General features: G+C 45.0%; 167 protein-coding genes, 5 tRNA genes, 2 rRNA genes and 3 pseudogenes (2 of these 177 running past the window's edge). 98 read left to right on the top strand and 79 right to left on the bottom strand.

The features are described 5' to 3' along the window. Positions 1-541, top strand: the 3' portion of a protein-coding gene (gene pnp / locus RCO84_RS12580) for a polyribonucleotide nucleotidyltransferase (protein WP_144151308.1). 1778 nt of this gene lie to the left of the window's left edge; only the last 541 of its 2319 coding nucleotides appear in the window; its start codon lies off the left edge, out of view; its stop codon occupies positions 539-541. A gap of 183 nt (positions 542-724) precedes the next feature. Here the strand turns inward: pnp and RCO84_RS12575 are convergent. Together RCO84_RS12575 and RCO84_RS12570 are read right to left on the bottom strand one after the other, a co-directional pair. Further along, positions 725-798, bottom strand: a tRNA-Asn gene (locus RCO84_RS12575). A 50-nt stretch (positions 799-848) separates the two neighbouring features. Then, positions 849-922: transfer RNA gene (locus tag RCO84_RS12570), tRNA-Asn, on the bottom strand. A gap of 273 nt (positions 923-1195) precedes the next feature. Between RCO84_RS12570 and RCO84_RS12565 the strand changes: the two genes are divergently transcribed. The 17 genes and pseudogenes from RCO84_RS12565 to RCO84_RS12490 all read left to right on the top strand — a co-directional run bounded on the left by RCO84_RS12565 (position 1196) and on the right by RCO84_RS12490 (position 23690). Further along, positions 1196-2860: a S41 family peptidase gene (locus tag RCO84_RS12565; protein WP_144151310.1), complete on the top strand. Its 1665-nt coding sequence runs from the start codon at positions 1196-1198 to the stop codon at positions 2858-2860. 153 nt (positions 2861-3013) lie between these two features. Beyond that, a complete protein-coding gene (gene rimP, locus RCO84_RS12560; protein ID WP_006849190.1) occupies positions 3014-3481 on the top strand; it encodes a ribosome assembly cofactor RimP in 468 nt (155 codons plus the stop codon). Between the two features lie 3 nt (positions 3482-3484). Then, positions 3485-4747 (top strand): transcription termination factor NusA, encoded by a 1263-nt coding sequence (nusA, locus tag RCO84_RS12555; protein ID WP_022120775.1) that lies wholly within the window; start codon positions 3485-3487, stop codon positions 4745-4747. 61 nt (positions 4748-4808) lie between these two features. Further along, on the top strand, positions 4809-7652 hold the full coding sequence (gene infB, locus RCO84_RS12550) for a translation initiation factor IF-2 (RefSeq protein WP_144151312.1): 2844 nt from the start codon (positions 4809-4811) through the stop codon (positions 7650-7652). Positions 7653-7790: 138 nt separating this feature from the next. After that, positions 7791-9242, top strand: a complete 1452-nt coding sequence (sufB, locus tag RCO84_RS12545; protein ID WP_022120773.1) for a Fe-S cluster assembly protein SufB — start codon at positions 7791-7793, stop codon at positions 9240-9242. 43 nt (positions 9243-9285) lie between these two features. Beyond that, positions 9286-10041 (top strand): Fe-S cluster assembly ATPase SufC, encoded by a 756-nt coding sequence (gene sufC, locus RCO84_RS12540; RefSeq protein WP_022120772.1) that lies wholly within the window; start codon positions 9286-9288, stop codon positions 10039-10041. 14 nt (positions 10042-10055) lie between these two features. Next, a complete protein-coding gene (sufD, locus tag RCO84_RS12535; protein WP_317585276.1) occupies positions 10056-11399 on the top strand; it encodes a Fe-S cluster assembly protein SufD in 1344 nt (447 codons plus the stop codon). 36 nt (positions 11400-11435) lie between these two features. Further along, positions 11436-12650 carry an aminotransferase class V-fold PLP-dependent enzyme gene (locus tag RCO84_RS12530; RefSeq protein ID WP_288718288.1) on the top strand — a complete coding sequence of 405 codons (1215 nt, stop codon included), beginning with the start codon at positions 11436-11438 and terminating at the stop codon, positions 12648-12650. A gap of 421 nt (positions 12651-13071) precedes the next feature. After that, entirely contained in the window at positions 13072-13680 is a 609-nt protein-coding gene (locus RCO84_RS12525) for a ribonuclease HII (RefSeq protein WP_317585272.1), read from the top strand. A gap of 12 nt (positions 13681-13692) precedes the next feature. Beyond that, a complete protein-coding gene (locus RCO84_RS12520; protein WP_317585270.1) occupies positions 13693-15258 on the top strand; it encodes a hypothetical protein in 1566 nt (521 codons plus the stop codon). A 112-nt stretch (positions 15259-15370) separates the two neighbouring features. Beyond that, positions 15371-15718: a hypothetical protein gene (locus RCO84_RS12515; protein ID WP_317585269.1), complete on the top strand. Its 348-nt coding sequence runs from the start codon at positions 15371-15373 to the stop codon at positions 15716-15718. Positions 15719-15730: 12 nt separating this feature from the next. Further along, the gene (locus RCO84_RS12510) at positions 15731-16144 is read left to right on the top strand and encodes a T9SS type A sorting domain-containing protein (protein WP_317585268.1); all 414 of its coding nucleotides are present in this window, start codon (positions 15731-15733) and stop codon (positions 16142-16144) included. A 3-nt stretch (positions 16145-16147) separates the two neighbouring features. Further along, a pseudogene (locus tag RCO84_RS16945) lies at positions 16148-16771 on the top strand (SpvB/TcaC N-terminal domain-containing protein); the annotation flags it as partial. A gap of 114 nt (positions 16772-16885) precedes the next feature. Then, the gene (locus tag RCO84_RS12505; protein WP_317585266.1) at positions 16886-19228 is read left to right on the top strand and encodes an FG-GAP repeat domain-containing protein; all 2343 of its coding nucleotides are present in this window, start codon (positions 16886-16888) and stop codon (positions 19226-19228) included. Beyond that, a complete protein-coding gene (locus RCO84_RS12500) occupies positions 19216-22338 on the top strand; it encodes an RHS repeat-associated core domain-containing protein (protein WP_317585264.1) in 3123 nt (1040 codons plus the stop codon). The genes RCO84_RS12505 and RCO84_RS12500 overlap by 13 nt, the downstream gene beginning before the upstream one ends. 7 nt (positions 22339-22345) lie before the next feature. After that, a complete protein-coding gene (locus tag RCO84_RS12495) occupies positions 22346-22882 on the top strand; it encodes a hypothetical protein (protein ID WP_317585262.1) in 537 nt (178 codons plus the stop codon). Positions 22883-23225: 343 nt separating this feature from the next. Further along, positions 23226-23690 carry a hypothetical protein gene (locus tag RCO84_RS12490; RefSeq protein WP_317585260.1) on the top strand — a complete coding sequence of 155 codons (465 nt, stop codon included), beginning with the start codon at positions 23226-23228 and terminating at the stop codon, positions 23688-23690. Between the two features lie 534 nt (positions 23691-24224). Here the strand turns inward: RCO84_RS12490 and RCO84_RS12485 are convergent. Together RCO84_RS12485 and RCO84_RS12480 are read right to left on the bottom strand one after the other, a co-directional pair. Beyond that, complete coding sequence (locus tag RCO84_RS12485; protein WP_153139290.1) at positions 24225-25799, bottom strand: glycosyl hydrolase family 28 protein; 1575 nt, start codon at positions 25797-25799, stop codon at positions 24225-24227. Between the two features lie 220 nt (positions 25800-26019). Then, positions 26020-26104 (bottom strand) — tRNA-Leu (locus tag RCO84_RS12480). Between the two features lie 229 nt (positions 26105-26333). Between RCO84_RS12480 and RCO84_RS12475 the strand changes: the two genes are divergently transcribed. Beyond that, positions 26334-27422 carry a mannose-1-phosphate guanylyltransferase gene (locus RCO84_RS12475; RefSeq protein ID WP_119227398.1) on the top strand — a complete coding sequence of 363 codons (1089 nt, stop codon included), beginning with the start codon at positions 26334-26336 and terminating at the stop codon, positions 27420-27422. 80 nt (positions 27423-27502) lie between these two features. On the opposite strand, the gene RCO84_RS12470 is transcribed toward RCO84_RS12475, so the two are convergent. From RCO84_RS12470 to RCO84_RS12455, 4 genes are all read right to left on the bottom strand, one after another. After that, on the bottom strand, positions 27503-27904 hold the full coding sequence (locus RCO84_RS12470; RefSeq protein WP_118063359.1) for an HIT family protein: 402 nt from the start codon (positions 27902-27904) through the stop codon (positions 27503-27505). Between the two features lie 185 nt (positions 27905-28089). Beyond that, positions 28090-28557, bottom strand: a complete 468-nt coding sequence (greA, locus tag RCO84_RS12465; RefSeq protein WP_022120765.1) for a transcription elongation factor GreA — start codon at positions 28555-28557, stop codon at positions 28090-28092. A gap of 188 nt (positions 28558-28745) precedes the next feature. Next, positions 28746-32231: a DEAD/DEAH box helicase gene (locus RCO84_RS12460; protein WP_317585258.1), complete on the bottom strand. Its 3486-nt coding sequence runs from the start codon at positions 32229-32231 to the stop codon at positions 28746-28748. A 78-nt stretch (positions 32232-32309) separates the two neighbouring features. After that, positions 32310-33446 carry an AAA family ATPase gene (locus RCO84_RS12455; protein ID WP_317585257.1) on the bottom strand — a complete coding sequence of 379 codons (1137 nt, stop codon included), beginning with the start codon at positions 33444-33446 and terminating at the stop codon, positions 32310-32312. A 218-nt stretch (positions 33447-33664) separates the two neighbouring features. Here RCO84_RS12455 and RCO84_RS12450 point away from each other — a divergent pair, with 218 nt between their 5' ends. Beyond that, positions 33665-34132, top strand: coding sequence for a nucleoside deaminase (locus RCO84_RS12450; protein ID WP_264902141.1), 468 nt, complete (start codon positions 33665-33667; stop codon positions 34130-34132). A gap of 141 nt (positions 34133-34273) precedes the next feature. Continuing rightward, positions 34274-35581, top strand: coding sequence for a nucleobase:cation symporter-2 family protein (locus RCO84_RS12445; RefSeq protein WP_317585255.1), 1308 nt, complete (start codon positions 34274-34276; stop codon positions 35579-35581). A 100-nt stretch (positions 35582-35681) separates the two neighbouring features. Here the strand turns inward: RCO84_RS12445 and RCO84_RS12440 are convergent, their stop codons facing one another. Then, positions 35682-36668, bottom strand: coding sequence for a YqiA/YcfP family alpha/beta fold hydrolase (locus tag RCO84_RS12440; protein ID WP_317585253.1), 987 nt, complete (start codon positions 36666-36668; stop codon positions 35682-35684). 174 nt (positions 36669-36842) lie between these two features. Here RCO84_RS12440 and xpt point away from each other — a divergent pair, with 174 nt between their 5' ends. After that, complete coding sequence (gene xpt, locus RCO84_RS12435) at positions 36843-37409, top strand: xanthine phosphoribosyltransferase (protein WP_117661821.1); 567 nt, start codon at positions 36843-36845, stop codon at positions 37407-37409. A gap of 51 nt (positions 37410-37460) precedes the next feature. Here the strand turns inward: xpt and RCO84_RS12430 are convergent, their stop codons facing one another. The 5 genes from RCO84_RS12430 to RCO84_RS12410 form a co-directional block, all read right to left on the bottom strand. Beyond that, positions 37461-38654 carry an SGNH/GDSL hydrolase family protein gene (locus RCO84_RS12430; RefSeq protein ID WP_373690125.1) on the bottom strand — a complete coding sequence of 398 codons (1194 nt, stop codon included), beginning with the start codon at positions 38652-38654 and terminating at the stop codon, positions 37461-37463. A 323-nt stretch (positions 38655-38977) separates the two neighbouring features. Continuing rightward, positions 38978-39217: a DUF7723 family protein gene (locus tag RCO84_RS12425; RefSeq protein WP_287587764.1), complete on the bottom strand. Its 240-nt coding sequence runs from the start codon at positions 39215-39217 to the stop codon at positions 38978-38980. A 121-nt stretch (positions 39218-39338) separates the two neighbouring features. Then, positions 39339-39605 (bottom strand): DUF2442 domain-containing protein, encoded by a 267-nt coding sequence (locus tag RCO84_RS12420; RefSeq protein ID WP_118139257.1) that lies wholly within the window; start codon positions 39603-39605, stop codon positions 39339-39341. A gap of 6 nt (positions 39606-39611) precedes the next feature. Beyond that, positions 39612-39812 carry a DUF4160 domain-containing protein gene (locus RCO84_RS12415; protein WP_287624802.1) on the bottom strand — a complete coding sequence of 67 codons (201 nt, stop codon included), beginning with the start codon at positions 39810-39812 and terminating at the stop codon, positions 39612-39614. Positions 39813-40235: 423 nt separating this feature from the next. After that, positions 40236-40391, bottom strand: coding sequence for a hypothetical protein (locus RCO84_RS12410; RefSeq protein ID WP_186292194.1), 156 nt, complete (start codon positions 40389-40391; stop codon positions 40236-40238). A 461-nt stretch (positions 40392-40852) separates the two neighbouring features. On the opposite strand from RCO84_RS12410, the gene RCO84_RS12405 reads away from it, so the two are divergent. The 3 genes from RCO84_RS12405 (at position 40853) to RCO84_RS12395 (ending at position 46754) form a co-directional block, all read left to right on the top strand. Continuing rightward, the gene (locus tag RCO84_RS12405) at positions 40853-42409 is read left to right on the top strand and encodes an IS1182 family transposase (protein WP_317584196.1); all 1557 of its coding nucleotides are present in this window, start codon (positions 40853-40855) and stop codon (positions 42407-42409) included. Positions 42410-43394: 985 nt separating this feature from the next. Continuing rightward, entirely contained in the window at positions 43395-44648 is a 1254-nt protein-coding gene (locus tag RCO84_RS12400; protein WP_144151336.1) for an ATP-binding protein, read from the top strand. Between the two features lie 348 nt (positions 44649-44996). Continuing rightward, on the top strand, positions 44997-46754 hold the full coding sequence (locus RCO84_RS12395; RefSeq protein WP_287827759.1) for an ATP-binding protein: 1758 nt from the start codon (positions 44997-44999) through the stop codon (positions 46752-46754). 124 nt (positions 46755-46878) lie between these two features. Here RCO84_RS12395 and RCO84_RS12390 read toward each other — a convergent pair whose 3' ends face one another. From RCO84_RS12390 to RCO84_RS12340, 11 genes are all read right to left on the bottom strand, one after another. Further along, on the bottom strand, positions 46879-47667 hold the full coding sequence (locus RCO84_RS12390) for a hypothetical protein (RefSeq protein WP_119227559.1): 789 nt from the start codon (positions 47665-47667) through the stop codon (positions 46879-46881). Between the two features lie 24 nt (positions 47668-47691). Further along, complete coding sequence (locus RCO84_RS12385) at positions 47692-49287, bottom strand: RagB/SusD family nutrient uptake outer membrane protein (RefSeq protein ID WP_317585252.1); 1596 nt, start codon at positions 49285-49287, stop codon at positions 47692-47694. Positions 49288-49310: 23 nt separating this feature from the next. Beyond that, on the bottom strand, positions 49311-52520 hold the full coding sequence (locus RCO84_RS12380) for a SusC/RagA family TonB-linked outer membrane protein (protein ID WP_287797435.1): 3210 nt from the start codon (positions 52518-52520) through the stop codon (positions 49311-49313). 371 nt (positions 52521-52891) lie between these two features. Next, positions 52892-54211, bottom strand: coding sequence for an ATP-binding protein (locus RCO84_RS12375; RefSeq protein WP_287866458.1), 1320 nt, complete (start codon positions 54209-54211; stop codon positions 52892-52894). Positions 54212-54377: 166 nt separating this feature from the next. Continuing rightward, positions 54378-55829 carry an AAA family ATPase gene (locus RCO84_RS12370; protein WP_317572862.1) on the bottom strand — a complete coding sequence of 484 codons (1452 nt, stop codon included), beginning with the start codon at positions 55827-55829 and terminating at the stop codon, positions 54378-54380. Between the two features lie 143 nt (positions 55830-55972). Beyond that, entirely contained in the window at positions 55973-56188 is a 216-nt protein-coding gene (locus tag RCO84_RS12365) for a hypothetical protein (RefSeq protein ID WP_118255317.1), read from the bottom strand. 503 nt (positions 56189-56691) lie between these two features. Beyond that, entirely contained in the window at positions 56692-58683 is a 1992-nt protein-coding gene (locus RCO84_RS12360) for a RagB/SusD family nutrient uptake outer membrane protein (protein WP_317585250.1), read from the bottom strand. Positions 58684-58695: 12 nt separating this feature from the next. Next, positions 58696-61818: a SusC/RagA family TonB-linked outer membrane protein gene (locus RCO84_RS12355; RefSeq protein WP_287866454.1), complete on the bottom strand. Its 3123-nt coding sequence runs from the start codon at positions 61816-61818 to the stop codon at positions 58696-58698. Between the two features lie 217 nt (positions 61819-62035). Next, positions 62036-63682: a GH35 family beta-galactosidase gene (locus RCO84_RS12350; protein WP_317585249.1), complete on the bottom strand. Its 1647-nt coding sequence runs from the start codon at positions 63680-63682 to the stop codon at positions 62036-62038. Beyond that, the gene (locus RCO84_RS12345) at positions 63675-65681 is read right to left on the bottom strand and encodes an alpha-glucuronidase (RefSeq protein ID WP_317585248.1); all 2007 of its coding nucleotides are present in this window, start codon (positions 65679-65681) and stop codon (positions 63675-63677) included. Before RCO84_RS12345 ends, RCO84_RS12350 begins: the two co-directional genes overlap by 8 nt. Positions 65682-65764: 83 nt before the next feature. Next, positions 65765-69685 (bottom strand): hybrid sensor histidine kinase/response regulator transcription factor, encoded by a 3921-nt coding sequence (locus tag RCO84_RS12340; protein WP_317585246.1) that lies wholly within the window; start codon positions 69683-69685, stop codon positions 65765-65767. Between the two features lie 251 nt (positions 69686-69936). On the opposite strand from RCO84_RS12340, the gene RCO84_RS12335 reads away from it, so the two are divergent. The 7 genes from RCO84_RS12335 (at position 69937) to trmB (ending at position 78184) form a co-directional block, all read left to right on the top strand. Then, a complete protein-coding gene (locus RCO84_RS12335; RefSeq protein ID WP_317585244.1) occupies positions 69937-71139 on the top strand; it encodes an SGNH/GDSL hydrolase family protein in 1203 nt (400 codons plus the stop codon). A 65-nt stretch (positions 71140-71204) separates the two neighbouring features. Beyond that, positions 71205-72638, top strand: coding sequence for an MFS transporter (locus tag RCO84_RS12330; RefSeq protein WP_317585243.1), 1434 nt, complete (start codon positions 71205-71207; stop codon positions 72636-72638). Positions 72639-72675: 37 nt separating this feature from the next. Next, entirely contained in the window at positions 72676-73800 is a 1125-nt protein-coding gene (locus RCO84_RS12325; RefSeq protein WP_264902156.1) for an endo-1,4-beta-xylanase, read from the top strand. Positions 73801-73846: 46 nt separating this feature from the next. Then, positions 73847-74809 carry a glycoside hydrolase family 43 protein gene (locus RCO84_RS12320; RefSeq protein ID WP_118063396.1) on the top strand — a complete coding sequence of 321 codons (963 nt, stop codon included), beginning with the start codon at positions 73847-73849 and terminating at the stop codon, positions 74807-74809. A 279-nt stretch (positions 74810-75088) separates the two neighbouring features. Then, on the top strand, positions 75089-76489 hold the full coding sequence (locus RCO84_RS12315; RefSeq protein ID WP_317585242.1) for a DUF5687 family protein: 1401 nt from the start codon (positions 75089-75091) through the stop codon (positions 76487-76489). Positions 76490-76609: 120 nt separating this feature from the next. After that, complete coding sequence (locus tag RCO84_RS12310) at positions 76610-77317, top strand: ABC transporter ATP-binding protein (RefSeq protein WP_317585241.1); 708 nt, start codon at positions 76610-76612, stop codon at positions 77315-77317. A 96-nt stretch (positions 77318-77413) separates the two neighbouring features. After that, the gene (gene trmB / locus RCO84_RS12305) at positions 77414-78184 is read left to right on the top strand and encodes a tRNA (guanosine(46)-N7)-methyltransferase TrmB (protein WP_317585240.1); all 771 of its coding nucleotides are present in this window, start codon (positions 77414-77416) and stop codon (positions 78182-78184) included. 259 nt (positions 78185-78443) lie between these two features. On the opposite strand, the gene rhuM is transcribed toward trmB, so the two are convergent. Then, positions 78444-79445, bottom strand: a complete 1002-nt coding sequence (gene rhuM, locus RCO84_RS12300; protein WP_153081293.1) for a virulence protein RhuM/Fic/DOC family protein — start codon at positions 79443-79445, stop codon at positions 78444-78446. 422 nt (positions 79446-79867) lie between these two features. Here rhuM and RCO84_RS12295 point away from each other — a divergent pair, with 422 nt between their 5' ends. Together RCO84_RS12295 and RCO84_RS12290 are read left to right on the top strand one after the other, a co-directional pair. Then, positions 79868-82219 (top strand): beta-glucosidase, encoded by a 2352-nt coding sequence (locus tag RCO84_RS12295; protein WP_317585239.1) that lies wholly within the window; start codon positions 79868-79870, stop codon positions 82217-82219. Between the two features lie 170 nt (positions 82220-82389). Further along, positions 82390-83811 carry an AAA family ATPase gene (locus tag RCO84_RS12290; protein WP_317585237.1) on the top strand — a complete coding sequence of 474 codons (1422 nt, stop codon included), beginning with the start codon at positions 82390-82392 and terminating at the stop codon, positions 83809-83811. A 43-nt stretch (positions 83812-83854) separates the two neighbouring features. Here RCO84_RS12290 and RCO84_RS12285 read toward each other — a convergent pair whose 3' ends face one another. Both RCO84_RS12285 and RCO84_RS12280 read right to left on the bottom strand, forming a co-directional pair. After that, positions 83855-86407, bottom strand: a complete 2553-nt coding sequence (locus RCO84_RS12285) for a hypothetical protein (RefSeq protein WP_317585235.1) — start codon at positions 86405-86407, stop codon at positions 83855-83857. 87 nt (positions 86408-86494) lie between these two features. Further along, positions 86495-87358, bottom strand: coding sequence for a GLPGLI family protein (locus RCO84_RS12280; protein ID WP_144154575.1), 864 nt, complete (start codon positions 87356-87358; stop codon positions 86495-86497). Between the two features lie 203 nt (positions 87359-87561). On the opposite strand from RCO84_RS12280, the gene RCO84_RS12275 reads away from it, so the two are divergent. The 4 genes from RCO84_RS12275 to RCO84_RS12260 all read left to right on the top strand — a co-directional run bounded on the left by RCO84_RS12275 (position 87562) and on the right by RCO84_RS12260 (position 91785). Next, positions 87562-88641 carry a winged helix-turn-helix domain-containing protein gene (locus tag RCO84_RS12275; RefSeq protein ID WP_317585232.1) on the top strand — a complete coding sequence of 360 codons (1080 nt, stop codon included), beginning with the start codon at positions 87562-87564 and terminating at the stop codon, positions 88639-88641. A 125-nt stretch (positions 88642-88766) separates the two neighbouring features. Further along, entirely contained in the window at positions 88767-90290 is a 1524-nt protein-coding gene (gene gpmI / locus RCO84_RS12270; protein WP_317585230.1) for a 2,3-bisphosphoglycerate-independent phosphoglycerate mutase, read from the top strand. Between the two features lie 102 nt (positions 90291-90392). After that, positions 90393-91058: a uracil-DNA glycosylase gene (locus RCO84_RS12265; RefSeq protein WP_317585229.1), complete on the top strand. Its 666-nt coding sequence runs from the start codon at positions 90393-90395 to the stop codon at positions 91056-91058. Between the two features lie 91 nt (positions 91059-91149). Beyond that, positions 91150-91785 (top strand): DUF3109 family protein, encoded by a 636-nt coding sequence (locus RCO84_RS12260; protein WP_317576180.1) that lies wholly within the window; start codon positions 91150-91152, stop codon positions 91783-91785. Between the two features lie 82 nt (positions 91786-91867). On the opposite strand, the gene RCO84_RS12255 is transcribed toward RCO84_RS12260, so the two are convergent. From RCO84_RS12255 to rpsT, 4 genes are all read right to left on the bottom strand, one after another. Then, positions 91868-92761, bottom strand: coding sequence for an alpha-L-rhamnosidase N-terminal domain-containing protein (locus tag RCO84_RS12255; RefSeq protein WP_317585226.1), 894 nt, complete (start codon positions 92759-92761; stop codon positions 91868-91870). A 14-nt stretch (positions 92762-92775) separates the two neighbouring features. Next, a complete protein-coding gene (locus RCO84_RS12250; protein ID WP_317585225.1) occupies positions 92776-95148 on the bottom strand; it encodes a glycoside hydrolase family 95 protein in 2373 nt (790 codons plus the stop codon). An 88-nt stretch (positions 95149-95236) separates the two neighbouring features. Then, a complete protein-coding gene (gene gyrB, locus RCO84_RS12245; protein ID WP_118190179.1) occupies positions 95237-97207 on the bottom strand; it encodes a DNA topoisomerase (ATP-hydrolyzing) subunit B in 1971 nt (656 codons plus the stop codon). A gap of 307 nt (positions 97208-97514) precedes the next feature. Then, positions 97515-97769 carry a 30S ribosomal protein S20 gene (gene rpsT, locus RCO84_RS12240; protein WP_006847644.1) on the bottom strand — a complete coding sequence of 85 codons (255 nt, stop codon included), beginning with the start codon at positions 97767-97769 and terminating at the stop codon, positions 97515-97517. A 233-nt stretch (positions 97770-98002) separates the two neighbouring features. On the opposite strand from rpsT, the gene recO reads away from it, so the two are divergent. Next, entirely contained in the window at positions 98003-98728 is a 726-nt protein-coding gene (recO, locus tag RCO84_RS12235; RefSeq protein WP_317585223.1) for a DNA repair protein RecO, read from the top strand. A 63-nt stretch (positions 98729-98791) separates the two neighbouring features. Here recO and ftsZ read toward each other — a convergent pair whose 3' ends face one another. From ftsZ to rsmH, 12 genes are all read right to left on the bottom strand, one after another. Beyond that, positions 98792-100123 (bottom strand): cell division protein FtsZ, encoded by a 1332-nt coding sequence (gene ftsZ, locus RCO84_RS12230; protein ID WP_144154561.1) that lies wholly within the window; start codon positions 100121-100123, stop codon positions 98792-98794. Positions 100124-100212: 89 nt separating this feature from the next. Then, positions 100213-101658, bottom strand: a complete 1446-nt coding sequence (gene ftsA / locus RCO84_RS12225; RefSeq protein WP_144154559.1) for a cell division protein FtsA — start codon at positions 101656-101658, stop codon at positions 100213-100215. 39 nt (positions 101659-101697) lie between these two features. After that, positions 101698-102492: a hypothetical protein gene (locus RCO84_RS12220; protein ID WP_022121278.1), complete on the bottom strand. Its 795-nt coding sequence runs from the start codon at positions 102490-102492 to the stop codon at positions 101698-101700. After that, complete coding sequence (gene murC / locus RCO84_RS12215) at positions 102493-103869, bottom strand: UDP-N-acetylmuramate--L-alanine ligase (protein ID WP_317585221.1); 1377 nt, start codon at positions 103867-103869, stop codon at positions 102493-102495. It lies immediately after the preceding gene. Then, positions 103869-104975, bottom strand: coding sequence for an undecaprenyldiphospho-muramoylpentapeptide beta-N-acetylglucosaminyltransferase (gene murG, locus RCO84_RS12210; protein WP_117692953.1), 1107 nt, complete (start codon positions 104973-104975; stop codon positions 103869-103871). The genes murC and murG overlap by 1 nt, the downstream gene beginning before the upstream one ends. Positions 104976-105066: 91 nt before the next feature. Continuing rightward, on the bottom strand, positions 105067-106344 hold the full coding sequence (locus RCO84_RS12205; protein WP_144154555.1) for an FtsW/RodA/SpoVE family cell cycle protein: 1278 nt from the start codon (positions 106342-106344) through the stop codon (positions 105067-105069). A 38-nt stretch (positions 106345-106382) separates the two neighbouring features. Then, the gene (gene murD, locus RCO84_RS12200; protein WP_317585220.1) at positions 106383-107720 is read right to left on the bottom strand and encodes a UDP-N-acetylmuramoyl-L-alanine--D-glutamate ligase; all 1338 of its coding nucleotides are present in this window, start codon (positions 107718-107720) and stop codon (positions 106383-106385) included. A gap of 43 nt (positions 107721-107763) precedes the next feature. Then, a complete protein-coding gene (gene mraY / locus RCO84_RS12195; RefSeq protein ID WP_144154551.1) occupies positions 107764-109032 on the bottom strand; it encodes a phospho-N-acetylmuramoyl-pentapeptide-transferase in 1269 nt (422 codons plus the stop codon). A 24-nt stretch (positions 109033-109056) separates the two neighbouring features. Beyond that, complete coding sequence (locus tag RCO84_RS12190; protein ID WP_264902186.1) at positions 109057-110520, bottom strand: UDP-N-acetylmuramoyl-L-alanyl-D-glutamate--2,6-diaminopimelate ligase; 1464 nt, start codon at positions 110518-110520, stop codon at positions 109057-109059. Between the two features lie 81 nt (positions 110521-110601). Beyond that, positions 110602-112761, bottom strand: coding sequence for a penicillin-binding protein (locus RCO84_RS12185; RefSeq protein WP_287819806.1), 2160 nt, complete (start codon positions 112759-112761; stop codon positions 110602-110604). Beyond that, positions 112758-113264 (bottom strand): FtsL-like putative cell division protein, encoded by a 507-nt coding sequence (locus RCO84_RS12180; RefSeq protein WP_317572853.1) that lies wholly within the window; start codon positions 113262-113264, stop codon positions 112758-112760. Before RCO84_RS12180 ends, RCO84_RS12185 begins: the two co-directional genes overlap by 4 nt. Further along, positions 113261-114175 carry a 16S rRNA (cytosine(1402)-N(4))-methyltransferase RsmH gene (gene rsmH, locus RCO84_RS12175; protein ID WP_117692963.1) on the bottom strand — a complete coding sequence of 305 codons (915 nt, stop codon included), beginning with the start codon at positions 114173-114175 and terminating at the stop codon, positions 113261-113263. Before rsmH ends, RCO84_RS12180 begins: the two co-directional genes overlap by 4 nt. Before the next feature lie 356 nt (positions 114176-114531). On the opposite strand from rsmH, the gene RCO84_RS12170 reads away from it, so the two are divergent. From RCO84_RS12170 to RCO84_RS12160, 3 genes are all read left to right on the top strand, one after another. Then, positions 114532-115359, top strand: a complete 828-nt coding sequence (locus RCO84_RS12170) for a glycerol acyltransferase (RefSeq protein WP_317572852.1) — start codon at positions 114532-114534, stop codon at positions 115357-115359. 78 nt (positions 115360-115437) lie between these two features. Further along, entirely contained in the window at positions 115438-116433 is a 996-nt protein-coding gene (locus RCO84_RS12165) for a GNAT family N-acetyltransferase (RefSeq protein ID WP_317572851.1), read from the top strand. 224 nt (positions 116434-116657) lie between these two features. Then, complete coding sequence (locus RCO84_RS12160) at positions 116658-117797, top strand: PDDEXK nuclease domain-containing protein (RefSeq protein ID WP_317585216.1); 1140 nt, start codon at positions 116658-116660, stop codon at positions 117795-117797. A gap of 74 nt (positions 117798-117871) precedes the next feature. Here RCO84_RS12160 and RCO84_RS12155 read toward each other — a convergent pair whose 3' ends face one another. Then, positions 117872-119209 (bottom strand): deoxyguanosinetriphosphate triphosphohydrolase, encoded by a 1338-nt coding sequence (locus tag RCO84_RS12155; protein ID WP_317585214.1) that lies wholly within the window; start codon positions 119207-119209, stop codon positions 117872-117874. A gap of 168 nt (positions 119210-119377) precedes the next feature. On the opposite strand from RCO84_RS12155, the gene dut reads away from it, so the two are divergent. The 4 genes from dut to RCO84_RS12135 are packed head-to-tail and all read left to right on the top strand — an operon-like array spanning position 119378 to position 124498. Further along, on the top strand, positions 119378-119815 hold the full coding sequence (gene dut, locus RCO84_RS12150; protein WP_317585213.1) for a dUTP diphosphatase: 438 nt from the start codon (positions 119378-119380) through the stop codon (positions 119813-119815). A 48-nt stretch (positions 119816-119863) separates the two neighbouring features. Next, entirely contained in the window at positions 119864-121714 is a 1851-nt protein-coding gene (locus RCO84_RS12145; protein ID WP_317585212.1) for a tetratricopeptide repeat protein, read from the top strand. 37 nt (positions 121715-121751) lie between these two features. Further along, entirely contained in the window at positions 121752-122666 is a 915-nt protein-coding gene (locus RCO84_RS12140) for a DUF4292 domain-containing protein (protein WP_317585211.1), read from the top strand. A 50-nt stretch (positions 122667-122716) separates the two neighbouring features. Next, positions 122717-124498 carry a murein hydrolase activator EnvC family protein gene (locus RCO84_RS12135; protein ID WP_317585210.1) on the top strand — a complete coding sequence of 594 codons (1782 nt, stop codon included), beginning with the start codon at positions 122717-122719 and terminating at the stop codon, positions 124496-124498. 139 nt (positions 124499-124637) lie between these two features. Here the strand turns inward: RCO84_RS12135 and RCO84_RS12130 are convergent, their stop codons facing one another. Together RCO84_RS12130 and RCO84_RS12125 are read right to left on the bottom strand one after the other, a co-directional pair. Beyond that, complete coding sequence (locus tag RCO84_RS12130; RefSeq protein WP_117588154.1) at positions 124638-124862, bottom strand: DUF4248 domain-containing protein; 225 nt, start codon at positions 124860-124862, stop codon at positions 124638-124640. Positions 124863-124876: 14 nt separating this feature from the next. Further along, positions 124877-125998 carry a replication initiation protein gene (locus RCO84_RS12125; protein ID WP_317585209.1) on the bottom strand — a complete coding sequence of 374 codons (1122 nt, stop codon included), beginning with the start codon at positions 125996-125998 and terminating at the stop codon, positions 124877-124879. A 1093-nt stretch (positions 125999-127091) separates the two neighbouring features. Between RCO84_RS12125 and RCO84_RS12120 the strand changes: the two genes are divergently transcribed. Continuing rightward, on the top strand, positions 127092-127901 hold the full coding sequence (locus tag RCO84_RS12120) for a starch-binding protein (RefSeq protein ID WP_317585208.1): 810 nt from the start codon (positions 127092-127094) through the stop codon (positions 127899-127901). Between the two features lie 9 nt (positions 127902-127910). Beyond that, positions 127911-130112 carry an alpha-amylase family glycosyl hydrolase gene (locus RCO84_RS12115; protein WP_317585207.1) on the top strand — a complete coding sequence of 734 codons (2202 nt, stop codon included), beginning with the start codon at positions 127911-127913 and terminating at the stop codon, positions 130110-130112. Between the two features lie 43 nt (positions 130113-130155). On the opposite strand, the gene RCO84_RS12110 is transcribed toward RCO84_RS12115, so the two are convergent. Further along, entirely contained in the window at positions 130156-131220 is a 1065-nt protein-coding gene (locus tag RCO84_RS12110; RefSeq protein WP_254970221.1) for a M20 family metallo-hydrolase, read from the bottom strand. 129 nt (positions 131221-131349) lie between these two features. On the opposite strand from RCO84_RS12110, the gene RCO84_RS12105 reads away from it, so the two are divergent. From RCO84_RS12105 to RCO84_RS12080, 6 genes are all read left to right on the top strand, one after another. Then, positions 131350-133158 (top strand): AMP-dependent synthetase/ligase, encoded by a 1809-nt coding sequence (locus tag RCO84_RS12105; RefSeq protein WP_317585204.1) that lies wholly within the window; start codon positions 131350-131352, stop codon positions 133156-133158. A 39-nt stretch (positions 133159-133197) separates the two neighbouring features. Next, complete coding sequence (gene prfB / locus RCO84_RS12100; protein ID WP_317572841.1) at positions 133198-134325, top strand: peptide chain release factor 2; 1128 nt, start codon at positions 133198-133200, stop codon at positions 134323-134325. Positions 134326-134346: 21 nt separating this feature from the next. Continuing rightward, a complete protein-coding gene (locus tag RCO84_RS12095; protein ID WP_186292301.1) occupies positions 134347-134496 on the top strand; it encodes a hypothetical protein in 150 nt (49 codons plus the stop codon). A 4-nt stretch (positions 134497-134500) separates the two neighbouring features. Beyond that, a complete protein-coding gene (locus RCO84_RS12090; RefSeq protein WP_006847608.1) occupies positions 134501-135001 on the top strand; it encodes a CYTH domain-containing protein in 501 nt (166 codons plus the stop codon). Between the two features lie 166 nt (positions 135002-135167). Continuing rightward, on the top strand, positions 135168-136529 hold the full coding sequence (locus RCO84_RS12085) for a sodium-dependent transporter (RefSeq protein WP_317572840.1): 1362 nt from the start codon (positions 135168-135170) through the stop codon (positions 136527-136529). 34 nt (positions 136530-136563) lie between these two features. Next, positions 136564-137919, top strand: coding sequence for a sodium-dependent transporter (locus RCO84_RS12080; RefSeq protein WP_317585203.1), 1356 nt, complete (start codon positions 136564-136566; stop codon positions 137917-137919). A 46-nt stretch (positions 137920-137965) separates the two neighbouring features. Here the strand turns inward: RCO84_RS12080 and RCO84_RS12075 are convergent, their stop codons facing one another. Together RCO84_RS12075 and RCO84_RS12070 are read right to left on the bottom strand one after the other, a co-directional pair. Continuing rightward, positions 137966-138778 carry a helix-hairpin-helix domain-containing protein gene (locus tag RCO84_RS12075; protein WP_317585202.1) on the bottom strand — a complete coding sequence of 271 codons (813 nt, stop codon included), beginning with the start codon at positions 138776-138778 and terminating at the stop codon, positions 137966-137968. A gap of 221 nt (positions 138779-138999) precedes the next feature. Then, positions 139000-139075: transfer RNA gene (locus tag RCO84_RS12070), tRNA-Pro, on the bottom strand. A gap of 155 nt (positions 139076-139230) precedes the next feature. Here RCO84_RS12070 and RCO84_RS12065 point away from each other — a divergent pair. From RCO84_RS12065 to RCO84_RS11970, 20 genes and pseudogenes are all read left to right on the top strand, one after another. Continuing rightward, positions 139231-139303, top strand: a tRNA-Phe gene (locus RCO84_RS12065). Between the two features lie 200 nt (positions 139304-139503). After that, on the top strand, positions 139504-139860 hold the full coding sequence (locus tag RCO84_RS12060) for a subtilase (RefSeq protein WP_317585201.1): 357 nt from the start codon (positions 139504-139506) through the stop codon (positions 139858-139860). Positions 139861-139878: 18 nt separating this feature from the next. Then, positions 139879-141840 carry a pectate lyase family protein gene (locus RCO84_RS12055; RefSeq protein WP_317585199.1) on the top strand — a complete coding sequence of 654 codons (1962 nt, stop codon included), beginning with the start codon at positions 139879-139881 and terminating at the stop codon, positions 141838-141840. 204 nt (positions 141841-142044) lie between these two features. After that, a complete protein-coding gene (locus tag RCO84_RS12050) occupies positions 142045-143130 on the top strand; it encodes a glycoside hydrolase family 53 protein (RefSeq protein ID WP_317585198.1) in 1086 nt (361 codons plus the stop codon). Between the two features lie 17 nt (positions 143131-143147). Then, the gene (locus RCO84_RS12045) at positions 143148-145598 is read left to right on the top strand and encodes a glycoside hydrolase family 2 TIM barrel-domain containing protein (protein WP_317585197.1); all 2451 of its coding nucleotides are present in this window, start codon (positions 143148-143150) and stop codon (positions 145596-145598) included. 155 nt (positions 145599-145753) lie between these two features. After that, entirely contained in the window at positions 145754-148633 is a 2880-nt protein-coding gene (locus RCO84_RS12040) for a two-component regulator propeller domain-containing protein (RefSeq protein WP_317585196.1), read from the top strand. 720 nt (positions 148634-149353) lie between these two features. Further along, the gene (locus tag RCO84_RS12035; RefSeq protein WP_317572830.1) at positions 149354-152290 is read left to right on the top strand and encodes a SusC/RagA family TonB-linked outer membrane protein; all 2937 of its coding nucleotides are present in this window, start codon (positions 149354-149356) and stop codon (positions 152288-152290) included. Between the two features lie 18 nt (positions 152291-152308). Further along, entirely contained in the window at positions 152309-153829 is a 1521-nt protein-coding gene (locus RCO84_RS12030; RefSeq protein WP_317572829.1) for a RagB/SusD family nutrient uptake outer membrane protein, read from the top strand. A gap of 15 nt (positions 153830-153844) precedes the next feature. Next, positions 153845-154747, top strand: coding sequence for a DUF4984 domain-containing protein (locus RCO84_RS12025; RefSeq protein ID WP_317572828.1), 903 nt, complete (start codon positions 153845-153847; stop codon positions 154745-154747). A gap of 18 nt (positions 154748-154765) precedes the next feature. Then, a complete protein-coding gene (locus tag RCO84_RS12020; protein WP_317572827.1) occupies positions 154766-156346 on the top strand; it encodes a DUF5003 domain-containing protein in 1581 nt (526 codons plus the stop codon). Next, positions 156346-159027, top strand: a complete 2682-nt coding sequence (locus RCO84_RS12015) for a DUF4458 domain-containing protein (protein ID WP_317572826.1) — start codon at positions 156346-156348, stop codon at positions 159025-159027. Before RCO84_RS12020 ends, RCO84_RS12015 begins: the two co-directional genes overlap by 1 nt. Before the next feature lie 21 nt (positions 159028-159048). Next, positions 159049-161094, top strand: coding sequence for a BACON domain-containing protein (locus RCO84_RS12010; protein ID WP_317572825.1), 2046 nt, complete (start codon positions 159049-159051; stop codon positions 161092-161094). 31 nt (positions 161095-161125) lie between these two features. Further along, entirely contained in the window at positions 161126-163219 is a 2094-nt protein-coding gene (locus RCO84_RS12005) for a subtilase family N-terminal domain-containing protein (RefSeq protein ID WP_317572824.1), read from the top strand. 11 nt (positions 163220-163230) lie between these two features. Further along, on the top strand, positions 163231-163968 hold the full coding sequence (locus tag RCO84_RS12000; RefSeq protein WP_217744206.1) for a DUF1573 domain-containing protein: 738 nt from the start codon (positions 163231-163233) through the stop codon (positions 163966-163968). A gap of 47 nt (positions 163969-164015) precedes the next feature. Further along, positions 164016-164498, top strand: coding sequence for a lipocalin family protein (locus RCO84_RS11995; RefSeq protein WP_317573949.1), 483 nt, complete (start codon positions 164016-164018; stop codon positions 164496-164498). A gap of 94 nt (positions 164499-164592) precedes the next feature. Next, positions 164593-165546, top strand: a complete 954-nt coding sequence (locus RCO84_RS11990; RefSeq protein ID WP_287797904.1) for a hydroxymethylpyrimidine/phosphomethylpyrimidine kinase — start codon at positions 164593-164595, stop codon at positions 165544-165546. 119 nt (positions 165547-165665) lie between these two features. Next, a pseudogene (locus RCO84_RS11985) lies at positions 165666-166642 on the top strand (IS982 family transposase). A gap of 192 nt (positions 166643-166834) precedes the next feature. After that, entirely contained in the window at positions 166835-167710 is an 876-nt protein-coding gene (pdxS, locus tag RCO84_RS11980; RefSeq protein WP_006847583.1) for a pyridoxal 5'-phosphate synthase lyase subunit PdxS, read from the top strand. A 69-nt stretch (positions 167711-167779) separates the two neighbouring features. Further along, complete coding sequence (gene pdxT, locus RCO84_RS11975; protein WP_119229652.1) at positions 167780-168349, top strand: pyridoxal 5'-phosphate synthase glutaminase subunit PdxT; 570 nt, start codon at positions 167780-167782, stop codon at positions 168347-168349. Positions 168350-168999: 650 nt separating this feature from the next. Then, positions 169000-170121 carry an AAA family ATPase gene (locus tag RCO84_RS11970; protein WP_287819081.1) on the top strand — a complete coding sequence of 374 codons (1122 nt, stop codon included), beginning with the start codon at positions 169000-169002 and terminating at the stop codon, positions 170119-170121. Positions 170122-170416: 295 nt separating this feature from the next. Here the strand turns inward: RCO84_RS11970 and RCO84_RS11965 are convergent, their stop codons facing one another. Next, entirely contained in the window at positions 170417-171718 is a 1302-nt protein-coding gene (locus RCO84_RS11965) for a UDP-N-acetylmuramoyl-tripeptide--D-alanyl-D-alanine ligase (protein WP_317585194.1), read from the bottom strand. Positions 171719-171860: 142 nt separating this feature from the next. Between RCO84_RS11965 and RCO84_RS11960 the strand changes: the two genes are divergently transcribed. The 6 genes from RCO84_RS11960 to RCO84_RS11935 all read left to right on the top strand — a co-directional run bounded on the left by RCO84_RS11960 (position 171861) and on the right by RCO84_RS11935 (position 177568). After that, positions 171861-172082, top strand: a complete 222-nt coding sequence (locus RCO84_RS11960) for a hypothetical protein (protein WP_118190927.1) — start codon at positions 171861-171863, stop codon at positions 172080-172082. Positions 172083-172301: 219 nt separating this feature from the next. Next, positions 172302-173147: a dihydropteroate synthase gene (gene folP / locus RCO84_RS11955; protein WP_317585192.1), complete on the top strand. Its 846-nt coding sequence runs from the start codon at positions 172302-172304 to the stop codon at positions 173145-173147. Continuing rightward, positions 173144-173914 (top strand): diadenylate cyclase CdaA, encoded by a 771-nt coding sequence (gene cdaA, locus RCO84_RS11950; RefSeq protein WP_006847577.1) that lies wholly within the window; start codon positions 173144-173146, stop codon positions 173912-173914. The genes folP and cdaA overlap by 4 nt, the downstream gene beginning before the upstream one ends. 245 nt (positions 173915-174159) lie before the next feature. Continuing rightward, entirely contained in the window at positions 174160-175206 is a 1047-nt protein-coding gene (gene pta / locus RCO84_RS11945; protein WP_144154465.1) for a phosphate acetyltransferase, read from the top strand. A 37-nt stretch (positions 175207-175243) separates the two neighbouring features. After that, positions 175244-176446 (top strand): acetate kinase, encoded by a 1203-nt coding sequence (locus RCO84_RS11940; RefSeq protein WP_118254380.1) that lies wholly within the window; start codon positions 175244-175246, stop codon positions 176444-176446. A 75-nt stretch (positions 176447-176521) separates the two neighbouring features. Then, entirely contained in the window at positions 176522-177568 is a 1047-nt protein-coding gene (locus RCO84_RS11935) for a sugar kinase (RefSeq protein WP_317585190.1), read from the top strand. 35 nt (positions 177569-177603) lie between these two features. Here the strand turns inward: RCO84_RS11935 and RCO84_RS11930 are convergent, their stop codons facing one another. From RCO84_RS11930 to efp, 5 genes are all read right to left on the bottom strand, one after another. Beyond that, positions 177604-178368: a UDP-2,3-diacylglucosamine diphosphatase gene (locus RCO84_RS11930; RefSeq protein WP_118254383.1), complete on the bottom strand. Its 765-nt coding sequence runs from the start codon at positions 178366-178368 to the stop codon at positions 177604-177606. Between the two features lie 47 nt (positions 178369-178415). Beyond that, a complete protein-coding gene (locus tag RCO84_RS11925; protein ID WP_118254385.1) occupies positions 178416-178736 on the bottom strand; it encodes a metal-sulfur cluster assembly factor in 321 nt (106 codons plus the stop codon). 101 nt (positions 178737-178837) lie between these two features. After that, a complete protein-coding gene (radC, locus tag RCO84_RS11920; RefSeq protein WP_006847571.1) occupies positions 178838-179527 on the bottom strand; it encodes a RadC family protein in 690 nt (229 codons plus the stop codon). A gap of 52 nt (positions 179528-179579) precedes the next feature. Next, positions 179580-180638, bottom strand: coding sequence for a glycosyltransferase (locus RCO84_RS11915; protein WP_264902273.1), 1059 nt, complete (start codon positions 180636-180638; stop codon positions 179580-179582). Positions 180639-180701: 63 nt separating this feature from the next. Beyond that, a complete protein-coding gene (gene efp, locus RCO84_RS11910) occupies positions 180702-181268 on the bottom strand; it encodes an elongation factor P (RefSeq protein ID WP_022121096.1) in 567 nt (188 codons plus the stop codon). Positions 181269-181489: 221 nt separating this feature from the next. Between efp and rpmH the strand changes: the two genes are divergently transcribed. From rpmH to RCO84_RS11885, 5 genes are all read left to right on the top strand, one after another. Then, positions 181490-181645, top strand: a complete 156-nt coding sequence (gene rpmH / locus RCO84_RS11905) for a 50S ribosomal protein L34 (RefSeq protein ID WP_004351099.1) — start codon at positions 181490-181492, stop codon at positions 181643-181645. 225 nt (positions 181646-181870) lie between these two features. Then, entirely contained in the window at positions 181871-182605 is a 735-nt protein-coding gene (locus RCO84_RS11900) for a PASTA domain-containing protein (RefSeq protein ID WP_006847567.1), read from the top strand. Positions 182606-182753: 148 nt separating this feature from the next. Continuing rightward, the gene (locus RCO84_RS11895) at positions 182754-183812 is read left to right on the top strand and encodes an RluA family pseudouridine synthase (RefSeq protein ID WP_317585515.1); all 1059 of its coding nucleotides are present in this window, start codon (positions 182754-182756) and stop codon (positions 183810-183812) included. A gap of 5 nt (positions 183813-183817) precedes the next feature. Beyond that, positions 183818-184813, top strand: a complete 996-nt coding sequence (locus tag RCO84_RS11890) for a D-alanine--D-alanine ligase (protein WP_006847565.1) — start codon at positions 183818-183820, stop codon at positions 184811-184813. A 68-nt stretch (positions 184814-184881) separates the two neighbouring features. Further along, positions 184882-186030 carry a 1-acyl-sn-glycerol-3-phosphate acyltransferase gene (locus RCO84_RS11885; RefSeq protein WP_317585188.1) on the top strand — a complete coding sequence of 383 codons (1149 nt, stop codon included), beginning with the start codon at positions 184882-184884 and terminating at the stop codon, positions 186028-186030. 525 nt (positions 186031-186555) lie between these two features. Here the strand turns inward: RCO84_RS11885 and RCO84_RS11880 are convergent. The 4 genes from RCO84_RS11880 to RCO84_RS11865 form a co-directional block, all read right to left on the bottom strand. After that, positions 186556-187584, bottom strand: coding sequence for a Rid family hydrolase (locus RCO84_RS11880; protein WP_317585187.1), 1029 nt, complete (start codon positions 187582-187584; stop codon positions 186556-186558). Between the two features lie 176 nt (positions 187585-187760). Next, entirely contained in the window at positions 187761-188723 is a 963-nt protein-coding gene (locus RCO84_RS11875; RefSeq protein ID WP_317585186.1) for an acetylornithine carbamoyltransferase, read from the bottom strand. A 72-nt stretch (positions 188724-188795) separates the two neighbouring features. Beyond that, on the bottom strand, positions 188796-190082 hold the full coding sequence (locus RCO84_RS11870; protein WP_317585185.1) for a glutamate-5-semialdehyde dehydrogenase: 1287 nt from the start codon (positions 190080-190082) through the stop codon (positions 188796-188798). A 234-nt stretch (positions 190083-190316) separates the two neighbouring features. Continuing rightward, positions 190317-191432 carry a PDDEXK nuclease domain-containing protein gene (locus RCO84_RS11865; RefSeq protein WP_317585184.1) on the bottom strand — a complete coding sequence of 372 codons (1116 nt, stop codon included), beginning with the start codon at positions 191430-191432 and terminating at the stop codon, positions 190317-190319. A gap of 503 nt (positions 191433-191935) precedes the next feature. Between RCO84_RS11865 and RCO84_RS11860 the strand changes: the two genes are divergently transcribed. From RCO84_RS11860 to RCO84_RS11830, 7 genes are all read left to right on the top strand, one after another. After that, positions 191936-192220: a hypothetical protein gene (locus RCO84_RS11860; RefSeq protein WP_317585182.1), complete on the top strand. Its 285-nt coding sequence runs from the start codon at positions 191936-191938 to the stop codon at positions 192218-192220. A gap of 381 nt (positions 192221-192601) precedes the next feature. Then, on the top strand, positions 192602-193825 hold the full coding sequence (locus RCO84_RS11855; protein ID WP_264902789.1) for a transposase: 1224 nt from the start codon (positions 192602-192604) through the stop codon (positions 193823-193825). Between the two features lie 349 nt (positions 193826-194174). After that, on the top strand, positions 194175-194615 hold the full coding sequence (locus RCO84_RS11850) for a hypothetical protein (RefSeq protein WP_287834542.1): 441 nt from the start codon (positions 194175-194177) through the stop codon (positions 194613-194615). A 365-nt stretch (positions 194616-194980) separates the two neighbouring features. Further along, positions 194981-195208, top strand: a complete 228-nt coding sequence (locus RCO84_RS11845) for a DUF3791 domain-containing protein (protein ID WP_153084701.1) — start codon at positions 194981-194983, stop codon at positions 195206-195208. Positions 195209-195213: 5 nt separating this feature from the next. Beyond that, the gene (locus RCO84_RS11840; RefSeq protein WP_153113811.1) at positions 195214-195729 is read left to right on the top strand and encodes a DUF3990 domain-containing protein; all 516 of its coding nucleotides are present in this window, start codon (positions 195214-195216) and stop codon (positions 195727-195729) included. Continuing rightward, the gene (locus RCO84_RS11835; RefSeq protein ID WP_153084700.1) at positions 195723-195953 is read left to right on the top strand and encodes a DUF3791 domain-containing protein; all 231 of its coding nucleotides are present in this window, start codon (positions 195723-195725) and stop codon (positions 195951-195953) included. The genes RCO84_RS11840 and RCO84_RS11835 overlap by 7 nt, the downstream gene beginning before the upstream one ends. A 589-nt stretch (positions 195954-196542) precedes the next feature. Beyond that, complete coding sequence (locus RCO84_RS11830) at positions 196543-197748, top strand: IS256 family transposase (protein WP_287870909.1); 1206 nt, start codon at positions 196543-196545, stop codon at positions 197746-197748. A 171-nt stretch (positions 197749-197919) separates the two neighbouring features. Here RCO84_RS11830 and RCO84_RS11825 read toward each other — a convergent pair whose 3' ends face one another. After that, positions 197920-199338, bottom strand: coding sequence for an AAA family ATPase (locus RCO84_RS11825; protein WP_317585178.1), 1419 nt, complete (start codon positions 199336-199338; stop codon positions 197920-197922). Positions 199339-199776: 438 nt separating this feature from the next. Continuing rightward, the gene (locus RCO84_RS11820) at positions 199777-201393 is read right to left on the bottom strand and encodes a DUF6377 domain-containing protein (RefSeq protein WP_317585177.1); all 1617 of its coding nucleotides are present in this window, start codon (positions 201391-201393) and stop codon (positions 199777-199779) included. Between the two features lie 325 nt (positions 201394-201718). Here RCO84_RS11820 and RCO84_RS11815 point away from each other — a divergent pair, with 325 nt between their 5' ends. After that, positions 201719-203923 (top strand): alpha-galactosidase, encoded by a 2205-nt coding sequence (locus RCO84_RS11815; protein ID WP_373690153.1) that lies wholly within the window; start codon positions 201719-201721, stop codon positions 203921-203923. Positions 203924-204029: 106 nt separating this feature from the next. On the opposite strand, the pseudogene proB reads toward RCO84_RS11815, so the two are convergent. From proB to RCO84_RS11775, 8 genes and pseudogenes are all read right to left on the bottom strand, one after another. Beyond that, positions 204030-204800, bottom strand: a pseudogene (gene proB, locus RCO84_RS11810) (glutamate 5-kinase); the annotation flags it as partial. Between the two features lie 183 nt (positions 204801-204983). Then, positions 204984-206642, bottom strand: a complete 1659-nt coding sequence (locus RCO84_RS11805; RefSeq protein WP_317585176.1) for an AMP-binding protein — start codon at positions 206640-206642, stop codon at positions 204984-204986. Between the two features lie 32 nt (positions 206643-206674). Continuing rightward, a complete protein-coding gene (locus tag RCO84_RS11800) occupies positions 206675-207229 on the bottom strand; it encodes a helix-turn-helix domain-containing protein (RefSeq protein WP_264902281.1) in 555 nt (184 codons plus the stop codon). 196 nt (positions 207230-207425) lie between these two features. Continuing rightward, positions 207426-208208: a pyrroline-5-carboxylate reductase family protein gene (locus tag RCO84_RS11795; RefSeq protein ID WP_118139350.1), complete on the bottom strand. Its 783-nt coding sequence runs from the start codon at positions 208206-208208 to the stop codon at positions 207426-207428. A 123-nt stretch (positions 208209-208331) separates the two neighbouring features. Beyond that, complete coding sequence (locus RCO84_RS11790; protein ID WP_317585175.1) at positions 208332-210407, bottom strand: outer membrane beta-barrel protein; 2076 nt, start codon at positions 210405-210407, stop codon at positions 208332-208334. A gap of 21 nt (positions 210408-210428) precedes the next feature. Then, positions 210429-211487 (bottom strand): tetratricopeptide repeat protein, encoded by a 1059-nt coding sequence (locus RCO84_RS11785; protein WP_317585174.1) that lies wholly within the window; start codon positions 211485-211487, stop codon positions 210429-210431. A gap of 12 nt (positions 211488-211499) precedes the next feature. Continuing rightward, the gene (locus RCO84_RS11780) at positions 211500-212021 is read right to left on the bottom strand and encodes an energy transducer TonB (protein WP_287819101.1); all 522 of its coding nucleotides are present in this window, start codon (positions 212019-212021) and stop codon (positions 211500-211502) included. A gap of 5 nt (positions 212022-212026) precedes the next feature. Then, entirely contained in the window at positions 212027-212395 is a 369-nt protein-coding gene (locus RCO84_RS11775; RefSeq protein ID WP_317585172.1) for a LytTR family DNA-binding domain-containing protein, read from the bottom strand. Between the two features lie 324 nt (positions 212396-212719). On the opposite strand from RCO84_RS11775, the gene RCO84_RS11770 reads away from it, so the two are divergent. Next, the gene (locus tag RCO84_RS11770) at positions 212720-214846 is read left to right on the top strand and encodes an outer membrane beta-barrel family protein (protein ID WP_317585171.1); all 2127 of its coding nucleotides are present in this window, start codon (positions 212720-212722) and stop codon (positions 214844-214846) included. A gap of 90 nt (positions 214847-214936) precedes the next feature. Here RCO84_RS11770 and RCO84_RS11765 read toward each other — a convergent pair whose 3' ends face one another. The 7 genes from RCO84_RS11765 to argR form a co-directional block, all read right to left on the bottom strand. Continuing rightward, entirely contained in the window at positions 214937-215989 is a 1053-nt protein-coding gene (locus RCO84_RS11765; RefSeq protein ID WP_317585170.1) for a PDDEXK nuclease domain-containing protein, read from the bottom strand. 255 nt (positions 215990-216244) lie between these two features. Next, entirely contained in the window at positions 216245-217387 is a 1143-nt protein-coding gene (locus tag RCO84_RS11760; protein WP_317585169.1) for an aspartate aminotransferase family protein, read from the bottom strand. A gap of 109 nt (positions 217388-217496) precedes the next feature. After that, complete coding sequence (argC, locus tag RCO84_RS11755; RefSeq protein WP_264902287.1) at positions 217497-218498, bottom strand: N-acetyl-gamma-glutamyl-phosphate reductase; 1002 nt, start codon at positions 218496-218498, stop codon at positions 217497-217499. Positions 218499-218551: 53 nt separating this feature from the next. Continuing rightward, entirely contained in the window at positions 218552-218941 is a 390-nt protein-coding gene (locus tag RCO84_RS11750; protein ID WP_287587249.1) for a four helix bundle protein, read from the bottom strand. A 50-nt stretch (positions 218942-218991) separates the two neighbouring features. Next, entirely contained in the window at positions 218992-220194 is a 1203-nt protein-coding gene (locus tag RCO84_RS11745) for an argininosuccinate synthase (RefSeq protein ID WP_317585167.1), read from the bottom strand. 75 nt (positions 220195-220269) lie between these two features. Next, positions 220270-220881, bottom strand: coding sequence for a GNAT family N-acetyltransferase (locus tag RCO84_RS11740; protein WP_317585166.1), 612 nt, complete (start codon positions 220879-220881; stop codon positions 220270-220272). An 89-nt stretch (positions 220882-220970) separates the two neighbouring features. Further along, positions 220971-221459, bottom strand: a complete 489-nt coding sequence (argR, locus tag RCO84_RS11735; protein WP_117694687.1) for an arginine repressor — start codon at positions 221457-221459, stop codon at positions 220971-220973. A 333-nt stretch (positions 221460-221792) separates the two neighbouring features. Between argR and RCO84_RS11730 the strand changes: the two genes are divergently transcribed. Both RCO84_RS11730 and RCO84_RS11725 read left to right on the top strand, forming a co-directional pair. Continuing rightward, positions 221793-223121, top strand: coding sequence for an inositol-3-phosphate synthase (locus tag RCO84_RS11730; protein ID WP_317585165.1), 1329 nt, complete (start codon positions 221793-221795; stop codon positions 223119-223121). 129 nt (positions 223122-223250) lie between these two features. Continuing rightward, complete coding sequence (locus RCO84_RS11725) at positions 223251-224270, top strand: helix-turn-helix domain-containing protein (protein WP_317585163.1); 1020 nt, start codon at positions 223251-223253, stop codon at positions 224268-224270. 284 nt (positions 224271-224554) lie between these two features. Here the strand turns inward: RCO84_RS11725 and RCO84_RS11720 are convergent, their stop codons facing one another. Together RCO84_RS11720 and RCO84_RS11715 are read right to left on the bottom strand one after the other, a co-directional pair. Then, positions 224555-225313 carry a Bax inhibitor-1/YccA family protein gene (locus RCO84_RS11720; RefSeq protein WP_317585161.1) on the bottom strand — a complete coding sequence of 253 codons (759 nt, stop codon included), beginning with the start codon at positions 225311-225313 and terminating at the stop codon, positions 224555-224557. Between the two features lie 117 nt (positions 225314-225430). Beyond that, positions 225431-225580, bottom strand: a complete 150-nt coding sequence (locus RCO84_RS11715) for a hypothetical protein (RefSeq protein ID WP_317585159.1) — start codon at positions 225578-225580, stop codon at positions 225431-225433. A gap of 1349 nt (positions 225581-226929) precedes the next feature. On the opposite strand from RCO84_RS11715, the gene RCO84_RS11710 reads away from it, so the two are divergent. Together RCO84_RS11710 and RCO84_RS11705 are read left to right on the top strand one after the other, a co-directional pair. Further along, positions 226930-228461, top strand: a 16S ribosomal RNA gene (locus RCO84_RS11710). A gap of 420 nt (positions 228462-228881) precedes the next feature. Continuing rightward, positions 228882-230686 (top strand): 23S ribosomal RNA (locus RCO84_RS11705) (it continues 1092 nt past the right edge of the window). Together the 16S and 23S rRNA genes form the textbook arrangement of a ribosomal RNA operon.

Below are 230686 nucleotides of genomic sequence, written 5' to 3'. Positions count from 1 at the left end.
TGCGACAATCACTATCGAGGAGACTGATGGTAAGGGTCACGTCCAGGTATCTGCTCCTAACAAGGATTCTATCGATGCAGCTTTGGCTAAGATCAAGGCTATCGTAGCTGTTCCTGAGGTTGGTGAGGTTTACGAGGGTACTGTTCGCTCTATCATGCCTTACGGTTGCTTCGTAGAGATTCTCCCTGGTAAGGATGGTTTGCTCCACATCTCTGAGATTGATTGGAAGCGTCTTGAGACAGTTGAAGAGGCTGGCATCAAGGAAGGCGACAAGATCAAGGTGAAGTTGATGGAGATTGATCCTAAGACTGGCAAGTACAAGCTCTCTCATCGTGTATTGATGGAGAAGCCAGAGGGTTATGTAGAGCGTGAGCGTCGTCCACGTCCTGAGCGCGGTGAGCGTCGCGGTCGTCGTGATGATCGTCATGAAGGTCGTGGTGAGCGTCCAGCTCGTCAGCCACGTCGTTACGAGCATCGTAATGATGAGCAGGCTCCTAAGGAGTTCAACGACTCTTTGGATCACAACAATGATGTAGAATAATCTGCGTATTAGACACATTATTATATATAAAGGCATATTCCGCATAGGAATGTGCCTTTTTTGATATTGCTTTCTCTGGTTATTGCCGGATATAGTATTTGTAAATGGGAATGGAGAATGCAAAGTGGGATAAAATGTGGATAAACAAAAAGAGTCACAAGTAAAACTTGCGACTCTTTTCTGCGCTTCAAGATGGGCTTGAACCAACGACCCCCTGATTAACAGTCAGGTGCTCTAACCAACTGAGCTATTGAAGCAATTTGCTATGAAAGAAGATGAGTTACGAGGCTAACCTGAAACTCTCTTGCGCTTCAAGATGGGCTTGAACCAACGACCCCCTGATTAACAGTCAGGTGCTCTAACCAACTGAGCTATTGAAGCATTTTTTCTGTAAAGAACATGACGTTCCTTATTTGCGTGTGCAAAAGTACTAACTTTTCTTCATTCTGCCAAATTTTTTGCTGACTTTTTTCGCTTTTTCTCTAAAAAAGTGTATTTTTTCTTATCTTTGTGCCACTTTTTGCCTATTTTATGGTGTTTTTCGCAAAGAAATGAGTACTTTTGTGGTCGAAATCTTCTCCCGAGGGCGAATGCCGTGAAAAGGGGGAGAAAATAACCAATAAGTTGAATCATATACAATTAAATAAGGTAACAATGAAAAGAATACTGTTCTCCTTGCTTATGGTGCTCCTGGCAGTTCCTACTTTTGCCCAGGTTGACAAAGATCATGACTTCAAAGCCGCAAAGAATATGGAAATATTCAATGCCATCTACAAGAATCTCGATTTGATGTATGTTGATACGCTCGATGCTGAAGTTGTGGTCGGAAATGGTATCAATGCCATGTTGCGTAGTCTCGACCCTTATACTACCTATTATCCTGAGCAGAAGATGAAGGAACTCAAGAACCTGCTCACCGGCAAGTATGCGGGTGTAGGTGCGGTGATACGCTACAATTTTCAGTTGCAGCGCGTCTGTATCAGCGAGCCTTACGAGAATATGCCTGCTGCAGAAGTGGGACTGAAGAAGGGTGACATCATCCTGAGTATTGATGATGAGGATATGACCAATAAGGAGGTGGGCTATGTCAGCGATCATCTTCGTGGTGACCCGGGTTCTTCTTTCATGTTGAAAGTTAAGCGTCCAAGTACAGGCAAGACGATGAAGGTGAAGGTAACACGCCGTACCATCCAGTTGCCGTTCTTGCCTTATTATGGCATGTTGGAGGGTAGCATCGGTTACATCAACTTCAATTCCTTTACCGAGCAGTCTGCCAAGGAAGTGCGTCGTGCTTTTATCGATTTGAGAAAGCAAGGAGCCAAGAGTCTTGTCTTCGATCTGCGTAATAATGGTGGTGGTTCTGTTACCGAAGCGGTCAGCATCATCAATATGTTCTTGCCAAAAGGTAAGACAGTCTTGGAGATGAAGGGAAAGTTGCAGCTTTCTAATCATGTTTATAAGACCACGGTTGAACCGATAGATTCCGTTATGCCGATGGTGGTATTGGTGAACGAGAATTCTGCCAGTGCCAGTGAAATCATGAGCGGCAGTCTGCAGGATTATGACCGTGCTGTAATATTAGGTACGCGCACGTATGGAAAGGGATTGGTGCAGACTACCATGGATTTGCCTTATAACGGACAGGTGAAACTTACTACTGCTAAATATTTCATTCCTAGCGGTCGATGCGTTCAGGCACTCAACTATAAGCACGATAAGGGTGGTTATGTGGAGCATGTTCCCGACTCTCTTACCAAGGTGTTCTATACCGCAGGTGGCAGAGAAGTGAGAGATGGAGGTGGTGTGAAGCCGGATGTAGAAGTAAGGCCTGATTCTTTGCCGAACATCGCCTTCTATCTGGCTGGTGCCCGCGACAGTAATGAGGTGATGCTTAATTATGAGGTTGATTATATCGCCAAGCATCCTGCTATTGCTTCTGCGAAGGAATTCTCGCTGACCGATGCCGACTATGATGAATTCAAGACACGCGTGTTGAAGGCTAACTTCCAGTACGACCGTGAAACAGAAAAGTATCTCAAGGACTTGGAAAAACTCGCTAAGTTTGAAGGCTACTACGATGATGCCAAGGCAGAGTTTGAGGCTTTGAAGAAAAAGCTGAGCCATAATGTGGCAAAGGATCTGGATTATAACAAGGATTACATCAAGCATCTGTTGGAAAATGACATCGTTTCAGCCTATTATTTCCAGCGCGGTGCCATCCAGAATTCCATGCGCTATGACAAGCAGATTAAGGAAGCAGTAAAATTGCTGAATTCTCCATCAGAATACGAAAAAATACTGCATCCTGTGAAGAAATAAGTACAAAAACGTGCACAATCGATTAAAAATGTGCACGTTGCGAATAAAAAGTTGCATTTTTTTTGGCTAATCACAAAAATATTTGTAATTTTGCAACGTTCAGTGGAATGAGGGGCTCACAAGAGTTCCTCATTTTATTTTAATAAGGTATATATGATTGATAAAAACGTCGTAAAAAAATTAGTTGAAGAATGGCTCCAAGATAAGGAATATTTCTTGGTAAGCATTGAAATCAGTCCCGACGATAGAATCGTTGTTGAGATTGACCATGCCGATGGAGTATGGATTGAGGATTGTGTTGCCTTGAGTAAGTATATTGAGGATCATTTGAACCGTGACGAGGAAGACTATGAGCTCGAAGTTGGCTCTGCAGGCTTGGGTCAACCGTTCAAAGTTCCGCAGCAGTATATCAATTTCATTGGCAAGGAGGTAGAGGTGCTTGATGCCGACGGCAAGAAGGTGAAGGGTATCTTGAAAGCTGTTGAAGGAAATGACTTCACAGTTGGCGTTGAAGAAAAGGTAAAGGTTGAAGGTAAAAAACGTCCGGTTAAGCAGGAGGTTGATCACGTTTACCAGATGGATAAAGTAAAATATACAAAATACATAATTAGTTTCAATTAAGTTATGGCTAAAAAAGAGCAAGAATTGACAGCGAGTATGATTGATACATTCCGCGAGTTTAAAGAAACAAAGAATATCGACCGTACTACATTGGTAAGTGTATTGGAGGAGAGCTTCCGTAATGTACTTGCCAAGATTTTTGGTAGTGACGAAAACTTTGATGTCATCGTGAACCCTGACAAGGGTGACTTCGAAATTTATCGCAACCGTATAGTTGTTGCTGATGGCGAAGTTGAAGATGAAAATAAGGAAATTACACTTTCTGAGGCTCGTAAGATTGAGCCGGATTACGAGGTTGGTGAGGATGTAAGTGAGACGGTTGACTTCAATAAGTTTGGTCGTCGTGCCATCTTGACTCTTCGTCAGACTTTGGCTTCCAAAATTCTTGAGTTGGAGCATGATTCACTCTACAACAAATACAAGGATCGCGTAGGTCAGGTTATCTCTGGTGAGGTTTATCAGGTTTGGAAGCGCGAGGTTCTGATTGTAGATGATGAGAACAACGAGCTCATGTTGCCTAAGACTGAGCAGATTCCTGGTGATACTTACCGCAAGGGTGAGACTGTTCGTGCGGTCATCCTTCGTGTAGACAACGAGAACAATAATCCAAAGATTATCTTGAGCCGTACTGCTCCAATCTTCCTGCAGCGCCTGTTGGAGGCTGAGGTTCCTGAGATTGCAGACGGTCTGATTGCAATCCGCCGTATCGCCCGTCTTCCGGGAGAGCGTGCTAAGATTGCTGTTGAAACATTCGATGAGCGTATCGACCCGGTTGGCGCATGTGTAGGTGTTAAGGGTAGCCGCGTTCACGGTATCGTTCGCGAACTTTGCAACGAGAATCTCGATGTCATCAACTACTCAAGCAATACCAAACTCTTCATTCAGCGTGCGTTGGCTCCAGCCAAGGTTTCTTCAATCAATGTTGATGATGAGAACAAGAAAGCAGAGGTTTACTTGCAGCCTGAGGAAGTTAGTTTGGCTATCGGCCGTGGCGGTATGAACATCAAACTGGCTTCTATGCTTACAGAATATACCATCGACGTATTCCGTGAGGTAGACGAGAATGAGGCCGATGAGGATATCTACTTGGATGAGTTCTCTGATGAGATTGACCAGTGGGTTATCGATGCTATCAAGGGCATCGGTCTTGATACTGCCAAGCAGGTACTCAATGCACCTCGCAACTTGCTGATTGAGAAGGCCGACCTCGAAGAGGAGACCGTTGATCATGTACTCAGCGTGTTGCGCGCCGAATTCGAACAATAATTCCCTTGCCAGCGAGTGCTTGCAGGGAATCTAACTTTAAAAATAGGAGAATAAATAATTTATGAGCATCAGATTAAATAAAGCACTACGTGAATTAAATATAGGACTTCAGACGGCAGTTGAATTCCTAGAGAAAAGAAAAGACCTGGGAGATGTCAAGGCAGAACCGAGCTTCAAACTCACCGACCAGCAATATAAGGCATTGAATGATGCCTTCAGTCAGGACAGAGAGGTTCGTGATCAGGCTGAGAAACTCTTTACCAAAAAAGCAAAAGATAAGAAGCGTGCGCCAGAGCAGAAGGACAATCGCGCTGAAAGCTTGTTGGAGTCTAATGGACAGCAGCAGTATAAGCCGCTGGGAAAGATTGACTTGGACAATATCGGTAAGAAGCCTGCTGCAGAGTCTGTTGCGGAAAAGCCTGAGACTGCTGCCGTCAGTCCTGAGCAGAAGAAAGACGCTCCTAAGGCTGAGCAAAAGAAGGAACAGAAGCCACAACAGGCTTCTCAGCATAAACAGCAAATGAAACAGGAAAATCATCAGAAATCACAGCAGTCAAACGCTCAGATGAATAAGCAGAATGCTCCTCAGGGAAAGAAAGAGCATCATCATGCTAAGAATGAAACTGCACAGCATTCTGCTGGCGCAGCAGACAACAGCGTGTTTACTCTCAAGAGTGAGAAGAAGTTTACTGCTAATGAGCCTAAGGTGTTGGGCAAGATAGATTTGTCTTCCCTCAACCAGAGCACTCGTCCTAAGAAGAAAACCAAGGAGGAGCGCCGCAAGGAACGTGAGGAGAAAATGGCTCAACAGCACAATGAGCGCAAAAAGCGTGTTCGTATCAACAAAGAACGTGTTGACATCAATGCTGAAGCTAAGAATAATAGCGGAGGTAATGGCAACAACGGCGGTAATAACAAGAAGAACAAAAACCGCAACAGAAATAATAACAATAATAATCGCGGCAATAATAACAACCGCGGCAACCAGCGTCAGATCGAGGTTGATGACGAGGCTGTAGCACGCCAGGTTAAGGAGACTCTTGCACGTTTGACCAGCAAGAGTCAGAACAAGAAGGGTGCTAAGTACCGTAAGGAGAAGCGTGAGGCTGTTCAGGAGAAGTTGCAGGATCAGGCTCGTCAGGAGCAGAAGGAAAGCAAGACCCTGAAACTTACTGAGTTCGTTACCGTTAGCGAGTTGGCTACGATGATGGATATCAGCGTTACTCAGGTTATCTCTACGCTGATGGGCGTAGGCATCATGGTATCTATCAACCAGCGCCTGGATGCAGAGACCATCAACATGGTAGCTGAGGAGTTCGGTTTCAAGACCGAATACGTGAGTGCCGAGGTTCAGGAGGCCGTGAGCGAGGAAGAAGATGATGAGAACGACTTGGTTCCACGTGCTCCAATCGTAACCGTCATGGGTCACGTAGACCATGGTAAGACCTCTTTGCTCGACTATATCCGTAATACCAATGTGATTGCCGGTGAGGCGGGGGGTATTACCCAGCATATCGGTGCCTATAGCGTGACCCTGAAAAGCGGTCGCAAGGTAACCTTCCTGGATACTCCAGGTCACGAGGCGTTTACCGCCATGCGTGCCCGTGGTGCCCAGGCTACCGATATCGCCATCATCATCATCGCAGCCGATGACTCAGTGATGCCTACTACCAAGGAGGCTATCGCTCATGCGCAGGCTGCCGGTGTGCCTATGGTATTCGCAATCAACAAGATTGATAAGCCAGGTGCTAACCCAGACCGTATCCGTGAGGACTTGGCTAACATGAACCTGCTCGTTGAGGAGTGGGGTGGTAAGTATCAGTGCCAGGAAATCAGTGCCAAGAAGGGTATCGGTGTTCACGATTTGCTCGACAAGGTGCTCCTCGAGGCTGACATGCTCGACTTGAAGGCTAACCCTAACCGTCGTGCTACAGGTACCATCATCGAGTCTTCTCTCGACAAGGGTCGTGGATATGTTTCTACCGTATTGGTTGCCAATGGTACCTTGAAGGTAGGCGACATCGTACTCGCCGGTACTTCTTGGGGTCGTGTCAAGGCGATGTTCAATGAGCGTAATGTCAACATCAAGTCAGCAGCTCCTGCTGAGCCAGCTATCATCCTCGGTTTGAATGGTGCGCCTACTGCAGGTGACCAGTTCCACGTAATCGAGACAGAGCAGGAGGCTCGCGAAATCGCCAACAAGCGTGAGCAGCTGCAGCGTGAGCAGGGCTTGCGTACTCAGAAGCGCTTGACCCTGGGTGATATCTCTCACCGTATCGCACGTGGTGAGTTCCATGAGTTGAACGTCATCGTGAAGGGTGATACCGATGGTTCTGTTGAGGCATTGAGCGACTCATTCATCAAGCTTTCTACCGAGAAGGTTCAGGTGAACGTGGTGAACAAGGCTGTGGGTCAGATTTCAGAGAACGACGTGATGCTGGCATCTGCTTCAGATGCAGTCATCGTTGGTTTCCAGGTTCGACCATCTGCCGATGCTCGTAAGGCTGCCGACCGTGAGGGTGTTGAAATCAACACATATTCTATCATCTATGATGCTATCGACGATATCAAGAGTGCGATGGTTGGTATGCTCGACAAGGTGAAGAAGGAAATCGTTACCGGTCAGGTTGAGGTTAAGCAGACCTTCAAGATTTCTAAGGTGGGTACTATTGCCGGTGGTCTCGTTACCGAGGGTAAGGTACACGCTAAGGATAAGGCTCGCGTCATCCGTGACGGTATCGTGATCCGTACTGCTGAAATCGGTGCCTTGAAGCGTTACAAGGACGATGTCAAGGAGGTGGTTACCGGTATGGAATGCGGTTTGAGCCTCGTCAACTACAACGATATTCAGGAGGGCGACGTTATCGAGACCTTCACTGAGATCGAGGTAGAGCAGAAGCTTTAATAAAGTGAAGAGTGAAGAACGAAAAGTGAAGAATTCATTTGTTTTTCGCTCTATCATATATATAATAAGGTAGGGATGAGTCCTCAGCGGCTTATCCCTATTTAGGGTTAAAATAACGAAAGGTTATTCTAAATAACAATGGCAGAAATAGAGAAAGAACAGAATCAGGTTGTCAAGGATGTGATAGACCAGAAATACGAGTATGGTTTTACCACCGATGTACATACTGAAATCATAGAAAAGGGTCTCAACGAGGATGTTGTGCGCCTGATCTCGCAGAAGAAGGGAGAGCCAGACTGGATGCTCGAATTTCGTCTGAAAGCCTACAATTACTGGAAGACGCTAAAGGAGCCAAAGTGGGGACACGTTCACGTGCCACCTATTGACTACCAGGAGATTTCATACTATGCCGACCCTTTGGCAAAGAAGCCAAAAAACAAGGAGATTGATCCTGAGTTGGAGAAAACATTCGACAAACTCGGTATTCCTCTGGAGGAGCGTCTGGCTTTGAGCGGTACCGCCGTAGATGCCATCATGGACTCTGTGTCGGTAAAGACTACTTTCAAGGAGAAACTCCGTGAGAAGGGCGTCATCTTCTGCAGTATCGGTGAGGCTGTGAAGGAGCATCCTGATCTGGTAAGAGAATATTTGGGAACCGTAGTTCCTTATCGTGATAACTTTTATGCAGCCTTGAACAGTTGTGTTTTCAGTGATGGCTCATTCGTTTATATTCCTAAGGGCGTCCGCTGTCCGATGGAGTTGAGCAGTTACTTCCGCATCAATGCCCGTAACACCGGTCAGTTTGAGCGTACATTGATCATCGCCGATGATGATGCCTACGTTTCTTACCTGGAGGGATGTACAGCGCCAATGCGTGATGAGAACCAGCTCCATGCGGCTATCGTAGAGATTATCGTCAAGGATAATGCTGAGGTGAAGTACTCTACCGTTCAGAACTGGTATCCTGGTGATGAGCATGGTAAGGGTGGTGTGCTGAACCTGGTAACCAAGCGAGGCGACTTGCGCGGTGTGAACTCTAAGTTGAGCTGGACTCAGGTAGAGACGGGTTCTGCGATTACCTGGAAGTATCCTTCCTGTATCTTGCGTGGCGACAACTCTGTAGCTGAGTTCTACAGCGTAGCTGTTACCAACAACTATCAGGAGGCTGATACCGGTACCAAGATGATTCACATGGGTAAGAACACCAAGAGTACCATCATCTCTAAAGGTATCTCGGCTGGTCATAGCCAGAACTCCTATCGTGGTCTGGTTCGTGCCACATCCAATGCCGACAATGCACGCAATTACAGTTCCTGCGACTCTTTGTTGCTGGGTAGCGATTGTGGAGCGCATACCTTCCCATATATGGATGCCCATAACGATACAGCCGTGTTCGAACATGAGGCAACCACCTCGAAGATTTCAGAAGACCAGCTCTTCTATTGCAATCAGCGAGGTATTCCTACCGAGGAGGCTGTCGGCTTGATCGTAAATGGTTATGCCAAGGATGTGCTCAACAAGTTGCCTATGGAGTTTGCCGTTGAGGCACAGAAACTCCTGAGTGTTTCACTCGAAGGAACCGTAGGATAGTTATCATAATTCTCGATGAAATCGATAAAAATTGACTAAAATTATGTTAGAGGTAAAGAATCTGCATGCTACTATTGCAGGCAAAGAAATATTGAAAGGTATCAACCTGACTATCAACGATGGTGAGATACATGCAATCATGGGACCTAACGGTTCCGGTAAGTCAACCTTGAGCGCTGTGCTCACAGGTAACCCTCTCTATACCGTAACCGAGGGTGAGGCTATCTTCAACGGCAAGAACCTCCTGGATATGAAGCCAGAGGACCGTGCCCGTGAAGGCTTGTTCCTCTCTTTCCAGTATCCGGTGGAGATTCCTGGCGTATCCATGACCAACTTCATGCGTGCAGCTATCAATGCCAAGCGTGAGTATCAGGGTTTGGAACCATTGAATACAAGTGAATTCATGAAGCTGATGCGTGAGAAGCGCGAGTTGGTGGAATTGGATAGCAAGTTGGCTCGCCGTTCAGTAAACGAAGGTTTCTCGGGTGGTGAGAAGAAGCGCAACGAGATTTTCCAGATGGCTATGCTGGAGCCAAAGCTTTCTATTCTCGATGAAACCGACTCTGGTCTCGATGTGGATGCGATGCGTATCGTGGCTGACGGTGTGAACAAGATGCATACCGACAAGACATCTGCCATCGTCATCACTCACTACGAGCGTCTGCTCGATATGATTAAGCCAAGTGTGGTTCACGTACTCTATAAGGGTAGAATAGTGAAGACTGCTGGTCCTGAACTTGCCAAGGAGATTGAGGCTCGTGGCTACGACTGGATCAAGGCTGAAGTAGATGAGAAATAATAAGGAGGATGGCTATGCTTTCAGAAAAACAATATTTAGACTTGTATCAGTCTTCTTCGAGAGTGATCAAGAAGAACAGTGCTGAGGTGCTCAATGCGGTGCGCGATGCTGCGTTTGAGAACTTCCGTCGCTTGGGCTTCCCTTCCCGAAAGGTAGAAAGATACAAGTACACAGATATGAGCGCCATTTTCGAGCCAGATTATGGCTTGAACTTGAACCGTCTGGAAATTCCGGTAGATCCATACGAAGCTTTCCGCTGCGATGTGCCTAATCTGAGCACTTCGCTCTACTTCGTGGTGAACGATGCTTTTTATAACAAAGCATTGCCTAAAGTAGAGCTTCCGGAGGGCGTAATCGTGGACTCTTTGAACAAGATTGCTGCAGAAAACCCTGAATTCATCGGGAAATACTACGCTAAGATTGCCAAAACCGATGAAGATGGCATCACCGCATTGAATACATTCTTGGCACAGGATGGCTTGCTTATCTACGTTCCAAAGGATGTAAAGGTAGAGCGAACCATTCAGGTCATCAATATTCTCCGTTCGGATGTTGATTTGATGGTAAACCGACGTGTGCTCATCGTGATGGAACAGGGTGCTGAGGCTAAGTTCCTCTTCTGCGATCATGCTGCCGATGATAAGAACTTCCTCGCAACCCAGGTTATCGAGGCTTATGTTGGCGAGAATGCCAGTCTCGACCTCTATTGTCTGGAGGAGACTCATTACAAGAACCGTCGTGTCAGCAACGTTTATATTGAGCAGCAGGCTAACAGCCGTGTAAACCATAACGTCATCATCCTTCATAACGGTATCACCCGCAACCGCCTCGACCTTGTATTCAAGGGCGAGGGAGCCGAGAGCTTCTGTAATGGTTGTGTGATTGCCGACAAGAACCAGGTGGTTGACAACAATACGCTTATCGATCATCAGGTGGGTCATTGTACCAGCAACGAACTTTATAAGTATGTACTCGATGGTGAGGCACGTGGTGCTTTCGCCGGCAGAGTATTGGTTCGTCATGGTGCCCAGAAAACTGTTTCTCAGGAAACCAACCAGAACCTCTGTGCTACGAAGACTGCCCGCATGTTCACCCAGCCGATGCTGGAGATTTATGCCGATGATGTGAAGTGTGCGCACGGTAGTACTGTAGGTCAGCTCAACGATGCCGCATTGTTCTATATGCAGCAGCGTGGTGTGAGCCGTGAGGAGGCTAAGTTGCTCCTTCAGTTTGCATTTATCAACGAAGTCATCGACAAGATGGAGCTGGAGCCATTGCGTGACCGCCTGCATCATCTCGTAGAGAAGCGATTCCGTGGTGAACTCAATAAGTGTGAGGGCTGCAAGCTTTGCAAGTAGATAATATCCTTTTAAAGGAGTTAAGTTCTTAAAAATATGTATGATATCAATCAAGTAAGAGCAGATTTCCCGATTTTATCGAGAAAGGTCTATGATAAGCCATTGGTGTATCTGGATAATGCGGCAACTACGCAGAAGCCATTGTGCGTGCTCGATGCCATGCGCGATGAGTATCTCAATGTAAATGCCAATGTGCATCGTGGTGTTCACTATCTCTCTCAGCAGGCTACCGACCTTCATGAGGCAGCCCGCGAAACCGTGCGCAAGTTTATCAATGCGCCTAAGGTTGAGGAAGTCATCTTTACCCGTGGCACTACAGAGAGTCTGAATCTCGTGGTTTCATCGTTCTGCGATGCCTTTATGAGCGAGGGCGACGAGGTGATTATCTCTACCATGGAGCATCACTCCAATATCGTGCCTTGGCAGTTGCAGGCTGCCAAGAAGGGAATCGCTATCCGTGTAATCCCTATCAATGATAAAGGTGAGATTAACCTCGATGAATTCGCCAATTTATTTACCGAACGCACCAAAATCGTGAGCATTGCCCAGGTGAGCAACGTGCTCGGTACGGTGAATCCGGTAAAAGAGATGATAAAGATAGCTCATGAGCACGATGTGCCTGTCATGGTGGATGGCGCTCAGAGTACTCCTCATTTTGCTGTGGATGTACAGGATATGGATTGCGATTTCTTCGCTTTCAGCGGACATAAGATTTATGGTCCTACCGGTATCGGTGTGCTTTACGGCAAGGAAGAGTGGCTCGACAAGTTGCCTCCTTATCAGGGCGGTGGCGAAATGATTGAGAGCGTAAGTTTCGAGAAGACTACTTTCGAGAAGTTGCCTTTCAAGTTTGAGGCTGGTACTCCTGATTATGTAGCTACCCACGGTCTGGCAAAAGCCATCGATTATGTTTCTGCACTCGGCATGGATAACATTGCCAAGCACGAGCAGGAACTCACCCGTTACTGCATGGAGCAGATGCGAACCATAGATGGAATCAGGCTTTTTGGTGAACAGGAGGGCAAAGATGCCGTTGTCAGCTTCTTGGTTGGTGATATTCATCACATGGATATGGGAACCTTGCTCGACCGCCTGGGCATCGCTGTACGTACCGGTCATCATTGCGCTCAGCCTTTGATGGACCGCTATGGTATTCTCGGCACCGTTCGTGCCAGCTTTGCCCTATATAATACAAAGGAAGAAATAGATGCGCTTGTAGCGGGCGTAAAACGCGTGGCTACGATGTTCTAAGGAAAAATCATTTTAGCCGTTTATAGCGCACGTAAAAGCCTTATTTAACCAACTGGCGAGCGAAAGACAACCTACTGGCAAGCAAAGAACAGCCAACTGGCGCTACTGCGGACAGTTGGCTGTTTGCGTTTGGCAGTTATCAGAAAGTTGAGGTTGGAATGCCCAAATACTCTTCACTCTTCACCCTTTTGTCGTAACGTATTGTTATACTGATACTTACGCGCTGAAGAGACGTTCTGACTCTTCACCCACTCTTCACCCACTCTTCACCGCCTGGTGCTATGAGGGTGAAGAGTAGGTGAAGAGTGGGTGAAGAGTTGGTGAAGAGTTTAAACGCTTCTATCTTTGTAACTATCATATAATCAGAAGGTTACAAAATAGAGGTGAAGAGTGAAGAATAAACGTAAAATTCATCATAATTATGTTAGAAAGTCATTATTATAAGGATATGGTAGAGGCTGGCTGCGATGAGGCTGGCAGAGGATGTCTGGCAGGCAGCGTATATGCAGCAGCCGTTATCCTTCCGCCCGGTTATCAGAATGCCGAATTGAACGACAGTAAGAAGCTCACTGATAAGAAGCGCAAGGCGCTCCGCGAGCAGATAGAGCGTGATGCTGTAGCTTGGGCTGTGGGCATTGTTACTCCCGAAGAAATCGATAAAATTAATATCCTCAACGCCAGTTTTCTGGCTATGCACCGTGCCCTGGACCAGCTCAAGGTTCGTCCGGAGGCAGTTATCGTGGATGGTAACCGCTTCAAACCCTACAAGGATTTGCCTTATACAACCATCGTAAAAGGCGACGGCAAGTATCTGGCAATTGCTGCGGCAAGCATCCTTGCCAAGACCTATCGTGATGATTACATGGATGCGCTGGCAGAAGAATATCCACAGTACGACTGGAAAGGCAACAAGGGTTATCCTACCAAGAAGCATCGTGCTGCCATCAGGGAATTTGGAGTCACTCCATATCATCGCATGAGTTACAATCTTTTAGGCTCCGGTGAACTGTCCATCGATTTTAAGGAATAATATACTGTCGCCATGAAGCATTTGGTCTATATTTTTCTGCTCCTGCTGAGTTTGCTTTCTTGTAGGCAATCTTCCGTTTATGGAACATTGTCGGACATAGATAGTGTGCTTTCGGAGCATCCAAAGAGGGCACTTACTCAATTGGATTCTTTGAGAAAGATAGGCGCACTTTCTGCCAAAAAGGATTCCATGTATGCAAAGCTGTTATGTAATACCGCTAAGAATCTTTTGTATCTACCATTGGATGATGTGAAAGATATCGATGAATTGGCATCTTATTATCTGCAAACAGATAATAAGGAATTATTGCCAAGAGCCTATTATTTAGTAGGTAGATGTTTGCACGACCAGGATAGCATTCCGCAAGCTATTATTTATTATCATAAGGCTTTGGAATGCTTAGATGAAAGTCAGAATAGCAATATGAAGTTACGAGGTGCGGTAAATGCACAGATTGGCGATTTGTTCTTCAGGCAAAACTACCAGCGCTATGCCAAGAAATTCTATCAAGAAGCGAGCCGTTGTGACTCGCTTTGTCACGATCTGCAGTCATTGGCTTATGACTTGAGAGACTTGGCGGTGATTTCTGAATATTTAGACCAAAAGGATAGTGCTATCTATTTTGCCAAGCAAGCCTTGACGATAGCAGATAAGTTGTCTGATGAGAGTTTGAAGACAGAAATGTCCATTGAAGTAGCTACTTGTTATTTGGAATTAGACTTGGATTCTGTGCGTAAATATATGCAGCCGTATTCATTGAATGAAAGTGTGTCATCAGATGGTGCTTCCTATTTTCGTTCTTTATATTATATGAAGATGAATGACCTCAAATTAGCAGAGAGAGAACTTTGGAAACTTGCAATAAATGAGCATAAGACTGTTAGAAAAGATGCATACCAACGGTTGACTACTATATTCTTGCAGCAAGATAAGGCTGACAGTGCTAATTCTTGTTTCCAAAAATATTTGGATTGCGCCGATTCTTTAGACATAGAGTCTGAGTCGGAAAAGGAGGCAAAGGGAATAGCCTTGTATGATTATATATACCAGAAAGAACGTGGTAATCAGTTGGAGCTCGACAACAAGAATAAATTGCTTCTTATATCGGTTCTTGGTATTGCGCTTTTGTGCTTACTTTCATTGTCTGTCTTTTATTGGCAGATGGGTATTATGAAGAAAATCAAGTTACAGAACAAATTGAAAGATTTGAAGATACATTCCATTCTTTTTCCGATGGATTCGGCTCATTTGAATGAGCAAATCTTGATGCAAGTCGGTATGAGTACAAACTTGTCTCAAGGCAAGCATTTGTCAGAGGTGCAATGGCAAATGCTGGAAGGTGTATTCCATAGTCACTATCCTCATTTCAAGGACCACCTATATTCTTGTTGCAAGTTATCAGAACAAGAATACCATGTTTGTATGTTAGTCAAATTAGGCTTAGGTTCTTCCAAGATTTCAATCTTAACCAGCAAGGCTGTATCTACTATCTCTACGACTAAGCAAAGATTGTTCAAGAAAATAACAAGAGAAGATGGAACTGCCGAACAACTTGCGGAATTATTAGCCACTATGTAAACACCGATGAAATCACTTGTTTTGATTTTGCGAATATAGTTGCGAATATATTTTTTAATGACTTTTGTGCGAAAATGCTTACCTTTGCCACCAACATTTTTATAACTAAACAATGAGAAAGGTAAGTTTAATTTTGGTGACTCTATTGCTAGCAATGAATATGCAAGCTTCAGTCAAGGGTAGAAGAATATACATGTTCTCTCCCGCATCACGTTCATATTTTAATCGGCACCATCGTGCTCCAATGAAGGCACTTGTTCAAGTTTATCAAGACGATTTGTCTTTACAAGTTGTTTTGAATACAGAGCAAGTAGTAACCATTACATTCTATGATATAGATGGTAATCTGCTTTCTACTGAAGTCCAAATTTCTAAAGAAGCAGTGTACTCTATACCAGAGAGTGCTGTGGAAGTCGAAGTCTCTTATGGGGATGCACATTTAGTCGGAATGTTATACTAAAATCTGAGTCTTATGAAGTCAATATTGCCTATTGTTATCATGATCTTTTCTGTGTCAGCTTATTCCCAAAACAAAATCAGCTATCAATATGATGCTGCTGGGAATCGTATCAGTCGAGAAATTCTGTTTTCTCAAACGCAAATGGCTAAAAAACAAAACAAGATAAATACAGATATGTTGGGGAAACATAAAATCACGATTAGCCCCAATCCAACAGAAGGTCTTCTTCGAGTAGAATTATTAGATGGAGATGTTGCTGTAGATGGGGAAGCCATCGTATATTCTGCTAACGGAAGCCTTGTTGCTTCTGCACCGCTGAAAAGTAGTGTGACAGAATTAAACATAGGTTCATGTCCTAGTGGCATTTACCTTCTACAGATAAAACAGGGAAATTCAAAGTTGGTTTGGAAGATCATAAAAAAATAGAAGATGATGAAATCCTTTTTACGTTTTTTGTGTTTGACTCTTTTAGGGGTCTTTTTGCAATATGGCAATATTGCTTCAGCAGACTCTAATCGTTCAGTAGGCTCACCTAAAGGACAGTTTGAGGTGTCTTCAACGGGGGGCGCAGTGTATTCTGTTGCCATAGATGCTCCTAAGGGTATAGGAAAATTACAACCTAATGTCTCTTTAACTTATAATAGTCAGGCAGGCTATGGCATCGTTGGTTATGGCACGAATATTTCTGGTATATCTGTCATCACTCGTGGATGCAAGGATATTTACCACGATGGCTATGCTAAAGGTTCGAAAGGTCTTGGTGGTGGTGCTTATTTCCTCGATGGGAAGCGTTTGATTAAACAAAACAACATTGAAGGCATTGAAGGGGCTGCTTATGTGTTAGAAGGCGATCCTTTTACAAAAGTCCGCTTTTATGGCAGTTATTTTGGTAGTTTGGCGAATGTAAAGATTGTTGTAAAAACTAAGGATGGATTGACTTGTTCTTATGGTAGCGGTTCCGATTCTCGTTTGTTCTATACACAAGCTTCTCGAACTCGTATTCAAGCTTGGTATATAGATAAGGTGGAAGATGTGTATGGCAATACGATGACCTATAGTTATATTCATGTTGGAAATTGTATATATCCAGCTAAAATAACTTATGGAAAGAACTATAGTTTGTCAACTCCTAACACATCTACGGTTACTTTTACGTACCAAAGTATTTTGAATAAAAATACTCAGTGTGTGACGTTGGGTGGTAGGGTGTCTAATGTTGATAGAAGACTTAGTGAAATCACAACAGCGACAGGCAATGATGTCTATCGCAGATATGTGTGTGAATACGACTCAACTTTGGATGCCTCGAAAATACGATATTCACGCTTGGTGAAAGTAACGGAATATAATGGCAAGGGTGAATGTTTCAATCCGATTGTGTTTGGATGGCATGGTTTTGCAGGATTAGATAGAAGAGTGTCTTATCCAAAGATAGATGCAGATTACCATGGTTTTAATCAAGAAATTGTCAATAGCGGTTTTATTAGTGCGGATTTTAATGGTGATGGGTTGTCCGATATAGTGAAATTGGCTTATGTCAAGGATGATTATATTAAATATAATAATGGACGAGGTGGCTATAATGAAGAATGGCACCCTAGAACGATAGCGTATTTCTTTAAAGCGAAGAGAGATAACACAAGTAATGTTGTATTCGATTATGTAAAGCAGAGTAAGATAGATGGCGTTTGTGACATTCAAGGTATGGTTAGTCGTCCTGGGGGAAGTACTGTTTTGGATTTTAATGGTGATGGAAAAGCAGATGTTCTTGTGCCTATGTTAAATACAGATACACATTTAGATCAGGATCACCAGTATGTAATTTGGCGTGTCTTCCAAGGCGCTTCTAATGTGATTATGGGTAAGGTCTCTAATTTGCGAGCTGCTAGGGAAATGCCATTATACACATCTATAGACATAAACAAAGATGGAAAGACGGAAATATTTTATGTGGAGGCTACATCTAAAGATGGAAAATATTTAGGTGGTTGCTTGAATTTCGTTGATAAGCAAGAATTGGCAAATGAAACTCTACTCTCATTTGTATTTCCTAAGATTCCGAAGAAGATTTTCTCGGGCGATTTCAACAATGATGGTATGCCTGATTTGTTGTTCACTTATGATGGTGGCTACAAAATCTATTTTAATAATGGTACAGATAGTTTTGCTACTGCCTTTACGGAACAGAACTCTAAGACAGGTACAACCTTTGGCGATGACATCTTGATGGAGCAAGGCGATTTCAATGGTGATGGTCTTGTGGATTTTGTTCATTGTGACAACAATGGCAATGCAAACTTTGCTTTCAACAATGGTGATGGCACATTTACAGCAAAATATGCCATCAGATTGGACATGAAGGATAAGAACACTGGTAAGGATGATGACAAGTACGAGATTATCCCATTTGATATGGATGGTGACGGTAAGACCGATTTGCTCGCTTTGAAATCAGACTATAAGTATCATGGTGGCTTTCATAATCATTACTCTTTCAGAAATACTCAGGTAGCTTGGCTTCGTTCTACTGGTGAAAAGCTGGTACAAGAGAAGGTGGTATTTACAAATGGGGAAACAGATGCCATTGGTGGAAATGTTATTGTCGGTGATTTCACGGGTGATGGTCAAATGAGTATCATGGGGTATGGCAAGAATATCTATAATGCCAATGCCTCAGATCCTATCAAGATGCGACTCTATGCAACTCAGAATTATTCGGTTTCATCGGGAAAAATCAATACCGTTACTGATGGACTTGGCAATGTGACATCTATAGAATATGCCTCTTTGACAGATTCTACAGTCTGCCTTCCTACCATAACCTCCGCTAAGTTCCCTGTGGTCGATATTCGTCCCGATTTGGTCATGGTGAAACGTAGCTTGGCGCATGGCTTGACAACTGACTATCGTTATGGTGGACTGAAAGCCCATGTGCAAGGACTAGGCTTGATAGGATTTGAGAGAACACAGTCAAAGGTTTCTTTCAATAATGAAACGACGGAAAGCATTGTGGATGAGTGGAATCCAAAGTATTATACTCCTCAGAAGGTGACCACCCGTTCTTCCGTAGGCGATTGGAAGGCTTCTTCGACATCTACGATTTCTTTTGCCGAGCTGAATGGTACTTATTTTTCTTATCCTAAGGAACAGGTTGCTACCGATTATGATGGCAATGTGACTACTACGTCATGCGTATATGATGTAGAGAAAGGTTGCCCTCTGAACGAAACCGTGACTTATGGCAGTGATGCCATGTATAAGAAAACTGAATATAAGAATTATGTGAAGCGACTAGAAACATGGTTGCCAACTACGATAGTATCTAGTCAGAAGCACGAGGATGCCAATGAAGAATATGCCTCTACCACTATGCTCTCTTATGATGAGAAAGGACAAGTGGTGCAAAAGGAGGATCATGCAGGTACACCTTTGGCATTATCTACCACTAACGTCTATGATTCTTGGGGAAATGTAATCTCCAGCAAGAGGGATATGGTATGGCTACGATAACCAAGCATTATAGCTACGATGATACCAAAAGATTCTTGAAGAAAGAATGGCAAACGCCTGCCGCATCGGAAATGCTTTACACTTATGATATATGGGGTGATGTGTTGAGTACTGTCGACATGACAGATGTGACACATCCTTTGACTACCAGATATCAATATGATGGATGGGGAAATCTCATCAAGACGATGCATCCTACCAGCGCAGTAGAAACCTCTATTATTTATTGGGGAAGCTCTACTAATTTGAAGTACTACATTGAGGAAAGTGAAACAGGCAAGCCTACCGTAAAGACATGGTATGATTCTTATGGACGAAAAACGCTTTGTCAGTATGCCTTGCCTTGTGGTGTACAACATAAGGAAACGTATGCCTATAATGCGAAAGACCAGGTTCTTCGTAAGTCAGTATCTGATGGAAAATTGACATATATGGAACTCTTGTCTTATGACAAGTTGGGACGAATGACTTCGGATAACCAGACTCAACGAGGCAAGAACTATTCTTATGCTTATGGCAATCGAAGCGTTACTACAAAGATTGGAGGTAAGAGCTACACGAAGACAACGGATGCTTGGGGAAATGTCAAGACCTCTTCCGATCCTGTGTCAAGTGTGTCGTATGTTTACAATTCCATGGGCAAACCTGTGGAGATAAATTGCGAAGGCTCTAAGACTTTGGTGGAGTATGATGCCGTTGGCAATAAGACTTCTATGACAGATCCTGATGCTGGCACAACTACTTATGAGTATGCAGCCGATGGTAAGTTGTTGAAGCAAACAGATGCTCGTGGCATTGTCACGACAAATACTTACGATGAGTTGGGACGATTGACGACTTCACATGTCGGCGATATGGAAATTACTAGAACTTATGGAACGTCTGGTAATGACAACTTGCAGTTGATTAAGACGACTTGTGGTAACAACTTGGAGAGTTATTCTTATGATGTATTTGGCAGACTCACTTCTAGGACTCGTTCTGTGGAAGGTGATGAGTCGCACCAATATACCTATAGTTACAATATGGATGGCAGCATTGCTAGCGTTGTCTATCCTGGAGGTCTGACCCTAGGCTATGTGTATGATGCTAATGGATATTTGATGGCAAAGAAATACAACAATGTGGAGTTTAAGTCTTTGGCATTTTATGATGGTATCACCACTAGATACAAATTGCTGAATACATTTGGCAGTAAGGCAGTCACTTTAAGTACGAATGGGCATGTGAAGAGTGTTGACGTTAATTGCACCAGTCATAAGAATTCTTTCGAGTACGAATATGATTCTGCCACGGATAATCTTCTATCTCGAACAGGAGTGAACTCACAGAAGGAGACTTTCACCTATGATGGGGTGGATAGATTGACTTCCGTCAGCTACAACGGACAACGAAATTTAATTATAAAATATGCAAACGATGGCAATATTTTGAATAAGTTGGACGTTGGTAATTATGAATACGGACAAAAGCCACATGCTGTCATGAGTGTAGATAATATCAGAAGGATTATACCAAGTGCAACGCTATCTACCGAGTTCAATGAACTTGGCAGGATAGGTCGTATCGATGATGGTAATTCCTTGACATCCGTTGATTTTGTCTATGGTCCAGATATGCAGCGTTGGAAATCGACCTCATACAATAATGGAGTCGTAGAGAAGACAACCTTCTATGATACCGATTATGACAAGGTGATAGATAAGAATGGTAATGTCACAGAGTTCATCTATGTGGATGATAATTTTGTGATGTTGCGGAAGGATAACGGAACATTCTTGCCTTATGTTGTTGTAAAGGACAATATAGGTAGTATCATTTCTATTTATGCTGGTGATGGTACTCAAGTGTACTCTGCATCTTATGATGCATGGGGAAAGCAAACTGTCACAATGAACAAAATTGGTTTCATTCGTGGTTATTGTGGGCATGAAATGCTGAATGATTATCAAATCATCAACATGAATGGTCGCTTGTACGATCCTGTACTGGGCAGATTCCTAAGTCCAGACAATTATGTTCAAACTCCCGATTTTAGCCAGAACTATAATCGATATAGCTATTGCTTGAACAATCCTCTCAAATATACTGACCCAAATGGAGAATTGTTCGGAATTGATGACTTTTTGGTGTTTAGTGTTGTTTCTGGTGCAGTAATGGGTGCAATGCATGCAGGAATGTCAGGTAAGAGTATTTGGAAAGGTGCTCTCTTTGGGGCAGCTGGAGGAGCCGCAACTTATGGTATTGGTGCTGCATTCGGTGCAGTAGGTGGATTAGGACATGAACTGCTTCGAGCAGGAGCGCATGGGTTGTCAACTGGACTTTTTAATGGACTCAGTGGTGAAAACTTCTTTTCTGGTGTCGTTTCAGGAGCAGGAGGTTCATTAATGGGTACATTTGCTCAGTCTGTCCATCTTCCTAGTTGGGCATTGATGTCGTCAACTGCCGCAATGGGTGGAGCTGTCTCATTAGCTTCTGGAGGTAATTTCTATCAGGGATTATTGAATGGCTTGCAAATTGGTGCATTCAATTTCGCAGAGCATGATATAACCTATAGACATGATAGTCAAGACCATATTGTTGGCTCTATTCGTGATGTGGTAATATATCCTAGTGAGGCAGCAAAGCAATATATAGAAACAGCTGGTGTTTATGAAACGGCAGCTACTGGTGTATCTTTTCTGGAGAGTTTGAATAATTATGGAAGGAAATGCAGAATTGGTACAAATGGAAAATTCTATTTCCCAAGAGCTAATAATCATATATTTTATGGCAACCAATATGTAAGAACGAGAGAATTAAAAGGACTTAGTCATTTAAACTATTTCACACGAGCAATGTCATCTGCGGAAGATTATTCTCACTTTAAAGCTGCATATATAGCTGATGGAAATAAAATTGGTACAAATTGTGAAAAGTTATGTTTTCAAGTTGCAGGTCGTGAGTTGGGAACTTGGGGCGGTGCAATAATTGGACGACTAGCTGGTGGCGTTATCGGTTTTGGTTATGCAACGCTCCCCTTAGAAATGCTGGGCAGCTTTGGTGGAAGCTATGTAGGAGGTGAACTAGGCTTCGCTTTAGGAGGTATAATGTTTAATTTCGTAAAATGATATTAATATGAAAAGTTATTGTAATCGATTATTATATTCTTTCTACTGTTTTGAAGTGTGGAGCAATAATTTAGCGGATAAATTATTTAGTTCATTGATGAACAAAGCTTACGAACTTACATATAAATGGGATCCGTTTAGCCTTATAAATAAGGAAAAAACGACATTGGAAGAATATATAGCATGGCGCAAACGTATATCTAAGAATGTTGTATATAATTTAGATTACGGTGTTAGTATGATGTATGCTAAACCCATATTTGGAATTTTGTTTGGGGCTTATATAATGTTGTTTGTCTCCTTGGTTAGGCATTTGGGATTAGTCGTTATACCAGACGCTTATTTTGAAATATGCGTGATAATATGCTTGTGCTTATCGAGTTTGATTGCTTATTTGTCCGCATTCAAAGATAATGTATATAAAGTATATTTTAAGAAGTTCAAAAAGGAAAAAAACAATAAAAAATGGCACTTCATAACGTTATGTGTGTTTCTGGGTTCTTTGTATGCTGCTTATTTGTCCATAGTGCTTTGGGTGAAGTAGGTGCAGTCTAATTTGATATAAATGTCGTAATTTTGCAAAACATGGCTAAGAAAAGAATTCAAAATAGAGTAGGAGACATCTATTATGTGACGTTGGAAGATGGTGCAAGAATCTATCTTCAGTATGTAGCAATAGATACGGAACAATTGTATTCGCCAGGCAATACGAATCATCTAACAGTGTCACACAAGTGGTATGTGTGGACTATTAATCAGAAATATATACATATAGGTGATTTAGTGGGAGAATATAAATCGTATAGTATGGGATTTGTTTATCCTCCTTACGCTGTTTATCAGAAGATAATAACAGGGAAGTACCCTTTTCACGAATTGAAATAAAAATGAAAAAGTTATTCATATTTAACGTATTCTTGATGATTCTGTATTTGGTTTCATCTTGCTTACCATTTGGTTATTACAAAAGAAGTGTGGAGTTTAAAAATTGCACAGGTGATACATTAATTATAGGACATTCTTACTTTGATGCCATTGATAGTGTGCATTGTCAGATATTGCCTGCTTATGATATACCTGGTATCGAGGAATTGGATACCATTAATATTCCAGTAAACAAAGAATTATCTTTACGAGGTATTATGGCAGTCTTCCCGGATTCAACATGTTGTGAGGATTCTGTATATTTGTTTTCAAGGAAAGATACGTGCTATTTCTTTTTGATTAAATTCGAGGATGTAAAGCGCAATTCTTGGAAAGACATTTGTGCAAAAAAACTATATCATAAGTGGATGGTTGTTCGAGACAAAAATGGTAATTTAGATAAGGATATAAGATATAAAGATGAGTGACTTAAAAAACATAGCAAGGTATTCGGAATCCTCCTTATTATCTTTGGGTAGTTCTTCTATGAGTTTCGTTTGTATGAAACTGATGATGATGTCAAGAAGCAGATTCTTGACGAGGAAGTCCCCAAGGCTTATGATTTTCATGTCGTATCGTGCAAGGAATATAGAGGTTTCTCCTTTGTTGGTGTAGATCCTCATGGAGATACAATCCATGAGAATCTATCTGCCTTTTGGGATTTGTATCAAAAATACCAAAAGGGCGATAGAATTGTAAAGAGAAAAGGGGAGAAAACGCTCCTCTTGATTCATCATGCAGATACAGCTTGTATTCATTTATCTTATAAACAAAATGACTTATAGGTGATATGGAAGATTCGGTCTGCTCATGAGGACTTTTTCTACTGCTTTGTCGGTATGACGAGGAAAGGGAAGAAGGTGAAGAGTGAAGACATGTACTATAAGCTGAAATGCCGCCCTAACTGCCATTCTTGATGGGGTTAGGGCGGCATTATAAATGTTTTGTCTGATGAATGTCGGTTAGAAATCGAGGGTGATACCCTTTTCGTCAATCTTCTTGTATGTCTTGTCGTTGACAGTCACATTCTTCGAGTTCTTTGCATCGAAGGTGTGATTCTTTGCACTAACCTTGATGTTTTCGAGCTTCACGCCGTCAGTACGGTTGATGACGATACCATACTCAGCATTGTTTACCTCCATATCCTTGATGTGGATGTTGCTTACCGGCATCTCTGGGAGACCATTGAAGTAAGCTGCACGACGGGCTGTGCGGCAGATGACATGGTTGATGTCGATATTGCGGAAGCAAGGTGTTGTCTCGTCTACCTTGAACTTCTGTACCTTCTGGCTCTTAGCCTCATCGCCATCGTTGAGAACCTCAACGGCAGACTTGCCACCGTAGTAAAGGTCGAAGGTGATGACATCTGTCTGAATATCAAACATTGACATGTTGTCGATGTAGATATTCTCTACTACACCACCACGACCGCGGGTACTCTTGAAACGGAGACCTACATCGGTGCCGAGGAACTGGCAGTCGCTCACCTTGATATTCTTTACGCCACCGCTCATCTCGCTGCCAACAACGAAACCGCCATGACCCTTGAATACGGTACAGCCGTTTACGATGACATTCTCGCAAGGAATGCCGCGCTTTCTTCCGTCAGCATCCTTACCGCTCTTGATACAGATACCGTCATCGCCTACATCGAAAGTAGAGTTGACGATAAGTGCATTCTTGCAGCTCTCCAGGTCAAGACCATCACCATTCTGAGCATATGAAGGGTTGCGGACCAATACATCTTCTATAAGAACGTTCTCGCACATCAGCGGATGGATGTTCCATGCAGGAGAGTTCTGGAAGATGACCCCATTGAGCCAAACGTTCTTGCAGCTTACGAGACTGATCATTACCGGACGGAGGAAACGCTTGATCTCATTCCATTCTTCTTCTGAAGCTGGAGTTTTAGGCACATTCATGTTGGCACTGTTGTCAGCCTTCAATGCACCTTCTGATGGGAACCAGTAGTCGGCTCTCTTGAACGCACCGCCACGTGAAGTAATCTGCTTCCACTGGGCAGCGGTAACCTTCTGCTTCTTCAAAGGGCGCCAGTATTCTCCGTTTCCGTCAATGCAACCCTGACCGGTAATTGCCACGTTGGTAAGATGATGACCAGAGATAGGCGACTGGCATCGGCGTGTATCCAAACCCTCAAACGATGTTTCTATAAAAGGGTAGAGGGCATCATCTGGTGAGAAAAGGATGACTGCACCTTTTTCGAGATGCAGGTTGATATTGCTCTTCAATACGATAGGACCTGTGAACCATACGCCCTGTGGAACGATGAGTTTGCCGCCGCCTTTCTGAGTCAGCGCATCGATAGCCTTGGCAAAGGCTGTGGTACAGAGAGAAGAGCCATCTCCAATAGCCCCAAAGTCCTTGAGGTTTACCTCATTGGCTGGGAATTGCGGACGGGTCACCTTCTCCATCTGGAATGGTAGATTCTCGTAAAGAGCATCATACTTCTTGATGTCGGTTGCCTGGGCACTTAGCGCCAACAAGCAAGCACATACCATGCTAAAAAATTTCTTCATCTATTTTTTTCGGTTTGTTGGGTTATTATATATAAGCTATTTCTTCTGCAAAGATAAATATTATCTTTTGAAAAGCCAAATATAGAAAGGCTTATTCTAAATAAATCGTTGTAAACGTTTTCGTGGAATGGGGGATATGATAGGATGTAAGTGGGTAGATATGCAGGGATAAATGTGTATATAAACGAAAAAAGGAGAGAAGTAAAACTTCTCTCCATCTTGGTACCCAGACCCGGGATCGAACCGGGATGGATTGCTCCACTGGTGTTTGAGACCAGCGCGTCTACCGATTCCGCCATCTGGGCAAATACCACCTTGCTTATTTGCGGTTGCAAAGGTACTAATAATTTTTGAACTGACAAACTTTTTGGTGACTTTTTTTTCTAAAAATGCATTTTTAATGCAGAAACATTAAATTTTTGTTGTTTTTATAGTCCACTTTATTAAATTTCAAGAAAATCTTTGGCACTTTCACGGATAATCACTAACTTTACAGATGAATTTTGAAAACCAACAAAATATTAGACTCAAGATATGAAGAGTAACGGAAATAATTATTGTGTGATATTGGCGGGAGGTAAGGGTCGCAGACTCTGGCCTTGCAGCCGTAGCAACTATCCGAAGCAGTTTGTCGACTTCTTTGGAGTGGGGCGCACCCAGCTTCAGCAAACCTTTGACCGTATGGCAAAGATCGTGCCTGCCGACCATATATTTATCAACACAAATGAAGAATATGTTCAACTGGTAAAGGAACAGTTGCCTGAGGTTCCTGCAGAACGGATATTGGCGGAACCTATTCATCGCAATACGGCACCTAGCATGGCATGGGCCAATCATCGCATCTCGATGCTCAATCCTGATGCCTGCATCATCGCCACTCCTTCGGATCAGGCTATCTTCAATGAAGATGCTTTCCGGGAAAACGTATTGGAAGGTCTGGCTTTTGTGGCAGAACATGACCGTTTCCTGACGATGGGTGTGAAACCAACCCGTCCTGAACCTGGATATGGATATATTCAGATGGGTGAAGCTATCGGCAACGGATTGTACAAGGTGCAGTCGTTTACAGAGAAACCGGAAAGAGAGTTTGCCAAGATTTTTGTAGAGAGTGGAGAGTTCTATTGGAATACGGGTTTATTCCTTTCTAATGTGAAGTATCTGCGTGAGTGTTTCTGCAAGATTCTGCCCCCTGTACTCCGTAATTACGATAAACAGTATCCCGAATTCAGTGTGGAGACAGAGAATGCATACATGAAAGAGAGTTTCTCTTCTTATCCTAATATATCAGTAGATTTCGGAGTGCTTGACAAACCTAGCAATGTCTATATGATGAAGTGTGACTTCGGCTGGGCTGATCTGGGTACCTGGCACAGTATCTACGAGGCGATGCAGAAGAGCAGCGATGACAACGTGGTTGTTGACAGCGATGTGATGATGGAGAATTGTCACAACAATGTAATCAAGTTGCCTAAAGGAAAGCTGGCTGTATTGAACGGACTGGATGGTTTCATAGTAGCCGAGAATGACAATGTATTGTTGATATGCAAGAAAGAAGATTCTTCTGCCCTGGTGCGTAAATATGTAAACGAGGTGCAGATGAAGAAAGGCGATGAGTTCGTCTAAGCAAGAGCTTATGAAATAAAGATATAAAAAGAGCTGCGAAGCATATTCGCAGCTCTTTTTCTGTTTGAAACTTCTTGCATTTAAAGTTTCTTGAATTCTGTATAAATCTTATCAGCAATTTCCTTGAACTCTTCCTCTGTGAGTTTGAGATGCTCCTTGCGGAAGTTTACATCAGCCTCGCTGTTCATTGGGATGAGGTGGATATGGGCATGAGGAACCTCCAGACCCAAAACAACCTGCGCCACTTTCTTGCATGGGAAGGCTGCCTTGATAGCCTTGGCTACCTTCTTGGCGAAAACCTCAAACTCAGCCAGGTCTTTGTCTTCCATATCGAAGATGTAATCAACCTCCTTACGGGGAATCACCAAGGTATGACCTTTGCCGATAGGGCTAATGTCGAGGAAAGCATAGAACTTGTCGCTTTCTGCACACTTGTAGCTAGGAATCTCTCCTGCTGCAATCTTTGAAAAAATGCTTGCCATAATCGCTAATCAATTTATAATTAATAATTTATAATTTACAATTCATATTATCTTATTCTCTTTTTGATGTCGTTGCATCGGCTACTTTCATTTTCTGTAGAATATATCGGGTAGGCTTACATATAACATAAAAGGAACCGTCATACGGGCATCGCTGCCGATATGATAGTTCCTTTTATTCCGTTTTATTCAAATGAAATCTTGTCGATGCGAAGGTTGATGGTGCCGCGAGGAATCTTGATTTCTGCAATCTCACCTACCTTCTTGTTGAGCAATCCCTGTGCGATAGGAGTCTTGATGGAAATCTTGCCTTCCTTCAAGTTTGCTTCGCTTTCGCTCACGATGGTATAAGTCATCTTTGCCTTGTTAGCCATGTTGGTCATCTCTACCTTCGACATAATCTGCACGCTGTCGGTGCTGAGCTGCTTGGTATCGATAATCTTGGCCTCGGCAATGGTGAGCTTCAGGCGATTGATCTTATCTTCCAGATGAGCCTGTGCCTCTTTAGCGGCATCATACTCAGAATTCTCACTTAAATCACCCTTGTCGCGGGCTTCAGCAATTGCGGCTGATGCCTTAGGGCGCTCTACAGATACGAGCTGTTTCAGCTCAGCTACGAGTTTGTCGTAGCCTTCTTGTGACATGTAAGCCATAATTTTCTTGTTGTTTTAATGTTATTAATAATCGGTTGGCAAGTAGCATAAAAAATAAAGAATTCCAGTGCCAGTGGAGCACCGGAATCCTATATCTGTATTTATGTCTCTTGTTTATCCTTTTGTGTATAATCCGAATGCAAAGATAGGACTTTATTTCCGTATCACCAAATTTTTTGGGGGAAAATTTAAAAATATCCTCCTTTTTCCTTCACATAGTTCATTAATTCGCTAAAAATCTGATTATTGCGCAATATCTCCGGGTTGCCTGTCATAATCATCTGCTTTCGGGCACGGGTGATGGCTACGTTCAGCTTGCGGTCGATGATGGCGCCGTCTTCTACGAAACTGTTGCCGGCAAGGAAGTCGAGCTGCCAGATGTTCTGGATGGTGAAACTGTAGATGATGACATCTCGCTGGCTGCCCTGGTACCGCTCTACGGTATCGATACTGATTTTCTCCAGTTCCGGAATACCGAGCTTTTCGATGCCTTTGCGTACCATGGCAATCTGGTTGCGGTAAGGAACGATGACGCCTACCGTCTTCTTGGCATCGAAACGCTCTCCATAGAAGCGGTGGATGCGGCGAAGCAGGTCTACCACGATTGCTGCCTCGTTGGCATTGATCTTATCGGATACATTTGGTTCCTTGCAGAATTTGGATGGGAGGAATATCATGCGGTGCTCTTTCAGCAAATCGTCGAGCGCATCTTCTGATGGAAGGGTATATGACAGCTCCGTCTCCAACTGGTGTGGACATGGCACGGGTTCCAGTTTCTCCCGACGGTAGAACATCCGGTTAGGAAACTCTGCAATCTCGGGATGCATTCTGCCTTGGCGACGCAGAATGCCGATGAATTCGCTGCGCTCTTCGTGATCTTCCCAATGAATCAGACGTTCGAAGAGAGAGTTGCGGCAGTTGGTAAGACAGATGTCCTGCAGGATGCTCATGTCGATGATGCTACCTTTCTGACTATCGTTGATGGTAGGAATGCCTGAATCCTGCTCGCTCTGCTGTACCACGGCTGGCAACTGCTTGTAGTCGCCGATGAGGATGAACTTATCTACTGCTGATAAGAGACCGATGAGATTAGGCTCCAGTATCTGGCTCGACTCGTCGATGATGGCAAGCTTGAAGTGCTTCAGCGAGAAGATGAACGGCTTGGAGGTCATCATCGAAGTGGTGCCCACGATTACACGCGTTCCTATTATATATTGTTTGATGGCTTCGAGTTTCGGACAGTCGCTGATGGCTTTCTCTATCAGATAAGGGCGGAACCGCTCATCGCAGGAGTACTCGCTGCCGAGGCGAAGGAATGGGATGCCCGAATCTACCAGCATCTCGCAGATTTCATCTACGGCTCGGTTGGTATAGCTCATCAGGAGAATGGAGGATGCAGGCTGCTGAGCCGTCTTGCCTCCCGAGGCGATGCTTTCTGCTGTCGGCATTCCCGTTCCATCGTTCAATGCTTCTTCTACCATAAACTTCAGGGCACGACTGGTCTTTCCTGTTCCCGGAGGTCCCACGAGCAGGAAGTAATCCTGTGCCTGCTTGGCACGGAGAATGATGTCGTCCAGTACATCATCGTAATGTCTGGTCAATGTAAGCGAGGCATCTCTTTGCGGAGCACGCTGCCCTAACAGCAGGTCGCGCTTCTCCTTGGGTGCACAGATAAACTGGTGCAGGTTACGGATGCTTCCGCCTGTTGATGCATCGCTCGTTCCATGTTCTATGGCGTAAGGCAGATTCATCTCGAAGATATCGGCATTCTGCTGTCCGTCGGTGAGATGCACCACAATCTCATCGCTGTGAATCTCCTGCAGTACACCTTTATATAATATAGCCTTTCTCACATCGGGTTCTTCCTTCAGCTTGTAGGTATAGAGATACACCATGTCGCCGATACGGAAGTTGGGCAGAAAGTCTTTTCCCTGGTCGGGCACGCTCAGGGTGATGGTATCATATCCGCTTCCTGCGCTGCTCTGTTCCTTTCGGATGATGTGCAGGTCGGTATAGATATTGCCGGCATCTTTCTTTTCGGCGAGTGGCATGGTCCAGAGGTCGGAACTGGATGTGTTCGTTCCTTCCTGTGCGCCCACCTTGCTGATCATCTGTTCCCGCAACACGAAGGTCATCATGCGGCAGAAGTAAGCCTCCTCTAATGGGGTGAGGTTGTGGAGCGGACTGGTGATGGCTTCTATCTGCGGCTTCAGATACTTGTTGTAAAAGAAGTCCTGGGTACCTGCCACATTCAAAACTTCGGGGGTAAATTCATTCAGTGCATGCTCGAATCCCTCCTTGGCTATCTCGAAGGAGGCGGCAACGAGCTGGTTGCGGTATTCGATGGCCTCCTTGAAGAGCTTTTGGTAGTAAGCTACCACCATCAGTCCGTCTTGCGGCTGATACTTGGAGTAGAGCAGACGGATATTCACGCGGTCGTTGCTCAGCTTGAAGTTGTGCTGCAATACGCCATAGTAGAGCAGCAGCTGTACATAGTGGGGCTCCAGCTGATAACTGTGATACCCCGGATCAACCTGATGGGTTTCGATATTCATGTTGCGTCCCGATTTCTGCTCTACTAGCAGTTTGCAGTCGGTGGTCATCAGGTCCACACGTCCCTGTATGCCGAGTGCTTCGCAGACGAACGAAGGTTCCAGGATGGCTTTCTTCCTGTCGTAAAGACTTTCGCCACGGAAGGCTGACATCTGTGCCTGCGATGCGGTGCGGGGGAAGAGAATATCCACTACCTGCTGCAGATTGAATGCTTGCTGGTTGGCATCGGTATAGAATTTCTTGGCATCAAACCAGGGACAGGTGCAGAACTCCAGTGCTTTCTCCCTGAAATTCGTCTTTATGGTTTCGTTCATCTGGTATTTGCCGTTTGTATTGATGATGTCATCCAGCGCCGCACCGGCAAAGTTACCGAGCAGGGTAGCCTGGGTGTTGGCGCGGGGCTTCATCTGGTTCAGCAGATAGAGCAGGGGATGATGACCGAAAGCCGTGAAGCAGGTGGCGATACTACTGATATCTACCAGATAATCGGGTTCTACCACGATGAGTCGGGGGGTGATGACGGGCTGCTTTACCTGACAGTCGAGCAGGTTGAGCTGCATACCTTCCTTCAGGATATCCCAGAGGTAGGTATGGTCGATATGGTTCTCTTCATCTTTCAGTTGAACGAGATATTCCTCTTCGTCAGCATCTTGGTCAATATCCACGCGGATGAAATCGCTGTCCCAGTTCTTCACGATGCAGCGGATGCGGCGGTTGTTGATTTCCAGTCCTTTCTGATAAGGGCGGTTGGTATGGGGAATGAGCACGTTCAGCTCGTGGGGAACATCCACTCCGAATACGGCAGAGATGAAGATGGCAAGGGCACGTGCATCATATTTCAAATCTTCGCTTGAGAGTGGTTCCTGCGAATTACTGTGCCGGCGCATGGTCTGGATGGCAATCTTGTCTGCCACCTTGATGCCGTGAGCCTTACAGAGATAATCCACCTGGGAGAAAAGGTTACCGAAAGCCTGTTTCGTTTCCTTCACTCCTTCGTGGCAGCAGAGGATGAGCGTATCGTGCATCATCTTGTTGCGTGTCTTCGGCTCCAGTTCGGGGAGTATCAAAAGTTCTCTTACCCTAAGGAAGAGTTCTGCGGCGCTGATATTGTTTTGATTCATGAAATATTGCTTAATCTTGAGAGATGTTTACCTCATCTCTTTCCTCGAAAATGCGATTATTGGCTGTTTTTATTCCCATTATGGTAAAATGTTGTATTCTCTCTTCAGCCAAAGCTCGAAGACAGGATCGACGAATGAGAAGTCTTGAAGATGTTTCTCAACGAGATCTTTCTCTACTAATACTTTCTTGTTACGTGTGATGCTCTGTGGCTGCCCCAGGCCATACGTCTCTACGACATCCTTGGCATTGAAGTGCTTTTCGCCAGAAGCGATGGCTTTCAACATGCCGATTTGGGTGGGAGTGAGCTCGTCCATCTCTGTCAAGAACAAGTCTTCGTTGGTGTCCAAAACCAGTTGGAGCTGGTTGTCGAGGAGTTCTTGCGTCACCTCTTTGTCTGTGTGTGACCATAGGAAGAAGCAATATTGCTGTACGTACCAAGAGTTATATTTCACTCTTTCGCATAGACATTCTGCTTGGCTCTCAGAGATAGTTTTTCCTGTCTTCTTAAAATTGCTCATGATGTATGGAATCCAATATTCCTTGGCTATTCTCTTCAGGTTCATCAGTTGTCCGAACTTAAAGAAAGGACTGTTCGCCTTGTTGAAAATATCTTTCATCATGTGCATCTTGCTGCCGTAGAGACAGTAGGTGGTATGGTGCTGCAACTGCCATTCAGCCCTCAGCATAGCTTCAAGGTTCTTCCATTTTGGCAGGTTGGCGAGTTGCTGAAACTCATCGATGCAGACGATAATCTTGATGCCTTTAGCCTCGGCTATCTTTTCGGGGAGTTGCAGAATGTTTTCAGGACTTTCCTTTACAGGATTCACCTTTAGGTTGACCTCTACACTATTCATTGGGTCGGAAGCTATCGTGATGCTTGGGGTAAAACGATTGATAAATTTCACCAAGTCAGATAATTTCTGTTCCAATGTGGAAGAAACTCCTTGTATCACGATGGAGGCAAATTTGTTGTAGAATTCTTCCTCCGTATGAATCTTGGAGGCATCCATGAAGCAAACCTTTGTTTTGGATTCTTCCTGCATTAATTCTTCCATAGAGGTTCTGACAAGCGAAGATTTTCCCCATCTTCTTGGAGATACCAAGATGACGTTGATGCCGTGGCGAAGGAAATTCTTCAGTTCCCTTCGGTCTTCTACTCTGTCGATAAAACTCTCTTTCTCAGCGAGTCTTCCATAAATAAAGGGTATATCCATAATCAATTTTTTATAAGTGATGGCGCAAAGTTACAAAAATTATAAATACTCTTATAATAAATGTATTTATAATTATGGATAATTAACGAGGTGATGGGAAAAAAGTATTCCATTAAGTATTTTTTTCGTATGAAATGCTTGCCGTATCATTTCTTTTTTGTATATTTGTAGCCCCCAATTGAAAAGAAGGGGTATTATTAATCTAAAAATATTAAACAATGACAAAAGAAGAATTGATGCATAGAGCCATTGAGCTCTCGAAGAATAGCGTGAAGACGGGTGGTGGACCTTTTGGTGCTGTGATTGCCAAGGACGGTATCATCATCGCTGAGGCTTCCAACAGTGTAACCATCGACCTCGACCCTACGGCTCATGCCGAAGTGAACTGCATCCGGCAGGCTACCCGCAAGTTGAAGACCTTCAATCTGGAGGGTTGCGAAATCTATACCTCCTGTGAGCCTTGTCCGATGTGCCTGGGTGCCATCTATTGGGCACATCTCGACCGTATCTATTATGCCAACGACCGGAAGGATGCGGCAAAGATAGGTTTCGATGATGAGTTTATCTACGAGGAGATAGACCGCCAGATAGAAGACCGCCACAAGCCGATGATTGCCCTGATGCGCGATGAGGCGCTCGGTGCCTTCCGCATGTGGGAGGAAAATACAGAAAAAACGGAGTATTAAAAACTCCGTTTTTCTTGTTATTCAGCGAATTATTCTACTAAAAGAACCGATTTCTCAGATTTTCTTTGTAATTTTGTCGCCAAATTCAGAAAAGACCCTGAATTGATGGATAATGGAAATTCTCTAATTATTATAACGACAATGGAACAGTCAATAGAAAATCTCTACAAATTAGACGGCAGAGTGCCCGTAGGTAAAGCACTCCCATTTGGTCTTCAGCATGTGCTGGCGATGTTCGTCAGCAATATTGCGCCAATCATGATTCTCGCTGGTGCGATAGGTCTGGACAGTTCGATGAGCGCCGTGCTTATCCAGAACTGTATGGTCATCGCCGGTATCGGTACCTTGGTGCAGCTTTATCCGGTATGGCGTATCGGTTCTCGCCTTCCTATCGTGATGGGTATCTCCTTCACCTTCCTTTCGCTCGCCATCGCCATTGCCGGTACTCATGGTATGGGTACTTTGATAGGCGCTGTCATCATTGGTGGTCTGGTAGAAGGAACACTCGGACTTTTCGCCAAGTATTGGATCAAGCTCATTCCGCCTGTAGTAGCCGCTACCGTGGTAACAGCCATCGGTTTCTCGCTCCTTCCTGTTGGTGCCAACTCTTTTGCGGGTGGTCAGGGTGCTGCTGATTTCGGTAGCATGAACAACTGGGTTGTGGGGTCTGTCACTTTGCTGGCTTGTCTGCTTTGTCAGATTTTCGCCAAGGGTTTCTTGCGTTCACTCTCTGTATTGGTAGGACTGCTGGTAGGTTATGTTCTGGCGCTGTTTATGGGAATGATAGATTTCAGCGGACTTTCTGGTCTCTCTATCGTAGCTTTGCCAAAGCTTCTTCCATTTACACCTGAGTTCAATATCGGTGCTATTCTCTCGGTGGTAGCTGTATATCTGGTTTCTGCCACAGAGACGATTGGTGATACTTCTGCGCTCTGCAACAGTGCGTTGAAGCGTGATCCTAAGACTAAGGAGATGGGTGCGGCAGTCTGCTGCGATGGTTTCGTCAGTTCGGTTTCAGGTCTTTTCGGTTGTACTCCTATCACTTCTTTCAGCCAGAACGTAGGTTTGGCAGCGATGTCGGGAGTAGTGAACCGCTTTACCATTGCCATGGGTGCCATCATCATGATTATCGGTGGTATCTTCCCAGCTATCGGTTATGTATTGACTACGATTCCTCAGGCAGTATTGGGCGGCTGCACCATCATGATGTTCGGTAGCATCCTCTTTGCCGGTTTCGGCATGATGGCGCGTACAGGCTTCTCTCAGCGCAACATGGTCATCGTGAGTCTTTCGCTCAGCGTAGGTCTCGGATTCACATCTGCAACAGGTATGTTCAACATCTTCCCAGAGATTGTACGCACCGTTTTTGCTGATAACTGTGTGGCAGTAGTCTTCCTGCTCGCCGTTATCCTGAACCTCGTGTTGCCGAAGAATCTGGATAAGGCATAAGAATCAAAGATATTTATAGATAAAAAGGTGCAACTCACAAGTAAGAAAGTGAGTTGCACCTTTTTTGCTATAAACTGTTAACTATAAACTATTAACTAAATCACTGTCCTCCCAGTCTTTCGAAGAAGGTGATGATTTCTTCGAAGGTCTTGAATTCATCGCTGCCGTATTCTATCGCCGTACCCATGAAACCATCGCATGGGCTAGGGTCGATGAAGTAATCGCCGTAGAGCAGGTTCTTCTGGTTGCAGAAGATGATGTGGTTGTAGGCTGGGGTAGAGAGATATTCCTCCACCCAAGTCTGTACCTTCGCCATGTATTCATGGTCGTTGGTTGGCGCTGGGGCTACGATATATACGTTGTAATGCTCTATCAGCATCTCGTAAGCCTTGTGCATCGAACTGGTTGCCTTCATGTAACTGTCGTGCAGGGCATCGAAGTCGATGTATACGATAGGGCGCTCCTTGCCGTTCTGCTTGTCGTCAATCCAGCGGATTACCGGACAGAGATAGTGGAATGCTACCTTGTCGATAAGTTGGTGCTCGCCATGGAATGGGATGGCGAGCGGATAGTGCTCATGGAAGAGGTCGAAGGTATGGACCAGCGGATCAGCATCGCCGAAGAGACCGTAAACACGTTGCTGCTCCTCAGAAGTAATGTTCTGGAAGCAACGCTCGGTAAAGTCACGGTAGTCCTTGATGAGGCCTTTGGTAACCATCAGTTCGTTCACTCCGTCCTTTCTCGGGTTCTGGAATTCCTGCTTGCCAGTCATGCTGCTCATCGTATTGCCCATCTCGAAGGCAGGGTTTACGAGGATGCGGTCGTAACCTTTCAGCAGTTCGGTATACATGCCTCCCATCGAGGTACCGATGATGAGGTCGGGCTTCTCTGTCTCCGCCATCTTCTGCAGCATCTCTATGGCCTCTTCCGGATGTACCGGGATGTCTTCAGCCACGAGGGTGGCATTCGGCATCAGTTCCTGCAACATCTTTACGGTGCCGCTCTGTGCAGAAGAGAGGAAACCGTGAACATACATGATTTTCTTGCCCGACATGAGGTCGGGGAATTGTTTGATATATGGATTCATATTCTTATAGTTTTATAGGGGGCATCATATCATGCTCCCTGAACATCTTATTCATTTCTGCTGCAAAATTACGCTAAATTGCAGACAAAACAAAATTATTGGGCGATAAACTTCCTTGTTTGCGAAAAAAGTAGTAATTTTGCACCCAATAATCATATTAAAGTTCAAGTCATAATGGATTTACTGAAAGAAAGAATTATGCAGGAGGGCAGATGCTTTCCTGGTGGAATCTTAAAAGTAGACAGCTTTGTAAACCATCAGATGGACCCTATTCTGATGATGGACTTAGCTAAGGAATTCGTGCGCCTTTTCAAGGACATCAAGTACAACAAAATTGTTACTATCGAGGCTTCGGGCATCGCGCCTGCCATCATGGTAGGTTATCTGACCAATCTTCCTGTTGTATTTGTGAAGAAAAAGCAGCCTAAGACTATGGAGGGTATGATTACCTCTGTGGTTCACTCTTTTACAAAGGACCGCGATTATACGGTTTGTGTGAGCAACAGCTATCTTACTCCTGAGGACCATGTTATCTTTATCGATGACTTCCTTGCCAATGGTAATGCGTCTAAGGGCGTGATGGATCTTTGCGAGAAGGCTGGTGCCAAGATTGAGGCGATGGGTTTCATCATCGAGAAGGCTTTCCAGCATGGTGGTGACTTCCTGCGCAAGGAGGGAATCCGTTATGAGGCGCTCGCTACCGTAGAGAGCCTGGATGATTGCAAGATTGTCTTGAAGTAAAACATCTTATTATATATAGTAAAAGCCGCCTGTAATAGGGCGGCTTTTTTCTTACTTGACGATATCAGCGGCATAGATTCCCATCGCCTTGTAGCCTGCAGGATTCGGGTGGAGCCAGTCGTTGCTGGCATATTCCCGCTTCATCTTTCTGTCATCATTCGGGTCTTGAAGCAGCTTGGCGAAGTCTAAAATGCCATCTGCGTTCTTTGCCTGACTTCGAATCCAGTCGTTTACATAGAGTCGGGCTGCTTCGTGGAAGTAGCTGTAGTAGCCGGCACCCTTGAAAGGCGTGATGGTGCCCAGATAAACTTTCATCTTCCGGGCCTTCGCCTTCCTCATCATTCCCTGTATGCTCTCTATAATCTGGCGGGCTACCGTTTCGCTGTTGCCGCTCTTGGCAGCACCTATGTCGTTGATGCCTTCAAAGATAATTACCTTCTTTACGCCGCTTTGCATCAGAATGTCTCGGTCGAAGCGTTCCTTGGCGAGTGCCCCGAAACCGCCCGGAACGGTTACGCGGTTGTTGCCGATGCCCAGGTTCAGTACACCCTGGTTGGTTATCTTATGCTTCAGCTGCAGCATCTCCGACATTACATCGGGCCACCGGTTCTGGGCATTATCCGTAGAACATTTGCCGTCGGTGATGGAATTGCCCATGATGGCGATGGCACTCATGTTGGTGCTCATCGTATACACATCGATGCCGCTGATGTTGTACCAGTGGTTCTCGCGGAAAGCCTTTTCGAAGTTGGAGTGGGCATTGGTTACTCCCTTCATGATATAAGAGGTGGTACGTGAGCCCATGTGGACGGTAGGCACATCGGGAGCCGAGGTGTAGTTGATGGTGATGGCAACGCGCTCCAGGTTCTTGAGATTGAACTTCAGGGCATCGCTCACTATCTGTCTGCCGGCAGGGATGGTAGCCTTGTAGCTGTTGCCGAACTTGAAGTATTGAGCCGATTTGGCATCAATCTTGAAGGAGTCTTTGGCGTGAGCGATATAGATGGAGCGTATCACTACGGGTTGCATCGAGTAGATATTGCTCAGTTTCAGTCTTATCACGTCGCCTCCTACGCTTACTTTTACTATCTGGCGAACCGAACGGTTTGTCATGTTGTTATTATAGGGCATAAACGCTTTCACCACAGTCTGCGGTGCCGTAGCCCAAGTTCCAATCCATGTTTGTGCCGCCATCTGTAGTGTGTATGTGCAGATGAAGCATAGTATCATTATAAATCTTTTCACCTTGTTGTATTTTAAAAGTATATATTTGTATGTTGATGAGGTGTTGCCACTAGGCTCGACAGCTCTGCTGACTGCAGTCGGCAGAGCTGCTGACTAGGCTCAGCAGAGCTGTTGAGCCTAGTGGAAATCATCAAGAAGCAGTCTCCTTGAACCTCAGATACAGTCTCCTAGAACCTCAGATACTGACTGCTTGAACCTCCTAATCTATATCTTTGCCCCAGCGCAGTTGTATCCTTGTGCCAGATGAGCCGTCTCGTTACGTTTATTCAGCCGCATTGTTATACTTGCTCAGCTTATACCCACATATCATAAAGTCGTAATATTTAGTCATAAGCTTGCTCCATTAATTTTTTGTTTCGTTTCCAATACTTTTGAACGATGTTGATTTCTATATCATCCATATTGGTTTCTGTTACTTCACCCTCGCTTGTCATTACAAGAGCATGATATGGCGGATGTAGATACACTACACGTATAAGGCCTTCTTCGGTTTTCGAAAATGCATATCCGCAAACTATCATCATAGCATTTTCTGCCACGATTTTAATCTCTTCTTCATTCATGATAATCTATTTTTACTGACTTGATTGGAGAGTAAAGCTTCTGATGAAAGATTCTTGTTGTCCATATTTACCTCCTTATTTTAATGATTCACTTATCCTTCTGTTGCAAAAAATTCTTTTATTATGCTTGATAATAAATAGTATCTTCTGCATTTGACGGTTTGTACATGCCAGCATCTGCGAATAGTCCTTCAAAGCATAAATCTTCATCTAATTCAGGCCAATGAATACCATATCTGCTCAATACGAAAGCCTTACGCTGGGCAGGTGTGGCATTAGCAAGACGGCTCCAACGGCTGAAAGGATAGTTAGCCTTCCAGCCATTTTGGGTTTCTGCCCAAATATGGGCATCGTCAACCCAAACGCGATTTACTCTATATTGCTCCATAATATCTTATTTTTGATTAAAATATTCTTTCCATCTATCTATAATGACCGCCTCATTCTCAGAAATAATAGATTCTATCAAGGCAATATCATGCTTTTTGAATCCATGATTATAAATCTGGGTCAGAGGGGATACATTGTATTTTGCTTCATTTCCATCCTTGATAACATGGACATGAATTGGTTCATGATCATTAGAATAAAACATGAATCTGAATCCGAAAAATATGAATATTGTTGGCATCGTTTCTTTTTTCTGCAAAGATACGCTTTTCTTCTGAAAGAAGCAAAGAATTATTGAAAAATGTTTGAGAATGAGGGAAATAAAAAGAAAAAGGTGTATCTCCGCTTGCCCGATGTATGGGGCAAGAAGGATACACCTTTTTATATTATAGTTCTTTTATTTCCTTTTCAGTCAAACCGGTAATAAAAGCAATTTGCTCTATGCTCAACCATTCTTCTAATGGTGATTTAGCCACCTTGTTGAATTCGCGCAGCTGGTAGGCACACCTTTTTAGTATAATAAATCTAAAAATTTTTGGTTAGAACTCTACTTTCACATATCTTTGCACTTTAAAAAAGTGGCACATGTGCCATAAATTTTAAGTAGAGGCATCTATTCGAGCAGTCCTTAGGAAGCAAGTAAGCACAGGGAGGGCAGGTTTGTTACCTGCCCAATAGCATCCCCCGCCCTAATTAAAAAGGCGAGTGCCGCTTCTTTACTAGCAGTTGCAGCCTTTCTTGCAGCCTCTAATCTTTCTTGTCTTTTGCTATCAAATAAATCCATATTCTACCTCCTTGTTTTAAAAGTTGAACATTTCTTTTGCAAAGATTATGCAAACGAGCGCAATGTAAGCTTGCTACAGATTGTCGAGCGCCGCTAATCTTCTGCAAAGATACGCTTTTCTTCTGAAAGATGCAAGGAATTATTGAAAAATGTTTGAGAATGAGGGAAATAAAAAGAAAAACAAAAAAACCGGGGTCATCACCAGCATCGAATAATCTGGGAGAGGGCCTTACCGGGACTGCGCTGCAAAGATAATAATTAAAACGGAATATACCAAAGATCTTTTCGAAAAATTGAGGGTGTGTCATAAGTCTGTGACGCACCCCTTTTTATTTTTTGCCTTTTCACAGATACGAAATCTTTAAAAAACATTTTTATTTACAACAAAGCCCAAACTTTCACAAGCTCGGGCTTTGCCTTTCCGCAAAAGATTTGTATCTTTGCAGAAAACTTCTTTAAGTATGGCAAAGATACAAATAAAATCTGAAACTCGGCACGAATTGAGCTTTTTTCCTAACTCTTTCGATGATTATGTGCCAAAAGACAGCAAAGTTCGTATGGTGGATCGTATTGTTCGCAGTATGGACATCAACCCTCTCATGGATACCTATGATGGGATTGGTGCTCCTCCTTACAGTCCGAAGATGCTTCTAAGTTTAGTTGTTTTTGCCTATATCAATGGCATTTATTCCTGTCGTGGCATAGCGGACGCACTTAAATATGATGTTCGCTATATGTGGATTTGTGGAGGTAAGCAATTATCTTTCGCAACAATCAACCGCTTTAGATCCCATCATATGATTAAATGCATCGACTTCTATTTTGATGCGGTCGTCTCCATATTGGTTGAAAAGGGCGTGATTAGTCTGGAGGAACAATATGTTGATGGCACTAAGATAGAGTCGAAAGCAAACAAGTACACGTTTGTATGGAAGAAGACTGTGGAAAAGAACAGGGCTAAGCTCTTGGAAAAGACCTCTGCTGCATTGGCTCAGATAAAAGAACAAATTCGCCTGAATGGCGGGAGTGACATTAGGGAAGAAGACAGCGAGCCAGCCACTTCCGCCAGGGATGTAGAGAGAAGTGCACGTTTGTGTGAGAGGCAAGCTAAGAACCTTCCTAAGGCAAAACTTACAGGAAGAGAGAAGCAAAAGCTAAATACTCAGATAGATCACTTGTTCAAAGCCTCGGACAAACTGCGCGAGTATGAAAAATCACTGGATATACTGGGTGAGAGAAACAGTTACTCCAAGACTGATCCCGATGCGACCTTCATGCGCCTCAAGGAAGATGCCATGAACAATGGGCAGACAAAGCCTGCCTATAACCTTCAAATTGCGACAGAGAATCAATATTGGACGAATTTCGCCCTTTATCCCAATCCAACAGACACCCTGACCTTCAAGCCTTTTTTGGATAAGTACAAGAAAAGATATGGAAAGCAATCCAAGAGCGTCACCGCAGACTCAGGGTATGGCTCGGAGGAGAACTACGAGTACCTAGAGATGGAAGAGATGATGGGTTATGTAAAGTACAACTGGTTTCACAAGGAACAGCATAAGCCTTTCAAGGAGGATGCCTTCAACCAAGCGAACTTCTACTACAACAGGGATGATGACTATTATGTCTGCCCCATGGGACAACACATGGAACCTTGTGGACAACGGCAAACGAAAAGTGACTCCGGCTATGTGTCTGTCATTACATTATATAGAGCACAACGATGTGATGGATGTCCGCTTGGAAGTCTCTGCAAGAAATCCAAAGGCAACAGAACCATATATGTCAACCATAAACTGAATGCATATAAAAAGGAAGCCTTCCTGCTACTAACGTCTCAAGAGGGCTTGAAACACAGAAGCCAGCGACCGATAGAGCCGGAAGCTGTATTTGGGCAGATGAAGGCAGATATGCATTATAAGCGATTCAGGCATTTCGGAAAGGACAAAGTTTACATGGACATAGGGTTGTTCGGTATAGGATTCAATTTGAAGAAATATTTGGGGATAAAACGATAAAACTCAATTTTGTTTTTTTTATCGTCAGGGATAACTATGCCCTTTTGTGAGCTTTGGGGCTGTTTTGTTATCGATAAAACAAGAAAAGTAAAGTTTCTATACAATATAATAAGATTCCCTTTGTGAAGAAAGACTACGATTCAACTAGAATATATAGAAACACACACAAAAAAGGGTGCGTCACAGACTTATGACACACCCTCGTCTGTTGCTACATCGGGACGTAGGAAATGCTACGTCGGGACGTAATTTTTGCTGCATCGTTGGAGGTTTTTCGATAAAAAGCATAGAAAAACACTAAAAATTGAATAGAAAATAAGCGTTTTTGCTCAATGTTTTCAACCTTTTAGCTCCCAAAACGCCTCTAGAACGCCCGAAAATCGCTGTTTTTGCAAAACGTGGCAATAGGTGGCAATAAGGTGACAATAGAAAAACCCATTATCGTTACCTGTTATTCTCTTATTATCAGCTACTTATAATAAACGTGGCAAATGTGGCAATAAAATTGAGAAAACATGTTTCTATGCGTAAAGGATCTTTGTTTCTCAAGCATCCCATTAAAATCCGATTTGTATAAATACTATTGCCATCGTTTCTTCTTGGGAAAATATTTGAGAGAGATAAAAAGAAAATTTTCGGCGACATCTATTGTTTGGCCTTTCGATCTACATGCAGTGATTACAAAGTCACAATTCATTTGTAGAATTTCGGTTCAGGGGAGATTGTCCGTGTATAGACAATCTCTCCTGAGCCCATTTATGTCATTTTGGGGGAACGAGAAAATGGGAAAGTGACGAAAAGTGGTAAAACTACCAGTTTTTGCTTGTAAATCATGGTGAAAGCCTTCGTTTGAGTCTTTTCAGTGACGAAAAACGGTAAGTTTACCACTTTTTGATAATAAAGTTGCGCATTCTTAGATATTTTTTGTATCTTTGCAGTGACGAAAAGTGGTAATGTTGCCACTTTTTGATAATATAGTATAATTATGGATATTAAAAGACAACAATATTTAGGCCAACTAATCGCAAGTCAAAGGAATGGCTTGATTAAGATTATTACAGGTATCAGAAGATGTGGAAAGTCATATCTTCTGTTCAAGTTATTTCATGAGTATCTAAATTCGCAAGGGATTTCAGATGACCATATCATAGAGGTTGCCCTCGATGATCGCACCAATAAGGAACTGCGTGATCCAGATAATCTGTTGAAATACATCAAGGAGCAGATAACAGACAAAAATCTCTACTACATCATGCTTGATGAGGTACAGATGGTAGATGAGTTTACGGATGTATTGAATAGCTTGCTGCATATATCAAATGCAGATGTATATGTTACAGGCAGCAACTCGCATTTTTTATCGACGGATGTAGTGACAGAGTTCCGTGGTAGAGGTGATGAGATACATTTATTTCCATTGTCATTCTCTGAATACTGTGAAGGATATAAAGGGACAACAGACAATGCATGGAAAGATTATTATACATACGGAGGGCTTCCTCTTATTTTGACGCTTGATACAGATAAGAAAAAAGAAGATTATCTGAATAACTTGTATAAGAGTGTGTATCTCGTAGATGTGTTGGAACGACATACGGTAAAAAACATGGGAGAGTTTGATGAATTGCTGCGAATTATCGCCTCTTCCATTGGTGCTCCATGCAATCCAACGAAGCTTGCCAAAACATTCAAGAGTGTCAAGAATGTGGCCATTCATCATCAGACGATAAACAAGTATCTAGGTTTTTTAGAAGATGCGTTTCTTGTGGAAAAGTCCATCAGATATAATATCAAGGGGAAGAAGTATATCAACACCTTGGCAAAATATTACTTTTCGGATCTTGGAATCAGAAACGCTCTGTTAGGCTTTCGTCAGCAAGAAGAGACACATATCATGGAGAATATCATATACAATGAATTGCGTACGAGAGGATATCATGTAGATGTGGGTATGGTAGAAGTCAGAGAGCCAGACAAAAGTGGCAAGTTGATCAGGAAGCAGTTGGAGGTGGATTTTGTGGTGAATCAAGGAAGTCAGCGATATTACATCCAGTCAGCTTTCGCCATACCAACATTAGAAAAAGAGGCGCAGGAATCTGCATCACTATTGAGAATTAAGGACTCTTTCAAGAAAATAATCATTGTGAAAGATGATATCAAGCCCAAGAGAAATGAAGATGGCATCCTTACAATTGGGCTGAAAGACTTCTTGTTAGACAAAAACAGTTTAAATTATTAATGCTTAAAATATGGAAAAGTGCCATTCTGCAGGAATGAACTAATTATAAATACCACATATATTATCTTTCCATTATAACCATATCTCTGCAAAAGAAGGTGGTACACAAAGTCAGCCGTGAGAAAAATTCTTGCGGCTGATTTTGTATTACGATTGTTCTACAGGATAGTCGCATGAACGAAAGTATATAAATCAAAAACCGATTTGTATAAATACTATTACCATCGTTTCTTCTTGGGAAAATATTCTAGCTGTAATGGTAGAAGTTTTTCGGGAAAAGTTTTGGAAATTAGGAGATAAAGTATTATCTTTGCCATCAGATTCAAAAACGAATAATCAAACTGAGTTATGATAGTAAGACCAAAGCGCATTTATCGCAAGCGCATACCATACGGCATGCAGAATTTTGAGGATGTCATAAAAGAGGATTGTTACTATGTGGACAAAACTCCTTTCATAGAGCAAATAGAAGAATCCAACAAGTATTTCTTCTTCATTCGCCCTCGCCGTTTCGGCAAGAGCCTTACGCTCTCCATGCTTGAGAATTACTATGACATCAATAAGAAAGACAAGTTTGAGGAAATCTTTGGCAAGCTATACATCGGACAGAATCCTACACCGGAGCATAATACATATCTCATCATCCACCTCAATTTTGCCGAGGTAGCAGCAGGATTGGATGATTATAAGGATGGACTGGACAACCATTGTAGCCTTGTGTTCAATTTCTTTTGTGACATCTATGCACATATTCTTCCTGCCAATACCAAGGAAGGATTAGAAAAGTTAACAGATGCAGTGTCTCAACTGAGGTTTCTTTGCCAGAAATGCCAGGAGGTGGGAAAGAAGATTTATCTCTTCATCGATGAGTACGACAACTTCACCAACATGATTCTCGCCCATGAGGAGCATCTTATGAGGTATCGCAACCAGACCCACGGAGAGGGATACTTGCGCCAGTTCTTCAACACCATCAAGGGTGCGGCTGGCAATACTTTGGGCAGAGTGTTCGTTACGGGAGTAAGCCCTGTGACCATGGATGACCTTACCAGCGGATTCAACATCGGAACCAACTACTCGCTCTCACCTGACTTCAATGAGATGACGGGATTTACCGAGGAAGAAGTGAGAAAAATGCTGGATTATTACGGCAGCGTTCTGCCGTTTAATCATACCACCGATGAGCTGATCAAGGTGATGAAGCCTTGGTACGACAACTATTGCTTTGCAGAGGATAGATATGGTGAGACCACCATGTACAACTCGGTAATGGTGCTCAACTTCGTAGATAATTACATCCGAAGCAATTACCAAATCCCTAAGAAGATGGTGGAGACCAACATCCGTATCGACTATGACAAGTTGCGAATGCTCATCCGCCACGACAAGGAGTTCGCCCACGACGCTAGCATCATCCAACAGTTGGTAACCCAGGGATTCGTGATAGGCACGCTCAACGAGAACTTCCCTGCCGAGCGAATCAACGACCCAGACAACTTCCTCAGCCTGCTGTTCTATTTCGGCATGGTGACGATAGACGGAACATACAAGGGTGAGACCAAGTTCATCATCCCGAATGAGGTGGTGCGTGACCAGATGTACACCTACCTGCTCGACACCTACAAGGAGAACGACTTGGTATATGATAGATATAGCAAGGGTAAACTGGAGAGCAAACTGGCATACGATGGGCAATTCAAGCCATACTTTGAGTATATCGCCGACTGCCTGAAGAAGTACTCCTCCCAGCGAGACAAGCAGAAGGGAGAGGCTTTCGTGCATGGCTTCACCTTGGCGATGACAAGCCAGAACAAGTTCTATCGCCCTATCTCTGAGCTGGACAATGACGGCGGTTATGCCGACATCTTCCTCTCTCCGCTCTGTGACATCTACAAGGACATGGTAGATTCATATATCATCGAGTTGAAATATTGCAAGAGCCAAACCACAGATGAGCAAGTAAAAAAGCTCTTCGAGGAGGCTTCAGCTCAAATCTCTCGCTATGCGGACAGTGATATGGTCAGAGAGGCAGTAAAGACTACAAAGCTCCACAAGCTGGTGGTTATCTACCGCGGAGCGGAAATGGTGGCTTGCGAGGAGATATAAAACTATTTCAACCATACAGGTCGAAAATGTTTGAGAGAGATAAAAAGAAAAAGGTGTATCCCTTTGCCCATTGTGTTGAGCAATAAGGATACACCTTAATTATATAGTTAATGAAACAATGCTTTTATCTTGTGATTTTCAATGTTTCACGGAAATTACCCAAAGCGCCAGCAGCACAATAGTGTTTCAAAGTCAAGTAATATGTATCAGACTCAGAGTCATAACCGCTGTATCCTTGGTAATCTTTACTGCCTGGATAAACTCCTAAACTGCTTTCGTAGTCTTCTACGTATACAGGTCCATACTTCTTATGATTCCAAGCTAGCTGTTCATCAACAATAATGTTGCTTTTATTGTCTAGAGAGAAAACGATATCATTACCTTCCTCATAGCAATCTTTAATGTCGTATCCGTCATTTCCTAGTTTGTATACAACTACATTATTTGTTGAATTGAATAGTTGTGAGGTAAATACACCTGACAATTTCTCTCCACAAACAATGATTCTTTGAGAATATGTGACAGGACCATATGCAAACTTGTCCTTTTCATTTGCGATGGTAATATCTACGTCATGGATACCTGGTGTGTTTGCAACAGGAATAGTTATTTCTTTCTTGCATTCACCAGCAGCAAATGATACTTCTGAAGGAAGTGTAACTAGATTTGAACTCGTAGAAAGTTGAACAGTAGCAGCTTCCTTTGACTCACTTTCTGCTCTGCAAACCTCTACAGTGATACTCTTGTTATCCTCTGGATAGAACAATGCTCTGTCACTGGCTTCTGTAAAGTAAAAACCTGAGTTTTCTACATTAGTGTATGGATCGTAATCATAATCTTCTGTACAAGCAGTAAATGTCAATGCTGACAATGCCATGATTGCGAAACAGCTATACTTCATCAATTTGTTCATAATTTCTTGTTTTACGAATTATAATTACTTTGTGTATACATCAGAAGGGTCTGGGTTATTGTAATCTGCCAGTGCAGAGTTATTCTTCTCCTCATTCTGAGGAATAACCCAGTTCATCCATGCAGGACGACCATCTGTCTTGAGTCGAGCCAATGGAATCCAGTTGTTCCCATTATATGTGCGATCTACTGACATGTTAAGACGCTTGATGTCGAAGAATGTCTGACCTTCACCAAATAGCTCGATTCGCTTCTGCTTTACGATTTCGTTTACAACTTCTTCTGTTGTTGTTCCGCTAAAAGCATATTCTGGGTTACGCTTCAATATGGTTGTCATAACTTTAATCAAGTCTTCCTTACCCTTAGCGGCATCAAGATGAGCTTCTGCTTCAGCCCAAATGAAATACATTTCTTCTATACGCATGATTGGATAAGCTGATGCGGCACCAGTCTGATAAGAATCAGCATTACCTTCATTAGGACGGAACTTAATTGATGCGTAAGCTTGTTGCAATTTGGTCAAAATCTTCTGGTCTTTTGAAGGACCATTAGGACCGATAAATTCCTTCTTTCGGAAGTCCTTATCATCAATCTGGCTATAGAGATTGGCGTCAATTAAGTTATATGCACCAACACCGGCATAACCAAATGTTGTTTCATTACATGCCCATGAAGTCCAGTTTATGATACCTGTTTTAACGGCATCATCTTCAGATGTCTGTTTTGCGCCCCACATCCACTTTGATAGGTCATTGAAACCTTTTTGAGCATCAAGACAGTCCGACTCAGTCATTGGCTTTGAAGATGTTGTAGTGAATGCCAGCTTTGCATACTTAGCAGCATTCGTATAGTCTTCAAGCCACATATAAAGGCGTGCCTTTAAACCATATACACACGCGAGGTCTGGCAAGATGTTTGTTTTTTCTGTTGAAAACTTAATGTATTCTTCTGCTTTGTTCAAATCGTCCTCAATGAACTTTGCCATATCAGCACGTGTTGCACGTGGATTTTTGCGTGCATCGTTCTCGCTAATTGCGTCTGTTATGATAGGAACAGTAAGACCAGCAACATCCTTTCCGTTTTCATTTACCGACTTAACTTTCTTGTTGTCAAGGAACTCGTAAGTACGAGCTAGGTCAAGATAACAGAATGCACGGAAAGCACTGGCAATGCCGTAGTAGCCTTTCTGATCATCTGTACAATTGTTAAGGTCTATGGCTGCAATAACCTTGTTGGTAGTCAAGATAAAGCCATAGTAATAACTCCAAGGGTAGTTTGCGTAGATATAACGCTTGCCCATGTACTGATCGCATGCATAATTTTTAAAGTGATCATTATATTTTGTACCAATAGAACGGTCGCCAGTTTGCAAATCACGGATAATCATCATGGCACCATAGCCGAATGCTCCATGCCAATTTTTTTCATCTATGAGACTTTCATCTATATGATTGAAATATGCTGGCATTGCATATACCAATGCTCTTGTGGCAGCACTTGACGCACTTGCTTGATCTTGGGTTGCAAAGTGTGTTGGCTCAGTCTCGTCTTCGCAACTTGTAGTTACAAGTGCGATAGACAAGAGGCTAGCTCCTAATATATATTTATGAAATCTTTTCATATTCTATGTTATCTTTTAGTTTGTTAGAATGAAACTGATACACCACCAGAGATAGTGCGGATTGGTGAATAATATGCAGCAGTTGTTTCACCTGAGATAGACTGACGTGGGTCAAGACCCTGACGCTTTGACCACAACCAGAGATTGTTGCCTTGTACGTAAAGACGAACTTTAGTAAGACCGATACTCTGAATCAACTGCTTTGGCAAAGAATAACCAATAGTGAAGTCCTGAAGTGTCAAATATGATGCATTTGTCAAGAAACGATCAGACTGTGACGCTGTGTATGTGTCGTTGAACTGGATACGTGGAATATTAGAGCCTTTATTGTCTTCGCTCCAAGCATTCAGCATATCAGCGTGGAAAATATGACCATTGTCAAGTTTCATAGCTGATGCGTATGTACTATCATATACCTTACCACCAATCTGATAGGTAAAGTTTACTGACACATCAAGTCCCTTCCAGGTTAAGTTTGTTCCGAAACCTCCATATACAGGAGCAAGGGCAGTACCACAAAGGTGCTCTGTAGCTTCGGAGTACTTGTCGGTTTTTTCTTCGCCTGTTACGTTTCCATTAGCATCCTTTACGTCTTTCCAGTAAAGAGCTACTCCTGTTTCGGGATCCACGCCTGCATACTTTGGCATATACCAGTTGTAAAGTGCCTTGCCTTCACCGATAAAATAGTTGGTAGAAGCATAACCTCTAATACCATCAACGGTTGCTGTCTTACGTTCTTCAGGCAAACGGGTAATCTTGTTGCCGTAAGTGGTAAGGTTCAAGTTGATTCCCCATGTCAAGTCCTTGGTCTTGATGATAGCTCCATCAAAAGTGAACTCAAAACCTGAGTTGCGCATATCACCAATGTTTGCATAATAACCACCATAACCAAAAGAAGTTGGTAATGGGAAGTAGAATAACATATCTGTAGTCTTACGATAGAAGTACTCAATACTACCAGTCAAACGACTTCTGAACAAACTGAAGTCGATACCGGCATTGAAGTTGCCACCCTTTTCCCATGTGATATCTCTATTACCCATAGTCTTAGGAACCAATGATGGTTGGCCATTAGAGTTCACAACATCATAAGTATTCTGGTAGAGGTAGCGATCCCATCCATAGATTGGGTCTTGGATGTTGTCATTACCCTGCTCGCCATAGGAAGCCTTTAATTTCAACTCATCTATCCAAGATACATTGAAGAATTTTTCCTTAGAAATTAACCATGCTGCACCGAATGACCAGAAATTACCCCAACGGTTCTCTGGTGCAAAACGTGAAGAGGCGTCACGACGGTAAGATACAGAACCGAAGTACTTTTCTGCATAGTTGTATTGTACACGACCAAACCAACCTTCCGTATTATAGTCATCTGAATAAGAGTCTGCAGAACCGGCATTCACTGCTGCTGAAAGTTCTGGAATATCGAATGAATACATGTTGGTTTTGTATGCATCGAGAGACTGATAACGAGTACGATAATACTCATGACCCAACATGATGTCAACATCATGCTTGTCAAATGCATGATGCCAATCCAGCAACTGCTGATAGTTGTAAGACCATCTACGTGTATGAGCCTTTGTTACCTGACCATTTGATGCTGCATACTGACCATAATAAGGGTTGGTTGTTAATGTTGAACGAGCCTCAGAGTCCATTACGCTATTTGTAGATGTGAACTTGAAATCGTTCAAGAAGCGAATCTCTGCGAAACCTACAGCATTAAATGTGTTGCTCTCCTGATTATGAGTGTCAAGTTGGTTGGAACTTAATGGGTTTGCCTGTGAAATATATGGACGAATCATTCCATTAACTTCTCCATCTCCATAGTCGTATACATTAAGCTTAGCCTCCGAGTTGTAGAGGATATTACCTTTGCCATCGCGTACATACAGAGGATAAATTGGAGCTACAGTTGTTAAGGCAAACACGTTGCCTGATGAACCTGCTGCTCCATCATCATCTGTACTGAGATAGTTGGTGTTGGCATGTGAGTAGCTGAAGTTACCACCCATCTTCAACCATGGGCGCAACTGAAAGTCTGCCTTCAAACGACCTGTAAAACGCTTGTAATTAGAAGCTTTTGTGATACCATCATTGCTCAAATAGTTGGCAGAACCATAAAAAGAAGATTTATCTGTGCTTCCTGTTGCAGTGATTGCATACTCCTGGCGCAAACTGTTCTGATATGTAGCATCTGTCCAGTCATCTGGAGTAATCATGAAGTCCTGGCCTTTGTAGTTATAAACACGACCTAGTGTAGCGTTAGGGTTGATTCTACCATTAGAGCCAATCAGATATTGACCGTCTGGTACGGTATATACGTTGTAACCCAATCCGTAATCGCTATCAGAGCAAAGATTCTCGTTTGCCCATGCTACAGCAGACTCGTTGCCCATACCTTGTGCCTTTGCGTAATTGTAAAGGCCCTTGTACCAAGTCTCATAATATTTAGCAGGGCTCTTGACATATTTGTAATCCTGTGTAGCACGTGAGTTTGAACCCCACTTTGCATCTACGGTGATTGATGAAGAACCTTCCTTGCCAGTCTTTGTTGTGATGATGACTACACCATTGGCACCACGAGCACCATAAAGAGCGGCAGAAGCAGCATCCTTCAATACTGTCATAGAAGCAATATCGTTAGGGTTGATATCATTCATGTCTCCATCCCAAGGAGAACCATCGACAATAACCAATGGGGTGCTACCAGCATTGATTGAACTGATACCTCGAATACGGATTTTGAAATTTTCAACACCTGGCTGACCAGTTTGCGTGTTAATCTGTACACCAGAAACTTTACCTGTCAAAGCCTGAACTGGGTTTGAGTCTGCAACCTTAGCAATATCTTCTGTTTTCATGACTGCTGCTGAACCTGTAAAGGCACTCTTCTTTGCAGTACCATAAGCTACAACAATGACTTCATCCAAAGCCTTGTTGTCTGGATTCATAACAATTTTCATGTTAGATCCAGCCTTAACAGTTTGAGAGTTCATACCAATATATGAAATCTCCAGTTTGGCTCCTTCTGGAGCGGTTAATGAGAAGTTACCTTCAATGTCGGTAACCGCACCGGTCTTTGTACCCACTACTTTGATAGATGCACCAATGACTGGTTCACCATCCTCTGCAGAGGTTACTTTACCGGAAACTTGAGTTTGCGCCAACGCCATTCCTAAACTAAGGAAGAGGCAGGCAATAAACGTCATGAGTCTTTTTTCCATAAATCTCTCTCGTTTAATTAATTAATAAATATATAATGTTTTATATTTCTTTCTCACTACATATCCTCCCAACTTTTGTTGAGCGTGGGGACTCATTTCTTGTCTCCAACTCTTATCCCGAACTGGTGGGGGTGGGTATGTTGGCATACCTTATTATATATAAGGAAGTATCTCAAACTTCACTAAATTTTAATAATATTTTTAATCGGCTGCAAAAATAAGCATTTTTTAGGAAATCACCAAACTTTTTTCTAGAAAAGTTGCACTTTGCTCGACATTTTATTATAAATATGCGGTTTTTATACACTTTTGCTTATGAAAAACAAGCGAAAGCGGCAGTTTTGTCAAAAACTGCCGCTTTCGCTGAAATACTAACTTTCTGCCTTTAATTCTTTGTCTAGCACAAAGAGCATATAGAGGGGGATGTTGATGGTTTTTGAACTGTTGTTTCTCTCGTATGGCAAGAGACTGGTGCGAACCGACCATTTGGGTGAATATTTTTCCCGATACAGTTTCAAACTCTTGGCATTCATGGTTACTCCTGCCTTTGCTTCCAGTGGATATACATCCAAACCGTCGGAAATAAGGAAGTCAACCTCTGCAGTGGCTGAAGAAGACCAATAATAATTGGTTTCCAGAGTTTCTGTAAAGTTCTGAAGTTCCTGACAGACATACTGTTCTGTCAACGCTCCCTTAAACTCTTCAAAGATTCTGCTTCCTTCTAATATTACTTTCGGCGATATTTTGCTCATTGCCCTCAACAGACCTACATCCAGTAAGAATACCTTAAACGATTTGAGATCAGCATAGGCTGAAATCGGGATGTCGGGCTTGCTGACATTGTTGGTTCTGATGATTTCACCTGCATCAGAAAGCCACATGATGGCATCCTCATATTCCCGTGCTCTGGCTCCCTCTCTCACCAGTCCATAGACAAACTTCTTGTTTTCCTTCGCCAGTTGCGAAGGGATGCTGTTCCATACATAACGGATTTTCTCGACCATATACTTTGGAGCATGTTTGGAGAAGTCTTTCTGGTAGGCTGCTATCAGTTCCTGCTGGATGCGGTTTACCTTGTTGTAGTCTTTGCTGCCCAGCCACTCTGTTACAACAGCAGGCATACCTCCTATTATCATGTATTTTTTCAGATAATCTGTAAGGCGAGCCTCGAATGCTCCCAGGTTTCTGTTTCCTTTATCGATATAGTCTACCAGCATGTTCTCTCCGTTTGCTAGCAGAAACTCTTTAAAGGACATGGGATATAGATGTAGGAAATCTGTCTTTCCTACAGGGAAGGATGTGCCTTCGTGCAGGGCTATGCCTAGCAATGAGCCTGCGCAGCAGATGGCATACTCTGGTGCCTCTTCGCAGAAATACTTCAAAGAGGTGAGTGCTCTCGGCATTTCTTGTACTTCATCGAAGATAATAAGAGTTTCCTCGGGTATTATCATTTTACCATTATATATAGAGAGCTGTTCTATAATGCGTTGTGGTGATAAGTCGCCAGCAAATATCTCTTCGAGTACATCACTCTGTTCGAAGTTGATGTAACATACGTCTTTGAAGTACTTGCGCCCAAATTCTTTCAGTAGCCAAGTCTTGCCAACTTGTCTTGCACCTTCCAGTATGAGTGGCTTCCTTCCGTGACTGTCTTTCCATTTTAACAATTGGGATATAAGTAGTCTTTCCATACGCTAAAAATTATGTCTTGGCAAAGATACTAATAAACAGTGAATTACGCAAGTAAAATCACATTTTCCTAAGGACTTTTAAGTATATTTATCACATTTTCCTAAGGACTTTTCTGTTAAATCATCACATTTTCCTAAGGAGTTTTGACTGGAAATCCCACATTTTTCAAAACAAGTCGTCTCCTGTTACCTGTCTGTTGATCTTTCTTGCATACATATTATTATACAGTCCATGAGGGGTGATAAAAGTTGGTATGAGCGTCTTGGTGGTCTTCGTCACTTTCTTGAAAACCTTCAGGCGGTGTGCCAGATGGGCATCGTATGCCTTGCTGATTTCATATTCCCCATTGCAATATTTCATCTCGCAGATAGAGATGGATTTATCTGAGCGGTCTATCAGCAGGTCAATCTGTGTTCCACGTTTCAGGTCTTCGTCTGCCTCCTCGTCTGCCATAACTTTGGCAGTAGGTCGGTAAGACCATGAACAAGGGGTATTGATGCAGCCATCTATGCCCAAAGCTCTGATAATTTCGTTGATGTGGTGAAGGCATACGATTTCAAAGGCATGACCGCACCATGATTCATACTCTGCAGTGGTTTGCATCTTGACCCAATAGTTGTCGAGGAATGCCCCCTTATTATGCATGAATTTGAAATAAAACAGGCAGAAAGGATCTATGAGCTGATACATCATATCTTTCTTCGACTTGCCGAAAGGAGTATAACTGCGGATGAAATCACATTGCTCAAGTTCTTTGAGTATCTGGCTGAACCTTCCGTTGTTTGCCAGTCCCGTGGCGTCCAGCAGGTCTTGTCGGGTCATTCCTTTGCCTTTGCTTTTCAGGGCTGTAACTATGGCAAGATGGTTGTCGGCTTTCTTGAAGAGCGAACTGAACAGACGGTCAAACTCTTCGGTGAGTTCGCCGCCACGGGTGAAGCAAAGCTGCTGGATATTCTGTGCCACACTTTTGTTGTTTTCGAAAAGAGAAAGGTAATAAGCTACACCGCCCATTGCCATATAGCACTCAATGATTTCCGGGCGCTCATAATAAAAACCCTGTGCTTTGAAATACTCTTCTACTTCATGCAGCTTGAAGGGAGAGAGCAGAATGTTGTGAGTAATGCGATTATGGAGCCCTCCCCGTGAATTGATAACCTGGTTGAGCATCCAGGTGGTAGCACTTCCACAGGCTATCAGTTTGATGTCGCTGCGGTATGATGCCCAGTCGTTCCAGAAATGTTCCAGTGCACTGATGAAGTGGGAGGCATACGTGTCGAACCAGGGAAGTTCATCGAAGAAGATGATTTTTGTTCCTTCTGGCATTTTTTCCAATGCTTTCTGCAGAAGCCGGAATGCTTCCGGCCAATTAGAAGCATCAGTTTCTATGCCTAGCTGGTCGTTGAGTGCGAAGCTGAAACTCGCAAGTTGCTCCTTGGTTGTAACATTGTCTTTGCCTGTAATGCGGAATGTAAATCTGTTTTCGAACAGTTCTTTTACAAGAAAAGTCTTGCCTACACGGCGTCTGCCATAGATGGCTATAAATTCTGATTTGCGGCTTGAAATATAGTTTTCAAGCTTTCCAATCTCTTGTTCTCTGCCTATAATATTCTCCTTCATATCTATCTCATATTAGTGAAACCTGTCGCAAAGTTACAAAAAATATGAGATTACGACAACTTTTAAACGAGAAATCTGTCGTAATCTCGATAAAAAAGTGAGATTACGACAGATTTTCATGAATTTTCTCTTTAATTACTTGTCTACGGTAGAAGAAACATTGTTCTTCTCGTTCCGAATACACCATCATATCCACGGCGACCATTGCTGCCGTCGGCGATAGGTTCGTTGATGACATCGTAGCCGAAAGGCACCACGTTCTTTTCCTTCAAGTGATTAGCTACGCCGCTAACCCATGCATCCATTGCACCTTCGAGGGCAGCCTGCTTCTCGGCAGGAGTCTTCAGTACGTAGTACATCTTGCTGCCGGCACGGGTGGCCTTTCTTGCCTTTCCGTTTCTAGCCAGAACATACTGGATGCCTCTTGTTGCGGTACTCTGATTCTTGGCAAGACCGAACTTGATGTTATCTATATAATAGGTAGCGCCTACCTTGCCGAAGTTGAGGATGATGCGGTTGGCATTCAGAGAGTTCGTACCGCGGATGCGGATGGTACTACTACCACCAGGAGTACCATTGGTTTTTTATGATTTAATTGGTTTAAAACTCGTTCGTTGGTTTATATACGAATTTTGTTTTTATTGATTTTCTGCTGCAAAGATAGTCTTTTATCTGTTAAGTGCCGTAAACTAACGTGCCATCGGTGTTTCTTTTTGTTTCATATCTGAATAATATATAAACAAAAGAAGGAAATATGAAACAATATATCCCCTTCTTTTGTTAATTAAGTGTATTTCGACATCTATTTATTGTATTCTAATACGTTTGTCGAAAATATGGTATTCTGTCATTGTAGCTTGTCTTATTCTGTATAGCTTGGATTCTGATAAGCAGCCTTTTCCTCTGCTGACATTTGGAGCGCATCAATCTGTCCCTGTGGAATAGGACGGAGATACTTCTCTGGAGTGATGAGCACACGTTCCCAAGTCTTAGGAGTATGATCGCCTGCTGTAAGACCGCAGATGGTATAGGTTCCTGCAATCTGCTTCCATGTCTGGGTGCGGACGAGATCCCACCAACGGTAACCTTCACCGAAGAACTCGCGTGAACGCTCTGCCAGAATATACTCGATGGTAATATTCTGAGGTGTAGCATCCTTCATCTGCTGACTGTAGTCTGCCACCTTCTCGCGCTGACGGTTGTTGTCGTATGTCCAGACACCTGCACGACCACGAATTTCATTGATTAGGTTGCGAGCGGTCCAGTTGCCAGTTGTCGTTGCACCCTTTACTGCAGCCTCGGCAGCGATGAAGTAGAGTTCAGAGAACTTCAATACAGGGTATGGACGTGGGCTGTCACCATTAGGCTTACCCAATGTGTTGCCATTGTCTGAACGGTAGATACCATTCTTCCAGTTGTTCAACCATGCATAGCGGCTGATACCACTTGCAGCAATCACCCAGTCGGCACGACCAGGGAGCACACCTGCGCCTACATTGCTGTAACCAGCTCCCTTTGTACCATCACCAGCTGCATTCTTTACACCTTCCTGTGGATAAACGATGCCTGAAGCTTCACTGTCGTCGATGAAGGTAAGGATAGAATCCTGTGCATTTACAGGCAGGTTGTTGGCATTATATGCTGTGCCTGAAATAGCACCAGACTTATCCCAGTTGCTGCGGAACTGATAAGCAAATGTTCCGTCGAAACGAGAGTCCATCTTCTTCTCAGCGAAGGTCTTGGTCATTACCTCGATAGGAGTAGCCATCTGCTTCCAAGGACGGTCCTTTCCCTGAACAGCTTCACGCTGTACAGAACGGAATGCATCCCATGTTGTGGCATTCTTGGATGTCTCCAGGAAGGTATAGTCCCAACGGCACATCCAACGGGCGAAGTTACCAGGCGCATTACCACCTGCCCAGTCGAAGTTGGTACCACCATCATAGTAGTTGTTAGACTCGTTGTGGTCTGCATAAAGCAAAATCTCGTTGTTGCGGTCGTTTGTACCCACGTTAACCATATAGAATGACTTCTGCAAACCAAATCCTGCAGGATTGTTGATGGCTTCTACTGCGATATTGTATGCCTGCTGGAAGTACCATGCTGCATCATGTCCATCTGGGTCTGTGCGGTCACAAGTAGGATAGGTTGGGATGTTGTTTGGATTCTGCAACCACCATCCGTATGTCAGATAAGCCTTAGCTAATACCAGACGAGCTGCGGTCTTGGTGACACCACCTGTGACACGACCTGCGTCAGGAAGCTGTTCGATGGCAATCTTCAAGTCAGGGAATACCGCCTTGGTATAAACTTCTGGTACTGTGTTACGGGTAGAAGTACGGGTAGCATTGATGTTGAACTTCAACTCACCGGCACCTAAATCCAATGGAACACCGCCGAAGGTCTGAACCAACTCGAAGTAGTCGAATGCACGGAAGAAGCGAGCTTCTGACAAAAGACTTTCAGTAATGCCTGCAGCAGAACCATTCTCTATCACACCACTTGCGGTATTGATATCAGAGAAGGCTACGTTCCACAAAACATCTGCTCGACAGTTGCTTGGATTCAGAATCTGCTCTGTCATATCGATAGGGTAATCGTTTCCGTTACCACCATGTCCGTAGGTATACTCATCGGTGCCTTCCTCTGTAGCTATGAGCCAATAACCATTGCCCCAATAATAGCGGAGGTTGGCATAGAGTGATGTAATGCCTGCCTCTACACCCTTTTCTGTCTTAAAATATTCAGGGGTATATCCCTGACGGTCGGTTTCTTCGAGCACACTAGAGCAACCTGTAAATGCAAGGCCTGATGCAAGAAGTCCTGCTACTAATATATAACTGCGAATTTTCATTGTTGTCAATTTTTAGAAGGTTATGTTTAATCCGAGCAACCAGTTGCGGGTAGAAGGTGTGTTGAAACCTACTACGAGCAAGTTTGACTTGTAGAATGAGGTTACTGCCTGATTCTCGTTACCGTATGAGTTGGTCTCTGGGTCCATGCCTGATTCATCATGGTATGGAGAGAAGAGTACGAATGGATTCTGTACGGTTGCATAAACGCGAGCCTTGCTGATACCACACTTCTTGAGCCATGGCTGATTGAAGTTGTAACCCAATGTGATGGTACGAATCTTGAGATAAGAACCACTGAAGTAACCCAGTGAATTACCATACTTAGGGTTGTTACTGCTTTCGATACCACCTGGCTTTGGATAATCATTTGTAGGATTGTCCTCTGTCCAATAGTTTACATCAATGTTGTTACGACGACCGGTCAGCATATTCAGATAACCCTGTGAACCATAGATGGTGCTAATCAATGTACCACCATGACGGTATGAAGCTACTACTGAGAGATCCCAGTTCTTGTAAGCTACACGGGTATTGAAACCACCTTCCCAGTCTGGGTCTACCTTCATAATCTGACGGTCAGCCTCACCGTATGGACGGGTAGGAGTGCCATCTGCGTTATAGTCACCATTGTACTTAATCTTGATCATACCAGCGTTACCACCTGGTTCAGCAACCTTGCGGATGTCTTCCTCGTCGGTCTGCCAGATACCAATCTTCTCATAGTCGTAGATGACGTTGATAGGTTTACCAACGAACCACCAGTTGCTTTCGTCACGTGTTGCTCCTGATGCCAATTCTACCAATTCATTCTTATTGGTATAGAAGTTTACACCTGCATCCCATGTCCATCCATTCTTATTGTCGATGATGGTTCCGTTCAGAGAAAGCTCGAAACCCTTGTTGCGGGTCTTTCCTACGTTTGCCATATAGCTTCTTACGCCGGATGTTGATGGCAAGTTAACGCTCATCAGCAAGTCTTCTGTATTCTGAACATAGTACTCTGCAGTACCGCTCAAACGACCACCGAAGAGAGAGAAGTCGATACCATAATTCCAAGTCTTGGAATATTCCCAGCCAAGTTCTGAGTTAGGAAGAGAAGAAACGTACATACCTACCGCATAACCATTAGGGTCGCTACCGAAGTTGTAGGCACGTGTGCTCAATGCACCGAGGGTTGAATATGGGTTTACTGACTGGTTAGATGTCTCACCATAACCCACACGGAGTTTTAAGCTTTCCAGCCAAGTAATATCCTTCATGAAGTTTTCACGAGAGATATTCCAACCGAGAGATACGGCAGGATAAGTATGCCACTGGTGTCCCTTTGCCAGACGGGAAGAACCATCTGAACGGAAGGCTACGCTTGCCATATACTTGTTGTCGTAGTTGTACATCACACGTCCCATGACAGACTCAAGACCACTCTTGTAATATGCCTGATTTGCAGGATCTACTGTTACCGTTTTTGCATAACCGATGTTATAGAACTGGAACTTGTCGTTCGGAATATCGAGTCCATACATATAGGTCTGGCGATAGTTGGTCTGCTCAGCAGAGTAAAGTACTACCGCATTGATTGTATGTTTGCCCCATGTCTTGTCGTATGTCAGCATGTTCTCGATAGCCCAGTTGGTTGTGCGCTGATAGCGGGAAGTGGCATGAGAGTCTGCATTATCCTTGTCAGAGAATACACCCTGACCTACATAGTTTCCATATTCGCTGGAACGATAGTTCAAACCGAGATTGATGCGATATTTCAATCCGTCTACGTGAGGAATCTTCACTTCGCCATAGAAGTTGTTATAGGTACCGTATGCCTTGGTCTGGTCCTTGTGGCTATCACCAAGACTTTCGATGGTATTCTTGGTATAAACCCACTGATCATCACTAGACATGCGAATACGTGTCTTCAATGAGCCATCCTCATTATATGGGTTGGCGATTGGAGTTGCACTCAATGTGTTGTAGAGACCGAGGTCGCTATTATTGGTGATACTGTAGTTGCTGTTGGTGCTGAAACCAATCTTCACGTATTTACCTATCTCCTGATCGATGGCTGCATGCATAGCATAACGGTTGAAGTTCTGTGTTGGGATAACAGCTTCATCACGATAGTATGAGAGTCCGAAGTTGTAGCTTCCCTTGGAAGAGCCGCCAGATACACCGATGTCATGGTTAGTGGTGATACCAGTCTTGAACAATTCGTCCTGCCAATCCATATCCACAGCACCATCTTCGCCCCAATACTTCTCATCAGGACCATTCTGGAACTTGTTGGCATACTGACGGAGTTTGGTGAACTGTTCTGCGTTCATCATCGGATAACGGTGGAAGAGAGTCTTGGCACCGATGTAACCATTATAAGTTACAGTAGGGCGCTGCTCCTGATAACCTTTATAAGTAGTGATGATGATGACACCATTGGCACCACGAGAACCATAGATAGCGGTAGCAGAGGCATCTTTCAAGATGTCCATGCTCTTGATGTTGTTAGGATCGATGTCGCTGATGCTACCTGCGAATGGAATACCGTCGAGTACGATCAATGGGTCATTGCTGGCTGTCAGGGAACGTGTACCACGGATACGAATCTGCATGGACGCACCTGGCTTTGATGAAGTCTGTGCCATCTGTACACCTGCGATACGGCCCTGGAGGGCGTTGGTGATGTCGGCACCAGGAACCTCACGTACCAACGAACCAGTAACGTTAGCTACAGAACCTGTAACGGCTTCCTTACGCTGGGTACCATAACCGATAACGACAACGTCGTTGAGGCTATGACCTTCTTCCTCCATTGAAATCTTAATGTTTGTCTGATTGCCGACTACGACTTCTTTGGTGTTGTAACCAACATAAGAAATCACGAGCGTAGCGCCAGGCTTTACATTAATAGAGAAATTACCATCAAGGTCGGTTACTACACCGTTACCTGTTCCTTTCTCCTTGATTGTTGCACCAATCAGCGGGCCCATAGAATCGCTGATATTACCTGTAACCTTTTTTGTTTGTTGTACTGAAGTTGCTATCAGAGAATTTGCTTCTCCGTTGCTAGCTTGTACTTCTGGAGCATACATTCCAAGTGTGGAACACATACCCATTAAGATTGTTGTTTGTTTAAAATATAACTTCATAGTTTAACAGCTTATAGGTATATAAAATGTTTTCTACTTACTATTTTGTTAATTGGTTTATGGCTGCAAAGATATGTCCTTTTTCGTAAAGTGCAGTTAAAATTTGTATCTTGCGTGTTTTAAAATGTTTCATGAGCAATAAAATAGACATATTAGAGCAGAAAAAAGGGGATATGCAGCTGCAGATCCCCTTTATACCTTATTATATATAGACGTTTTAGTATTCGTATAGCTTGATGTGGAGTATTTTATTGTCTCCACATGAGATGCGGGCATGGCGCCCCTGGTGGTCCTGATCGCCGTTATCACGACGGATAAACTGTAATTTGCCGTTTTTGTCTACTTCAACCTGGTCAACATATCCGATACCGATACGCTTGCCTTTGAAAGTAGCGGTTTGTTTCTTTGTTTCGGTTCCACCGTTATCAACAAATCCGTCCTCACCAAGTTTCTTTTCTTCAGCTTGTGCTTTTTCTGTCTTGCTCTGGAAAACTACGACGATACCATTACCAGCTATGATGTATTCGTTCTTGGCTAGTTTCACAATCAAGCCACCGCCTTCAGGCCATTTACTTCCATCTGTAGCACGTGGATCCCATGGTAGCGTGAAGAAATGACGGCAGGTCATGGTGATATCTCCATCTTCGATGATTCGCTCTTTGTCTTTCTGGTCGAAGAGTAATCCCCAGTTTTTCCCCTTTCCCTGATGCTGAAGCAGGATAGGAGAGAGTTGGTCGATAACCTTATATGAACGTCTGAGACTGTTCTTCACCTTGTAGTCAGCTTCATCGAGAGCAAACGGACTGAAACTGATGGCATCTGTTTCGCCGAAGGTATAATATGCCTTTACGCCGCTATTGATATCGCATTTCACTTCTGGAGTGAAGAAAGGATTGTCGGCACGCTTGTATTTCTCTACCCATCCCTTGTAACCGGTATCATAGATGTCTGGTGCAAAGATGTCGATGCTTGGTGCACCGCATTTCCAGATATCAATCAGATGGGCAAGTGGTCCGGCAGAAGGATATTCGCCAGGTTTTCTGCCACGGCTGTTCATTGCAGCATTTACATACATCGGAATATTGTAGATGGCTTTGCCTGCTGAGGCTAGCTGCTCTACATACTTGGCATAATAATATGCCTGGAATTTCTCGTCAGCATAACGGTCTGTTCCGAAAACTTCTGCCCATGTACCTTTCTTCTTGAGCTTGAGTGCCTTGAGTAATGGAGCAGGAACGGGTTGTCTGTAAGCTTTTTCGGCAAGAGAAGAGTGGTCGCGGGCAGATTCGAGCATGCCGATTTCGTTTTCTACCTGTATCATGATAACGGTATTCTCCTGACTGTCTACTGCTTTAATGTGCTTCATCAGTTCGCAGAATGCTCGCTTGTCTGCTTGAAGCAGGTTATCGCTAAAGGCAGTGCATATCTCCAATGGCTTGCTGTTCTCTGTGAGCGAACGAGGGAAACGCTTGGTGTTTTCCTTTACCCATAGTGGAGCATAGCAGCTCATGGAATTCTTCCAGGCACCAAACCATAGGAAGACAATCTTCAAGTCATGCTTACGGGCTGTTGTGATGACGCTGTCTACGAGTGCGAAATCATATTTGCCCTCATTAGGTTCTACAAATTCCCAATATGCAGGAACGAAGACAGAGTTGACTCCGCTATTCTTCATCTGTTTCAATGCTTTCCTGATGTCGGCAGGACTCGTTGCGGCAGAGTTGCTCAATTCGCCAGCCAGGAGAAGCATCGGCTTGCCATTGACAACAAGCTGGGTTGCAGTGCCTTGCTTCTGCAGTTTCACTCCAGCTTGTATATTGATGCAGCATAATAATGTTAGAAAAGATAATACGATCTTATTCATAAATCTTCATTTTAGAAAAGGTTTGAAAATACTTGAGACAGGTATTGCGCCATTCCTTTGCGTTTTCCAACTGTACATTGAGTAATGAATCGGTATGTTGCCATTCCTGTTCATGCCCCTTCATATACTGTTTGGCTGAGGTATGCCAGAAGTCGCGATATACTTCAACCATCGCCACACCCATGTTGTACTTCATGCAGAGTTCTTGCCAGAGGGTGCTTCCTGATTTCATCTTGTAATCCCAAGCTACATGATGGAACCATAGGAGATATTCTTCAGGACAGGTCTCGATGTTATCATACAGACTGCGATATGGTTCTGGGTACTGACCGACAGCATCTGTGCCCTTGGATGAACGGTCGAAACCTACGCCCTGTGCATCTGCCTTGTGATAGTAGACCGGGCACCATTCCAGAGGATAACTTGCGATGAAACCATCTGGTTCAGGACCGTAGTGGTGGTCGAACTTGAAGATATGATGCAAACCCAAAGGCATCATATAATTGACGCAAGCTTCGCGCGAAGTCATCATCATCATCTCTACCGGCTTGGTAAATTTCTCGTCCTGGTTTTCGTAGGTCTGTACGAGCCATTCATGAGCAATCTCTTCGGCTGTAAGCGAAGGATTCCATGCCAATCTGCCGAAGGCATACCAGTTAGCCTGAGAGAACGGATGACCGCACCAGTTGGCATCATCACCGATATTGGCTACACCTGAGATTCCAACCAGTCTGTCTGGATTAACAAAGCCAAAGAATTCCATCCACATAGGAGCGAGATAGGTGAGGTGCTTAGACTGACCAAGATATTCCTGGGTAATCTGAAGTTCTGCTATCTGTGGAGTCTGTTTGATGTTGTCGAAGATAGGAGCGTATGGTTCACGTGGCTGGAAGTCGAGCGGACCATTCTTTGACTGTAGGATGACATTGTCGCGGAACTTGCCATCCATACCTTTGAATTCGCTGACAGCTTGCTTCACACGGTCTTCTCCCTTATGGTTAGCACCATATACAAAGCTTCGCCACATGATGATGCCTCCGTATGGTTTGACGGCATCGGCAAGCATGTTGGCTCCATCGGCATGTGTGCGGTGGTAGTCGCCAGGACCAGGCTGTCCTTCAGAATTGGCTTTTACGAGGAAACCGCCAAAGTCAGGGATGGTAGCATAAATCTCTTTTGCCTTCTTCTTCCACCACTGCTGAACCTTCTTATCCAGTGGGTCGGCGGTCTTGGTGTAGCCTAAAGCCATAGGCGAAGCGAAGTTGATGCTGAGGTATACCCGGATGCCATAAGGACGCAGGATGTTGGCAATGATCTTCACCTTATTAATATATTCTGCGGTCATCATCTTTGGCGATGCATTCACATTGTTGAGCACGCTGCCGTTGATGCCCAAAGAGGCGTTGGCACGGGCATAGGTGATGAGACGGTCGTGCAGACTCTTGCTGATGCTGCCGCCCTTACCGTTTTTGCCGAGTTTGATTTCTTCCCATTTGAAGATGCTCTTTCCGGCATAGCCACGTTCGATGCTGCCATCGAGATTATCCCAATGGTTGAGGATGCGGAGACCCACTTGTGGCTTCTCGGTTTCATCGATAGCTTTGCTGAAGTTCTGCTGATTACCGCTACCAGTGTTGTAGGCATCGGTGTTCTGAAGACGAATCAGCTCGTAGGCACCATAGAGCAAACCGATAGGATTGCTGGCGGTGATAGTTGCTTCGTACTGAATGTTGTCGCCTTGCTGGGCAGGACGGGCGTAGATGTTATAGCCCTCGCCCAGGTTGAGACTCTTGTCTATCTTGAGCTCAACATTCTTGCCACGCCAGTTGTTTTCTAGCTCCTGCTTGGCAATCTTGGCTGTTGCATCATTAGGCAACTGTGAGATAACTTGGCATGAGTTAGCATACTGCTTTCCGAGCCATAACTGTGAACCATCACTCTGTGCAGAAACATGGAGTGATGTAAGTACCGTAAATAATAAAATGAGGTATTTCTTCATATCTTTGCAGATCGTTAGTTTGTATTATTATTGTTTCTGCTGCAAAGATACGAAAAAATACCTTATTCTCTTCTATTTATTGTTTATTTCTCATTTCTCTTTGTTTCAGCATACTCGCTAGGCGACATGCCATAGTGTTTTTTGAACACGGTAGAGAAATGGGTCTGGTTGTTGAAACCTACAGAGTAGGCTACCTGCGTGATATTAATCTGTCCTTCTTCGATAAGACGTGCTGCCTGTTCCAGTCGGAGGTTACGTATAAATTCTCCGGCAGAAACACCAGCAATCTCCTTTAGTTTACGGTGGAGCTGTGCACGGCTGATACCTACCTCCTCGGTAAGTTTCTCTACATTGAGGTCGGGATCGGCAAGGTGGGCATTGATATATTTCATCACGCGTTCCATCAGGGCATCGTTATTGCCCTTTACCTGAATCTGCTCAATCTTCGCCTTCTGGCCCTGTGCTCCGCTGTATTTGCCGCGGATGCGTCGCACATTATCCACCAGGTTGTCGATAAGGATATGCAGCTCTTCCATGTCGAAAGGTTTTGCCAGGAAAGCATCGGCTCCTCTGCGAAGTCCTTCCAACCGGTGTTCCACCTCGCTCTTTGAGGTGAGCAGGATGACAGGAATATCGCTGATGTTGCTGTTGCTCTTGATGTTCTTGAGCATCGTGATTCCATCCATCTCCGGCATCATCACATCGCTTATCACGAGGTCGTACTTGCCGGTGAGCAGCATCTTCAAACCCTCCTTGCCGTTGCAGGCATGCTCAAAGCGGTACCAGTCGCTCAGTTCGGTCTTGATGTATTGGGCAATCCCGCTGTCATCGTCAACTATCAGGATATTGAAGTTGCGGTTGGCCTGTACTTTCTTTTTGGTTATCTCCTGCTCCTTCTTGTCTTCTTCTTCCAGTATCTCGCCTGGCTGCAGATGGCTGTTGCCCAGCGGAATGCTTACTTCGAAGCAGGAACCCTTGATGCCGTCGGTACGGTTGTAGGCCTTGATCTTGCCTCCGTGCATTTCTACAAATGCCTTACAGAGGTTGAGTCCGATACCGGTTCCTTCGATATGGAGACCGCTGCTGTTGTTTCCCTGATAGAAACGTTCGAAGAGGCGGTCGGTCTTCTCTTCTTTCAGTCCGATGCCTGTATCTTCTACCCTGATGGTGGCATTCTTTTCGTCTTTACCTATGATAACAGTAATCTCGCCGCCATCAAAGGTATACTTCATGGCATTGGAGAGCAGGTTGGAGATAACCTTGTCAAAGTTGATGCGGTCTATCCAAACCTTCAGCTTGCCTTTATCGCTGCTGAGGCTTTTGTCTTCTTTGAGCTCAAGGGTGATATTGCGCTCCTGTGCATTGAAGCGGTAGAGCGATACGATGCCATGCAGGAATTCCTTGAGCGGAGTCTCCTGACAGTGGAGATGCATCTGGTTCTTGTCTATCTTTCGCTCATCAAGTATCTGGTTTACCAGAAGCAGGAGGCGCTGGGCATTGCGGTCGATGGTATCGATATCCTGTTTGCTTTCGTCATCTGTTAATCTTGTTTTCAGCTTGTTGAGCGGCCCCATGATTAATGTCAGCGGCGAGCGGATATCGTGGGTGGCATTGATGAGAAACTGCATCTTGGTCTCTTCCAGGTCTGCCTTGCGGCGGCGCTCGTATGTGTAGATGACATACAGGATGACGCTTGCTATGATCAGGATATAGAGGAGATATGCCTCGGGTGATGCATACCAAGGGTCGCATACCTTGATGTTGATGGTGGTAGGATTCTTGGAATATCTGCCATTACTGGTAGCTCTTACTTCCAGCGTATAGTCGCCCGGTTTCAACTTGTTGAATGCTACGGCATTGGCGCCTTCATTGGTGCTGTTCCATTTGCCGTCGTTGATGCGGTATTGGAAACTGATATTATCGGTGTTCCTGTAGTTGAGCAGCGAGAACTCCAGAGTGAATGAATTCTGGGAGTAAGGAATGCTGAAGTCTTTAGCCATACAGTTGATTGGCTTTCCGTCGATGATGAAGTTGGTGAGATGTACATCTCCCAGTTCCATCTTCTTGGCTCTGACAACGTCAGGATAGAAGGTTGTGATACCATCGCTGGTTCCGAAGGCGATAAGATCGCTGGCGGTATGCATGGAAGAGCCCAGCACGTACTCACGGGTAATAAGTCCGTTGCCGTTGATGTGCCCGATAAACTGTCTGTTCTTCTGTTCGTACTGCCAGATGCCCATGGTTGTACTTACCCACAAGTCACCCTTCTGGTCTTTGATGATGCTGCAGACCTGCTTGCCTTTCAACGCTTCCGCATGAGGGAAGTCTGAAATCTTATTGCTCTTTCTATCAAACAGATAGAGTCCTTCTTCGGTACCGATGATAATATCGCCGTTCTTTCCTTCGCAGATACCATTTGCCTGTCTGTCTTTCAGAATAATGTGCCATCCGAAATCCTTGAAACTGAGCGTTTTGGTATTGAGACAGGAAACTCCATTAGAGGTTCCTATCCATAAATGGCCTGTATGATCGAGCGCCATGCTTCGCACCCAGTCGTTGCAGAGAAATCCTTTATCGCCTCTTTGCTGCATGTTCAGAACGGTAACCTTGCCGCTTTCCACATTATATATATATAGGCCTTTGCTGTATACAGAAATGTAGAGGTTGCCCTGTGCATCGTCGGTCATACAGTAGATGCCGGCGCTGGTAAAGGTGAGTTTCTGCTGGTATGTACCTGTATGAGGGTTGTAGCTGTAGAGTGCGCTGCCATTGCTGATCCAATAATCGCCACGTCGATCTTTATAGATGATGCAGGTACCGGCAGGTGACTGGGGATGGGCGATAATCTTGCCTGAAGCATCAAAACAGAACACACCACTGTTCTGTACCGTACACCATGTTTCACCATTTTCGCCTTGTGCAATAGATGAAACACTGCTGCCGATGATGTAGTTCTGTGCAGAGAAACTCCAGCTGTTGAAAGCCTGCTGGCGCTGGTTAATCAGGTACAGACCTTTCTTGTAACAGCCTATCCAGAGATTGTTGTCCTTATCTTCGATGATATCGTTGACGAAGGCGGTAGCCAGATTGAAACTGCTGTTGCTGTTCTCCAACTGTTCTACCCTGTTGCTTCCCTTTCTGATCATGAGAACACCATGTTCAGAGGTGCTGATATAGAGGTTGCCTTCGTGGTCGAAGGTAGCATTGTTGATAGTTACATTATTCTGATAACCGCCAAAGTCGTAGCCGGCATCAGCGATGCGGCCTGTCCGGTAATCATAATAGACGATGCCATACATGCAGACGATGAGCATGGCCTGCGGACGATGTTGGATGAAAGCCACAGGTGCTCCGCATGGCGATTTGAAGTCTTTGCGCAGCACCTTGCCTTGTTTCTTGATGAAACGGGTGAAGATTGAAAGGTGGCTACTCTGCCAGAGATAATGATGCTTATCTTCGTAGATATGGGTAAAGAATACAACAGAATCGCGCTCAGCGTATTGCCTTTCCTGTCTGATAGTGAAAAGGTTGTCTGTTCCTTTCTGGGTATTTCTGTCTTTTACAGAATAGAGACCATATCCTGCAGTACCCAGCAGGATATCGCCATTGTGACTTTCTACCATAGAATAGATACGTGGCTTTCTGCCATCAGGAAACTGGAGACGGGCGAAATCGTTCGTCTCATAATTATAGCGCATCAGTCCCTTGGCACAACCTATCCACAGGTTACCTTTCTTATCTACCAGCAGGTCGGAGATAATGTTGTCAGTAATGGAGGTTGTGTCTTCTTCGTTGTGCAGATAGTTGGTAAAGCGGTAGCCGTCAAACTTGCTGAGTCCGTATTCGGTTCCCACCCAGATATATCCGTATTTATCCTGCACAATGCAGTTGATAAGCGAACTTGACAGTTTGCCCGATGTGAAAAGTTCACCACTGTCAGCCCATACTATGAGCGAGATGGTGATAGCGAAGAGTGCCGTTAGGCAATGTCTGATATGCTTCATATTTCCTGTCCGTTTTCTTGTTTAAAATAGGTTGTTACGGCTGCAAAAGTAACAAAAAACAATGAAAGAAACAAATTCTAATGCAACAAAATGTTTCATTTCTTTTTGTTTCTTTATCTTTTTGTGCCCTTTTTGCAGGTATGAAACAAATAGAAAAGTAATGGTAACTATTAAATACCTGTTATTTCATCACTTATTAGTAAATTTGCATCGTCAACAACAATAGAAACATTAAAGGCATCATAATAACAATGAATAGACAAGCAATCAAAATATTATCGCTGGCGCTCGTATTGGCTACGTCAAGTTCAGTAGCTTTTGCCCAAAAGGTATGGAAAGGATCTTGGGCTACTGCAGTGGAATGGACTGGTAAAGGAGATATGCCTAAGGAAAGCTTGAGCAACCGTTCTTGTCGACAGGTGGTTCATGTATCTTTTGGCGGAGAGGAACTCAGAGTGAAGTTCAGCAACGAGCAGAGCAAGGAGCCGGTAGAAATCAAATCGGTGTATATTGCAGATACTGATAAGAACAGCAACTGGTTTGTGAATGGTAAGACCGTGAAGTATCTCAAGTTTAATGGCAAGAAGAATGTAACCATTGCTCCTGGCAAGGCTATCTTCTCAGATGATTTGAAATATGCCTTGAAGAGTGGACAGCGTCTCACGATTACCATCGACTATGGCAAGCAGACTCCAGTGAATGCAACATCCCATCGTGGTTCACGTACCACATCTTATATAGTAAACGGTTTGCATCGTACTCCTAAACCGATGGATAAGAGTTTTGATGATGGCGAGGAGGTGGATCACTGGTACAATCTTTCTGCCATTGATGTGAAGACCGATAAGGCTACCCCTGTGGTAGCTATCCTCGGAAACTCTATCACCGATGGCCGTGGAAGTACTACTAACCATCAGAACCGCTGGACCGATTTCCTCTCGGATGCCCTGAATGCAGAGAAGCCATACGGCGTATTGAATCTCGGTATCGGTGGCAACTGCGTGGTGCAAGGTGGATTGAGCGAACCAGCCATGAAACGTTTCGACCGTGATATCCTGGGACAGACAGGTGTAGATAAACTCATCATCTTCGAGGGAACCAACGATATCGGTTGCTGCAGCGGAAATTATGAGCATGTAACAGATACCCTGATTGCCTGCTACAAGGTGCTGATAGCGAAAGCCAAGGCAAAGGGAATCAAGGTGTATGGCGGAACCATCACCCCAACCAAGGGAAACGGATGGTATTCTTTCTGGCACGAGGCAATGCGACAGACCGTGAACGAATGGATCAGAAAAAGTGGTGCCTTCGACGAGGTCATCGATTTCGATGAGCTGACCCGCGATCCGAAAGACCCTCAGCGTCTGAAGGCTGAGTATTCTGACGACTGGCTGCATCTCAATCCGAAGGGATATGAGGCAATGGGCAAGTTTGCCGCAGAGAAATTGAAGTAAATATATTATATGCATCTTTTATGTTATATATATAATAAGGTGTAAACTTAATGACAGAATAAAATATGGAACAGACATCTGTAACACAGGAATCTAAGGGATTCTACAAACTGAATTGGCTACAACGCATCGGATTCGGATCTGGAGACTTGGCGCAAAACCTCATCTACCAGACCATCTGCATGTATCTGTTGTTCTTCTACACCGACATCTATGGACTTAATCCTGGTGTTGCTGCCACCATGTTCCTGGTGGTTCGCTTGGTCGATGTACTCTGGGACCCGTTGGTAGGAACTTATGTAGATAAGCATAATCCGCGTTGGGGTAAGTATCGCTCTTATCTCGTTTTGGCGGGTTTGCCACTCACCGTACTTGCCATCCTCTGTTTTTGGAATGGTATGGAAGGACAGACAGAAACCATCAAACTTATCTATGCCTATGTAACATACGTAGGCTTGTCTATGCTTTATACATTGATCAATGTGCCTTACGGAGCCTTGAACTCTTCGCTGACTCGCGATACTGACGAGATAACCATTCTCACCTCTGTACGTATGTTTATGGCAAATGTGGGTGGACTCTGTGTATCGGCAGGTGTTCCAATCCTGGTAGCCATGCTCGCTGCAGCCAAGGATCTCCCTATCGAAATGGCGCTCTTCATGGGTTTGGGTTCTTTGCCATCTTTCATCTTTATGCCACTGGTTCCTGCCATCAAGAAAAAGGTGGGCAAGAAGAATATGTTCTACATCTTCCTTACTGTGGCTATCGTGGGTATGGCGATGCTTTATATCATCAGCAAGATGGGACCTGTAAAGGATCATATCACGCTGGTTTATATCGCTCAGTTCATCAAATCAACAGGCGTAATCGTAGCTACAGGATATATGTGGGCTCTGATTCCGGAGGTTATCTCTTTTGCAGAATATACCAGCGGCAAGCGTATTGCCGGTATCGTCAATGCCCTGACCGGTATCTTCTATAAGGCAGGTATGGCTTTGGGTGGTGTTATTCCTGGTGCAGTTCTTGCATGGACCGGTTATCAGTCAGCAGCTGCTCAGGAGAGCAACTCTCTTCCTACCGACAGTAATGCTTGGTTTGTTGCCATGCTGATTTTTGCCCTGGTAGGTTTCGCCCTTCTGGTATTCTGCTTTACCCAAACCAAGGAACGTGTGGTAATGGATGAGAAGGAAACCAAGAATGTAAAGGTGAGCGACCTGTGGACAGAATTCTTCCACAACCGTCCTCTCCGTATCGTGGCGCTCTTCTTCATTACAGCCTTCGCCATGATGTCGGTAGGTAATGCTGCCGGTGCTTACTTCATGAACGATTTGGAGCAGCAGACTTCTCTGGCACAGGAGGGTATCCGCTGGCTGGTATGTGTGATTCCTGCCATCTTGCTGGGCTTGGCGATGTTCATCATCTCTAAATATGAGTTGACCGATGAGGTTATCGACGACATCAACAAGAAGATTGAGGCCCGACACAAGGAAGAAAACTAGAGACTATAATTATTAACGAGAAAAATAGATATAAGATATGAAAAAGATTACAACTCTGGCACTGGGGCTGATGCTTGCTTCAACAGCTTTCGCTCAAAAAGCGAACTCAGCAGCTCAAATCCCAACATTCCAGGAAACTATGGGTAAGTACTTCCTGGTAGGTGCTGCCGTTAATACCGATTTGCCTAATGGACAAGACCCTGCAGGTGAGGAAGTAGTGAAGAAACAGTTTAACCAGGTAGTTGCCGAGAACTGTATGAAGGGCGAGGAAAATCATCCGGAGGTGAATCGCTTTGATTTCACTGATGGCGATAAACTCGCTGACTGGGCAGAGAAGAACGGCAAGACCTTGATCGGGCATTGTCTGGTTTGGCATTCTCAGCCACCTAAGTGGATGTTTACCGATGATAAGGGTAATCTGGTAAGCCGTGAAGTGCTTATCGGCAGAATGTATAACCATATTATGAATGTGGTTACTCATTATAAAGGTAGAGTAAAAGGTTGGGACGTTGTGAACGAGGCTTTCGAGGATGATGGCTCTTACCGCAAATCTTTATATTATAAGATTATCGGTCCGGAGTTCATAGAACTGGCTTTCCGCTTTGCTCATGAGGCTGACCCTAACGTAGAACTCTACTACAATGATTATTCTACTTCGAAGCCAGCCAAGCGAGAGGCTATCTGCAAACTGGTTCGCGATTTGAAGGCGAAGGGTCTCCGTATAGATGCAGTAGGTATGCAAAGCCACAATGGTTTTGATTATCCTGACTATGCTGAGTATGAGAAGAGCATCGAGGCTTTTGCTGGTGAAGGCGTGAAGGTGATGCTGACGGAGTTGGATATGAACATGCTTCCTAATCCGGAAGGATTCGGCGGAGCGGAAATCAGCCAGAAGTTTGAACTTCAGAAGAAGTACAATCCATACGTGAAGGGACTTGACAAGAAGGCACAGAAACTCTTCAACCAGCGTTATCTCGATCTCTTTAAGATTGTAGAGCGTCACAAGGATGTCATCAGTCGTGTTACCTTCTGGGGTGTCAACGATGGTCACTCTTGGTTGAATGGCTGGCCTATCCCTGGCAGAACCAACTATCCACTGCTCATCGACCGCAACAACGAGGTGAAGCCAGTGGTGAAGGAAATCGTCAATCTCTTTAAGTAAAATCTCTTTAGATAATATTGTACATCTCTTAAAATAATAAACAACAATGAAAGCAAGATATTTGTTCCCAAAGGATTATATGGCAGATCCATCTGCCAATGTGTTTAACGGTCGCCTGTATGTTTACCCATCTCATGACTGGGATAGCGGCGAAAGCTTCGACGATGATGGCGGTCACTTCCAGATGAAAGACTATCATGTTCTCTCTATGGACGACGTGATGGAAGGTGAGGTAACCGATCATGGTGTGATTCTCGATGTGAAGGATGTGCCATGGGCTGAGAAGCAGATGTGGGACAACGATGTTGTAGAGAAGGATGGTAAGTACTATCTCATCTTCTCTGCCAAGGATTATAATGGCGTGTTCCATCTCGGCGTGGCTGTGGCTGATAAGCCAGAAGGTCCTTTCATTCCGAATGCCGACCCAATCCGCAAGTCATACAGCATCGACCCTTGCGTGTTCAAGGATGATGATGGCAAGATTTACTGCTACTTCGGTGGTATCTGGGGCGGTCAGCTTCAGTGGTACAAGGACAACAAGGCACTGAAGGATGAGCATCTTCCAGAGGGCAAGGAGAATCCTTTGCCATCTCGTGTAGCCATGATGACGGATGATGTGCAGCAGTTTGCTGAAATGCCAAAGCCTGTTGTCATCGTTGACGAAGAGGGTAATGTATTGCCAGCTGATGATCCACATCGCTTCTTCGAGGCCAGCTGGATGCATAAGTATAAGGGCAAGTATTACTTCAGCTACTCTACCGGTGATACTCATTATCTCTGCTATGCTGTAGGTGATAATCCTTATGGTCCGTTCACTTACAAGGGCGTGATTCTGGAGCCTGTAGTAGGTTGGACAACTCATCACAGTATCTGTGAGTACAAGGGACAGTGGTATCTGTTCCATCACGACTGTGTGCCATCAAATGATACAACCTGGCTTCGCAGCGTAAAGGTGGCTCCTCTCTTCTATGATGAGGATGATAACATCTTGCCGGTTCAGCCTGAATAAGAGTATTATAAGTTATAGATGACATACGTTTTAGTAGACTTTTAGGTTTATAATAGTTTTGATGAATAGTTGATATATAAGTTAATGTTAGTTTAGAAGGAACGGCATCTTCGTGAGGAGATGCCGTTTTTACATATATGCCTTTTCTTTCTTTTCTTCTCTTCCAGTTTTCTTTTGCTTTTTATCTAATGTTATTTTTAAGTTATTTCTATCATTTTGTAGGAGATTTCGGATATTTTTGTTTACCTTTGTGCCCGTAAACCATAAAAAGAATAATTTATGTTGAGATTACTTTTAAGGCTTTGGTGGTTGCAGCAGCGCCGTAACTTCCACAAGCGAGATGCCTTCGTGGCGTGCTACATCATCTTCCTGTATGTGGTGATGGGCGTGAGCTTCTTTCTCAGCTTCACCGAGAATGGGGGAGAACTTGGGGGCGAAGACATGCCTGCCCTGTTGGGAGCCGGTATCGTTGTCGGTATGCTGATTCCAGACATCATCATGAAGATGGTGATGAAGCGGGATATTACGGCGATGGATGATTACGTGAAGTCGCGCCCTGTGCCGGAGAAAATCTGGAACAAGTTCCTGCTCACCACCAATCTCGTGAGCTTCTGGAACTATGTGCTTCCGGTGCTTATGCTTCCGGTGTTCATCTATCTCCTGCCGGCAAGTGAGGTTGTTGCCAGCTTCTTCCTGTTCCTGGCGTTTTCTTATATTGACGGCATCTACATCACCTGCTACCGCAAGTCAACAGAGTGGATTCTGAAATGGCCTTTGATACTGGGATGGATGGGAATGTTTGCCGTGCTGATAGGGTATATGTTTGTGGCTTCCTTCTTCCCGGTATGGATGGGATGGATAGGTCTCTTCTTCCTTGCCGGAGCGGTATTCGCCGGACTTACCGTCTATCTCTATCACGAAAAGATTTATAACGAGCAGAAACAGAAGGTTTCCAGGTTCCGTGGTTTCAGCCATATCAACCTCTTCAGTCTGCAATATATCGGCACATTGAGAGCAAAACGTGTCCGTACGATGGTGATTATGATTACTGCTATCTTCCTTTTCGATGCCTATCTCTTTGCCTTGCTCCCGGCAGAAGCGGGACAGGAAACGGGGGACAAGGTGGCTATGACTACCCTCTATGTGGCTGGTGCCATCCTGCTGCCATCGGTGGTGTTGTCGCAATGGACCTTTGGTATTGAGGCAAACTTCTTCCATGGTTTGATGACCAAGCCTGTCAAGGTTAAACAGATGCTGCAGAATTGCTTCTATTATTATATGGTGGTGAGTGCTGTCGCTTTGTTGCTTACCCTTCCGTTCCTTTTCTTGCAGGTCGGAATCGGAATCCAGGTGCTTATCAGCGGTTTCTGTCTGGCAGTATTCATCAATCTCTTCAATCTGCCTACGGCACTCTTCTCTTCCCGTCTGGAGATATTCCAGACTTCCATGTTCAGCATGCAGGGAGCGAATCTGAAGATTAATCTTTATGCCATCGCCTTTCTCTTCCCGCTGGCAGGTGTCTGTGCTGTCTATTATTTCTTCGGTGAGACGGCATGGTTTATCACCTGCGTAGTGCTGGCAGTCATCAGCGTCGCCATCCACAAATGGTTCATCGCCAAGATAGCTGCCATCTTCGAGAAGAACAAGTATAAGCGCATGGAGAAGTTCATGGAAAGCTAGGAGAATTAAGTGAAGAGTGAAGAACGAAGAGTGAAGAATTCAATAGCTTTACTAATCATAAAGTTCAAAACTCAAGGTAATCATAAAGTTCAATGTTCAAAATTCAAAGTTCAAAGTAATATGATCAAGATTCAGAATCTCAAGAAGATATATAATGGCAATACCGTACTCGATATTGATAATCTGGGTGTTGCAAAGGGCGAGTTGATAGGACTCGTAGGTAATAATGGTGCGGGCAAGACCACCTTGCTCCGTCTGATTCTCGACCTGATTCAGGCTGATGGCGGTTTCGTGGAAAGCAATGGACAGAAGGTGAACGAGAGTGAGACGTGGAAGAAATATACCGGCAGTTACATCGACGGTAGATTCCTCATCGATTTCCTCACCCCTGAGGAATACTTCGATTTCATCGCTGATGTTTATCACATTGACGATGAAACCTTGCAGGAGCGACTGGCGCAGTTTGAGGGTTTTATGCACGATGAAATCATGGGAACCAAGAAGTATCTCCGCGATTTTTCTCAGGGCAACCGCCAGAAGATTGGTATCATCGGAGCGATGATTATTAATCCGAAGGTTCTTCTCCTAGATGAGCCGTTCAACTATCTCGACCCATCTTCTCAGATGACTATCGCCCACATGATTCAGCGCATCTGCAAGGAGCAGGGCACCACGGTCATCATCTCCAGCCACAACCTCAACTTCGTTGCCGACATCTCCTCTCGCATCCTCCTGCTGGAGAAAGGCAAGCTGGTGAAGGATCTTCCTAATGCCGATGGTGCTGCCATCGCCGAACTCAACGAGTACTTCGGTATTCAGGCGGAATAAACTTTTTCCGTTAATATTATACAAATTCCATGATATGATTTGTATAATTATCGTTAAATGCTTACCTTTGCACTCAAACGAAGAAAAAAAGAATCAATGAGCAAAGGAAAATTAGCAAAGTTTGCGGATATGGAGCGTTTTGAGAACGTGTTCCAGTATCCATATAGTGTTGTAGATGACGTGCCTTTCGATATGAAGAGCAAGTGGCGTGAGATGTATTTCCACAATGATAACCCTATCGTGCTGGAGTTGGGATGCGGCAAGGGTGAATATACCGTGGAACTTGCCAAGCTCTATCCAGAGATGAACTTCATCGGTGTGGATATCAAGGGCGCACGAATGTGGACCGGTGCCAAGAAGGCGATAGAGGAAGGACAGAAGAACGTGGCTTTCCTCCGTACCAACATCGAGATTATCGACCGCTTCTTTGCAGAGGATGAGGTGCAGGAAATCTGGCTCACCTTCTCTGACCCTCAGATGAAGAATCCTCGCAAGCGTCTTACATCTACTTACTTCATGAACCGTTATCGCCACTTCCTCGTGGATGGCGGTATCATCCATCTGAAGACGGACTCCAACTTCCTCTTCACCTATACCACTTATATGGTGGATTGCAACCATCTGCCTGTGCTCTTCCGCACCGAGGACCTCTATCATCAGGAGGGTATCGATGAGGAAACCCGTAAGATTCTCTCTATCCAAACCTATTATGAGAGTATGTGGATAGAACGTGGCTTGAACATCAAGTATCAGAAGTTCGCCTTGCCACGTGAGGGGGAGCTGGTGGAACCTGATATTGAGATTCCGCTGGATGATTATCGCAGTTATCGCCGTGATAAGCGAAGCTCAAAGGATACAGCGAAGTAGATTTCTACAATGATTTGAATAAGCTTCCGCAATGCTTTGAATGCCTTTCCTCAAGCGTTATTGGCGTTTGAAGAATGCGTCATAAGTATCTGAAAGAAGTAACTGAAGTTGTTCGGAGATACAATAGAAGTTGTTGGAACAGTAAGTATCTCGAAGCGCACAACAGTTGATATGCGGTCGCACATCAGCTGTTGTGCGCTTGTCTTTCAGCTGTTGTGCATGCGTAGAACAGCTGTTGTGCGGCTTTTAATGGCAATTCTTATTGATTGTCTTTGTTAATCAAGTTGACGACTACTTTTACCATTACATCTTTTTCCTCAGTTCTGCTTTCTGCAATCATCAGAGTCAGGGCAACGAGTGTGTTGTCGGCAATTCTCTTATGTCCATTTTCTGCATACAGAATGCCATTCTTCTCCATAAACCAAAGAAAAAGCATGGCCGCAATTCTCTTGTTGCCATCGCTGAATGAATGGTTTTTTACGACAAGGTAGAGCAGCATGGCTGCTTTTTCTTCTACCGAAGCGTAGAGCTCTTCACCGCCGAAGGTTTGGTAAATCTGACCTATGCTGCTCTTGAATGAATCATCCTTCTCATTGGCAAACCATTTACTGCCTCCAAACTTTTCTTTCAAAGCATTGATGGCTTCCATTGCATTTTCGTAGGTGGCATGGAACGGCTCGGCTTGAGTCGTCTTGTCTATGAGTAATGTCTGATAATCATATTTGTCGAGAGTATCCAGGGCATAAACATAGTCGCTGATGACATTGAACAGTCCGTTATATTCGCCTTCTGAAACTTGATCTTGCAATGTAATCGCACGTGACATCAAACGAACCACTTCTTTCAGTTCGTTGTAATTGTCTAGGCGCTTCTGGTTGATGGCATAACCCTTGATAATGTATTGCTTCAAGATAGAATTAGCCCATTGACGGAATCTGGTACCATTGATAGACTTTACACGATAGCCTACGGAGATAATGACGTCCAGGTTATAATATTCCGTTTCGACAACCTGTTCAAAGCCGTCGTGGCGACCATATTTCTTGGTATGTGCAAATTTTGCACATACCAAGGATTTGTCGAGTTCACCTTCTTTAAAACAGTTATTGACATGTCGTGAAATCACAGTTCTGTCACGGCCAAACAACTCTGCCATTTGGCTTTGTGTAAGCCAAACGGTATCATTCTCTAATTTTACATTCAGCTCTATGTTGCCCTCTGGGGAACGATAGATTTCGATGGATGAATTCCTCTGCTCCATACCTTTCTTTATTAAAAGTTCTTATTCTAGTACCCAATTTTTGGATAATTCGGCAAAGATACGATAATTGTTTGATTCCTACAAGGTTTTCGAGTATTTTTTCTTCTTTTTGACGAAGTTTGCGAAAGATTGAAATGGAAGGAATGTTTTGTTTTTGATTACTTCCAGATTAAATATCAGGACTAGCCTTAGGTTAGGGATATGTATAGTATGTTATGATCTTACTATATCTTTTGTTAAATCCGGGAATAATCTGATAGAAATAGAGAAGAAAAAGGTGGAAATGCTTGGTGTTTCCACCTTATTTTATTATATTTGCAGCAAGTTTTTGAAGAAATGCAGTATTCTCAGGGACTGCATGGAACTGACGAAACGACTAAAAGAATAGAGAAGTAATAACTAACTAAATAAACGACAAAATGATGAACTACAAGAAATTGGCTCTTACCGTTGCGGCTGGAGCGATGGCAACTACAATGATGGCGCAATCAGCACCCAAACTGAATGCCAATAACATCAAAGAAGTAATCAAGGCGATGACCTTGGAAGAGAAAGCCCAACTCTTAGTGGGCGGTGGTAACGATGGATTCGTGGGTAGTGGTGCTATGCTCGGACATCAGAAGAAGTTTGTGCCGGGTGCTGCGGGTACTACTGTAGCCATCCCTCGCCTCGGTATTCCTACTACCGTACAGTGTGATGGTCCTGCTGGTGTTCATATCGATGCTCATCGCGAAGGTGACAGCCGTAGCTACTTTGCCACCGGTTTCCCTATCGGAACCTGTCTGGCTTCTACCTGGAACACCGACCTGGTGTGCAAGGTGGGTGAGGCTATCGGTAACGAAACCCTGGAGTATGGCTGTGATGTTGTGCTCGGACCGGGTATGAACCTGCATCGCAATCCGCTCTGTGGCCGTAACTTTGAGTATTATTCAGAAGACCCAATCGTAACAGGTCTTATCGGAACCGCCTTTGTACAGGGTGTACAGAGCCAGGGCGTGGGTGTAAGTGCCAAGCACTTTGCCGTGAACTCTCAGGAAACTGACCGTACCAAAGTGGATGAGCGATTGAGCCAGCGTGCTCTCCGTGAGTTGTATCTGAAGGGTTTCGAGATGATGGTTCGCAAGAGCAATCCTTGGACTATCATGTCTGCCTATAATAAGGTAAACGGTGTTTATGCCCAGGGCAACAAGGGGCTCTTGACCGATATTCTCCGCAACGATTGGGGATATAAGGGAATCGTGGAGACCGACTGGATTGGTAAGCGTGCCGACCTTCCTCTGGAACAGGAAGTTGAGGCTGGCAACGACTTGATGATGCCAGGTTATCCTGCACAGGTGCAGGATATTGTTGATGCAGTAAAGAATGGCAAGTTGGATATAAAGGATGTGGACCGCAATGTTCGCCGTATGCTCGAATATATCGTGAAGACTCCTCGATTCAAGGGATATAAATATAGTGGTGAGCCAGACTTGAAGGCTCATGCAGCCATCACCCGTCAGAGTTCTACCGAGGGTATGGTGCTCCTGAAGAATGATGCCGCTCTTCCTATCCAGGGCTTGAAGACCGTGGCGCTCTTCGGTGTCAATTCTTACGACTTCATGTCGGGTGGTCTTGGCAGTGGAGCCGTTAATGTAGGCTATTCTGTAGATATGGTTACCGGTTTGAAGAACATCGGCGTGGCAACTACTCCTCAGCTTACGGAAATCTATCAGAATTATGTGAAGTATGCCAAGGCTAAGTTGAAGGCAGACAAGAATCCGATGATGTGGTTCCTGGATCAGGGTCAGCCTAAGCTCGATGAAATCGAGATTACCGAGCGTTGTGTAGCTGGCGAGGAGCCAAAGGCAGATGCTGCCATCATCACCATCGGCCGTCAGGCAGGTGAGGGAATGGATCGCCAGATCAATGGTGAGTTCAACCTCAGTCAGATAGAACAGGATATGATTTTCCGTGTATCTGATGCTTTCCATGCCAAGGGCAAGAAGGTGATTGTCATCATCAACTCTGGTTCTGTGATGGAGACTGCCAGTTGGAGAGACCGTGTGGATGCTATTCTCGTTGCATGGCAGCCAGGTATCGAGGGCGGCAACTCTGTAGCTGATATCCTGACCGGTAAGGTGAATCCATCGGGTAAGTTGACCATGACCTGGCCTATCGCTGCTACTGATCATCCTTCTACTGCCAACTTTGCCAAGGATTACGATATGTACACCTACAAGAATCTGCTGGATTGGAGCAAGGGTAATATCAAGGGTTACGATTATAGCAACCATGAGGAGGATATCTACGTAGGTTATCGCTACTTTGATACCTTCAAGAAGAATGTAGCTTATCCATTCGGTTATGGTTTGAGCTACACAACCTTCGAGTTTGGCAAGCCATCTGTCAAGGCAAAAGGCAATAACATTGAGGTTAGCGTAACCATCAAGAATACCGGTAAGGTTGCCGGCAAGGAAGTTGCTGAGGTTTATGTCACCGCTCCAAAGGGCGCTTACGAGAAGCCAGCCAAGGAGCTCAAGACCTTCGGCAAGACCAAGTTGCTGAATCCTGGTGAGAGCCAGACTTTGAAGATGACCCTCGAAAAGCGCGATCTTGCCAGCTTCGATGAGGCTAACAGCCAGTGGAAAGTAGATGCAGGTAACTATCTCTTCAAGGTAGGTAGCGATGTAGAGAACATCAAGGGTACTGCTACATTGAAGGTGGCAGAATATACCGAGAAGACAAGCAATGTCTGCGCTCCTAAGGTTCAGATGAACTATCTCAGAAAGAACTAGTCTTCCTCATCGTTATCGCATCTTTAAAGAGAAGACTGGCAAAACACCAACAGAATGGCGCACAGAACGCCCCTAAAAGTGCTTATAATAGCCCAAAAGTCATTTTTTTTAGGACTTTTGGGCTGTTATAAGCACTTTTTATTATCTTTGCACGCAAAAAGCAATAAAATATGTTGATAGGAAGAGAACAAGAGCAAGAGATGCTGCATAAAGCTTACGAGTCAGATAGCTCACAGTTTGTTGCAGTGTATGGTAGAAGACGTGTGGGCAAGACCTATCTAGTCAGAGAGTGTTTTGCGGATAAATTCGTTTTTCAACATTCTGGTGTTGCAAAAGCAAGTACAAAATTGCAATTGCGTTATTTTAAGGAGTCGCTACTAAAGAGCGGATTCCCAAAGGCTCGTTTGCCCAAAGATTGGATAGAGGCTTTTTCGATGTTGGAGCAATTGATAGAGCAATCTGAAGCTGAGAAGAAAGTAGTTTTCATAGATGAAATACCTTGGATGGATACTCCTCGCTCTAATTTCATTACAGCATTGGAATACTTTTGGAATAGTTTTGCCTCTGCACGCAAGGATGTCCTTTTGATTGTTTGTGGTTCTGCTACATCCTGGATTATTAATAAGGTGTTGAAAAATCATGGCGGTTTGCATAATAGAGTGAACCTCCGTATATCTTTACAACCTTTCACTTTGCACGAATGTGAACTGTATGCCAAAAGCATCGGTATGCGCACAACCCGTTATGAATTGTTGGAATATTATATGGTATTGGGTGGTGTTGCTTTCTATTGGTCTTTGTTGGATAAAGGAAAGAGCGTGGCTCAAAATATAGATAGCCTGTTGTTCTCAATAACAGGTCAACTACACAATGAGTTTAACGAGTTGTATGATTCTTTGTTCAACAATCCTGAACCTTACCTGAAAGTTATCAACGTCTTGGGAACCATCAAGGTGGGAATGCCTCGTACTGAACTGCTAGAAAAGATAGGATTGTCGAGTGGTGCCAATATCACTCGAATTCTTGACGACTTGGAAGCATGTGGCTTCATCCGTAAATACAATGCATTTGGCAAGAAGCGGAATGATACTATTTATCAGCTGATAGACAACTTCACATTGTTCTACTTCAAGTTTATGAAAGACAATAAAGGTGGCGATGAGCATTTCTGGTCGCATAGTTATTTGCCGCCTGTGAGATACACATGGGTTGGCTTGGCGTTTGAGCGAGTATGTATGCAACATGTAAATCAAATCAAGCACAAGTTAGGCATTAGTGGTGTTTTGACAAGTGTTTCTTCCTGGTCTGTCAAAGATGACCCTGTTTATGGCCAAGGTGCGCAAATTGACCTGTTGATAGAACGTGCTGACAATGTAGTGAATGTTTGCGAGATTAAGTTCTCGCAAGATAAATATGTCATTAGTCAGGACTATAGTCGGAATTTAGCACATAAGATAGAGCGTTTCTTGCAGACCACGAAGACTAGAAAGACTTTGCATCTCACAATGATAACAGTAAATGGTCTTGCTCATAATGAGTATTGGGGGATGGTGCAGAGCGAAGTCGTGGCAGATGACTTGTTTCATGAATAAAAAACAGGCAATACGCCAACAGAATGACACACCCTCTTCTTGTTTAAAAGGAATACTGGGCGGAAATTATCAGTTCGCGAGGGCGAAGATAATAGCTGTCGGTCAATGTACTGATGCCGCTATAGATGGTTTCCATATAGTTCTTCTTGTTGAAAAGGTTTCGAAGCTCTGCTGAAAGGCGGAGCTTTTTCATTCTCCATACTGCCGATGCATCGCCAAGGAGGGTGTTGAGGTGGCTGCCCTCTTGCGGTTCATTGCGATAATGTACGAGCGAGAAGGAGAGGTCCACATGGCTGATGGTAGCGGTGGCAGATACGCTTTGGCGCCAATTAAATAACGATGACTTCGTTATTTTTTGACGTTTCGAGTTGTAAAAAGAGAATTCTCCCTCATAGCTAAAGGCACACCAGGACGGTGAGAAATCGATGCTAGGCTTCACAGTATAGTTGTCGGCGGTGTAGCTGATGGCTTTGCCGCTGCTGTATTGCTCACCCTTGCTGTAGTTGTAGCTGCCCTCCAGGCGGGTTTTCAGATGAAGGTCGTAGAAGCCCTTCGATATGTAGAGTGATGCTCCTAGATTGTGGCTCTTTCTGTCCTGCTTATATAATGAGGTATAGTATTTGCCATCCACGATGCGTAGGTCGGATGCCGTGTTCATCCAGTTTTTGCTGGCATTGACCGATGCGCTGAAGAAGATTTCCTTGATAGGGCGCTTGTAGTCGTAACTCAACTTGCCGTAAAGAGAGCGAGTTATCGGAATGATGTCGCTCGAAGTGTACCAAGAGCGATAACTTTGACGATATTGCTTTATGGCGTAGTTGGTGGCATTGCCTGTTCCGGTACTGTATCCCGTGAAGATAGTCAACTCTCTACGGAAATCCAATTTCTTATATAAGTAAAGGTAGGGTGATATGGTAAGTAGAGTTTTCTGTGGATAGGTGAAGCGTTCCCAGATGAAATCGGAAGAGAACGACATACGGAACGTCTCGGTCTTGTATTGCCAGTAAGGGGTGAACTTCCCTGTGATGTTAAGGCTGTTTTGACCGATTTCATCGTGACTGTTTTCGATGAATCCGTTGTTTTTGCCGATTTTATCGCTTCTTTTCTGATATTTCGCATAGATGTTGTTGAGGTCGATACTCATTCTATATTCCTGTGTCCAGTGGAAGCGATTCCTCATCCACTGTAAGGCGTGGGCAGTATGCCAAAGGTTGGTGCGGATGCGATTGCGCTCGTCGTTAATGTAGAGGTCTGCCACACCATGGTGATAGTCGGCAGTGCTACGCCAGGAGAGTTGACTTTTCTTGAAGACGAAGAGGCGGTAGATACTTGCCGAGAGGTCGAGCTTTGGGATGCGGACACGTTGGGTAAGCGTGTCGTTGATGTTTGACAAACCATCGTTTTGTGCTGCGCTGAGGCCGATACTCTCGTTGCCATAATGCTCAGCCTTGTTTACCTTGTTCTCCCATTGCAGATTGAAGGCATCGCTGATCATCGTCTTGTGGTTATGCTCCGTGGTAACTGTAGGAGCTTCGCCGCCGAGGTCGTAGATACTCATGTTCTCTCGCTCTTGTCGGGTTACCGTACGAAGATAGTTGGCTTCTATGCGAGTCTCTGCATCGTCCTTGTTCTTCTTGATATGGTTGATGGAGTATTTTTGCGAGGTGTTGAAGCGCAGGCGTTCTTCGTCGATAGGAGTGTCAAGCGATGGTACTGATATCCATGATGGAAGGGAGGCAGGAGCCAGACTATTGCTGTAAGATGCGAGTTGGTTAAGTGCATAGCCGAGATTTTTGCCTGTTCTGTCGTATTCTGCATCATACATCATCTGTTTCTTCTTGCCAATTTGCATGATATTGATGCTTCCGCCTACGTGGGATGGATGCCCTGCGAGCATGTAAGGCTTGAGAGTAGGCATCAGTTTGTCGCGGGCACTATCCTTCAGGGCGATGTTCATCGCTACATTATCCGTAAAGGTCTTGTTCTGGAGTGCCTTGATAGGCTGGTCATGCTCGATGACTTCGGCCTTTTTCACATCTTTTGCCTTGATGTTCTCCTCTAGTAGGTTATATTTGCCACCGGTCAGGTCGAGACCTTCCACAGTGAATCGGTTGATGGGCTTACCATTGTAGTTGATACGACCATTCTTCTCTATATCCACGCCTGGCAGCTTTTTCAATACATCCTTCAGACTGTTGTCACGTTCATTGGCAAAGCGGGTGAGATCGAAAGAAATGGTATCCCGCCCTGTGATGCGAGAGCCTTTCACCTGTACTTCCTTTATGACAAAAGCTGTTGAAGCCATACTGATAACGGTTTCTTTTTCCGATGAAACCGCCGTTTTTTGCTTTTTATAGCCCATATAGGTAGCTTGTAGCATATCGCTGGCTTGCTTTTGTGCTATGGGAATCAGGAAAGTTCCGTCTCCCTTGCTGCGTGTAAACTTCAAGGGCTTTCCATTGCGGAGCAGCGTAACCGATACGTTGGTCAGACGGTTGTGTGTAAGTGAATCTTCCACATAACCGCTAATCTTCTCTTGGGTAAACGCATGGCACGCCACGAACAGAATAGTGAAAAGAACTATTATTTTCTTCATCTTTTTTCTCTCTTTTCTATTTTACCTTAGACACTTATCTCGCTAATGTCTTTAAGACGCTTGTCTGGCAAAAAAGTAAACTGCTAATTATCTTTCAATCGGATTGTATGGCTCAGCACGCTTGGAATGCTTCAGGATATTTCCTTTTTCATCCTTGATCTTTACTATTGCAGCATACTTGCCATCTTGAAGCAGATAACCGATTGGATCGGCATAGTATTTTTTGTAAATGGAGGTCAATGATTTGCGGTCGATAGGTTCGAAAGTCTTACCTTTATAATAGATAGGTATGGAGCCTTTTCCTGTTGTGAGTCCTACAGCTGTAAATCCATAATCGTTCTCGGAGTCGTGAGCCTTGAGTATCAATCCCGGCAGTCCGCTCAGTTTCCAGGGACCATTGTCAATAGGGATGTCTTCCGTGTACCAAGCTATCCATGTTCTACCCTTAAACTTGGCAATTGCCTGGTGGCACTCGTAACCGCAGATGGAATCGATGCTGTCTGTGAGTTGCCAGTCTATCGGTTCCATCGTTTCAATGCACAAATATCTGTCAGCAGCAAAGAAATCGAGATAGGCAGTCTTGCCCTGTTCTGGATAGTTCTTATATACTTTCCAATTAATCTGTCCGCCATTACCGGAGAAATTGACAGGTATTCCTTTTGCCATATTTGCGGAGATGGTAGAGTCTCTTTGGAATATCGGATAACTGTAGAATGCGGAATACTTGTTGCCAATCTGCAAGAGCATTTTCTCTTCGATGCGGCCAATGAGGGTGTCGGTCTTGGTATATTTCTTTTCGTAAATATACTCGGCATCATATACTACCTGATACTTTACCTGATCAATGGAATCTCCCATGCCAATGCTTGATTCATCGAACAAGTTTACTGTTTGAGCTTGGAGCATGCAAGCATATAATGCAAGCCATGCTATTAATAATACCTTTTTCATAATCTTCGTCAATTATTCATTATTTTATCTGTTTCTTTCGTTTTTGTGATGCAAAGGTACTGAGATCATCCGATGAAATCGATGATTTCTGTTACTGAGTTATTACTTTTGCATCTTTTCGTCTATTATTATTTTATTACTCTTGCCTTTGTTTACGGATTTTTCAGTAACTTTGCCGTCAAAATTCAAAAGATCAGGAAAGTATGAACAGTAACAGTAAGCTGAAAATAGCATGGATGGTATGTGGAGTAGCAATCGCATTGTTGTTCTGCACGCAGGCTTATTGGCTCCATCTTCAATGTCAATATAGCTTAGACCAGCAGGTAGAGCAATTCAAGAAGGATTGTGATGAAGTGTTAGCGCAAGATTTGAAGAATAGAAAAAAGTTGCAGGAGAATTCATCTACGAAAGGTAGAAGAGATACGATTATGCTCAAGGTAGAATCTGAATATGATATGAAGAAGGGATGTAGCCGTACAACGCTTTCTTTTTGGAACAATCACCGCTTTCTTGTCCGTTTGAATGATCCTGATCTTACGGGTGATGATGCTTATCTCATCATTAGCAGATATCTGGCTTATATAGGTAAGCATCCCTCGTTGGCTTATTATCAAAGATTACTGGATGATAAGGGATATGGGAAGATATCCTTTTTTCGTCATCTGGCTTACAAGACCGTCTTCCTGAATGCAAAATATGATGCCGAAGGCAGATGGTCACGTGTGGTGACGGTGAAGTATCAGACGAACCCAATGTTTCGCCAAGGTATTTCTTTTCAGGTGCCCATTCCTATTACTCGAACGCTCAAAGCCATGATGTGGCAATTGATAGGAAGCGTCTTTCTCTTTTTCATCTTGATAGGATGTCTGTATTACCTGGTTAAGACCATAGTCTTCCAAAAGCGCATTGATGGCATTCGCCATGAGTTCCTGAAGAATATGATTTATGAGTTGAAGCAACCGAAAGAAGACGGCAAAGGTGAAGAATCAGCTGTTTTTATCGGTTCCATTGCTTTCTACTATGCGCAGAATGAACTGCTATGTGGTAATTCCAGAGTGGTCATCACATCTCGTCAAGCTGAAATTCTGAAGCTTCTTGCCGAGAACCAGAACCAGCTTGTAGAGCGGGATTTCATACTGAATGAAGTATGGGGTGATGACTCATACTCCAATTCCCTAGCCCTGAACGTGCAGATTACCTATCTTCGCAGGGCATTGAACCTGGATGAAAAGGTAAGTATCGAAGCTGTCATCAAAAAGGGATATATCCTGCGAACCTGTTGATCTTGTTATCAACTCTCATCTTTTTAGAAAGGTGGAAGTTTTTTTATCTTAATTTATTTTGTCCTTCACCTATTTTGTTGTAACTTTGCACACTGAAATTCGAATTTAAATTATTTTATGTAATTATGGCAAAAAAAGCTCTTTTAATGATTCTCGACGGATGGGGAATCGGTAAGCATGATAAGGGTGATGTTATCTTCAAGACTCCAACTCCTTATCTCGATTATTTGACAGCAGTTTCAGCACATTCTACTCTCCAGACTTGTGGCGAGGACGTTGGTCTTCCTAAAGGTCAGATGGGTAACTCTGAGGTTGGTCACCTCAACATCGGTGCTGGTCGTGTGGTATATCAGGACCTCGTTAAGATCAACAAGGCTTGCGAGAGCGGTGATATCTTGAAGAATCAGGAGATCATCAACGCTTACAGCTATGCTCAGAAGACTGGTAAGAAACTCCACTTGATGGGCTTGACTTCTACCGGTGGTGTTCACTCTTCTTTGGATCACCTCTTCAAGTTGATTGAGATTGGTAAGGAATATGGTTTGAAGGAGACATACGTTCACTGCTTCATGGATGGCCGTGATACAGACCCTAAGAGCGGTAAGGGCTTCATCGAGGAGGTTCAGGCTTGCTGCGACAAGAACGGTGCACACATCGCAAGCATCGTAGGTCGTTTCTATGCTATGGATCGTGACAAGCGCTGGAACCGTGTGAAGGAAGCATACGACTTGCTCGTTGAGGGTAAGGGTAAGCAGGCTGACGATATGGTGAAGGCAATGCAGGAGAGCTATGATGAGGACGTAACAGACGAGTTCATCAAGCCAATCAATAACTCTAAGGTTGACGGTACTATCCAGGAGGGTGATGTTGTTATCTTCATCAATTACCGTAACGACCGTGCCAAGGAGTTGACACAGGTATTGACTCAGCAGGATATGCCAGAGGAAGGTATGTACACCATCAAGGACTTGCAGTACTACTGCATGACTCCATACGATGCTAGCTTCCAGGGTGTTCACATCCTCTTCCCTAAGGAGAACGTAATGAATACCCTCGGTGAGTACTTGAGTGCACAGGGCAAGAAGCAGCTCCACACTGCAGAGACTGAGAAGTATGCTCACGTAACATTCTTCTTCAATGGTGGTCGTGAGACTCCATACGAGGGTGAGGACCGTATCCTGGTTCCTTCTCCAAAGGTAGCTACATACGACTTGAAGCCAGAGATGAGCGCTTACGAGGTAAAGGATAAGTTGGTTGGTGCTATCAACACACAGGAGTACGACTTCATCGTTGTAAACTTCGCTAATGGTGATATGGTAGGTCATACAGGTATCTACAACGCTATCGCTAAGGCTGTTCACGCTGTTGACAACTGCGTAAAGGACGTTATCGAGGCTGCTAAGGCTAACGATTATGAGGCTATCATCATCGCTGACCACGGTAATGCAGACCACGCTATCAACGAGGATGGTACCCCAAATACCGCTCACTCTTTGAACCCAGTTCCATTCATCTACGTAACTGACAACAATTCAGCTACTGTAAAGGATGGTCGTTTGGCAGACGTAGCTCCTTCTATCCTCCATATCATGGGCTTGGAGCAGCCTGCAGATATGACAGGTGAGAACTTGATTTCTGACAACAAGTAAAAACGATTTTATATACCTCAAAAAAGTATCCTAAGATACTTGGCCAAGTATCTTAGGATACTTGCGTAAGTATCTTAAGATACTTTTGAATTTATATTAAGCATGAACGTAAAGATAGAAGAAAGTTGGAAACGGCATATAGGAGAAGAGTTCGACAAGCAGTATTTTGTTGACCTCACAAACTTCGTGAAAGAGGAATACCTGCGTACGCCCTGTTATCCTCCTGGCCGCTTGATTTTCAATGCCTTCAATCTCTGTCCTTTTGATGATGTGAAGGTAGTGATTATCGGACAGGACCCATACCATGAGCCGGGTCAGGCGATGGGACTGAGTTTCTCTGTGCCGGACGGAATCACTTTCCCACCATCATTGATTAATATATTCAAGGAGATTCAGATGGATCTCGGTACTCCGATGCCAGCCACGGGCGATTTAACCCGCTGGGCAAAGCAGGGAGTATTGTTGCTCAATGCCACGTTGACCGTTCGTGCCCATCAGGCGGCGAGTCATCAGCGCAAGGGCTGGGAGGAATTCACAGATGCTGCTATCCAGGCGCTCAGCAAGGACAAGGATCACCTGGTGTTTATCCTTTGGGGCGGTTATGCCCGGAGCAAGGCGAAGCTCATCGATACAAGCAAGCATCTGATATTGGAAAGCGTTCATCCTTCGCCATTATCAGCCAACAGAGGCGGATGGTTTGGCAATCATCATTTCTCCCGCTGCAATGCGTATCTGCAGCAGAACGGAATTACGCCTATCCAATGGTAGGTACACCTATTAATATATAGCTATCCACTCATGGGTAGCTATCATTATTTTTATTATACACTCAAAGAAATTTATTCATCTCAAAAACATTATGAAGAAAGACGAACTGCGTATTCTGCAGGTGGGCAACGTATTGGTTTCACCTGATATTATCACCGAAAAATTCTGTTGCGACCTTGATGCCTGCAAGGGCGAGTGCTGCATCGAAGGTGATGCGGGAGCTCCTGTTACCTTGGATGAGATTATGGAGATTGAGAATGCGCTGGATGTAGTTTGGGATGATCTCTCGGCTTCTGCCCAGGCTATCATAGATAAGCAGGGCGTGGCTTATACCGATATTGAAGGCGATTTGGTGACGAGCATCGTGAATGGTAAGGATTGTGTGTTTACCTGCTATCAGGACTTGAAAGATTTAGGTGATGGACATACGATTCCGAATTGTTGTCTCTGTGCCTTGGAGCGTGCTTATCGCGAAGGAAAGTCGAAGTTTAAGAAGCCTATCTCCTGTGCTTTGTATCCAATCCGTGCCAAGGATTTCGGCAACGAGGTGTATGGCATCAACTATAACAAGTGGCGCATCTGCAAGGATGCCATCAAGAAGGGAGAGGAGTTGAAGCTTCCGGTTTATAAGTTCCTGGAGGGTCCGCTGGTAGAGAAGTTCGGCAAGGAATGGTATGATGAGCTTTGTGAAGTGGCAGAGCAAGTGCTTGCCGAATTGAAAGACTAAATTCAGTTAGAGACTTTGGAAGATAATAGTTCCGAAGTCTTTTTTGTTTTATAAAAAAAGAGATTTCGAAACGCTGTTGAGCTTATTCCGAAATCTCTAATCCTTCTATATTTGTGATATTACTTCTTCTGAAGCCTTTATCCCAAGTTATCACGAAATCTTTTTGATGCTCAGCATGGAAACGGTAATAGGCTTGCTCGTCCATTTCGCCACTGCATACATATTGGTTTCCGTTAATATGAAGTGTTGTTCCTTTGCTGGCATTGCGTATCGTGAGCCTGATGGTTCCGCGGAACGGACGTCCGAAGTCTATACGGCATCCTTGATGATCAAATTCCTCCTGGTATGGTTCTAATACCATTTGAAGCTTGTTCTGGGTGAGGTATGGCAGCTGGTCTACAAAGATATAGTTTGTTGAATCTTTGAAAGCACCTGTCGGATGAACCCATCCTGCAGATTGGTATTCTGCCGATTTCCACTCAGTTGTGTATATTCTATTGTCAAAGTGTTCTTTTTCGTTGTAACTGCCACCCTTCAGGGTTTTGCACCACCATGTTTCGTCTGCTTTATGATAAAAAGGAACAGAGTCTGTATACCAGCCATGAAATTCCAGCGAGAGTTGTTTGCTCTTATTTCTTATTCTTCCTGGTGCATACCAGACCGCAATAATATTTTCGCCCTGTTTCAGATATCTGGAGATATCTATGGTTTGCATCAGAAGGATGCTGTCTCTGGCTCCTTCGCTGAAAATGCTTGGCGTAGCATTTCTTTCGTTGATGTATAGGCGGGTATTTCCTCCACTTGCCATGTTTATCTCAGCCTTTAAAGGCTTTTGATCAAGATGATAGATTTTCCTGTATAATATCTCAGAAGAATCGTTGGGGAATGGATATGATACCCAATGGGTACCGAATTCTTGTGCATAGGAATTCAGCACCCAGAGAGTTGTAAAGATGAGAATTGTAAAATATCTCATAGATTTTTATTTGTCTATTTTATGAGTTTTGTTTCGCCAACCTTGAAATTTAATGCTTTCTGCTTACCATTATACTTGACGGTCAGGTATCCGGCATTCTTGCTGGTGATGGAAGCTTTGCTGACCTTTCCTCCGTTCCATACGAGATTAATCTCGTAGTTACCTCGTGCTTTGATACCCTTAATTTCGCCTGCAGGCCATTCTTTGGGTAGAGCAGGAAGAAGATGCATAGTCTCGCCATCGCATTGCATCAGCATCTCGCATATACCTGCTGTGCCTCCGAAGTTGCCATCAATCTGGAATGGTGGGTGAGCATCGAAGAGATTTGGATAGGTTCCTCCTGAAGGGCGATTCTTCGGATTGTTGTAATTGCCCGGATGTACATAGTTAAGCAATTTCCTGATCATAGAATATGACTTGTCTGCTCTGTGCAGGCGAGCCCATAAACTGATGCGCCATCCTGTGCTCCAACCGGTAGAGAAGTCTCCTTTTATCTCAAGAGTCTTGGCAGCAGCTGCAGCTAAATCAGGAGTCTTATCTAATGAAATCTGATAGAATGGGTGTAAACCGAGAAGGTGTGCCTGGTGGCGATGATGCCAATCCTGGTCATCCCAATCGTAATACCATTCCCTCAGGTTGCCACGCTTTCCTATCTGATAAGGGTGGAGACGATTGATTGCATCCTGTAACTTTGCCTGATAATCTTGATCAATACCGAGAATCTGAGCACCTTTGAGTGTATTTTTAAACAATTCTCTCAAGATGGCAAGATCGGCGGTACCTCCATAGAAACTACAGCCTTGATAGCCCTTGTCGGTGATATATTCAGCCTCAGGTGAAGTGCAAGGGGCAGTAATCAGTTCGCCCGGCTTCTTTGGGTTCTCTATCATCCAGTCAAGCATGAAGTCTGCAGCACCTTTCATCAATGGATAGGCTGTCTTGCGCAGATATTCCTTATCGCGGGTGTAATCGTAGTGATCCCATAAGGTTTGTACAAGCCAGGCACCTCCCATGTTCCAGTTGCTCCACTTAGGACTTTCTTTCTTGGTTCCAACTGGGTTTGTCATCGCCCATGCATCAGTGTTGTGTCCACCGCACCAGCCATTTTCAATTCCATAATAGTGCTTTGCTGTATATTTTCCTGTTACAGACATGGCTTTCACCAGTCCGTCTACAGGCATTACTAGTTCAGACATATTGGTAACTTCTGCTGGCCAATAGTTTTCTTCCAGGTTGATGTTGATGGTGTAGTTTCCACGCCAAGGAGATTTTCGTGCCGGAGCCCAAAGACCCTGAAGATTGGCAGGAATGCCTGGAGTTCTCGAACAGCTGATCAGAAGATATCTTCCATATTGGAAGTATAGCATTTCCAGGTAAGGGTTTTGCTCTTCTTTCTCTGTGTAATCAAAGAGTTGCTGGTCGGTGGTTCGTCTGTTGTCGAACTTAGCTCCCTTGAGTGCAAACTTGGCACGGTTGAAGATGTTCTGATAGTCGGTTATATGACGCTGTTTTAACTCTGGGTAGGTATAGTTGACCAAGTGCCAGGCATTGTCGTTAACCTTTTCAATATATGGAGCTCCTTCTTTTACAGGATGCTTGTCGAATCCGTTGTAGCTGGTTTCATTCACTAAATAGATAACCGCTTCGCTTACGTCCTGCAGATGGAGAGTAGAATCAGAGGCTGTAATGGTTCCGTCCTGGTTCTTGATGCTGAGGATGGAGCAGAAGTGGGTACTGTTCTCAGGCTTTCCCATAGCATGCCCCGTGATGGTGAGCTGCTTATTGGAAGCTTTTACCTGATGAGGGATTAGAGAGGAGAGAGAGATATCGCAGTTGATGGCTTTCTTCTGGGAAGCTGTCAGGCGAATAGCAATCATCTTGTCCGGATGTGATGCGAAATATTCTCGCTGGTATTTTATTCCCTCTCTTGTATAACTCAATGCAGCCATAGCGTTGTCAAGGCTCAATTCGCGCTTGTAGTTGCTGAATTGTCCTTTATTTGCATCTTTGATATTGATGATGGCAAGTGGCTGATAATATTCTGAATTGTGTCCTTGTACATGCAGTTGTAGAGAATCGGCTGCCTTGTAATCTTCTTTGAACAGAGCCTCGCGAATCTTAGGTATCCATTTGTAGGCATCCCCTCCTTCCTCGCGATTGACAGGCTTTCCTGTCCACAAGGTGATGTCGTTGAGATAGATAGAGTCATTGTTGGCTCCACCATAAATCAATGCACCTAACTTGCCGTTACCGATAGGTAGCGATTCTTCAAAGGCTGTAGCCGGCTTATTGTACCAAAGCTTCAGCGGTGGAATATTACTCTTCGGGGCAGCCTGAAGTGTGCCTGCTGCAGAGAGTAATAGGCAAGAGATAAGTAAATGTTTCATAAGTTGGTTTGTTGGGTTTTATACAAGCAGAGGCTGTGTCATTTGTAGGTAAATGGCACAGCCCCTTATGTAAATTAGTTGAATTGTCTTAAGCGTCAATGTTTGCGTATGTGGCATTCTGCTCGATAAATTCGCGGCGTGGTTCTACATCATCACCCATCAACATAGAGAAAATCTCATCAGCCTGGGCTGCGTTCTCGATAGTAACCTGCTTGAGCAAGCGTGTAGATGGGTCCATAGTAGTTTCCCAAAGCTGCTCTGGGTTCATCTCACCCAAACCTTTGTATCGCTGGGTGTGGATATTCTTGTCTTCTAATCCATCTCCATACTTGTCGATGAATGCCTGGCGCTGCTGCTCTGTATAGCAATACTCGCTTACCTTGCTGCGATAAGTACACTTGTAGAGTGGTGGGGTAGCGATATACAGATGGCCTTCTTCAATAACCTTTGGCATGAAACGATAGAAGAGTGTCATAATCAATGTGTCGATGTGAGAACCATCGACGTCGGCATCGGTCATGATGATAATCTTGTCGTAACGCAACTTGTCGGTATTAGCCTCCTTGCTGTCTTCGCCATCTACACCGAAGCGGACACCGATACTTTGGATGATGTTCATGACAGACTCAGCTTCGAATACCTTGTGCCACTGTACCTTTTCTACATTCAGAATCTTACCACGCAATGGGAGAATAGCCTGACGGAAACGGTCGCGACCCTGCTTGGCAGAACCACCGGCGGAATCACCCTCGACGAGGAAGATCTCGCATTCTTTAGGATCCTTCATTGAGCAATCGGCAAGTTTACCAGGAAGACCACCACCTGTCATGAAGTTCTTGCGCTGTACACTCTCACGTGCCTTGCGGGCAGCTATGCGGGCCGTAGCAGCCAGAACAACCTTTTCGCAGATTCGCTTTGCCTCGTCTGGATGTTCTTCCAGATAATCAGACAAAGCCTCGTTTACAGCCTGCTGAACGGCACCTTGTACCTCGCTGTTACCGAGCTTGGTCTTGGTCTGTCCCTCAAACTGAGGTTCAGCTACCTTGATGGAGATAACGGCAGTAAGACCCTCGCGGAAGTCTTCTGGTGCAATTTCTACCTTTGCCTTCTCAATCTGCTTAGAGATGGTTGGGTCAGCTTCTGCGTAAGCCTTCAAGGTGCGGGTCAACGCCATACGGAAACCAGTCAGGTGGGTACCACCCTCAATGGTGTTGATGTTATTGACGTATGAGTGGATATTCTCAGAGTAATCTGTGTTGTACATCACAGCAATCTCGATAGGAATACCCTGCTTTTCTGTCTTCAGATAGATAACATCATCGAAGAGATGAGTGCGGTGACGGTCTACGTAACGGACGAATTCCTTCAAACCATCCTTAGCGTGGAAAACCTGCTCCTTGGTCTTGCCTTCCTCGTCAGGGCGCAAATCTCTCAAGGTAATCTTGATACCTGCATTGAGGAATGCCAACTCGCGCATACGGTTGGCAATGATGTCCCACTTATAGACAGTGTGAGTAAAGATGGTTGGATCTGGCCAGAACTGCTGTCGTGTACCGCGCTTGTTGGTTTCACCTACCACCTTAACCGGATAGAGAGGCTTACCCTTCTCATATTCCTGTTGGTAGATTTTGCCGCCACGGAACACCTGTGACAACATGTGGGTAGAAAGTGCATTCACACAACTTACACCCACACCATGTAAACCGCCAGATACCTTGTAAGAACCCTTGTCGAACTTACCACCTGCGTGAAGCACGGTCATAACGACTTCGAGGGCTGATTTATGTAGTTTCTCGTGCATATCCACAGGGATACCACGACCATTATCTTCTACGGTGATAGAGTTGTCTTCGTTGATGGTAACTTCGATGTCGGTACAGTAACCCGCCATTGCTTCGTCAATAGAGTTGTCTACAGTTTCGTTTACCAAATGATGAAGACCCTTTTCGGAGATGTCACCAATATACATCGCCGGACGTTTGCGAACAGCTTCCAGGCCTTCCAGAACCTGAATGTTACTCGCAGAGTAATTATTTGCGTTGTTTTGATTTTCTGCCATTTTAGTATTGTCTTATTTCCGTGCAAAGATACTAAAAAAAGCTGAGAAACAGGAACTTTTGTTTGTGAAAAATCACCAAAAAGTGAAGAAAAAACGTAGAATGTGAACTTTAGCGGCAAAAGTGTCTTGAAAAAGCTGTTTAATAATCGTTTTGTGCGTTTTTATAGGGTATGTTGTAGTATAAACTGGTTGTGATGGGAAGATTTTATGATGCAGGAAATGGGTAGTCGGGTTCATAGAAAAGAATAAGGCTGCAATCCTATTATAGGGTCGCAGCCTTATTTATTTCTTTGCTTTGACTTATAAGTTAGGCCAACTTAGCGATGTGCTTTGTAAGACCAGACTTCAAGTTTGCAGCCTTGTTGTCGTGGATAACGTTGATCTTAGCCAACTTGTCTAAAAGCTTCTGAACAGTAGGATAGAGCTTTGCAGCCTCTTCCTTGTCAGACATGTTGCGCAACTTGCGGACAGCATTGCGCATAGTCTTTGCATAATACTTATTGTGCAAAGCCTTCTTCTTGTCCTGACGGATTCTCTTGATTGATGATTTGTGATTTGCCATCTTCTTTATGTTATTTTTTTTATTTCTTAAATGTTTGTAGTCCCTAGCAGAGTCGAACTGCTCTTTAGAGAATGAAAATCTCTCGTCCTAACCGATAGACGAAGGGACCATTGCTTATTTGCGGGTGCAAAGTTACTACTTTTATTTGAATCTAGCAAATTTTTCATGGAAAATTTTCGCTAAATGCGCATTTTTTTGTATTTTTGCCCTGTTTTTCACTAATATTAGGCAAAATGGAGATAAAAACTAGTGCTATCGTATTGCAAACCATCAAGTATGGGGACTCTCAACTTATCGTGGATTTCTTCACCGAAAAGTTGGGAAGACTCTCCTTTATGGTACGTGTGCCTAAGTCATCTAAGGGGAAGATGAAACGGCAGCTTTTCCAACCGCTCATGGTCTTGAATTTAGAATTTGATTATCGTCCCAAGTCAAATCTGCAGCGCCTTAGGGATGTTTCAATTCAGATTCCATTCTCTGATATCCCTTTTTCTCCATACAAACTTGGCATTTCCATGTTCTTGGCAGAGCTGCTTTCATATGCTACCCGTCATGAGCAGGCTAATGGTGCGCTCTATCTTTTCATACAGGACAGTATCGAATGGTTAGACCATGCTAAAGGTACTATTGCCAATTTCCATATAGTCTTTATGATTCAGCTCTCTTTTCATTTGGGTTTTATGCCCAATATAGAGAGCGGTATGTCTGGCGATTATTTTGATTTGGTAGATGGATGTTTTGCAGCTCATGTTCCTTCGCATGTACATTATTTAAATAAGGAAGATTCTATGCGGCTTGTGTCTTTGTTCCGTTTAGACTATAAAACAATGCACCTCTACACAATGTCTCGTATGGAACGAAACAGGTGTGTAGAGGTGATACTGGAGTATTATAAACTTCATTTGCCAGGTTTCCCGGAAATGAAGAGTTTTGCTGTTCTTCAGGAACTGTTTGCTTAGTCTTTTCAGGTTTCCTCGCTTGCTTGATGTAAACGGGAAACAGACGTTGGCTATGTCCTCTGTTTAGGCAAAACTGATAACGCCCTGTACTGTAGCATCATCATTATTGTCTTCTTTCGGTTCTGTATTACCGGAAGCTATATTACGGATTTCTTCCAGAGTCTGTCGGGTACGCTTATAGGTAGGCGTGTTTTCTACCTGAAGGATGACATCCTCGTTATCCAAATCTTCCTGGCGGAACAGAAATATGTGTGGATGACGCTTATACTGTGTCGTATTGCCATCGCTGCCATAATAGCGCTTGCGGCGGTCTTCTCTTTCAGCACGTTTCTCCTCTTCTTCAGCGAGACGGCGAGATTCTTCCTCAGTATGTTTCTTGAGGTGGCGGTTCATTCCCTCTACATCCTCGAGTCCGAAACCTGTTGCGAGAACGGTTACCTTTACGCGGCTTCCCAATTCAGGGTCAATGGCAAGACCCCATTTCAATTCGAAGTCGTCACCGAATTTCTCCATAAAGTCGTTGACATCATTCATCTCGTCCATGGTCAAGCCAGGATTATCTTTCTTCTCGCTTGCAAATGCGATGCTGAGCAGAATCTTCTTAGAGTTGAATACGTCATTATCGTTAAGGAGTGGTGAGTTCAAGGCATCTTCTATCGCTTTCTTTACTCTTCCTTCTCCCTCACCGTAACCTGTACTCATGATAGCCACACCGCCATCTTTCAGTACGGTCTTCACATCATTGAAGTCGAGGTTGATGAGACCATGTACGGTAATGATTTCAGCGATACTCTTGGCAGCTACACTCAAGGTGTCGTCAGCTTTGCCGAAGGCATCGAGAACGGCAAGGTCTGGATAAATCTGGCGAAGACGTTCATTGTTGATTACCAGTAAGGCATCTACATGCTTTGACATTTCCTCTACACCATCCAATGCCTGGTCAATCTTCTTAGGACCTTCAAAACGGAATGGGATGGTTACGATACCAACGGTAAGAATACCTAACTCCTTACTTACTCTGGCGATGACAGGTGCTGCACCTGTACCGGTACCGCCACCCATACCCGCTGTGATGAATGCCATTTTTGTTCCATCGTTGAGCATGTTCTTGATATCTTCAAGAGTCTCTTCGGCAGCCTGGCGTGCCTTGGCAGGTTTGTTTCCTGCACCCAGACCTTCCTTACCTAGCTGCAGGTGTACAGGCACAGGTGAGTCGTTAAGTGCCTGGTTGTCTGTGTTGCAGAGTACGAATGTCACATCGTGTATACCTTCGCGGTACATGTGGTTGACGGCATTTCCACCGCCACCCCCAACACCAATCACCTTGATGATGCTATTTTCTTTTTCAGGTTCCCCAAAATCAAGAATATGAGGAGTGTTTCCATTATCTAGCATAGTCGTATAATCTTTATAGGGTTTATCTATCTGATTTTTTATTTAACCTGTTGTGAAATCTGTTTTCTGATAGCCTGGTCTTTGGCATCTTATTCTTCTTCAGAAATGGTATCTTTCACAAACTTCTTGAAACCTCTCATCATTTTATGGATGAGACTGTTTTCTTTGCGTCTCTTTTCTTCTTCTTCGGCTTCTCTTTCTGCCAGAAGTCTTGCCTCAGCTTCTTCCAGTTCTTTTTGCTTGCGGGCAGCCTCGTCAGCAGCCGCTTTTTCTGCCGCAGTAAGAACAACGCCCTTGCCGGCAGTCTCGTTTGGGTTTCTAGGAGCCTTGTGCTGCTCGGCTGCTACTGGCTTTTCTGCAGAATTGCTGAAGAGATCAGTGCCGATTTCGTCACCTGCACAGTTCATGTCTCCCTTTGCCAGGAGTCCCAATACGGTGTTCATTGTACCATCGTGATTGGTAATCTTAGGATCCTTGGAGTTGACTGTTTGAGAAACAAACTTGGCAATGCGTACTTTGTCGATGTGGGTATGTGTCTTGAAAACCTTATCGATTTCAGGCATGTTGCTGCCGCCACCTGTAAGAATGATACCACCCAACAGCTTATCTGAGAATTCCACAGGGATCTGGAACCATGCGTTTTCTACGATTTCCTCTACGCGTGCTTCTACGATTTCGATGAACTTCTTGCTTTCAACCACTCTATCCTTGTCGATAGGGTAGTTCAGGGTCGGGTCGATATTGTTGATATCGGTATAAGCCTTGGCATACTTGAGTTTCATCTTTTCAGCATCAGGCTCTTCAATCTGGAGACAAGTTAAGTCTTTGGTCACGTTGCCGCCGCCCAATGGGATGACAGAGAGATGACGAAGTATACCTTTATAATATACAGAAACGGTTGTCGTATCGGCACCCAAGTCAACAAGCATACAGCCTGCACGCTTTTCTGAGTCTGTCAAAACGCTGTCAGCCATAGCTAAAGGAGCCAGGTACATTTCTGCAATAGGAATGTTGGCATTTTCAAAACAGGTATTGATATTGTTATAGAAGTTCTTCCGCCAAAGTATATTCAGGAAGATGCCTTCCAGATGGTTACACTGTATTCCTACAGGGTCTATCTGGTATTGGTTGTCTATCTTGTATTCCTGAGTTGCAGCATCCAGGATTTCCTGGTCCGGATAAGTCATGTTGCGGTTGATATCCATCAGTTCATTGATCATCTCTTGTGAGATGATGGTGTTACCTGGGAGATCCTTGACGATGACGTTCTTGATACTGCGTATAGAGCGACCGCCCACGCCTACATAGACCTGGGTGATATCCTGTTTCAGTATATTCTTCAACTTCTTGATGATGTTGGTCAAGCATTGGCAGGTTTTGTCAATGTTATAGATTACACCCTTTCTGATGCAAGAAGATGAATCTTCCTCTACGGTGGCAAGTACGGTGATGCTGCCGTCCAAATTCTTCTGACCTGCTATACCTGTCATCTTAGATGAGCCAAGTTCGATAGCTACAATAAATTCCTTTGGCATAGTTCTTATATGTTATCTTAATCTGTTTCTATTTTCTAATTAGCTATTTTGATGCTTTTTACATATGATCTGGTTGTCGAATTCGATATTGATATACGAATACTTGTTCCAGCCAGCTTGTGAGAGTCCATACTTATAGAATTTCTCTAATCGATTCATCTTCTTGTTGACGAAATCGTTGATGGCTTGCTCTCGTTTGTCGATGAGGTTGGTCTCTGGCAGGTTACCTATATATATAATGTGGTTGCCTACTCGCGGTACCAGTTCTATTCCTCTATCAGGCAGGACATTGATCTGTTCTATCTGGTTTCGCCAGAGTTCATTCGTCATCAGCGCTTTGCTTAGTAATGAGATGTATTTTTTAGCATACCACTTGTTGATGTAGCCCGTTGCGATGATAATGTCGCATGTATAGTTCGTGTTGGGCATGATCTGATTGTGGTCATCAATATAATAGTCCTCGTTGCTGATGCTTTTGATTCTGACGATTGGCATGCGTTGGGTGAGGTAGATGTCAACAAGACCATCCTGAGTCTTTGAACATTCTGCCGTCTTGACGAAAGGACTGGTCTTTAAGGTTTCTTCTATCATGCGGGCGTTCACCTCTTTGAGCGGTTCCCCCAGCGGATAGAGTTTTCTGGCTTCCAGTCGTTTCTTGATTTCCTTCGCATTCAGAAAACCATTCGTCATCTCATCTTGAATGTTGATGTTCACCTTGGTGCATACCAACTTCGTTTCATCAGGTTTGTTGAACCTGGTGAAAGCGAATACCAGATAAGTACCGAGTACTAAATCCAGTGCGATGATGATGGTTTTCTTCCAATTGATATGCATTTATTTCTCTTCAAGTATTTTGGTAATTTGTGGAACATAGTTGTCCAAATCGCCAGCTCCTAAGATAACTAGAACATCGAAGTCTCGATTCTTTACCAGGTCAAGAACGTCTTCTTTGTGAATCATGCTCTTTTTTACACCTGGTTTCAAATTGTCATAGATAAGCTTGGATGTTACTCCTGGAATAGGCTGCTCGCGAGCTGGATAGATGTCGCAGAGGATAACCTCGTCCAAGAGACTCAAACTGTTGGCGAAATCTTTATAGAAATCGCGGGTTCTAGTATACAAGTGAGGCTGGAAGATGGCCGTTATTTTACGGTCCTTGTATAACTCTCTGATACTCTTCGCACTCTGATATATCTCCTTTGGATGATGAGCATAATCAGACAGGAATACCAGTTTGTTATTCTTGATTTTAAAGTCGAAACGGCGGTCAACTCCTCCGTAGGTCTTCATGCCGTTACGGAGTTCATCGGCTGTACAACCATTCAACTGTGCCATTGCCATTGCTGCCACACCATTTGTGATGTTGATAGGCACAGGCTGTCCGAGTTCTACGCCCGTTACGTTCTCGATAGGAGAGATGAAATCAAAGGTGATACCTCCATTCTCTATCTTGATGTTCTCAGCGTGGAAGTCGCCCTCGTCCTGGCTGTATTCGTATATCTTGACACCCTCTTGTACGTGTTGCTTCATCTCCAGACCTTTGTGGATGATGAGTGCACCGCCCGGTTGGATCAGTTCTGTATAGTGACGGAAACTCTCGAGATAAGCCTCCTTGGTGCCGTAGATGTCGAGATGGTCTGGGTCTGTAGCCGTGATGACGCTCATCCATGGGCGCAACCAGTGGAAACTGCGGTCAAACTCATCTGCTTCAATGACAACATAGTCGCTCTTGTCGGAGAGGATATAGTTGGTGCCATAGTTCTTTGAGATACCTCCCAGAAAGGCATTACAGTCAATATGGCTTTGGTGCATGATGTGAGCACACATGGTAGATGTTGATGTCTTTCCGTGTGTACCCGCTACGCACAGTCCCTTATGTGTACGGGTTAATGTACCCAGAACCTGAGCTCGCTTCTCGATGGTGAAACCATTCTCATGGAAGAAAACCAGTTCCTTGTGTTCAGCAGGAATTGCCGGTGTGTAGACTACCAATGTTGTCTTGGCGTCCTTGCAGGCTTCTGGTATGAGATCAACATTCTCCTCATAGTGGATAAGCATTCCCTCTTTCTCCAATTCATGAGTTAGATTGGATGGAGTCTTGTCATATCCGGCTACAACCAACTTCTTGCTGAGGAAGTATCTGGCGATGGCGCTCATTCCGATGCCGCCCGCTCCTACAAAATAAACTGCTTTAATATCTTTTATTTCCATTACTTTGTTGCTAATTTGATTACTTCGTCGGCGATGACGTCGGCAGAGTTCTTTAATCCTAATTTCTTGATATTCTCACAGAGCGAAGCAAGCTTTGCCTCGTCTTTTACCGTGTCAACTGCTTTCTTGAGCAATACCTCTGGTGCATCAGCATCCTTTACGTAGATGGCAGCATCTTTGTTGACTAATGCCATGGCGTTCTTGGTCTGGTGGTCTTCTGCCACATTAGGGCTTGGAACCAGGATAACCGGTTTGCCGATGAGGCAGAACTCGCTGATACTGCTGGCACCTGCGCGGCTGATAACCAGGTCGGCTGCCTTGTAAGCTGCCCCCATGTCGCTGATGAAATCAGTAACCTTGAGCATTGGCAACTCCTGACCTTTCAGTTGCTCCATGATGGCAGCATTATAGTATTTACCTGTTTGCCAGATAAACTGTACGCCGCTTTCTTTCACCAGGTCGAGGTGCTGGAGCACACTCTCGTTGATGGTTCTTGCGCCAAGGCTGCCACCTACGAGCAAGATGGTCTTCTTTTCAGGGTCGAGACCGAATTGCTTGCGTGCTTCTTCCGGGGTGATGGTAGTTTCCAATACATTCTGGCGAACAGGATTACCGGTCATGATAATCTTGTCTGCAGGGAAGAAACGCTCCATTCCTTCGTAAGCCACACAGATTTTTTCAGCCTTCTTGGCCAAGAGCTTATTGGTTACACCAGCGTATGAATTCTGCTCCTGGATGAGGCAAGGTATTCCTTTGCTGGCACAAACATTGAGAGTCGGACCGCTAGCATAGCCACCTACGCCCACAGCCGCCATAGGCTTGAAGTTTTTTATGATGCTCTTTGCCATGTGCTGGCTCTTCCATATCTTAAAGAGTACGGCGATGTTCTTGAGCAGATGCTTTCTGTCGAAGCCGCAGATAGGCAAGCCCTTGATCTCATAACCCGCAGCAGGTACACGCTGCATTTCCATTCTGCCGAGTGCACCTACAAACAAAATCTTAGCATCAGGGCGCTTCGCCTTGATGGCATTTGCAATGGATACGGCAGGGAAGATGTGACCACCTGTGCCGCCTCCGCTTATGATAATTCTTAATTCATTATTCATATCCGTTCATGTTTATAACGCAAAGGTATAAAAAAATATCGATTTAACGGCATTTTCTGCCATTTTTTCACCTTAATTTATAAAACTCTTGTCAGGCAGCCACCATTTTGCTGTCGTCGAGCTCATTTTGAGGTATCTCTTTCTTCTTGGCTGTTCTACTGATACTCAGGATGATGCCCAGGTACAGACAGTTGATGATGGTAGATGTACCACCTCTACTGATGAGTGGTAATGGCTGTCCTGTAACAGGAGCCAAACCTACTGCTACTGCCATGTTGAAGAGTGCCTGGGTAACCAGCATGATGGCGAGTCCCATGCAGAGGAAGGCTGGAAAATTGTTCTCACACCTGTTGGCTATTCTGCCAGCTCTGAACAGGAGGATGATGTAGAGGAATGCAACCAGTGCGGCTCCCCAAATACCCATCTCTTCGATGATGATGGCATAGATGAAGTCTGAGAACGCCTGTGAGAGGAAGTCTCTTTCTACTGAGTTTCCAGGCCCTTTGCCTACGATGTTGGAAGAGGCGATGGCGATGTTGGCATGTGCCACTTGGGCATCTTTGTCGAGATCGACATCCTGTGGGGCTACAGGCTTTGAGTTCATAAACTTGTCAATACGGGCTTTCCAGGTGTCGGCTCTATGGAACATCTTTTCTGCCATGTTAGGCTCGTTCTGTTCCTGCTCAACCTTCTCGGTCAGCGTATTTTCCGGTTTATTGCCCTCTTCGCCCTTGTCCTGTCCTACTATCATGATACCTGCAAAGGCTGTGACGATGACAATCATGCCCAGTCCCACCAGCTTGCCAATCTGGTTCATCGGCACTCGTCCGATGAGCATCATGGCTAAGATTGTGATACTGAGGAGCATGGCTGTGGATAAGTTTTCCAGTCCGATGAGAACTACAAATGGAGCGGTTGCTACAAGTATGAACTTGAATGCCTTCCTGTTGGCTCCCTGAGTTGTTTGCATAGCACTAAGAATCTGAGCAACAGCCAGTACTACCGCTCCCTTCGCTATCTCAGAAGGCTGGAACTGTATGCCCATCAGAGAGAACCATCGGGAGGCTCCGTTGGTAGATTGACCGGTAGCCAAGACCAGGACGAGCAACAGTAATGAGATGCCCATCACGATGGGGGTAACAATCTTGAAGTACTTGCATTTTACCTTGAGCATGCAAATCATGGTGAACAGACCGCCTCCCAAGAGCAAGATGTGGCGGATGACAGGTGCCATGTAGTTTCCTGTCTTGTACGACAAGGAGCTGGAGGCAGAATATACCTCCACGATGCTTATCATACAGAGAAAGAAGAAGACCATCCAGATCACCTTGTCTCCCTTGAAAATATTACCAATGCTCTTGTTATTCATTTCTTTATAGTTCTATCTGTTCTATTTGTTGAAAACTGTTATTCTCCGATAGCTCTTGCCAGCGCCTTAAACTGCTCGCCTCTATCTTCCATGTTCTTGAAGAGGTCGAAACTTGCGCAGCATGGGCTGAGGAGTACGGTATCGCCCGGCTTTGCCAATTCCTGGCAGGCTGCCACGCAATCCTTCATGCTGTGAGTGTCGCGTACAGGGATGTCGAGTGCGTCAAAGTTGTCGTGCAACTTCTGGTTGTCGGCTCCGAGATATACGATACCAGCACATTTCTCCTTTACCAGGTTCTTGATCTGGTTATAGTCATTTCCCTTATCCTTACCGCCGATGATGAGGATGGTAGGGGTGGTCATACTCTCCAGCGCATACCAGCAGGCATCTACGTTGGTAGCCTTTGAATCGTTCACATAGTAAACACCCTGGAACTTGCCCACTTTCTCCAGACGGTGCTCTACACCAGGGAAGTCGCTCAAGCCTTTGTGCAGGGTCTCGTGGTCGATGCCTACGATGTTGCATGCCAGACCTGCAGCCAGACTGTTATAGATGTTGTGCTTGCCGCGTAGACTCATGTCTGCCTGTGGCATTTCGAAGTCTGGAGGGAAGTTGAGTTTGTATTTGCCGTCTTCGATAAAGCCAACGCAACCCTCCTCCTTGAACTCAGAGAATGGGCAGAGATGTGACTTGAGGTTGTACTTAGCCAGCTCCTTTGTAACGATAGGATCATCGTTCCAGAAGATGAAGCAGTCTTCTTCTGTCTGGTTCTGGGTAATGCGCATCTTGGCATCGGTATAGTTCTGCATCTTAAACTCATAGCGGTCCAGATGGTCTGGAGTTATGTTGAGCAGGATGGCCACATTGGCACGGAACTCATACATATTGTCGAGTTGGAAACTGCTCAGCTCGATGACGTAGTACTTATGAGGAGTTTCAGCCACCTGAAGGGCCAGACTCTTTCCGATGTTGCCTGCCAGGCCTACATCATAGCCAGCCGACTTGATGATGTGGTAAATCAGCGAGGTAGTGGTTGTCTTACCGTTACTTCCCGTGATACAGATCATCTTGGCATCAGTATATCTGCCCGCAAATTCTATTTCGCTGATGATAGGTGTACCCTTAGCCATCAGTTTCTGTATCATAGGTGCTTCCTTAGGAATACCCGGACTCTTGATGACTTCATCTGCATCTAAAATCTTTTCTTCTGTATGGTGACCTTCTTCCCATTCGATGTTGTGGTCATCCATCAACTTCTTGTAGTTATCCTTGATCTTTGACATGTCTGAAACAAAGACCTCGAATCCCTCTTTCTTTGCCAGCACGGCTGCACCTGCGCCACTTTCGCCAGCTCCTAAAATTACAATTTTGCTCATTGTCTTATTCTCTATACTTGTCGGGCTGATAAGAGCCTGTATTTTATCTGATCTTCAATGTGATGATGGTCAATGCTGCCAGAATGATGGTTACAATCCAGAAACGGATGGTAATCTTTGATTCATGGAAGCAGTTGCGAGGCTTCTTCCACAGATACTTGCAGTCAGGATCCAGCTGACTGTCCTGTGTGCGGAAGTTGTCGTGGATAGGTGTGCGCTTGAAGATACGCTGCTTCACACCTCTACGCTTTCCTATCTTGTAATAATAAACCTGCATCATCACGCTGAGGCTTTCTACGAAGAAAATACCGCAGAGGATAGGCAGCATCAGCTCCTTGTGGATGATGATGGCACCTACTGCGATGATACCGCCGATGGTCAGCGAACCTGTATCGCCCATGAATACCTGGGCAGGGTAGGCGTTGTACCAGAGGAAACCGATGAGGGCTCCGATGAAGGCACAGAAGAATACTACCAGTTCCTCAGAACCAGGAATATACATGATATTGAGGTAGGCGGCAAACTCGATGTGCGACGACACATACGCAAGTATGCCTAGCGCCACACCTATGATGGCGGAGTTTCCGGCACACATTCCGTCCATACCATCGTTGAGGTTGGCACCGTTTGATACGGCTGTTACAACGAAGATGGTCATGATGACGAAGAGAATCCAGCCTGCTGCTACCTTGTACTTACCGCAGAAACTGGTGATGCTGGAATAGTCGAGGTTGTGTCCCTTGATGAATGGGATGGTGGTCTTCAGCGATTTTCTTGCGTCCGTACGATGCTTTACCACCGTTTCCTGTCCCTGTCGCTCGATGGCGAGGTTCTCGTTCATCTTTACATCAGGTGAAGACCAGAGTACCAGTCCCACGATCAGGCCGATGCCAATCTGTCCTATAATCTTATATTTGCCCTTCAATCCCTCCTTGTCGCGCTTGAATATCTTGATGAAGTCGTCCATTCCACCGAGAAAGCCGAGCCATACGGTGGTGATGATCATCAGGATCAGATAGATGTTGCGCAAACGTCCGAGTAACAGTACCGGTACGAGGATAGCCAGGATGATGATGACACCACCCATAGAAGGAACGCCAATCTTCTTGACACCGAACGGGTCGATGCTGGCATCGCGCTGTGTTTCTGTAATTTGCTTGCTCTTGAGATACTTGATGAATTTCTCGCCGAACCAGGCAGAGATTACCAATGATAAAATCAGCGCAAGCAGGGCACGGAATGAGATGTAGCCCCACATGTGAGAACCTGTGATGCCCCACTGCTCCAGAAATCTAAAGAGATAGTATAACATTTTTCTTTCTTTTCTTGATTGATTTTACTTCTGTGAAATTCCGAAGATGTCGCGAATCACCTCCTTATCGTCAAAGTGGTGTTTTACGCCCTTGATCTCCTGGTAATCTTCGTGTCCCTTACCGGCTACGAGAATCACGTCGCCCTTCTTTGCCAGCATGCAGGCTGTGCGGATGGCTTCCTTGCGGTCTACGATGCTGATTACCTTCTTCATTTGCTGGGCATTGAGTCCGGCAAGCATGTCGTTGATGATGTCCTGTGGCTCTTCGAAACGTGGGTTGTCGCTGGTGATGATTACCTTATCGCTCTGTTTTACAGCCTCCTGTGCCATCAATGGGCGCTTACCCTTGTCACGGTTGCCACCGGCACCGCAAACGGTGATAACTTCTCCGCCCTTGCCTTCGAGCACTTCGTGGATGGCGTTCAATACGTTCTCCAGTGCATCTGGTGTATGGGCATAGTCAACAATGGCGGTATAACCTTCTGGCGACTGGATTGGTTCCAGTCTTCCGCTTACGCTGTGAAGGGTACTCATCACTACGAGTATATCCTCTGGCTTCTTGCCGAGCATAATGGCTGCACCATATACGGCGAGCAGGTTGCTCACGTTGAACTTACCGATGAACTGTACGCCCACTTCTCTGCCGTCAATCTCCAGATACATGCCGCCGAAGTGACACTCCAGAATCCTGGCTCTGAAGTCTGCCATGCTGCGGGTAGAGTAGGTTTTCACGGTAGCCTTGGTATTCTGTACCATGATCATGCCGTTCTTGTCGTCGGCATTGGTAATGGCAAAGGCTGTCTTAGGCAGTCCGTCGAAGAAAGCTTTCTTGGCGTTACGGTAGTTCTCGAATGTCTTGTGATAATCGAGATGATCGCGGGTCAGGTTGGTGAACAAGCCTCCTGCAAACAGCAGACCTCCGATACGCTTCTGTGCGATGGCGTGAGAAGAGCACTCCATGAAGGCATACTCGCAGCCAGCCTCTACCATCTTGCCCAGGAGCATGTTCAGCTCGATAGGGTCTGGGGTGGTATGGTCGGCAGGGATTGCCTCGTCCTCAATGTAGTTGCAGACGGTAGAGAGCAAGCCACACTTATGGCCGAACTTGCGGAACATATTATATAATAAGGTGGCAATGGTGGTCTTACCATTGGTACCTGTTACGCCTACCAGTTTGAGCTTTCTTGAAGGATCGCCGTAGAAGAGGGTTGCTACCTTGCCGACAGCATCCTCGGTCGAAGCGACCTGAATGTAAGTTACGCCCTCAACTTTCTCTTCAGGCATGTCTTCGCACAAAACCGACTTTGCGCCCAGCTCCAATGCCTTTGGAATAAACTTGTGACCGTCAACCTGCGTTCCCTTCATGGCAACGAAGAGATGACCTTCCTTAATCTTGCGAGAGTCGATGTTTACTCCCGAAACCTCTACATCAGCATCGCCGATTATCTGAACCGGTTCGATGTTTTTGAGTAATTCTTTTAACTTCATATCCTGTTTCTGTTTTATATTCTATATATTTTTTATCTACACCTTATTATATATAGGGTTTCAGATAACTGTTTCTGAGTTTTATTCGAGCACAATGCTGCATACGGCACCTTTCTTGATGACCGTTCCCGGCATCAGACTCTGCTTTACTACCTTTCCTCTACCTATAATCTGGGTCTTGATGCCCCGGCTCTCCATATTGTAGATAGCGTCTCTGGCTCCCATTCCGGTAACGTCGGGTACGATCGTCTTGCCGTATTGCTTCTCCCTGATGAGCTTGATGCTGTGGTTACCCACGCGCTCTGCCTTGCCCCAGATAGGGTTGCCGTCGGCATAGCTGCCACTCCAGTTGGCATTGGTCTTGATGCCGAGGTGGCTAAGCACATAGTTGGCAGCAAGGATATTGCCTGCCTTTACGTCAGGAACGAAGACGGATGCTGAGTCGCGGGCGTCCTTTACGTCAACTTTCAGACTCTGCGCCATGATGCCTTCTGAAATCTCATGGAAGACCTTACCGCACATCGTACCGCCCGAAGCAGGTAAACCGGATTTCTGTATGCAGACGATACAGCTGTAGCGTGGTGCATCGGCAGGGAAGTAGCCTGCGAAACTGATGAGATAGCTGGTTCCGCCACTCTTATATCCACCGGCACCTTTTGAAATCTGGGCTGTGCCGGTCTTTCCTGCCACTTTGAAGTTAGGCGAACCGGCTTTCTTTCCCAGTCCCACGCTTACCACCTGTTCCAGGATGGTTTGCAGTTCCTTGATGCTCTTCTCCTTGGCTATCTGCTGGCGCATCACTTCAGGAGGAAATTCCATGATGGTTTCTCCGTTCTTCATTACCTTGCTCACGAATCTTGGTCGCATCATCTTGCCGTTGTTGGCGATGGTGTTGTAGAAGGTGAGGGTAGAGATAGGCGGTATCTGGGTCTCATATCCGATACTCATCCATGGCAAACTGGTCTTTGCCCAGTTGTCATACTGTCCGTTCTTGTTTCTGTGCGGCATGCGGATTCTGGCTGGCGTTGCTCCCACCAGTGGGATCTTCAGGTCGTCGTGCAGACCGGTACGGTAGATACCCTTTACGAATTTCTCCGGGTTGTTGCGGTAATGGTCGTCTATGATGCGGCTCACACCGATGTTCGAACTGTACCACAGGGTCTGTGCGAGGGTCAGCATTCCGTATCCGCCTTTTCGCCAGTTGTGGTCTTTCATTTCTCTGCCGTACATCGGCCATATACCGCCACCGGTTTCTACGTGATAGGTCGTGTCTACCACTCCGTCGTCCAGCGCTACGAGGATAGAGGCTGGCTTGAACACCGAGCCTGGCTCCAGAAGGTCGCTCACGGCATGGTTGTGGATTTCTCTGTATTCGCCGTCGAAACATTTCTCCATGTTTACGATGGCCTTGATGTCGCCCGTAGGTACATCCATCACGATGGCTACACCCACATTGGCGTTGATTTCCTTCAGCTCGTCGATGAGTGAGCGTTCAGCAAGGTCTTGCATGCTCACATCGATGGTGGTCACGATATCGGCTCCGTCAATAGGAGGAGTATCGGTAATGTCGAGGAACTTATTGCGCACCTTGCGGCGATGCACGATACCGTTGGTGCCTCGCAGGATGGAGTCGTAACTCAGCTCCAGACCGAAGCGGGCGGTATCCTTGGCGCCATACATGGCTCCGATGGTTCGGCCTGCCAGCGAACCGTAAGTTCTGGTTCGGGCATTATATTCTTCCCAGTGGAAACCGCTCTGGTAGGGTTTCAGGCGGAATACAGGGATGTCCTTTATCTCGGTGAAGGTGTTATAGTCTACACGCTTCGGATAAACCGGCCAGTGGCGGCTCATCTTGGCGCGACCTTCGGTGAGGTGCTTCTTGAAATCAGACTCGCTCAGATTCGGAAATATCTTGTGCAGGCAAAGGCAGATGGAGTCTTGCTTGGCATCCCACAGCGAGTCGTTTTTTGCATCTTTCAGCGCCTTGAAGTCCATGAAAACCTTAAACTCCGGCAGCGAACTTGCCATCAGCTGTCCTGTGCAGCTCAAGATGTTGCCTCGGTTTGGCTTTACGGTCACGGAATCCTTCTTCTGCCGTTCTGCCACCTTCATCCAGTAATCATGCTTGGCGGTCATGATGTAGAGCGCTTTACCCACTACGGCTATGGCGAAAATCGTCATGATGATGGCGATGGCGCTGTAGCGGGGCATTACTTTCTTATGATCAAATTTGCTGCTCATTCTTCGGGTACGTTTATGATGTATGGAGGTTGGGTAGCGATGTGCAGCACGCTGTCTTTGTTGTTCTTCAGCATGTTGAGCACATTACTTTCACGACTCTTCTCTGTTATCTGGCTGCTTGTAGACAGCGCTTTGTATTTGGTGTCTTGCAGTTCTTTCTGCAGTTTGTCCAACTCGATGATATCGTTCTGGATATTGTATCGGTTGGATATGTAGATAATGACAAAAAGCACGATGAGGATAACGAGCCATATCTGCCGGCGTATGATTTGTGCGGTAAGAATGTCTCCACCCAGAATCTTTCGCAGCGTAAAGCTCGATGATCCTGAAGCCTCTTCCTCTATGGCTTGCTTGGCAATCACTTCCTTGAGCGAAGCCTGTGGAGCCTCCTGCTGCTGTGGCTCCTGCTGCGGAGTTTTCTGCTTCGGCGGTTCCTGTGATGCCTGTGCCTTTTCTTCGGCTATAGGCTTCTCGCTGATGTTTATGTCTTTATCGTTTATCATTTCTTTTCTGCTATTCTTAGTTTGGCGCTTCTGCTCCTAGGGTTTCTTTCCTGCTCGTCGGCATCGGGAACGATTACCTTGTTGTTCACGAGTTTGAAAGGGGTTTCTATTCTTCCGAAGAAGTCCTGCTCTATCTTGCCTTCTGCATTGCCCGCTTTCATCATGTTCTTTACGATTCTGTCTTCCAGCGAGTGATAGGTGATGACGCTGAGTCGGCCTCCCGGTTTCAGAAGTTCCGTGGCTGAGCGGAGCATCTCTTTCAGGGCGTCCATCTCGTGGTTCACTTCTATGCGCAGCGCCTGGAAGAGCTTTGCCATGTCTTTCTTCTCGCGCTCCCGCTTGAAGAGGGGCTCTACGGCTGCCATGAAGTCTTTGGTGGTGAGGATGGGCTTCTCGGCTCTTGCCTTGACGAGTGCCGAGGCGATGCGGCGCGAGTTCTTCAGCTCACCGTATAGGTAGAAGATGTCGGCAAGGGCACCTTCGTCATATTCGTTTACGATGTCGGCAGCAGTCTTGCCCGCACGCTTGTTCATGCGCATGTCGAGTGGGGAGTCGAAACGGAAGGAGAAACCGCGGGTCTCGTCATCGAAGTGGTGGCTCGATACGCCCAGGTCGGCTAACAGTCCGTCGAGTCCGTCTACCCCATAGTAGCGCATCCAGTTTTTCAGGAATCTGAAGTTGGAGCATACGAAGGTGAAGTTCTCGTTTGCCACCACGTTGCGCTCTGCATCGGCGTCCTGGTCGAAACTGTACAGGTGCGCTCCCTCCGTCAGGCGCGACAGAATCTCTCTGGAATGTCCGCCGCCGCCGAAGGTTACGTCTACATAGATGCCTCCTGGCTGTATGTTCAGCCCGTCAACGCTCTCCTTGAGGAGCACCGGTACGTGATATGTTTCTGCAGTCTTTATCATATATCTTTTTGCTGTCTTATCGCGTTATAGTATTGCGTGCGTACTTATTAATGTATAAATTTGGGTTCAAAGGTACATAAAAATCTCCATATAGCCTTACTTTTTCCCACAAAATTTATAAAACTTAATGAAAAAGTTGTTTTTGGTCAACTTCACCTTCCAGTTTCGGGCATCGCCTTTTTGGTCTCATCAAGTGTGATGCTTTTGCAAAAATACGTGCAAAATGGGCTCGATTTGTCGTGATAGTTTTAAAAAACTAATAAATTTTCGCTTTTTTGCTATTTTTTTGGAAAAAATGGCACGTATTTGAAAAAGTTGAGTTACTTTTGCACTAACTTATATAAGTTTTAGCAAACATGAGTGAATCAATAGAGAAAACGATAGACATAGATAAGATACTGAAGAGCAAGATGGGAAGCAAAGTGAAATTCGTACCGCGCTTCCTGGTTTCCTGGCTCAAGAAGATTATTCATGAGGACGAGGTGAACAGGTTCTTGTGGGAGAGCCGTGGCCTTTCGGGTACTGAATGGCTCGCCGAATGTGTGCGCTATCTGAAGATGGATGTTGAAATCGTAGGCTTGGAAAACCTGCCTGACAAGAACGACGGCAAACTCTATACCTTTGTTTCCAATCATCCTCTGGGTGGACAGGACGGCGTATGTCTCGGTTCCATCATCGGCAAGCACTATGATGGCAAGTTCCGCTATCTGGTGAATGATCTTCTGCTCAACTTGCCGGGTTTGAAACCTGTAAGTATCGGCATCAACAAGACGGGTCGCCAGAGCCGCGATTTCCCACGTATGGTGGAGGCGGGCTTCAAGAGTGACAACCACATGCTGATGTTTCCGGCTGGCTTGAACAGCCGCAAACGCAAGGATGGAACCATCCACGACCTGCCTTGGAAGAAAACGTTTATCTCTAAGAGTGTAGAATATCAGCGCGATGTGGTGCCTATCCATTTCGGAGGGCGCAACTCTGAGCGTTTCTACCACATCGCCCGATTTAGCGACAAGTATCTGCCGTTCAATCTCGCCATGCTGTTCCTGGTTGACGAGATGTACAGGAATGTGGGCAAGCATTTCCGCATCTCCATCGGCAAGCCGATTCCTTGGCAGACTTTTGATAAGAGCAAGTCGGCTACAGAGTGGGCGCAGTATGTTGAAGACAGGGTTTATGAACTTTAATGGTTTGCAAAACCCGGGAACATTGTTTTATATTAACGAAATCGTAGAATCATAGCATAGAAATAGAAGAAGAGTAATATGGAAGAAGAAATCATCCAACCGATTGACCGTGAGCTCCTGAAGAGTGAGCTTACACCCGACAAGCAACTGAGAATGACCAATAAGAGCCATAACGAGATTTACATCGTTACGGCAAATGATTCGCCTAATGTGCTGAAAGAGATTGGTCGACTTCGTGAAATCGCTTTCCGCGAGGCGGGAGGCGGAACGGGCAAATCTATGGATCTTGATGAGTTCGACTTTGGTGACAACTGTTACAAGCAGCTGATTGTCTGGAATCCTGAAGCCGATGAGATTATCGGCGGTTACCGTTATCTCCTGGGTAAGGACTGGCTGCTCGATGAGAAGGGGCAGCCTAAGCTGGCAACCAGCCACATGTTCCATTTCTCCGACAAGTTCCTCAAGGAGTATATGCCTTATACCGTAGAGTTGGGCCGTTCCTTCGTTTCGCTCGAATATCAGAATGTGCGTACTAACACCAAGAGCATCTTTGCTCTCGACAATCTCTGGGATGGTTTGGGCGCTTTGACGGTTCTCTATCCGGAAGTAAAATATTTCTTCGGAAAGATGACGATGTATCCGTCTTACATCCGTCGTGGCCGCGACATGATTCTCTATTTCCTCAAGAAGCATTTTGATGACAAGGAGAATCTCGTAATCCCGATGAAACCGCTGAAATTGGATACTCCGGAGAGTGATTTGGCTGCCATCTTTACAGAAGATAACTTCAAGGCAGACTATCGTATCCTGAACCGTGAAGTTCGCAAGTTGGGTTATAATATCCCTCCTCTTGTTAATGCCTACATGAGTCTGAGTCCTACGATGAAGCTTTTCGGTACTGCCATCAACTATGGCTTTGGTGATGTAGAGGAGACTGGTATCCTCATCGCCATCGATGAGATTCTCGAAGAGAAGCGAGTTCGCCACATCAACAGTTTTATTAAGGAACATCCTGAGGCTCTGAAGATTACGAGCGGAGCCAATAAAGTAATTTATAAGGAAAAAAATATCTAACCTATACCGCAGAATCCCATGTTCTTATTGCTTATTGGCAATAGAAACATGGGATTTTTGTTTTCTGTAAAAACTGCTTGCCTCGGTTAAATAGTCTTAATGAATCTCGGAAAAGGCAGCGGAATCTTGGTTTTATGTGTCGAAAAGTGTATCTTTGCGGTAGATAATTATATAACAGATGGTTATGAAGAACTTAGTCTGAAAGTATAATAAAGAATAAAGGTATGGACAAGCCGATAAACATTTTAGATAAAGATTACTTGCAATGGGTCAAGGAACTCTGTAAGCGTTATCGCCAGAGCCAGGTTAAGGCTGCGGTAAAGGTGAACCATGTCGTTCTGCAATTCTATTGGGAATTAGGAAAAGACATATGTAATAAAGAAGCAGAAAACAGGTATGGAAGTAAGTTTTATGCAGCTTTGAGCCGAGATTTGCGGAATGAAATGCCTGATGCAGAAGGATTGTCAGAAAGAAATTTGCGCTATACAAAAAAGTTCTATCAGCTTTATAGTCAAGAAATTAGAATTTTGCAGCAACTTGCTGCCAATTCAGAAAGTGAAATTTTGCAGCAGCCTGCTGCAAAATTCAATACAGAATTTACTCAGCAAGTTGCTAACCAATTAAAAAGAGATATTTTTTCAATTCCTTGGGGGCATCACATGCTGTTGATAGATAAGTTTTTGACAGAACCCCAAAAGGCATTGTTCTATGTACAACAAGTCATAGAGAATGGTTGGAGCAGAAATGTCCTTCACAATTATATAGATTCGTCTCTGTATGAGCGACAAGGGAAAGCTTTGAGTAATTTTACTCGGACATTACCTGATGTCGGCAGCGATTTGGCACAAGAAATTACAAGAGACCCATATAATTTTGCTTTTACAGGTATCACTAAGCCGTATAATGAGCGCATTCTTAAAGATGCTTTGCTCAATAATATCACCAAGTTCCTTACCGAACTGGGTACTGGCTTTGCATACGTAGGCAAGGAATATCGCTTGCAGATAGGAGAGAAAGAGAACTTTATCGACCTGCTCTTTTACAATTTGAACTTGTCATGCTATATAGTTCTGGAAGTCAAGATAGGATCATTCACTTTTGCAGATGTCGGGCAACTTGGTGGCTATGTAGTTGCTTGCAACCATCTTCTTCGCAAAGAGGGGAGAGACAACCCTACAATAGGTTTACTTATTTGCAAGGAGAAAGACCGCATTCAGGCACAGTATGCCCTGGAATCAAGCAGCCAACCCATAGCTATTTCTGAGTATGATCTAGAAAAGTTCTATCCTGAGAAATTGGAAGGAACTATGCCGACGATAGAGGAATGGGAAGCTAAGTTGGGCGGTAACATTGAACACGAATAATATTGAATGATTAAACAGGATTAATCAAGATGGCATCTCGACGCTTCAGCAATTAAAACAACGAGGGCGCTACCTTATACAATAGGCAGACTGATTCCGTTGATCTTCTGATAGATGTCGAGCGCATAGATGTCGGTCATGCCGCTGATATAATCAATTACCGCCATGATGCGCTCCTCCAGATTCTTGTTCTCTATATCATACTGGCTGCTTACCCGGCGCAGGAGCTGTTTGGAGTAGAAGCGCGATGGGTTGACGGCTGCCTCGATGAAAACCTCCATCAGAGTTGCCATGATTTTATAACCCGACAGTTCTATGTCGAGTACCGGCTTGCTTTGGTAAATCTTAGAGTAGGAGATCTTCTCACATTCCTTGTATGCCTTTTTCTGGCGCTCGGAAATATGGTCGATGAGACTGCCCTCGAAAGTTCCGGCAAGAATTTCCTCCTCGTGCGCCAGGAAGGCTGCCACACATTCGTTCTCCAGTTTGCCGATGACGCTGGCTCTCATGTAAACCACTTTCTCGTTTTCGTCAGTCAGTTCTTCGTCGATGATGCGCTGGCGTATCTTCTGCTGGATATCTTCATCGAAGAAACTCAGCAGCAAGTGCTCCGTCTCGGCAAAGGAAAGAATCTTGAGCTTATGGGAGTCTTCGATGTCCATGATTTCGTAGCAGATATCGTCGGCAGCTTCTACCATATATACAAGTGGATGGCGGGCATATTTGAGAGGCTCACCCGGTGCTGATTTGCAAAAAATGCCCAATTCATCGGCAATTTTCCTATAAGATTCCGCTTCTGAAGCAAAGAAACCGAACTTGCCGTGGTTGCCGGCAAGACAGCTTGCAAACGGGTATTTCACGATGGAAGCAAGCATGGAATAGGTCATCACGAAGCCTCCCTGACGGCGCCCCTTGAACCGGTGGGTCAGGATTCTGAAGGCATTAGCGTTGCCTTCGAAATGCGTAATATCATCCCAAAACTCCGATGAAACCATTGATTTTATCTTCTGACCTGGTCCTTCAGAGAAGAAAGTCTGGATGGCTTTCTCGCCGGAATGACCGAAAGGCGGATTGCCCAAATCATGTGCCAGACAGGCTGCACTTACGATGGTACCTATCTCCTCGACAAGCGTATCCTTCAGTTCAGGCCGCTTCTGGATGACACGTCGGGAAATGTCGTTACCTATCGACATGCCTACACTCGCCACCTCTAGACTGTGGGTGAGGCGGTTGTGAACGAAGATGCTGCCCGGCAAAGGGAAAACCTGCGTCTTGTTCTGCAGGCGGCGGAATGCCGATGAAAAGATAAGACGGTCGTAATCGCGCTTGAATTCAGAGCGATCATCATGGCGCTCGGCATGCTTATGCTCCTGTCCGAAACGCTTGTTGGATATCAGTTGTTTCCATTCCATATTATTGTATTACTTGATTCTGTAGCGCAAAAATACACTAAAGTAAGCACAAATCAAAATAAAATATGATAAATTACATGTTTTTATCCTCAAAAATTCATTTATTCCATCAAAATTGCTTATTTTTGCAGATTATTAAACTCAGACACAGATAAAAAAGAAGAAGTCATGATAAAAGTACAGATTATCAACAAGGGGCATCAGCCTCTACCTGCGTTTGCCACACCTCAGAGTGCCGGCATGGATTTGCGTGCAAACATCGATGAGGCAATCGTGCTTCATCCTATGGAGCGACGACTGGTGCCAACCGGTCTTTATATAGCTTTGCCTGCAGGTTATGAAGCGCAGATCCGTCCTCGCAGCGGTCTGGCTTTGAAGCATGGCATTACCGTATTGAATACGCCGGGAACCATCGATGCCGATTATCGCGGTGAAATCATGGTTCTGCTCATCAATTTCTCTACAGAGGATTTCGTTATCAACGATGGCGAGCGTATAGCCCAGATGGTGCTGGCTAAGCACGAACAATGCGATTTCATCGAGGTTAATGAGCTCGATGAAACCGAACGTGGAGCCGGCGGATACGGTCATACGGGTGTAAAATAACAGATTATTAAAGATAAAGATAGAATAGAAAGGATTAGAATCGTGAAGATGAATCTTAGAAATATCAGTTGGGCAATGGGGCTGGTCTTGCTGGGCTCGGTAGCCATGCCGTCGCTTGCCCGTAAGAAGAAGGTGCAGCCGGTTCAGAAGCCGGCGGTTCAGGAGGATCATCTCTCTCCGAACGACCGCCAGCGCTACAACTATTTCTTCCTGGAGGGAGCGCGCCAGCAGGCTGCCGGCAATTATTCGGCAGCTTTCGACCTCTTTGAGCATGCCCGGAAGATAGACCCGAAGGCGGCTGAAACCTATTTCTATGAGTCGCTTTTCTATTCTCAGCTCAAGCAGGATTCCCTGGCACTTGCCTATATGCAGAAGGCAAAAGAACTGAATCCGGAAAACCAGACCTATGCAGAGCAGTTGGGTAGATATTATATAGGTAGCCAGAAATACGATCTTGCCATCGATGCCTATGAAAATCTGTATGCCAAAAACCACGATAATACCGATGCCCTCCGCATCCTGGTTCAGCTTTATTCCCAGAACAAGGATTATAAATCAGTACTCAAAACCATTTCGCGTCTTGAGGTGGAAGAAGGTGAAAGCGAACAGTTCACCCTCTCTAAAATGAGAGTTTATGAACTGATGAACGACAAGAAGGCTGCCTATCAGGAACTGAAGTCGCTGGTAGACCAGCATCCGCTGGATATGCAGTACAAGACGATGCTGGGCAACTGGCTCGTACAGCACGACCGCCAGAAGGAAGCTTACAAGTGCTTTACCGATGTGCTGAAGGAAGAGCCTGACAATTCCTATGCCCAGATGTCGCTTTATGACTATTATAATGCCACTCATCAGGAGCAGCTTGCCGGGCAGATGCTCGATAAGATATTGATGAGTCCGAAATCGGATCTGGAGACCAAGGTGATGATGTACCGCTCTTTCATTCAGAAGAACGAGAGCGAAGGTGGCGATTCTACCAAGGTGATTGCGCTGTTTGACAAGGCGCTCAACGTGGCTCATCCGTCAGCCGAAGTGGCAGAGATGAAAGCTGCTTATATGAGTTTGAAGAAGATGCCTGCCGACTCTGTTTGCCGTGCCTTCGAAAAGGTGCTTACCATAGCTCCGGATAACGTGAATGCCAGAATGCAACTCGTACAGATGCTCTGGAACGAGAAGAAATATGACCTGGTTTCCCAGCAATGTAAGGCGGCTCAGGAGTATAATCCCGAAGAAATGGTGTTCTATTACTTCGGTGGAATGGCGTATTATCAGAAAGATAAGGAAGACGAGGCGCTCCGTGAGTTCCGTCTCGGATTGGCGCAGGTGAATGCACAGTCGCCGGCAGACCTGGTTTCTGACCTCTATGCCGTAACCGGCGATATCCTTCATAAGAAAGGTGAAGAGCAGGAAGCCTTTGCGGCTTACGACTCCTGCCTGCAATGGAAAGATGACAACGTGATGGCGCTGAACAACTATGCCTACTATCTGAGCGAGAAGGGTGTTGACCTGCATAAAGCTGAGTCGATGAGCTACAAGACCATCAAGGCAGAGCCGAACAACGGTACTTATCTGGATACCTATGCTTGGATTCTCTTTATGGAAGAACGCTATACTGATGCCAAGACTTATATAGACCAGGCACTCAAAAACCGCGATTCCACCGCAGATAACAGTACGGTTCTGGAACATGCCGGAGATATCTATTATATGAATGGTATGGCCGATGAATCCGTAGATTTCTGGAAGAAAGCCTATACCGGCGAGAACCAGACTGAGGTGCTGGCATGGAAGATTAAGAACAGACAATATATTACCGAAGAAGAACTGAAGAAGCGTAATGCGCCAAAGCAGAAACCTGCCGCTACGAAGAAGTCAGTTAGAAAAGGTAAGAAGAAATAAACGGAAAGTAGAAAAATCAGGAAAGATGAAATATATAATGAAGAAGAATAAGATGATGCTGCTTGCCGCAGCCTGCAGCATCCTGCTCCTCGGTTCTTGCGGAACCAGCAGGAATTTACAGGGTTCTGGCTCCTCATCAGCCAGTCATCAGAAAGAGAATGCCACCAAGGGTTCTGACTCTCGTCAGAGTGAGACGTTCAGGAAGTTGGCTTTCGTACAGAAGGTTTCAGACAATCAGGTGTATACCAGGAATATTGTAGGCAACATGTCGTTTACTCTCCAGGCTGGTGATAAGGACATTACTGTGCCGGGCAAACTGAGCATGCGTAAGGATGAAATCATCCGCATCCAGCTCTTTATTCCTATCTTAGGTACAGAGGTGGGCCGTCTGGAGTTTACTCCCGACCATGTACTTATCATCGACCGTCTGCACAAGGAATATATCAAGGCAGATTATACCCAGGTAGACTTCCTCAAGAAGCAGGGCATCTCCTTCTATTCTCTGCAGGCTCTCTTCTGGAACCAGCTGCTCCTGCCGGGCGAAAGGACTGTGAAAGAATCAGACCTGAAGAAGTTTGATGCCACCTTGGATGTGGCAGGAGATGCTGTGCCGGTTAGTTTCAGAAACGGCAATATGACCTATTCCTGGTCTGCCAACCGCACAACCGGCCGTATCACAGCAGCAGATGTTGTCTATAAGAGTGCACAGAACGGCACCTCCAATCTCCACGTCGACTACGGCAACTTCAAGAGTGTAGGTGTCAAGATGTTCCCTGCCTCCCTGAATCTGTCGATGACCACTACTGCTACCAGAAAAAAGCAGGAGGCTAAGATCAGTCTGGAATTGAATCAGGTGAAGACCGACAGCAAATGGAGCACTCAGACCGAGATTTCGGGCAAATACAAGCAGATTTCTCCAACAGATGTGCTCAGCAAGATATTGAGTATGTAGATGCTCATCAAGAGTTTGAAATTATAGAACATGGGTTTTTAATATAAGAAATGAAGCGAATCTTATTATTCATCATGGCAATCACCTTCTCGCTCGCACCTTTTGCGCAGAAGCATTCTGCCCAGAAGAAGCCGGTGAGAAAGACTGCCGTAACTGCGAAAAAGAAGGCTGCTACTCCTGCCAGAAAGACGAACAGCAGAAGTCATGCGGCCAGAAAGACATCCAAACCAGCTGCGCCAACCAGAGCAGAACGCAAGGCGGCAACCTATAGCAATGCCTCTATCCGAGGTTTGCAGGGACAGCGCGCTTCTATCCAGAAGAAGATCAGAGAGCAGGAGCAGGCTTTGCAGAGAAATAAGGCGGATGTGAAGAAACGTCTTGAAGACCTGATGGCGCTGAACGGAGAAATAGACCAGCGTCAGAAGAAAATTGACGGTATCCAGAAGGATATCCATCATATTGACGGCAATATCGGCATTCTGCAGGCACAGTTGAAAACGCTTCAGCAACAGTTGCAGGACCGCAAGAACAAGTATATCCGTTCCATGCGCTATATGAGCCGTCATCATACGGTTCAGGACAAGCTGATGTTCATCTTCAGTGCCAAGAATCTGACACAGATGTATCGCCGCCTTTCCTTCATCCGCCAGTATTCTTCCTATCAGAAGGCGCAGGGCGAGGCTGTAAAGGCTAAGCAGAAGCAGGTGAACGAGAAGCACCAGCAGTTGCAGCATGTAAGGGGACATAAGAACACCTTATTATATAAGGGTAAGCAGGAGAAGACGGCATTGGAAGGTAAGCAGACCCAGCAGCAGGAAATGGTGCAGGGACTGCAGAAACAGCAGAAGACCATTCAGGCTGTCATCGCCGACCAGCGTCAGAAAGATGCGGCAATCAACGCTCAGATTGACCGCTTGATTGCTCAGGAAGTAGCCAAGGCTCGTGCCCGTGCTGCTGCCGAGGCTAAGAAGAAAGCCGCTGCCGCTGCTGCCGCCAAGAAACGTGCCGAGGAACTGGCTCGCAAAAAAGCTGCTGCCGAGGCTGCTGCCAGGGAGAATGCCCGTCGTATAGCCGAAGCCAAGGCGCGTGAGGCTGCTGCCGAAGCTGCCCGCAGAAAGGCTGCCGAAGAAGCAAGACTGGCTGCCGAGGCTGCAAGAAAGGCTCAGGAGGAGGCTGCTGCCCAGGCTGCTGCTCAGGCGAAGGCTAAAGCGCAGGCTAGGGCGCGTGCTGCTGCCGAGGCTGCCCAGCGTGCCGCCGCAGAACAGGCTGCCCGTCAGGCTGCTGCCGAACAGGCTGCAAGAAAGGCAGAGGCTGAAAGACAGGCTGCCGAGTTGAAGGCGAAGATGGATGCGGAACGCAGTACCCGTGAGATTGCCGCTGCCAAGAAGGAGGCACAGGAGGCTTCTACCTTGAGTTCGGTAGACCGCATGCTGAGCGGTGGATTCGAGGCTAACCGTGGTAGATTGCCGATGCCTATCAGCGGCAGTTACCGTGTGGTGAGTCATTTCGGTCAGTATAATGTGGAAGGCTTGAAGGGCATAACGCTCGACAATAAGGGTATCAATATCCAGGGCAAGACGGGTTGTGTGGCTCGCAGCATCTACGATGGTGAGGTGAGTGCCGTCTTCGGTTATGGTGGCATGTGGAACGTGCTGGTCCGTCATGGTGCCTACATCTCTGTTTACTGTAATCTGAAATCGGTCAGCGTTCATAAGGGTCAGAAGGTAAGTACCCGTCAGGCTTTGGGTAGTGTTGGCTCTGAAAACATCCTCCAGTTCCAGCTTCGCAAGGAGACTGCCAAGCTCAATCCGGAGGCTTGGCTGAGCCGATAATGTATGAATGAGCCGATGAGCAGAAGCTCCTAGCCCTGGGCTAGGAGCTTTTGGACTTTACCTTTCCCTTCGGCCGGTGACCGTTGGTTCAGCCCGATCTTGCTGCCATTATCTGGACTTATGACACACCCTTTTTTCTTTATGCCCCCGGCTCGCCCAGGTATTCGAAGATGGTGGATACCTGGCGGGGAGGGAAATACTGGCTATGCTCCTGGTAGCCTAAACGTTGCAGCTCGTTCCAGAGGGGCTCACAACGCTTAATCCATCCCATGATATGACGGCGCGCTGTTGCCCCGTCGGTTGTGTCGGGAAAGTAGAGCAGACCCAGCTCGGTCTTGCTGTACATACGTTGGGGATAATTCATAAGCTTTATATTTTTTACAATCCTTCTACACCATGATCCTTAAAGAAACCTATCATGGCTGTGGTCATATAGCCACCCATGTTCATCTTCTTGTTCGAACGCCTGCAGTTGGCTATGTAATAATCCTTTCGCAGGAAGAAGTCCTCCAGGTCGCCAATCATATCTAACCTGAGATAGCCGCTCAGCTGGTCAGCCTTCTTCTCGCTCACATCATAATTGCATTGCAGCCGGAGTTTCAGTTTGCTCCGCTGTCCTCTCAGTTCGCTGCTCACTTCTGCACCCTCCGCAGTTTCGCCAGAAGTGCGACGGTCGTGCAGGGTAAAGGTGATGTGTTCGGGCAGGTGATGCTTCTCTTTTTTACCCTCCTCCAGAAAGAAAGGTTTATAGGTAAGATACTGGTCGATGATGTGGTTCCGGTAAAGGCGCTTGAGGTCTTTGCAGGCAAAAGTCAGACATTTGTTGTCCAGTGCCGACCAGGTCTTGTAGTAATCTTCCCTGCCATGCATCAGTTGCTGGATACGTGCCGTTTTGCTGATGGTGAATCCCTTTACAGCCCAGCAGTTCATGATGAGATATAACTTGATGCTCGATGCGCTGCGGCATTGGTTGATGGCATTGAGGTCGATACGGCTGACTCCCTTGTCGAAATTGTAGAAAAACCGTATCACGTTGTTGTCGAAGCGGAATTTTACCATCCAGTTCTTGTGCCGGTCTTGGTATATCTCACTCTTAAACAGGCATGCAAATTTCCGGTAGTAGGTCTGGTCGCCCTGCTTGAACGGCAGCTGGATGGGCTTGGATTCTATACGCTGGATGGCATCGCGCAATTGCGGATAATGTCCAGTTCCAAATTTAAACTCCGACAGTTTCATGATGACATCGGTGTGGCCTGCAGCTCTCTGTTCTGCGGTGAATCCATTAAAAGTCTGTGAAGTTACCTGATAAGGGATCACATAGCCCAAGATGGCTTTCTGGGCATGCTTGATAATCTGTAGAACGATTTTGAGTTCTACCACAGAATAGTTCTGGTAAGACAATCCCTGTACGCCAAGGATGGCTATCAGTTGTTTCTCTTGTTGATTTGTCTGAGGGAAGGCCTGCTGCCCGCCCGGATGCTGTTGATTAAATTGTTCCATTGTTAGTTTTCTCTTTTAATTGTTAGTGGCCTACCGATTGGGGCAAGTCTTGTTGTTGTTTATTGAAAACCGGCATGGAATTGGAGTAAGGATAACATAACAAGATAAAAATTCTCAATCCGTGATGGAAGGAGTTTCAGCCTTTTCTCTTGCTGTCAAACTTATGTCCTTACTCTGCATCCATGCCGATAAATTTTCATCAAATTTATCAGGCATAGAATGCCCTGTAAGGATTACAGTTTGATCACTCACCTTTTGGGGCTGAATCCTACTCAATGAGCTATGTTCTAATCCTTAACCGAAAGCAATTCCCGGTGTCCTTCATCGGGAGGAGAATCGCATTCTCCGCGCTTTCATGTTGCAAAAGTAATATTTCTTTCAGACTTATGCAAATTTTTGAAGAGAAAAAATGCATTTTAATAGCTGTTTTGTTGAAAAAAAAATCTTTTTCCTCCCGTATTACGTATAGTGTAAAAGATGTAAATGTATATATATAATATACTTGGTATAGTGTAGGATAGAAAAATCTGCACCTAACTGCTTGATATTCAGTATTTCGTATTTTTAAGATTCTCCCTGGTAGTTATTCGGGCATATTCTGAAGAACCATGATTCTCCCTGATGGTAGCTATTATTAGCCCTGGTAGTCATCAAAAAAAGGTAATTCTCCCTGGTAGTTATTGAGCGCTCAAATGAGGTAAACAAATAATGTACTTCCGTTTACCAACTGATGTGGCTGAACTGGGTTAAGGATATAGCTGCGTTGGGTTAAGGATTCGACTGCATCGGGTTAAGGATTCGACTGCATCGGGTTAAGGATATGACTGCATCGGGTTAAGGATTCGACTGTATCGGGTTACGCAGTCGACTGTACTCGCTGATTGAGCCACTTGAGTAGTCTGATTGAACCACTTGAGTAAGCTGATTGAGCCACTTGAGTAAATAGCATAAAAAAAAGGCATACGCTTGCAAATTGTGCAAACGATTGTCTTTTTTTTATGCTATTTATTCAACTTTTCTTCATCAGTTTTTCAACAAGTATTCTTATTTTTGCCGACGAAATCTTATAATTCAAACTTAATACATTTTGTTTATGCAGAAATTTTATACGTTGATTTGTACACTGGTATTGCTGCTGAGCATGACCTTCATGGCTCCAGTTTCAGCACTTGCGGCAGACTATACACCAGTGGTAACGGAAAATGAAATCTCCGTGTTCTTGGAAACAAGTTATGACAATGCCAAAATTTGGGCCTGGAATGACAAGGTTAAACAGTTTACTACTGCTGCTTGGCCTGGAGATGCCATGACCTTGATGGGAACTAAAGATGGCAAGAAAGTCTTTAAATGGACTTATACAGGTGGAACTGAAATCCCTACAGGTGTGATTTTTACTCATGATGGTGGGCAGAAGCTGAATGGCGGTGATCAGGAATTCAAGAATCATGGTTATTACGTAGAAGGTAAATATACCAAGACCATTGAGACTGCTCCTGCAGGCAAGGTAAAGGTGTTCTTTGATAATACAATAGAGAACCTGAAGAATGTATATTGCTATATTTATAACGGAACTGAGGCTTCTGTAGAATGGCCTGGCGTGAAGATGCAGCTCGACGAAGAGACTGAGTATAACGGCAAGAAAGGCTATTATTCTTTGGAGGTTCCTGCTGCTTTCCTTACAGGTTGTTTCGTCATCAATAATGGCGAAGCAGGTTCAACTCTTCAGGGAGAAACGGTTTATGTAAACGGTAAGGTTGTTACAGCCATAGAGAATACTACCATCACAGCTGTGAAGAAGACAACCGATGATGCCTGGTATTCTATCACAGGTGTCCGTATCAGCAAGCCTGCTCAGCCAGGACTCTATATTCATAATGGTAAGAAAGTAATCATCAGAAAATAATAGCAGAATATGAAAAAGACAATCAATTATGGTCTTCTGATGTTGGTGATGCTCTTCAGCATGGCATCCAACATCTTTGCAGACAACAAATATGGTCTTAAAGACAATATTCAGGATGGTGTCATCCTTCATTGTTTCGACTGGACGTTGGCAGATATCCAGGAAGAAATTCCTAATATCGCCAAGGCAGGCTTTACTGCCGTTCAGACTTCTCCTGTTCACGAAAGAGCAGGTAAAGGATCCGTCTGGTATGATGTTTATCGTCCATACGATTTTAAAATAGGTAATGGTCTTGGTACTGAAGCTGACCTGAAGGTCCTCTGTGCTAAGGCTCATGAGTATGGTGTCAAGGTAATTGTGGATGTTGTTGCCAACCATACCGACCATCCTAACGTGGCTGCACGCTTGAAGGACGCGAGTCTTTATCATGAACGATTTGGTGTGGGTAACTGGAATGACCGCCATCAGGTTACATTTGGTATGATTGGAATGTGGGACCTCGATACCAACAATCCTACTGTGCAAGCCATCATCAAACAATACATCCAGGATTTGAAGGCCTGTGGTGTGGATGGTGTACGTTGGGATGCTATCAAGCACATTGGTTTGCCTTCTGAGGGTGACTCTTTTATGCAGAATGTGGTGGATCAGGAGATGTACAACTATGGTGAGATCCTTGATGGTACTGGTGGTGATGATAAGACCCTTTTCCCAGAGTATCAGACCTACATGAGTATTACCGATAATGGTTATGGTAACGGCTTTGCCGATTCTTTCGCTGGTGGTTCTATCAATGGATCTGTTGGCAATTTCAATCAGAGAAAAGCAAAGACAGAAAAGTTGGTTTATTGGGGTGAAAGCCATGATACTTATGCCAACGATGGTGGTGAGTCAAAGAATAAAAGCCAGAATGTTATCGACCGTGCTTATGCAGTTGTAGCAGGAAACAATGGAGCTACCGCTCTTTATTTCTCTCGTCCTTTCCAGAAGGATAAGGGAGCTATCAAATTTGGTGATAAGGGAAGTGTTCACTTCAAAGATGCTGAAGTAGCTCAGGTAAACTACATGCACAACGTTTGTGCCGGCGAGCCAAACTATTATGTAAAAGGTAATGGCGTTTGTGCTCAGGTTCGTAAGAGTGGCGCTATTATCGTATTGGGAAATGGTTCTGACCGTGACGTGACTGTAGCCAATGGTGCTGGCGACGGCAAGTGGCTCAAGCCTGGTACTTATAAGGATATGGTAGGCGGTGGTGCTTTCACCGTCAATGCTTCTACAATCTCTGGTCATGTTGACGAGTCAGGTATTGCTGTCATCTATAATGCTGGTTCTATTGTGCTGCCTCCTGAGGTTGTTTTCAATCCAGCTGATGGTACAGCCTTCTCTGATGAGACGCTCACTGTGACTGCTACTCCTTTGAATGCTGTTTCTGCCTGGATTCAGGTGAATGATGGTGCTAAGCAGGATTTTACTGCTGACAAGCAGTTTACTGTAGGTGCTGATGTTGCCTATGGTAAGAATGTTACTATCACTTGGGGTGCAACTGACAAGGAAGGCAAGACAGAAACAGGTTCGGTAACTTACAAGAAGGTGAAGGCTTACGTTCCAGAATTGGGCAAGGCTGACGAAATCTCCTGTTTCTTGGAGACATCCAATGCGGCAGCAGCCGTATATGTATGGAATAACAAGGTTAAGCCTGTAATTAAGTATGCTGGTGAATGGAATGATGCTATCAATAAAAAGTTGCCTCTTGTAGGTAAGAGTGTTTCTGGAAAGAATGTCTTCAAGTGGACTTATGATGGCACCGAGACAACTGCTCCTGCTCAACTCATTTTCTTGGATGGTAATGGAAATAAGATAACTGCTGACGTGGACTTTGTCAACCACGGCTACTATGTTGACGGAACATACAGCACTACTGTGACCAAGGTACATGAAGATGAGATCGTTGATCCAGAGTATGTTTACTTCGATAACGCTTCCAACTGGGAGAATGTTTATTGCTACTTCTATAATGGTAAAACATCTTCTACCGCATGGCCAGGAGTCAAGATGACTTACGATGCCTCTGCTTCTCATAATGGTAAGACTGGTTGGTATAAGGTTCAGATTCCTACGGCATATCTCAAGGCTAAGTTCTTTATCAACGATGGTACTGCCGGTACTCCTGTTAATGGCGAGAATGCCTCTACTGAACAGGTAGTGAAGTAATTCTGCAGGTAAACATATAATATAGATGAATTGAGCAGAGCTCTTAGATGGCAGCGCCATCTAAGAGCTCTTTGTATTTGGCGATAGCATCAGCTATCTCGCTTATTTTGATAAATTCATCGGCTGAATGGGAGCGGGAAGATTCGCCCGGACCCAGTTTGAAGGATGGGAAGTGCATCAGAGCCTGGTCGCTGAGGGTAGGACTGCCGAACGGCTTCATGCCCATGGCTACACATTTCCTGATAAGAGGATGCGCCGGGTCGATGCGGGATGACTTCAGACGGAAACTGTGGGCCTTCACCTCGCTCTTCAGGTGCTGGCAGATAAACTCGTAAACCTCCTCGTTGTCGTAAAACTCGTTGGTGCGGATATCCACAAGCATCGTACACTTATCCGGAATCACATTGTGCTGGGTTCCGGCATTCACTACGGTAAGCGTCATCTTGGTAGGTCCCAGGAACTCGCTCACTTTCTCAAACTTATAGTCACGAATCCATCGCATATCATCCAATGCCTCGTAGATAGCGTTTACTCCCTCGTTGCGGGCAGCATGACCGCTCTTTCCGTGAGCAATCACATCCAGCACCATCAGTCCCTTTTCGGCAACAGCCGGGTTCATGCCGGTAGGTTCACCTACGATGGCAAGGTCGATATGCGGAAGCAAAGGCAGGGCACGGGTAATGCCATCCTTTCCCGACACCTCTTCTTCGGCGGATGCCAGATAGATAAGATTATACTGCTGAGGCTTTGCGGTCAGCATTCTGAATATCTGGAGGAGCGAACAGAGTCCGCCGCCGCAATCGTTGCTGCCCAAACCATAAAGTACACCCTCTTCAACATCCGGTGAAAACGGGTTGCGCGTCCATGAAGCCACAGGCTTCACGGTATCGATGTGAGCGTTGAGCAGCAGGGTAGGTCGGCTCTCATCGTAATGAGGGTCGATAATCCAGATGTTGTTCGCCTCACGATGAGGTTCGAAACCATATTTGCGGATGGTCTGCTCCATGATGTCGGCAGCCTCCTTCTCGTTTCTGCTTACAGATGGGGTGGCGATGAGCTTTTTCAGCAAATCCACGGCATCGCTTACATATTCTTCTTGTGTCATCATAATCTCTCTATTCTTTGTTTTTTCTGCAAAGATACGAAAAAAAGAGCAGATAAAGTGGAAAAAATATCTTTTTATTTTGTGTTCTTAACAAATTCTATTATCTTTGCATCAGAATATAAATATAAGCTTATGCAGATTAATAGTCATCTTTCGGTACTGGTACATAATCTCGCCAAGAAATGGGGAGAGAAAACTGCTTTAACTTTCAGAAAGTTTGGCAGCGACCAGTGGCAATCGGTTTCATTCAACCTCTTTTCCTTAAGAGTGAAACAAGTGAGCAATGCCCTCCTGAATCTTGGGGCTAAACCTCTTGACAAAATCGCAGTCTTCTCGCAGAACTGTGTGCATTATCTGTACACCGACTTCGGTGCGTACGGTATCAGAGTTACCTCTGTGCCTTTCTATGCCAACAGCAGCGAGCAGCAGATTCAATATATGATTAATGATGCGCAGATTCGCTTCCTCTTTGTTGGCGAACAGGAGCAGTATGACAAGGCTCACCGTATCTTTGCCCTCTGTCCATCTCTGGAGCGTATCATCATCTTCGATTCAAGCGTACGCATCAGTACCCACGATCCTGCAGCCCTCTATTTCAAGGACTTCCTGAAGCTGGGAGAGAATCTTCCTCGTCAGACGGAGGTAGAGGAACTCTACAAACAGGCAAGTATGGATGACTTGGCTAATATCCTCTATACCAGTGGAACAACTGGAGATAGCAAGGGCGTGATGCTGACCTATAGCCAGTATTATGCTGCTTTGAAGGCAAACAATGAGTGCATTCCTGTTACCGAAAAGGACCGTGTCATCGACTTCCTTCCATTCACCCATATCTTTGAGCGTGGATGGGCATATCTCTGCTTGAGCGAAGGTGCCGAACTCATCATCAATACTTATCCTCATGAAATTCAGGAGAGTATGAGAGAGATGCATCCTACCTGTATGTGTAGTGTGCCACGTTTCTGGGAGAAGGTGTATATCGCCGTAAAGGCAAAGATGGATGATGCCGGTCCTATCCAGAAGAAACTCTTCTACCATGCCTTGGCGGTAGGAAAGAAGCGGAATATAGAATATCTGGCAAACTGCAAGCGCCCTCCTCTGACATTGGAGTTGGAATATAGAATTATCAACAAGACCGTTTTGAGCATGGTTCGCAATCAGTTGGGCTTGGAAAAACCGAATATCTTCCCTACAGCGGGTGCTTATGTAAGTCCGGAAGTAGAGGAGTTTGTACATGCCATCGGTATCAATATGGTGGTGGGTTACGGTCTGACCGAGAGTCTTGCTACCGTATCTTGCGATCATCTCGACAAGAAACGCAGTCTGGGTTCGGTGGGTCGCCCTATCTCCTGCATTCAGGTAAAGATAGGTGAGGATAATGAGGTGCTTCTCAAGGGTCCTACCATCACTCCGGGCTATTATCATCGTGATACCACCAATGCGAAGGCATTCGACAAGGATGGATTCTTCCATACCGGTGATGCCGGCTACATGAAGGATGGCGAGCTTTATCTCACCGAGCGTATCAAGGACCTGTTCAAGACATCGAATGGTAAATATATCGCTCCGCAGCAGGTAGAATCGTTGCTCCTGGTAGATAAGTTTATCGATCAGGTGGCTGTTGTTGCCGACCAGCGCAAGTTCGTTTCAGCCCTCGTCGTTCCAGAGTTCCGTCTCGTGGAGGACTGGGCACGTGAGCATCATATCGCCTTCACCTGCCGTGAAGATTTGTGTGCTAACGAGAAGGTGCAGAAGATGCTGATGGACCGTATCCAGATTCTCCAGCAAAATCTGGCTTATTATGAGCAGATTAAGCGCATTACCCTCCTGGCTCACCACTTCTCTATGGAGTCGGGTGAGTTGACCAATACCTTGAAGATTCGCCGCCCTATCATCAACAAGAACTACAAGGCGGAGATAGACAAGATGTATGAGGAGTAATCATAAAGTTTAAAGTTAAACGTTTATAGTTAAGAGTTAATGATTACAGCTGACCAGTTGAAGGATGTGATGGACAGAGCTGACGCTCTGCATCACTATCTCAATATAGACCAGAAGAAAGTAGAATTCGAAGAGGAGCAGCTCCGCACCCAGGCTCCTGACTTTTGGGAAGACCCGAAGTATGCACAGGAGCAGATGAAGAAGGTGAAAGGCATCCAGAAATGGCTCGACGGTTATAAGACTGTACGTCTTTATGCCGATGAACTGCAGCTTGCCTTCGATTTCTATAAAGATGAAATGGTAACCGAGGAAGAGGTGGATGCTGATTATGCCAAGGCGATCAAAGCCATCGAAGACCTGGAGTTGAAGAACATGCTTCGCCAGAAGGAAGACCCGATGGACTGCGTGCTCAAGATTAATTCCGGTGCCGGTGGTACAGAAAGTCAGGACTGGGCACAGATGCTGATGCGTATGTATATGCGCTGGGCTGAGGCTCATGGCTACAAGGTAACCATCACCGATATGCTGGAAGGCGATGAGGCTGGTATCAAGAGCGTGACGATGACCATCGAGGGCGGTGAGTACGCTTATGGTTATCTGAAGAGCGAGAACGGTGTGCACCGACTGGTGCGTGTTTCTCCTTTCAATGCCCAGGGCAAGCGAATGACCAGTTTCGCCAGTGTCTTCGTAACTCCGCTGGTAGATGATACCATCGAGGTATATGTCGACCCAGCCAAACTCTCCTGGGATACCTTCCGTTCGAGTGGTGCCGGTGGTCAGAATGTGAATAAGGTTGAATCCGGTGTCCGTCTGCGTTATTGGTATACTGACCCTGATACCGGCGAGGAAGAAGAAATCCTCATCGAGAATACCGAGACCCGTGACCAGCCAAAGAACCGTGCCAAGGCATTGTTGCTCTTGAAGAGCCAACTCTACGACCGCGCCATGAAGAAGCGTCTGGAGGCTAAGGCTAAGATTGAGGCTGGTAAGAAGAAGATAGAGTGGGGAAGCCAGATTAGAAGTTATGTCTTCGACGACCGTCGTGTGAAAGACCACCGTACCAACTATCAGACATCGGATGTAGATGGCGTGATGGACGGCAAGATAGATGATTTCATCAAGGCATACCTGATGGAGTTCCCTACGAATGATGACGAACAACAATAATAATCTAAAAAATATACGACTATGAGTGTAAATAAAGACTTAAGAAGAGCCAAACATGAGGCTTATCAGAAGAAACAGGCTGCAAAAGGCGAGAAAGTAATCAAGTGGATATTCGGTGGATTGATAGTCCTCGGTATTCTTTTTGCCATCTATGCAACAAGATTAGTATAAAACTATGAGTGGATTAGAGATAGAAAGAAAATTCCTCGTTAAGAAGGGCGACGCTTATAAAAGCGCCGCCTTTTCTTCTAGTCATATCCAGCAGGGATATATTCCTGCCGAGGGGGCTACGGTGCGGGTTCGCACACGGGATGAGAAGGCTTACCTTACCATTAAGGGCAAGTCGGTAAATGGCGGCATGACCCGCTATGAGTTTGAAAAGGAGATAACGATGGACGAGGCGCAGCATCTTCTGCAACTTTGTCAGGGAGGCGTTATCGATAAGCGTCGCTATCTTGTGAAAAGTGGCAGTCATACCTTCGAGGTAGATGAGTTCTATGGCGATAACGAAGGTCTGGTCATGGCAGAGGTGGAGTTGGCTAGCGAGACTGAAGCCTATGAGAAACCTGATTTCATCGGCATGGAGGTAACAGGTGATAAGCGATTCTACAATTCGCATCTCTTGGGCAATCCTTTCTCGAAGTGGCGTGATACCTTGCCGGCTGAATATCGTTAGAAAATGTATCGAAAAGGTCATTTCTGCGTCCTAAAACGGATTAAATTGCATAAATATTACTAAATTTGTGTTTTTGCTTTCAAATAATTCATATATTTCAGAATTATTTTATAATTTTGCACGAAGAAAAATTAAAAAATAAGAAATTAGTAATAGAAAGATAGAAATGACAGATTCAAATAGAGGAAGTTTTGGTAGCAAGATTGGATTGATTCTTGCTACAGCAGGTGGCGCCGTAGGTTTGGGTAACGTATGGCGCTTCCCTTATATGGCTGGTCAGGAAGGTGGCGCAGCCTTTATTCTGGTATACATCGGAAGTGTGCTCCTGTTGGGCATTCCATGTATGATTTCTGAGTTTATCATCGGCCGTCATGGTGCCTCAAATACCGCACGTGCCTATACCAAACTCTCTAATGGTACGGCATGGAAGTGGGTAGGTTACCTGGAGGTGCTTACCGGTTTTCTGATTACGGGCTATTATGCGGTAGTTTCGGGCTGGTGTCTGCAGTATGTCTATGCCAGCATCATGGGCGAACTGCATGGTGACCCTACCTTTGTGGCGAATTACTTCAAGGAGTTTTCTTCTGATCCTATGCGTCCGGTTATGTGGACGGTAGTGATATTCCTGATTTGTCATTTCGTGATTATTCATGGTGTGCGTGGCGGTATAGAGAAGGCTTCTAAGGTGATGATGCCTCTCCTGTTCATCCTGCTTTTGATCATTGTGGTAGCAGCTTGTCTGTTGCCGGATGCAGGTAAGGGCGTGGAGTTCCTGTTGAAGCCTGATTTCGGAAAGGTAGACAGAAACGTGTTCCTGAATGCCTTGGGACAGTCGTTCTATTCTATGAGTATCGGTATGGGCTGTATCTGTACCTATGCCTCTTACTTCAGCCGTCAGACCAATCTCTTTAAGAGTGCTTTGCAGATTTCCATCATTGATTTGCTGGTAGCAGTACTGGCTGGTCTGATGATTTTCCCTGCAGCCTTCTCTGTAGGAATATCACCGGATAGTGGTCCTTCGCTCATCTTCATCACTTTGCCGAATGTCTTTAATCAGGCGTTTGCATCGTTCCCTGTATTGGGATGGATCATCTCGCTGTTCTTCTACGTATTGCTGTCGGTAGCTGCCTTGACCTCGCTGATGTCACTTCATGAGGTGAATACCTCTTTCTTCTATGAGGAGTTGAAGATAGATCGCAAGAAAGGTGCTACCATCGTTACGGTTTCCTGTGCCATCATCGGAGCCTTCTGTTCGCTCTCTTTGGGTGCAACAGATAAGCTTTCGTTCTTCGGAAAGGCGCTGTTCGATTGGTTCGACTTTGTTACGGGTCAGATATTCCTTCCTCTGGGAGGATTCCTTACCTGCCTGTTCCTGGGCTGGTATGTACCTAAGCAGATCGTACAGGATGAGTTTACTAACTGGGGAACCTTGAAGGGCCGTCTCTTCGGTATCTATCTTTTCCTGATTAAGTTCGTTTGTCCTGTCCTCATCTTTCTGGTATTTCTGAACCAGTTTGGTGTCTTCTGATAACAACAAACACTACACATTAAAGATTTAGATAATGGAAACAAGAGGAAATTTTGGTAGTAAGTTGGGCGTTATTCTTGCCACAGCCGGCTCTGCAGTCGGTTTGGGTAATGTGTGGCGTTTCCCTTATATGGCAGGTCAGAATGGTGGTGCCGCCTTCATTCTCATCTATTTGGTATGTATCATCCTGCTCGGATTGCCTGGCATGATGAGTGAATTCATCATCGGCCGCCATTCCGCTTCTAATGCAGCCCGAGCTTATTCCAATTTGGGAAAGCATAAGGCTTGGGGTGCTTTGGGCTTGATGGGTGTCATCACCTCTATGATTATCCTGGGTTTCTATGCCGTAGTGGCTGGCTGGTGCCTGCAGTATCTCTATGCCAGTATCATGGGCGGTGTTCATGGCGATGCGGAGTATGTGAAGACCTATTTCCAGACCTTTTCAGCCGATCCTATCCGTCCTACCTTATGGGCAGTAGGTTTTATCCTGCTTACCCACATGGTGGTAGTACGTGGTGTGCGCAATGGTATAGAGAAAGCATCCAAGATACTGATGCCTATGCTCTTCTTCCTGTTGATTGTGATTGTGATAGCTTCCTGCTCTCTGCCGGGAGCGATGAAAGGAGTGGAGTTCCTGCTGAAGCCGGATTTCTCTAAGGTAGATGAGAATGTGTTGCTCGAAGCGCTGGGACAGGCGTTCTTCTCTTTGAGTATGGGTACGGCTTGTCTGTGTACTTATGCCTCTTACTTCAACAGACAGACCAATCTCTTGAAGTCTGCTACTCTGATTGTGACCATTGATACGGTAATCGCCGTATTGGCAGGTTTGATGATATTCCCTGCAGCCTTCTCGGTAGGTGTGCAGCCAGACAGTGGTCCTTCGCTCATCTTCATTACCTTGCCAAACGTATTCCAGGAGGCTTTCGGTAACATGCCGGTTGTCGGTTATGTGATTTCGGTGTTATTCTATGCTTTGCTTGTATTGGCAGCCTTGACTTCTACCATCTCTATGCACGAGATAGGTACCGCCTTTATTTATGAGGAGGGTAAGATAAGCCGTGCCAAGGGAGCCTGGTTCGAGACCGTTGTTTGCTGCATCATAGCCGTATTCTGCTCGCTCTCTCAGGGTGCCGTACCTGATTTGGGTTTCTTCGGCAAGGATTTCCTGAGCAATTGTGACAACTTTACTGCCCAGCTGCTCATGCCGTTGAGTTCATTCATCACCTGTCTGTTCCTGGGATGGTATGTGCCAAAGAAGATTGTGCGTGATGAGTTTACTAACTGGGGAACCTTGAAGGGAACTCTCTTCCCAGTCTTCCTGTTCACCATCCGTTTTATCTGTCCAATCTGTATTTTCCTTATCTTCCTGCACCAGTTTGGTGTCATTTAGTAAAACCGGCAAACTTGCAGACAGACAAGCTAGCTTTATCTTGCCCCTAGTAGGCAAGATACGGCTTGATTCTTTCTATTTCGGCAGGTGGAAAGTCTTTGAGGAGACGCAGCTCTTCAGCATTTTTCAGCGGACCATGGGTTCTGCGGTAGTTTACGATTTCCTTTGCCTGGTAAAAGTTCAGGTAAGGATGTTTGCGCAATTCGGTTAAACTGAGCTGGTTGACATTCATTTTCCGGATATGTTTTGCATCAATATTCATATAGTGGAGGGCTGTCTCGGGCACGCCTTCCACTTCTTGTATCTGGCTCATGGAAACAAAACCGCCTAACCGCTCTCTGTAACGGATGATGCTTCTGGCATAGTAAGAGCCTATGCCGGGAATTTTCTGCAGTTCGGTCGTATCAGCAGAATTGATGTTGATATACTGACCTTCTTTCAGTTTTCTTGGATAACTGTATTGGGTACTATCCTTCTTTCTTTCTTCTCTTGTTCTTGGAACTGTCTCTTGATAGCCGTAGTTGTATCTTTCTCTTGGGTAAAAGTTGGCAGCCAGCTGGTAGTCTTTACCAATTCTGATAAAGGGCAGCAGTTTTTCGAATTGCTTCTTGGTTAGTCCGTAAACCCGTGCAAAGTCTCTAGGTGTCCTGAAGATGCCTCCTTTATTTCGATATTTGATGATGCTTCTGGCTTGCCATGATTCCAGTCCCAGCCGTTGAAAATCAGATTGGCTTGCCGTATTGGGGTCAAAGGCGAATACTTCGCTCGACTGAAGTCCGTCTTCATAATAGCCTGGATGCTCCCTTGTGGCATATCTGATGATACTATCGTTATGAGCTTGTTGCTTTTCTGAGGGCATAGTTTCTTTAGAACCTACAATGAAAATCATTGTGGTACTGACAACGAGCAGGATCAGGATTACGAGTAATGCTCGCCGTTCATGGTAATTGATATAAAAAAAATCCTTTAAAAACTTCATAGGCTTACGGATTTTTAAGCTCTTGTGATACCGAAATTTCGCCGACCATTTTGACCACGACCAAGGCAAATCCCCTGAGTATAGGCACATTAGACGGCTTTTGGTCGGGATTACTGGACTCGAACCAGCGACCTCATCGTCCCGAACGACGTGCGCTACCAACTGCGCTAAATCCCGATTTCTGCTGCAAAGGTACATTAAATAATGGATAATACCAACAAAAATAGACTTTTTTATCTTTTTTTGAAAGAAATTTCCCGAAAAATTTGCAGGAACCAGAAAAAAGTATTACCTTTGCACCCGCAAATGATAAATCGCGATTTGTGAAAGTTGGTGCCATAGCTCAGTTGGTAGAGCAAAGGACTGAAAATCCTTGTGTCCCCGGTTCGATTCCTGGTGGTACCACTTCTTTATGAGACTGAATCTTCGTAACAGGATTCAGTCTTTTTTTATGCCCTTTTTTATAATATTCCATTTTACACTTATGAAAACGTTTGCGTAAGAAAAATGTGCCAGGATGTTTTATAATAGCTATTTTTTCACTACTTTTGCATTGTAAAATTCAAAAACAAACCAAAAAATTAATCTAACAAACATTCGTTAAAATGAAAAAAGCTTATTTATTATTGTTGGCTGGAATGTTGTCTACGGCAGTATTTGCCGGCAGCAAACAGACGGTTAAGATTAATGGCCAGGTCATAGACAAGACTGTCACAGAGATTACCTTCGATGGCGACAATGTCGTTCTTCAGTATTCAGATAATACATCTGATCAGACGGATATGTCGCTCGTAACCCTTTCTTTCACTTATCAAAATACCGGCATCAGCCAGATAGAAGATATAAAGAAAGCATTGCAAGGAAAGGTTTATAACCTTCTGGGCCAATGTGTTGGTAAATCCCCTAAGGGCTTATCTAAGGGTGTTTATATTATTAATGGTAAGAAAGTTATCATCAAATAAAATAAGGAGGATTGAACAATGAAGAAAATGGTATTTACTTTGGCACTCCTCCTGATGAGTTTGAGTGCTGCCGTGGCTCAGACAGGGACATTTAAGATTACCCATGCCGTGGCTCGTAACAGCAAGGTGAACCAGATGTATGTTACTACCAAGTCGGGTGATGTGAAGTATTATAATACTGCAGACTTGACAAGTGTGAAGTTCGAAGGTGACAAGACAATCATCGCACCTAAATCAGGTTCAGAGAATGATGAGTATGATGCTTCTGTTCAGGCTATCAGCTTTGCCAAGAAGGCTGATCAGGGCGAAAGTGGTGATGTTGAAAATCCTGCAGGTGTGATTCAGATTACTGAGGCAAAGGGCTGGCAGGAGTCTGCCTACTTGAAGTGGGCTCCATTCGAGGGTGCTTCTTCTTATAATGTATATGTAGGTGATAAGAAGATTGATGCTCAGTTGATTCGTCAATATGCTTCTTATTATCGTGCCGATGTTCTCGGTTTGAAGGCTGGTACTTATTCTGTAAAGGTTGTTCCTGTCAATGCTGAAGGTACAGAGATTGCTGGTGCAAATACAGTTTCTAATTTGGTTGTAAAGAACTACAACCGTGAGGGCTTTGCTCATTTCAAGTATGATGGTGTAGGTGCTTATAATAATGATGGTACTTTGAAGGCAGGTGCTAAGGTCCTGTATATTACGGCTAAGACAGCTAAGACCGTTTCTACAACAGTTAATACTGGAAAGCTTAAGGCGATTACAGGTCTTCAGTCTATTATTGATGCTTATTCTAAGGGCAAGGATACTACTCCTATCGCCTTCCGTATCATCGGTAAGGTAAATCTTTCTGATTTGGATCACATTTCAAGTTCTGCAGAAGGTTTGCGGGTTAAGGGTAAGGGTGCTCACTCTGAAATGAACATGACTTTCGAAGGAGTCGGTGATGATGCTACTGTATATGGATTTGGTTTCTTGCTTCGTAATACCAAGAGTGTAGAGTTCCGTAACTTTGCTATCATGCGTTGCCTGGATGATGCTATGTCTCTTGATACTGATAACTCTCATGTATGGATTCACAACATGGATCTCTTCTATGGTAAGAAGGGCAGTGCTGCCGACCAGGCCAAGGGTGATGGTACTGTAGATATCAAGGGTGACTCCCAGTATATAACTGTAGCATACAACCGCTTCTGGGATAATGGTAAGGCTTCTATGTGTGGTATGAAGAGTGAAACTGGTCCTAACTATATTACTTATCATCATAACTGGTTCGACCATTCTGACTCTCGTATGGCTCGTATTCGTACTATGAGTGTTCACATGTACAACAACTACTATCAGCACAATGATGTTTATGGTATTGGTGCGACAATGGGCTCAAGTGTGTTCATGGAGTCTAACTACTTTGATGCAACCAAGCGTCCTATCATGAGTTCTGAGCAGGGTACTGATGCCAAGGGCGATGGTACTTTCTCTAGTGAGAATGGTGGTTTGATTAAGGCATACGGCAATGTATTTGCCAACAAGCCAGAAAACTTCAGCTATATCCCATATTCAGAAAACAATACAAGCTTTGATGCATACGAGGTTTCTGCCCCAAGTGAGCAGGTTCCTTCAAGCGTAAAGACTTTGGTAGGTGGTACTTCTTACAACAATTTCGATACCAACTCAAGCCTCATGTATGCATACACTGCAGATAAGGCAGAAGATGTTCCTTCTATCGTAGAAGGTTTCTATGGTGCAGGTCGTTTGAATCATGGTGACATTGATTTCGTTATTCCTGATGAAACAGTCGTAACAAATGGTCACCAGCAGCCATGGCCTGCTTTGGCAAGCATTCTTGACGCTTATACTTCTGGTGTTGTCAAGGTGTTCGGAGAGAACAATGCTTCTGGCGAAGGTGGTTCTACCGGAGGTGGCGAGACTAGTGGTTCTACTGGTGATACAGAAGGTGGCAGTACTAAACTTGTACCTGTAAAAGAGTAAAGGTATAGAACTGATTTAAAGATTCTTGCTTTTTTAATGACAAAACGGACAAAAGCTAGATAAAGATTTGCTTTTGTCCGTTTTTTCTTTATTTTTGTCTTAAATCTATCTGCTGTTTTCTTCTCTTTTCTCTACTTTTGTAACCGAAAACAATTTTAAACGTAAAACGTATTTTAACGTAAAACGCAACCTAAAAGTAAAACAATGAAGAATATATTTGGAAAAGCCATATTGCTGGCTTCAGCACTCTTGTTCTCTATTACAGGAACAAGTTGCAGCAGCGACGATTCTACTGTTCACGAGCAGGAGAAAACATACGATATGAGTGGCTTCGCCAAGGGCGCCGATGTAAGTTGGCTCACAGAGATGGAGAAGGATGGTGTGAAATTCTATAATCAGAATGGCAAGGCTACAGAATGCATGAAGCTCCTCCGCGAAGAGGAAACCAATTCTATCCGTCTGCGTGTCTGGGTAAATCCGGAAGGTGGCTGGTGTGGCAAGGATGATGTCATCGCCAAGGCTTGGCGTGCTCAGCAGCTCGGCTTCCGTCTGATGATTGACTTCCACTATTCTGATACCTGGGCTGACCCGGGCAACCAGAAAGTTCCGGCTGCATGGCAGGGCTATACTGCCGAACAGATGAAACAGGCTGTGGCTGATCATACCAAGGATGTGTTGAATGCCCTGAAGGATAGAGGTGTAACCAACGTAGAGTGGGTGCAGGTGGGCAATGAAACCCGCGACGGAATGCTCTTCAACAGCGATGAGGCTGTAACCGGTCAGGTATCTAAGAATGCAGCCAACTTTGCTGCTTATGTTAACGCCGGATATGATGCCGTAAAGGCGGTTTATCCACAAGCTAAAGTCATCGTGCACGTGGATGAGGGTAATAACCTCGGCCGTTATACCTGGCTCTTTGGTGAATTGAAGAAGAAGGGTGGAAAATGGGATGTCATCGGTATGTCACTTTATCCAGAAGATAACAATTGGCAGGATTTAACCACCAATTGTCTGAATAATATTAAGACTTTATCAGAACAGTACAACTGCCATGTCATCATCTCTGAAATCGGTATGTGGTGGGGCTCTGACCAGGCTGCGCCCATGATGAAGAAGATGGTGGATGGCTGCAAGGCAATCTCTACTTGCGAGGGTATCTTCTATTGGGAACCGGAAGTTTACAACAACTGGAAGCCAGCCAACTATACCACTCTGGGTTGGTCTGCATATACCAAGGGAGCCTTCGACAACAGCGGCAAACCAACTGCCGTATTCGATGCATATAAATAAAAATATTAAATAGCAATATGATCAAGAGAAGCATTACTTTCATGACTCTTGCCCTGGCACTCACTACGCTGTGCCAGGCGCAGAGCAGAAAGGTTATTAACCTGCCTTCATGGGACTTCTCCCGTGATGGCAAGACGTGGCAGCAGGTAGCTGTTCCGCACGACTGGGCTATCGCGGGTCCTTTCGATAAGAAATGGGACCTGCAGATGGTGGCCATCGAGCAGAATGGCGAAACCGAAAAGACCGAGAAGTCGGGGCGCTCTGGTGCGCTGCCTTGGATAGGTGAAGGAATGTATAAGATGAACTGGACGGCTCCTAAGGGCTATAAGCGTGCCGTACTCGTCTTCGACGGTGCCATGAGCCAGCCTGTTGTCAGCGTCAATGGCAAGGAGGCTGGCAGATGGGCTTACGGCTACAATGCCTTCCGCATCGACATCACACCTTTCATCCAGTTTGGTAAGAGTAATCTCATCGAGGTACATCTTAATAATGTAGAGGAGAGCAGTCGTTGGTATCCGGGAGGCGGTCTTTACCGTCCGGTTTTCATAGAACTCTATGGCAACGAAAACTTCTCTACCTGGGATACCTTCGTGCGTACCCTGAAAGCTGATAAGCAGGAAGCTGAAGTAGAAGTAAATGCGCTGCTGGAAGGAAAGACTGGTAAGTCGGGCAAGACCGTTATAGCCCTGTTGGATGAGGCTGGCAAGAAGGTTGCCGAGCAGACCGTCACAGGTGCCAATCCTGAAATCAAGACTACTCTGAAGGTAGCGAATCCTCAGCTCTGGTCTCCGGAATCTCCTTATCTCTATCAGGTAAAACTTATCCGATATGAAGGAAAGAAGGTGGCTGATGTTCAGACCCTGAAGACCGGTATCCGCACCATCGCCGTATCCAAGGATTATGGCTTCCAACTCAATGGTGTTACCCGTAAACTGAAAGGTGTCTGTCTGCACCACGACCTCGGTCCGTTGGGTGCAGCAGAGAACAAGGCAGCTCTCATCCGCCAGATCAAGACGATGAAGCAGATGGGTTGCGATGCTATCCGTACTGCCCACAACATGCCTTCTACCATGCAGATGGAAATCTGCGATTCCCTCGGTATGATGGTAATGGCAGAGAGTTTCGATATGTGGATTTATCCTAAATGCAAGAACGGCTATGCCAACTTCTTCAAGGAGTGGAGCGATAAGGATATCACCAATCTGGTAAAGCACCATCGCAACCATCCTAGCATCGTGATGTGGAGCATCGGTAACGAGATTCCTGAACAGTGGAGCAAGGAGGGTGTGCAGATTGCTAAGCATCTGCAGGATATCTGTCATCAGTACGACCCATCCCGCCCTGTTACCCAGGGTATGGATCAGGCTGAGGCTGCCCTGAAGAGTGGATTTGCCCAGGTAATGGACGTGCCGGGCTTCAACTATCGCGTACATAAATATTATAAGAATATCGAGCAGTTGCCTCAGGGCTTCCTCCTCGGTTCTGAAACCGCCTCTACGGTCAGCTCCCGTGGCGTATACAAGTTCCCGGTAGTGGTAAGTGATAAGGCTACCTATCCTGATGGTCAGTGCTCAAGCTATGATACCGAATACTGTTCCTGGAGCAATCTTCCGGATGATGACTGGAAGATGCAGGATGACTACAGTTGGGTAATCGGTGAGTTTGTATGGACCGGTTACGACTATCTGGGCGAGCCTACTCCTTACGATACCTACTGGCCAAGCCGTAGCAGCTACTTCGGCATCTGTGACCTTGCCGGACTTCCAAAGGACCGCTACTATATGTATCGTGCCCGCTGGAACGAGCAGCAGCATACCACCCATCTTCTTCCTCACTGGAACTGGAAGGGCAGAGAAGGACAGGTTACCCCTGTATATTGCTATACCGATGGTGTGGAAGGCGAACTCTTCGTCAACGGCAAGAGTCAGGGCAGGGTTCGCAAGGACAAGTCAAGCCGTCTGGACCGCTACCGTCTGCGCTGGAACAATGTGAAGTATGAACCGGGTGAGATTCGCGTGGTTACCTATAACCAGTATGGCGATAAGGTTGGCGAGGACGTGAAGCGTACCGCCGGCGAGCCTGCGCAGATGAAGTTCAGTGTAGAAACACCTGATCATGAGCCTATTGCCTGCATGGTAGAAGGCTGTACCGATGAGCACAATGTGCTTCTGAATGCCGATGGCAACGACCTTGCCTTCATCACCGTGAGTCTGCAGGATAAGGACGGCAATGAATGTCCGCTTGCCGATGACGAACTGACCTTCGAGGTGAGTGGTGCCGGCACTTTTAAGGCAGCCTGCAATGGCGATGCCACATCGCTCGAACCGTTCACCCAGCCACAGATGAAACTCTTCTCCGGCAAACTCGTTGTCATCGTACAGAGCAGCAAGCAGAAGGGCGACATCATCCTGAAGGTAAAAGACAGCAAGCGAAATATCGAAAAGTCGATTACGCTCCAGGCAATATAAGATAACAAAGACCGATTTCGGTTGGTTATAAAGTATATAGTTTATATCGGATCCTCTGGGAATAGCAGCGGCTATTTTTCCCAGGGGATTCTTTTTTTATGAATTTCCTCCGATATTTTTTGGCGTTATCATGAATATTGTGTAAATTTGCACGCATGAAAAAGTCAATAAAACCTATATACCGCATCAGCATGGCAATTGCTATGCTCTTTATTTCGCTTGCCATCCATGCGCAGCGTTTCGTCAACACCTCCCTTGAAGGTGCTCAGGCAGTTTGTGCCATTACCCAGGACAGTGATGGAATGATATGGCTCGGAACCGACAACGGTCTTTACAGCTATGATGGTTATCATGGCTACCGCCATTTTCAGGAACATACATTCAGCAATACGCGTGTCAATGCGCTCGGTTTCGAGGGCAGAATGCTCTATCTGGCTACCGGCAACGGTATCCTGAAATTCGATACGCAATCTTATCAATATGCCGAAACACCTGCCATGAAGGCTTTTGCAGATGAGACGAAACGCAGGCAGTTGAAGGAACTCCGTGTGCTCGATATGAAAGGCGGTAAGACTGACTTCGGTGGCGATGTCTATGCCTTGCTCTCTACTCCGCGAGGCTTGCTCGTAGGTTCGCTCGCTGGTCTGCATCTCGGCAGCAGACTGATTCCGCTCCGTGCCGGAGAACAGCCGCTGGTCAATGCGCTCGCCTATGATGCCAAGCGCCGATGCTACTGGATTGGAACCGAGGGCGCTCTCTATTGTGCCGATCTGCAGCTCAGGAACTTCTCACAGATTCCAGCTCTCAACGGCAATTCCATCAAATGTCTCTCTGCCGATGCTGCCGGCAATCTCTATATCGGAACCGATAACGGACTCTATCAGATGGCACTCTCCAATGCCATCACCCATTATATCCACGATTCCCGCGATGATGCTTCTATTCCTAACAACATCGTCTGGGCTTGCTTTGTAGATAAATGGCAGAATGTATGGGTGGGTACTGACAATGGACTCTCCCGTCTCACTACCCATACCTATTACCGCTATGTATCGCTCGATAAGATTACGATGTCGGGTGAGGGCAACTGTCTCCATGCCATGCTCCAGACCCGTAACGGCGAATGGTGGATGGGCGGTACCAACGGTCTGATTCATTTCACCCGGAATGCTGAAGGTTATCAGAATGTGGCATGGTACAAGCAGAACAGCTCTGCCTTCCCGCTGAGTCATAACCGTGTACGCAAGATTTATGAAGACCATGACGGCGATGTATGGATCTGTACCGACCATGGCATCAACTTCTATGACCGCAGTTCTCATCAGATGCGCAACTTCATCGTCTACGATAAGAGTGGCAAGTATTCTACTGCCTGGGCTTACGATATTCTCCAGGACAAGAAGGGCAGGATATGGATGGGTTCTTATCAGGGCGGTGTCTTCGTGATGGATAAGGCGGCTCTTCTGAGCGGCAAGACCATAGCCGACTGGCATTACTCGGACAAGGGAAAGAATGCGCTCTCTGGTTTGCATGTAGGTCAGATGGTGATGGATGGAAAGGGTAGGATTTGGGTTTCTACCTATACCCGTCTCAACTGCATCAATCCGAACAATATGAAGGTGGTGCAGGTAGCTAACTCAGATGTTGTCAACTATCTGATGGCAGACAGCAAGGGCAATATCTGGATGGGTGATAACAGTTCGGTAACCTGTTATTATGCAGCCGGTTCTGTGCTGGGTAACAGCTTTTCTTCCAAGACATGGCAGATTGGTGGCAAGGTAAGTACCATGTGCGATGTGGAAGGCAAGATGTGGGTGGTATCGGGCAATGAATGCTGCGTAATCAATCCTGAGGGCGAGAGCCAGCGCTTCATGATTCCTTCTGTTGTGCCGCTCAACATCTGTTACAGCAGACAGACTCATGAGGTAATGATGGGCGGCAATGACGGCTATGTGGCAATCAGTTCCGATGTAGTACAGAAGCCTAAGCAGTTTACCCGCTTGATGCTGGCTGGAATCATCGTAAACGGAGAGGCTCGTGAGGAGCGTGGAGAAATCCTGGAACTGAAGAGTGATGAGAACAACTTCACCTTGCAGCTCACCGACCTTCCTTTTGCCGATCATCCTTCAGCCGTTTATGCTTACAAACTCGAAGGCAGCGATCACGACTGGCATTATCTGAACTCCGGCAATATCGATATCACCTACAATGGTTTGTCTTATGGCGATTATCATCTTACGGTTCATGCCGTGGATGGTGAAGGCAAGATAGCCGTCGAGGTTTATTCGCTCGACATCTCCGTCCTGCCGCCTTGGTATCTCTCCTGGTGGTGCAAGCTCTTCTATATCACGGCACTCATCGTGTTTGTGGCATGGCTGGTAAGCTGGTATTTTCTGCGCAAGGAACTGGCTGATGCCCAGAAGCAGAAGGCTGAGGTGTTGGAGCAGGTACAGATGCGTATAGACTTCTTCAACCGTCTGACGGAAGATTTGAAGGCAGCTGTGGCTCATCATTCATTTGATGAGGTGACTGCTCTGATGGTCCGCTACCTGAACGTGAAGATTCCTGATGTGTCATCTTCTGTTGCCACTGGGTTATCCGCTTCGCCTGTATCTGAGCCTGAGTCATCATCCTCAGAACCAGTTCCTGCACGATCTGAGTCTTCTGAAGAGGAAAAGAAGATGGTAGATGTCAGCGAGTTGGATGCGGCAGACAAGCGTCTGCTCGAAGAGATCAATGAGGCGATAGAGAAGCATATGATTGATTCCGACTTCAACGTTTCGATGTTGCAGGATGTGATAGGTATAGGTGGCAAGCAGCTGTATCGCAAAACGAAGGCGATAACGGGTCGTACGCCTGTAGAGTATATCCGTGAGATGCGTATGAGCCGTGCTGCCGAGCTCCTGAGCCAGGGCAAGTTCAGTGTTTCCGAGGTGATGTATACCGTTGGTTTTTCCAACAGCAGTTATTTCTCCAAATGCTTCTCCAAGGAGTATGGCATGACTCCTACGGAATATATGAAGGTGAAGAGGTAAATAAATGATGTGCTTCCGTTTGCCTATAGATATGGCTGCGTGGGGTTAAGAATATGACAGCATTGGGTTACGGATATAACTCCGTCGGGTTACGGATACGACTCCGTAGGCTAATGGAGACGTATCCTTCGGCTTGTCGAGATATCTGCGTCAGCTGACTGAGCTACTTGCGTCAGCTGATTGAGCTACTTGCGTCAGCTGATTGAGCTACTTGCGTCAGCTGACTGAGCTACTTGAGTCAGCTGATAAAATACGTTCCGATGCAGTAAAAAATGCGTCCCGATGTAGCATTTGCTACGTCCCGACGCAGCAAAAGATACGTCCCGACGTAGTGCAAGATGCGTCGGGACGTAATTTCAGCTTTATGAAAACGGCTGCATAGAAACAAAAAAAGGTGTGTATTGAACTTGTTTTTGCAATCTGTAATCGGACGTGACAAAAAATCGACAATTAACTAAATTTATGAGCATATATGCTAAAAAACATAGATATTTCGTGTTAATTATTTAATTTTTAAGCGATTATCTTGTGCAAATAAGAAAATATTCGTAATTTTGCACCGATTTAAGTTAAATAGGTATTTCCATGCGTGCATATTAGTGAAAGAATGTATAAATGGAGGGGCGAAGTGTTGCCCTGAGTGCTTTCGGCTTTTACCAAACGAGAAAAAAATGAGAAAAAAATAATAATTATTAATTAATAAACTTGAAACAAACAAGGATGAGAAGATTAACTCTTTTACTTGTCTCACTTGTATTGTTGTCTATCCAATCGGTCTTGGCGCAGAGTTTCAGCGTCAAGGGTACAGTCGTGTCTGCTGATGACAACGAACCGATGATAGGTGTGACCATTATGCAAGAGGGAACATCAAATGGCGTAGTGACCGATATTGACGGTAACTATACCATCGAAATTAAGGGTGCTTCGAAGGCTACGCTTGTCTACTCTTATGTGGGCTGCGTTACGCAGAAGCACGTTGTGAAAGCGCAGACAAATACGCTCAACATCACCCTTGCTTCGGATTCCAAGATGATGGATGAAGTGGTTGTGGTGGCGTATGGCGTGAGAAAGAAGGGAACCATTGCGGGTTCCGTGTCTGCCGTAAAGTCTGAAAAGATAGAAAATGTGCCGGCGGCAAGCTTCGACCAAGCTTTGCAGGGACAGAGTACTGGTTTGCAGGTCATCTCTTCTTCGGGTGAACCTAGCAAGGCGGCTACCTTCCAAATCCGTGGTACCAACTCTATCAACTCCGGCAAGTCGCCACTCTTTATCCTCGACGGCGTGCCAATCTCAAGTTCTGATTTCAATACTTTGAGTCCTAACGACATCGAAAGTATCTCTGTATTGAAAGATGCCTCTTCTACCTCTATCTATGGTGCACGTGCTGCCAATGGTGTGGTTGTCATCACTTCCAAGCGAGGCTTGGCAATGGACAAGGCGAAGATTACGCTCCGTGCACAGTATGGTTTCTCTGAGTTGGCACAGACCAACTGGAAAATGATGAATACTGATGAGCGTATCCAGTTTGAGAAAGAAGTAGGTCTGGATACAGGTAAGGATTACAATCTCCTTTCAAGAGTAAACGTAAACTGGCTGGACGAGGTGTTCAACGACCGCGCTCCGCTGCAGAGCTACGAACTCTCTATCAACCGTGCTACCGACCGCTTGAACTACTATGTTTCTGGTGGTTTCTACGATCAGGACGGTATCGCACAGAATTCAACCTTCCGCCGTTACAACATCCGCACCAATGCTGATGTAAAGGCTGGCAAGTGGTTGAAGGTAGGTACCAACACCATGGCTGCCTATGAGGAGGCTCAGCAGGCTGACGACGGCAGCTATACTACCGTTACTCCTATCTCAGCATGCCGATTCATGCTGCCTTACTGGAATCCATACGCAAAGGATGGCAGTCTGGCTTCACTTTCAGCAGGCAACTGGGCTGGAACCAGCGAGAACCCTATCGTTTACATGGGCTTGAATCCTATCAAGAACAAGAAATATAAGGTGCTCTCTACCATGTATGCTGAAATCTATCCGATAGAGAATCTGACTATACGTACTCAGTTCGGTGCCGATTTCACCCATTCTACAGCGTTCCTCCAGTCGTTCCCAAGTCTCTCTTCAAATCACGGACAGGGTACTGCGGCACGCCAGAGCAGCGATGCCATCAACCTGACAGAGACTACTACGGCTAACTACCGTTTCACTCTGAACGATATCCATTCGTTCAACGTGATGCTGGGTCAGGAGGCTGTCAATTTCCACTCAGATGGTTTCCAGGTATATTCCAAGGGTCAGACCAGCGATCTCCTGACCAATGTATCATCAGGTACACGTGCCAGCCGCTGGGCAGATTCATCTTCTGATTATTCTTACCTGTCATTCTTCATGCGTGGCGAGTATAACTATAAGGAGCTCTACTATGCCGATTTCTCTCTGCGTACCGATGCTTCTTCACGTTTCGGTAAGGATCATCGCTGGGGTACATTCTGGTCGCTCGGTTTCATGTACAACGTGAAGTCTACCGACTGGCTGAAGGATATGAAGTGGCTCAGCACAGCCCAGATTGCCGTAAGTACCGGTACATCGGGTAACTCTGAGATTCCTAACTATTATCACCTGGCTCTGGTTTCTGGTGGTGCCAACTACGATGGTACTGCCGGTTTCTATCCATCACAGAGTGGTAATGAGGAATTGGGTTGGGAGTCAACATGGGCAAACAACTTCGCCCTCCGTTTGGGCTTCCTCGACAGAATCAACTTCAGCTTCGAGGCTTACTACAAGCGTACCTCCAATATGCTGATGCGCGTTCCTGAGTCTTACACCGTTACCGGCGAGGGCTATCGCTGGAAGAACGTAGGTGTGATGGCTAACAAGGGTATCGAGCTGAGTGCTGACGGCGATGTAATCCGCACACGCGACTTCACCTGGAATGTAAGTGCCAACGTATCTTACAACCAGAACCGATTGAAGGAACTCTATAACGGTGTAACCGAGTATGTAAACTCAACCACCGGTTTGAAGTATGTGGTAGGTCACTCAGTAAGCGAGTTCTTCCTGAACCGTTATGCCGGTGTGAATCCAGCGAATGGTGAGCAGCTCTGGTATGACAAGAACGGCAACGTAACCAACGAGTTCCGCGAGAGCGACAAGGTGATGACAGGCAAGACCTATGATGCACCTTGGATGGGCGGTTTCGGTACAAGCTTCCGTTGGAAGGGCTTGCAGCTTTCTGCCCAGTTCAGCTGGATTGGTACACGCTACGTGATCAACAACGACCGTTACTTCGAGGAGAGCGGTGTAACCTTCGGTACTGCTTACAACCAGTCAAACCGTCTGTTGTACGACCGTTGGAAGCAGCCAGGCGATATTACCGACATCCCACGTTGGGGCGAGGTAACCCAGCTCGACGACCGCTTCTTGGAGAATGCATCGTTCCTCCGTCTGAAGAATCTCAGTCTGTCCTATTCATTGCCACAGAGTCTGTTGCGCAAGACCAACTTCTTCTCTATGATCAGAATCTACGGTCAGGCACAGAATCTCTTCACCGTAACCGGTTTCAACGGTCTGGATCCTGAGGTTTCATCCAATATTTACCAGGCACAGTATCCGGCATCACGCCAGTTTACTCTGGGTGTTGAATTGCAATTCTAACCAAGAAAGGAGAAAAAAATGAATATCAAAAATATAAAGACATACATCCTGTCGGGAATCCTAGTCCTCTCGATGTCTTCCTGTCTTGATAAGTATCCTGAGGATTCTATCCGCATGGACCAGGCTATCAACACGGTGGACGACATGGACAAGCTGGTGTACGGTATCTACGACAGTTTCAAGAGCAGCGCCCTCTATTCGGGAAATCTGACAATCCTGCCAGATCTGCAGGCAGACTTCGTGTACTGCGTGAAGGGCTACTCTAATGCCTATGGCGATATCTACCGTTGGAAAGATATCAAGGCTACCAACACCGACATCGAGGCGGTATATGCCGACCTTTATGATGTGATCAACCGATGCAATTTCCTGCTCGATAATGTTGAAAAGGTAAAGGCTGCAACCAACGATGATAAGCAGCTTGATAAGTTGGAGCAGTATGAGGGCGAGGCTTACTTTGCCCGTGCCCTGGCTTACTCAGAACTGATCAAGTGCTTCTGCAAGGCTTACGATAGCGATGAGCAGGCAGAGAAGGAACTCGGCGTTGTACTCACAGAGCACTATTACGGCAATGAGCCACAGAAGAGAGCCAGTCTGAAGGAATCATACGATTTCATATTGAGAGACCTTGACAAGGCTGCTGAATATCTGAAGGTAGACAAAGACTTCACTGGTACTCTCTATGACGAGATTTACTTCAACGAGTATACCTGTCATGCCTTGCGTGCGCGCGTATCCTTATATATGCATCGCTGGGATGATGCCATCAAGTATGCATCTAAGGTAATCGATAGTAAGTATTACGTGCTGGCAAGCTGCACACAGAAGATAGGCAACACCAGTTATTATCAGTATCAATGGACAGCAGGTAAATCTACAGAAGGAATCTGGAAGGTAGGCTTTACCGTGAACAGCTATGGCGGTGCACTGGGTACCATCTTCGATAACTACAACTTCGTAACTTATCGTCCAGACTATGTGCCTGAGACATGGGTCATCAACTCATTCGACAGCAATGACCTCCGTGCAGCAGCCATCTTCACAACCCGTGTAACAGGTTATGAGCACGGTTTGCAGTGGCCTTTGCTGAGCAAGTATTTCGGCGATGCAGAATTCCGGAACAACAATATCCTGCATGTTCACCAGCCAATGGTATTCCGTCTGTCAGAGCAGTATCTGATTCGTGCTGAGGCTTACGCCATGAAGAAGGACTATGGTAAGGCAGGTAAGGACATCTCTACCTTGCGTACAGCCCGCTACTCATCTTATGGTGGAAACACCTCGATGAGCGAGAGCAACGCCATGAAGATAATCGAGGCAGAGCGCGTGAAGGAACTCTATATGGAAGGCTTCCGTCTGAACGACCTCAAGCGCTGGCACAAGGGATTTGAGCGTAAGGCTGCCGACCAGCCTGCTGCCAACTTCGTGCAGAGCAGTCTGAAGGTTGAAAAGGATGACCCTCTCTTTGTCTGGCCAATTCCTCAGCATGAACTTGAGGCACCAGGTTCTGAGATTCAGCCTAATGAAAGTAACAAATAAAATAAGGAGACGATCATGAAGAAAATAATGATGGGATGTTTGGCAGCCGTAGCTGCACTCATCGCTCTTGTGAGTTGTTCACAGGATTATACCACTTATGCTGGTCCAAGTCATATCATGTTCTCTGATACGCTCTATCAGTATGCTGTACAGAAAAGCAATGAGGTTTTCAATGTGCCTGTATCTGCAACCGAAAAAGCTGACTACGACCGCACCTTCGGCGTGGAGGTAGTAGACAAGCAGAGCAATGCCATCGAGGGTAAGCATTACCGCATCCTCAACAACACCGTTACAATCAAGGCGGGCGAGATGGTAGGAAATGTGAAGATTCAGGGTATCTATGATAACATCGGCAAGACCGACTCGCTCGGCTTCACCCTGAAACTGGTGATTCCGGAGAAGTATAACTGGACAGATCTCTATAAGGACTATGCCCACGTGGTAATGCAGAAGTCTTGTCCTTTCGATATCCACAACTTCTCTGGCTGGTGCAAGGTAACATCTACCTTCTACAGCAAGTATCTGAACAACGTAACCAACCGTCTGATCAAGACTGAGGTAGTGGAAGGCGAGGATAATACCATTCTGCTGAAGGATGTTTACTATAAGGGCTACAACCTGAAGTTGAAGTTCAATACCAAGAACATTCTTGAGCCAAAGGTAGAGATGGACGACCAGATAGCTGGTGAAACCGGCGAGGCGTTCGGTACCATCTATGGAGACGGCAAGTTGCGCATCAACCAGCCTTCTCTCTATACCTCTTATTATAACACCTGCCAGAACTATGTATTGCAGTATGTCACCATGAGTGTTAACAACAAGGATGGTTCAACCTTCGGCAACGTAGGAACCTTCATCAATATGTATGAATGGATCAGCGATGCAGAGGCAGAGAAATTGAAAGAACAAGGATATTAATCGTAGAATAAAAAGAAAATGAAAACATTGATTTCAAAATATTGGCTCGTATTGATGACGCTGGTATCAGTGACTCTGTTCACCGCTTGTTCCAGCGATGACGATGCCGTAACTCCTGTGTTCCCACAGGTACAGACTATCGGCGGTGCAGCTGGTGCTGAGTTGGACTTCACCTTCGATGCCAACGAGAGCTGGAGCCTTTCTTCAGACAAAATCTGGTGTAAACTGGTGCAGGGCGAGAAAGCAGACGCCTTCGTACTCAATGGTACTGCAGGCAAGCAGACTATCAAGGTTAAGATTACTGCTGATGATGCCAGCAAGGATATGAGCGTGGCTCAGCTCTTCCTGAATATGGGCGGTCAGAAGGTTGCCATCGCTGAGGTTAAGCGTTCGGCTGCCGACCATATACTGACGGTTTACGATGCGGATGGCAATGATATCACCAAGACAGGTATCACTGTAGGTTACAATGTATACACCAAGTTTACCGTAAAGTCAAACTTCCGTTTTGCTGTTACCAATACTCCAGCTTGGGTAGACTTGGAAGGCGGCTTCCTGGTAGGTACACCTAACAAGGCTGTTGTTGGCGGTGTTTCCTTCAAGGAGAATCAGGGCGTAAGTGCTAAGTATGCCATCGCTAAGGACGGCAACTACACCATCACCTTTACTTCTGAGGATGGCAAGGCTGCTGTAACCATACCTGTTATCTATAATGGTATGACCACCAGCACCATGGATGTTACTTATCCAACCTCTTCACAGTGGGCTGTATGGAATGTATCTCTTGATGGTAAGGTGTTCACTCAGAATGGTTCTAGCCTGAATGGCGGTAATACCAACAATTTCACCTTCTACAACTTCGTTCCTTTCACCCTCAAGACCTTGGGTGATGCTTATCAGCTGGTAGTCTTCGGGAAAAAGGAGAATGGTTTGTTCGAGGATACATCTGGTGCTGTGAAACTGCAGGGTGAAAAGGGTGATGTGAAGCTCACAGTCGCTCCATTAGGCAGCGGAAGCCGTGAGTTCCTGGTCTATGCATTGCCACAGAGCGTATTCGAGAGTCTGGAGAATGGACTCGACGGAATGCTGGAGGAAGACTTCATGACAGTGAAGAGCGATTACGACCGTTACTTCCTGATGGATGTTGTACAGAAGGAGGCCAACTCTTCAGCTGATGATCAGTCTGCAGCACCAACAATCAAGAAGAATAACTGGCTCGACGTAGAGTGTACAAAGGATGTAAACGGAATGTACAAGGAAGTGGCTTCCAGTTTCCTCAACTATACAGGTGATGAAATCTATATCGCTTCGGCAGCTGTAGGTTCTTCGCTCACCGTAACTCCTTACATCAAGGAATGGGATCCTGAGACCATGATGGAGACTGATTATCTCTATATGATTGATAGCAGTAAGAAGGAAATCAATCCAGAACTAGGCATGGATGAAAACAACAACCTGAACTTTACATTCCAGCTTCCTGAGACAGCTCCTGTATTCATGGCTTTCAAGGTAAATGGCAAGGTGGTAAAGGTACTCGTAATTGAGCCTACCGATAATCAAAGCAAGAAACATACTTCTATCAGAAAAATTAGAAAGTAATGAACAGAATGAAAATATTTTCAAAGGCACTCTTGTTGCTCTTGGTCTCTCTCCTGACCTTTGCAGCAACAAGTTGCTCGGATGATGAGACCGGAGGCTGGGACGGCACATACGGATATGTGCAGTTCAAACTCAGCAAGAAGGTTTCTTCTAGAGCTACCCGTGCTGCTGCCCTTGACAAACTTGAGAAACTGGATGATGCCAAGAAAATCAAGGTGGTCATGGAGCACAACGGTACAACTGTCTCTCAGACACTGGTGCTCAATTCTTATAATTCAGAGAATGCTGAGTATGGTCTGAGAAGTGAAAAACTGCAACTCGCTTCGGGTACTTACACCGTCATCGGTTTCTATCTCTATGATGCTGTAGACGAGGAGTTGCTGGCTTCTTCTGCCGGCGAAACATTCACTGTAGTAGGTGGCGGTCTGGAAGTACAGAACCTCATGGTGGAGACTGTGGAGCGTGGTAAGGTGAAGTTCAATCTCGTGAAGGAGTGGGAGAAGACCCGTGCCGGTGGTACTGAGTATCTCTTCTCTAACATCCGTCTCGTTGATGTCAGCGTAACCAACCTCTTTACCCGTGAGACCTATACCTTCCCTGAACTGAAGGTGAAATATAAGGAGTCTAGCGTAGAGCATCAGAATCCAGACAATGAGAACGATAAGTATATGGACACAGGTACAGCTTACTGCGATTCTACCGTATGGCTGCCTGCCGGTACTTATCAGGTTACCTCTTATACCACCTACGGCAAGACAGGTGCGGTGAAGACCAAGTACGAAACCCAGCCTGTAAAGGGTAAGGCGTTTATCGTAGAGGATAATCAGCTCAATGATACAGCTCAGGTGCCTATCCTCCTTTCCAAAACAAAGGAGTATATCAAGGACTATGAGGCTTTGAAGGCTATCTGGGAATCTCTCCATGGTAAGGAGTGGAGCTTCTATGGCGATGCTACTTTCAAGGGAGCTAACTGGAACTTCAACAAGGAACTCGATATGTGGGGCGAACAGCCGGGCGTAACGCTCAACAGCAACGGCCGTGTCATCGGTCTCGTTATCGCCGGTTTCGGTGCAAAGGGAATCGTACCTGATGCCATCGGACAGCTGACAGAACTCCAGGTGCTCAACCTCGGTTCTCACGATGAGAAGATTGGTGCCAACATCTTCAATGATTATGATGCAAACAGTCTGACTGCTGCAAAGAAGAGCAGCATGCGTCACGACTATGAGAACAAGTTCCTGAAGTATGACCCACGTGCCAACATGTCGAATATGATTGTAGAAAGCTACAACTCAGATCCTAAGGTGGCACCGAAGAACAGAATCAAGAAGGACAGCCGTATCAACCTGAAGGATGCACAGATCGGTACATTGACCAACAAGATTACAGGTGTATCTAAGGCCATCTACCGTCTGACTAAGTTGCAGCAGTTCTATATCGGTAACTCTTCTATCACATCCGACTCGGTTTGTGCGGAGTTCTACAATGCTAAAGATCCTGTTTATGGTAAGTTTGCACAGGAGTTTAAGGAAGAGGATTGGGACAAGATGGAAAACCTGACCGATATCGAACTTTACAACTGTCCGAAGATCAGTCGCATTCCAGACTTCTACTATAAACTCCCTAAATTGCAGGCGATGAACCTGGCACGATGCAAGGGCATCTCAGCTAATCAGTTGAGAAATGATTGGACCCGCTTAGCTGAGGAGAAGACAGGTAAGACACTCCAGATTCTCTATATGAGTTACAACAACCTGGAGGAGTTCCCTGAGACATCTGCCTTGAGCAAGATGGTAAATCTCGGTCTGCTCGACCTGGCTTACAACAACATCAAGAAGTTGCATTCGTTCGGTTCTGGGGTAGCGCTTTCTTCACTCTATCTGAACAACAACCAGATTGAAGAGATTCCTGCTAATCTCTGTGCCTTTACAGATGATGTAGAGAGTCTGACCTTCGCCCACAACAAACTGAAGAAGATTCCGAATATCTTCGATGCAAGTTCTGTTCGCGTGATGGGTTCTGTAGACTTCTCTTACAACGAGATTACAGGTGTAGATAATAATCATGGTCCCTACAAGGGTATCAATGCAGCTTCTGTTACTCTCTCGTACAACAAGATAGAGAAGTTCCCTTCAGAGCTGTTTACAGCCGGTTCGCCAATCACAACCATCGATTTGAGCAGCAACCAGATGCGCACCATCCCTAAGGGGTCCATCAAGGGCAAGAAGGCTTATCTGCTGCAGGTCATCGACCTCCGATTCAACAAGTTGACATCCCTCTCTGATGACTTCCGCTCAACCACATTGCCATACATTACCAATATGGACTTGAGCTACAACTGCTTCACCGAGGTGCCAACCCAGCCATTGAACAGTGCCGTGCTCCGTGCCTTTGCCATCAACCACCAGCGTGATGGGAAGGACCAGCGTTGCCTGCGTACATGGCCTACAGGAATCACAACCTGTCCGAGCCTGATCCAGTTCCAGATTGGTTCCAACGATATCCGTAAGGTAGAAGAAACACTGACCTCTCACCTTTATATCCTGAATATCGCAGACAACCCTAACATCTCTATCGATGTAACCAGCGTCTGCCCATACATCAAGGCAGGTAGGTATAAGCTGTTCTACGATAAGAATCAGGACATCCGCGGTTGCGATGCTTTGGATCTCGAAAATTAAACCCTATAAGAAAGTAGTAATATGAAATATATGAATAAACTGACATTAGGTATCGTTCTCGCTGCCGGGCTTTTTACAGCCTGCAGCGATAAGGATGATGTCGATATCCCAGGAGGACTGGCACTCGATAAAAAGGAGATAGCCATAGGTCCTCAGGGTGGAACAGAGCAGATTGCCATCGCTGCCTCACAGGACTGGGTGGCAAATACCTCTGAGCCTTGGCTGGTGCTTTCGCCTGCCAACGGCGTGGGCTCTGTTGAGGGTACCATCAAGGTGGATTCTACTCTTTCCAACACGCTCCGCAGCACAGAACTCAGCTTCCAGGGTGCCAACGGACAGAGTCGCAAGCTTACCGTCACCCAGTTCGGTTATGGCAAGCAGATCTTCCTGAAGAATCCTGTTGTAGAAATCGAAAACTCCGGTTCTTACGATAAGCGTGCTTTCGAGAGTTTGATTTCTGCCAACGTAGAATGCAAGATTGGTAAGATAGAGTATTCTTTCGAGGGTGATCTGACCGATGCCGAGAAGACAGAGAACGAGAGCGAGCGTGAGGGCTGGCTCCTGAACAGCAAGGATGAAAATAAGCTGACAGGTACTAACCTGGGTATCGTGCTGGACAGAAAGTACCGTCCTCGCACCGTGAACTTCAAGTTCCGCTGGGCGATGAATGTTGTTCCTGCTGTTCGTGTGGCTAAGGTTCACTTAGTACCGGTAAAAGCTGAAGATAAACTGGTGGATGCAGATGGCAAACCTACAGAGGATGTCATCCTGACCGTTCGTCAGAAGGCAGCACCAAAGATTGAGGACAACCGTGCCGGTGACTCTCTCTCTGTCATCATGATCAACCAGAAACTGGGTAGCATTGCTACCTTCGATTCCAGCGATAACATGCGCAACTGGAGCGGCGTAACGCTCTGGGAAGCTACTGATGCTTTCGTGAAGGATCATCCAGAGGCTTTAGGACGTGTACGTTCTGTCAAGTTCAGCATGGTCAACCTCAAGAGTGGCGAAACTCTTCCTAAGGAAGTGGGTAATCTCAAGTTCCTGGAGTCATTCTCTGTTGCAGCTAACGAGAACAACCAGATTCGTGAGGTGAAACTCGGTGATGAAATCTGCTCGCTGAAGTATCTGAAGAATCTTACCGTTCAGGCTTACGGTCTGACTCAGTTGCCTACTAACTTTGTTAATCTGGGCAAGAGTCTTGAAACGCTCAATCTGGTAAGTAACAACTTCAACCAGTTGTCAGATATCACCAATATCGTCAACGAGAAGAACTTCCCTAAGTTGCGTAACCTCATTCTCTATGCACAGCGCCGTACGGATGTTCTCATCGACATCGCTTCGCTGGGCAAAAAGAACGCATCAGGCGTCTATGTTTATAATAACTATCCTATCGGACTGTATGGTAAGGTAAATGCCGGCGCAGACCGCCAGGCGCTTCTCAAGCTCCTGACATGGGATAAGTTGAATACACTGGAGTTGTCTTACAGTTTCCTGGAGGGTGAACTTCCTACCGATGAAGAGATGGATGCAGCTTTGAAGGCTGCCGGCAAGGCTACCCGATACAGCAAGTCTGACTTCTCTACCAACAAGGAAGATTATCTCGACAAGCTGGTAGGCGATACCTGCAAGTGGTTGCTCTCAGGCAAGGTTAATCCTGTAACCTGCAAACACAAGGATGGTTCTGTAGTTAGTAAGGATGTTTATCCTTACCAGGTGCCACGTGTATTGCCAAACTGCCGTCAGTTGTCACTCAACCTGAACTTCTTTACGGGAAAGGTGCCAAACTGGATTCTTTTCCATCCACACCTGGTAGAATGGAATGCACCTACGATGATCTTCAACCAGCAGCCTAAGGGTAAGAATAGCGATGGCGCTGCCGTTGGTTTCTCTAATATGACAGAAGACAGCTATAGCTATGACTACTATTACGGAACCAGCGACCCAGGCAGCCAGTGGGAGGTTCGAGGTGTAGCTTATCCGCTCTACTACCGCAAATACGTGGCAGCAGGCGATATTAATGAAGCTGCGCTGATGGCTAAGTACAGGAGAACTAAGAAAAAGTAAGATAAATATAAAAACAATATAGAAGCAAACAATGAAGAAAAAGTTTTTCTATATAGCAATGGTCGCATTGGCATTGACGGGCTGTTCTGACAGCCTGTCAACCATCGGCTCTTCTGACGGCAATTCAGAAATCACCATCCCTGCAGATGCTGAGGCGGGTGAACTGCTGATTAAGTTCAGTCCGGAAATGAGCGATATCCTCGACCAGGCACAACTGAGCAAGACTCGCGCCGGAAAGGCTACCCGTTCGGGTATTCCTTCTACCGACGAGGTGCTCGACATCCTGGGAAGCTACAGCTTTGAGCGAGTATTCCCGGTAGATGCAAATACTGAGGCAAGAACCCGCGAGGCGGGACTCCACCTCTGGTATACGGTGAAGTTTAATAAGGGAACCGACCTGAAGGCGGCTGCCGAGCGCCTGAAGCAGTTGGGCGAAATCTCAAAGGTTCAGACCAACGGCCGCATCAAGCGTGCTTACAATACAGACAGCAAGCGCATCTATCTCAGCGATAAGGCACTTCAGCAGAAGGCTACCCGTTCTGCTGCCGATGACTTCCCTAATGACCCAGGCTTTGCTAGCCAGTGGCATTACCGTAACCTGGGCAAGGGCAACTATGATTTTGAAAACCTCAACAACAATCATGTAGGTGCTAAGGCTGGATGTGATGTGAATGCACTTGAGGCGTGGAAGACCTGCACAGGCGATCCTTCTATCATCGTGGCTATTCTTGATGAGGGCGTGATGTATACGCACCCTGATCTGGCAGCCAACATGTGGTGCAACCCGGGCGAAAGTGTTCAGGGTGCCAAGACTGACGGCGACGGAAACGGTTATGAGGGCGACCTTCATGGCTACAACTTCGTTACTGAGAGCGGCGATATTACCTGGACTGATGCCAATGACACCGGTCATGGTACTCACGTAGCTGGTACCATTGCAGCCGTAAATAATAATGGTAGAGGTGTTTGTGGTGTAGCTGGTGGTGACGGTACTCCTAACTCTGGTGTCAAGATCATGTCTTGTCAGGTATTCTCCGGTCAGAACAGTGTAACCTTGGCAGGCGAGGCGAGAGCCATCAAGTATGCTGCCGATAATGGTGCAGTCATCCTGCAGTGCAGTTGGGGTTACAACTCTTCAGAGTCTAGCATCATCAACGGTTATACTCCGGGTCCTGCTACCGAGAAGGAATGGGCTGAGACCTATCCGCTGGAGAAGGAAGCTCTGGATTACTTTATCAACAATGCCGGTTCGCCTAATGGTGTCATCGACGGCGGTATTCCAGTCTTCGCAGCCGGTAACGAGTATGCTGGCAATCCTGCTTTCCCAGGTGCTTACTCTAAGTGCGTCAGCGTATCTTCATTAGCTGCCGACTATACTCCAGCCTGCTACACCGATTTCGGTTCGCTCGTAACCCTGAGTGCTCCTGGTGGCGACTTGGAATATTACAGCAAGATTGGCGAGCAGGAAGATGAATACTGGGCAGAGACAGAGACAACCAAGCAGAAAGGTGCTGTGCTCTCTACGATGATCAAGAACGGTCGGCCTGCTTACGGCTACATGGAGGGAACCTCTATGGCTTGTCCTCACGTTTCTGGTGTGGCTGCCTTGGGTCTCGCTTATGCTGCCAAGACGAACCGTCATTATCGTGCTGCCGACTTCGTAGCCCTGATGAAGAAGTCTGTAAAGGAACTGGATAGTCATTATCAGAATGGTGCAACCAAGACCTACTACATGAACCATACTACCGTAGGTGCTTCGCCTGAGATTGTACAGCTCTCTAAGTACATCGGCAAGATGGGTGCTGGTCTGATAGATGCAGCTAAGCTCTTGAATAACATCAAGAACAAGAAACTCAGTTCTGATATGAAGTTGCCTAACGTGTATGTGGGCATCGAGAAGACTGTTTCTCTCAACCTCGCTGCATATTTCGCAGGTCGGACAGAGGGATTCTCTTGTTCTGTAGCGAATGGCAGCGTAGCTTCTGCTTCGGTAGATGGCAAGACGCTCATCGTGAAGGGACTCGCTGTCGGAAGCACATCGCTCACCGTAACAGCTGCTGGTGGTACCAGCCAGACTGTAGTTGTGACCGTTAGAAAGAGTGCCGGTAACAATGGTTGGATGTAATTGGATGTAATATGAAGATATTTGCTTTCCTATCGCTTTTCTTCCTGGCTTTGCCTGTTACGGTGAATGCCCAGAAGGAACTGCTGAAGTTTGAGCATCCGCTTATCGATGCAGGTACGATGACCGAGGACGATGCGCCTCGCACCTTCACCTTCGTAGGTAAGAATGTGAGCAAGAAGATACTGCACATCACACAGGTGAGAACCACCTGTGGATGTACCAGTTCTTATGTCAGGGGCGATGTGATGAAGCCTGGCGATACCTGTCAGGTGCAGCTCACCTTCACGCCTAACCGCTATCCGGGCACCATCAATACGGGTGCTTATCTCTATCTGAAAGAGGTAGAGGGACAGCCTGCCGTTAAGCTTGCCTTAACGGGAAAGGTGCTGCCGGGGGCTGACCAGTGGGCACGCTATCCGCACAAGATGGGCGCACTCAGACTGAAACAGGCGAAGGCAAGTATCACAGAGGTAAAGCCGGGCACAGAGCCTGAGGCACGTATCCTCTGCGGAAACAGCGGTGACAAACCTCTCCGTATATCCAGCCTCCTTCTTCCTCCTTATGCCCGTCTTACGACAGAGCCTGAGGTGATAGAACCGGGTGATGAGGCTGACCTCGTCATCACCATCATAGCCGATAAGATTCCGGCTACGATGCCCGAATCCTTCACCTTCCCTGTTATTCTGGAGGGCTTGGATGCCCGCCCGTCTGACAGAACGATACAGGTCGTTGTAAAGGTAAAAAGGTAAAAAAGGAAAAAAGTAAAAAAGAAAAAAATACCAAGACAATGAAATATTTGAAAAAACTCTTCACCCTCCTGGTGATTGCTTTGTTTGCCTGCGGCTTTGCAGCCTGCAGCAGCGATGATGAAGAACCGGAGGAGCCTTCTCTGGAAGTTACACCTGCCAATCTTCATGGCACATGGGAGTTGGCTGAGTGGAACGGTGAACCTCTTGCTGAGGGCACATACTGCTACATCGTTTTCAACCGCAAGGACCAGACTTTCGAGATGTATCAGAAGTTTGACAGTATGTATGGTCGCCATATCACCGGTTCGTTCGCTATCAAGAACGATCCATACCAGGGCTACATTATCAGTGGAAGCTATGATAACGGTATGGGCGACTGGAACCAGAGTTATCTCGTAACCCGTCTCTTGAAATCGGGTTCCATGATATGGACCGCCAAGGACGATGTTACCGACATCAGCCGCTACAAGCGTTGCAATGAGGTACCTGCCGAGATACTCAAGGAATGTAAAGATCTCACTGAAGAATAAAAAAAGAGCGAATTATCTGCAAATTCTGCGGATTATTCGCTCTTTTTTTGTATCTTTGCCCTCAAACTTATCATCGGGTTCAAAGTTTAAGGATATGATATTAACGATTACAGGTTCAGACAGCACCGGAGGCTCTGGTGTGCAGGCGGACATCAGGACGATTGCCGAGTTGGGCGGTTATGCTGTTTCGGCGATAACCAGCATCACTGTGCAGAATACGCTCGGTATTCAGGAGTTCTTCGATATTCCTGCCGAGATTGTTTCGGGGCAGATTGAGGCTATCATGAACGATATGCAGCCTGATATAGTGAAGATTGGTATGATACGCAGGGTGGAGACGCTGAATGTGGTCATCGATGCGTTGACCAAGTACCGTCCTGCCCATATCATCTATGCCCCTGCCATCTGGTCGAGCCAGGGCGATGCGCTGATGACGGAAGATGTGGTGAGCCAGATCAAATATCGCCTGCTGCCGCTCTGCTCGGTTGTGGTGGCGAGGAAGAAGGAGAGCGACATCATTCTTCAGAATTCCAAACTGCTGAGCCTTGCCGAGAAGCAGGGGCTCCGGATCTATCGCCTCGACAATGCCAATTCGCATGGTCTCATCAACCGTTTCTCTTCAGCTCTTGCCGTTTATCTGAATCAGGGCAAGAAGATGGAGGAGGCGTTGGCGATGGCGCAGGATTTCATCAATGTAGAACTCGTGCGCCAGAGCAATCTGCAGGGCAGGAGTTCCGAGCTTTACAACCAGTTTATCTCGCAGGTGAATAACTTCTGCCGCACTTACAGCGATGTTCATTTCTATGCCGACCAGTTGAATGTGAGTGGCCGTTATCTGGCTCAGGTTACCCGTCGCATCTCCGGCAAGACGCCGAAGGCAATCATCGATGAATACATCGTGAAGGAGATAGAGCGCGAGCTTTCTACCACTACGCATACGGTTCAGGAGATAGCCAATACCTTCGGTTTCTCATCCCAGGCTCATCTCACCAAGTTCTTCAAGAAGATGAGAGGGGTAACGCCTTCTGCTTTCAGGCAGAAAGGATAAGTTAGTTTATGGTTGAAAGTTTATAGTTTCCAGCCGAAAAGCTATGACTTTCGCATCAAAAAACTATGAGTTAACCTGTTGGCGGAATTAAAAAACCGCCTGAAAATTAGTATATTTTTATGGAGAAAAAGTTGTGCATCTCGTTGATTTTTAGTAACTTTGTAGTGTCCAATTATAAAGTTATATATTTCACGCTATGCACAACTTGTATGCAAATTTCGTAAAAATTCTTGAGATATGCAAGGATTTCTCCAAAAATTTAGTTAATGAGCTAGGAAATATTCCTCGCCCTGGAGTCGTACCACGTTTTTCAGACCTCGAAGTTGTTGCTTTGAGCTTGACAGCCGAGCATCTTAGCATCGACAGTGAAAACAACTTGTTCGATAGGCTGAAGGAGTATAAGGCAGATATGCCAAATCTGATTTCTCGACGCCAGTTCAATGACAGGCGAAAGTTCACTGCGGAACTATGTGAGAAGATTCGTAAGCGCATAGCGTCAAAGATGGATGGCGCAGAAGAATATTTCTGCATAGATTCCAAACCAATAGAGGTGTGTCGCTTGTCCAGAGGCTTGCGTTGCAAGATGAAAGGAACAGACGTAACAAACTCTCCTGCATTTGGCTATTGCGCTACTCAGAAGATATACTACTTTGGGTATAAGCTCCACGCTGTCTGTGGGTTAAGTGGAGTTATCCACTCGTATGACCTGAGTCCAGCTAATGTTCATGACATTCATTTTCTTAAAGATGTAAAGTTTCAATTCCATGACTGTTGCATCCTTGGCGATCGTGCTTACCTCAGTGCGGAACTACAGCAAGACTTGTTTTCTTCTGTAGGCATCAAGTTGGAAGTTCCATATCGCTTGAACATGAAGAATTGGCGACCAACATTTAAGCCTTATGCTAAGGCGAGGAAGAGAATCGAGACAAATTTCTCTCAACTTTGTGATCACTTCATGCTCTTCCGAAACTATGCTAAGCAAACACCAGGACTGTTTACCCGAATCATTGGGAAAATCAGCGCATTTACAGTCTTGCAATATATTAATTATGTAAACAACAGACCGATTGGCAGGGTTAAGTATGCGCTAAATTAATTCCGCCAACGGGTTGAGTTAGTATTTTTGACATCTTTCCTCCTCTTTATATATTCAGGAATATCTCTTATATATTTGCGAATCTCTCTTTATATAAAATGACTCAATGTTTGCAGAAAATGGAACTTTTTTCTGCAGTTTCACCGAAAAATGTTTCCTTTGCAACCATAATTGAATAAAAATATAAGAATTATGGCAGAAAATAGACAAGAATTGAACCGCAACTTGGCTCAGATGCTCAAGGGTGGTGTGATTATGGACGTAACAACTCCAGAACAGGCAAAAATCGCAGAGGCTGCAGGTGCATGCGCAGTAATGGCTCTGGAACGTATTCCAGCTGATATCCGTGCAGCAGGTGGTGTTTCACGTATGAGCGACCCTAAGATGATTAAGGGTATCCAGGAGGCTGTTTCTATCCCTGTAATGGCTAAGTGCCGCATCGGTCACTTCGCTGAGGCTCAGATTCTTCAGGCTATCGAAATCGACTATATCGACGAGAGCGAGGTGCTCTCTCCAGCTGATAATGTTTATCACATCGACAAGACTCAGTTCGACGTGCCATTCGTTTGTGGTGCCAAGAACCTGGGCGAGGCACTCCGCCGTATTGCTGAGGGTGCTACGATGATTCGTACCAAGGGTGAGCCAGGAACAGGTGATGTGGTTCAGGCTGTTACCCACATGCGTATGATGCAGAGCGAAATCCGCCGCCTGGTTTCTATGAGCGAGGATGAGCTTTATGAGGCTGCCAAGCAGTTGCAGGCTCCTTACGACCTGGTGAAGTATGTTCACGAGAACGGCAAGTTGCCAGTGGTTAACTTCGCTGCCGGTGGTGTGGCTACTCCAGCTGATGCTGCCCTGATGATGCAGCTCGGTGCCGAGGGTGTATTTGTAGGTTCTGGTATCTTCAAGAGCGGTAACCCTGCTAAGCGTGCACAGGCTATCGTGAAGGCTGTTACCAACTACAACGACCCTAAGATGTTGGCTGAGTTGAGCGAGGACCTCGGCGAGGCAATGGTAGGTATCAATGAGCAGGAGATTGCTTTGCTCATGGCTGAAAGAGGTAAGTAATAATAAATGAGATAACGGATAAGAGCCCCTCCTGCACAAGAAGGGGCTTTTATATTAGATAAGTATGTTATGAGAATAGCAGTATTAGCTTTACAAGGCGCTTTTGCTGAGCACAGACAGAAGTTGGCTCAATTGGGCGTGGATAGTTTCGAGGTTCGCCAGTTGAAGGATTGGAACCAGCCTAAGGATGGCTTGATTATTCCGGGCGGTGAGAGTACCACCCAGGCGAAACTCTTGAATGAACTGGGATTGATGGAGCCTGTGAAGGAGGCGATTGCTGCCGGCTTGCCAGTTTATGGTACCTGTGCCGGTTTGATTCTTCTTGCCAAGAAGATTGAGGGCGAGCCTAGTCAGCGCATTGCTTCGATGGACATCACGGCTTTGAGAAATGCCTACGGTCGCCAGTTGGGCAGTTTCTACATCGAGGCTCCGATGAAGGGCATCGAGGGCAATATCCCAATGACTTTCATCCGTGCTCCTTATATTAAAGAGGTATGGGGAGATGCTGAGGTTCTGGCGGAGGTAGATGGCAAGATTGTGGCTGCCCGTCAGGGTAACCAGCTGGTTACCGCCTTCCATCCTGAATTGAATGAAAGTCTGGAGATTCATAAGTATTTTCTGGGGATGTGCAGCAAGTAGGCTTCATTCTGAGATGAAACTTATTTCCTTAGCCGATGAAACAGGCTTCATGGGCACATGAAGCTACATAGCAAAGTATCTTAGGATACATTGCCAAGTATCTTAAGATACATGAGCAAGTATCCTAAGATACTTTTTTATTGATAGCGGACTATCTAATTCAAAAAGGTTTTCTTCATATCGGCCGACCCACTTTTGGGGGGCATAACTTTGAACATATTTCTGTTGCTCAGCCAAGACTTGCAATATCACTTTTTCATCTACCATAGTTGCTCTATTTGAGGATTATTTCTTACTTTTTTTGTAAAAATGCAGTAAAGTCTTTAATACCAGTAGGTTACCATTCTTATACTTTGCTAAAATGCATATTTTTGTCCTTCAAACTTTGCTAAAATGCATATTTTCGTTCTTCAAACTTTGCTAAAATGCATATGCTACATGAATCAGTTATCGCCTTCCATCCTGAACGAAAGCCTGGATATTCATAAGTATTTTCTGGGGATGTGCAGGAAGTAGGCTTCATCCTAAGATACTTTTTTATTGAATGTCAGATACTTTTTTCCGATAAATGTTTGCCGTTTACAAATATTCATCGTATCTTTGCATTATGAAATCTTCGTTACGTAAAATTCATAATGATATAAATGCTTATGGTACAGTTAAATCCTTTTATTATTGAAGGCTATCTTTCGCCGGAATATTTCTGTGATAGGGTAGAGGAAACAGCTCTTCTTACCCGCCATTTGACCAATCGGTGCAATGTCGCGTTGATTGCGCCAAGACGTCTGGGTAAGTCGGGACTGATTTATAATTGTTTTCAGCAGGAAAACATCCGTGAGCAGTATCATTGCATCTATATTGATATTTATGATACGAAGAATTTTAACGAATTCGTCTATGCGCTGGGCAAGGGAATCCTGACGGCACTCAAGCCAAAGGGCAGGAAAGTATGGGAATTTTTCCTGAATATGCTCCAGTCTCTGAAGTCAACTATCTCTTTTGACATCAATGGAAATCCGGAGTGGAGTGTTGGTTTGGGAGATATTCAGGCTCCGGATATTACGCTGGATGAGATCTTCGCTTATCTCGAACAGGCAGATAAACCTTGTCTGGTGGCGATAGATGAGTTTCAGACAGTTGCAAACTATCCAGAGAAAACCGTTGAGGCAACCTTGCGTAAGCGAATACAGAATTGCCACAATGCAAACTTTGTCTTTTCTGGCTCCAAGCGCCATATGATGGCATTGATGTTTACTTCCCAGTCACGCCCGTTCTATCATAGTTCGAGTATCATGGGGTTGGAGGCAATCAATGAGCATACTTACCTGGAATTTGCCAATCACCATCTTGCCAGGAACAATAAAGAGATAAGTGCAGCGGCTTTTACCTATTTATATCATCATTTCGATGGCATTACCTGGTATATTCAGTATGTTCTCAATATGCTTTATACTTCTATATCTGATAAGTCTTTGTTGCAGGAAGATGATGTCAGAATGGGTATTGATGGCATCCTTTCCCAGCAACGCTTTGCCTATCAGGCCTTGCTGTATCAGCTTACAGCCAAGCAGAAACAGCTTCTCATAGCCATTGCTCAGGAAGGTAAGCCTTCTTCCCTAATGTCGCAAGAGTTTTTGCAGAAGTATCATCTTGGTGCAAGCACCGTGCAAGGAGCAGTCAAGACCTTACTGGACAGAGACTTTATCACGCAAGATGAAGGCGTTTATCAATTATGTGACAAGTTTTTGGAGTTGAGCTTGCGAGCTGGTTGAGTAAGTAAAAGATACGTCTGAGTAAGTCTACAGATACGACTGAGCAAGCACACGGATATGACTGAACAAGCACAAGGATACGACTGAGCAAGTGAAAGAATACGTTTGCTCAGGTTCAAGAAGTCGGAATATCAGGTTCAAGGAGGCTGTTTCTAAGAGATTCCCACTAGGCTCAGCAGCTCTGCTGAGCCTAGTCAGCAGGTCTGCCGACTGCAGTCAGCACATCTGCCGAGCCTAGTGGCAACACCCTATAATCGTACAACCACACACCTTTTAGTTGTACGATAATAACCGTTTATAACAACTCCGGAAGCTGGAAGAGCTTCACGCTGTTGCTGCCTTTGATGAGGATGTAATGGTCGTGAGGCTGGTTCGCCTTGAGTGCTTCCTTCACTTCCTCTACATTCTGGAACTTGCGGTAGCTGCATGGAATATCCTTGAATTCATCGCCTACCAGCCATACATTCTCCAGACCGGCTGCCTGCAACTGGTCTACTACCTTCTGGTGCTCCTCGTGGCTCACTTCGCCGAGCTCGCCCATCTGTCCGAGAATCGCCATCTTATGAGGCACATCCATCACGCGGAAGTTCTCGATGGCGGCTGCCATGCTCGATGGGTTGGCATTGTAGGCATCTACCACCAGCTTGTTGTGCGCCGTCTCTTCCAACTGCGAACGGTTGTTGCTTGGGATGTAGTTCTCCAGGGCATGATCTATCTGCTGAGGCTTCACATCGAAATGAAGACCGATGGTGATGGCGGCAAGCATGTTGTCGATGTTGTAAGAGCCGATGAGATGAGTCTGAACCTCATGCCAGTCGAAACTCTCGGTGCGCCAGCGGAACTTCAGGAAAGGAGCGCAGGAGATGACTTCTCCCCATACATCGCAGTTTTCGTCCTTGCCGTAGGTGATGAGGCGGTTGATGTTGCGCTGCTCGGCCATCTGCATCAGATGCTCGTTGTCTGCATTGATGAAGACGAGGGCATCGTTGGTTGCGAGGTAATCATAGAGCTCTCCCTTGGTCTTCTTCACGCCTTCGAAACTGCCGAATCCCTGCAGGTGGGCACGGCCTACGTTGGTAATCATACCGCAGGTTGGTTCCACGTATTCCACGAGTTTTCGAATGTCACCAGGATGGGAAGCACCCATCTCTACAACAGCAATCTCGTTTTCCGGAGAGAGACGGAAGAGCGTCTTTGGTACGCCTACATCATTATTGAAGTTACCCTGGGTGAACATCACGTTGAACTTCTCGCCGAGAACAGCAGAGACGAGCTCCTTGGTGGTGGTCTTGCCGTTGGTTCCGGTGATTCCTACTACAGGAATATCGAAGTGGCGGCGATGCTCACGGGCTAGTTCCTTGAAGGTGGTGAGGCAGTCCTCTACGAGGATGTAGCGCTCGTCGCCTTCCTTGGCATACTCTTTTTCATCAACAATCACATAGGCACAGCCTTTCTCCAAAGCCATGTCGGCAAACTTGTTGCCATCAAACGATGCGCCCTTCAAAGCCAGGAAGATGCTGCCCTCTGGGCAGTCGCGGCTGTCAGTGGTAATCACTGGGTGCGCTTGGTAAATCTGATAGAGTTCTGAAATATCCATAGTCTATAACTGTTATTTTGGGTGCAAAAGTAATCTAAATTATGGACATAACAAACAATTTTCCCAAAAAATGATGGTAATCTCGATAATTCTTTCTATTTTTGCAGAAATATTCAAGTAATCTTTGGAAAGTGAGGTCGGAATGGGCGCAAACATAGAAAGAGATAAATTAAAAACGAGGAAAGACAAGCTAGCTGGTTATTTCTTCGATATCTCCAAACTAAGTTTTGGAGCGATGGTTTTGGGTGGGCTTACGCCAATGATAACAGGAGAATTCGATTATATGAATCTTCTGTATGTTTTATTTGGTGTGTGCATGACAATTTTGTTTGCAATAGTAGGTAATCGAATTTTAAAATATTAAGAAAATGGAAACAATGATTTTGATATTTGGAATAGGCACTTTAATAGGTGGTGGTATTTTGCTTTGGACATATACTGAATCAGGGAAGAAATGGCTAAAAAGTTTATAGTATGAGTTATTTAGCATTATTTTTTCTGATTTGCTGTATTGTTGGTGGAAGTTTTTTAGCTTGGTTATATACAAAACCAGGCGAAAAATGGCTTAAAGAGTTATAATCCAATGGAATATACGATTAATATCAAGGGGCACTTGATGGATTTGAGTACCCCTCAGGTGATGGGCATCCTGAATGTTACGCCCGACAGCATGTACTCTGGCAGTAGAAAACAGACAGAAATGGAGATAGCTCAGAGAGCTAATCAGATTATAGAAGAAGGTGGAAGCATCATTGATGTGGGCGCTTTCTCCACCCGTCCCGGTGCCGATGAAGTATCGGAAGAGGAGGAGGGAAGACGCCTGAAGTTCGCTCTCAACATCGTTCGCAGGGAGCAACCGGATGCTGCCGTCTCCGTAGATACCTTTCGCCCTACCTTGGCACGTAAGTGTATCGAAGAGTGGGGAGCCGATATCATCAACGATGTATCAGAAGGTGGAATCACAGGCATCGTCAATGTGCCGCTGGAGCAGAGACAGGAGGAATATCCTGAAATGTTCCGTGTGGTGGGCGAACTGAAGGTACCTTATATATTAATGTCGGTGCAGCCTACGCTCGCCAAGATGATGAAGGGCTTTGCCAGGGAGGTGCAGCAGTTACGCGACCTGGGTGCCAAGGATATCATCCTTGACCCGGGCTTCTGTTTCGGCAAGAATCTCATCCAGAATTATCAGATTTATGATGAGATGGAGAAGTTGAACGTACTGGAACTTCCGGTGCTCGTGGGTATCTCCCGCAAGAGCATGATTCACAAGCTGCTGGGGGGAGATGCTACTACATCGCTCAATGGAACTGCAGTACTTGATACCATCGCTCTGATGAAGGGCGCCAGCATCCTCAGAGTGCACGATGTAAAAGAAGCTGCTGAGGCTGTGAAGATAATAGAAGCAATGAAGGAGGGACGCACATGATAGAATTTGGTATCAAAGACTTTCTCGATATTCTCCTGGTAGCCTCGCTGCTGTTCTATGTTTATCGTCTGATGAAGGAATCGCGCTCACTGAACATCTTCGTGGGCATCATGCTTTTCGTACTTATCTGGCTCTTTGTGAGTCAGATACTGGAAATGCGCCTGCTGGGTTCTATCCTGGATAAACTGGTGAGCGTGGGAGTCATCGCCCTCATCGTCATCTTTCAGGAGGATATCCGTAGATTCCTCTATGAAATCGGTTCGCAGAAAGGTATGCGTCGGCTAGTTCGCTTCTTCCACTCCAGCAAGGAGAGCCAGAAGGAGGCTAACAAGGAGACCATCATGCCGATTGTGATGGCGTGTATGAGTATGGCGAAGAAATACGTAGGTGCTCTTATCGTTATAGAGCGAGGCGTTCCACTGAAGGACATCATGGATACGGGTGAGGAGATTGACGCCAAGATTAACCAGCGGCTGATAGAGAATATTTTCTTCAAGAATTCGCCGCTTCATGATGGAGCCATGGTGGTGAGCAATAAGCGCATCATGGCAGCCGGATGTATTCTGCCTGTGAGTCATAACCTCGATATTCCGAAGGAACTGGGACTCCGCCATCGTGCCGCTCTCGGAATATCACAGAGCAGTGATGCCATCGCCGTCATCGTATCCGAGGAGACCGGACGAATCAGCGTGGCCATCAAGGGCGAGTTCAAACTCCGACTCTCTGCCGAGGAACTGGAAAGCATCCTTACTCTGGAGATGATATAAGTAAAGTGAAGAGTGAAGAACGAAGAGTGAAGAATTCATCACTTTTCCTACTACGTAAACCTTTACGATATGAATAATCTCCCGATTTAGCTTTTTTTACACATTTTAATCGCTGCTATTTCAAAGAAAATGTGTACTTTTGCAAAGTCGATGTGGCAAAAAGGTGAAAAACAAGATAACATCACCTAACACTTTGACAGATCTACTTAGGAAACAACAAAATATATAAAATATTAAAAAGTAAAATGGATTTATTACAGCAAATCGTAGCTCGCGCTAAAGCTGACAAGCAGCGCATCGTGCTCCCTGAAGCAGAAGAGGAGCGTACATTGAAAGCAGCCGATAAAGTTTTGGCTGATGATCTCGCAGACATCATCCTCATCGGTAACCCTGCCAATATTAAGAATCTCGCTGCTCAGTGGGGTCTTAACAACATCGACAAGGCTACTATCGTTGATCCACAAAACAACCCTAAGACTGAGGAGTATGCTGAGAAGCTCGCTGAACTTCGCAAGAAGAAGGGCATGACCGTAGAGCAGGCTCGTGAACTCGTAACTAAGAACAACCTCTATCTCGGTTGTATGATTATCAAGACTGAGGGTGCTGACGGTCAGATTTCTGGTGCATTGAGCACTACTGGCGATACTCTCCGTCCAGCTCTTCAGATTATCAAGTGCACTCCAGGTATCACTTGCGTAAGTGGTGCTATGTTGCTCATCACAGACCAGAAGCAGTATGGTCAGGATGGCATTGTAGTAATGGGTGACGTTGCTGTAACTCCAAACCCTACAGCAGACCAGCTTGCTCAGATTGCCTATACTACAGCTCATACAGCTCAGTCAGTGGCAGGTATTACTGATCCACAGATTGCCATGTTGAGCTTCTCTACAAAGGGTAGCGCAAAGGATGCTATCAACAAGGAGACTGGCAAGAGCGTTTATATCATTGACAAGGTAAAGGATGCCGTAGCTATTGCTAAGGAGAAGTTCCCAGAGCTTCATCTCGATGGTGAGCTTCAGGCAGATGCAGCCCTCGTTCCAGAGGTTGCTGCCAAGAAGGCTCCAGGTTCTGACGTAGCTGGTAAGGCTAACGTATTGGTAGTTCCTAACCTCGAGGTTGGTAACATCGGCTACAAGCTCGTTCAGCGCTTGGGTGGTGCCATCGCTATCGGTCCTATCCTTCAGGGTATTGCCCGTCCTGTAAACGACCTCTCTCGTGGTTGCTCTGTAGATGACATCTACTACATGGTAGCTATCACAGCTTGCCAGGCACAGGACGCTAAGAAGGCTTAATTCAACATTCAACATTTAACATTCAACATTTAACATTATGAAAGTATTGGTTCTGAACTGTGGTAGTTCATCTATCAAGTACAAATTATATAATATGGACGATGAGTCTGTATTGGCACAGGGTGGTGTAGAGCGTATCGGTCTTGATAACGCTTTCATCAAGGTGAAATTGCCTAACGGCGAGAAGAAGCAGATCATGCACGACATGCCTGACCACAAGGAAGGTGTGAACTTCGTGTTCAAGTGCTTGCTCGACCCGGAAATCGGCGCTATCAAGGATTTGAAAGAAATCGACGCTGTAGGACACCGTGTCGTACAGGGTGGTGACAAGTTCAAGGAGAGCGTTATCGTTGACAAAAGCGTAGAGGATGGTATCGAGGAACTTTGTGACCTCGCTCCTGTTCACAACGCAGGTCACCTGAAGGGTATCCGTGCCGTAGACTCTTTGATGCCTGGCACTCCTCAGGTTTGCGTATTCGACAACGCATTCCACAGCACAATGCCTGACTACGCTTACCTCTATGCAATTCCTTACGAGTTGTACGAGAAGTATCACGTACGCCGTTATGGCTTCCACGGAACGTCTCACCGCTATGTTTCTAAGCGTGTTTGCGAGATTCTCGGTCTCGACCAAAACAACTCTAAGATCATCACTTGCCACATCGGTAACGGTGGCTCTGTAGCTGCTGTATTGAACGGTAAGGTATTGGATACTTCAATGGGCTTGACCCCATTGGCTGGTTTGATGATGGGTTCACGTTGTGGTGACATCGATGCTTCTGCCGTTACCTACTTGATGGAGAAGTTGAACATGAAGCCACAGGAGATGGCTGACTTCCTGAACAAGAAGAGTGGTGTGCTCGGTATTACAGGTATTTCTTCTGATATGCGCGACATCGAGAACGCTGCCAACGAGGGTAACGAGAAGGCTCAGTTGGCTCTCCGTATGTATGAGTATCGTATCAAGAAGTACATTGGTGCTTACACTGCAGCTATGGGTGGCGTTGACGCTATCGTATTCACAGCAGGTGTTGGTGAGAATCAGACTGACCTGCGTGAGGAAGCTTGCAAGAACCTGGAGTATCTTGGCATCAAGATCAACAAGGAAGTGAACGATAAGGTTCGTGGTGAGGAAGCTATCATCTCTACTGACGACAGTAAGGTGAAGGTAGTTGTAGTTCCTACCGACGAGGAGATTGTTATCGCTCGCGATACAATGGAGTTGGTTGCTAACAAGTAATCATACGCTATATATAATAAGGTGAAGACTAGAAACATAAGTGAATGGTCTTCACCTTTTTAAATTTTTAGAATTATGAAAACAAAGATTGTAACTTTCGGAGAAATATTGCTTAGGATTTCTAAGCCTGGTTATCAACGTTTATTTCAGGGACATCATATGTTTGGCAATTATGGTGGCAGTGAGGCTAATGCAGCCATCTCTTTGGCTTATTTAGGCGATAATGTAGAGTATGTAACCCGTGTGCCATACGGTGAGATGGGTGAGGCGGCGTTGATGCATCTCAGAGAGTACGGTCTGAATGTTTCTCATGTTGTGCGTGGCGGTGAACGTCTCGGAACTTATTATTTCGAGGAAGCTGTGGCTATGCGCAATTCCCGTGTGGTTTACGACCGCAAGAATTCTTCTTTCTATACGCTGAAGCGCGGAATGGTGAAATGGGAAAAGGTGCTGGCTGATGCTGCCGTATTCCATTGCTCCGGCATTACCTGTGCTATCAGCCGCGATGCGATGGAGTCAACTATGGATGCCATCAAACTTGCTGTTTCTGACGGGTTGACCATTGCCTGCGACATCAATTACCGTAAGAATCTCTGGGGATATGGTCTGGAACCTCATGACGTGCTATTCCAGATGATGCAGTATAGCGACATCATCTTTGGTGACCAGAATGAGTGGGAGGTAGCCAGCGGTGTGCCTCATATTCCTTTCGAGGCTTTGGATGCAGACTATGAGATTGACAAGGAGGCTTATCAGAAGTATTTCCGCAAGATGCATCAGCTCTTCCCTAAGTGTAAGAAGATGCTGATGGCGGTAAGAAATCAGATTGCCAGCAGTCATCATACCTTGAGCGGCTTGCTCTATGATGCAGTGGAAGATCAGCTCTATACTACAAGAATCTATGATATTGAGCCGATTATTGACCCGATGGGTGTAGGTGATGCCTTTATTGCTGCCTATATTCATGCCCATCAGAAGTGGGGCGACAAGAACCAGTATTGCCTGGATTTCTCACTGTCAGCAAGCGCGATAAAAAATACGGTTCCGGGTGATCAGAATCTGGTTACAGAAGAAGAAATCATCAATAACATGACTTCTTCAGGAGGTCGCATACAGCGATAACAATAAAGGGCAGCTCATAAAGCTGCCCTTTATTGTTATGGTTGGCTTTCGCCTTCCACATATTCTTCCATAAACATGTGTTCGCCATCAAACACGGCATAGGTAAACTGCCATATCCAGTCGCCCAGAATCATCAGTCGGGTCTTTTTGCTCAGCATCAGATCCAGTTCGATGTGGCGATGGCCGAACATGAAGTAATCTATATCCTTGTGGCCTTGCATATACTGTTTGGCAAAGCGCACCAGAAACTCCTTCTTTTCGCCCATATAAGGCTCTTCCTTTCCGTCAGCACGTTTCAGTCGGCTGTGCTTAGCCCAGTTCAGCCCCAAAGCCATTCCCCAGCGAGGATGAATCGCATTAAGGAGGCGTTGGCAAGTATGGTTCTGGAACATTCTTTTCAGAAACTTGAATTTCTTGTCTGGGTCACCCAGTCCGTCTCCATGTGCCAGATAGAATACTTTATCGTATATCTCTATGGTCTGAGGCTTGTAATGTACGGTAACGCCACACTCTTCCTCCAGGTAGCCATAGGTCCAGAGGTCGTGGTTACCCGTAAAGAAATGTACTTCCACTCCCATATCGGTCAACTCCGAGAGCTTACCTAAGAAGCGTGTATAGCCTTTTGGTACGACATATTTATATTCGTTCCAGAAGTCAAACATGTCACCCAGGAGATAAACTGCCGCAGCCTTCGTCTTGATGCTGTCCAGAAAACGGACCAGGCGGCGTTCTTGCATGCGGGCATGCGGAATGGCTAATGAGCCAAGGTGCGCATCTGAGAGAAAATATACATTTTTCATAAGCGATTCTATTTAAATGAAGAGTGAAGAATTCAACGGCTTTGTCTTTATTCAAAGCCGAGTTCTACGCGAGCTTCCTCGCTCATCATACTCTGATCCCAAGCCGGTTCGAATACAAGGTTCACATTGGCTGATTTTACGCCTTCCACGCTGTCTACCTTGCTTCTTACATCCTCCAGGATGAAGTCGGCAGCAGGGCATGAAGGGGCAGTGAAGGTCATGTCGAGATCTACGGAGGCATCGTCCTTCACATCTATTTTATAAATCATACCGAGGTCCCAAATGTTAACAGGAATCTCAGGGTCGTAAACGGTCTTAAGCACATCTACGATCTTTTCTTCTATCTTTGTCTTTTCTTCTTGTGTCATAATAATCTTTGTTTTTGCCTACAAAGATAATAATTATTGCAGACAAAACAAAAAGAAAAGCTGTTTTTTTCTTGCAGAAGGTCTAATATACCCCAAATAGACTACAATTTACCTTTATCGTGATATGAATAAAAGGCACCATCGGTTATGATGACATGGTCCATAAAGAAGAGGCGCATGATTTCGCAGGCTTTGGCAATCTTCTGGGTAAGTACATCATCGGCTTTGCTTGGCTGAGGATTGTTGCTGGGATGATTGTGGCAGAAGGCGATAATGGTAGCGTTGTTGAGCACCGCTTCTTTGATGATGAGCCGGATGTCGGTTGCCGTTTCTGTAATGCCGCCTTTGGAGATGCAGCTCGCTTTGATGAGCTTGAAGTTCTGGTTCATCATCAGGAGCCATGCTTCCTCTGTATCTAAATCCTGCATCTTCGGAAGCATATAGTTGTAGATGGCAAGGGATGATCCTAAGTCGGGACGTGTGCCAATCTTATCGAGAGCACGGCGCTTGCCCAGTTCGCAGGCTGCAAGAATGGTGATGGCTTTTGCGGGTCCCATTCCTTTATATTGTGTCAGTTCTCTGATGGACTTCTTTCCTAGCTGGTTCAGGTTGTTGTCGCAATCCTTCAGAATGCGTTTCATCAGGTCTACGGCACTTTCGTCTGTAGATCCCGAACCAATCAGAATACCTAAGAGCTCGGCATTGGATAAAGCTGAGGCTCCCAAGCGCTCCAGTTTCTCGCGAGGCTTGTCTTCTTCTGCCCAATTGGCAATGGTTAGTTTCTCTGCCATAATAATAACTGATTAGTAGATTATTATTGGCTTCTCTTTTTGTGGGGAAGTCTTATTTGTAGAAAGTCTTGTTGTATGCGCTGAATTCGCTCTGTCTCAGTACGCATCTCTTCCACCATGCAGAAAGAAATCCGCATCCGTAACCCATCAGCTGTGTGAAGGCAGCGCGAATGCTCAGCAAGCCTATCTTCACGCTGTGATTCTCTCTGCTGCTGTCGATAAACAGTGCGATGGTATAGAGAATGATGCCGGCGAGACCGATGCAGCCCAATGCTGCCATCGCATTGCCCAAGGTTGGGAATACGTGAACGGTGCCAAGCATGTATGGCAGGAAGCCGAAGAAGAGCAGAAGCAGCGTGCCTATTACACCCACGGTGAAGACCATAGGAAGGAGATGCACGAGTTTGAGACTCTCTGGATATTTCTTGTAGAGATTGATGCGGGCGATGCCACTGTTGTAGACCTGTCGCCAGAACTTGCGGAAGTCGGTGCGGCGCTTATGCCAAACCCATGCTTCAGGGAACAGACGGCAACGGCAGCCTGCCTTGAAGATACGGATAGAGAAATCAATGTCCTCACCAAAACGCATGTTAGAAAAGCCATTCAACCTGAGATAAACATCTCTGCGGATGCCCATGTTGAATGAACGGGGATAGAACTTATCCATCTTCTTCTTTCCGCCACGGATGCCACCGGTGGTAAAGAAAGAAGTCATGGAATAAGAAATGGCTTTCTGAGTATCTGTAAATGATGAGTGCGCCTTGTCGGGACCGCCGAAAGCATCGGCTGGCTCACGGCTCAACTCATCACTTACAGCCTTCAGATAACCTTCTGGCAAGACCACGTCGCTATCGAGTATCAGAAGATACTCACCCTTGGCGCGCTCAGCACCATAGTTGCGACTCTGGCCCGGACCAGAGTTCTCCTTATAGTAATAATGTATATCCATCATGTGCTCATATCGTTTGCACACCTCCTCGCAGGGAGTCTGTGAGCCATCCTCAACGATGACAACTTCGAAGTCTTTCTCTGATTGATGAGTCAGACTCTCTAAAAGTTCGTCCACTTCGTCAGGACGATTAAATACAGGTACTATGATGGAATATTTCATTCTTCTTACTATTAAGGGTTAGTTTTACTCAATAAGAGCACAATCTTCCTGTTGGAGGATGTATTACTCGCTTACACGACCGAGGTAGCTACCGTCACGGGTATCGATCTGAATAGTCTCGCCTTCGTTGACGAACAAAGGAACACGAACCTCAGCACCAGTCTCCAATGTAGCTGGCTTTGTAGCGTTGGTAGCAGTATTACCCTTTACACCTGGCTCAGAGTGAGTAATCTTCAAAGTAGTCTTCACTGGCATTTCAGCCAAGAGGATAGTACCATCTGTTGTATCAGTAACAACCTCAACAACGTCACCCTCCTTCATGTACTGGCCACCAGTAACGTTCTCCTTAGCGATAGGCACCTGCTCGAAAGTCTCCTGGTTCATGAAGATGCAACCAGTAGCGTCCTCGTAGAGGTACTGGTAAGGACGGCGCTCAACGCGAACATCCTCCAATTTGAAACCTACCTGGAATGTACGCTCCAACACACGACCGTCGGCAACATTCTTCAATTTTGTGTTCATTACGGTGTTACCTTTACCTGGCTTTCTGTGCTGAAAGTCGATGCAAACCCATACTTTGCCATCCATGCGGATGCAAGTACCAATCTTAATTTCCTGTGAATTAATCATTTCTTGTTTATCTTGAATGTTATTATAATAATCTCAAAATCGAGTGCAAAGTTACGGCAAAAACATGAAAAATCAAAGGAAATATCGAAAAAAACATAAATATTTAAGCTAAATTTGGTAGTTTTCTTGGTTATTTCAGAAAATATGCGTAATTTTGCAGCCCAAAAAGGGCGTGTTTTGCACTTTTGTGAAGAATATTAATTAAAAAATAAATAAGAAAAATGAAAAGAACATTTCAGCCTCACAATCGTCGTCGCGTAAACAAGCATGGTTTCCGTGAGCGTATGGCAACTAAAAATGGTCGTCGCGTATTGGCTTCTCGCCGTGCTCATGGCCGTAAGAAGTTAACTGTATCTGACGAGCACCACGGAAAGTAATTCCGAGGAAAGATTCGTCTGTTGACGATGACATTAAAAGCAGCAAGGAGGTATTCTTTGCTGCTTTTTGTTGTTTATAACGCCCCTTCCTTTTCTGAGATTGCTCTTTTGGGAACAAAGATGTTTTGTTTTTATATCATAAAATAGGTGGTGAGAGTGCAAAAACTTTCCTTTTTATTTTGTTCTTCCCCCAAATACTTGTATCTTTGCACCAAAAAATAATATATGACTTCATCAGAGTTTATAAATAAGTTTAAGAGTAAGTACCTTTGGGGGAATATCGGTGCCATGATTCTGGTACTGGTGTTGCTCTGTGTCGGTGTCAAGTACGGCATCGATATCTATACCCATCATGGTGAGGCCATCCGTGTGCCGGATATTCGATATAAGAATATCGATGATGCTACACATATCCTCGACGATGCGGGATTGGAAATTGTTGTAACGGATACGGGATATGTCCGCTCTTTGCCGCCTGATGTCATTCTGGAGCAGACTCCGGTTTTCGGAGAAGTGGTAAAGTCGGGACATGTTATCTATGTTACCATCAATTCTGATCATTCTCCACGTATCACCATTCCTGATGTCATTGACAACAGTTCGTTGCGAGAGGCAATGGCTAAACTTACTGCTATGGGATTCAAACTGGGTACACCTGAATATATTCCTGGCGAAGAGGATTGGGTTTATGGTATCCTCGTTAAGGGTAAGCATGTTGTAGCCGGTGATAAGGTTTCTATCGATGATGTGCTTGTCATACAGGTTGGCAATGGTAAACGGAGCGTTGATGATTCTATCGATGTGGTAGATCCGGTTTATCACGGCGAAGAAGATGTGATGGAAGGCGAAGGTGACATGAGCGGAGAAACTCATGAAGACAACTTCGAGGTGGTTCCTGGTACGGAAGCCACAGAGCCTGCTCCTTCGCATGAGCACCACCAGAAGGAAGTGGTGGAGTAGGAGAAATGAAAAGTGAAGAGTGAAGAATTCAATAGTAATACGAATGATATTTTTAGATTATATATATAATAAGGTATATGCTCCTGTAGAGGATGACTTCGGGTTTGATGATGCAGGAGATATGGACGAACTGAATGATGAACTCCAGATGGAGGAAGGAACCGCTGCTTCTGGTGAAGGAGGAGATGAACTCTATGAGCACTGGAAGGTGCAGGTGGATGCCAACCAGGATCCGGTGCGTATCGATAAATACCTGGCTGATAAGATGGCCTATCAGAGCCGTAACCGCATTCAGCAGGCTGCTGATGCCGGATTCATCCATGTCAATGGTAAACCGGTAAAGAGCAACTATAAGGTGCGCCCTAATGATCTGGTTACTCTGATGCTCGACCGTCCTCGTCACGAAACGAGTATCAAACCTGAAGAAATCGCTATCAATGTGGTTTATGAAGACGATCAGCTGATGGTGGTTAACAAGGAAGCAGGTATGGTGGTGCATCCGGGTGCGGGCAACTTTCATGGAACCTTGATTCAGGCGGTAGCCTGGCATTTAAGGGATATGCCTGAGTTTGATGCCAATGATCCGGAAGTGGGCTTGGTACATCGCATCGATAAAGATACCAGCGGACTGCTCGTTGTGGCAAAGACTCCTACGGCAAAGACCGCACTGGGTAAGCAGTTCTTCAACAAGACTACCCATCGCAGTTACAATGCGCTCGTTTGGGGCAACATTGCAGAAGATGAAGGTCGCATAGAAGGCAATATTGGCCGTGATCCGAAGAACCGCCTCCGTATGAAGGTCTTCGATCCGGACAGCGGAATAGGCAAGACGGCGGTTACTCATTACAAGGTGTTGGAGCGTTTCGGTTATACCACCTTGGTGCAGTGTGTGCTTGAAACAGGCCGTACCCATCAGATTCGTGCCCACATGAAGCATATCGGTCATCCGCTCTTTATGGACGAAACGTATGGCGGAACAGAGATTCTGAGAGGTCAGCGCAGTAGCAGCTACAAGGCATTTATCCAGAACTGCTTCAAACTCTGTCCGCGTCAGGCTCTCCATGCCAAGACACTCGGCTTCGTGCATCCTACAACCAAGCAGCAGATGGATTTTGACAGTGAGTGGCCAAATGATTTTAGACAATTAATAGAAAAGTGGCGCGGCTTCATCGCTGGCACCACACAAGATACATTCAAAAATATTTAGTAATTATGGAAAATAGCAAGAGAACGATAGCCATCGTATGTGGTGGCGATTCTTCTGAGCACGACGTATCATTGCGCTCAGGACAGGGTTTGTACTCTTTCTTTGATAAAGAGCGCTACAATATTTATCTCGTCGATGTGAAGGGTACCGACTGGCATGTCGCTTTGGATAATGGTGAGACTATCGAGATTGACAAGAACGATTTTTCTTTCGTTATGAACGGCAAGCATGTCTATTTCGATTATGCTTATATCACCATCCACGGACAGCCTGGTGAGAATGGTGTGATGCAGGGTTATTTCGACCTCATCCATCTGCCATACTCTACAAGCGGTGTTCTGGTAGAGGCAATGACTTTTGATAAGTATGTGCTCAATAATTATCTGCGCGGTTTCGGTATAAACGTAGCAGACAGTATCTTGCTCCGTCGCGGTGAAGCTTATGATGAAGAAGAGATTGCCAAGCGCATCGGTATGCCTTGTTTCGTAAAGCCTGCTGCCGACGGCAGTAGCTTTGGTGTGAGCAAGGTGAAGAATGCTGACCAGCTGGCTCCAGCCCTCCGTGTGGCTTTCATGGAGAGCAATGAGGTAATGATTGAGGGATTCCTTGATGGAACAGAAATTTCACAGGGTATCTACAAGACAGCCGAGAAGACTGTTGTTCTGCCAGCTACAGAGGTGGTGACCACTAACGAGTTCTTCGATTACGATGCCAAGTATAACGGTCAGGTACAGGAAATCACTCCAGCCCGTCTCTCTCCAGAGACTGCAGAAGAGGTAGCCAAGACCACATCACGCATCTACGATATTCTTCATGCCAACGGTATCATCCGTATCGACTATATCATCTCTAAGGATAAGGATGGTAAAGACAAGGTGAACATGCTGGAGATCAATACCACTCCAGGTATGACCGTTACCAGTTTCATTCCTCAGCAGGTTCGTGCAGCAGGTCTTGATATCAAGGATGTGCTCAGCGAAATTGTGGAGAATCAGTTCTAGAATAACAAACTCATATATGGTTCTGCGATTTTTTCGCAGAGCCATATATATATTAATAGGTATATATTATGAAGATCCCTCAAGAATTTGATACCATCCGTCCTTGGGAGCCTGAAGATCTCCCAGAGGTATTCGACCGTTTGCTTTCAAACGATCAGTTTAAACAAGTGCTTGCCTATCTCTATCCACAAGTACCTTTCGAGATGATTGCCCAGAAGTTGAAGGCATGTAAGACCAATCTGGATTTCCAGCTGGCTTTTGCTTACGATTTTGTTCATGGCATTCTGAAGAAGGCAGCAACAGGCTGCGAGATGGATTGTACATCGCTCGATAATACCCGTAATTATACTTTCATCAGTAATCACCGTGATATCGTGCTCGATTCAGCCATCCTCGATGTCCTTCTTATCGATAACGGTTTTAAGACCACCTGTGAGATTGCCATCGGTGATAATCTCCTTTCTCTTCCTTGGGTCAAGGACCTGGTACGTGTCAACAAGGCGTTTATCGTAGAGCGTGCCCTGAGTATGCGACAGATGCTGATGTCGAGCAAGCGCCTCTCCGACTATATGCATTTCGCCATCAAGGAGAAGAACGAGAACATCTGGATAGCCCAGCGCGAGGGTAGGGCCAAGGACAGTAATGACCGCACCCAGAAGAGTATTCTGCAGATGATGTCGATGGGTGGCGTGGGTAGCATTATCGACCGCCTGAAACAGCTTCATCTCGTACCGCTCTCTATCAGTTACGAATATGATCCATGCGATTTCCTGAAGGCAAAGGAGTTCCAGCAGAAGCGCGATAATGCCGACTGGAAGAAGGGACCAATGGATGACCTGGTAAGCATGCAGACCGGTATCTTCGGTTATAAGGGTCATGTTCATTGCCATGCAGCCCCATGTCTTGATGATTATCTGGACAGTCTTGATCCTGATATGCCTAAGCAGGATATATATAATAAGGTAGCCGCCTATATGGATGAGCAGATATTCAAGAACTACCGCCTCTATCCGGGCAATTATGTGGCTCTTGATTTGCTTGAAAACTCAACTGCTCATCAGGCTGAATATACTGCCGAAGATAAGGCAAAATTTGAAAAATATATGGCTGGCCAGCTTGCGAAAATAGACCTTCCAAATAAGGATGAAGCTTACTTGAGAGAGAGAATTCTCGAGATGTATGCCAATCCTGTACGTAATTACCTTGCTGCTCAATAGCGGCAAGGTAATACTTTTTCTGTTTGATGATGTTGGAAACTGTTATTGTCTGCCTGTTTTAATCAGATTCCTAATTGGTAATTCATAAGCTGTTTACGACAGACAGTTAACAGGCAAACCACAGACAGCCTACTGGCGCTATAGCCGCTAGTGGACTGTTCGCCTAGAACAGCCATCCCCAATGCCTTTGTTTCGTTTTTATGCGAAGCTTACGAAGAAATACTCTTCACTCTTCACCTTTCGCTCGGAATCCCCTGTGTTTATCGGCATTCCGGGCGGTGAAGAGTATTCGGGCACTCTTCACCTACTCTTCACCACTCTTCACCTTTCTTCACCTCTTTGTTTCGGCGGATTTGCGTTTCTTCTTACGCCTCGATGCCTCGTGCCTAGGTGAAGAGTGGTGAAGAGTGGGTGAAGAGTCGCTGATAGCTCTTCACCCCTTGAAACGCCCTGTTTATGGGCGTTTCAGAGCATAAGGTGAAGAGTGAAGAGCTTTTGGCTGTAAATTTCTGCATTTATCAGCATTTATTTCTGTTCTTGTTTTTCTGCAATGCATTCCATTTCTATCAGCCAGCCTGGTCTGCATACTCTTGCCTCTACGGTGATATGCGGTATCTGAGGATAAAACTGATTCATCAGTTGCTCTACGGTATAATAGTCTGAGATGTCGCGCAGGTAGATGATAAAGTATTGGATATCGTTCATCATAGCATCGCCATCCTTCAATAAAGCACCGATGTTCTCGAGCAATCTGCCGGTTTGTCTTACAATATCACCTTCGTATACAACCGCTCCATGTTTGTCTATACTGGCTGTTCCTGATATGAAGTATTGTTTCTTCTGGGGCAGAGAAAGGCTGGTTCCCCGTTCAAAGGCTACTCCGTATTCGTGAGTAGGATTCAGATGGTTGAGTGCCTGAAGATATTGCTTGTCTTCTTCCCTGATACTGGGAACGGTCAGAAAGTCGATAGCTACAGATGCATGACGTACGGATGTTGCTCCGCCGATGCCCGTACTGGCTATATAATGGTTTTCTGCCGTCAGACCTTGCTGGTCGAAAACATCATTGCGCGCTTCTACTACTCCCTGATAGTTTACATCGATATGAGTTACGTATATCCATGTTCTTACCAGGTTGCGCTCCATCGTCATATCTGTACCGGCGATAAGTTGCTGGTATTTGTCGAATAGCATTCGGGTCTGTTCGTATGAATCCTTTCCCTTCGCTTCTTCCTCAGTGAGGCGAAGACTATGGAACAGGATAGGGGTCTTATCGTCTGTGCTCTTGATAAGAAGTGAAATCTTGCTCCCGTTGAGCGGAGGTTGCTCCACAACCGTAAGATGGGTATCCTTAAGAAACTCCTGATAAAGGAGTGATTCCTCAAACTCTCTTATCTGGTTCTGGGCGTCGCTGAGGAATACTTTACAATATTGCAAAGTACGATTTCCCAGTTTCTCGGTGTCGAGATAGTTACCTAGTTTCAGATACAGAAAATTCAAGCGGTCGTTGAACGTCCCCTTAGCTTCTGGTGATAGTATTATGTATTTGTCCATCTTGTTTTTCTTTTTTCGCCGGCAAAGGTACGGATAATATATGAGATATAAGAATATAGACAGGATGAAAAGATGAAAATACCGAGAAATGGGGATGGGATGATGTTGAGTAGAGCGAAAAAGAGGGTGTGTCATGAACTTATGACACACCCTCAATCTCTTTCTTATATCCTGCTTTAAAGTGATTCGAGCATGCGCTTGATGACCACCTCGGCTGAAATCTCACGGTTGGCTGCCTCTGGAATCACCAGACTGTTCTTGCTCTCGATGACATCATCGGTAACAATCAGACCGCGGCGTACTGGCAGACAGTGCATGAAGCAACCATCGTTGGTCCAGCTCATGTGCTCCTCGTCGATGGTCCAGCTCATATCCTTGCTCAATATCTCACCATACTGTGCTGGGTCTTTCACGCCCGGACAGCTCCAGTTCTTGGCGTAAACGAAGTCTGCACCTTCCAGCGCCTTCTTCTGGTCGTACTCTACCTTGGCATTGCCTACGAATTTTGGGTCGAGTTCATAGCCCTCAGGGTGAGTAACCACGAAATCAACATCGGCTGCATTCATCCACTGGGCGAATGAGTTTGGTACAGCCTGAGGCAAGGCACGGCAATGAGGAGCCCAGGTCAAGACTACCTTAGGACGAGCCACCTTCTTATGCTCCTCAATGGTGATGAGGTCGGCGAATGCCTGGAGTGGATGAACGGTGGCTGTCTCCATGGCGAAGACAGGGCGACCGCTGTACTTTACAAACTGGTTTACGATGGTCTCGGCATAATCGTAGTCACGGTCTTTCAAACCGGCAAAGCTACGAACACCGATAAGGTCGCAGAAGCTACCCATTACTGGGATTGCCTCAAGCAGGTGTTCACTCTTGTCGCCATCCATGATAACGCCACGCTCTGTCTCCAGTTTCCAGGCACCTGCGTTCACGTCGAGCACGATTACATTCATGCCCAGGTTCATCGCAGCCTTCTGTGTACTCAGTCGGGTACGGAGACTGTTATTGAAGAATATCATCAGCAAGGTTTTGTTCTTGCCCAACTCCTGATAACCGAAACGGTTTGCTTTCACTTCCTGTGCCTCGGTGAGCGCTGCTTTCAGGTCGCCAAGGTCTTCAACATTAAAGAATGTCTTCATTGTTATTTCGTTTTTTTGTTTGTTATTTCTGATATAAAGCTATTGAATTCTTCACTCTTCACTTTTCGTTCTTCACTTCCTTGTTTGTCCATTTCCTGTAATCAGCCACTTGTAGGTGGTAATTTCTTCTAGTGCCATTGGTCCGCGGGCTCCGAGCTTCTGGGTACTGATACCAATCTCTGCGCCCAATCCAAACTGTGCACCATCGGTAAAGCTGGTAGGGGCGTTTACATAAACGCAGGCTGCATCTACCAATGCCTGGAACTTCTTCTGGGCAGCTTCGTTGTTGGAAATGATGCTCTCGCTGTGTCCGCTTCCGTAGGTAGCGATGTGTTCGAGCGCCTCATCTTCCGAAGCCACGGTCTTGATGCCCATCTGCATGCTGAGCCATTCGGTGTTCCAGATGCTCTTCATGTTGGCATCAGCCTCTTTCATCTTCGCTTCGCTTTCCTCTGCCTTATATAATAAGGTGTCTGGATAGTGCCCCTTTAAAGCCTCGTAAGCCTTGGCATCTGCATGAATCTTGGTTTGCTTCTCGGCGAGAGCCTCGCAGAGGGCAGGGAGGTCGTTTAATCTGCTTTCGTGAATCAGCAGACAGTCGAGTGCATTGCATACGCTCACTCTTCTGCATTTGGCATTGGTGATGATGCGCTTGCCCATCTCCAGGTCGCCATCCTTGTCAAAGTAACAATGTACCACGCCGGCTCCGGTTTCGATAACCGGAACTTTGGCAGTATCACGGACGAAGTTGATGAGCTTCTTTCCGCCACGAGGAATACAGAGGTCAATATAGCCCACGGCATTCAGCATTTCGCCGGTAGCTTCATGGGTAGCAGGGAGCAGTGTAACAACATTCGGATCAATGCCAAAAGTTATCAACACCTTGTGGATAAGTTCGACACCCGCTGAATTTGAGGCGTTTGCATCCTTTCCTCCTTTCAGTACACACGCATTTCCGCTCTTGAAACAGAGTGAGAAAACATCGTAAGTTACATTAGGACGGGCTTCATAAATCATACCGATAACTCCGAAAGGAACGGCAACTCGCTGCAGGTGCAAACCATTTTCGAGTGTTTTGTCTTTGAGAACTCTTCCGAGCGGTGATGGCAGTGTACTGACGTGTCGCATATCCGAAGCAATATCCTGGAGTCGCTGCTCGGTGAGTTGCAATCGGTCGTAGAGCGGGTTCGTCTTGTCCATCTTCGCCAAGTCTTCTGCATTCGCTTTGAGAAGTGCAGGAGTCTCAGCGATGATGGCATCAGCCACCGCCTGCAGGATTTCATTACGTTGTTCATCAGTTAGCAAACCAAGTGTTTTGCTGGCTGCCTTCACTTTTTGGAAAGTCTCTTTCAGTTCCATTCGCTATTTCCTTTCTTATTTTTATGATAAGATATTTTGTAATGTGTTACAAGTTCCCTCTTAACAACGGCAAAGGTAAGCATAAATATCGGAAATTGCAAACTTTATGCAAGAAAAAGTAATGATTTTATAGATAAATGGATAGTTATACGGAAAATGATATTAAAAAAGGTCAGACAGTGCCTGACCTTTTTGTAATGGTTCCTTCTAATTATTTTGATACTGCCAGAAGAATTACTCTTTTTCGTTTTCTTCAGGGTGAGTCATTAGATACAGTTCCTTCTGTCGTTCGATTTCTCTTCTCAAGTCTTCCTTGTCTGGCAGGTAAAGCTTGTATTTTGCAGCGAACATCTGGTCGTTTTTTGCGAGGGTAGAGTATCGTGCCACATCAGAATCGGTCTCGCTACAAAGGATGATGCCGATTGTAGGGTTGTCGTCTGGTCCTTTTTTCATCTTATCGTACATTTGGAGATACATGTCCATTTGTCCTACATCCTGGTAGGTGATGCGATTTACCTTCAAGTCGACCAAGATAAAAGATTTGATGAGGTAATTGTAAAATACCAAGTCGATATAGTAGTCATTCTCCTCGGTTCGGATATGTTGCTGGCGAGCCACAAGCGCATATCCCTTTCCCATTTCCATCAAGAATTTCTCTAGGTTGTTGATGATGGCAGTCTCCAGTTTTGATTCTGCGAGGGAGATGTCTTCTGGCAATCCAAGAAATTCCAAGACAACTGGTGATTTGATGTATTCTAGCTTGTCTTGCTGATAAGCCTTTGTCTTGTCTTGCATCTCGTTAACGACTGGCTGCTTCTTCTTTGACATAAGAAGACGTTCATAATATAAGGTGTTGATATTGCGGTTGAGTGTTCGATAACTCCAACCTTCGTTGAACGCTTCCTTGGTATACCATTCACGAGCTTGTTTATCTTCTACACGGATGAGACGCTCATAGTGGGTCCAAGGGAGAAGATGGGACATCAAAAGGTCAGGCAGTGCTTGACCTTTTGAATTCTTGAATTGGTCAGGCACTGCCTGACCTTTTTCAGAATGAGAAAAATACATAAAGAATTTCTTGCAATTCTTGATACTTGTCTTGGAGAATCCCTTCCCGAATTCCTCTGTAAGAGCAGCCGAAGCTACCTCTATCACATGCTTTCCGTATTCTGCACGTGATGCTCCGTTCTGTTCCTGTTCTACAATACGTTGTCCAATTCTCCAGTTTCTTTCCACCAGAGAATAATTGACGGCAGCAAATGCTCTGCTGCGGGCCTTGCTGACGATGGAACGCAAGTCGTTGACGAGCATGTTGTCTTCATCGTTATATTTCTTGCCGGGTTCTTTCATGATGCTACTGATTTTAGCTGTTCAAAGTGCAAAGATACGATTTTATATCGAAAAAGCAATCTTTCTCTTCACTTTTTTCGATAAAAGTTTGGTGATTTCGAGAATATTTCATAAATTTGCGGTGTCATATCCAAGCTGGAAGCCCTAAGGGTGGAAGCTAAGGGATTGATACATATACATAAAGGCGTACTGAACGCTTTGTGTTTGACGTGTTGGAACTTCGCAACTTCAAACTATTAGTCAAAAACAAAGCAACGAGGACGTCCCAGGGGTGTATTATATATATCCTAATTGTCGCTGTGTGCTAAAGTGCATAGCGCAAGATGGTGTACTATATATTCACTTTTGCGTGGGGCTTTCAGCGTTGCTCGTTTCGACTAATAGGGCAATGCGAAGGCCTCAACACGTGGAACGAGCGGCAGACTGGCTCCACGTTTTTGTGTTTATGCTAATCTTCAATTATTAGAGTGCCATTTGGAGCCGTGGCTTTGGAGACATAATGTATGGTTTCAAGTGTAGAAACAGCAAAGAAAATCTTGGAAGATGAGGTGAAAAATGCACCTTATACGAATGATGATCCATTTTCAAATGCAACAAGCTTTCGTAATATAATTGAGTATATATATCTATGTGTGGTTGATGAGAATGTAAGCAGGGAGGAAGCAAAAGCTTGGCTTTATGACCTATATAAAAATCAATCAAAGCATGATCATGCAATCTTTTGTTCTAGGGTAGATGCAATTATTAGTGCAATAGAGTATTTGAAGATGAATAATAAAATAGTATAATTATGAGGAAATATTTGTTCTTTTTGTTTGGTTTGTTAGTTATGTTTACCCCATTAGAAAGTCATGCTCAAAGTTATGAACTTGGTTTTGCATGTTTTTATGATGGATATTGGGGGAGCTGGTATAATACTAGTAATTATAATATCTGGGGTAACTATGGCGGTTTTATCGTGTATGATAGTTATGAACATCCTTCAAATTACAGATTTAAGTTTCAAATAAATTCTTATACTCAACCTTCAATACTGCGTTAAATTAATATTTAATCGTCTGTAAATCAACAACTTATATTAAGAAATATTTATGAAAACTTAACTATAAAAAGTTGGTCAAGTCGCTGATTTTCAGTAACTTTGCAAATCACGACAAACGCAAAATTATATGAATACAGGACTTGACCAATATATGGATATCTTTAAAGATGCAGTTGAAGATTCGGCTGCAAAGTTAACAAAAAGTTTCGAGAAAATACTCATCGAGGTGATAATTTTGTTCATGGTAATACCAAGAAAGATAAATTTCACCCAAATGGGGAGGTATGGCTCGCATGTTGAGCAAACCTATCGCAACGCATTCGGCTTAAAAAAGTCGAAAAGCATTGACTGGCTCAAACTTAATGTCTCACTTGCCAAGCGCTTCTTTGGTAAACAGGGAAGATGGGCTATTGCCATTGATCCCAGCTACATCAGCAAAGCTGGCAAGAAGACTCCACATATCGGTCGTTTTTGGTCGGGATGTGCACAGTCTGTTAAACATGGTCTCGAAATCATGGGTATTGGACTCATTGATATTGTTGCCAAAGACTGCATGATGTTAAGAGCCCACCAGTCGCTAAGTAATAAAGAACTGAGTCTTAGAAACAAGACTATGGTAGATTTCTATATCGGCGTCATTAAGCGTTACCGCAATGAACTTCTCAAACTCTCAACCCTCATAGTTGCAGATGCTTACTTCTCTACAAGTACATTTGTTAATGGGATAAAGAAAGAAGGGTTCTCTTTGATAAGCCGCTTTCGTGACAATGCTTGTCTCTTTTATGTCTATGCTGGTCCACGTACTGGAAAACGTGGTCGCCCAAAGACCAAGGATGGCAAGATTGATATGAAGAATCTTGACCTCACTCGAATGGAGAAGATGGAAATGAAAGATATAGAAGGAACAGCTTATACTTTGATTGCCTATTCCAAGGCACTCAAGTGTAAAGTTAGACTTGTCATCTGGCAGATGCCGAATGGCAAGAAGAAACTATTCTTCTCTACAGACACCTCACTTTCGGGTGAAGAGGTACTTCTTTATTATAGAACCAGGTTCCAGATCGAATTTTGCTTTCGTGACGCCAAAGGCTATACTGGTCTTATGGACTGCCAGGCTCGCGATAAATGGAAACTCGATTTTGCTTTCAATGCTTCGTTCACATCACTAAATGTTGCCAAGGTAACTATGAAGGAGATGGGAATGGAATATTCTATGTCTTCATTCAAGTCACTGATGACCAACATTTATCTGGTGAAACGAATTTTTAAAGCAAGTGGGTACACCCCGAACCGAACTTTAATTAGCAAGATTTTCAAAGATCTCTCGTGCTTACAGCGTATAGCTGCTTAGCACATTATTGAATTATTAACGAACTATTGAACCTTCAAAGGACGAGATAAAGGCACATTGGAGAAATAAACAACCTTTCGTTTACTACGGAACTGCCGAGTATTATGTTTCTGATATAGATACTACGATAAAGCAAATTTTGAAAAATTATGGTATGCCTTTTCTTACGTCTTCATCAATTAATGCTGTTAAAAGAACTGTTTCTGCAGAGATCCGCATATTGCCGTATAAAAAGCATCCAGTATGCTATAATATATTTTTTGATGATGTGGGTTTCGCTATTAGCTTAGGAACTGCTTCGTTCCCAAAATAATATAACGTTAAATTTATAAATAGAAAGGGTTAACTTATGAAAAAAGTGTTATTGGCGACTTTGTTCGCTGCGTTTTCGTTAGGCATGAGTGCTCAGGCTTTTGAGTATGTACCTTTGGATGCTACTACAGGACGTCCATTGGTTCCTAGTGTGCCTTCTGTTCCATCAGTACCTTCAATTCAATCTTATGGCTTTGGTGCTCCAACTCCACCAATATCTCAAACGAGTGTGGTTGGTGGGTATGTGAAAGCACAGGATGGAAGATTTGTGAGAGTCAAACTACGTGTTTGTGCTAGAATAGGTCAGTATGAAGGTCCTTATGTAGTAGCTGTATATCATTCTGATGCTAGAAGCTGGATGAACAATGGTACGGTTAGAGCGCAAAGAGTTTCATCTGGAGATGGACAATTTATAGTAGATAATTTTGAATGGTCTGCTCTCACAACTCTTTATGGGACAGTATATTTCAACTATTAATTTTTAATTCTTGGAGGAAGTTTCGAGGGCGCATCATAGACTTATGGTACGCCCTTGTATATTGTCCTTTCATTTATAAAGCCATTTTCTGTTTTGTACTTCCTACATATCCATTGCCTTTCTTAGCTAAGATGGGGATATTGGAGGCAAGTAAGTATCTTGATTGTTGGTCGAGTAAACTGACGGCTGTGCTTAGGAGGCAATGCTTTTCTATCTCTTGAAACAAAGAAGGTCAGTCTAACCTCTGTTAAATCAGAATATTAAAGAAAAGTTCGTTTTTTCGTTTAAAAAGTTGCAGATAATAATTGTATTTCCAAAAGAAAGTAGTATCTTTGCATCATCGTTTAATATAAAACATAAATATTATGGGTACAGCAGAAACTCAACAGGCATTGGCTTTTGCAACGATGTGCGTCGATCTTACTGCAAAGGCAGAAGGATGCAGTAGGCAAGAAATGTACTTGCGGATGAAAAAGGTTGGACTGATACATGGTCTTACCACAAGACTTGATGCCCTTCATACACAGAGTAAAGATTATGTTGTAGCAGCTTTACAAACTGCACTTCGTCGTCTGGAAACAGCAAATAATTAATAACAATGCGTACGGTTTTTCATGGAGCAACTCGAATAGTGGAATATCCACTTTGTCATATCGGACGAGATAATCTCGATTTCGGTAAGGGATTTTATGTTACAGACATTCGTGATCAGGCTATCAGTTGGGCAAAAAGAGTTGTGAACTTGGGTTTGCCGCAATGGCTAAATATTTATGAACTAGACGAAAATTACATTAAGCAAAATGCTCGTTGTAAAATATTCACGGCTTACGATAATGAATGGCTCAAATTTATAGTAAAAAGTAGAGCTGGAGAGATGCCCTGGAGAGAATATGATTACGTTGAAGGTGGTATTGCCGATGACCGAGTCATTACAACGATAGAAGATTATTTAAATGGAGATATTTCTATGGAATATGCTTTGAAACGATTGTCTGAGCATCAACCGAATAATCAAATATGTATTATCTCTCAAAATATACTTGATGATAGCTTACATTTCATATCTGCGGAGCCGTTAAATGATTTAGCAAGAAAGGAGGTAAAGTCATGTTAAGAGATTCACAGCTTTGGATGAAGATAGGTAGAATATGTACTTTGTTGGCAAAGCGGTTGGATATTTCTCCCGAAAGAGCATTTGATATTTTTCAAATGAGTAAGACCAACGAACTACTCCATGATGAACGTTCTTTGCTCTATTTAATGAGTGATTTGTATATTGTTGATGATGTGATTATGGAATTACAATCAGCTGATGGACTTCACAAAATTTATAAGTAGAATTCTTCTAATTTGGAATTCTACGACTATGGCTACTGTATTTGAGGCGTTTGCTGCCATAGTTGTTCTACTAAGATTTTGTTGTTGTACAACTACAAGGTGTAAGGTTGTACAACTATGGGGGGTAAAGTTGTACAACTATAAGGTGTAAGGTTGTACAACTATAAGGTGTAAGGTTGTACAACTATAAGGTGTTGTCACTATTGTCAGCAGATGTGCTGACTGCAGTCGGCAGCTCTGCTGACTAGGCTCAGCAGAGCTGCTGAGCCTAGTGGCAAACTCCGAGAAGCAGTATTCTCTTACCCAAGAAACAGTCTCCGCTAACTCAAGAAACTATCTCCGTTAACCTGAGATTCAGTGTCCGTAAGCTTAAACAATCATATTCTCTTACTTAAGCAACCATATTCTCTGGCTTGTTAAAGCAGTTAGGGAATCTACATATCCATAGTGTAGTTGTGAAGATATTCCCAAGCATCGTTCAAATCACGTAAAGGGAGGCGCTCTTTTACGAGTTTTATCTTTAATGCCGAGAGTGTAAACTAAACTGTGTCAAGCTACAATAAAAGTAGTTTAACACAGTTTTTATATTATGGACAACTTAGAAATTGATTACAAGAAAGCAGCTCAGCAGTTGCGTAGTGGTGAAGCCTTATTTGGCAAGGACGGAGCATTAGCTCCATTGTTAGAGCGTATTCTCAACTCAGCTCTCGAAGGTGAGATGGACGCTCATTTAAGTGAAGAGGAACGCTCTTCCGGCAATCGTCGTAATGGTAAGATGAGTAAGAAGGTTCAAACAAAATATGGTGAGGTCACTATAGAGACTCCTCGTGACCGAGACGGAACTTTCCAACCTGAGACCGTAAAGAAGCGTGAGACTATTCTTGCCAATGGCATGGCAGACCAGATTATTGAGATGTACGCCATGGGCACCAGCACACGTGACATCAGCAGCTACTTTGAGCGTGAGTTCAACACAACTCTATCAGCCGATACTATCAGCTCTATAACAGACCGTGTATTACCCGAAATCACCGCCTGGAAGTCTCGCATGCTCGATCCTGTATATGCCATTTGCTGGCTTGATGCTATCCATTATAAGGTAAAGGATGAGAATGGCAGAGCTGTCACACGAGCCATTTACAACATTCTTGGCATCAACAAGGAAGGCCAAAAAGAACTGTTAGGTATGTATGTGTCTAAGAGTGAAGGAGCTAACTTCTGGCTAGAAGTTCTTACGGATCTTCAGAACCGTGGTGTTCGAGACATCTTGATTTGTTGTATTGATGGTCTCAAAGGCTTCCCGGATGCCATCCAAAGCGTATTTCCTGAGAGTTCTGTGCAGCTCTGTATTGTCCATCAGATACGCAATTCTATCAAGTATGTTGGCAGTAAGCATCAAAAGGAGTTTATCAAGGATTTAAGAACAGTATATGGTGCAGTAAACAAAGACTCCGCTGCTGCTAATTTAGACCTGTTAGAGTCTAAGTGGGGAGAGATGTACCCAATTGTCATCAAGTCATGGCGTGACAATTGGGAACGTCTGACAGAATATTTCCAATATACTCCAGCCATCCGTAAACTCATTTATACGACCAATACGGTTGAGGGGTATCACAGACAGGTAAGAAAGGTCACAAAGACTAAAGGGGTCTTTCCTACGGATAATTCTTTGGAGAAGCTTGTGTACTTAGCTTATCGCAACATCCGTAAGAAATGGACTATGTCACTGGCAAATTGGGGACAAATTTCTCAACAATTGGCAATAAAATTTGGAGATAGATTTAAAATTATGTAACTTTGCAGCCGAAAAGGCTTCCCTGCTGGGGGCATGCCCCCAGCAGGGAGTGGGAATGAAAGTTAAGAACAAGCCTTGACACAGTTTAAATTACACCCCCTTAATGCCTTGCAGAATGCTTTCAGAACAGATTCTGTTGCCATCTCCTCCAACTTAATATAGTTAGGACGCTTAGAGAACAAACAAGTCGTCCATTGTTACTACCGACTGAACATCCCAGGCATAAGGATTGTCGGATAATCCCATGGTCGTAATCATTGTAAGATGTACGGCTTTTTCGGTGCCAGTTTCTTGGATGAAACGCTCTCGCTTGTTTTGTAAACTCGCATCTATCGTATTAGTTATCTGAAATGGAGCCTTGGAGTATTTGATTTCACAGAGATTGATGACATCATCGCTCCTGTCTATCAGCAAGTCAATCTGTGCTCCCGGCTTATCCTTGCTCCCAGCTACACTCCAAGAATAAACCGTGGTGATAACTCCTTGAATGCCTAGCTTTGTCTTGATTTGCTCCACATGCTGTAGGCATACTCGTTCAAAAGCCAAACCGCACCACGTGTTGTACTCGGATTTGCCGGTAATCTTGGTCCAATATTGTGCGTCATTGATATAGCTGTCCTTGATAAACTTATAATAAAATAAGGTGTAATTGTCCATTAACTGGAACAAGGCATTCTTAGCTTTCATTCCGATGCAATTATATTTTCGGATAAATCCGCAGTATTCCAAGTTCTCTAAGTATTCCGTCAACTTGCCATTGTCGGTCAACTTGGTTGCTTGTAAGATTTCTGTTCGGGTCATTCCGACTTTCTTGGTTGCCAAAGCATCTACTATCGAGAGATAAGGCTTAGGCTGTTTGAACAAAGAGTCGTATAAGTCATCAAACTCGTGACGAAGATTGCCATCTTCTGAGAAAAATAATTGGTTGATGTTCTGTGCCAGACTCATTCCCGGTTTCAGTTGAGACCAATAAAACGGAACACCTCCCATGATCATATAGCCTTCCAAAACCTGTCGGCGATTAAAGCGCAGTCCCATTTCTTCGGAATAGAGTTCGCATTCCCTTAAGCAAAACGGTTTCAGATGAATACGGACAGACACTCGGTTGTGCAATCCACCATGATTTTTAATCACCTTATTGATAATCCATGAGGTAGCACTGCCGCAAACGATGAGGAGAATATCCTTGCGGGCGGAAGCCCATCCATTCCAGAAATGTTCCAAAGCCGAAAGAAAATTGGAGCGTGGAGAATCCATCCATGGCATCTCGTCGATGAACACTACTTTCTTGGGGATAGTAGATTGTGCCAACAGTTGCCCCAACCTGTCAAAAGCATCATACCAATCTTTTAACTTCGACTGTTTCTGTTTGCTATATGATGTGAGTGAACGGTTGAACTCTGCCAATTGTATGCGATTGGTCTCATTTGCCAATCCTGTATGATAAAAGGCAAAGTCATTGTTGAAGGCCTCCCTTACCAGGAAAGTCTTTCCCACTCGTCTGCGCCCATATATGGCAACAAACTTCGACTCATCTGCAATCAATGCTTGATGAAGTGTCTTCAGTTCTTCTTTTCTACCTATTAACATAGTTCAAATAGTTATATTTCTGGGGCAAATATACGAAAAAATAGTGAGATAACGTGCGGAATCTATCTTTTTTAGATACATTCCGCACGTTTAAAGTATATTTTTAACGTTTGTTGCTATAAAAAGTAAAGAAAAGAGTATGCGGAATAGCCCAAATATGAAGCGATATCTAAGAAAATGTGCTTTAAACGTGCGGAATCTATCTTTTTTAGATACATTCCGCACGTTTAAAGCACATTTTCACTGTCGCAGAAATACTCGGGACTTTCATAACCTTGATAGATGAAAGGATTTGCTAATTTCCTGTTAATTAGTTTCATACGTCATTACATATTTGGTGTTACAACTTTTATGTAATGGCAAAGGTACAGCTATTTCTTGCATGTGCAAAAGAATATAGCAGAAAGTTGAGGCTGTTCCTCAACTTTCTGCCATTTATTAGCCTATCACATTGCATAGTCGGTTGATGGCTGCATCAAAAGTGGTGAGGTCTTTGGCTCGCTTTCTGATGGCTGCCTTGTAATTATAGATGGTTTGCGTAGAATAGAACAGGAGGGTGGCCAGTTCCTGTCCATCCGTAATTCCCAGTCGCATCAGTGCATAGATACGCAGTTCCTTTGTGAGACTGTTAGGGGCGGGGAGAACTATCTGTTTTTCTGGCAACAGCAGTTGGTTGAACTCTTCCACGAAATTCGGATACAAGTCAATGAATGCCTTGTCGAAGCGAATATTGAAGTTGGCTGCCTCTTCTTCTGCCAGCTTGTAGCTGTTGGTGGCAGTCAGAAGATCGGCAGTTTGCTTTGCCTTGATTTTGCGGCTTACCAATTTGCGATAATCATCCAGTTTTTTGATATATACGGCACTGATGTCCATAAATAAATGCATATAGGTCTCTCTTCGCTTATTGGTGTTAAGCAGCTTCTGGTTCAGTTCGTCCAAGAGTGCATTTTGGCTTTTTATCTCCCTACGGCTCTTGGCTAGACGCTTGTTCATCTTGAATGCAAAGAAAGCCATGGCAAGGAATCCTAGCGACAGGATACTCACGATGACGAGAGAGGCTGTTACGATGCGGTTCTTGCGTACTTCTGCCTGATGGTTCGTTTCTGTGATAAGGGGAAGTATGCGGGAAATCTCAACCATGCGGAGACGGTTGTTGTAGAATTGGGCATCCTCCATGGAGCAATAGATGTATTTGGCAACCCTCTTTGCATAGGAGGCATCCTTATGATATAGATAGGTGGAAAGTTCCTGAAGGGCCAGATTCTCCTTCAGGGGACATATCTGGTCTGAGATGGCTGCTTCTACAATATACTTTTCGTATAAATCCTTTTGGTCGGTATCATAATAATAGCGGGCTATGCAATAAGCCGATGAGGCATGCACACGGCTGTTCAGGGGACTGGCAGAAAGCGCCTTCATGTAGAACTGAAGTGTTTTTTTGCTTGTACGCTGCTTAAGATATTCAAACTCTCCTGACAGATAGTAATAAAGAGCGGATTCCTTGTTGCCGATATGCTCAAGAGTCTTGCCTAAATAAAAACGTTTCTTGGCTGCCAATCCTTCTTGAAACTCCGACTTGTTGCAGAAAGTTTCCCAGTAGTTATATACCCAAGTCAAGGTATAATAATAGTATTGCAATAACTTAGGTGACATTTTCTCCACATCCATTGTGAGCATTAAGTCTTCTGCCTGGCTGTAGAAACCGCCTGTTGACAGTACTGCCGCACGATTGATTTTATTCAGGTTGATGAAATAATCATCCTGAAGTTGTACTGCCAGCTGGTAGCCCTTCTTGGCGTATGTCATGGCAGAGTCGTAACGATAGGTATAATACTCTCTGTAAATCTGGTTATAGAGACTAAGTTGGCTGCGCTTGTCGGAAGTCATGTATAGTTGCTTTTTGAGTCTTAGCAGTTTCGCTTCTTTTCTTTGGGTAAACTTGCTTCGCTGAGCGATGTAACTGTCTAAACGATGGAACAGCTGTTCCTCGTTTAAGGAAGAAGCATTTGCCAGTAATGGCATAAACATCATTAAGAACCACAATACTACTTTCATAACTATTTAATTGTTATTGTTACTATCTGATAGGCTATAAGAAAGCCTTATAATTGTATTTTCTGCAAAGATACTACATTTATTTTTCTTTTTAACATCTACTCTATTAAAAAGTATTAATATCTTTGATGTCTTGATTATTAGTGGCCTATGAACTTAATAAACCTAGTATTTATCTACTCGTAACCTACACATGATGTCAATGTTTGAAAAATCTCCTTAACTTTGCAACTGCAATCGAATCGCATTCGGTAGCAAGTGAAATCATGTACAACTAAGAATAAACAACTGTAAGATTATGAACTTAAGAATCCGTACATTCTCTATGGAACGTAAAAAACAAAGAACAACGAAAAAGGTATTTATGATTATTGCAGCGATGTGCATGACATCTATCATGGCATCTGCTCAAAAGACCATCAGAGTGTCAACCGACAAGACCGACCTCGTGATGCAGGTTTCTCCTAAGGGTCGCCTCTACCAAGTGTATCTGGGTGACAAGTTGAAGAATCCTTCTGATTACAATCATCTGAAGTGGGATGTATATGCGGCTTCTGATGGTTCCGTCTGCCAGCGAGGACATGAGGTTTATGCATCCTCTGGTGCAGAAGATTTCTTCGAGCCGGCAGTGGCAGTGACCCATGCAGATGGTAATATGACTACCTATTTGTATTATCAGTCTTCTGAAGAAAAGGCTATCAGTGGAGGTGTTGAGACCATCATCACGCTTAAGGACAAGGTGTATCCGCTGACCGTGAAACTCCACTATGCAGCTTATCCTAAGGAGAACATCATCAAGGCATGGAGTGAAATCTCTCATAAGGAGAAAGCTCCGGTTACGCTTTGGAGATATAGCTCAACAATGCTTTATTTCAAGGCAAACAAGTATTTCGTTACCAATTATCATAGCGATTGGGCTAAGGAAGGACAGCCTGAGACTTGCCAGTTGACTGCTGGTAAGAAGATTGTTGATACCAAGTTGGGTACCCGTGCAGCCATGCAGGAGGAGCCTTTCTTTGAACTGGGATTCGATGAGCCAGCCAAGGAGAATGAGGGCAAGGTGATGCTTGGAACCATCGGATGGCCTGGCAACTTCCGCTTTACCTTCGAGGTAGATAACGTGGGAGCTCTTCGTGTTATTCCTGCCATCAATCCATATGCCTCTAACTATAAGCTGAAGGCTGGTGAAACGTTCATTACCCCTGAGTTTATCTTTGCCATGAGCGATAATGGTATCGGTGAGGCTTCCCGTAATTTGCACAATTGGGCTCGCCAGTATCAGGTAAACATGGGTATGGAAGATCGCCTTACGCTCTTGAACAACTGGGAGAATACCGGCTTCGACTTCAACCAGCAGAGTCTTGCTGAGTTGATGAAGGATGCCAAGGACCTGGGTGTAGATATGTTCTTGCTTGATGATGGTTGGTTTGCCAACAAGTATCCTCGTAAGGACGACCATGCAGGTCTCGGCGACTGGGAGGCTACCAAGGGCAAACTGCCTGATGGAATACCTGGATTGGTAAGAGATGCCAAAAAGGCTGGTGTAAAGTTTGGTATTTGGATTGAGCCTGAGATGGTGAATCCTAAGAGTGAACTCTTTGAGAAGCATCCTGACTGGGTGATTATGCAGCCAAAGCGTGATACTTATTATTACCGCAACCAGCTGGTGCTTGATATCAGTAATCCTAAGGTACAGGATTATGTGTTCGGCATCGTGGATCGCATCATGACGGAGAATCCGAATGTGGCTTACTTCAAGTGGGACTGCAACAGTGTGATTACCAATATCTATTCTCCATATCATAAGGAGAATCAGGGTAATTTCTATATCGATCATGTGCGTGGTATCTACAAGGTGCTTACCCGTATTCATAACAAGTATCCTAAGTTGCCGATGATGCTCTGCTCTGGCGGTGGCGGCAGAATGGATTACGAGATGCTGAAGTATTTTACTGAGTTCTGGTGTTCAGACGATACGGATCCATACGAGCGCCTCTACATCCAGTGGAGCCTGTCTAAGTTCTTCCCAGCCAAGACCATGGGTTCGCATGTAACCAATTGGAACAAGAATACCAGTGTGAAGTTCCGCACCGATGTTTGCAGTTCATGTAAGTTGGGCTTTGATATCGACCTCAAGTTGCTTTCTGGTGATGACTACAAGTTTGTGCAGAATGCTGTAAAGAACTACGATAGCATGAAGCCTATGATTCTCGAGGGCGACCAGTATCGTCTGGTTTCTCCATACGAAGGTAATCACTGTGCCATTAACTATGTTAGTAAGGACAAGCAGCGTGCCGTTCTCTTTGCTTACGACTTGCATCCACGCTACAAGGAGCCTGTGATGAATGTGAAAATGCAGGGATTGGATGCCGATAAGGTTTATACCGTAAAGGAGACCAATCTGATGCCTGGAAAGGAGTCTGATTTGGAGTGCAATGGCAAGCAGTACAGCGGTGACTATCTGATGAAGGTCGGCTTGAATGTATTCAGCCAGACAGATGGAACGAGCCACGTATTGGTATTAGAATAACTTATCAACTATTCATAATGAAAACAAAAAGCAGCAAAGTCTATAATAGGCTTACTGCTTTTTTAGGTTTCTGTATTTCTTATCCCTAATGATTTTACTTGTTTAGCGGTCTTGCCACAAACTCAGTATGAAGGGTCTCCATCGGATGCTCCTTCAGATTGATGAGGATGTTTGGCGTATTGCCGTTGGCGATGATTACCTTGATGCCGGCATTGGCTACGTCGTGAGCAGTCTTTACTTTCGATGTCATACCACCTCTGCCGTGGCTGCTCTTGCTGGCAAGGATATACTCGCTGATGTCGCGGTCGTAATAAACCGATGGGATGATGCGGGTGGTAGGCTCGCTTGGGTCGCCATTGTAGATGCCATCCACATTACTTAATAGAATCAAGGTGTCGGCATTCATCATCTTGGCAATCAAGCCAGACAACTCATCGTTATCGGTAAACATCAGCTCGGTGATGCATACAGTATCGTTCTCGTTGACGATAGGGAGCACGTTGTTTTCCAGCATCACCTGCATGCAGGCCTCCTGGTTTTTGTACTGCTCTTCGGCACCGAAATTCTCCTTCATGGTCAATACCTGACCAATCTTTATCTTATATTCACGGAAAAGGTTGTAATAGAGACCAACGAGTTTCACCTGTCCGATGGCAGAGAACAGCTGGCGTTGCTCCACGTTGTCCAGATGGTGGTCAACGTGCAGTTCGGCTCTTCCGGCAGCCACGGCACCAGAAGAAACCAGAATCACCTCATAGTCGTGCTTTCTGAGCCAGACAATCTGATCCACAATTGCCGACATTCTCGTTACATCCAGTTTTCCGTCTTCTCGGGTCAGCACGTTGCTGCCCACCTTTACTACGATTCTTTTTCCCATAAATTTTAGTGAAGAGTGAAGAATGAAGAGTGAAGAATTCTCTTGTTCTTCTTGTTATATTTTATGTTGAATACATATTTAAGTGAAGAGTGAAGAACGAAGAGTGAAGAATTCAATAGCTTTTTTATGTCAAATTTTAGCTTGTTAAAGCAAGAGAATTCTTCACTCTTCACTTTTCGTTTTTCACTTAACCCCGTCTTTTTCTCGAATTTCTACTCTTCGAATCTTGCCCGAGATGGTCTTTGGCAATTCATCTACGAATTCGATGATGCGAGGATATTTATAAGGGGCAGTCTCATGCTTCACATGATCCTGCAGCTTCTTGACGAGGTCTGGACCTGCCATACTCTTGTATTCATCCTTCAGTACGACGGTAGCCTTGACTACCATACCGCGGATTGGGTCTGGCACACCGGTGATGGCGCACTCTACTACGGCAGGGTGAGTCATCAGGGCATTCTCTACCTCGAAAGGACCGATACGGTAGCCCGAACTCTTGATCACGTCATCGATTCTTCCCTCAAACCAGAAGTAGCCTTCCTCATCACGCCAGGCCATATCGCCCGTGTGATAGTAACCATCATGCCAAACCGATTTGGTCTGCTTTTCATCACGATAGTAATATTTGAAAAGACCGATAGGCTTATTGTCACCGATGCGGATGCAAATTTCGCCCTTTTCACCATCTTCGCATTCAGTCATGTCTGGGCGAAGGATGTGAACATCATATTGTGGGTTAGGCTTGCCCATGCTTCCTGGCTTTGGTTTGATCCAAGGGAAGGTTCCGAGTGTCATCGTGGTCTCTGTTTGTCCGAAACCCTCGTAAATCTGAACACCCGTCAGCTTCTGGAAGGTCTCTGCCACGGATGGGTTCATTGCCTCACCCGCTGTGGTGCAGTATTCAAGACTGCTGAGGTCATACTTAGAGAAATCCTCCTGAATCATGAAGCGGTAGATAGTAGGAGGGGCACAGAAAGAGGTGATGTGATACTTCTCAATCTGGCGCATAATCTTATCAGCCGTAAACTTCTCGTGATCGAAGACAAAGACGGTGGCTCCGGCAAACCATTGTCCGTAGAGCTTGCCCCATACAGCCTTGCCCCAACCGGTATCGGCTACGGTAAGGTGGATGGAATTCTCGTGGAGATTATGCCAATATACACCCGTGGTCAGATGACCGAGTGCATAGAGGTGATCATGTGCCACCATCTTTGGCTCGCCTGTGGTTCCTGATGTGAAGTACATCAGCAGGGTATCCTCATTAGAGTTTACATGTTCTGGGCGAACGAAAGGAGCACATTCGTTCCATTCCTTCATCCAGTCGTGGAAACCTTTAGGGATATCCGGACCGATACTAATCAATGTCTTGACAGTCGGACTCTCTGGCATTGCCTGATTAACCTGCTCTACCACGTAATCATCGCCGCAGCAGATGATAGCCTTCACGCTTGCTGCATTGTTGCGGTAAACGATGTCGTGCTTGGTAAGCATGTGGGTGGCAGGGATGGCTACGGCGCCCAATTTGTGGAGACCGAGCATGGCAAGCCACCACTGATAATGACGCTTCAGAATCAGCATCACCTTATCATCGTGACCGATGCCGAGACTCTGGAAGTAAGCAGCAGCCTTGTCGCTCTGCTCCTTCAGGTCCTTGTATGTAAAACGGATTTCTTCGCCACGTTCACTTGCCCAAAGCAGCGCCACGTGGTCTGGTTTGATCTTTGCCCATTCGTCCATCACGTCGTAGGCAAAGTTGAAATCTTCTGGTATGATAAACTCCAGATGCTCCTTGAAGTCTTGCTCTGAAGTGAATTTTGTCTGTTTTAGAAATCTCTCGATCATAGTTACTCTTCTAAATAATGATATAAGGAAACTTAAATGATGATGCAAAGAAACTTGGCAGGTTCACCGTTGAGTGAGCGGAAGCAATGCGATTTACTACTGTCGAAGTAGATGCTGTCGCCCGGGTTCAGTACCATCACCTTTTCTTCGATGGTAACTTCCAGCTGTCCCTCTATCACATAATCATATTCCTGTCCGTCGTGTCCGTTCTTGTTCGGCTTCTTGTCGCCTGGCAATGGATCCACCTGTACCATGAACGGATTCACCTTTCTATCCTTGAATCCTACGGCAAGGCTCTGGTATTTATACTGGTTGTTGCGGTCTATTTCCGGTCCCTGTCCCTTGCGGGTAACGTAGTATCCCTTCATGCGAGGTTCCTCGCCGAAGAGCAATACGTCGAGGTCGATGCCGTATCGCTTAGAGATTTTTGACAGGCGATAAACAGAAGGATCCGCCTCGCCGGATTCTATCTTGAGGTAATGATCAAGACTGATTTCGCACAGTTCTGCAATTTCCTCGGCAGGAATATTGAGAACCTCGCGGAGACCTTTCAGCCTTTCACCGATTTGTTTGATTGCTTCGTCCATAAAATATTCTTTTTATTGTTTGCTTTGATAATACATCGAACAGTTGCTGATGGGCAATTTCGAAATGTAAGCGCAAAGATACGAAAAATATTTAAAACGGCTCAAAAAACTTACGTTTTTATAACTCTTTGTGCTTATAAAAACGAAAATGCTGCACAAATAAAGTAATCTGTGCAGCATTCATTGTATCATTTTCTTATTTTTTTCCTGCCAATAAACCATTGATTACTGCGCTGGTAAAGCCGCCTTGTTCCATGGTATTCAAACCCTTGATGGTGCAGCCGCCAGGAGTTGTTACTTTATCAATGGCAGCCTCTGGGTGTTCGCCTGTTTCCTGAAGTAGTTCTACGGCACCCTTGATGGTCTGCAAGACAATCTTCTGGGCATCCTTAGCCTTGAAGCCCATCTCTACGCCGCCTTCTACATTGGCTCTTACATAGCGCATGGCGTAAGCGATGGCACACGACATAGCGGTAGCTGCTGGGAAGAGACGTTCTTCCATGATGAGGCTTTCGCCCAATTCATCAAAGATTTCTGTAATCTGCTGGATTTCTGTAGCAGATGCATCTACAGGAGTGATGAAGGTCATCGACTGCTTGTAGGCGATGGCGATGTTTGGCATCACGAGGAAGAAGGTTGGGGTGATGCCATCCTTGTCCAGCCACTCCTTGATGTTGGCTGATGGCACACCGGCTGCAACGACCACGAGTTTCTGATTCTTGTAGTTGAGTGCATCCTTGATTCCCTTCAATGTCTTCTCCACGCACCATGGCTTTACTACCACGCATACGATGTCTGCGCCATGGCAAGCCAACTGGTTGTCGAGGGTTACGCTGGCTCCTTCGCTTGCGAAGTGATCCAATACTGGTTGGTTATGGTCAGATACCGTAATATCTGATGGAGTGAACTTCTCGCTCTGCAAGAGTCCTTCTGCCATGGCACCGCCCATAGCACCTGCTCCGATAATTGTTATTTTCATTGTCGTCTTATAGTTAAAATGCAATTATAGTGCAAAGATACTACTTTTATCTGAAAATAGCGTGTTTATAGACGATTTTTTAAGAAAGTACGCTTGTTTACTGACAATTTTTTAAGAAATTCGCTAGTTTACTCCCATTCTGGAAGTATCCATGTCCTTGGTCCTCTTTTCCTTGTACTTGCCTATCTTATAGATGATGGAGATGGAGGCTGATGCCCAATCTTGCTTGATGTTCATGTGGTAGTCTTGATTGCCTTGTACTGATATTGTAGAGAATCCCTCGTTGAAGATGTTGCTGCCTTTAACCACAATGCTCCATTTATCATTATCGGAAGCCCATCTCAACATAGCATTCAGGAGAAAGACTGATTTGATGTCATAGAGTCCTTGAATGGCTTTCGACTGATAGAATGGGTTTAGTATGAAATGGATGTGATGGCTTCGGCTAAGCTGAGTGGATAGATTGCCGGCAAGAATGGCAGAGATATGTTTGCGATTGAAGGGCAAGTCAAAGAAATCGTTACTCTTGTCATGTCTGTAGATTCCTGTTGCCGAAACACTTCCGTTCATCCAATTGCCTATACCAAAAGTCGTCGATGCTCTAATGCCTATAGTATGATTATAGTCGAAATTGGTCTCCTTCATAATGACTGCCAGGTGGTCGGTAGTCTGATAAGGCAACTGCACAGAATAGTTGGGTTGGAACTCTGCAAATGCCATCAATGTATGGCGACTTTTGATTGTCCACATCAGGTTGGTCTCGTATGTAGAGTAAGGCTTGAGATGAGGATTTCCCCATATCTCCATATAGGTAGAGGCATAGTAAATGCTGCTCATAGTTGACCAATAGCTAGGAAACTGTGAGCTGGAACTGAAGGATAAGTTGAGTATGTTGCCAGGATTGGCTTTCCACGATGCATTAAGTGTGGGATAAATATGCCATTTGTTCCATTGTGGAGAATGGTATTGCTCTGCTTCGACAGAGGCTTCCAAGCTGATTCGCTCGTTTATCTGTTTGCTTATGCCGCCATAGAAACTCAAGATTCTTTCTTCGATATTCACCTGGCTTGTTGCATCTGGAATGTCTGCTCCATCCTTGTTGGTCGTGGCTTGGTAGCTTCTGTTGTTGCTGTTTTGGAATTTCATACCATACGACAGCTCCCAACCCTTCTTCAATGAGTGGGATTGATCGGCGGTGAAAAGCCATTTGTCTATTACCTGCTTGCTGTTTGTGTATAGAATACGCTCTTCGTCAAGCATCGTTCCTGCTAGATATTGCTGGCTGGGATTTTGGTAGTTGAGATAGGATATGCCTATTTGTAGTCCAAAGGGCAGGTTGTAGTTGGCATCTACATTGTGCAGGTAGGTATGCTCATTGCCCTGTTGCTGGGATGTGCCTGTTCCCATCGTTTCATGATGAGGATGACTGCTGTCCCATTTTCCTGTATATGCCAGGGATAGCTGGTGGTTATCAGCAAATGCATAACTCAGTCCCAAGCGATAGTTGTGAGTCAATCCAGGGGTTTTCTGTGAGGTCTTGTCATGATACGCTACTCGCTTTCCTTGAAGCGGATGATTGGCATTGGTAGTAGTCTCACCGTATGATGTTCCATCTGTAAATGAATACATGGCATCCAGACCGAATTTTCCTTTTTGGAACAGCAGGTTGCCTTTGCCTTTCCCTTCTCCGTATTTGCTTTGGCTCCAGATGCTTTGTATTTGTCCTGAAAGCAGGTTCTTTCCTACATAGTCTTTGGTAATCAGGTTGATGACCATTCCACGAACATGTAAGCGTGCTGGCGCTGCCAGCATCACTTCGGCTTTGGCTAATTGTGATGCGGGCATGGCTTTTAATCGCTCTGCCAGTTGTGTGTAATTGAGCGTGGTTGGTTTGCCGTTGATGATGAGAGTCAGTTCCTTTCCTGCATAATTGATGTTGCCGTTTAGTTCGTTTACTCCTGGTATTCGGGTAAGGGCATCATAAGCGTTGTCTGCCGGCATTTTCTCTATGAGCAGTGGCATGTTGTAAACCAACTGTCCTCTTTCTGCCTTGACGATAGGACGTGTCGCCTTGACGAAAACCTCGGGCAGGTTTTGCATCATCATCTGGGCGGTAAGCGTGTCTTTTGCCTCTTCGTTTTGAGCGCAAAGGGGCTGGCTCAGCAATAATGCTGAACCTAAGATAAAATTTATTTTCATGTGTTTATGTTTGTTTGATGGTTATTGCTTGAGTTGCTCTTTGGCTTTGGATATGAGTTGCGCTGCCTCTTTTTTATCTTCCAGTCTGTTTGCATTTGCTAAGAACAACTGGAGATACAGTTTCGCTTTCAGCTTGTTTTTGGAAGCGATGAACATTTGGGCGGCATTGTAATAGTTGAGAGGATTATCTTTCTCATCGTATAAGGTGCATAACTCAAAGTCACGGGCAGCGTCTGCATATCTGTGATGCTGGAAATGCAAGTCGGCCAACCATTTATAGGTTCGCAATGCCCTGCCTTTGGGTAGGGAGACTTCTAGCGACTGGTTGAAATGAGCCATGGATAGCGAATCCATGTTGAAGGCTTTCTCTATCAAAGCCAAGTGGAAAAGGCAAGTGGCATTGTCGTTTTTGAACTGAACAGCTTTCTGGTAATGTTTCAGCGCTTTTTCATTGTCCGGCTGGTCCTCATAACAGAGACCAAGGATGAAATTGGATTCGAAATTGTCAAATCCTTGCGCTATCAGTTTCTCATACAAGTGTATAGCCTCATCGTATTTGAATTGCATGAATAGGGAATAAGCATATTCCTTGTTGACATATAAGTTCGTGGAATCACATTGAGAAATGAAATTCTTCGCCACTTTTTCTGCTCTGTCTGGTTTGTTCACCCCATTGTAATGTACGGTAAGCGAAGCGATAATTTCACTGTCGTATGGGAATAAGAATGCGATGCGTTCACCCCAGAGAGACACCTTGTCATTGTTGTTCTGATTGAGATACGCATAATAGTACATTCGCATGTCTTCGTGGTTGATGCTATCAGATGGAATCTTGTCTAGGCAAGAAATGCAGGCGGTGTAGTTGCCTACTTTCCGATAGCAGGAAGCCAGTTTCCGGCGTGCTCCCAGGTGAGATGGATTTGCTTCCAGATACTTTTGGTAGTATTGGGTTGCATGAAACACATCATATCTACTCAAACAGCTATCTCCTTGTTGAAGTAAATTAGCTGCGGTCTCGTTGGCCTTGGCATTCATTGCCATACATAGCCATAATATAAGGATCAATCTAAACTGTTTCATCGTTTTTGCTGATTATTTCTTTCTTACTTCGGGAGTGAAAACGACAGGCAAGGTAAACTCCATGTTGACTTCCTCGCCATCAGAGAGCCTGGCAGGCTTCCAATGGGGACTTCTCTTGAGAAGTTCAATCACAGTCTGCTCGTAGGCTTTTTCTTTTGGAGCTTCGAGAACTTTAAACAATCCCAATGTTCCATCCTTTTGAACTGTGAAGTTGATGACGACTCGGGCAGGCTTGTCTTCCAATCCTTTAGGATATTGGATGTTTGTCATCACCCATCTTAGGAAATCGTTGATGTCGCCATTGCCGTTGAAGATTGGCATCTGACCACCTTCCGGTAAAACAGCTATCGTCTTTAACACATGAGGTTGTGATACGCTTTGCGGTTTGAACATAAGGACGATGGTTATACCTATTATTGCTATCACGCAAGCAGCTATCCCAAATACCTTTTTATATATATGAGATTTTGTGTATCTTGTTTCCTGTGCTTTGCCCAGGAAATAAGTTTCTTCCTGATTTTTTTTTTCTTTCATACCTTTTACGATGTTATGGAGTTGTCTAAAAGTGCTTTTAATTGTTTGAGTGGTTCCTTGCTGACGTGCAGAGTGAATTTCTCGCAAAACCGTTCGTTGTACAAAACTAGTTCTGAAGTGTTGAGGTTGATGCTGAAAATGTGCTGACTATTAATAATGTAGTTTCTGCCAACACGAGCGAAGAAGTGTGCCGTTTGGGCAAGTTGCTCTACTATTTTCTTCTCAAAGACCACAAGGTTGAACGAGAAGGTGTATTCATCGCCGTTGGTGAGTCGAAGATTGCAATAGCTTCCTTCCGAACAGACGTATGCTATCTGTTCGGAAGTCACTCTGAGCAAGAAGTTGGCATTTGATATGATGAGATATTCTTCCATACTGATAAGTTTGGTGCAAAGATAAGCAAAATATTTAAAAAGTATGGCTGGAGGTAGCGTGTTTTTTGTGAACCAGTGGACTTGTTTTGTGAAAAATATGAAGTCAAACTCCAGATATGACTATCTGTTTAAGGTGGGCAACTAAAATCGTTAAACCACAGAGTGTCTAATAACTAGACAGCCGTGTCAAGTATTTAGACAGGTCGTTTTATGGACTTTGTTTCTATATATTATGATAATCAATTGTTTATGTTTTTGGCATAGTCGTTGCCTTGCTATTTAGCAACAAATAAGAATAGTAACAACATAAAGAATAATAAGACAATGAAAAGACTTGCGTTAGTAGCATCCTTCTGTGGCATTACCATAACACAGATGATGGCACAGAACATCAACGGCGAACAGATTTCCGACACGACCCTATTTGATAAGTTCTCCAAAGAACTTGGCGAAGTGGTAGTGAAAGCTCATCTTCCTCAATATAAGAAGACCCACGAAGGACTGCTTACCAACGTGGCAGGAACCGTGCTTAGCAAGATGGGTACGGCTGAAGATGTATTGAAGCATGTGCCGAGCATCGTGAAGAAGAAAGATGGATATGAGGTGGTCGGCAAGGGTACACCTATTATATATATCAACGGCAGGAAGATGCAAGACATCAGTGAGTTGGATAACGTCAAATCTTCCGACATCAAGAGTGTGGAAGTCATCCAGAATCCTGGAGCCACCTACGATGCTTCGGTAAATGCGGTAATCAAAATCAAGACCATCAAGAAGAAAGGCGAAGGTTTCGGCTTTGATACTCGCTCTGTGTATTGGTACAATAAGCACGACAATACCATCCAACAGGTTAACATGAACTATCGCCATAATGGACTGAATCTCTTTGCCACTTATAAGTTCTCTGATGCAACATGGATGCAAAAGGCCTCCTACAATCAGACTGTACATGTAGATACGCTTTGGCAACAGCATAACAACAACGAAGTAACTGGTCGCATAGAATCGCACCGTCTTATCAGTGGTTTTAGCTATGATTTCAATGCCAATCATTCCATTGGTGCGAGATACACCTTGACCTCGCCAGGCTATTCTCGCTCAAAAGATTTTTTCGATAGTCAGGTAACTGCCGACGGTAAGTTTTACGACTATATCAAAACCGATGGTCTGTCGGTCGACAAGGACAGCCCTAGCCATCAATTGAATGCCTACTACAACGGCACATTGGGCAAGACCACTATTGACCTGAATACCGACCTCTATTTCAGTACAAACAGGGCTTATGCCTATAGCGATGAACAGAGCCAGGAGCACGATTCTCGTAACGTCAACTCCAAGAATCGTGTGAGCAATAAGATGGTAGCCACCAAACTCGTAATTACCTCTCCTCTCTTAGGCGGTAATCTCTCCTATGGAGCTGAGTATATCAATACTCATCGTAACGATGACTACGAAGTGAATCGCACCGACCTCCTCGCCAACTCTTATAGCAAGTTGGAGGAGCAGACGGCAAGTCCATTCATCCAATATGCGCACCTCACCCCGATAGGAAACATCACGGCAGGATTGCGATACGAGTATGTAAGATTCAAGTATTATGATGCAGGCATCTATCAGCCCGAGCAGAGTCGCTCCTTCCGCAACCTCTTTCCTACCATCAGCTATGGTGCGAAGATAGGTAAGGTAATGGCACAGTTGAGCTATTCGGTAAAGACCTCTCGTCCTTCATATAGTCAACTGAGCAACAATGTATCTTATATGAATCGATTTACTCGCCAGACTGGTAATCCTTATCTTGACAACGAAACCAATCACAGAGTGGAATTATCGGGTGTATGGAAGTTCATCCAGTTTATGGTCAACTACAAGGACTCTCGCAATGCCATCATCTATTGGGCAGAGCAAATTCCTGAGGACGAAGCTATTACCATGATAAGTCGTAAGAACGTGAAGAGTCTCAAGAGCATGACCGCCTACATCAGTGCCGCTCCAAAGATAGGCATTTGGGCACCACAAATCAACTTGGGCATGCAGAAACCCTGGTTCACCCTCCATACTGATGTGGCATCTTATCGCTTGAATCGTCCTATTTTCATGGGCAACTTCAACAATGCCTTCTCCTTGTCATGCGGCATCACCCTTAACGTGGATTATCGCTATCAGAGCAAGGGTAATACGATGAACGTATATCTTGCCAAAGAGCAGCATGTACTTGATGTCAGCATCAGTAAGTCATTCCTAAAGGATGCCCTTACCTTGGAAATAAAAGGCAACGACCTGCTTTATAAATGTTGGGATGCCGACTTGCTCTATAACCAGAAGATGGAACTCCTGCAAGTGTCTAAGCGAGGTACGAGAGACCTGCGACTCACCCTTCGCTATAAGTTCAATACCACACGCAGCAAGTACAAGGGAACTGGTGCCGGTAATGCAGAGCTGAATCGACTATAAATATCTTTTGTTACTTTTATTCAAAACGCCAAGAGCGACAGCCAAATGTATCGGCTGCCGCTCTATTATTTGCTTTTGACATTTGCTTGCTCAATTAATCTTTTTTTCTTTTTCCTCACTAAATGCCTTTATCTCATCAGTAAGGACTTTCTGTAATTTCTCTTTCGGTACTATCAACTGATAATCCGCCACTCCAATAGGTTTTCCCATATCTTCAAGTGCAAGTTCCACCTCTACACGGTCTTTTTCCGCACAAAGTATGATTCCTATGGAACGGTTCTCGTCTGCACCACGTTCAAGACGGTCAAGCAGAGACAGATAATAGTTCATCTTACCTGCATACTCTGGTTTGAAAGGACCTATCTTTAGGTCAACAGCAACAAGGCAGCGCAGTCCACGATGGAAAAACAACATATCTACCTTACTTTCTTTACCATTGTATTCCAATACATGCTGGTTGCCAATGAAAGTGAAACCATTACCAAGTTCCATAAGGAAACGAGTAATAGCTTTTACAAGGCGGTCTTCAAGTTCAAGCTCCAGAATGGGACTTGTCACACCTAAGAAGCCGAGATTGTAGCTGCTGCTAAATACCTCATTGGCATACTGCGCTTGCTCGGCAGGAAGAGTGCGGTCGAAATTGTTATCTACTCGTGCCAATGTCTGTGTCTCATACATATTGAGTTTGATGGCATTGAGCAACAAGTCGCGATTCCAGCCTTTGGTTACGGTTTCCTGCGCATAATATAGCGTGGCTTCATCATTCAGTCCCTTGCTCAACAACAGCATGTTATGTGACCACGGCAAAAGTGCAACGCTCCGTTGCACTTTCTCATTATGCCCTGCATAACGTTCATAGAACTTTTTCATATACCACAGATTTCGTGGTGAAACACCCATCTTTGGATAACGTTCTTTAAGGTCTGCTGACAACCGTCTTACAACGCTGTCACCATACCCACTTTCAATCTTGCGCTCATGAAGTATTTGACCAATCTCCCAATAAGCGGTAGAGACATAGCCATTGACATGACGGGCTATTTCTGTCCGAGCATGCTCAATTACTGCGACAGCGTGTCGCAGTATCTCGGCATAATCGCTGTTCTCTATTGAGAGCCTGTTGTCTTTATTGTCTGTTGTCATTTTATATGTTTATAAGCCTGTTTAATATTATTTGCCATATTAAGATGCGAATAAGTGCAGCTGTTTTATACACCATTCCAAGAATTACGGCTGCAAATATACACTTTTCCTACGAAATAACCAAGATAAAACTACAATTTTCCTATGAGGGGGAACAAAAAAGCAGCAAACCGCAAAGGGCTTGCTGCTCACGATAGGAGTGTTTCCTATTTCTTTTATGGGCTGAGTTTTCTTTATATCCTTATCTCTATGGGCTTATACCTCCTTTAATACGGTTTCCAATCTTCCGATGAAGTCATCCACATTCTCCTTGGTCAATACCAATGGAGGGAGGATACGGAGGATGTTGGTGCCTGCGCAACCGGTGAAGCAGTGCTGCTCGTGGATGAGCTTGCTGCGAACTTCCTTGTGAGGAATATCGAGTACGGCTCCTACCATTAAACCACGGCCACGAACCTCTGTGACGTGGCTGTTGCGCTTCTGCAACTCCTTCAGCTGGGCAATGAGATATTCGCCAACCTCATGCGCATTCTGTACCAGGTTCTCCTTCTCAAATACATCGAGAACAGCAAGAGCTGCTGTACATGCCAGGTGGTTGCCACCGAAAGTAGTACCCAACTGACTATATACAGGTGTAAATTCAGGAGAAATCAACACGCCACCCATAGGGAAACCGTTACCGATACCCTTGGCTACTGTGATGAGATCAGGCTTGATGCCCAACCACTGGTGAGCGAAGAACTTACCGCTTCTGCCATAACCGCACTGGATTTCATCGCAAATCAGGAAGGTGCCGTATTTCTTGCAGGCTGCCTGCAATCCCTGAGCAAACTCAGGAGTTACCATGTTGCAACCACCTACGCCCTGAATAGCTTCGATGATACAAGCACATACATCGCCCTTGGCGAGTTCCTTCTCCCAAGCCTCCAAATCGTTGATAGGAAGATAGGTTACGTGACCATTATCATTGATAGGAGCGATGATCTTAGGATTGTTTGTTACCTCTACGGCAAGGGATGTTCTGCCGTGGAAAGCCTTCTCTATAGAAAGCACGCGGGTTCTGCCGTTGGTGAATGAAGCCAGCTTCAAGGCATTCTCGTTTGCCTCGGCACCTGAGTTGATGAGGAAGAACTGATAATCTTCATAACCGCTAGCTTTGCCCAGACGCTCAGCGAGTTTTACCTGCAACTTGTTGATGACAGAGTTGGAATAGAAACCCAGATTGTTCAACTGGTTGGTGAGCATCTCCACATAGTGAGGATAGCAATGACCGATGCTGATAACGGCATGACCGCCATAGAGGTCGAGATATTCCTGCCCCTTGTCGTCCCATACCTTGCAGCCCTGTCCTTTTACAATATTAATATCGAAAAGAGGATATACGTCGTAAAGTTTCATGTTAAATCTATGTTTTAAGAAAGACAACTCATAGAGTTATCTTATTACAAACTATTTTTTATGATAGAAGAACGAATGATTTTTCATCCGTTCTTCCGAATTCTTTTATCTAAAATGCTGATGGCTTGAGTTTCAAACCTGCTGTCTGGTCGAGACCAAACATGATGTTCATGTTCTGAACAGCCTGACCCACGGCACCCTTCAGAAGATTGTCGATGCAGGAAGTAATCAGGAGCTTATCGCCATACTTATCTACATGAACCAGGCACTTGTTGGTATTCACCACCTGCTTCAGATCGATAGCCTTATCCACATAGTGGGTGAACTTGGCATTCTTGTAGAACTCCTTGTAACCAGCCACGATTTCCTCGATTGGCTTATCGGTCTTCACTACTTCTGTAGCGAAGATGCCACGGGCGAAGTCGCCACGGTAAGGGATGAAGTCGATGGCAGCATCGAGATAACCCTGTGTCTGCTTCAGACTCTCACGAATCTCTGGCACGTGCTGATGGTTGAATGCCTTGTAGATGCTCATGTTGTTGTTGCGCCATGAAAAATGGGTAGTGGCACCTGGCTTCTGACCAGCGCCGGTGCTACCGGTAATGGCGTTAATAGATACATCGCTATTGATGAGGCCCATCTTGGCAGCAGGCAACAAACCAAGTTGAATGCAGGTTGCAAAACAACCTGGGTTTGCCACGTGCTGAGCTACGGCTATTTTTGATTCATTTATTTCTGGAAGGCCATATACAAAATCGTGAGCGGCTGGGGTTGGCTGCTGGGTAGCAACCACAGTCTCTGGGGCAAGACGGAAGTCCTGTGCCAGGTCGATAATCTTCACGTTCTCCGGAACATTGTGCTCCTTCAGGAACGCCTCGCTCTTGCCATGACCGAAGCAGAAGAAGATGACATCCACCTGGTCGAAAGGCATCTCGGCGGTAAACTTCAAGTCGGTCTCGCCATACAATCCCTCGTGAACCTCAGCCACCAGGTTGCCGGCGTTACTCTCGCTGTTGGCGAATACAATCTCTGCCTCTGGATGGTTGATAAGGAGGCGAATCAGCTCACCTCCTGTATAACCAGCTGCTCCTAAAATACCTACTTTTACCATAATTTAAGTGAAGAGTGAAGAACGAAGAGTGAAGAATTCTCTTGTCCTTCTGATTATTTGTTGTTTCTTTGTTTTGTCGTCTTTATGGATGAAACGAGGAGTGCAATCAATTCATTACAGTCATTGAGCATACTTTCGAATGCATTTTGGTCAATGTAGTCTGTGTCATGAAGAAGGTTCAGCCAATAGTAAGTTTCGTTTCCTTCTTTTAGAGCTATGGAAAGTTTGTTGGCAAAGTCTTGTGGACTTTGAGCAAACTCAGCTTCTCTAACTAAAGCTCCTATGGCAGTTCCTGAGCGAAGAATTTGATTTGTAATGGTAAACTCCTTTTTGCAAGAATTGATATGTTTAACCATTTTTACAATTCTCACTGCAAAGAGATAACTCTTCGTATGTAAAGGAGAATTCTCCCTATTATATTCGTTAATATTTTTAAATCCCATCACAAAAGCATTTGAATTCTTCACTCTTCACTCTTCGTTCTTCACTTAACTTATCTTTCCTCGTTAGGGTGCATACCATAATAAACACGGAGTGGGGTAGAGCTTACCTTGATGAAGCCCTTCGCATCCTCGGCTGTCCAACCGTGCTGCATCTCACCATACTCACCGAGCTTAGACTTGGTCAAATCGTCTGGTGAATCGACACCTACAGTCTGGAAGCTAAATGGACGGAGCTTCAAGATGGCTGTACCGTTTACGTTGCGCTGAGAAGAAGTCAGCATTGCCTCGATATCCGGCATCACTGGCTCCAGGTACTGACTTTCGTGGAGGAACATTCCGTACCAGTTGCCTACCTGATCCTTCCAATACTGCTGCCACTTGCTCAATGTGCTCTTCTCCAACAGGCGGTGTGCCTCGATGATGAGCTTAGGAGCTGCAGCCTCGAAAGCTACACGACCCTTGATACCGATGATGGTATCACCCACGTTGCAGTCGCGACCGATGGCGTAAGAAGCACCAATCTCCTCAATCTTCTGGATGGCTGCAATCTTATCCTCAAACTTCTCGTCGTTGACAGCCACAATCTCACCCTTCTCGAAGGTAATCTTCAGCTCTGCCTCTTCTTCCTTGGCAGTAACGTGCTTCAGGTAAGCCTCCTCTGGGAGACCTTGGGTTGGGTCGAGAATCTCACCACCGCAGATACTGGTTCCCCAGATACCTACGTTATAAGAATACTTCAACTTGGTGAAGTCTGCATAGAAGCCGTGCTCGTTCAGGTAATCAACCTCCTCCTTACGAGAAAGCGCCTTGTCACGAGTCAATGTGATGATCTCTACACCAGGAGCCATTACCAGGAAGGTCATGTCGAAACGAATCTGGTCGTTGCCGGCACCTGTACTTCCGTGAGCGATGGCGTCAGCACCAATTTCCTTGGCGTAACGAGCGATGGCGATAGCCTGGAAGATACGCTCAGAAGATACTGAAATAGGGTAGCAGTTGTTGCGGAGCACATTACCGAAAATCATGTATTTCAATGATTTCTCGTAATACTCGTGGGTAACGTCGAGAGTGACGTATGCCTTGGCACCCAACTTATATGCGTTCTCCTCGTTGGTCTTCAACTGCTCGGCAGAGAAACCACCTGTGTTAGCGCATGCTGCATAAACATCCCAGCCATCCTGGGTCAACTTCATTACGGTGTATGATGTATCGAGACCGCCGCTGAAAGCGACTACAACTTTTTTATTTGCCATTTTATTTTATGTTTAATATGGATGAATAATATTTAGATGGCATTCTTGCCAACACCTTAAATTATATGTAAGGATTTAGATTCCTGCAGATGGACCGTCAATCTTTCTGATTCTCTCAATCACCTCCTGAGGAAGCTTGATAGGCAGATGCTCCTCTGGGTCGAAGAGCATGGCGGTGCAGATGCAGTATTTGCGGTTGGTACGATGGAGGACATCCACGTTGATGCAACCCTCGCAACCACGCCAGAAAGACTCATCATCGGTCAGGTCGGCGAAGGTAACAGGAAGGTAACCCAGCTGGGTGTTCATCTTCATGACAGCCGAACCGGATGTCAAAGAGAAAATCTTGGCATGAGGCCATCGCTGTCGGGCAAGCGTAAAGGTCAGGTTCTTGATGCGCTTTGCCAATCCCAATCCTCGGAAGTTTGGGTGAACGATCAAACCTGATGTGGTAACATAGTGCTTGTTGCCCCAGGTCTCGATGTAGCTGAAGCCTGCGAACTTATCGCCCTGGAGAGCGATGACCGCCTTGGCTTCGCGCATCTTGGTGGCAACATACTCTGGTGAACGCTTGGCGATACCAGAACCACGCTTCTTTGCAGCTTCTGCAATTGTAGTCAGAATGGTGTCGATGTACTTGATGTGACTTTCGTCAGCCACCATTACTTTAACTTCTGCTTCTTCCATTTTTTCTCTTCTATCTTAAAATGTTTTTGTTTTAATATTCTTTCTTTATATATAATAAGGTGTATGTTTTGCATAAAAATGCAACTACCTTATATATATTTATGGTGAACGTCTGGAATTACCTCTGCTAGTGCATTGATGATTTCCTCTTCTGTTGTCCCTTTCTTCTTTACCAGAAAGATCGTATCATCGCCAGCGATAGTTCCCAGAATTTGAGGAATATCGCTATTATCTATATTATAGGCAATGCTGCTTGCATATCCCGGACGGGTTTTGATCACGACCATGTTTCCAGAGAAGTTGATAGACTGGAATCCGGTATTCACCATCATCTTGCTCACTGGAATATGGTTTGAAACTCTCTTATATAATGTGTCATTGGGCAGGACATACGCATATTTTCCACTCGAAGATGCTGCCTTTGCTACCTTGAGCAGTTTTAAGTCACGGCTCAATGTGGCTTGCGTAATCTTAAAGCCTTCTTTGTGAAGAGCCTCCAAAAGTTGGTCTTGTGAACTCAACTCCTGACTTGATATAAGCATCTTCAAAGTTTCCAATCTGCTATTCTTTGCCTTCATATGCTGTATTTTTATTCGTTTAACGGCTGCAAAATTACAATATATTTTGTAAATAACCAAATAAAATGAAAGGAAAATGCATAAAATAACATTATTTTGTCTTTTATTATGCATAAATACAGAATAAATATGCATATATTACCTTCTTTCATACAAATATTCTACACTTGGCTTTTGATGCAGAATGGCCTTTTTTTATCCATTTTAAGCTAATTATTGTAAATTATTGAAAGAAAGTTTACGGAAACCGCATCGGTTCAATTAGTTTTTGTTATCTTTGCAGACACAATTCTTAGATTATAATCAACTTAATATAAAATAAACCTTTAGAAGATGGAAAAAATGAATGTTAAACCAGCAGAAGGTAAGCTGGGAATCTTGGTTGTTGGTTGTGGCGCAGTAGCTACTACCTTCATGACCGGTGTTTTCATGACTCGTAAGGGCCTTGCGAAGCCAGTAGGTTCAATGACTCTGTACGACAAGATTCGTGTTGGCAAGGGTGCAGACAAGAAATATCTGCACTACAAGGACATCGTTCCTCTTGCAGACCTTAATGATATCGTATTCGGTACTTGGGATGTTTATCCGCAGAATGCTTATCAGGCAGCTATGTATGCTGAGGTATTGAAGGAGAAAGATATCAACCCTGTACGCGAGGAGTTGGAGAAGGTAGTACCAATGAAGGCTGCATTCGACAAGAACTATGCAAAGCGTCTTGATGGCGACAATGTGAAGGATTGCAAGACCCGCTGGGAGATGGTAGAGGCTCTTCGTCAGGATATCCGCGACTTCAAGGAGAAGAACGGTTGTGCCCGTATCGTTGTTATCTGGGCAGCATCTACCGAAATCTATGTTCCTGTAGATATGAAGATTCATGGTACATTGGCAGCACTTGAGGCTGCAATGAAGGCTGACGACCGCCAGCATGTAGCTCCATCCATGTGCTACGCTTATGCTGCTTTGACAGAGGGTGCTCCTTTCATCATGGGTGCTCCTAATACAACTGTTGATATTCCTGCTATGTGGGAACTCGCAGAGAAGACCAAGATGCCTATCGCCGGTAAGGACTTCAAGACAGGTCAGACTCTTGTCAAGAGTGGTTTCGCTCCTATCATCGGTACCCGTTGTCTCGGCTTGAATGGCTGGTTCTCTACCAATATTCTCGGCAACCGTGATGGTCTCGTTCTCGATGAACCAGCTAATTTCCATACCAAGGAGGTAAGTAAACTCTCAACTCTTGAGACAATCCTGAAACCAGAAGCTCAGCCAGATCTCTATGGTCATGGTAACGATGAAGATACTCAGTACTATCACAAGGTTCGTATCAACTATTATCCACCTCGTAACGATAACAAGGAGGGTTGGGATAATATCGATATCTTCGGCTGGATGGGTTACCCAATGCAGATTAAGATTAACTTCCTCTGCCGTGACTCTATCCTTGCTGCTCCATTGCTGCTCGACCTTACATTGTTGAGCGATCTTGCTGCTCGTGCAGGCCGTTTCGGAATCCAGCGTTTCTTGAGTTTCTTCCTCAAGGCACCTATGCACGATTATACTAAGGGTGAAGAGCCTGTAAACCATCTCTACCAGCAGTATACGATGCTGAAGAATGCTATCCGTGAGATGGGAGGTTACGAGGCCGATGAGGAAATCGACTAATTAGGTTATTTCATTTAATACTACACCTTAATTATATAAGGCATTAAATTTATATCATGGCACACCTTTGGAATGTTAGAATATCTCTCCATAGGTGTGTCTTTTTGTTTATTTATATAGAAAGTAGACATGGATTCGGTAACGAGTTTTATTTATGGTATGAGCATGATGTTCTTCTCCATGATGGCTTTCCTGTTTTGGAGAAAAGGAAAGGAGATGCTCTTTCGGATGATTATGTGGCTCATGATTGTGGTCGACCTGCAGTTGGTAAAGGACATGGTTTTCTTTCTGATTTATGGTTTTGACAACGAGCATGCGTGGTATCTTACGTCTTCGTTGGATATGATGATTATTCCGTTCTACAGCTTTGTGTTGATGGAGCTGGTGAAGCCGGGCTGGTTCAGATGGGTAAAAGCTTTGATGCTGGAATTGCCTTTCCTCTTGTTGCCGGTGTTCTATATTTTTACCCATAATATCATCTGGTTTTATGTGCTTTCTGTCTGGGGAACCATTTATGGATGCTCTACCTTTATATTGCTTATCTTTATGATTCGGAGGTATCACCGCCAGCTGAAAGAGCGCTTTTCTTATCAGGAAAATATTAATCTGAATTGGCTTCTTGCCATTCTCAATACCTTCTTCCTGATTCTTTTTTTATGGACGCTGAGCTGTTTCGTTATTAATGTGGATTACGACAATATCTATATGGTAAGCTCTCTGATACTCTGGATGCTGATAGATTATTTTGTTTATAGGCATGAGTCGGTGATAGAAGAGTTGAGCGATATAGAAATTGTACCGTTAGAGCAGAACGAAGTTGATGTTTCGGGGATGGCTGCTGAGGTGCAGCGGTTGTTCGAGGAAGATAAAATCTATCTCAATCCGAAACTGAAATTGTCTGATGTGGCGCTGGCTGTAGGTACGAACCGTACTTATCTGAGTCGCTATTTTAACCGGCAGAATGGGCAGACGTTTTATGATTATGTGAATACTTATCGTATACAGTATGCTGAGAATTTGTTGAAGTCAACGAACTTTCCTTTGCCGGAAATCGCCATCAAATCGGGATTTAATTCTATTTCTACGTTCAGAAGAGTATTTTTTGCCTCTTTTGGTTGCTCTCCTAATAAATATAGAGTAAATGCATAAGTTGTTGGTGTTTAGGTAGTTTGTAAAAATCAGTGGCACACTGAAAAATGTCAAAAGACACTTTTTGTCCATTTGAAACTTATTTTTGCTATTTTGAAACCATGGTTCTCAATTTTTTTTCTATCTTTGCACCATAGAACTTTTTGAAGAGAATATAACTCTAGCATTTACTTTTTCTAGGAATTAAAAAATAAAGGTTGGCCAACCCGTTGAGGGCAAGCCAACCTTTCTCGTTATGTATGTTATTCTTTGTTTTTTTACTTTATTCCCGGTTCCCGTTTTCATTATTCCTTGTTGCTGCCTCCGAAGATGCGGAGCAAGTAGAGGAAGAGGTTGATAAAATCGAGATACAGGGTCAAGGCTCCGATGAGTGCCAGTTTCTGTGCGCCTTCGCTCATGTCGTATTGTGTCTGGAGCATCTGCTTGATCTTCTGACTGTCCCAAGCGGTCAAGCCAACGAAGATGGCTACACCGGCGTAACTCAAAATGTACTCAAATCCCGAACTCTTCAAGAACATGTTTACTATGGTAGCGATAATCAGACCTATCAGCGCCATGAAGAGTATTTTTCCTAAAGAGGTCAAATCCTTCTTGGTAGTGTAACCATAGAAAGCCATCGCTCCGAATGTGCCGGCTGTAATAAAAAATACCTTGGCAATACTGGTCATCGTATAAACTACGAATACGGATGAAAGCATGGCACCATTCAAAACCGAGTAGACGATGAAGAGTAGGGTGGCCGTAGTCAGGGAGAGTCTCTGTAGGGCACCAGTAATGATGAATACCAGGGCGAGTTCTGCGATAATCAGGCCAAAGAGCAAGCCGCGGCTTGTCATCAAGGTCATCAGCAGGGTAGGACTGCTAGCCACACCATAGGCTGTAACGCCCGTAATCAGGAGAGCTAAGGTCATCCATGTATACACTTTGCGCATCAAAGCAGAGAAAACACCGCTTATACCTCGCTCTTTCTCATTAACAGCAAAGCCATTGCTCTGCTGGTTGTTCTGACTATTTATCAGATTGTACATTTCCTTTTCTGTCATAATTCTATTTTCTTTTGTTATTTATGGTCTATTGAATAATATAATAAGCGCAAAGATAATGCCAATTATTGAAACGAACGATAATCTCTGCGCTTTATTAACATTTATTCCGTAATTTTACGTCATTCTCAGACCCTTTATCAGGATATGATAGTTGCCGCTAGGAATGATGGTGATGTCTGTCTTCATGTCAGTCTCCTTGCGATTGAAACTGATCTGCCATTGCCATCTTAATCTCTTATCTTCTTTTTCTTCTACCAGTCTCATACGCTATTCGTTTTATTTCGAATGCAAAGATACGTCTTTTCCGTTTTCTACCTATGCGATTTGTGCGATTTGCGTGGATTCGGGAAATAAAGTGCGAAAAATATCATGGAATCATTCAGAAGAATATCTCCGAAGAATACGAAATTATCTCCGAAAGATAGCACAATATCTCCGAAGGATAAGAAATTATCTCCGAAAGATAGCAGAATATCTCCGAAGGATAAACCAAGAAGACAAATGTAGGTAATCCGATGATGAAGATATGGAAGCTGGGTTGTGGCAACGAGGTGAAGGGTGAAGGGTATATTTTAAATCTTATATTATATTCTTTTTTTAGGGTTTTTCCGATTTTTGACCCTAGGGTACCCTTTCATTTTTCCCTTGCCGCGCGTATATATAAAAAAGAGTTTTCAAACCTTCACCCTTCACCTTTTTATTTAACGTTTTATGTGTCAAATAGTTACGGGTGAAGGGTGGTGAAGGGTGTTTTTTGCTTTTTATAAACATATTTTAGGAATTCAATCCGTTTTTACATATTTTAAGCGTTTATTTTGGGTTCCGAAATGGGTATTTTTTTTAGAGAGTCCTCTTTTTTTTTATGATTTCTTTCTGCGGAAACTCCTAGAATCCAAGTCTAATCGGTATCCATGATGTATAATCCGTTAAAATATTATCAGCGAAATAAAGTTAATGGCTATGGATAAGCGTAAACTTCTAAAATATAAGTTATCTTAAAAACATTATAACCTTTTATAGTATTGTCAGCGAAATAAAGTTAATGGCTACGGATAAGCGTCAATTTTTAAATATAAATTAACTAAATTTTCGCATGTGGTTCAAGAACCTTTCAGGGCGTATGGGACAAAACTTGCGAAACTTGAGTAAATTAACTGAAAAAGCATTATAACCTTAATAGTATTGTGCGCTTGCGTATACGCCTAAGTGTGTGCACAGGCAAGCGCATATATATAGTAATGTAAGCAGCTAAAATCTCTTCCGTAAAGTCTTTATAGATGTTAAAAACCGACTAAAAAAGCAACTTTTTTGCGAAAAGATTTGGTGAAATGAAAAATAGTTAGTACTTTTGCACTCGCTTTTGAGAAATCAAGCATTACTCAAAGCAATAAAGAAAGAGTTCTTTGAAAGATTTTACATAAACAGACAAGTAGTACAAGAAGCGGTTAACTTCTTAGAAATAAGAAAGTTGACTGGGTAAAAGAAACGAACCGTCAAGCAATTGACAAGTCAGGTTTACTAAGCTTCAATAAACGTAAAGGATATTCGTCCTAAGTACAGACAACAAACACCGATTGCTTCAGCAATGAGGCAAGAAGTAAAAACAATATTTTACAATGGAGAGTTTGATCCTGGCTCAGGATGAACGCTAGCTACAGGCTTAACACATGCAAGTCGAGGGGAAACGACATCGAAAGCTTGCTTTTGATGGGCGTCGACCGGCGCACGGGTGAGTAACGCGTATCCAACCTGCCCACCACTTGGGAATAACCTTGCGAAAGTAAGACTAATGCCCAATGATATCTCTAGAAGACATCTGAAAGAGATTAAAGATTTATCGGTGATGGATGGGGATGCGTCTGATTAGCTTGTTGGCGGGGTAACGGCCCACCAAGGCGACGATCAGTAGGGGTTCTGAGAGGAAGGTCCCCCACATTGGAACTGAGACACGGTCCAAACTCCTACGGGAGGCAGCAGTGAGGAATATTGGTCAATGGGCGAGAGCCTGAACCAGCCAAGTAGCGTGCAGGATGACGGCCCTATGGGTTGTAAACTGCTTTTATAAGGGAATAAAGTGAGTCTCGTGAGACTTTTTGCATGTACCTTATGAATAAGGACCGGCTAATTCCGTGCCAGCAGCCGCGGTAATACGGAAGGTCCGGGCGTTATCCGGATTTATTGGGTTTAAAGGGAGCGTAGGCCGGAGATTAAGCGTGTTGTGAAATGTAGACGCTCAACGTCTGCACTGCAGCGCGAACTGGTTTCCTTGAGTACGCACAAAGTGGGCGGAATTCGTGGTGTAGCGGTGAAATGCTTAGATATCACGAAGAACTCCGATTGCGAAGGCAGCTCACTGGAGCGCAACTGACGCTGAAGCTCGAAAGTGCGGGTATCGAACAGGATTAGATACCCTGGTAGTCCGCACGGTAAACGATGGATGCCCGCTGTTGGTCTGAATAGGTCAGCGGCCAAGCGAAAGCATTAAGCATCCCACCTGGGGAGTACGCCGGCAACGGTGAAACTCAAAGGAATTGACGGGGGCCCGCACAAGCGGAGGAACATGTGGTTTAATTCGATGATACGCGAGGAACCTTACCCGGGCTTGAATTGCAGAGGAAGGATTTGGAGACGATGACGCCCTTCGGGGTCTCTGTGAAGGTGCTGCATGGTTGTCGTCAGCTCGTGCCGTGAGGTGTCGGCTTAAGTGCCATAACGAGCGCAACCCCTCTCCTTAGTTGCCATCAGGTTAAGCTGGGCACTCTGGGGACACTGCCACCGTAAGGTGTGAGGAAGGTGGGGATGACGTCAAATCAGCACGGCCCTTACGTCCGGGGCTACACACGTGTTACAATGGCAGGTACAGAGAGATGGTGTTCTGCAAAGCGCATCTAATCCTTAAAGCCTGTCTCAGTTCGGACTGGGGTCTGCAACCCGACCCCACGAAGCTGGATTCGCTAGTAATCGCGCATCAGCCATGGCGCGGTGAATACGTTCCCGGGCCTTGTACACACCGCCCGTCAAGCCATGAAAGCCGGGGGCGCCTAAAGTCCGTGACCGTAAGGAGCGGCCTAGGGCGAAACTGGTAATTGGGGCTAAGTCGTAACAAGGTAGCCGTACCGGAAGGTGCGGCTGGAACACCTCCTTTCTGGAGAGACGATTATCTTTAGCTATTAGTTTATAGTTAATAGTTTATAGTTTTAGTGACTGATTAAAGTTCGCTTCTCTTCTTGTACGCACCATCTGTTTAATTAAATACAGGAGACTGAGAAAGCTGTTTTTAGTTAATATTTAAAGTTAACAGTTAACAGCTCGGCTCAAGCAAAATGGTTCAACTCCACAATCTCCACTCTGTCATTAGTTGAGTTGCTTTAAACTGTCAACTTTCAACTATAAACTGACAAAAAGATCTTTGACATATTGACACAAGCAAAACTGTAAGTAATGAACTTTAGTTCAGACTAAAGTAAATCAAATCGCAAGATGAGATTTCACTTTGTTAGAATACAGCTGAAAGTATGAGCTACTTATTCGCTGTCAGGTTAAACTGATAGCAAATACAGTCGTAAAGAAAGTAAGAAAGGGCGTATGGCGGATGCCTAGGCTCACGGAGGCGATGAAGGACGTGATAAGCTGCGATAAGCTTCGGGTAGGTGCAAATAACCTTTGATCCGAAGATTTCCGAATGGGACAACCTAGCCGTCTGAAGGACGGTTACTCTTACCAATGTAAGAGAGCTAACGCAGGGAACTGAAACATCTTAGTACCTGCAGGAAGAGAAAATAAATGAATGATTCCCCCAGTAGTGGCGAGCGAACGGGGAACAGCCCAAACCGTTGACGTCGCAAGGCGCCAGCGGGGTTGTAGGACCGCGACATTGTATGCAAATCGTGAACAGAACACTTTGGAAAATGTGACCATAGACGGTGATAGTCCAGTATGTGAAGCGAAATGCAGCATAGCGGTATCCTGAGTAACGCGGGACACGAGGAATCCTGCGCGAATCTGCCGGGACCATCCGGTAAGGCTAAATACTCCCGTGAGACCGATAGCGAACGAGTACTGTGAAGGAAAGGTGAAAAGAACCCCGAGCAGGGGAGTGAAATAGTTCCTGAAACCATACGCCTACAAGCGGTCGGAGCACAGCAATGTGTGACGGCGTGCCTTTTGCATAATGATCCTACGAGTTACCGTCACTGGCGAGGTTGAGTGTCATGAGACACGTAGCCGCAGTGAAAGCGAGCCTGAAGAGGGCGCACAGTCAGTGGGGGTAGACGCGAAACCAAGTGATCTACACTTGGCCAGGATGAAGTCCCGGTAACACGGGATGGAGGTCCGCACCAATAAGCGTTGAAAAGCTTCTGGATGAGCCGAGTGTAGGAGTGAAAGGCCAATCAAACTTGGAGATAGCTCGTACTCCCCGAAAGGCATTTAGGTGCCGCGTCGGATGGTCACCGTGAGAGGTAGAGCGACCGATAGGACAAGAGGGCTTCACCGCCTATCGAGTCCTGACGAACTCCGAATGCTCACGGTCTGCAGTCCGGCAGTAAGGGGGCGGGTGCTAAGGTCCGTCCCCGAGAGGAGAAGAATCCAGACCGCCGTCTAAGGTCCCGGAGTTCTGCCTGAGTTAGTCTAACGAAGTCTGGTCCCTATGACAGCTAGGATGTTGGCTTGGAAGCAGCCATTCATTCAAAGAGTGCGTAACAGCTCACTAGTCGAGGGTCCGGGCATGGATAATAATCGGGTATAAGGCAGACACCGAAGGCGCGGGATAGCAATTTTAAAAGTATCGGTAGGGGAGCATACTCACAGCGTCGAATGGTGTACGTAAGTTATCCTGGAGCGGTGAGTAAAGCAAATGTAGGAATAAGTAACGATAAGGAGGGTTAGATTCCCTCCCGCTGTAAGACCAAGGTTTCCCGGGCAATGCCAATCAGCCCGGGGTCAGTCGGGTCCTAAGTCTAAGCCGAACGGCGATGGCGATGGCAGAGACGGTTAATATTCCGTCACTGCCGCATGGGGCGATGTGGAGACGGAGCAGTGAAACCACCGCGGGGCGACGGAAGTCCCCGTTGAAGAGTGTAGGCGTTGAGGATGGCAGGCAAATCCACCATCCGAGCTGAACTTGACAGTATGGAGTCTTCTTCGGAAGAATCCAATAGTGTGGGTAATCATACTCCCGAGAAAATCCGCTAAGCTTAACCCATGCGGCACCCGTACCGCAAACGGACACACGTGGTCGGGTAGAACATACTAAGGCGTTGAGAGATTCATGGTTAAGGAACTAGGCAAATTGACCCTGTAACTTCGGGATAAAGGGTCCTCGTGATGAGCGAGGCGCAGAGAATAGGTCCAGGCAACTGTTTAACAAAA

The organism is Segatella copri (assembly GCF_949820605.1).
In the GTDB taxonomy this organism is placed as follows: domain Bacteria; phylum Bacteroidota; class Bacteroidia; order Bacteroidales; family Bacteroidaceae; genus Prevotella.
This window is presented reverse-complemented; position numbering and strand designations above follow the sequence as displayed.

Excerpts from the sequence above, each read along its gene's own strand:
- ftsZ (WP_144154561.1), bottom strand. The coding sequence starts at position 100,123 with ATGCTAGATAATGGAAACACTCCTCATATTCTTGATTTTGGGGAACCT.
- RCO84_RS12455 (WP_317585257.1), bottom strand. The coding sequence starts at position 33,446 with ATGGATATACCCTTTATTTATGGAAGACTCGCTGAGAAAGAGAGTTTT.
- sufD (WP_317585276.1), top strand. The coding sequence starts at position 10,056 with ATGCTTTCAGAAAAACAATATTTAGACTTGTATCAGTCTTCTTCGAGA.
- RCO84_RS12415 (WP_287624802.1), bottom strand. The coding sequence starts at position 39,812 with ATGTTTTATTCTAATGATCATGAACCAATTCATGTCCATGTTATCAAG.
- RCO84_RS12035 (WP_317572830.1), top strand. The coding sequence starts at position 149,354 with ATGAGAAGATTAACTCTTTTACTTGTCTCACTTGTATTGTTGTCTATC.
- RCO84_RS11990 (WP_287797904.1), top strand. The coding sequence starts at position 164,593 with ATGATATTAACGATTACAGGTTCAGACAGCACCGGAGGCTCTGGTGTG.
- ftsA (WP_144154559.1), bottom strand. The coding sequence starts at position 101,658 with ATGCCAAAGGAATTTATTGTAGCTATCGAACTTGGCTCATCTAAGATG.
- RCO84_RS11720 (WP_317585161.1), bottom strand. The coding sequence starts at position 225,313 with ATGACAGAAAAGGAAATGTACAATCTGATAAATAGTCAGAACAACCAG.
- RCO84_RS11885 (WP_317585188.1), top strand. The coding sequence starts at position 184,882 with ATGAAGATCCCTCAAGAATTTGATACCATCCGTCCTTGGGAGCCTGAA.
- RCO84_RS12055 (WP_317585199.1), top strand. The coding sequence starts at position 139,879 with ATGAAGAAAATGGTATTTACTTTGGCACTCCTCCTGATGAGTTTGAGT.
- RCO84_RS12140 (WP_317585211.1), top strand. The coding sequence starts at position 121,752 with ATGAAGAAGAATAAGATGATGCTGCTTGCCGCAGCCTGCAGCATCCTG.
- sufC (WP_022120772.1), top strand. The coding sequence starts at position 9,286 with ATGTTAGAGGTAAAGAATCTGCATGCTACTATTGCAGGCAAAGAAATA.
- RCO84_RS11960 (WP_118190927.1), top strand. The coding sequence starts at position 171,861 with ATGGGCGCAAACATAGAAAGAGATAAATTAAAAACGAGGAAAGACAAG.
- RCO84_RS12440 (WP_317585253.1), bottom strand. The coding sequence starts at position 36,668 with ATGAATCCATATATCAAACAATTCCCCGACCTCATGTCGGGCAAGAAA.
- rpmH (WP_004351099.1), top strand. The coding sequence starts at position 181,490 with ATGAAAAGAACATTTCAGCCTCACAATCGTCGTCGCGTAAACAAGCAT.
- RCO84_RS11840 (WP_153113811.1), top strand. The coding sequence starts at position 195,214 with ATGCGTACGGTTTTTCATGGAGCAACTCGAATAGTGGAATATCCACTT.
- rhuM (WP_153081293.1), bottom strand. The coding sequence starts at position 79,445 with ATGGAGCAGAGGAATTCATCCATCGAAATCTATCGTTCCCCAGAGGGC.
- nusA (WP_022120775.1), top strand. The coding sequence starts at position 3,485 with ATGGCTAAAAAAGAGCAAGAATTGACAGCGAGTATGATTGATACATTC.
- RCO84_RS12120 (WP_317585208.1), top strand. The coding sequence starts at position 127,092 with ATGCAGAAATTTTATACGTTGATTTGTACACTGGTATTGCTGCTGAGC.
- RCO84_RS12405 (WP_317584196.1), top strand. The coding sequence starts at position 40,853 with ATGGCAAAGATACAAATAAAATCTGAAACTCGGCACGAATTGAGCTTT.
- RCO84_RS12350 (WP_317585249.1), bottom strand. The coding sequence starts at position 63,682 with ATGAATAAGATCGTATTATCTTTTCTAACATTATTATGCTGCATCAAT.
- RCO84_RS11855 (WP_264902789.1), top strand. The coding sequence starts at position 192,602 with ATGAATACAGGACTTGACCAATATATGGATATCTTTAAAGATGCAGTT.
- RCO84_RS11865 (WP_317585184.1), bottom strand. The coding sequence starts at position 191,432 with ATGAAAGAACCCGGCAAGAAATATAACGATGAAGACAACATGCTCGTC.
- pdxT (WP_119229652.1), top strand. The coding sequence starts at position 167,780 with ATGAGAATAGCAGTATTAGCTTTACAAGGCGCTTTTGCTGAGCACAGA.
- argC (WP_264902287.1), bottom strand. The coding sequence starts at position 218,498 with ATGGTAAAAGTAGGTATTTTAGGAGCAGCTGGTTATACAGGAGGTGAG.
- RCO84_RS11775 (WP_317585172.1), bottom strand. The coding sequence starts at position 212,395 with ATGGAAGAATATCTCATCATATCAAATGCCAACTTCTTGCTCAGAGTG.
- RCO84_RS12015 (WP_317572826.1), top strand. The coding sequence starts at position 156,346 with ATGAACAGAATGAAAATATTTTCAAAGGCACTCTTGTTGCTCTTGGTC.
- RCO84_RS12045 (WP_317585197.1), top strand. The coding sequence starts at position 143,148 with ATGATCAAGAGAAGCATTACTTTCATGACTCTTGCCCTGGCACTCACT.
- recO (WP_317585223.1), top strand. The coding sequence starts at position 98,003 with ATGGAGATAAAAACTAGTGCTATCGTATTGCAAACCATCAAGTATGGG.
- trmB (WP_317585240.1), top strand. The coding sequence starts at position 77,414 with ATGAGCAAAGGAAAATTAGCAAAGTTTGCGGATATGGAGCGTTTTGAG.
- RCO84_RS12385 (WP_317585252.1), bottom strand. The coding sequence starts at position 49,287 with ATGAAAAGATTTCATAAATATATATTAGGAGCTAGCCTCTTGTCTATC.
- RCO84_RS12520 (WP_317585270.1), top strand. The coding sequence starts at position 13,693 with ATGAAGCATTTGGTCTATATTTTTCTGCTCCTGCTGAGTTTGCTTTCT.
- RCO84_RS11900 (WP_006847567.1), top strand. The coding sequence starts at position 181,871 with ATGACTTCATCAGAGTTTATAAATAAGTTTAAGAGTAAGTACCTTTGG.
- RCO84_RS12185 (WP_287819806.1), bottom strand. The coding sequence starts at position 112,761 with ATGAGCAGCAAATTTGATCATAAGAAAGTAATGCCCCGCTACAGCGCC.
- RCO84_RS12180 (WP_317572853.1), bottom strand. The coding sequence starts at position 113,264 with ATGATAAACGATAAAGACATAAACATCAGCGAGAAGCCTATAGCCGAA.
- RCO84_RS12530 (WP_288718288.1), top strand. The coding sequence starts at position 11,436 with ATGTATGATATCAATCAAGTAAGAGCAGATTTCCCGATTTTATCGAGA.
- RCO84_RS12425 (WP_287587764.1), bottom strand. The coding sequence starts at position 39,217 with ATGAATGAAGAAGAGATTAAAATCGTGGCAGAAAATGCTATGATGATA.
- RCO84_RS12470 (WP_118063359.1), bottom strand. The coding sequence starts at position 27,904 with ATGGCAAGCATTTTTTCAAAGATTGCAGCAGGAGAGATTCCTAGCTAC.
- gyrB (WP_118190179.1), bottom strand. The coding sequence starts at position 97,207 with ATGGCAGAAAATCAAAACAACGCAAATAATTACTCTGCGAGTAACATT.
- RCO84_RS11835 (WP_153084700.1), top strand. The coding sequence starts at position 195,723 with ATGTTAAGAGATTCACAGCTTTGGATGAAGATAGGTAGAATATGTACT.
- RCO84_RS11870 (WP_317585185.1), bottom strand. The coding sequence starts at position 190,082 with ATGGAACTGAAAGAGACTTTCCAAAAAGTGAAGGCAGCCAGCAAAACA.
- RCO84_RS12010 (WP_317572825.1), top strand. The coding sequence starts at position 159,049 with ATGAAATATATGAATAAACTGACATTAGGTATCGTTCTCGCTGCCGGG.
- RCO84_RS12410 (WP_186292194.1), bottom strand. The coding sequence starts at position 40,391 with ATGGATTTATTTGATAGCAAAAGACAAGAAAGATTAGAGGCTGCAAGA.
- murC (WP_317585221.1), bottom strand. The coding sequence starts at position 103,869 with ATGGAAATAAAAGATATTAAAGCAGTTTATTTTGTAGGAGCGGGCGGC.
- RCO84_RS11965 (WP_317585194.1), bottom strand. The coding sequence starts at position 171,718 with ATGGATATTTCAGAACTCTATCAGATTTACCAAGCGCACCCAGTGATT.
- RCO84_RS12395 (WP_287827759.1), top strand. The coding sequence starts at position 44,997 with ATGATAGTAAGACCAAAGCGCATTTATCGCAAGCGCATACCATACGGC.
- RCO84_RS11875 (WP_317585186.1), bottom strand. The coding sequence starts at position 188,723 with ATGAAGACATTCTTTAATGTTGAAGACCTTGGCGACCTGAAAGCAGCG.
- RCO84_RS12485 (WP_153139290.1), bottom strand. The coding sequence starts at position 25,799 with ATGAAGAAATTTTTTAGCATGGTATGTGCTTGCTTGTTGGCGCTAAGT.
- RCO84_RS12095 (WP_186292301.1), top strand. The coding sequence starts at position 134,347 with ATGAGTGTAAATAAAGACTTAAGAAGAGCCAAACATGAGGCTTATCAG.
- RCO84_RS11860 (WP_317585182.1), top strand. The coding sequence starts at position 191,936 with ATGGTTTCAAGTGTAGAAACAGCAAAGAAAATCTTGGAAGATGAGGTG.
- RCO84_RS12380 (WP_287797435.1), bottom strand. The coding sequence starts at position 52,520 with ATGGAAAAAAGACTCATGACGTTTATTGCCTGCCTCTTCCTTAGTTTA.
- RCO84_RS11765 (WP_317585170.1), bottom strand. The coding sequence starts at position 215,989 with ATGACAACAGACAATAAAGACAACAGGCTCTCAATAGAGAACAGCGAT.
- RCO84_RS11800 (WP_264902281.1), bottom strand. The coding sequence starts at position 207,229 with ATGGACGAAGCAATCAAACAAATCGGTGAAAGGCTGAAAGGTCTCCGC.
- xpt (WP_117661821.1), top strand. The coding sequence starts at position 36,843 with ATGGATTTACTGAAAGAAAGAATTATGCAGGAGGGCAGATGCTTTCCT.
- RCO84_RS11770 (WP_317585171.1), top strand. The coding sequence starts at position 212,720 with ATGAAAAGACTTGCGTTAGTAGCATCCTTCTGTGGCATTACCATAACA.
- pdxS (WP_006847583.1), top strand. The coding sequence starts at position 166,835 with ATGGCAGAAAATAGACAAGAATTGAACCGCAACTTGGCTCAGATGCTC.
- pta (WP_144154465.1), top strand. The coding sequence starts at position 174,160 with ATGGATTTATTACAGCAAATCGTAGCTCGCGCTAAAGCTGACAAGCAG.
- RCO84_RS12145 (WP_317585212.1), top strand. The coding sequence starts at position 119,864 with ATGAATCTTAGAAATATCAGTTGGGCAATGGGGCTGGTCTTGCTGGGC.
- murG (WP_117692953.1), bottom strand. The coding sequence starts at position 104,975 with ATGAATAATGAATTAAGAATTATCATAAGCGGAGGCGGCACAGGTGGT.
- RCO84_RS12295 (WP_317585239.1), top strand. The coding sequence starts at position 79,868 with ATGAACTACAAGAAATTGGCTCTTACCGTTGCGGCTGGAGCGATGGCA.
- RCO84_RS12005 (WP_317572824.1), top strand. The coding sequence starts at position 161,126 with ATGAAGAAAAAGTTTTTCTATATAGCAATGGTCGCATTGGCATTGACG.
- RCO84_RS12400 (WP_144151336.1), top strand. The coding sequence starts at position 43,395 with ATGGATATTAAAAGACAACAATATTTAGGCCAACTAATCGCAAGTCAA.
- RCO84_RS11830 (WP_287870909.1), top strand. The coding sequence starts at position 196,543 with ATGGACAACTTAGAAATTGATTACAAGAAAGCAGCTCAGCAGTTGCGT.
- RCO84_RS11895 (WP_317585515.1), top strand. The coding sequence starts at position 182,754 with ATGGAGGAAGGAACCGCTGCTTCTGGTGAAGGAGGAGATGAACTCTAT.
- RCO84_RS12020 (WP_317572827.1), top strand. The coding sequence starts at position 154,766 with ATGAAAACATTGATTTCAAAATATTGGCTCGTATTGATGACGCTGGTA.
- RCO84_RS12030 (WP_317572829.1), top strand. The coding sequence starts at position 152,309 with ATGAATATCAAAAATATAAAGACATACATCCTGTCGGGAATCCTAGTC.
- RCO84_RS12355 (WP_287866454.1), bottom strand. The coding sequence starts at position 61,818 with ATGAAGTTATATTTTAAACAAACAACAATCTTAATGGGTATGTGTTCC.
- murD (WP_317585220.1), bottom strand. The coding sequence starts at position 107,720 with ATGAGCAAAATTGTAATTTTAGGAGCTGGCGAAAGTGGCGCAGGTGCA.
- RCO84_RS12320 (WP_118063396.1), top strand. The coding sequence starts at position 73,847 with ATGAAAGCAAGATATTTGTTCCCAAAGGATTATATGGCAGATCCATCT.
- rsmH (WP_117692963.1), bottom strand. The coding sequence starts at position 114,175 with ATGATAAAGACTGCAGAAACATATCACGTACCGGTGCTCCTCAAGGAG.
- RCO84_RS12500 (WP_317585264.1), top strand. The coding sequence starts at position 19,216 with ATGGCTACGATAACCAAGCATTATAGCTACGATGATACCAAAAGATTC.
- RCO84_RS11940 (WP_118254380.1), top strand. The coding sequence starts at position 175,244 with ATGAAAGTATTGGTTCTGAACTGTGGTAGTTCATCTATCAAGTACAAA.
- RCO84_RS12075 (WP_317585202.1), bottom strand. The coding sequence starts at position 138,778 with ATGCCCTCAGAAAAGCAACAAGCTCATAACGATAGTATCATCAGATAT.
- RCO84_RS12285 (WP_317585235.1), bottom strand. The coding sequence starts at position 86,407 with ATGAAGAAAATAATAGTTCTTTTCACTATTCTGTTCGTGGCGTGCCAT.
- gpmI (WP_317585230.1), top strand. The coding sequence starts at position 88,767 with ATGGCAAAAAAAGCTCTTTTAATGATTCTCGACGGATGGGGAATCGGT.
- RCO84_RS12525 (WP_317585272.1), top strand. The coding sequence starts at position 13,072 with ATGTTAGAAAGTCATTATTATAAGGATATGGTAGAGGCTGGCTGCGAT.
- RCO84_RS11740 (WP_317585166.1), bottom strand. The coding sequence starts at position 220,881 with ATGGAAGAAGCAGAAGTTAAAGTAATGGTGGCTGACGAAAGTCACATC.
- infB (WP_144151312.1), top strand. The coding sequence starts at position 4,809 with ATGAGCATCAGATTAAATAAAGCACTACGTGAATTAAATATAGGACTT.
- RCO84_RS12085 (WP_317572840.1), top strand. The coding sequence starts at position 135,168 with ATGACAGATTCAAATAGAGGAAGTTTTGGTAGCAAGATTGGATTGATT.
- RCO84_RS12165 (WP_317572851.1), top strand. The coding sequence starts at position 115,438 with ATGGAAGAAGAAATCATCCAACCGATTGACCGTGAGCTCCTGAAGAGT.
- radC (WP_006847571.1), bottom strand. The coding sequence starts at position 179,527 with ATGGCAGAGAAACTAACCATTGCCAATTGGGCAGAAGAAGACAAGCCT.
- RCO84_RS12170 (WP_317572852.1), top strand. The coding sequence starts at position 114,532 with ATGAGTGAATCAATAGAGAAAACGATAGACATAGATAAGATACTGAAG.
- RCO84_RS11745 (WP_317585167.1), bottom strand. The coding sequence starts at position 220,194 with ATGGCAAATAAAAAAGTTGTAGTCGCTTTCAGCGGCGGTCTCGATACA.
- RCO84_RS12565 (WP_144151310.1), top strand. The coding sequence starts at position 1,196 with ATGAAAAGAATACTGTTCTCCTTGCTTATGGTGCTCCTGGCAGTTCCT.
- RCO84_RS12025 (WP_317572828.1), top strand. The coding sequence starts at position 153,845 with ATGAAGAAAATAATGATGGGATGTTTGGCAGCCGTAGCTGCACTCATC.
- sufB (WP_022120773.1), top strand. The coding sequence starts at position 7,791 with ATGGCAGAAATAGAGAAAGAACAGAATCAGGTTGTCAAGGATGTGATA.
- RCO84_RS11825 (WP_317585178.1), bottom strand. The coding sequence starts at position 199,338 with ATGTTAATAGGTAGAAAAGAAGAACTGAAGACACTTCATCAAGCATTG.
- rimP (WP_006849190.1), top strand. The coding sequence starts at position 3,014 with ATGATTGATAAAAACGTCGTAAAAAAATTAGTTGAAGAATGGCTCCAA.
- RCO84_RS12080 (WP_317585203.1), top strand. The coding sequence starts at position 136,564 with ATGGAAACAAGAGGAAATTTTGGTAGTAAGTTGGGCGTTATTCTTGCC.
- RCO84_RS12265 (WP_317585229.1), top strand. The coding sequence starts at position 90,393 with ATGAACGTAAAGATAGAAGAAAGTTGGAAACGGCATATAGGAGAAGAG.
- RCO84_RS12315 (WP_317585242.1), top strand. The coding sequence starts at position 75,089 with ATGTTGAGATTACTTTTAAGGCTTTGGTGGTTGCAGCAGCGCCGTAAC.
- RCO84_RS11750 (WP_287587249.1), bottom strand. The coding sequence starts at position 218,941 with ATGGGATTTAAAAATATTAACGAATATAATAGGGAGAATTCTCCTTTA.
- RCO84_RS12110 (WP_254970221.1), bottom strand. The coding sequence starts at position 131,220 with ATGATGACACAAGAAGAATATGTAAGCGATGCCGTGGATTTGCTGAAA.
- RCO84_RS11845 (WP_153084701.1), top strand. The coding sequence starts at position 194,981 with ATGGGTACAGCAGAAACTCAACAGGCATTGGCTTTTGCAACGATGTGC.
- RCO84_RS12510 (WP_317585268.1), top strand. The coding sequence starts at position 15,731 with ATGAAGTCAATATTGCCTATTGTTATCATGATCTTTTCTGTGTCAGCT.
- RCO84_RS12220 (WP_022121278.1), bottom strand. The coding sequence starts at position 102,492 with ATGCATATCAATTGGAAGAAAACCATCATCATCGCACTGGATTTAGTA.
- RCO84_RS12340 (WP_317585246.1), bottom strand. The coding sequence starts at position 69,685 with ATGAAGCATATCAGACATTGCCTAACGGCACTCTTCGCTATCACCATC.
- RCO84_RS12330 (WP_317585243.1), top strand. The coding sequence starts at position 71,205 with ATGGAACAGACATCTGTAACACAGGAATCTAAGGGATTCTACAAACTG.
- RCO84_RS12115 (WP_317585207.1), top strand. The coding sequence starts at position 127,911 with ATGAAAAAGACAATCAATTATGGTCTTCTGATGTTGGTGATGCTCTTC.
- RCO84_RS12490 (WP_317585260.1), top strand. The coding sequence starts at position 23,226 with ATGAAAAAGTTATTCATATTTAACGTATTCTTGATGATTCTGTATTTG.
- dut (WP_317585213.1), top strand. The coding sequence starts at position 119,378 with ATGATAAAAGTACAGATTATCAACAAGGGGCATCAGCCTCTACCTGCG.
- RCO84_RS11820 (WP_317585177.1), bottom strand. The coding sequence starts at position 201,393 with ATGAAAGTAGTATTGTGGTTCTTAATGATGTTTATGCCATTACTGGCA.
- prfB (WP_317572841.1), top strand. The coding sequence starts at position 133,198 with ATGATTACAGCTGACCAGTTGAAGGATGTGATGGACAGAGCTGACGCT.
- RCO84_RS12000 (WP_217744206.1), top strand. The coding sequence starts at position 163,231 with ATGAAGATATTTGCTTTCCTATCGCTTTTCTTCCTGGCTTTGCCTGTT.
- RCO84_RS12310 (WP_317585241.1), top strand. The coding sequence starts at position 76,610 with ATGATCAAGATTCAGAATCTCAAGAAGATATATAATGGCAATACCGTA.
- RCO84_RS12040 (WP_317585196.1), top strand. The coding sequence starts at position 145,754 with ATGAAAAAGTCAATAAAACCTATATACCGCATCAGCATGGCAATTGCT.
- RCO84_RS12155 (WP_317585214.1), bottom strand. The coding sequence starts at position 119,209 with ATGGAATGGAAACAACTGATATCCAACAAGCGTTTCGGACAGGAGCAT.
- RCO84_RS12420 (WP_118139257.1), bottom strand. The coding sequence starts at position 39,605 with ATGGAGCAATATAGAGTAAATCGCGTTTGGGTTGACGATGCCCATATT.
- rpsT (WP_006847644.1), bottom strand. The coding sequence starts at position 97,769 with ATGGCAAATCACAAATCATCAATCAAGAGAATCCGTCAGGACAAGAAG.
- RCO84_RS12390 (WP_119227559.1), bottom strand. The coding sequence starts at position 47,667 with ATGAACAAATTGATGAAGTATAGCTGTTTCGCAATCATGGCATTGTCA.
- folP (WP_317585192.1), top strand. The coding sequence starts at position 172,302 with ATGGAATATACGATTAATATCAAGGGGCACTTGATGGATTTGAGTACC.
- RCO84_RS12280 (WP_144154575.1), bottom strand. The coding sequence starts at position 87,358 with ATGAAAAAGGTATTATTAATAGCATGGCTTGCATTATATGCTTGCATG.
- RCO84_RS11785 (WP_317585174.1), bottom strand. The coding sequence starts at position 211,487 with ATGAAACAGTTTAGATTGATCCTTATATTATGGCTATGTATGGCAATG.
- RCO84_RS11930 (WP_118254383.1), bottom strand. The coding sequence starts at position 178,368 with ATGAAAAATGTATATTTTCTCTCAGATGCGCACCTTGGCTCATTAGCC.
- RCO84_RS11890 (WP_006847565.1), top strand. The coding sequence starts at position 183,818 with ATGGAAAATAGCAAGAGAACGATAGCCATCGTATGTGGTGGCGATTCT.
- RCO84_RS12325 (WP_264902156.1), top strand. The coding sequence starts at position 72,676 with ATGAAAAAGATTACAACTCTGGCACTGGGGCTGATGCTTGCTTCAACA.
- RCO84_RS11715 (WP_317585159.1), bottom strand. The coding sequence starts at position 225,580 with ATGAGACTGGTAGAAGAAAAAGAAGATAAGAGATTAAGATGGCAATGG.
- RCO84_RS11730 (WP_317585165.1), top strand. The coding sequence starts at position 221,793 with ATGGAAAAAATGAATGTTAAACCAGCAGAAGGTAAGCTGGGAATCTTG.
- RCO84_RS12475 (WP_119227398.1), top strand. The coding sequence starts at position 26,334 with ATGAAGAGTAACGGAAATAATTATTGTGTGATATTGGCGGGAGGTAAG.
- RCO84_RS12260 (WP_317576180.1), top strand. The coding sequence starts at position 91,150 with ATGAAGAAAGACGAACTGCGTATTCTGCAGGTGGGCAACGTATTGGTT.
- RCO84_RS11805 (WP_317585176.1), bottom strand. The coding sequence starts at position 206,642 with ATGATCGAGAGATTTCTAAAACAGACAAAATTCACTTCAGAGCAAGAC.
- RCO84_RS11880 (WP_317585187.1), bottom strand. The coding sequence starts at position 187,584 with ATGGACAAATACATAATACTATCACCAGAAGCTAAGGGGACGTTCAAC.
- argR (WP_117694687.1), bottom strand. The coding sequence starts at position 221,459 with ATGAAGGCAAAGAATAGCAGATTGGAAACTTTGAAGATGCTTATATCA.
- mraY (WP_144154551.1), bottom strand. The coding sequence starts at position 109,032 with ATGTTATACTATCTCTTTAGATTTCTGGAGCAGTGGGGCATCACAGGT.
- RCO84_RS11970 (WP_287819081.1), top strand. The coding sequence starts at position 169,000 with ATGGTACAGTTAAATCCTTTTATTATTGAAGGCTATCTTTCGCCGGAA.
- cdaA (WP_006847577.1), top strand. The coding sequence starts at position 173,144 with ATGATAGAATTTGGTATCAAAGACTTTCTCGATATTCTCCTGGTAGCC.
- RCO84_RS11815 (WP_373690153.1), top strand. The coding sequence starts at position 201,719 with ATGGAACGTAAAAAACAAAGAACAACGAAAAAGGTATTTATGATTATT.
- RCO84_RS12105 (WP_317585204.1), top strand. The coding sequence starts at position 131,350 with ATGCAGATTAATAGTCATCTTTCGGTACTGGTACATAATCTCGCCAAG.
- RCO84_RS11795 (WP_118139350.1), bottom strand. The coding sequence starts at position 208,208 with ATGAAAATAACAATTATCGGAGCAGGTGCTATGGGCGGTGCCATGGCA.
- RCO84_RS12205 (WP_144154555.1), bottom strand. The coding sequence starts at position 106,344 with ATGAATAACAAGAGCATTGGTAATATTTTCAAGGGAGACAAGGTGATC.
- RCO84_RS12135 (WP_317585210.1), top strand. The coding sequence starts at position 122,717 with ATGAAGCGAATCTTATTATTCATCATGGCAATCACCTTCTCGCTCGCA.
- RCO84_RS12255 (WP_317585226.1), bottom strand. The coding sequence starts at position 92,761 with ATGAGATATTTTACAATTCTCATCTTTACAACTCTCTGGGTGCTGAAT.
- RCO84_RS12160 (WP_317585216.1), top strand. The coding sequence starts at position 116,658 with ATGGACAAGCCGATAAACATTTTAGATAAAGATTACTTGCAATGGGTC.
- RCO84_RS12190 (WP_264902186.1), bottom strand. The coding sequence starts at position 110,520 with ATGAAGTTAAAAGAATTACTCAAAAACATCGAACCGGTTCAGATAATC.
- RCO84_RS12460 (WP_317585258.1), bottom strand. The coding sequence starts at position 32,231 with ATGAATCAAAACAATATCAGCGCCGCAGAACTCTTCCTTAGGGTAAGA.
- RCO84_RS12495 (WP_317585262.1), top strand. The coding sequence starts at position 22,346 with ATGAAAAGTTATTGTAATCGATTATTATATTCTTTCTACTGTTTTGAA.
- RCO84_RS11915 (WP_264902273.1), bottom strand. The coding sequence starts at position 180,638 with ATGAAATATTCCATCATAGTACCTGTATTTAATCGTCCTGACGAAGTG.
- RCO84_RS12290 (WP_317585237.1), top strand. The coding sequence starts at position 82,390 with ATGTTGATAGGAAGAGAACAAGAGCAAGAGATGCTGCATAAAGCTTAC.
- RCO84_RS11935 (WP_317585190.1), top strand. The coding sequence starts at position 176,522 with ATGAAAACAAAGATTGTAACTTTCGGAGAAATATTGCTTAGGATTTCT.
- RCO84_RS12375 (WP_287866458.1), bottom strand. The coding sequence starts at position 54,211 with ATGGAAAGACTACTTATATCCCAATTGTTAAAATGGAAAGACAGTCAC.
- efp (WP_022121096.1), bottom strand. The coding sequence starts at position 181,268 with ATGATTAATTCACAGGAAATTAAGATTGGTACTTGCATCCGCATGGAT.
- RCO84_RS12090 (WP_006847608.1), top strand. The coding sequence starts at position 134,501 with ATGAGTGGATTAGAGATAGAAAGAAAATTCCTCGTTAAGAAGGGCGAC.
- RCO84_RS11760 (WP_317585169.1), bottom strand. The coding sequence starts at position 217,387 with ATGAAACTTTACGACGTATATCCTCTTTTCGATATTAATATTGTAAAA.
- RCO84_RS12515 (WP_317585269.1), top strand. The coding sequence starts at position 15,371 with ATGAGAAAGGTAAGTTTAATTTTGGTGACTCTATTGCTAGCAATGAAT.
- RCO84_RS12250 (WP_317585225.1), bottom strand. The coding sequence starts at position 95,148 with ATGAAACATTTACTTATCTCTTGCCTATTACTCTCTGCAGCAGGCACA.
- RCO84_RS12335 (WP_317585244.1), top strand. The coding sequence starts at position 69,937 with ATGAATAGACAAGCAATCAAAATATTATCGCTGGCGCTCGTATTGGCT.
- RCO84_RS11850 (WP_287834542.1), top strand. The coding sequence starts at position 194,175 with ATGAAAAAAGTGTTATTGGCGACTTTGTTCGCTGCGTTTTCGTTAGGC.
- RCO84_RS12050 (WP_317585198.1), top strand. The coding sequence starts at position 142,045 with ATGAAGAATATATTTGGAAAAGCCATATTGCTGGCTTCAGCACTCTTG.
- RCO84_RS12125 (WP_317585209.1), bottom strand. The coding sequence starts at position 125,998 with ATGGAACAATTTAATCAACAGCATCCGGGCGGGCAGCAGGCCTTCCCT.
- RCO84_RS12360 (WP_317585250.1), bottom strand. The coding sequence starts at position 58,683 with ATGAAAATTCGCAGTTATATATTAGTAGCAGGACTTCTTGCATCAGGC.
- greA (WP_022120765.1), bottom strand. The coding sequence starts at position 28,557 with ATGGCTTACATGTCACAAGAAGGCTACGACAAACTCGTAGCTGAGCTG.
- RCO84_RS12365 (WP_118255317.1), bottom strand. The coding sequence starts at position 56,188 with ATGTACTACGTACTGAAGACTCCTGCCGAGAAGCAGGCTGCCCTCGAA.
- RCO84_RS11725 (WP_317585163.1), top strand. The coding sequence starts at position 223,251 with ATGGATTCGGTAACGAGTTTTATTTATGGTATGAGCATGATGTTCTTC.
- RCO84_RS11780 (WP_287819101.1), bottom strand. The coding sequence starts at position 212,021 with ATGAAAGAAAAAAAAAATCAGGAAGAAACTTATTTCCTGGGCAAAGCA.
- RCO84_RS12370 (WP_317572862.1), bottom strand. The coding sequence starts at position 55,829 with ATGAAGGAGAATATTATAGGCAGAGAACAAGAGATTGGAAAGCTTGAA.
- RCO84_RS11925 (WP_118254385.1), bottom strand. The coding sequence starts at position 178,736 with ATGACACAAGAAGAAAAGACAAAGATAGAAGAAAAGATCGTAGATGTG.
- RCO84_RS12060 (WP_317585201.1), top strand. The coding sequence starts at position 139,504 with ATGAAAAAAGCTTATTTATTATTGTTGGCTGGAATGTTGTCTACGGCA.
- RCO84_RS12345 (WP_317585248.1), bottom strand. The coding sequence starts at position 65,681 with ATGAAGAAATACCTCATTTTATTATTTACGGTACTTACATCACTCCAT.
- RCO84_RS11790 (WP_317585175.1), bottom strand. The coding sequence starts at position 210,407 with ATGAAAATAAATTTTATCTTAGGTTCAGCATTATTGCTGAGCCAGCCC.
- RCO84_RS12450 (WP_264902141.1), top strand. The coding sequence starts at position 33,665 with ATGACAAAAGAAGAATTGATGCATAGAGCCATTGAGCTCTCGAAGAAT.
- RCO84_RS12130 (WP_117588154.1), bottom strand. The coding sequence starts at position 124,862 with ATGAATTATCCCCAACGTATGTACAGCAAGACCGAGCTGGGTCTGCTC.
- RCO84_RS12445 (WP_317585255.1), top strand. The coding sequence starts at position 34,274 with ATGGAACAGTCAATAGAAAATCTCTACAAATTAGACGGCAGAGTGCCC.
- RCO84_RS12275 (WP_317585232.1), top strand. The coding sequence starts at position 87,562 with ATGAACAGTAACAGTAAGCTGAAAATAGCATGGATGGTATGTGGAGTA.